This window comes from Paraburkholderia caffeinilytica, assembly GCF_046030355.1.
In the GTDB taxonomy this organism is placed as follows: domain Bacteria; phylum Pseudomonadota; class Gammaproteobacteria; order Burkholderiales; family Burkholderiaceae; genus Paraburkholderia; species Paraburkholderia caffeinilytica_B.
This window is the reverse complement of record NZ_JAQQCQ010000016.1, coordinates 1-180,704: the sequence shown is the minus strand read 5'-3', so window position 1 is coordinate 180,704 and position 180,704 is coordinate 1. Positions and strand designations below refer to the sequence as shown.

General features: G+C 62.5%; 158 protein-coding genes and 2 pseudogenes. 108 read left to right on the top strand and 52 right to left on the bottom strand.

The annotated features are described in order from the left end of the window. Together PQQ95_RS23680 and PQQ95_RS23675 are read right to left on the bottom strand one after the other, a co-directional pair. The coding region (locus tag PQQ95_RS23680) for a hypothetical protein (protein WP_408441357.1) at positions 1 to 864 on the bottom strand (864 nt) is incomplete at its 3' end. A 509-nt stretch (positions 865 to 1,373) separates the two neighbouring features. Beyond that, positions 1,374 to 2,240, bottom strand: coding sequence for a helix-turn-helix transcriptional regulator (locus PQQ95_RS23675; protein ID WP_408441355.1), 867 nt, complete (start codon positions 2,238 to 2,240; stop codon positions 1,374 to 1,376). A 101-nt stretch (positions 2,241 to 2,341) separates the two neighbouring features. Between PQQ95_RS23675 and PQQ95_RS23670 the strand changes: the two genes are divergently transcribed. The 11 genes from PQQ95_RS23670 (at position 2,342) to PQQ95_RS23620 (ending at position 13,552) form a co-directional block, all read left to right on the top strand. Further along, on the top strand, positions 2,342 to 3,238 hold the full coding sequence (locus PQQ95_RS23670; protein ID WP_408441352.1) for an SDR family oxidoreductase: 897 nt from the start codon (positions 2,342 to 2,344) through the stop codon (positions 3,236 to 3,238). A 239-nt stretch (positions 3,239 to 3,477) separates the two neighbouring features. Further along, entirely contained in the window at positions 3,478 to 4,641 is a 1,164-nt protein-coding gene (locus tag PQQ95_RS23665; protein ID WP_408441349.1) for an HPP family protein, read from the top strand. 94 nt (positions 4,642 to 4,735) lie between these two features. Beyond that, positions 4,736 to 5,149 carry a MarR family winged helix-turn-helix transcriptional regulator gene (locus PQQ95_RS23660; protein ID WP_154560163.1) on the top strand — a complete coding sequence of 138 codons (414 nt, stop codon included), beginning with the start codon at positions 4,736 to 4,738 and terminating at the stop codon, positions 5,147 to 5,149. Between the two features lie 6 nt (positions 5,150 to 5,155). Further along, positions 5,156 to 6,946, top strand: a complete 1,791-nt coding sequence (locus tag PQQ95_RS23655) for a chloride channel protein (protein WP_408441346.1) — start codon at positions 5,156 to 5,158, stop codon at positions 6,944 to 6,946. Positions 6,947 to 7,331: 385 nt separating this feature from the next. Beyond that, on the top strand, positions 7,332 to 8,204 hold the full coding sequence (locus tag PQQ95_RS23650) for a M24 family metallopeptidase (RefSeq protein ID WP_408441343.1): 873 nt from the start codon (positions 7,332 to 7,334) through the stop codon (positions 8,202 to 8,204). Positions 8,205 to 8,215: 11 nt separating this feature from the next. Further along, entirely contained in the window at positions 8,216 to 10,015 is a 1,800-nt protein-coding gene (locus tag PQQ95_RS23645) for an SDR family oxidoreductase (protein ID WP_408441340.1), read from the top strand. 28 nt (positions 10,016 to 10,043) lie between these two features. Continuing rightward, the gene (locus tag PQQ95_RS23640; protein WP_408441337.1) at positions 10,044 to 10,946 is read left to right on the top strand and encodes a metal-dependent hydrolase; all 903 of its coding nucleotides are present in this window, start codon (positions 10,044 to 10,046) and stop codon (positions 10,944 to 10,946) included. Positions 10,947 to 11,074: 128 nt separating this feature from the next. Next, positions 11,075 to 11,515 (top strand): GNAT family N-acetyltransferase, encoded by a 441-nt coding sequence (locus tag PQQ95_RS23635; protein ID WP_408441335.1) that lies wholly within the window; start codon positions 11,075 to 11,077, stop codon positions 11,513 to 11,515. Between the two features lie 114 nt (positions 11,516 to 11,629). Beyond that, entirely contained in the window at positions 11,630 to 12,139 is a 510-nt protein-coding gene (locus PQQ95_RS23630) for a DUF1993 domain-containing protein (RefSeq protein ID WP_408441332.1), read from the top strand. A 131-nt stretch (positions 12,140 to 12,270) separates the two neighbouring features. After that, entirely contained in the window at positions 12,271 to 12,753 is a 483-nt protein-coding gene (locus PQQ95_RS23625) for a cupin domain-containing protein (protein WP_408441329.1), read from the top strand. 142 nt (positions 12,754 to 12,895) lie between these two features. Continuing rightward, positions 12,896 to 13,552: a DsbA family oxidoreductase gene (locus tag PQQ95_RS23620; RefSeq protein WP_408441327.1), complete on the top strand. Its 657-nt coding sequence runs from the start codon at positions 12,896 to 12,898 to the stop codon at positions 13,550 to 13,552. Between the two features lie 150 nt (positions 13,553 to 13,702). Here the strand turns inward: PQQ95_RS23620 and PQQ95_RS23615 are convergent, their stop codons facing one another. After that, on the bottom strand, positions 13,703 to 13,828 hold the full coding sequence (locus PQQ95_RS23615) for a hypothetical protein (RefSeq protein ID WP_408441324.1): 126 nt from the start codon (positions 13,826 to 13,828) through the stop codon (positions 13,703 to 13,705). Here PQQ95_RS23615 and PQQ95_RS23610 point away from each other — a divergent pair. The 4 genes from PQQ95_RS23610 to PQQ95_RS23595 all read left to right on the top strand — a co-directional run bounded on the left by PQQ95_RS23610 (position 13,827) and on the right by PQQ95_RS23595 (position 18,904). Further along, positions 13,827 to 15,338 carry a sugar ABC transporter ATP-binding protein gene (locus PQQ95_RS23610; RefSeq protein ID WP_408441321.1) on the top strand — a complete coding sequence of 504 codons (1,512 nt, stop codon included), beginning with the start codon at positions 13,827 to 13,829 and terminating at the stop codon, positions 15,336 to 15,338. The two genes, PQQ95_RS23615 and PQQ95_RS23610, sit on opposite strands and share 2 nt — an antisense overlap. Positions 15,339 to 15,361: 23 nt before the next feature. Continuing rightward, positions 15,362 to 16,387 (top strand): ABC transporter permease, encoded by a 1,026-nt coding sequence (locus PQQ95_RS23605; protein WP_408441319.1) that lies wholly within the window; start codon positions 15,362 to 15,364, stop codon positions 16,385 to 16,387. Between the two features lie 110 nt (positions 16,388 to 16,497). Continuing rightward, on the top strand, positions 16,498 to 17,439 hold the full coding sequence (locus tag PQQ95_RS23600; protein WP_408441316.1) for an ABC transporter substrate-binding protein: 942 nt from the start codon (positions 16,498 to 16,500) through the stop codon (positions 17,437 to 17,439). Positions 17,440 to 17,605: 166 nt separating this feature from the next. Further along, positions 17,606 to 18,904 (top strand): L-fuconate dehydratase, encoded by a 1,299-nt coding sequence (locus PQQ95_RS23595; protein WP_408441313.1) that lies wholly within the window; start codon positions 17,606 to 17,608, stop codon positions 18,902 to 18,904. Between the two features lie 41 nt (positions 18,905 to 18,945). Here PQQ95_RS23595 and PQQ95_RS23590 read toward each other — a convergent pair whose 3' ends face one another. Together PQQ95_RS23590 and PQQ95_RS23585 are read right to left on the bottom strand one after the other, a co-directional pair. Then, entirely contained in the window at positions 18,946 to 20,871 is a 1,926-nt protein-coding gene (locus tag PQQ95_RS23590; protein WP_408441311.1) for a potassium transporter Kup, read from the bottom strand. Between the two features lie 135 nt (positions 20,872 to 21,006). Then, positions 21,007 to 22,308, bottom strand: coding sequence for an aspartate aminotransferase family protein (locus tag PQQ95_RS23585; protein WP_408441309.1), 1,302 nt, complete (start codon positions 22,306 to 22,308; stop codon positions 21,007 to 21,009). Positions 22,309 to 22,413: 105 nt separating this feature from the next. Here PQQ95_RS23585 and PQQ95_RS23580 point away from each other — a divergent pair, with 105 nt between their 5' ends. Beyond that, complete coding sequence (locus tag PQQ95_RS23580; RefSeq protein WP_408441305.1) at positions 22,414 to 23,271, top strand: LysR family transcriptional regulator; 858 nt, start codon at positions 22,414 to 22,416, stop codon at positions 23,269 to 23,271. Positions 23,272 to 23,395: 124 nt separating this feature from the next. Beyond that, complete coding sequence (locus PQQ95_RS23575; RefSeq protein WP_408441303.1) at positions 23,396 to 23,869, top strand: VOC family protein; 474 nt, start codon at positions 23,396 to 23,398, stop codon at positions 23,867 to 23,869. Positions 23,870 to 23,976: 107 nt separating this feature from the next. Here the strand turns inward: PQQ95_RS23575 and PQQ95_RS23570 are convergent, their stop codons facing one another. Then, complete coding sequence (locus PQQ95_RS23570; protein ID WP_408441301.1) at positions 23,977 to 24,894, bottom strand: LysR family transcriptional regulator; 918 nt, start codon at positions 24,892 to 24,894, stop codon at positions 23,977 to 23,979. Between the two features lie 173 nt (positions 24,895 to 25,067). On the opposite strand from PQQ95_RS23570, the gene PQQ95_RS23565 reads away from it, so the two are divergent. Beyond that, positions 25,068 to 25,772 carry an SDR family NAD(P)-dependent oxidoreductase gene (locus PQQ95_RS23565; RefSeq protein ID WP_408441299.1) on the top strand — a complete coding sequence of 235 codons (705 nt, stop codon included), beginning with the start codon at positions 25,068 to 25,070 and terminating at the stop codon, positions 25,770 to 25,772. 20 nt (positions 25,773 to 25,792) lie between these two features. On the opposite strand, the gene PQQ95_RS23560 is transcribed toward PQQ95_RS23565, so the two are convergent. Further along, positions 25,793 to 26,671, bottom strand: coding sequence for a LysR substrate-binding domain-containing protein (locus PQQ95_RS23560; protein ID WP_408441297.1), 879 nt, complete (start codon positions 26,669 to 26,671; stop codon positions 25,793 to 25,795). Between the two features lie 132 nt (positions 26,672 to 26,803). Between PQQ95_RS23560 and PQQ95_RS23555 the strand changes: the two genes are divergently transcribed. Next, positions 26,804 to 27,436 (top strand): FMN-dependent NADH-azoreductase, encoded by a 633-nt coding sequence (locus tag PQQ95_RS23555; protein WP_408441294.1) that lies wholly within the window; start codon positions 26,804 to 26,806, stop codon positions 27,434 to 27,436. A 43-nt stretch (positions 27,437 to 27,479) separates the two neighbouring features. On the opposite strand, the gene PQQ95_RS23550 is transcribed toward PQQ95_RS23555, so the two are convergent. After that, the gene (locus tag PQQ95_RS23550) at positions 27,480 to 28,244 is read right to left on the bottom strand and encodes a helix-turn-helix transcriptional regulator (RefSeq protein WP_408441291.1); all 765 of its coding nucleotides are present in this window, start codon (positions 28,242 to 28,244) and stop codon (positions 27,480 to 27,482) included. A gap of 86 nt (positions 28,245 to 28,330) precedes the next feature. Here PQQ95_RS23550 and PQQ95_RS23545 point away from each other — a divergent pair, with 86 nt between their 5' ends. Together PQQ95_RS23545 and PQQ95_RS23540 are read left to right on the top strand one after the other, a co-directional pair. Further along, the gene (locus tag PQQ95_RS23545) at positions 28,331 to 29,005 is read left to right on the top strand and encodes a class I SAM-dependent methyltransferase (protein ID WP_408441289.1); all 675 of its coding nucleotides are present in this window, start codon (positions 28,331 to 28,333) and stop codon (positions 29,003 to 29,005) included. A 62-nt stretch (positions 29,006 to 29,067) separates the two neighbouring features. Beyond that, complete coding sequence (locus tag PQQ95_RS23540; RefSeq protein WP_408441286.1) at positions 29,068 to 30,498, top strand: amidase; 1,431 nt, start codon at positions 29,068 to 29,070, stop codon at positions 30,496 to 30,498. A gap of 46 nt (positions 30,499 to 30,544) precedes the next feature. On the opposite strand, the pseudogene PQQ95_RS23535 reads toward PQQ95_RS23540, so the two are convergent. The 9 genes and pseudogenes from PQQ95_RS23535 to PQQ95_RS23495 all read right to left on the bottom strand — a co-directional run. After that, positions 30,545 to 31,936 (bottom strand): annotated as a pseudogene (locus PQQ95_RS23535) (TolC family protein); the annotation flags it as partial. A gap of 4 nt (positions 31,937 to 31,940) precedes the next feature. After that, a complete protein-coding gene (locus PQQ95_RS23530) occupies positions 31,941 to 32,117 on the bottom strand; it encodes a hypothetical protein (RefSeq protein WP_408441376.1) in 177 nt (58 codons plus the stop codon). 93 nt (positions 32,118 to 32,210) lie between these two features. Further along, positions 32,211 to 34,466, bottom strand: a complete 2,256-nt coding sequence (locus tag PQQ95_RS23525) for an FUSC family protein (protein ID WP_408441284.1) — start codon at positions 34,464 to 34,466, stop codon at positions 32,211 to 32,213. Then, positions 34,447 to 35,496 carry a multidrug transporter subunit MdtN gene (gene mdtN, locus PQQ95_RS23520; RefSeq protein WP_408441283.1) on the bottom strand — a complete coding sequence of 350 codons (1,050 nt, stop codon included), beginning with the start codon at positions 35,494 to 35,496 and terminating at the stop codon, positions 34,447 to 34,449. The genes PQQ95_RS23525 and mdtN overlap by 20 nt, the downstream gene beginning before the upstream one ends. After that, entirely contained in the window at positions 35,493 to 35,804 is a 312-nt protein-coding gene (locus PQQ95_RS23515) for a hypothetical protein (protein ID WP_408441280.1), read from the bottom strand. Before PQQ95_RS23515 ends, mdtN begins: the two co-directional genes overlap by 4 nt. 105 nt (positions 35,805 to 35,909) lie before the next feature. Further along, positions 35,910 to 38,663, bottom strand: coding sequence for a fused MFS/spermidine synthase (locus PQQ95_RS23510; RefSeq protein WP_408441277.1), 2,754 nt, complete (start codon positions 38,661 to 38,663; stop codon positions 35,910 to 35,912). 146 nt (positions 38,664 to 38,809) lie between these two features. Next, positions 38,810 to 40,498, bottom strand: a complete 1,689-nt coding sequence (locus PQQ95_RS23505) for an arylsulfatase (RefSeq protein WP_408441368.1) — start codon at positions 40,496 to 40,498, stop codon at positions 38,810 to 38,812. A gap of 118 nt (positions 40,499 to 40,616) precedes the next feature. Then, positions 40,617 to 41,639, bottom strand: coding sequence for an HAD family hydrolase (locus tag PQQ95_RS23500; protein ID WP_408441365.1), 1,023 nt, complete (start codon positions 41,637 to 41,639; stop codon positions 40,617 to 40,619). A gap of 188 nt (positions 41,640 to 41,827) precedes the next feature. Continuing rightward, the gene (locus tag PQQ95_RS23495) at positions 41,828 to 43,060 is read right to left on the bottom strand and encodes a formylglycine-generating enzyme family protein (protein WP_408441275.1); all 1,233 of its coding nucleotides are present in this window, start codon (positions 43,058 to 43,060) and stop codon (positions 41,828 to 41,830) included. A 293-nt stretch (positions 43,061 to 43,353) separates the two neighbouring features. Here PQQ95_RS23495 and PQQ95_RS23490 point away from each other — a divergent pair, with 293 nt between their 5' ends. The 6 genes from PQQ95_RS23490 to PQQ95_RS23465 all read left to right on the top strand — a co-directional run bounded on the left by PQQ95_RS23490 (position 43,354) and on the right by PQQ95_RS23465 (position 49,858). Beyond that, positions 43,354 to 44,313, top strand: coding sequence for an AAA family ATPase (locus PQQ95_RS23490; RefSeq protein WP_408441272.1), 960 nt, complete (start codon positions 43,354 to 43,356; stop codon positions 44,311 to 44,313). 100 nt (positions 44,314 to 44,413) lie between these two features. Next, positions 44,414 to 45,343, top strand: a complete 930-nt coding sequence (locus tag PQQ95_RS23485; RefSeq protein WP_408441270.1) for a DUF58 domain-containing protein — start codon at positions 44,414 to 44,416, stop codon at positions 45,341 to 45,343. Next, on the top strand, positions 45,340 to 45,879 hold the full coding sequence (locus tag PQQ95_RS23480) for a DUF4381 domain-containing protein (protein WP_408441267.1): 540 nt from the start codon (positions 45,340 to 45,342) through the stop codon (positions 45,877 to 45,879). The genes PQQ95_RS23485 and PQQ95_RS23480 overlap by 4 nt, the downstream gene beginning before the upstream one ends. Then, a complete protein-coding gene (locus PQQ95_RS23475; protein ID WP_408441264.1) occupies positions 45,866 to 46,903 on the top strand; it encodes a vWA domain-containing protein in 1,038 nt (345 codons plus the stop codon). The genes PQQ95_RS23480 and PQQ95_RS23475 overlap by 14 nt, the downstream gene beginning before the upstream one ends. Beyond that, positions 46,893 to 48,485 (top strand): VWA domain-containing protein, encoded by a 1,593-nt coding sequence (locus PQQ95_RS23470; RefSeq protein WP_408441262.1) that lies wholly within the window; start codon positions 46,893 to 46,895, stop codon positions 48,483 to 48,485. The genes PQQ95_RS23475 and PQQ95_RS23470 overlap by 11 nt, the downstream gene beginning before the upstream one ends. After that, positions 48,482 to 49,858, top strand: coding sequence for a hypothetical protein (locus PQQ95_RS23465; protein ID WP_408441259.1), 1,377 nt, complete (start codon positions 48,482 to 48,484; stop codon positions 49,856 to 49,858). Before PQQ95_RS23470 ends, PQQ95_RS23465 begins: the two co-directional genes overlap by 4 nt. 127 nt (positions 49,859 to 49,985) lie before the next feature. Here the strand turns inward: PQQ95_RS23465 and PQQ95_RS23460 are convergent, their stop codons facing one another. Then, complete coding sequence (locus tag PQQ95_RS23460; protein WP_408441256.1) at positions 49,986 to 50,594, bottom strand: LysE family translocator; 609 nt, start codon at positions 50,592 to 50,594, stop codon at positions 49,986 to 49,988. A 134-nt stretch (positions 50,595 to 50,728) separates the two neighbouring features. On the opposite strand from PQQ95_RS23460, the gene PQQ95_RS23455 reads away from it, so the two are divergent. The 3 genes from PQQ95_RS23455 to PQQ95_RS23445 all read left to right on the top strand — a co-directional run bounded on the left by PQQ95_RS23455 (position 50,729) and on the right by PQQ95_RS23445 (position 54,678). Further along, positions 50,729 to 51,631 (top strand): transcriptional regulator GcvA, encoded by a 903-nt coding sequence (locus PQQ95_RS23455; protein WP_408441253.1) that lies wholly within the window; start codon positions 50,729 to 50,731, stop codon positions 51,629 to 51,631. A 93-nt stretch (positions 51,632 to 51,724) separates the two neighbouring features. Further along, on the top strand, positions 51,725 to 53,518 hold the full coding sequence (locus PQQ95_RS23450; RefSeq protein ID WP_408441251.1) for an ABC transporter transmembrane domain-containing protein: 1,794 nt from the start codon (positions 51,725 to 51,727) through the stop codon (positions 53,516 to 53,518). Positions 53,519 to 53,658: 140 nt separating this feature from the next. Next, positions 53,659 to 54,678 carry an ABC transporter substrate-binding protein gene (locus PQQ95_RS23445; protein WP_408441248.1) on the top strand — a complete coding sequence of 340 codons (1,020 nt, stop codon included), beginning with the start codon at positions 53,659 to 53,661 and terminating at the stop codon, positions 54,676 to 54,678. A gap of 28 nt (positions 54,679 to 54,706) precedes the next feature. On the opposite strand, the gene PQQ95_RS23440 is transcribed toward PQQ95_RS23445, so the two are convergent. Continuing rightward, entirely contained in the window at positions 54,707 to 54,856 is a 150-nt protein-coding gene (locus tag PQQ95_RS23440; RefSeq protein WP_408441373.1) for a hypothetical protein, read from the bottom strand. On the opposite strand from PQQ95_RS23440, the gene PQQ95_RS23435 reads away from it, so the two are divergent. Genes PQQ95_RS23435 through PQQ95_RS23425 form a run of 3 tightly spaced genes read left to right on the top strand, consistent with a single transcriptional unit; the run spans position 54,822 to position 58,163 of the window. After that, positions 54,822 to 56,111 (top strand): MFS transporter, encoded by a 1,290-nt coding sequence (locus tag PQQ95_RS23435; RefSeq protein ID WP_408441245.1) that lies wholly within the window; start codon positions 54,822 to 54,824, stop codon positions 56,109 to 56,111. The genes PQQ95_RS23440 and PQQ95_RS23435 overlap by 35 nt on opposite strands. A gap of 20 nt (positions 56,112 to 56,131) precedes the next feature. Then, positions 56,132 to 56,809, top strand: a complete 678-nt coding sequence (locus PQQ95_RS23430; protein ID WP_408441242.1) for a response regulator — start codon at positions 56,132 to 56,134, stop codon at positions 56,807 to 56,809. Then, positions 56,799 to 58,163, top strand: coding sequence for a sensor histidine kinase (locus tag PQQ95_RS23425; RefSeq protein WP_408441240.1), 1,365 nt, complete (start codon positions 56,799 to 56,801; stop codon positions 58,161 to 58,163). Before PQQ95_RS23430 ends, PQQ95_RS23425 begins: the two co-directional genes overlap by 11 nt. Before the next feature lie 124 nt (positions 58,164 to 58,287). On the opposite strand, the gene copM is transcribed toward PQQ95_RS23425, so the two are convergent. Both copM and PQQ95_RS23415 read right to left on the bottom strand, forming a co-directional pair. After that, complete coding sequence (gene copM / locus PQQ95_RS23420; protein WP_408441237.1) at positions 58,288 to 58,686, bottom strand: CopM family metallochaperone; 399 nt, start codon at positions 58,684 to 58,686, stop codon at positions 58,288 to 58,290. A gap of 98 nt (positions 58,687 to 58,784) precedes the next feature. Then, positions 58,785 to 58,982: a heavy-metal-associated domain-containing protein gene (locus PQQ95_RS23415; RefSeq protein ID WP_408441234.1), complete on the bottom strand. Its 198-nt coding sequence runs from the start codon at positions 58,980 to 58,982 to the stop codon at positions 58,785 to 58,787. Positions 58,983 to 59,281: 299 nt separating this feature from the next. Here PQQ95_RS23415 and PQQ95_RS23410 point away from each other — a divergent pair, with 299 nt between their 5' ends. Beyond that, entirely contained in the window at positions 59,282 to 60,250 is a 969-nt protein-coding gene (locus PQQ95_RS23410) for an O-fucosyltransferase family protein (protein WP_408441232.1), read from the top strand. 87 nt (positions 60,251 to 60,337) lie between these two features. Here PQQ95_RS23410 and PQQ95_RS23405 read toward each other — a convergent pair whose 3' ends face one another. Further along, the gene (locus PQQ95_RS23405; RefSeq protein ID WP_408441230.1) at positions 60,338 to 62,839 is read right to left on the bottom strand and encodes a hypothetical protein; all 2,502 of its coding nucleotides are present in this window, start codon (positions 62,837 to 62,839) and stop codon (positions 60,338 to 60,340) included. Between the two features lie 467 nt (positions 62,840 to 63,306). Between PQQ95_RS23405 and PQQ95_RS23400 the strand changes: the two genes are divergently transcribed. The 4 genes from PQQ95_RS23400 (at position 63,307) to PQQ95_RS23385 (ending at position 68,393) form a co-directional block, all read left to right on the top strand. Then, a complete protein-coding gene (locus tag PQQ95_RS23400; protein WP_408441228.1) occupies positions 63,307 to 63,852 on the top strand; it encodes a fimbrial protein in 546 nt (181 codons plus the stop codon). Positions 63,853 to 63,958: 106 nt separating this feature from the next. Further along, positions 63,959 to 64,717, top strand: coding sequence for a fimbrial biogenesis chaperone (locus PQQ95_RS23395; RefSeq protein WP_459251993.1), 759 nt, complete (start codon positions 63,959 to 63,961; stop codon positions 64,715 to 64,717). 2 nt (positions 64,718 to 64,719) lie between these two features. Continuing rightward, a complete protein-coding gene (locus PQQ95_RS23390) occupies positions 64,720 to 67,356 on the top strand; it encodes a fimbria/pilus outer membrane usher protein (RefSeq protein WP_408441223.1) in 2,637 nt (878 codons plus the stop codon). Continuing rightward, a complete protein-coding gene (locus tag PQQ95_RS23385; protein ID WP_408441220.1) occupies positions 67,353 to 68,393 on the top strand; it encodes a fimbrial protein in 1,041 nt (346 codons plus the stop codon). Before PQQ95_RS23390 ends, PQQ95_RS23385 begins: the two co-directional genes overlap by 4 nt. A gap of 45 nt (positions 68,394 to 68,438) precedes the next feature. Here PQQ95_RS23385 and PQQ95_RS23380 read toward each other — a convergent pair whose 3' ends face one another. After that, positions 68,439 to 69,062, bottom strand: a complete 624-nt coding sequence (locus PQQ95_RS23380) for an ABC transporter ATP-binding protein (RefSeq protein WP_408441218.1) — start codon at positions 69,060 to 69,062, stop codon at positions 68,439 to 68,441. A 290-nt stretch (positions 69,063 to 69,352) separates the two neighbouring features. Between PQQ95_RS23380 and PQQ95_RS23375 the strand changes: the two genes are divergently transcribed. Further along, on the top strand, positions 69,353 to 70,663 hold the full coding sequence (locus tag PQQ95_RS23375) for an MFS transporter (protein WP_408441215.1): 1,311 nt from the start codon (positions 69,353 to 69,355) through the stop codon (positions 70,661 to 70,663). Here PQQ95_RS23375 and PQQ95_RS23370 read toward each other — a convergent pair. Beyond that, positions 70,660 to 71,715 carry an AraC family transcriptional regulator gene (locus PQQ95_RS23370; protein WP_408441212.1) on the bottom strand — a complete coding sequence of 352 codons (1,056 nt, stop codon included), beginning with the start codon at positions 71,713 to 71,715 and terminating at the stop codon, positions 70,660 to 70,662. The two genes, PQQ95_RS23375 and PQQ95_RS23370, sit on opposite strands and share 4 nt — an antisense overlap. A gap of 790 nt (positions 71,716 to 72,505) precedes the next feature. On the opposite strand from PQQ95_RS23370, the gene PQQ95_RS23365 reads away from it, so the two are divergent. Next, on the top strand, positions 72,506 to 74,410 hold the full coding sequence (locus tag PQQ95_RS23365; RefSeq protein WP_408441209.1) for an AAA family ATPase: 1,905 nt from the start codon (positions 72,506 to 72,508) through the stop codon (positions 74,408 to 74,410). A 47-nt stretch (positions 74,411 to 74,457) separates the two neighbouring features. Here the strand turns inward: PQQ95_RS23365 and PQQ95_RS23360 are convergent, their stop codons facing one another. The 3 genes from PQQ95_RS23360 to PQQ95_RS23350 all read right to left on the bottom strand — a co-directional run bounded on the left by PQQ95_RS23360 (position 74,458) and on the right by PQQ95_RS23350 (position 76,897). Then, on the bottom strand, positions 74,458 to 74,637 hold the full coding sequence (locus tag PQQ95_RS23360; protein ID WP_408441371.1) for a hypothetical protein: 180 nt from the start codon (positions 74,635 to 74,637) through the stop codon (positions 74,458 to 74,460). A gap of 89 nt (positions 74,638 to 74,726) precedes the next feature. Further along, positions 74,727 to 75,521 (bottom strand): TSUP family transporter, encoded by a 795-nt coding sequence (locus tag PQQ95_RS23355; protein ID WP_408441206.1) that lies wholly within the window; start codon positions 75,519 to 75,521, stop codon positions 74,727 to 74,729. 191 nt (positions 75,522 to 75,712) lie between these two features. Then, entirely contained in the window at positions 75,713 to 76,897 is a 1,185-nt protein-coding gene (locus PQQ95_RS23350; protein ID WP_408441203.1) for an acyltransferase family protein, read from the bottom strand. Between the two features lie 60 nt (positions 76,898 to 76,957). Here PQQ95_RS23350 and PQQ95_RS23345 point away from each other — a divergent pair, with 60 nt between their 5' ends. From PQQ95_RS23345 to PQQ95_RS23300, 10 genes are all read left to right on the top strand, one after another. Continuing rightward, complete coding sequence (locus PQQ95_RS23345; RefSeq protein WP_408441200.1) at positions 76,958 to 77,368, top strand: hypothetical protein; 411 nt, start codon at positions 76,958 to 76,960, stop codon at positions 77,366 to 77,368. After that, a complete protein-coding gene (locus tag PQQ95_RS23340; RefSeq protein ID WP_408441197.1) occupies positions 77,311 to 78,417 on the top strand; it encodes an OpgC domain-containing protein in 1,107 nt (368 codons plus the stop codon). Before PQQ95_RS23345 ends, PQQ95_RS23340 begins: the two co-directional genes overlap by 58 nt. Continuing rightward, a complete protein-coding gene (locus PQQ95_RS23335) occupies positions 78,414 to 80,087 on the top strand; it encodes a tannase/feruloyl esterase family alpha/beta hydrolase (RefSeq protein WP_408441194.1) in 1,674 nt (557 codons plus the stop codon). The genes PQQ95_RS23340 and PQQ95_RS23335 overlap by 4 nt, the downstream gene beginning before the upstream one ends. A 204-nt stretch (positions 80,088 to 80,291) precedes the next feature. Then, positions 80,292 to 81,218: an ABC transporter ATP-binding protein gene (locus PQQ95_RS23330; RefSeq protein ID WP_408441192.1), complete on the top strand. Its 927-nt coding sequence runs from the start codon at positions 80,292 to 80,294 to the stop codon at positions 81,216 to 81,218. Continuing rightward, positions 81,215 to 81,976, top strand: coding sequence for an ABC transporter permease (locus PQQ95_RS23325; protein ID WP_093633049.1), 762 nt, complete (start codon positions 81,215 to 81,217; stop codon positions 81,974 to 81,976). Before PQQ95_RS23330 ends, PQQ95_RS23325 begins: the two co-directional genes overlap by 4 nt. A gap of 319 nt (positions 81,977 to 82,295) precedes the next feature. After that, positions 82,296 to 83,324, top strand: a complete 1,029-nt coding sequence (locus PQQ95_RS23320; RefSeq protein WP_408441189.1) for an ABC transporter substrate-binding protein — start codon at positions 82,296 to 82,298, stop codon at positions 83,322 to 83,324. Continuing rightward, positions 83,321 to 84,169, top strand: coding sequence for an ABC transporter permease (locus tag PQQ95_RS23315; protein ID WP_408441186.1), 849 nt, complete (start codon positions 83,321 to 83,323; stop codon positions 84,167 to 84,169). The genes PQQ95_RS23320 and PQQ95_RS23315 overlap by 4 nt, the downstream gene beginning before the upstream one ends. 56 nt (positions 84,170 to 84,225) lie before the next feature. Continuing rightward, on the top strand, positions 84,226 to 85,002 hold the full coding sequence (locus tag PQQ95_RS23310) for an ABC transporter ATP-binding protein (RefSeq protein WP_408441364.1): 777 nt from the start codon (positions 84,226 to 84,228) through the stop codon (positions 85,000 to 85,002). Between the two features lie 55 nt (positions 85,003 to 85,057). Continuing rightward, positions 85,058 to 86,473, top strand: a complete 1,416-nt coding sequence (locus PQQ95_RS23305) for an amidase (protein ID WP_408441184.1) — start codon at positions 85,058 to 85,060, stop codon at positions 86,471 to 86,473. Positions 86,474 to 86,683: 210 nt separating this feature from the next. Next, a complete protein-coding gene (locus tag PQQ95_RS23300; RefSeq protein ID WP_408441181.1) occupies positions 86,684 to 86,974 on the top strand; it encodes a hypothetical protein in 291 nt (96 codons plus the stop codon). Between the two features lie 99 nt (positions 86,975 to 87,073). Here the strand turns inward: PQQ95_RS23300 and PQQ95_RS23295 are convergent, their stop codons facing one another. From PQQ95_RS23295 to PQQ95_RS23280, 4 genes and pseudogenes are all read right to left on the bottom strand, one after another. After that, positions 87,074 to 87,958, bottom strand: coding sequence for an SDR family NAD(P)-dependent oxidoreductase (locus PQQ95_RS23295; protein ID WP_408441178.1), 885 nt, complete (start codon positions 87,956 to 87,958; stop codon positions 87,074 to 87,076). Between the two features lie 163 nt (positions 87,959 to 88,121). Then, positions 88,122 to 89,195: pseudogene (gene ribBA / locus PQQ95_RS23290) on the bottom strand (bifunctional 3,4-dihydroxy-2-butanone-4-phosphate synthase/GTP cyclohydrolase II); the annotation flags it as partial. A 51-nt stretch (positions 89,196 to 89,246) separates the two neighbouring features. Continuing rightward, a complete protein-coding gene (locus PQQ95_RS23285) occupies positions 89,247 to 90,050 on the bottom strand; it encodes an enoyl-CoA hydratase/isomerase family protein (protein WP_408441175.1) in 804 nt (267 codons plus the stop codon). Between the two features lie 20 nt (positions 90,051 to 90,070). Then, positions 90,071 to 91,021: an alpha/beta hydrolase gene (locus tag PQQ95_RS23280; RefSeq protein ID WP_408441173.1), complete on the bottom strand. Its 951-nt coding sequence runs from the start codon at positions 91,019 to 91,021 to the stop codon at positions 90,071 to 90,073. A gap of 286 nt (positions 91,022 to 91,307) precedes the next feature. Here PQQ95_RS23280 and PQQ95_RS23275 point away from each other — a divergent pair, with 286 nt between their 5' ends. Next, entirely contained in the window at positions 91,308 to 92,489 is a 1,182-nt protein-coding gene (locus PQQ95_RS23275) for a helix-turn-helix transcriptional regulator (protein ID WP_408441171.1), read from the top strand. 102 nt (positions 92,490 to 92,591) lie between these two features. On the opposite strand, the gene PQQ95_RS23270 is transcribed toward PQQ95_RS23275, so the two are convergent. Continuing rightward, positions 92,592 to 92,942: a VOC family protein gene (locus PQQ95_RS23270; RefSeq protein WP_408441168.1), complete on the bottom strand. Its 351-nt coding sequence runs from the start codon at positions 92,940 to 92,942 to the stop codon at positions 92,592 to 92,594. A 341-nt stretch (positions 92,943 to 93,283) separates the two neighbouring features. Here PQQ95_RS23270 and PQQ95_RS23265 point away from each other — a divergent pair, with 341 nt between their 5' ends. The 26 genes from PQQ95_RS23265 to PQQ95_RS23140 all read left to right on the top strand — a co-directional run bounded on the left by PQQ95_RS23265 (position 93,284) and on the right by PQQ95_RS23140 (position 123,478). Continuing rightward, the gene (locus PQQ95_RS23265; RefSeq protein ID WP_169485085.1) at positions 93,284 to 94,438 is read left to right on the top strand and encodes an LLM class flavin-dependent oxidoreductase; all 1,155 of its coding nucleotides are present in this window, start codon (positions 93,284 to 93,286) and stop codon (positions 94,436 to 94,438) included. A 133-nt stretch (positions 94,439 to 94,571) separates the two neighbouring features. Next, positions 94,572 to 95,765, top strand: coding sequence for an acyl-CoA dehydrogenase family protein (locus PQQ95_RS23260; RefSeq protein ID WP_408441166.1), 1,194 nt, complete (start codon positions 94,572 to 94,574; stop codon positions 95,763 to 95,765). 11 nt (positions 95,766 to 95,776) lie between these two features. Continuing rightward, complete coding sequence (locus tag PQQ95_RS23255; protein WP_408441165.1) at positions 95,777 to 97,552, top strand: FAD-dependent oxidoreductase; 1,776 nt, start codon at positions 95,777 to 95,779, stop codon at positions 97,550 to 97,552. After that, complete coding sequence (locus tag PQQ95_RS23250) at positions 97,549 to 98,067, top strand: flavin reductase family protein (protein WP_408441162.1); 519 nt, start codon at positions 97,549 to 97,551, stop codon at positions 98,065 to 98,067. The genes PQQ95_RS23255 and PQQ95_RS23250 overlap by 4 nt, the downstream gene beginning before the upstream one ends. A 14-nt stretch (positions 98,068 to 98,081) precedes the next feature. After that, positions 98,082 to 99,779, top strand: coding sequence for an FAD-binding protein (locus tag PQQ95_RS23245; RefSeq protein ID WP_408441160.1), 1,698 nt, complete (start codon positions 98,082 to 98,084; stop codon positions 99,777 to 99,779). Between the two features lie 21 nt (positions 99,780 to 99,800). Then, complete coding sequence (locus PQQ95_RS23240) at positions 99,801 to 100,565, top strand: glucose 1-dehydrogenase (RefSeq protein WP_408441157.1); 765 nt, start codon at positions 99,801 to 99,803, stop codon at positions 100,563 to 100,565. An 11-nt stretch (positions 100,566 to 100,576) separates the two neighbouring features. Then, positions 100,577 to 101,731 (top strand): 2Fe-2S iron-sulfur cluster-binding protein, encoded by a 1,155-nt coding sequence (locus PQQ95_RS23235; protein ID WP_408441154.1) that lies wholly within the window; start codon positions 100,577 to 100,579, stop codon positions 101,729 to 101,731. 66 nt (positions 101,732 to 101,797) lie between these two features. After that, entirely contained in the window at positions 101,798 to 103,438 is a 1,641-nt protein-coding gene (locus tag PQQ95_RS23230; RefSeq protein ID WP_408441151.1) for a FadD3 family acyl-CoA ligase, read from the top strand. Between the two features lie 76 nt (positions 103,439 to 103,514). Further along, positions 103,515 to 104,411: a VOC family protein gene (locus PQQ95_RS23225; protein WP_408441149.1), complete on the top strand. Its 897-nt coding sequence runs from the start codon at positions 103,515 to 103,517 to the stop codon at positions 104,409 to 104,411. A 41-nt stretch (positions 104,412 to 104,452) separates the two neighbouring features. Then, the gene (locus PQQ95_RS23220; RefSeq protein ID WP_408441146.1) at positions 104,453 to 105,337 is read left to right on the top strand and encodes a CoA transferase subunit A; all 885 of its coding nucleotides are present in this window, start codon (positions 104,453 to 104,455) and stop codon (positions 105,335 to 105,337) included. Between the two features lie 10 nt (positions 105,338 to 105,347). Further along, positions 105,348 to 106,145 carry a CoA-transferase subunit beta gene (locus tag PQQ95_RS23215; RefSeq protein WP_408441143.1) on the top strand — a complete coding sequence of 266 codons (798 nt, stop codon included), beginning with the start codon at positions 105,348 to 105,350 and terminating at the stop codon, positions 106,143 to 106,145. 8 nt (positions 106,146 to 106,153) lie between these two features. Then, complete coding sequence (locus PQQ95_RS23210; protein ID WP_408441142.1) at positions 106,154 to 107,089, top strand: enoyl-CoA hydratase; 936 nt, start codon at positions 106,154 to 106,156, stop codon at positions 107,087 to 107,089. Beyond that, a complete protein-coding gene (locus PQQ95_RS23205; RefSeq protein WP_408441140.1) occupies positions 107,086 to 108,150 on the top strand; it encodes an NAD(P)H-dependent flavin oxidoreductase in 1,065 nt (354 codons plus the stop codon). The genes PQQ95_RS23210 and PQQ95_RS23205 overlap by 4 nt, the downstream gene beginning before the upstream one ends. A 33-nt stretch (positions 108,151 to 108,183) precedes the next feature. After that, positions 108,184 to 109,005, top strand: coding sequence for an enoyl-CoA hydratase family protein (locus PQQ95_RS23200; RefSeq protein ID WP_408441137.1), 822 nt, complete (start codon positions 108,184 to 108,186; stop codon positions 109,003 to 109,005). Continuing rightward, positions 109,002 to 110,183 (top strand): acyl-CoA dehydrogenase family protein, encoded by a 1,182-nt coding sequence (locus tag PQQ95_RS23195; RefSeq protein WP_408441135.1) that lies wholly within the window; start codon positions 109,002 to 109,004, stop codon positions 110,181 to 110,183. The genes PQQ95_RS23200 and PQQ95_RS23195 overlap by 4 nt, the downstream gene beginning before the upstream one ends. Before the next feature lie 68 nt (positions 110,184 to 110,251). Continuing rightward, positions 110,252 to 111,313: an acyl-CoA dehydrogenase family protein gene (locus tag PQQ95_RS23190; protein ID WP_408441132.1), complete on the top strand. Its 1,062-nt coding sequence runs from the start codon at positions 110,252 to 110,254 to the stop codon at positions 111,311 to 111,313. Then, positions 111,313 to 112,464: an acetyl-CoA C-acetyltransferase gene (locus PQQ95_RS23185; RefSeq protein WP_408441130.1), complete on the top strand. Its 1,152-nt coding sequence runs from the start codon at positions 111,313 to 111,315 to the stop codon at positions 112,462 to 112,464. The genes PQQ95_RS23190 and PQQ95_RS23185 overlap by 1 nt, the downstream gene beginning before the upstream one ends. Positions 112,465 to 112,511: 47 nt before the next feature. Next, positions 112,512 to 113,387, top strand: coding sequence for an SDR family oxidoreductase (locus PQQ95_RS23180; protein WP_408441128.1), 876 nt, complete (start codon positions 112,512 to 112,514; stop codon positions 113,385 to 113,387). A gap of 4 nt (positions 113,388 to 113,391) precedes the next feature. Continuing rightward, entirely contained in the window at positions 113,392 to 114,819 is a 1,428-nt protein-coding gene (locus PQQ95_RS23175; protein WP_408441125.1) for an acyl-CoA dehydrogenase family protein, read from the top strand. Next, positions 114,819 to 116,024, top strand: coding sequence for an acyl-CoA dehydrogenase family protein (locus PQQ95_RS23170; protein WP_408441122.1), 1,206 nt, complete (start codon positions 114,819 to 114,821; stop codon positions 116,022 to 116,024). The genes PQQ95_RS23175 and PQQ95_RS23170 overlap by 1 nt, the downstream gene beginning before the upstream one ends. After that, the gene (locus tag PQQ95_RS23165) at positions 116,021 to 116,824 is read left to right on the top strand and encodes an SDR family oxidoreductase (RefSeq protein WP_408441119.1); all 804 of its coding nucleotides are present in this window, start codon (positions 116,021 to 116,023) and stop codon (positions 116,822 to 116,824) included. The genes PQQ95_RS23170 and PQQ95_RS23165 overlap by 4 nt, the downstream gene beginning before the upstream one ends. Before the next feature lie 77 nt (positions 116,825 to 116,901). Then, positions 116,902 to 117,375 (top strand): MaoC family dehydratase, encoded by a 474-nt coding sequence (locus PQQ95_RS23160; RefSeq protein WP_408441362.1) that lies wholly within the window; start codon positions 116,902 to 116,904, stop codon positions 117,373 to 117,375. Positions 117,376 to 117,415: 40 nt separating this feature from the next. Then, positions 117,416 to 118,621: an acetyl-CoA C-acyltransferase gene (locus PQQ95_RS23155; protein WP_408441117.1), complete on the top strand. Its 1,206-nt coding sequence runs from the start codon at positions 117,416 to 117,418 to the stop codon at positions 118,619 to 118,621. Positions 118,622 to 118,691: 70 nt separating this feature from the next. After that, entirely contained in the window at positions 118,692 to 119,750 is a 1,059-nt protein-coding gene (locus PQQ95_RS23150) for a sialidase (RefSeq protein ID WP_408441115.1), read from the top strand. Positions 119,751 to 119,847: 97 nt separating this feature from the next. Then, a complete protein-coding gene (locus PQQ95_RS23145; protein WP_408441112.1) occupies positions 119,848 to 122,280 on the top strand; it encodes an efflux RND transporter permease subunit in 2,433 nt (810 codons plus the stop codon). A gap of 118 nt (positions 122,281 to 122,398) precedes the next feature. Further along, positions 122,399 to 123,478 carry a 3-ketosteroid-9-alpha-monooxygenase, oxygenase component gene (locus tag PQQ95_RS23140; RefSeq protein ID WP_408441110.1) on the top strand — a complete coding sequence of 360 codons (1,080 nt, stop codon included), beginning with the start codon at positions 122,399 to 122,401 and terminating at the stop codon, positions 123,476 to 123,478. Positions 123,479 to 124,279: 801 nt separating this feature from the next. Here PQQ95_RS23140 and dmpG read toward each other — a convergent pair. From dmpG to PQQ95_RS23110, 6 genes are all read right to left on the bottom strand, one after another. Then, positions 124,280 to 125,311, bottom strand: a complete 1,032-nt coding sequence (dmpG, locus tag PQQ95_RS23135; RefSeq protein ID WP_408441108.1) for a 4-hydroxy-2-oxovalerate aldolase — start codon at positions 125,309 to 125,311, stop codon at positions 124,280 to 124,282. Positions 125,312 to 125,321: 10 nt separating this feature from the next. After that, positions 125,322 to 126,221, bottom strand: a complete 900-nt coding sequence (locus PQQ95_RS23130; protein WP_408441105.1) for an acetaldehyde dehydrogenase (acetylating) — start codon at positions 126,219 to 126,221, stop codon at positions 125,322 to 125,324. A 34-nt stretch (positions 126,222 to 126,255) separates the two neighbouring features. Beyond that, entirely contained in the window at positions 126,256 to 127,038 is a 783-nt protein-coding gene (gene dmpE, locus PQQ95_RS23125) for a 2-oxopent-4-enoate hydratase (protein WP_408441103.1), read from the bottom strand. An 84-nt stretch (positions 127,039 to 127,122) separates the two neighbouring features. Continuing rightward, positions 127,123 to 128,514: a DUF1329 domain-containing protein gene (locus PQQ95_RS23120; RefSeq protein ID WP_408441100.1), complete on the bottom strand. Its 1,392-nt coding sequence runs from the start codon at positions 128,512 to 128,514 to the stop codon at positions 127,123 to 127,125. An 87-nt stretch (positions 128,515 to 128,601) separates the two neighbouring features. Then, on the bottom strand, positions 128,602 to 130,191 hold the full coding sequence (locus PQQ95_RS23115) for a DUF1302 domain-containing protein (RefSeq protein WP_408441097.1): 1,590 nt from the start codon (positions 130,189 to 130,191) through the stop codon (positions 128,602 to 128,604). A gap of 129 nt (positions 130,192 to 130,320) precedes the next feature. Continuing rightward, positions 130,321 to 131,217 carry an SDR family oxidoreductase gene (locus PQQ95_RS23110; protein WP_408441095.1) on the bottom strand — a complete coding sequence of 299 codons (897 nt, stop codon included), beginning with the start codon at positions 131,215 to 131,217 and terminating at the stop codon, positions 130,321 to 130,323. Between the two features lie 174 nt (positions 131,218 to 131,391). On the opposite strand from PQQ95_RS23110, the gene PQQ95_RS23105 reads away from it, so the two are divergent. The 4 genes from PQQ95_RS23105 to PQQ95_RS23090 all read left to right on the top strand — a co-directional run bounded on the left by PQQ95_RS23105 (position 131,392) and on the right by PQQ95_RS23090 (position 134,151). Further along, positions 131,392 to 132,321 carry an alpha/beta fold hydrolase gene (locus PQQ95_RS23105; protein ID WP_408441092.1) on the top strand — a complete coding sequence of 310 codons (930 nt, stop codon included), beginning with the start codon at positions 131,392 to 131,394 and terminating at the stop codon, positions 132,319 to 132,321. 104 nt (positions 132,322 to 132,425) lie between these two features. Then, complete coding sequence (locus tag PQQ95_RS23100) at positions 132,426 to 133,211, top strand: SDR family NAD(P)-dependent oxidoreductase (protein WP_408441090.1); 786 nt, start codon at positions 132,426 to 132,428, stop codon at positions 133,209 to 133,211. 8 nt (positions 133,212 to 133,219) lie between these two features. Then, positions 133,220 to 133,612, top strand: a complete 393-nt coding sequence (locus PQQ95_RS23095) for a nuclear transport factor 2 family protein (RefSeq protein WP_408441087.1) — start codon at positions 133,220 to 133,222, stop codon at positions 133,610 to 133,612. Between the two features lie 17 nt (positions 133,613 to 133,629). Further along, complete coding sequence (locus PQQ95_RS23090; RefSeq protein ID WP_408441085.1) at positions 133,630 to 134,151, top strand: LbetaH domain-containing protein; 522 nt, start codon at positions 133,630 to 133,632, stop codon at positions 134,149 to 134,151. Positions 134,152 to 134,157: 6 nt separating this feature from the next. Here the strand turns inward: PQQ95_RS23090 and PQQ95_RS23085 are convergent, their stop codons facing one another. Then, positions 134,158 to 135,159 carry a helix-turn-helix transcriptional regulator gene (locus PQQ95_RS23085; protein ID WP_408441083.1) on the bottom strand — a complete coding sequence of 334 codons (1,002 nt, stop codon included), beginning with the start codon at positions 135,157 to 135,159 and terminating at the stop codon, positions 134,158 to 134,160. Positions 135,160 to 135,343: 184 nt separating this feature from the next. Here PQQ95_RS23085 and PQQ95_RS23080 point away from each other — a divergent pair, with 184 nt between their 5' ends. The 3 genes from PQQ95_RS23080 to PQQ95_RS23070 all read left to right on the top strand — a co-directional run bounded on the left by PQQ95_RS23080 (position 135,344) and on the right by PQQ95_RS23070 (position 140,802). Further along, positions 135,344 to 136,255, top strand: a complete 912-nt coding sequence (locus tag PQQ95_RS23080) for a helix-turn-helix domain-containing protein (protein WP_408441080.1) — start codon at positions 135,344 to 135,346, stop codon at positions 136,253 to 136,255. A 606-nt stretch (positions 136,256 to 136,861) separates the two neighbouring features. Next, entirely contained in the window at positions 136,862 to 137,287 is a 426-nt protein-coding gene (locus PQQ95_RS23075) for a DUF3830 family protein (protein ID WP_120295817.1), read from the top strand. Between the two features lie 713 nt (positions 137,288 to 138,000). Then, complete coding sequence (locus tag PQQ95_RS23070; protein ID WP_408441076.1) at positions 138,001 to 140,802, top strand: YadA-like family protein; 2,802 nt, start codon at positions 138,001 to 138,003, stop codon at positions 140,800 to 140,802. Between the two features lie 98 nt (positions 140,803 to 140,900). Here PQQ95_RS23070 and PQQ95_RS23065 read toward each other — a convergent pair whose 3' ends face one another. The 3 genes from PQQ95_RS23065 to shiA all read right to left on the bottom strand — a co-directional run bounded on the left by PQQ95_RS23065 (position 140,901) and on the right by shiA (position 144,214). Continuing rightward, positions 140,901 to 141,029 carry an MFS transporter small subunit gene (locus tag PQQ95_RS23065; RefSeq protein ID WP_408441073.1) on the bottom strand — a complete coding sequence of 43 codons (129 nt, stop codon included), beginning with the start codon at positions 141,027 to 141,029 and terminating at the stop codon, positions 140,901 to 140,903. Between the two features lie 10 nt (positions 141,030 to 141,039). Beyond that, on the bottom strand, positions 141,040 to 142,443 hold the full coding sequence (locus PQQ95_RS23060) for an L-lactate MFS transporter (protein ID WP_408441071.1): 1,404 nt from the start codon (positions 142,441 to 142,443) through the stop codon (positions 141,040 to 141,042). Positions 142,444 to 142,885: 442 nt separating this feature from the next. After that, positions 142,886 to 144,214, bottom strand: a complete 1,329-nt coding sequence (shiA, locus tag PQQ95_RS23055; protein ID WP_408441069.1) for a shikimate transporter — start codon at positions 144,212 to 144,214, stop codon at positions 142,886 to 142,888. A 365-nt stretch (positions 144,215 to 144,579) separates the two neighbouring features. Between shiA and PQQ95_RS23050 the strand changes: the two genes are divergently transcribed. From PQQ95_RS23050 to PQQ95_RS23030, 5 genes are all read left to right on the top strand, one after another. Further along, positions 144,580 to 144,804, top strand: coding sequence for a hypothetical protein (locus tag PQQ95_RS23050; RefSeq protein ID WP_408441067.1), 225 nt, complete (start codon positions 144,580 to 144,582; stop codon positions 144,802 to 144,804). Continuing rightward, positions 144,782 to 145,501 carry a GntR family transcriptional regulator gene (locus tag PQQ95_RS23045; RefSeq protein WP_115777944.1) on the top strand — a complete coding sequence of 240 codons (720 nt, stop codon included), beginning with the start codon at positions 144,782 to 144,784 and terminating at the stop codon, positions 145,499 to 145,501. Before PQQ95_RS23050 ends, PQQ95_RS23045 begins: the two co-directional genes overlap by 23 nt. Before the next feature lie 540 nt (positions 145,502 to 146,041). Beyond that, a complete protein-coding gene (frc, locus tag PQQ95_RS23040; protein ID WP_408441064.1) occupies positions 146,042 to 147,289 on the top strand; it encodes a formyl-CoA transferase in 1,248 nt (415 codons plus the stop codon). 31 nt (positions 147,290 to 147,320) lie between these two features. Further along, the gene (locus tag PQQ95_RS23035; RefSeq protein WP_408441061.1) at positions 147,321 to 148,106 is read left to right on the top strand and encodes a fumarylacetoacetate hydrolase family protein; all 786 of its coding nucleotides are present in this window, start codon (positions 147,321 to 147,323) and stop codon (positions 148,104 to 148,106) included. Next, the gene (locus PQQ95_RS23030; RefSeq protein ID WP_408441058.1) at positions 148,103 to 148,765 is read left to right on the top strand and encodes an NAD(P)(+) transhydrogenase (Re/Si-specific) subunit beta; all 663 of its coding nucleotides are present in this window, start codon (positions 148,103 to 148,105) and stop codon (positions 148,763 to 148,765) included. The genes PQQ95_RS23035 and PQQ95_RS23030 overlap by 4 nt, the downstream gene beginning before the upstream one ends. Before the next feature lie 59 nt (positions 148,766 to 148,824). On the opposite strand, the gene PQQ95_RS23025 is transcribed toward PQQ95_RS23030, so the two are convergent. Together PQQ95_RS23025 and PQQ95_RS23020 are read right to left on the bottom strand one after the other, a co-directional pair. Further along, the gene (locus PQQ95_RS23025) at positions 148,825 to 149,130 is read right to left on the bottom strand and encodes an HAD family hydrolase (RefSeq protein ID WP_408441055.1); all 306 of its coding nucleotides are present in this window, start codon (positions 149,128 to 149,130) and stop codon (positions 148,825 to 148,827) included. A gap of 96 nt (positions 149,131 to 149,226) precedes the next feature. Continuing rightward, complete coding sequence (locus tag PQQ95_RS23020; protein WP_408441052.1) at positions 149,227 to 150,174, bottom strand: LysR family transcriptional regulator; 948 nt, start codon at positions 150,172 to 150,174, stop codon at positions 149,227 to 149,229. A gap of 409 nt (positions 150,175 to 150,583) precedes the next feature. On the opposite strand from PQQ95_RS23020, the gene oxlT reads away from it, so the two are divergent. The 3 genes from oxlT to PQQ95_RS23005 are packed head-to-tail and all read left to right on the top strand — an operon-like array spanning position 150,584 to position 154,376. Continuing rightward, positions 150,584 to 151,924: an oxalate/formate MFS antiporter gene (gene oxlT, locus PQQ95_RS23015; protein ID WP_408441049.1), complete on the top strand. Its 1,341-nt coding sequence runs from the start codon at positions 150,584 to 150,586 to the stop codon at positions 151,922 to 151,924. A gap of 30 nt (positions 151,925 to 151,954) precedes the next feature. Beyond that, positions 151,955 to 152,935: a LysR family transcriptional regulator gene (locus PQQ95_RS23010; RefSeq protein WP_408441046.1), complete on the top strand. Its 981-nt coding sequence runs from the start codon at positions 151,955 to 151,957 to the stop codon at positions 152,933 to 152,935. Continuing rightward, positions 152,925 to 154,376 (top strand): aldehyde dehydrogenase family protein, encoded by a 1,452-nt coding sequence (locus tag PQQ95_RS23005; RefSeq protein WP_408441359.1) that lies wholly within the window; start codon positions 152,925 to 152,927, stop codon positions 154,374 to 154,376. The genes PQQ95_RS23010 and PQQ95_RS23005 overlap by 11 nt, the downstream gene beginning before the upstream one ends. Before the next feature lie 81 nt (positions 154,377 to 154,457). On the opposite strand, the gene PQQ95_RS23000 is transcribed toward PQQ95_RS23005, so the two are convergent. Further along, positions 154,458 to 155,435: a 2-dehydropantoate 2-reductase gene (locus tag PQQ95_RS23000; protein ID WP_408441043.1), complete on the bottom strand. Its 978-nt coding sequence runs from the start codon at positions 155,433 to 155,435 to the stop codon at positions 154,458 to 154,460. 336 nt (positions 155,436 to 155,771) lie between these two features. Between PQQ95_RS23000 and PQQ95_RS22995 the strand changes: the two genes are divergently transcribed. The 13 genes from PQQ95_RS22995 (at position 155,772) to PQQ95_RS22935 (ending at position 170,425) form a co-directional block, all read left to right on the top strand. Further along, a complete protein-coding gene (locus PQQ95_RS22995) occupies positions 155,772 to 157,181 on the top strand; it encodes an undecaprenyl-phosphate glucose phosphotransferase (RefSeq protein ID WP_408441040.1) in 1,410 nt (469 codons plus the stop codon). A 274-nt stretch (positions 157,182 to 157,455) separates the two neighbouring features. Next, the gene (locus PQQ95_RS22990; RefSeq protein ID WP_459251992.1) at positions 157,456 to 158,541 is read left to right on the top strand and encodes a polysaccharide biosynthesis/export family protein; all 1,086 of its coding nucleotides are present in this window, start codon (positions 157,456 to 157,458) and stop codon (positions 158,539 to 158,541) included. Then, positions 158,538 to 158,975, top strand: coding sequence for a low molecular weight protein-tyrosine-phosphatase (locus PQQ95_RS22985; RefSeq protein ID WP_408441034.1), 438 nt, complete (start codon positions 158,538 to 158,540; stop codon positions 158,973 to 158,975). The genes PQQ95_RS22990 and PQQ95_RS22985 overlap by 4 nt, the downstream gene beginning before the upstream one ends. Positions 158,976 to 158,978: 3 nt before the next feature. Then, positions 158,979 to 161,189, top strand: a complete 2,211-nt coding sequence (locus PQQ95_RS22980) for a polysaccharide biosynthesis tyrosine autokinase (protein ID WP_408441032.1) — start codon at positions 158,979 to 158,981, stop codon at positions 161,187 to 161,189. 91 nt (positions 161,190 to 161,280) lie between these two features. Continuing rightward, the gene (wecB, locus tag PQQ95_RS22975) at positions 161,281 to 162,429 is read left to right on the top strand and encodes a non-hydrolyzing UDP-N-acetylglucosamine 2-epimerase (RefSeq protein WP_408441029.1); all 1,149 of its coding nucleotides are present in this window, start codon (positions 161,281 to 161,283) and stop codon (positions 162,427 to 162,429) included. A gap of 32 nt (positions 162,430 to 162,461) precedes the next feature. Then, on the top strand, positions 162,462 to 163,706 hold the full coding sequence (wecC, locus tag PQQ95_RS22970) for a UDP-N-acetyl-D-mannosamine dehydrogenase (protein ID WP_408441027.1): 1,245 nt from the start codon (positions 162,462 to 162,464) through the stop codon (positions 163,704 to 163,706). 39 nt (positions 163,707 to 163,745) lie between these two features. Further along, positions 163,746 to 165,047 carry a flippase gene (locus tag PQQ95_RS22965; RefSeq protein WP_408441024.1) on the top strand — a complete coding sequence of 434 codons (1,302 nt, stop codon included), beginning with the start codon at positions 163,746 to 163,748 and terminating at the stop codon, positions 165,045 to 165,047. Next, positions 165,044 to 165,871: a glycosyltransferase family 25 protein gene (locus PQQ95_RS22960; RefSeq protein WP_408441021.1), complete on the top strand. Its 828-nt coding sequence runs from the start codon at positions 165,044 to 165,046 to the stop codon at positions 165,869 to 165,871. The genes PQQ95_RS22965 and PQQ95_RS22960 overlap by 4 nt, the downstream gene beginning before the upstream one ends. Before the next feature lie 205 nt (positions 165,872 to 166,076). Then, a complete protein-coding gene (locus PQQ95_RS22955) occupies positions 166,077 to 167,183 on the top strand; it encodes an O-antigen ligase family protein (RefSeq protein ID WP_408441019.1) in 1,107 nt (368 codons plus the stop codon). Between the two features lie 145 nt (positions 167,184 to 167,328). After that, entirely contained in the window at positions 167,329 to 168,339 is a 1,011-nt protein-coding gene (locus tag PQQ95_RS22950; protein WP_408441017.1) for a glycosyltransferase family 4 protein, read from the top strand. Beyond that, positions 168,336 to 169,142: a heparin lyase I family protein gene (locus PQQ95_RS22945; protein WP_408441014.1), complete on the top strand. Its 807-nt coding sequence runs from the start codon at positions 168,336 to 168,338 to the stop codon at positions 169,140 to 169,142. The genes PQQ95_RS22950 and PQQ95_RS22945 overlap by 4 nt, the downstream gene beginning before the upstream one ends. Before the next feature lie 63 nt (positions 169,143 to 169,205). After that, the gene (locus PQQ95_RS22940) at positions 169,206 to 169,940 is read left to right on the top strand and encodes a WecB/TagA/CpsF family glycosyltransferase (RefSeq protein WP_408441011.1); all 735 of its coding nucleotides are present in this window, start codon (positions 169,206 to 169,208) and stop codon (positions 169,938 to 169,940) included. 56 nt (positions 169,941 to 169,996) lie between these two features. Further along, positions 169,997 to 170,425: a serine O-acetyltransferase gene (locus tag PQQ95_RS22935; protein WP_408441008.1), complete on the top strand. Its 429-nt coding sequence runs from the start codon at positions 169,997 to 169,999 to the stop codon at positions 170,423 to 170,425. Positions 170,426 to 170,444: 19 nt separating this feature from the next. Here the strand turns inward: PQQ95_RS22935 and PQQ95_RS22930 are convergent, their stop codons facing one another. Together PQQ95_RS22930 and PQQ95_RS22925 are read right to left on the bottom strand one after the other, a co-directional pair. Further along, positions 170,445 to 170,984, bottom strand: a complete 540-nt coding sequence (locus PQQ95_RS22930; RefSeq protein ID WP_408441005.1) for a hypothetical protein — start codon at positions 170,982 to 170,984, stop codon at positions 170,445 to 170,447. Between the two features lie 327 nt (positions 170,985 to 171,311). Beyond that, positions 171,312 to 171,935 (bottom strand): IMPACT family protein, encoded by a 624-nt coding sequence (locus PQQ95_RS22925; protein WP_408441002.1) that lies wholly within the window; start codon positions 171,933 to 171,935, stop codon positions 171,312 to 171,314. 135 nt (positions 171,936 to 172,070) lie between these two features. On the opposite strand from PQQ95_RS22925, the gene PQQ95_RS22920 reads away from it, so the two are divergent. Continuing rightward, positions 172,071 to 172,697 carry a LysE family translocator gene (locus PQQ95_RS22920; protein ID WP_408440999.1) on the top strand — a complete coding sequence of 209 codons (627 nt, stop codon included), beginning with the start codon at positions 172,071 to 172,073 and terminating at the stop codon, positions 172,695 to 172,697. Between the two features lie 56 nt (positions 172,698 to 172,753). Here the strand turns inward: PQQ95_RS22920 and PQQ95_RS22915 are convergent, their stop codons facing one another. Then, positions 172,754 to 173,122, bottom strand: coding sequence for a hypothetical protein (locus PQQ95_RS22915; protein ID WP_408440997.1), 369 nt, complete (start codon positions 173,120 to 173,122; stop codon positions 172,754 to 172,756). Positions 173,123 to 173,470: 348 nt separating this feature from the next. After that, entirely contained in the window at positions 173,471 to 174,151 is a 681-nt protein-coding gene (locus PQQ95_RS22910; RefSeq protein ID WP_408440994.1) for a TetR/AcrR family transcriptional regulator, read from the bottom strand. A 65-nt stretch (positions 174,152 to 174,216) separates the two neighbouring features. Here PQQ95_RS22910 and PQQ95_RS22905 point away from each other — a divergent pair, with 65 nt between their 5' ends. Continuing rightward, the gene (locus tag PQQ95_RS22905) at positions 174,217 to 174,855 is read left to right on the top strand and encodes a glutathione binding-like protein (RefSeq protein WP_408440991.1); all 639 of its coding nucleotides are present in this window, start codon (positions 174,217 to 174,219) and stop codon (positions 174,853 to 174,855) included. A 22-nt stretch (positions 174,856 to 174,877) separates the two neighbouring features. Here PQQ95_RS22905 and PQQ95_RS22900 read toward each other — a convergent pair whose 3' ends face one another. Further along, complete coding sequence (locus tag PQQ95_RS22900) at positions 174,878 to 175,135, bottom strand: DUF2866 domain-containing protein (protein ID WP_093632986.1); 258 nt, start codon at positions 175,133 to 175,135, stop codon at positions 174,878 to 174,880. Positions 175,136 to 175,480: 345 nt separating this feature from the next. Here PQQ95_RS22900 and PQQ95_RS22895 point away from each other — a divergent pair, with 345 nt between their 5' ends. Then, positions 175,481 to 176,596, top strand: coding sequence for a GGDEF domain-containing protein (locus PQQ95_RS22895; RefSeq protein ID WP_408440988.1), 1,116 nt, complete (start codon positions 175,481 to 175,483; stop codon positions 176,594 to 176,596). Between the two features lie 50 nt (positions 176,597 to 176,646). On the opposite strand, the gene PQQ95_RS22890 is transcribed toward PQQ95_RS22895, so the two are convergent. Next, the gene (locus PQQ95_RS22890) at positions 176,647 to 178,443 is read right to left on the bottom strand and encodes a peptidoglycan D,D-transpeptidase FtsI family protein (protein WP_408440985.1); all 1,797 of its coding nucleotides are present in this window, start codon (positions 178,441 to 178,443) and stop codon (positions 176,647 to 176,649) included. A gap of 466 nt (positions 178,444 to 178,909) precedes the next feature. Next, the gene (locus PQQ95_RS22885; protein WP_408440982.1) at positions 178,910 to 180,454 is read right to left on the bottom strand and encodes a methyl-accepting chemotaxis protein; all 1,545 of its coding nucleotides are present in this window, start codon (positions 180,452 to 180,454) and stop codon (positions 178,910 to 178,912) included. Between the last annotated feature and the right edge of the window lie 250 nt (positions 180,455 to 180,704).

Genomic DNA, 180,704 nt, shown 5'->3' with positions numbered 1-180,704 from the left:
GTAGGAACCACCGGAACCACCGGAACCACCGGAACCACCGGAACCACCGGAACCACCGGAACCGCCCGAACCGCCCGAACCGCCCGAACCGCCCGAACCGCCCGAACCGCCCGAACCGCCCGAACCGCCGTGGCCGCCGTCGCCGGAACCACCGCCGTATCCGCCACCCGAACCGCCGTGGCCACCGTCTCCCGAGCCGCCATTTCCGCCGCCCCATCCGCCCGATCCGCCGGAACCGCCGCCGTATCCACCACCCGAGCCGCCAGAACCACCAGAACCACCGGAGCCACCGGAGCCACCGGAGCCACCGGAGCCACCGGAGCCACCGGAGCCACCGGAGCCACCCGAACCACCGGAGCCACCCGAACCACCGGAACCACCGGAACCACCGGAACCACCGGAACCACCGGAACCACCGGAACCACCGGAACCACCGGAACCACCGTGGCCGCCGTCGCCGGAACCGCCGCCGTTCCCACCACCCGAGCCACCCGAGCCGCCGCCATAACCACCACCACCCGAACCGCCATAACCACCGTCTCCAAAGCCGCCGCCGTACCCGCTTCCCGAGCCGGGAACCGAAACGCCGCCCCAGGCCGAGCCGCCGCCCCAAACCGAACCGCCGCCCCAAACCGAACCGCCGCTAGTACCCGCACCACTGCCGGCCCATGCGCCGCCTGCGCTACTACCGCCTCCTGCCCACGCGAATCCGGAGCCTGATGTCCCGGTTGTCGTCCATCCGCCGCCTTGCGTAAACGAGGGAGGCGGGGTGGTCGTGACATCCCCAGCCTGGCATGAAGTGGCTAGCGACCACCATAGGAATGCGCTCGCCGATGCAACAAGAGTGTGTTTGAAGGGAGCCATGATTAGTCCTTTCGCGATGAAATCGCGTCCTGATTGGTCAAAGGTGTAATCAGTGCCCCCGGAAAACCGCTGATCGGTCTTGCAGAAACGGTTGCTTTGAGCCCGAGACCGCGGTTGTGCGCGTCGCCTTCATTTAGTTTTGGAGCCGGCGCGGTAGCGCCATGCTCGGATGTGGCTTGCTCGGGCAGTTGGTCACTGCAAGTTCCAAGCCAATTTGTTGCCGACGGAACACGGTACGATCCACGCATCGGTCGCGCCGGAAACTGAGTGGCGTGAGGTGGGAGGGGACTTGCTGGATGGGGCAGATCGGGTCGGGCGAGGAACACAGTGACGGCATCGTGTGGTGCGTGTTACGTCCTGGGTGTTACGTGTTCCCGTCACATCGAACGTAACCTCGCCATCGTATTTCGTGCCGCGCAAATAGTTCAGACAAAAGGCAACGTTCCAGTCATACGGAGTCCGATCTATTGAGGCGCGTGTTGGAAACGTGCGTTTAGATTCGTGTCGGCTCACTTCGTCGCAAGTGACTGCGTTTTCTCGATCAGAGACCGGATCCGCTCCTGATCGACCGGTGTCGCCGGGTTGTAGACAATCATCTGAAGATCCGGCCGTCCGTCGACTGCGAAGGAGGAGTATTCCAGCGAGATCGGCCCGAGCACGGGATGGCGCAGGTGCTTGACCCCGTCGCCGTAAGTCTGCACCTCATTGTCCCGCCACATGGCGGCGAACTCGGGACTTGACCGGCACAGTTCGTCGACGAGCGGCGCCACCTCGGCGTCGGCGCCTGCGCGTGCGGCATCGATCCTGAAGGCGCTCACCACGAAGCGAGCCACGCTTGTCCAATCGAACTGCGCGGCACGGACGTGCGGGTCGCAGAAGATCATGCGAAGCACGTTACGTTGTTCTGGGGGCAGCGAGCCGTAGTCGGTAAGCACGGCCGCGGCCGCAGGGTTCCAGGCCACCACGTCCCACGTCGCAGTCCTGACGATTGCCGGACTATAGGGCAGCGCATCGAGCAGGCGCTGCAGCCGCGGCGTGATTGCGTCACCGCCGCGATAGCGGACTTCGGGCGGATGGCCGAGGCCGAGCAGGAACACATGTTCGCGCTCGACTTCGGTCAGCATCAGCGCCTTCGCGATGCGGTCCAGCACGTCCGCGGACGGATTGCCGCCGCGTCCCTGCTCCAGCCACGTGTACCAGGCCGCGCTGATATTGGCGCGTTGCGCCACCTCTTCCCGGCGCAGTCCCGCAGTCCGCCGCCGGCCGCCGGAAATGCCGAAGGACGCGGGATCGAGCTTGGTCCGCCGGTTCTTCAGATAGCTGCCGAGCCGATTGTCGCTCTCGCGCTGGTTGTCGTTCTCGTTCGCGTGGGCCATGCGCAACCTGTGAGGACGTATACGTGGATAACGTCACTACTTTAACAGGATGATTTTGCCCCGTACATTGCTCTCAATCTGTTGGATTGGGAGATCCTCACATGCGAGTTTTTGTTACTGGAGCCACGGGCTTCGTCGGTTCCGCTGTCGTCCGCGAATTGCTCGCAAACGGCCATCAGGTTCTCGGTCTTACCCGCTCGGAGAAAGGCGCCGCCACGCTCGCCGCGGCCGGCGCCGAGGCGGTCCATGGGTCGCTGACCGATCTGGACAGTCTGCGCCGGGGTGCGGCCCTCGCTGACGGGGTCATCCACACCGCCTTCAATCACGATTTCTCGCGGTTTGCGCAGAGCGCGGAGGAGGACAGGCAAGCGATCGAGGCGCTTGGCGGCGCGCTCGAAGGCAGCGAGCGTCCGTTGCTCGTCACGTCCGGCACCGCGTTCCTGAGCAATGGACGCACGGCGACCGAAGCAGATCGTCCGCCTGCGCCATCCGCCCACTTTCCTCGCGCATCGGAAGCCGCGGCGCAGACCCTCGCGACCCGCGGCGTGCGAGCGACCGCCGTGCGGTTGCCGCCGTCCGTTCACGGTGAGGGTGACCACGGTTTTGTCCCCATGCTCATTCGCATCGCGCGTGAGAAGGGCGTCTCGGCCTATGTGGGAGACGGCCTCAATCGCTGGCCCGCAGTGCATCGTTTCGATGCTGCCCGCGTCTTCCGGCTCGCGCTCGAACGCGGCGCGATCGATGGCCCCTATCACGCGATCGCGGAGGAGGGCGTGCCGTTCAAGGAGATCGCCGAGGTGATCGGCCGCCGGCTCGGCATACCCGTCGTCGCCAGGTCTCGCGACGAAGCAGTAGCGCATTTCGGATGGATCGGTATGTTCGTCGGCGCGGACGTGCCGACATCGAGCGCGCGGACCCGCGCCATGTTTGACTGGACGCCAGCCGGCCCAGGTCTTCTCGCCGACATTGACCAGCCGGGCTACTTCGCGCATCCCTGACATTCGATAGAAGTTCGACGAAAGCGCGCGGCCGGATCGCCCGGTCAATCCGGATCGCGCGCATTGGAGCGAAGCGCGGTATCCGCGCAGCCGCGCGAGTTGAGTCGCGTCGACCCGGAACTGACTTTTATATCACAACAAGATATAATCGCGGCGACGCACTCCATGGTTTCGTGAGAATTTGGCCTTAAGGTGCGCTCCTGTTCCGCGTGATACCCGCCAACTTTCCCATTTAAACCTTGTCCCGCTACGCTCTCATTCGCTGGCTTTCCAGCTTTGCCCCGCATCCCATTGCCGTCCGTTGGCCGGAACGCCTGCGATCGTGTCTCGGCGCATTGCTTGGAATTGCGTTCACCGGCGGGAGCATGCACGTCCTTCTCGGGCCGGCAGCCAACATTCCGCTCCTCGTTGCGCCAATGGGCGCATCGGCCGTGCTGCTGTTCGCGGTGCCCGCCAGTCCGCTCGCGCAACCGTGGTCCATCATCGGCGGCAATCTCGTCTCCGCGACGGTTGGCGTGGCTTGCGCAAGCTGGATCTCCGATCCGGTGGGCGCCGCCGCTTTGGCCGTGGCGCTGGCGATCTGTGCGATGTTTGCGCTGCGGTGTGTTCATCCTCCGTCGGGCGCGGTCGCGCTGACCGCGGTCCTGGGCGGCCCGGTCGTGCATGCGCTGGGCTACCGCTTTGTGGTCGAACCGATTGCGATCCAGTCGGCGGCGCTGCTGTGCGCGGCCATCGTCTACCACGCTGCCACCGGGCATCGATACCCGCACGTCGCGCAAAGTTCGGGCAAAGGCGCGGCCGCACCGGCTGCGGCGTCGAACGAGGGTTTCACACGCGCGGATCTCGAGGCAGTGCTGAACCGGCGCGGGGAATTGCTCGATATCGACACGGACGACCTCGAATCCCTGCTGCGCGACGTTCAGTTGCAGGCCTACGCCCGCACATTCAATGAGCTGACCTGCGCGGACATCATGTCGCGTTCGCTAGTCGCCGTGTCGGCCAACACCAGAGCGTCGGCCGCATGGAGTCTGCTGAAACAGCGCCACATCAAGGCACTTCCGGTGACTGACGAGAGGCAGCACGTGATCGGCATCGTGACGCGCGCCGATCTTGTCGACAAACGGGCATTCAGCAAAGGGACCGGTGTGTCGTCCCCCATGCAACGCTGGTTCCGGCGCAGCATCACACCGGCGCCGCTAGTGGGTGCGCTGATGAACGTCGACGTTCACACGGTCGACGCGGCGACGCCGATCGTCGAACTGGTGCCGGTGTTCGCGAACTACGGGCATCACCACATCCCGGTTCTGGATTCGAATCAGCGGCTTGCCGGCATGATCACGCAAGCCGACCTCATCGCGGGGCTTTATCGCCAGGCTTACGCGAGGCAGCGACACGCGGCATAGCGCTAGAGCTAGCACAGGCACTTTCGCCTCAATGCGCGCACAAATATCACGACATGATACAATTCGCGCTTGATCAGTTTCTCTACGCACTCCGATGAAAACACTCACGCGCGGCTTGACCAAGGCGAACTTCGAGCAACTGTCCGAGTTTCGCTATCAGATGCGTCGCTTCGAGCGTTTTTCCGAGCAGGCTGCCCAGGGCGAAGGCATTACACCGCTGCAGTATCTGTTGCTCCTGCATATCAAGGGCTATCCGGAGCGCGACTGGGCGACCGTCGGAGAACTCGCGGAACGGCTTCAGGCGCAGCATCACGGTGTGGTCGCGCTCGTGTCCCGCTGTGAAGCGCTCGAACTGGTCCGCAGAAAAGTCAGTGAGACGGACCGCCGCCAGGTCGAGGTTCATTTGTTGAAAGCGGGCGAGCAGGTGCTTGCCCGTCTCGCCGAGATGCATCGTGCCGAACTGAAGTCGCTCAAAGGCACGTTCAATGTCCCCCAGATCGACGTTTGAGTCACCATGAGTCTTGATACCCATAAGCGCGATTTTTCTACCAATGCACGGCTGCCCGGCATTTCCGCACTCGCCGCGGGGATCGGTGCGCTCAGCACGCTCGCGGCGTTCGTTCTGCTGAGCCTGATTCATCTGTTCACCAATCTGTTTTTCTTCCAGGCATTTTCGTTCGCGGACCGCTCACCGGCGCTCAATACGTTGGGTCTCTGGGTGGTGATCATTCCCGTGATCGGCGGCCTTATCGTCGGTTTCATGGCCCGTTACGGTTCGGAAAAGATTCGCGGGCATGGCATTCCCGAGGCGATCGAAGCCATCCTGTTCGGCAAGAGCCGCATGTCGCCGAAGGTGGCGATTCTCAAGCCGCTGTCGTCCGGCATTGTGATCGGCAGCGGCGGGCCGTTCGGCGCAGAAGGCCCGATCATCATGACAGGCGGCGCGCTGGGGTCGCTGATCGCGCAGTGCGTGAAGGTCACCTCCGCCGAACGCAAGACGTTGCTGGTGGCCGGTGCCGCGGCGGGCATGACGGCGGTCTTTGGCACGCCGGTGGCGGCCGTGCTGCTGGCAGTCGAACTGCTGCTGTTCGAATGGCGCCCGCGCAGTTTTCTGCCCGTTGCCCTTGCATGTGCAGTCGCTGGCTTTGCACGCGCGGCGTTTTTCGGCACGGGTCCGTTGTTCCCGCTTGAGACTGCGCCGCCTGGCGCGCTGTCGCTGGTGTCCTGCGTCATCGCGGGTTTGATGTCCGGTGCGCTCGCGTCGGGTCTGTCGGCCGCGCTGTACAAGACCGAGGATTTTTTCGGCAAGCTGCCGATTCACTGGATGTGGTGGCCCGCGCTCGGCGGACTCGTTGTTGGCATCGGCGGCTTGCTCGAACCTCGCGCGCTGGGTGTCGGCTATGACGTGATCGGCGATCTGTTGCACCAGCACATTGCCATCCAGATCGCGCTGGCGATCCTGCTCGTGAAGGCGGTCATCTGGGTCGTGGCGCTCGGCTCGGGCACCTCAGGCGGCGTCCTTGCGCCGTTGCTCATGCTGGGCGCGGGGCTCGGCGTCGTGCTCGGTCACGTGCTGCCGGGCGGCGAGCCGGCGCTGTGGCCGCTCGTCTGCATGGCGGCCACGCTCGGCGCCACGCTGGGCGCGCCGTTGACCGCCATCGTGTTTGCATTCGGCCTCACGCACGACAGCAACGCGTTGCTGCCGCTGCTCGCCGCGACGCTGATCGCGCACGGATTCGCAACGGTCGTCATGAAGCGCTCCATCATGACCGAGAAAATTGCGCGGCGCGGTTATCACATCTATCGGGAATATGGCGTCGATCCGCTTGAGCGCCACCACGTCGACGAGGTGATGTCGCGTGCGGTCGAGACGATCGACGGCGATATGTCCGTAGGCGAAGCGCTGGCAACGTATTTCGGCGCGACGCAGAGACATCGGGCTTATCCGGTCGTGCGTCAGGGTGTGCTGGCGGGCGTCGTCGATCGCGCGGTGCTGGAAAAAATTCGCGATGACGGGGCAGCGGGTGCGCTCGATTCGCGCCTCGCCGACGTGTTGCGCCACCGGTCCTCCGCTTTCGCGTTGCCCAGTGAAACCTGCCGGCTCGTCGCAACGCGACTCGCGGTGCACGGTCTCGAACGGTTGCCCGTGGTCGCGGATGCCGAAACGTTGCAACTGGTCGGCATTGTGTCGCGCAGCGATCTGATCAAGCCGTCTCTGGCCCACTTCGACGAAGAGCACAAAAAAGAACGCTTCCGGCGCTTGCGGGTTCAGCCCGGCAAGCGGCACTTTCCGCCGGTTCCTTGAGTCCGCGGCTAGTCCGCGGTCAGTCACCTGATAGTCCGCGGCCCGTCAGCAGTCAGTAGGCAGCCCGCGGCTCGCCAGCGGCCGGAACCGATACGCGGTTCGCTACAGAACAGCTAACGCCCCGGTGCGTGTGCCACTGCGCACCCTACGCCACATGGCGCCGGAGTCGATGCCTGAGCCCAGGCATCCGTAGCCTCAATCAGCACGATCTCCCCCACCTCCGCGTCCATCGCGCATCCCCCACCCATCCCCAGGGAAAACAACCAGTGGACGAGCGTCCCAGGTGGTGTACGATCCAATCGTTACATCATTCAATGTAACAATAAAAAATGTCATCGTGACAGGCGGCCGCAGTGGGGCCGGACAGCATATTCGGGAGGCATGTATGGGTGACAAGTCCATTCCACACGTCGACGTGGACGAACTGGCGCAGTTTCGCGAGGTCCAGCAACTGGCCTACCAGTGCGTCGAGAGCGTCGGTGAAGTGCTCCAGCCGGGCATGACGGAAAAGGACGCCGCCCGGCTGCTGACCGAATGGTTGCAGGATCACGGCGTGCGCGACTGGCTGCACAAACCCTTCGCCTGGTTTGGTGACCGTACCGCCTTTGAAGGTTTTTCCGGGCTGTCGCACATGGCCGGTTTTAACCTGGCTTTCTTCCCGAGTTCGCGTCGGCTGGAAGAAAACATGCCGGTCATTCTCGATGTGGCGCCGGTGCTGAACGGTGTGATCGCCGATGTCGGCTACGCCACCTGCGTCGGTACGAATGCCACGCTTGAACAGTTGAAAGACGATCTGGCCGAGCACCGTGAGCTGATCGTCAGCATGGTGAAGCAACGGCACACGCTTGCCGACGTGGCGCGCGCGGTCGACCTGCTGTGCAGAAAACAGGGCATCGAGCCGCGTCACAAGGCCTATCCGTTCAAAGTGCTTGCGCATCGTGTCGCCAGGCTGAAACAGCCTGCCAAGCCGCGTTTCGTGGCGCGCTTCGGTCTGAACGCGACGCGTAACCTCGTCCTCGACCAGGTTAGCGCGGGCAGGAAGGAGGGCTGGTCGCCGTTGTGGTCGATCGATCGCCGCTCCGATCATGCGCCGACGCCCGGCCTGTGGGCCGTCGAACCGCACCTCGGTTTTCAGGGGGTAGGCGCCAAATTCGAAGAGTTGCTGGTCATCACCGATGACGACGCCTATTGGCTCGACGACGACCTGCCGCACGTGCGCCGCTGGGCGCGGCGCGGGCGGGCATTGGCCGCGGCATGATGGAGGCGCACATGCAACTGCTCACCGAACCCGTATCGCCCACGCTATACGAGGCGCCGCCCGCCGTGCGCCGCACCGATTTCACGGTGCGTTCGGGCGACGTGACGCTTGCCGCCAAGGCGTGGGGCGACCCCGCCCGGCCTACTGTGGTGCTCGTGCATGGCTACCCTGACAACAGCGAAGTCTGGGACGCGCTGGCCGCGCTGCTGGCCCACGATTTCCACGTGATTACCTACGACGTTCGCGGTGCGGGGCAATCCACTGCGCCTAAAGGGATCGCAGCCTATCGTCTGGGAAAACTCACCGACGACTTCGTCGCTGTCATCGACGCCGTGAGCCCCGATCGCGCCGTGCATCTGGTCGCGCACGACTGGGGCTCGATCCAGGGCTGGGAGTTCGTCACCGAAGAGCGGTTGCGCGGGCGCATTGCGTCGTACACGTCGTGCTCCGGGCCTTGCCTCGACCACGTCGCTTACTGGATGCGAGCACGTTTGCTGCGTCCCACGCCGCGGTCCATCGGCAAGCTGATGGGGCAACTGGTGCGCTCCTGGTATGTGCTGCTGTTCCATTTGCCGGTGCTGCCGGGGTTGACCTGGCGCGTGTGGCTCGGCCGCGCGTGGCCGCGAGTACTCCGTCGTGTGGAAAAGACGCAGATCACGCCGCGCTCGACGCAAACGCAGGACGGCGTGCGCGGCGTTTCGCTGTATCGCGCCAACTTCATCCGTTGCCTGTTCACGCCGCGTAAGCGCTATGCGCACGCACCCGTCCAGGTAATCGTGCCGACGCTGGACAAATACGTCAGCCCGGCATTGTCCGAAGATCTCTCGCGATGGGTGCCGAAGTACTGGCGCCGCGAGCTGACCGCGCGGCATTGGCTGCCGGTCACGCACCCCGAACAGATGGCCAGGATGGTGCGTGAACTCGTCGATCACACCGAAGGCGGCGCTGAACCGGACACGCTGCAACGCGCCCGGATGGATGCCGCACGCAAGCCGCTCAGCGGCAAGCTCGCGGTCGTGACCGGCGCAGGCAGCGGCATCGGGCGATGCATCGCACTGGAATTCGCGAAGCAGGGCGCCTCCGTGGTCGCGGTCGATATCGACCCCGCAAGCGCGGAGCGCACCGCTGTCCTGGTGAGGTTGTCAGGCACTCAGGCGTATGCGCGCAAAGCCGATGTCGGCAGCGCCGAACAGATGGAAGCGCTGGTGGACTGGATCGGCACAGACCTCGGCGGCGCCGACATCGTGGTCAACAACGCCGGCATCGGCATGGCAGGCGGCGTGCTCGACACCTCTGCCCAAGACTGGGAACGCATTCTTCACGTCAACCTGTGGGGCGTGATTCACGGCTCACGCCTGTTCGCCCGTCAGATGGTGAAGCGCGGCAATGGCGGCCACATCATCAACACCGCATCGGCCGCGGCCTTTGCCCCTTCGCGCGACCTGCCGGCCTATGCGACCACCAAGGCTGCCGTGCTGATGCTGAGCGAGTGCATGCGTGGAGAACTCGCGGGGCACGGTATCGGCGTCAGCGCAATTTGCCCGGGGTTCGCCGAGACCGGGATCATGGCCTCAACGCAGTATGTCGGCGCCAGCGCACAGGATCAGGACCGCATGCGCCAGAAGGCCACCAAGCTTTACCAGTTGCGCGGCCTGCAACCCGAGACGGTCGCGAAAGCCGCGCTCCGCGCGGTGTTGCGCAACAAGCCTGTGGTCGCCATCGGCATCGAGGCGCATTCAATGCGTTTCATCTCGCGCTACATGCCAAGGCTCAGCCGCATGATTGCTCGCATCAGCATGGTGCCGCGCTGATCTCATCCACCGGACGCCGGAGACCGTCATGACTCAAGAGCACACGCAATACAAGATCAGGGCACGCCATGTGAAATTCGACTGGCGCCAAACGCCGATCCAGTGGATTCCCGGCGACCCGTCGAGCACGCACATCATCAATGTGCTGAACCTGCTGTTTCCCGCCGGCGAACTCTGGTTCTGCCGCGTCTACAACAAGGCGCTGCCGCTGATCACGGACCCGGCGCTGCGCGACGATGCAGAGGGCTTTCTGCGGCAGGAAGCGGTGCATTCGCGCTCGCATGGCGGTGTGCTCACGCATTACTACAAGGCCCACGGTATCGATACGCAGCCTTTCACCAGGAAACTCGACTGGCTGTTCGGCAAGCTGCTCGGCGAGCAACCGCTAGGACTGAAGATCGGCAAAACGCGCTTCTGGCTGCGTCAGCAGCTTGGGATCATCGCCGCGCTGGAACACTTTTTCGGTTACCTCGGCAATTGGGTGCTCAATGCCGACGGGCTCGATGCCGCCCATGCCGACCCAACCATGCTGGACCTGCTGCGCTGGCACGGCGCCGAGGAAGTGGAACATCGCACCGTGGCCTTCGACATCTTCCGGCATATGGGCGGCACGTACTTCGAACGCTGTTTCCACATGCTGTCGACGGTCATCCTGCTGCTGTACTTTCTCACACAAGGCGCGCGTTTCATGCACCGGCGCGATCCCGACGCGGGCACATACCGCGGGTTTATCCTCGCATGGCGCGCCGGGGCGCGGCGCGGTTGCCTGCCGTCGTTCTGGAAGATGATCGCGGCAGCGCTACGCTATTTCAATCCGCGCTATACGCCGCATCACGAAGGCTCTACCGAACAGGCGCTCGCCTATCTTGCCACCTCGCCCGCTGCACAGGCTGCGGCGCATGGAGGCAACTGGGTGCGTGACGCGAATTGATGCGGCGACGCGTTTACGCGTAAATGAGGCAAGTGCCCGGAACGCCGTCACTGCAGTCGATATGGGTCGGATGTTGAGGCCGCTGTGTGCCAGAATCGGCATTCTCCCAACGAGGACGGAATGCAGCGATGGCAGACAATCACAACAACGGCCTGGACATCCGAAGGCTTTCCCCAACAGAATGGGCACAGGCCTTTCCAGTGATCGCTCAATTGCGGTCGCTTGATAAAGACGAATTTCTCAGGCGAGCGGGGCTGCAATCGCATTCCGGCTATGAGCTTGTCGGCGCCTTTCAAGGCAGCAAGCTTGTCGGCGTGATGGGGATGAGGCCGGTCCACACGTTGGCGCGCGGAGCCCACTTGCACATCGACGATCTTGTGGTCGATGAGGCGACACGGGGCAGCGGTGCGGGTCGCGCTTTGACGGACTATGCGGAAGCCGACGCGCGTGCTCGCGATATGACTGCGGTGTTTCTCGACGCGCGGCCGGATGCCGTTCCTTTCTACGAACGGCAGAATTACGTGCTCCATCCCGCGCCGTCGATGAAAAAAGTTCTCTTGCCCTGCTAGTCCAGCTCCGCACCGATGTTTCCGGCTGGACGATGGTAATCTTCCCCCCGCTTATCAAACCGGCCCGCGCGGCATCTTCCGCGCCGGCATCCAACATCGACCGAAAGAGTGATCATGACCAGTTCCATCTACAGCGCATCCGTCCCCGTCTTCAAGCAAATGCTGACTGCATTGTCCGACGTGCTGAAGAAAGCCGAAGCGCACGCCACCGAACGGAATATCGAGCCGAACGCGCTGCTGCAGGCGCGCCTGTTCCCGGACATGTTTCCGCTGGTGCGCCAGGTGCAGATTGCCGCTGACTTCTCCAAGGGCGTTAGCTCGCGCCTGGCTGGCGTAGAGGTGCCGTCGTGGCCTGACACCGAAGTCACGTTTGCCGATCTGCAAGCGCTGATCGCCAAGGCATTGGCACACCTTGGCACGCTCGACGCCACGCAATTCGACGGTAGCGAGAATAAGGAAATCGTCCTGCGTCCGGGTACGCCGAAGGAGAAGAAACTGGTGGGGAGCGCCTATTTGCAGAACTATGGCTTGCCGCAGTTCTTCTTCCACGTCACGACGGCCTACGCGATTCTGCGCCACAACGGCGTCGAAATCGGCAAGCGCGACTATATGGGATCGTACTGATCGTCGGCGCACTTTCAGGTCGGCCCAGCGGCCGGACGTCGTGTTAGCGGGTTCTCACGTCATTCGGCCACGACGAACAATGGGTGAGCAAACCGCTATCATCGGCCGTAGTCCCCAAAGGAGAACGACCGATGAGCAGACCCGATTTCATCAGGCACTGGACCGAGCTGGAAGAGCCGGATGCGCATTCCTATCGCGGCGATACGGAGAAAATGGCGCTAGACGCGCCGCTTTCCGCCGCGCTCGGCATTACGCGCATCGGTATTCATCACGTGAGGCTTCTGCCTGGCCGCCGTACCTCATATCCGCATGCCGAGAGCACCGAGCAGGAGTTTGTGTACGTGCTCGAAGGCAAGCCCGATGTCTGGATCGACGGCGTGCTTCATGCTATTGCTGAAGGTGATTCCGTCGCGTTTCCGGCAGGCACCGGCATCTGCCACACCTTCATCAACAATACGAAGGACGAGGTCAGGCTGATGGTGATCGGCGAACGTCCGCGCGACGACAACCGTATTCGTTATCCGCTCAACGAAGCGCACGAACGGACCCGCGCGGACCGCTGGGTGGACTGGCCCGCCAGACCGCTCGGGGACCACAACGGAATGCCGGACTGAGGGTGGCGCGGCGGATCGCCGCCTCGGCGCACATCCGGAGCGCAGCCCTGCAAAAATTGGCGATTCAGGCTAGGCTACCCTGTGGGCCGTTTTGCGTCGCACCGCAGCGGCTGTGCCACCGGTTATTCCAGTCAGGAACGCAATGAAACAACAGCTAACCATCGATTTTGTCTCCGATATCGCATGCCCGTGGTGTGCGATCGGCTTGTCGTCGCTCGAGCTTGCACTCTCGCGTCTGGACGATGTGGTCGACGCTCAGATTGCCGTGCATCCCTTCGAATTGAATCCGGAGATGGGGCCGGAGGGCGAGGCCATTGTCGATTATCTCGGCAAGAAATACGGACGCACGCCGGAGCAGATCGCGGAAACCCAAGCCATGATCCGCGAGCGCGGAGCGAGCGTTGGTTTTACCTTCGGCCCGCGCGCGCATGTCTACAACACCTTCGATGCGCACCGCCTGCTGCATTGGGCTGGTATCGAAGGCAAGCAGTTGCCACTCAAACTGGCGCTGCTGCGGGCCTATCATGCCGAAGGCAAGGACCCCAGCAATCACGAAGTCCTGGTCGATGCGGCGCAATCGGTCGGGCTCGACGCCGCGCAAGCCCGCGAGGTGCTGCGAAGCGGAATCTATGCGGACGACGTCCGTGCGGAAGAACGGGAATACCAGGCGAAGGGTATTCAGTCCGTACCGGCGATCATCTTTAACGGTCGCTATCTGGTGAGCGGCGGGCAACCCGTGGAAACCTTCGAGCAAGTCATTCAGCAGATTCTGGCCGAAGAGACTAAGGACCCAGCCTGAAATGAATGGCAAATAGTGGGAAATAAGCGCGAGATGCCCTTGCGCATGATATTAGGGAATGCCTAATTGAGCCGCTGCCATTCAGCGGCGTAAAATCGTGGCACATCGGTTTGAGGGCACCAGGCATGCGTCTGGCTTCTCGTTACGATTTCAGCCGCGATACCCCGCAACGCCCGGCGCAGCGGCGCCCGGCATATCCACGCCCGGCGCGTTGCCAGCCCGTTCCTCGCCATGAGGCCAGCGGCAGTCGTGGATTTGCAGCGCAATCCACGCCATGACCCCGCTCATTTCCGTCAAACGGCTCAACAAGCGCTTTCCCGGCGTGAGGGCGCTTCACGAAATCCAGTTCGAGCTGATGGCGGGTGAAGTTCACGCGCTGATGGGTGAGAACGGCGCGGGCAAGTCGACGCTGATGAAAATCCTCGCCGGCGTCTACACCCGGGATACGGGCGACATTCTCTACGACGGTCAGCCGGTCGAGTTTTCGAGCCCGCGCGAGGCGCAAGCCTTGGGCATCGGCATCATTCATCAGGAACTCCAGCTGATGAATCACCTGACCGTCGCCCAGAATATGTTCATTGGACGCGAGCCGCGCGGGCGCCTCGGTCTGTTCCTCGACGAAGACAAGCTCAATGCGCAGGCACACGACATTCTCGCCCGCATGCATGTGAATCTCGACCCGCGCGCGGTGGTCAGCACGCTTACCGTCGCAAGGCAGCAGATGGTCGAGATCGCCAAGGCGTTGTCCTTCGATTCGCGCGTCCTGATCATGGACGAGCCCACCTCGGCGCTCAACGACGCCGAGATCGCCGAGCTGTTCCGGATCATCCGCGAACTGAAGAGCCGGGGCGTGGGCATCGTCTATATCTCCCACAAGATGGACGAGCTGAAGCAGATCGCCGACCGCGTCACCGTGCTGCGTGACGGGGAATATGTGGCCACCGTCACCGTGCGAGACACCAGCGTCGACGCGATCATCGGCATGATGGTCGGGCGAACCTTGACCGACGTTGCACCTTCTGAGCGCGTTGCAGGCACGGGCGAGGTCGCGCTCGAAGTCAACAATCTGAACGCCGGCCCGCTTGTTAGAGACATCAGCTTCGCGTTGCGCAAAGGAGAAATATTGGGCTTTGCCGGCCTGATGGGCGCTGGCCGCACCGAGGTCGCCCGGGCCGTGTTCGGCGCCGATCCGATTGAGTCGGGCGAAATCATCGTGAAAGGCGTGAAGGCAACGATCAGGAATCCGAGCGATGCGGTGGCGCGCGGCATCGGCTATCTCTCGGAAGACAGGAAGCGTTTCGGTCTCGCGACCGGCATGAACGTGGAATCGAACATCGTGATGTCCAACTTGCGCAAATTCCTGTCGCTCAACTTTTTCTTGCGCCGCACCCAGATACGCCGGACAGCCACCCATTTCATCAATCTGCTCGCCATTCGCACGCCCTCCGCGACGCAGGAGGTGCGGCTTTTATCGGGCGGTAATCAGCAGAAAATTGTCGTCGCGAAATGGCTGGAGCGCGACTGCGACGTGCTCTTCTTCGACGAACCGACGCGCGGCATCGACGTCGGCGCCAAAAGCGAAATCTACAAACTGCTGCGCTCGCTCGCCGCGCAAGGCAAGGCGATCGTCATGATCTCGTCGGAACTGCCGGAAATCCTGCGCATGAGCGACCGCATCGTCGTGATGTGCGAGGGCCGCATTACCGGCGAGCTCTCAGCTACGGAGGCGACGCAGGAGCGCATCATGCAACTGGCGACGCAGCGTGAAACCTTGAAAGCGGCGTGAGCCCGAAAAGGAAAATCCCGTTTATGACACAGCCATCGGATACGTCGACGCTCGCTAACGAGGGACGGTTGTCCGGCCTTAGAGCCCGCGTCTTTACGCCGACTGCGCTACAAAAGCTGCTCGCCTTCGGGAGCCTGATCCTGTTGCTGGTATTTTTCAGCTTCGCGTCGCCCGCGTTCATGCAGATGGACAATATGCTCGGGATTCTGCAAGCGACGGCCGTCAACGGCGTGCTGGCAATTGCCTGCACGTTCGTCATCATCACCGGCGGCATCGATTTGTCCGTCGGCACCTTGATGACCTTCACGGCCGTCATTTGCGGCGTGTTTCTGACCTATTGGCACTTGCCGATGTGGACCGGTGTGGTTGCCGCCATCGGGACGGGCGCGATCTGCGGGACCATTTCGGGCACGCTCACGGCGAAAATGAAAATACCGCCGTTCATTGCCACCTTAGGCATGATGCTGCTGCTGAAAGGCCTTTCGCTCGTCGTCTCGGCCGACAAGCCGATCTATTTCACCGACACCGAAAACTTCTACATGATCTCTCAGGATTCGCTGATCGGTTCTATCGTGCCGAGCTTGCCGGTTCCGAACGCGGTTCTGATTCTGTTTTTCCTCGCGGTGGTGAGTTCGATCACGCTCAATCGCACGGCGCTCGGCCGCTACACCTTTGCGCTCGGCAGCAACGAAGAGGCCGTGCGCCTTTCCGGCGTGAATGTCGACCGGTGGAAGATTGCCATTTACGGGTTGGCCGGCGCTATTTGCGGCATCGCCGGGTTGCTGATTGCCTCGCGCCTGAATTCGGCCCAGCCGGCGTTAGGCCAAGGTTACGAACTCGAAGCGATCGCCGCCGTGGTGATCGGCGGGACCTCGCTCAGCGGCGGCGCGGGCACGATTCTGGGCACCATCATCGGCGCATTCATCATGAGCGTGCTGACCAATGGCCTGCGCATCATGTCCGTTGCTCAGGAATGGCAGATCGTGGTGACTGGCCTCATCATCATTCTCGCGGTCTATGCCGATATTTTGCGGCGCAAGAAGAGCTGACGAAGGTTGACGCTACGCGAAACAAGATCAAGGTCAAGATCAAGAAAAGGGAGCGCCCAAGGCTCCCCGAACGGCTGAAGGTGGATGGCCAACTTAGGAGGAGAAACCCCATGTTGAAAAGAAAACTAGTCGGTGTCGTGGTCGGCGTTGGCGCGCTCATTGGCGGGGCGAGTGTGACGTACGCGCAGGATACCTACATCCCGCTCATCTCGAAGGGCTTCCAGCATCAGTTCTGGCAGGCGGTCAAATCCGGCGCGGAACAATCGGCCAAGGAACACAACGTCAGGATCACCTTCGAAGGGCCGGAAACCGAAGCGATGGTCGACAAGCAGATCGACATGCTCTCGGCCGCGCTTGCCAAGAAGCCCCAGGCGCTCGGCATTGCCGCGCTCGATAGCAAGGCGGCCATTCCGCTATTGAGGCGCGCGCAGGCAGCCAAAATACCCGTCATCGCGTTCGACTCCGGTGTGGACAGTGACATTCCCTTGACGACCTGCGCCACCGACAATCTTGCCGCGGCCGCGCTCGCCGCCGACAAGATGGCTGAGGCCATCGGCAATGCGGGCGAGGTCGGTCTGGTGGTGCACGACCAGACCAGCCGCACCGGCATCGATCGCCGCGATGGCTTCCTGAACGAGATGAAAGCGAAGCACCCGAACATCAAGATCGTCTCGGTCCAGTACGGTGGCGGCGACCATCTGAAGTCGGCGGAAATCGCCAAGACGATGATCCAGGCCAACCCGAATCTCAAGGGTATTTTCGGGGCGAATGAAGGGTCGGCGGAAGGCGCCGCGATCGGCGTCAAGGAATCGGGCAAGAAGCTCGTGCTGATTGGCTACGACTCCGGCAAGGAGCAGAAGGACGACATCAATTCGGGTTTGATGACCGGCGCCATTACGCAGAATCCGGTCGGCATCGGCAAATGCGTCGTGGACTCCGCGGTGAAAGCGTTGAAGGGCGAGAAGCTGCCCAAGAAAGTCGATACCGGCTTCTACTGGTACGACAAGACCAACATGAGCGATCCCAAGATCGCCGCTGTGCTCTACGATTGACCGGCACTGTCAGGCGCGAAGAAGAGGAGGGGGCGCGACGCGCCCTCTTCTTTTCCCGCCGCGCATGCGCTGAGCGCGAAGGTGGCCGCAAAGAGGCCAGGTGAGCATGCACGACCCTCTTTGCTTATAAGCAGAAGTCGATTGCTGTCGCAGAGGAGGGGTTCAGATGCCCACCATCACCAGGTTGTCCGTCCGGGACATTCGGTTCCCGACCTCGCGTTCACTTGACGGCTCCGATGCGATGAACGCCGCGCCGGATTACTCCGCTACCTACGTGACGCTCGAAACCGATTCGCCGAAGGCGCTCGCCGGCCACGGCCTTACCTTCACCATCGGACGCGGCAATGAGATCTGCGTGGCTGCGGTGCAGGCGCTTGTGCCGCTGGTCGTCGGTAAAACGCTGGAGGATATCGCCGCGAACATGGGCGCCTTCTGGCGCGCGCTGACGTCGGATAGTCAGCTGCGCTGGATCGGTCCGGACAAGGGCGCGATTCATCTGGCGACGGCGGCGGTCGTGAATGCGGCCTGGGATCTGTGGGCCAAGTCGGAAAGTAAGCCGGTGTGGAAACTGCTCGTCGACATGAGTCCCGAAGAACTCGTGCGATGTCTCGACTTTCGCTACGTGACCGATGCGATCACGCCGCAAGAAGCGATCGCCATGCTGCATCGCCATGCAAAGACCCGTGGCGAGCGCGAAAAGGACATGCTGGCGCACGGCTATCCGGCCTATACGACGTCGGCCGGCTGGCTCGGTTACGACGACGAGAAGATTCGCCGGCTCGCGCGTGAAGGCGTCGCGCAGGGCTGGACGCACTTCAAGCAGAAAGTGGGCGGCAATATTGAAGAAGATATGCGCCGGGCTCGCATTCTGCGCGAAGAAATCGGCGAAAACCTGAAGCTGATGATGGACGCGAATCAGGTGTGGGATGTCGATGAAGCGGTCGCGAACATGCGGCGCCTGGCGGAATTCGATCCATGGTGGATCGAGGAACCCACGAGTCCCGACGACATCCTCGGCCACGCGGCTATCCGCCAGCGGATTCGGCCCATTGGCGTGGCGACGGGCGAGCACTGCCATAACCGGGTAATGTTCAAGCAGTTGCTACAGGCGCAAGCCATCGATTTCTGTCAGGTCGACAGCTGCCGCCTGGGCGGTCTGAACGAGGTGATCGTCGTTCTGTTGATGGCGGCGAAATTCGGCGTGCCTGTGTGTCCGCATGCGGGTGGTGTCGGTTTGTGCGAATACGTGCAGCACATTTCGTTGTTCGACTATATCTGCGTGTCGGCGTCGCTGGAAAACCGGGTGCTCGAATACGTGGACCATCTGCATGAGCATTTCGTTGATCCTGTCGTGATTCGAAACGGCCGTTATATGCCGCCGCAACGTGCCGGGTACAGCATCGAAATGCATGCGGCGTCGCTCGATCAGTACGATTTTCCCGAGGGACCCGCGTGGCGGCCGTAACAGATAGAGGTGAGCGGTTCCGCTAAACGAAAGACGGCGCCTCAGATTTCCACGCGTGTGCCGACTTCGATCACCCGATTGGCCGGCAGCTTCAGATAAGCTGCGACGTTGCCCACGTTGTGCAGCATGACCGCGAACAGCCGCTCGCGCCACATTGCCATGCCCCTGTCGCGCGTCGGCACCACGGTGGCGCGGCTGAGGAAGTAAGAGGTTTCTGTGGGCTCGAAGGTGAGGCCCGACGCTTTGCATATCTCCAGTGCGCGCGGCAGATCGACTTCATCCATGAAGCCGTACGTGATCGTTATCTGGTAGCAGCCCGAGTCGAGCTGATGCACGCTCACGCGCTGGTTCGCTGACACCCACGGTATCTCCTCGTTGTTCACGGTCAGGAAGATGACGCGGTCGTGCAGGACACGGTTGTGCATCAGATTGTTGATCAGCGAGTGCGGCACGCCGTCAGGATCAGCCGAGAGGAAGATCGCCGTGCCGCCGACGCGCGTCGGCGAACGGGCTAGCAACGTGGCGAGGAAGGGCGCAAGCGGCGTCGTTCCGGCCCGCACACGCGCTTCGGCGCGCATCAGCTCCCAGCCGCGTCCCCATGTCGCCATGATCGTGTAGATGAGCAGGCCGATCAGCAGCGGGAACCAGCCACCTTGCATCAGTTTCAGCAGGTTCGCGGAGAAGAACATCGCGTCGATAATGAAGAAAAACATCGTCGCGAAGATACACAGCCACCAGTTGTAGTGCCACGCATAGCGCACGACGAAGAACGTCAGGATCGTCGTGATCAGCATCGTGCCGGTCACGGCGATACCGTAGGCGGAACCGAGCGCCGTCGAAGAGCCGAAGCCGAGCACGGCGGCCACGACGGCAGCCAGCAAGGTCCAGTTGATCCCCGGCACGTAGATTTGCCCCATTTCCCTTTCCGACGTATAGATGACGTTCATCCGCGGCAGGAAGCCGAGTTGCATCGCCTGCTTGGTCATCGAATATGTGCCGGAAATGACGGCCTGCGACGCAATGACGGTCGCGATCGTCGACAGCACGATCATGGGATACAGCGCCCATTGCGGGAACAGGTGGTAGAACGGATTCTGCAGCGCGCCTGGCTCGGCAAGCAGCAACGCGCCTTGCCCCAGGTAGTTCAGCGCGAGCGCGGGGAATACCAGGCCGAACCACGTGAGCCGGATTGGCTTCGCGCCGAAGTGGCCCATGTCGGCATAGAGCGCTTCGGCGCCCGTCAGCGAGAGCACGACCGCACCCAACGCCACGAAGGCTAGCCACCGGTGATGCAGGCAGAACGCGAGGCCGGCGAACGGATTGAGCGCCACCAGTATTGCAGGCGCCTTCGCCATGTTGACGACGCCCGCCAGCGCCAGCACGACGAACCAGAGCACCATCACCGGTCCAAAAATCTTGCCGATGCCGGCCGTTCCGTGCTTTTGCATCAGGAACAGCGTGACGAGCGCAACCAGCGTCACGGGTATCACGCAGGTCTTCAGAAACGGTGCGGCGACTTCCAGACCTTCGACCGCGCTCAACACCGAGATTGCCGGCGTGATCACGCTGTCGCCGTAAAACAGCGCCGCCCCCATGATGCCGACGCCCAGCAGCGTACTGCGCAGCCGCGGCCGGCTTGTTACCGATGAAGCAGCGAGCGCCAGCAGCGCCATGATGCCGCCCTCGCCGTGATTGTTCGCGCGCAGAATCAGCGCGACGTATTTGAGCGAAACGACGATGGTGAGCGACCAGACGATCAGCGATACGATGCCGACCACATTCAGCGCGTTCAGCGCGAGCCCGTTGAGCGGGTCGAACACCGTCTGCAGCGTATAGAGCGGACTGGTGCCGATGTCGCCATATACGACACCCAGCGCCGCAAGCGCGAGCACATGCAACGCCGGCCGGCGATGCGCGGCTGTGCCGGGACCATCACCCTCGGAAGCCGCAGGTGCTGTCAGGCTCATGTCTCGCTCCAGATTGGCGCATGGTTGCGCTCGCTCGGGCTTCAGGCCGAACCAATGATCAGCGGATTGGCTTGCCGCCCTGATTGTTCAAAGTATAGGGAAGCAAGCGGGGAAAAGCAGGGTCGATGTGACTGACTATAGCGAACGTTCGATCGCCTGCCCGAGCAGCGCCAGCCCCAGATCGATCTCGCTCTCGAGGACGGTCAACGGAGGGGCGATCCGGAACACACCGCCCATGCCGGGCAACTGCACGATGTTCATGCTGAGCCCCAGGTTCATGCACTCGCGGGTAATCTTCGCGCCGAGTCCATCCGCCGGTTCCTTCGTGCGGCGGTCCTTGACGATCTCCATCCCCAGAAGCAGCCCGCGTCCGCGAATATCGCCGATGCAATCGAAGCGCTCCATCAGATCCAGCAGACCGCGTTTGAGCCGCTCGCCCATCAGGTTCGCCCGCGCAACCAGCCCTTCGCGCTCGACCACATCCAGCACCCGCAGACCGACGGCGGCGGGAAGCGGATCGGACACATGGGTCGTATAGAACAGGTAGCCCAATTCATGGGCCCGTTCCTCTATTTCCGCGGAGGTCACGACGGCCGCCAGCGGCAGGCCGGCGCCCAGCGTCTTCGACAGCGTCAGAATGTCGGGCGTGACGCCATCGCGCTGGCAGGCGAACATCGTGCCCGTGCGTCCGACGCCGGTTTGCGCTTCGTCGAGGATCAGCAGCATGCCGCGCTCCTCGCATTTGCGCTTCAGTGCGGCCATGTAGCCTGCCGGCAGTTCGATGATGCCGCCGGAACTGAGGATCGGCTCGGCGATAAAGGCGGCGAGATTGCCACTGGACTGACGATCGATGAGGTCGAAGGCGTAGTCCAGTTCCGCCAGGCAATCGTATTCCCCATTGCGCTCGAAACGCGGCCGGTAGGGGAACGGAGCGGGGATCGCGAAGGAGCCGACGGCTGCCGGACCCACGCCCTTGCGGCCGGCGCTGTAGGTGGCGGATGCCGCGCCTCCCGTCATGCCATGCCAGGACTGCGCGAAACCCACGATTTCATATTTGCCGGTGACCAGCTTCGCCATGCGAATGGCGGCCTCGTTCGACTCCGCGCCGGTGCTGAGTAACAGCGCCCGGTCGAGTCCGTCGGGCGTGATCTCGGCCAACCGGGTCGCCAGGTCGACCACCGGGCGCGAAAGCATCCCGCTGAAGAGGTGGTCGAGCTTGCCGGCGTATTCGTTGATGACCGCCACGATGTCCGGATGGCTGTGCCCAAGCACCGCGCTCATCTGTCCGGAGGTGAAATCGAGGATCGCGCGGCCGTCCGCGTCATAGACGAAGCTGCCCTGGGCGCGTTCGATGATCATCGGTTCGAAGGTACCGCCATAGCGGATGAGGTGCTGCTTGGCATTGCGCCAGAAATTTGCATCGTTGTTCCGGGACACCTTGCTTCTCCTTGGCGGGTGGCGAGAATAACTTGCAGTCTAGAGGGCGCTCTGCTTTCATAGAATCGAATAGTTCTTATCGAAGATAGAAGCGAGCCTTATACCTTGAGCCTTTCACTCGAAATCGATCTGCTGCGCTCGTTTACCGTCATTGCCGAAGTGCGGGCGCTCAGCCGCGCGGCCAACCGGATCGGCCGGACCCAGTCTGCGCTGAGCCAGCAGATGAAGCGCCTCGAAGAAATCGTCGATCAGCCGCTGTTCCAGCGCACGGGGAGAGGGGTGGTGCTGACCAATCCCGGCGAGCGGCTGTTGATCCACGCCCAACGCATTCTGCGGTTGCACGACGAGGCGATGGCCGACCTGTCCGGTAAGGGGCTGTCCGGGACAATCCGCTTCGGCTGCCCGGACGACTACGCCGCTGTTTTCCTTCCGCATTTGCTGCGTCAGTTCTCGAGCCAGCATCCGCACGCCCTGGTGGAAGTTATGTGCGCGCCGACTCCGCGATTGCTCGAACAACTGGAGATGCATGCGCTGGACCTTGCGATGATCTCGTTGCCGGACGACGTGGCGAATGACGACATCATTCGTCGCGAGCCGTTGGTGTGGGTGGGCTATCCGGGACTGGATTCCGCGCACTTCGATCCATTGCCGCTGGCGGTTTCCGATCCTGACACACTCGATCACGTGGCGGCCTGCGAAGCGCTGCAACGCGCCGGCAAGGCTTACCGTATCGCCTATGCGAGCAGCAGTCTTGCAGGTCTGACCGCCCTGGTCCGCTCGGGGCAGGCTTTTGCCGTTCTCACACAGACTGCCGTTCCCGCCGATCTCTGCATCCTCAACGGCGATCCGGCGCTTCCCCCGTTGCCCGCCATTGGCATTACCCTGAAGTTCGAGCGGGCGCGTCCTTCGCATCTGATCGCGGCATTCGCCGAGCACATCAGGCTGACGCTGCCGCTGCTGTGATCGGTGCGGATAAAAGGTGAAACTTTTCTGCCCGGCGTGTCGATTTTGATAGCCTTCCTTCGTCGTCTCAATGGCAGCGTGCGGCTTGCCTGCGCATTCAGCCAACACTGACAGGAGATTTGCCATGACGATTCAAAAGATCACGCCTTTTCTTTGGTACGCCGAGGACGTTGAGGAGGTCGCGGCTTTCTATACGAAGATATTCCCGGACTCGCGCATCAATCGGGTCACTGGGGTGCCGAGCGCCGGTTCCACGAAGGTGGTCGATTTTGTTCTCTTTGGGCAGCCCTTCATTGCCATGAACTCCGGAAAGCCCGATCCGTTCAACCACGCGATATCCCTTATGGTCGACTGCGGCGACCAGGCTGAACTCGATCGCTACTGGAACGCGCTTGTCGAAGGTGGTGGCTCGCCCGTGGCGTGCGGCTGGCTGAAAGACCGCTTCGGCGTCATGTGGCAGATCGTTCCGTCCGAACTCATGAAGATGATGGCCGACCCCGATCCGGTGAAGGCCACGCGCGTTGCCGAAGCCATGATGAAAATGGTGAAGTTCGACGTCGCCGCGCTGAAATCCGCCTATTCGGGGGCGACGGATTAACCCGCGGTTCAAGGGGCCTGTTGTATGTCGTGCGCGCCATAACGAGGCGGTGTGCCCGTTCCTGCACGAGGGAGAATAGGTCGGCACGCGCACCGGAGGCTGCTGCTTTACCGGTGTTCCCGTTCCCGGCATACCGTTAGCACTATTTGCCGAAGCCAACGATGAACAGGATCGACCTCTAAACGGGGATGCCACATCTGCGACACCGTAATCTCACCGGTCGTTACGGGAAGCTCGAAAGCATAGATGGCGGTGGAGGTGGGCTCAGGCCGATTGCCGAGAAGAGACGCAGGCACGAGCGCTATCAGGTCGGAGGCGCGCGCGACAGTGAGCGCGGCGGGAAAACTCGGGACTACGGCGACGATCGTTCGCTCCAGCCCCAAAGCAGCCAACGCCTCATCAACCGGTCCGCTCGTGCTGCCGCGCCGGGAAGCGACGACATGGCCGAAGGCGGTGTACCGTTCGGCCGTCACTTCGCGCTCCTTCGCGAGCGGATGGTCCTGTCTGACAACGCCGAGAAAGCGATCCCGGAATAATGCCTGCACGCGGACCTCTGGTCCCATTTCGCTCAAAACACCGATTTCAAGATCCGCGGAGCCGTCTCTCAGATACGCCGCGGTTTTCTCAAGCTTGGGCGCAAAACGCAAACACACGCGTGGTGCAACCGCAGTCGTCGCAGCGATCAGTGAAGCGCCGAAAGCCTCCACAAAACCGTCGTTGGCGCGAATGGTAAAGCTTCGCTGCAACGTCGAGAAATCCGGTTCCGTGGTCGAGGGACGCAGTACGGCACGTGCCTCATGAACCGCATTCTGGGTGCGGTGGCGCAGTGCCTCCGCGTGGGGTGTCAAGACCATGCGACGCCCCGCCCGCACCAATAACGGGTCACCGGTCGCCTCGCGAAGCCGGGTCAAGGTCCGGCTCATAGCCGAGGCACTCAGTCCCAGTCGACGCGCAGCACCGGCCACGCTGCCATCGGCAAGCAATACGTCGAGCGCAACGAGCAAATTCAGGTCGGGTTCGGGCATGCCCGATCGTAGCATCATCCGTTAAGACATGGCGTTTGATGCACGTTATAAGTGCAACTGCTGCGTCTTCCGCCATGTCTCCCTCGTCGATATATTCCGTGTACTGACTCATGATCCAACGCTTGGCATCTCAAAGCGGCGTTCTATCGGGTCCCACTTACAGGGAGCTATCCATGCAAGACAACACTTCGCAGAAAACCGTTCTCCTCGTTGGCGCATCCCGCGGCCTCGGATTCGCAATGGTCGAGGAATACCTCAAGCGTGGCTGGCGAGTGATTGCCACCGGGAGAGAGGGCTCCACGGGAAAGCTGCGCCAACTCGCGGAAAACACCCAGGGCGCGCTGGAAGTCGAAGCAGTCGATATCACGATGCCCGACCAGGTCACCGCGTTGCATAGTCGTCTTAAAGATCGGCGACTGGATGTACTTTTCGTGAATGCCGGCGTCAAAAACGATGATCGTGAAACGATCGCCGATGTCTCGACCGAGGAATTCGTGCGCGTCATGGTGACGAACGCGCTGAGTCCGATGAGAGTCGTCGAGGCGTATCAGGACCTCGTGAAACCGACCGGAACGATCGGCGTCATGTCGTCCGGGCAGGGCAGCCTCACAAACAACGAGAACGGCAATTACGAGGTTTACCGGGGCAGTAAGGCTGCGCTCAACATGTTCATGCGCAGCTTTGCCGCGCGTCACCGGAACGACGCGAGAACCTTGCTATTGATGGCGCCTGGATGGGTAAGGACGGACATGGGTGGTCCTGACGCACGTCTGAGTATCGAGGAAAGTATCCCGAACCTGCTGAGCACGATAGAGGCTTATGAAGGACGCTCCGGATTGCATTATCTGGACTACCTGGGAAGAGTCGTTCCCTGGTGAGCGTGACGAAAGCGCCAGCGTTACAGCGTTCTCTGCCGGGTGGCGCCTGTGCGCACGGCGACTTCGTCGAAAATCGTCTCGGCGAATTCGGCAGCAGCCGGCACTTTGGCGTCGTACATCATGACGAATTCAATCTCCGGCAGTTCCGGTAAGCCCTCGGACACACCCAGTTCGCGAAGCTCGCTGTCGATCGCGCTACGCGACACCGGTGCGATGGCGATGCCGGCGCGCGCGAACGCCCGGATGCCTGTGACGCTCGGACTTTCGCATGCGATTCGATAAGGCATGCCGGCTAACGCGAGTGCCTTGACGGCTGCTTCCCGGTACGGACACGGGTTGGGGAAGCACGCCAGCGGTACATCACCTTCGGGAAGCGGCTCGTGACGGGCAAACGCCCAGGCGAGCGGCTCTCGCCACAAAATCGCCCCTTTGTCCGAGGGTGAACACCGGCTGCCGACCACGAGATCGAAATCGCCGTTGGCGTGCCGTCGAAACAAACTGTCGCCAATGTCGACCGTCAGATCCAGCAGCAAACCACGGCGTGCGGCGCTATAGCGGCGCATCGCCTCGGGAAGCCAGCCCCCGGCAAAGTCCTCCGATGCGCCAATACGCAGCTTGCCGCCGAATGCGTCGCCCGTTCCCAACCTGGACCTTGCTTCCTCACTCAGATTGAGCATTGCCCGCGCGTAGCCGAGCAGCGTTTGACCATGCTCCGTGAGCGCGACACTACGCGTGTTGCGCACAAGAAGAGCACGGCCGATTTGTTCTTCCAGACGAACCACCTGGGCGCTCACCGCGGATTGGCTCAGATTCAGTCTGCGACCCGCGCCGGTAAAGCTCCGCACATCGGCGACGGCAACAAACGTATGAAGCAGCGCAGTGTCGAGGGGAAGGTTCATTAATCACCAATCTGGGTTAATTCAATCAATTAATTTCGTTTCTAAATTATAGGCGAACTCGATACGCTGCGAATCATAGTGAGCGACCGCGCATCCTGCGCGTCGCTGTCACCCTGACCAAGGACGATTTCCATGACACGCGTGCTTTATATCGAAGGCTCACCCAACAAGGGTTATTCGGCGTCCATCGAAGTGTGCAATGCATTTCTCGATGCGTACCGGCTGGCGCATCCCGATCATGTGATAGAAAAGCTCGACATATGGGACCTGGCAATGCCCGAGTTCGACGGAGATGCGCTGGCCGCGAAGTACGCCGGATTGAACGGAACGGCTTTGACGCCGGCGCAGGCGGCGGCATGGCAGCGTATCGAGGAACTCGCGGCGCCATTTCACGCGGCGGACAAATTATTGTTCGGCGTGCCGCTATGGAATTTCAGCATTCCGTACAAGCTCAAGCATCTGATCGACGTGATCTCGCAGAAGGACGTGCTGTTCACGTTCGATAGTTCCGGTTTTGCCGGCATGTTGCGCGGGAAGAAGGCGGCAGTCGTCTACGCGCGCGGACTCAGCTACACGTCGCCGGGCTCGTTTACGCCGGCCAGCGAGTTCGACCTCCAGCGCCCCTATATGGAAACCTGGCTCAAGTTCGTGGGCGTGCAAGACGTTGTCGGTATTGTCGTCGAGCGCACCTTGTTCGGCCCGGACGGAAAGGCCGATCGAAGTAACGCAATCGAAGAAGCCCGGGCGATTGCACGCACGTTTTAGTCGTGCCGAACTGCGGCGCAAACCTCTCCGTCCCGCAACCTCGCTAGGCGCCCGCTGTCGTTTCGCAAAACGTAACACTCAGGCGGCTACGCTCGAACATGAAGGACGGCGCAATGCCGAACGAGGAGCGAAAGGTCCGCGATAAATGGGCGGAGTCTGAGAATCCCGCCGCATGCGCCGCGTCGGTCAAACTCGATCCGCGCATGGCGGCCTCCGCCGCCGCGCGCAGACGGCACCATAAAACATAGCGCCGCACCGGCACGCCGGTCGCGTCGCGGAAGCGATGCGCCAGCCGGCTGGGAGAACGGTGTACGGCTTGCGCAAGCGCCGCCAGCGTAATCGGTCCGTCGAGACGCTGGCGGACGAGCGCGCAAACCTGCGCGACCAGCGCATCATCATTTGAGCTGCTGGTCGCGGCCGGTTCGATCAACGTATCCACGAGCGACTGCGCCGCAACGGCATCCCCGGCTGCTGCGCCGCGCGCGAACGTGCGCAGCTGCGGGTTGAAGGGCAAGGAAACGAGTCCCGTGCTTTCGCGGCCGGGAAAGCGTGCCCACTCGATACTTTCGGGTTCCAGATACAGCACCGCCGAGGTTCCGAATGCCGGATGGGCATGCGGGGTGTCCGGCGGCACGAGCAGCAGATCGGCGCGGTGCAGGCCGGTGTGCGGCGATTCGTAGACGACGGGCCCATCCAGGCCGAACGCTATCTGAGCAAGATGATGCCGATGTTGAGCCGACGCATAAGCGGGCGCCAGCATCAGCAGACGCTGCGGCCAAACATACAGATGAAATGGAGTGGGAGACATATCAGCCTGTTTATTCAAGTCCGGGGTGCATTGCCACGCGCATGCTGGTGTCTCGACCACTAACCTGCGTGACTTGAGGTGCTTTCATGTCCACCGACACTGGCTATATCCATGCCCTGCGCTTTGCTTCTCTGAGCGCGCTATACGACCCCGTTGTTGCCTTGACCTCTCGCGAGCAGACGTTCAAGTCGGCCCTGCTCGACGGCGTCGCACTGGAACCCGGACAGCGCGTGCTCGACATCGGTTGCGGTACCGGGACGCTAGCCTGCATGGTAGCGCAGCGCGAACCGGAGGTGGAGGTGTGCGGACTGGACGGCGACCCGGCGATTCTCGAGCGTGCCCGGCGCAAGGCAGCGGAACGCGGCGTCCCAGTCAGGTTCTCGCACGGGATGTCGTTTCAGCTCCCATTTCCAGACAATCATTTCGACAGTGTGCTGTCGAGTCTCTTCTTTCACCACCTGAACCCGGACGCCAAACAGCGCACGCTGGCTGAAATTTTTCGGGTTCTGAAACCGGCAGGACATCTGCATATTGCCGACTGGGGCGCCGCACAGGACCCGCTGATGCGCGCGGCCTTTCTCGTCATCCAGTTGGTCGATGGATTTGCGACGACGCAGGACAGCGTCCGCGGCAAGCTGCCTGGCATGATGGAGCAGGCAGGCTTCAACGATGTCCATGTCGACGGGCGCTTTCGCACGATGCTTGGAACGATGGAGATAGTTCGCGCTAAAAGGCATGCCTCGCGAGATGCGAGTCACTGACGTTCCGACCGCATACGAGATGACGTTGAATTCGAGGTTTAACAGACACGGAGAAAAGCACGATGGCTATCACGGAATATGCCGATTACGACGGCTTGGGCCTTGCCGAATTGGTGCGTAACAAGGACGTCAAACCTTCCGAGCTGGTCGAGGAAGCAATTGGGCGCGCGGAAAAGCTCAATCCCAGGCTCAACTTCGTGGTGTTCCGCGACTACGAGCGGGCACGCGCGACCGCGAAAGGGGAGTTGCCAAAAGGCGTGTTTTCGGGCGTTCCGTTCTTCCTCAAGGACATCTTCGCCACCGCCGAGGGCATACCCACGCGGCTAGGTTCGCGCTTCATGCCGGCGGTTCCCGCGCCGCACGATTCCTTGCTGACAACCCGCTATAAGGCTGCGGGGCTCGTCATTCTCGGCAAGACCAACGTGTCCGAATTCGGACTCGTGCCGACAACGGAATCCAGGCTGTACGGACCCGCGCGCAATCCCTGGCATCTCGATCACTCGCCGGGCGGGTCGTCGGGTGGCTCGGCCGCTGCCGTTGCCGCGCGCATCGTGCCGCTCGCGCACGCCAATGACGGCGGCGGCTCGATCCGCACGCCCGCGTCGTGCTGCGGGCTGGTCGGTCTCAAACCGACACGCGCGCGAATGAGCTATGCGCCGGATTTCGGTGACATGCTGGATGGCCTCGCTAACGATCACGTGGTGTCGCGCAGCGTGCGCGATTCGGCGGCGGCGCTCGATGCAACGGCCGGGTGCATAGAAGGCGATCCTTATTGGGCGCCCGATCCTCCGCACTCGTATCTCGCCGCCATGGCCGCGAAACCGAAACGACTGCGCATCGCCTTCTCGACAAAAGGAACCGACGGACGCCCGCTGCATCCCGATTGCGTCGAGGCAATCGAGCACGCAGCCAGGCTTTGCGAAAGCCTTGGCCATATCGTCGAAGAAGCGACGCCGGACCTGAACCAGACGACGCTCATCCCGGCCTTCATGGCGTTCTGGGCCAGCCATCTCGCCGCGGGTATCGATCACATTGCGCAACTCACCGGACAGACACCGTCCGACGATAAATTCGAAGGGCTGACATGGGGGCTTTACGAAACCGGCAAGCGCATCACGGCGAGCCAATATCTGCTGGCGAAGGGCGCCATGCAGGTCGCAGGCCGCAACGCTGCGGCATTCCATGAACACTACGACGTCTGGCTGAGTTCGACGTTGGGCTCGCCGCCGGTGAGGCTCGGCACCTTCGATCTGGACGAGCGCGATCCGCAAAAAGCCTTCGCACCGTTGATCGACTACGTGCAGTACACCGCGATGCAGAACGTGACAGGACAGCCCGCGATCAATCTGCCGCTTCACTGGAACGCGGCGGGGCTGCCGATCGGCGCGCATTTTGTTGGCCGCTACGGCGACGAGACGACACTTCTGCAACTCGCTGCGCAACTTGAGCAAGCCGCTCCTTGGGCGCAGCGTCGTCCCAACCTCGAAAGTTGAGCCTTGTGGGTGGGGAATGAAACCCGCTTCAATCTACATTCCCCACTCACCAGTTGTCCCGCATCGGAATCGATTCAACCGACCCGGTTGCCAGTGCGAGCGCCGCCGCAGCCGACAACGCACTGCTGTAGCTATCCGCGTCCGCGTTCTTTGCCACCAGCAATTGATTCTGCGCAAGCAGCGCGTCGGTAACCGAGCCGACACCTTGTCGATAGGCATCGAACGCGGCGTCATATGTTGTCTGCGCGGCAGTAAGCAACTCCTTGGCCGCAACCTGCGCGGCAAGACTCGTCTGCAGCGTATTCTGCGCGGCAACGATTTGCCGAACGGCTTCTTCGCGGCTTCGGGTAAGACGCGTCGATGCGCTATCGGCATCGTTGCGCGCCTGCGCGAGCACAGCCGATCGCAGGCCGCCGTCATACAGCGGAATCGTTACGCCGACGATCACGCTGCCGCCGTAGCGGCCGCCGCTCAGGTTCACCGTCGGCAGTTGCTGACCAATGGCCGGCACCGCCGAAATCGACGAACTGCCGGTGTTGTATGCGCCGGTCGCCGAGACGAATACCTTCGGCATGAAGTCCGACTCGGCCGCCTTCACTTTCGCGAGGTTGACCCGCTCGGCCGCATACGCGCTCAACACGTCCGGGCGGCGAGCGATCGCGGACGACACAATCTGTTCGATCGAGTCGTTCGTGATCGCCGGGAGCGTGTGGGCCGGCATCTCGGCGATTCTCGGCTTGGACAGCGGAGAAATCCCCATCGCGGCGATCAGCGCGAGATAGCGGTTGCTTTCGGCGCCCTGCGCTTCGACCAGCGCGAGCCTGGCCTGCGCGCGATTCTGATTGGCCTGCGCCACTTCGATGACAGTGCCGATGCCGTGTTTGTAGCGCGACTGCGCCGCGGTCAGGATCGCACTGGCGTTGTCGAAACCTTGTTGGGTCGTGGTGATGCGGGCGCGCGCGGCCTGGTACGCGTAGAACGCGACGCTGACGTCGAAGATGACCTGTTGATGGACCGCGGTGAAGCCGATGTTCGCCATCACCGAGGCCTGCGATGCGGCCTCGACGCGCGCGGCGCGTCCGCCGAAGTCGAACAGTAGCCATTGCAGCGCGACCACCGAGGTCGTGCCGTGCCCCGTTGCGCTCGCCGATGAATCGCCGAGCGCGGAGGTGCTCGAATCATGAAGACCGGCGTATTGCCCCATCGCCGCGACCGACAGTTGCGGCAGGTACGCGCTTTTCGCGATGCCGGCCGCGAGGGCCACATTGCGCGCGTCGTTCCATGCGATGCGGGTCAGCGGATTCGCCGACTCCGCCAGATCGATCAGTTCGGGCAGGTCGTATGCATGCGTTTGATCGAGTGATGCCGGAGGGGGCACGGCGGCGAGGGCCGGATTCGCGGGTAATGAGTAGCTGCGTGTGGATGGAGTCGGGGCGGCTGAGTTAGTCGAAGCAGATGAGGCAGCCGAGGCAGTCGAAGCAGCCGAAGAAGCCGAAGAAGCCGAAGAAGCCGAAGAAGCCGAAGAAGCCGAAGAAGCCGAAGAAGCCGAAGAAGCCGAAGAAGCCGAAGCCGACGGTCCGGGGACGATGGCGCCAGCTGCGTCCGTCTGGGGTTGCCACGGGCGGTCGGGACTGTCCGGCGCCATGTTGAGGGACGACGTGGCGCATCCGGCCAAACCCGCCGCGGCCAGGATCGCCAGTGCGAATGGAGGGTTAAGCCGGCGCATGAGTCGTGAGTTCCTTCGCCGCATCGTTCGACGCTGCGTGTTCGAGTTGAGTGAGGCGTGCATCGCCGAGGTCTAGTAAAGCGGTGCGTGTGCCGTCGTCGATTGCTGTAGTCGGCAAATTCGCATTTGGTGCGATTGGCAAAGCTGGATCCTTCGCAGCGGGAGGAGTCGGGGCCTGTGTGATCGCAGCAGACGGACCGGCCGCAGCAGGCGGATCAACTGCAGCAGGCATATCAACTGCAGCAGGCGTATCAGCCGCAGTAGGCGTATCGGCCACAGCAGGCGTATGGGCCGCAGTAGACACATGACCCGCAGCAGACACACCACCGCCCACACCGTTCTCACCGGACGATACCGGCAACCCATCCATAACCCGCTTCAACCATCCTTCAATCGCGGCATCACCCGGACGTCGTTCGGCGAGCAGAAACATCGGTCCTTCGAGCGCATCGAGCCTCGCCAGCGCGTAACGGCGTTCAGCGATCCATTGCGGGTCGGGGCGAACCCACGACGGCTCGTAATGCATCAGCGCGAGATCCTGTTCCAGCGCGCCGCACTGAGCCATGGCGCTCGCGGCCTGTGCGCGGCGCGCGACGGTGTCGGGCAACGCCGCCAGCCGCTCCCACTGTTGCCGCAGCGCGGCGAGTCCGCTGTCGATGCGCGCGGCCACGCTGACTGGCCACACGTGGGTGAAAACCAGATAGACGACCACGTTGCCGACCAGGATCCCGATCGTGCGATCCCGCGCGACCGTCAGATCGTAGCCAGGCGCGGCGCCCTGCAACACGCACATGAAAAACACCAGGGCGATCTGGAAGCCGGCATAAGCAATACGCGGCGAACCGAACGCGACCCACGCCGACAACCATGCCCCGATCAGCACGAGCGCCATCAATCCGACAACGGAGGACAGCATCGGCACGACGAACACGATCGCCGCGATACCCAGGACCGCGCCTACCACACACCCGGTGATCCGCAGCGTCATCTTCTCGACGGTCTCGGCGGCGGTGCCGAGCGACACCATGTAGACCGTGATGAAACAGGTGTGGATGCCGGGCCAGTTGATCTGCGAGTAGAGCACATAGCAGAACATCGCCGCCACGGTGGTTTTCAGCGCGTAGCGGACGTGGTCGGGATTCGTGAATGCATCCGGCAGGAAGAACCCGCCGCGCTTGTCAGCGGCCGGCGGCTTGGCTTCAACTTGGGCCTGGCCCGGTGCTTCGGCCCGCGCGGCGGTTTTGACCTCACCTTCGACACCGGTTTGCGCTTCGACGACGGCGAAGCGGGTGATCGCCTCGTGCAGATTCTCGACGACGAGTCGCATGAGCGGTGTCAGTTCTGTCACGGCAGGCAGATCGAGTTCGATGTCGACCGGATAGCCGCCGGCATCGAGCATGCGCGCCATGTTCTCAAGGGTGTCGGCGATCGGCCCGATGAATGTTGCCGGCAGCCGTTCCGAGGGTTCGCTTGCCGCGAGTTCGGCCGCGACCAGAATGGCCAGCGTCGACGACACAGCCTGCCGCAACGGGGCGATATCCGCCCGTACCGACGACCCGTCGACCACCGAAAGCTTCAGCCACGTGCCGATTTGCGCATCCCCCTCGCGCAGGCACGCGCCGAGCGCCTCGCGCGTCGCCTCGGGCTCGGCCAGGCCACGGGCCGCGAGCCGCAGGCGCCTCGCCAGCTCGCGGCCAGCGAGCTTTCGCGGCGACGGCGACATGACCACGTTGACGCAGATCGAGACCCCGACCGGAATTGCGACAAACAGCCAGGCGTAGAGCAGGGCGCGCGTCGCCACTTCGCCGAACGGCGCCATGCCGAGCTCGTCGAGCGCAAAGCCGACGATCATCGCGATGATCGCGCCCACCGGCCGCAGCTTGCTCGCCGAGGTCACGAACAGCAGGCCGAACGATAGCCCTGCGATGCACGCCACCCGCCACATGGGATCGTCGAGCGTGAATACGGCCACCACCATGACCAGCCCGATGACCAGCGTGACCAGCACCAGCAGCGCCGAGCTCAGCACCGCGCTCAGCACCCGGTCGGGCCGGTTCAGGAAGAACACGACATAAGCGGAGATCGCCGCTTCCGGCGTGCCGTACGCGCTTGTCACGAACGCCGTCAGCGCGCAGATCAGCGCGATGCGGGTCGCCATCGCCGCTCGCCCGGGATAGGGCGCAAGCAGCTTCAGAATGTCGGCGGGGCCCGGTCGGGCAAGATCACCGGCAGGCTGCGCCATGCCGGACCTCGACTATCGCGCTCGCACCGATCCGTACCAGCCGGGCGGCCGGCTCGTCGAGCCGCACACGCACGGGGAAGCGCTGGGCGACCCGCACCCAGTTGACGGACTGCTGGACGATCGGCAAGGTGCGCGGCAGATTGATACGGTCGGAATCGGCCACGCCCGCGCCGATGCCGACCACCTTGCCGTGAATCGCCTGGCTTCGGTCGATCATGGAATAGACGGTCGCACAATCACCCGGCTGGATCCGCGCGAGCGCCCCTTCCCTGAAGTTGGCGACGGCGAACCATTCGTCCGCGTGGACGAGCGTGAAGATCGACTGATGCGGCGCGATCGTCTCGCCCGCCAGCACCGATAGCCCCGTGACGAAGCCGTTCTGCGGCGCACGTACTACGGTGTCCTCGAGGCCGCGCTGCGCGAGCGCGAGGGCGGCCTCGCGCGCATGCACGGTGGCGACGGCGCCTGCTTCATCGCCGATGGTCTGCGCGGTGGCCTGCTTTTGCTCCTGCGCCTGCTTCAGCGACAACGCCGCGTCGTGCTGAGCGACCTGCGCCTGATCCAGTTGCTGGACCGGGACGTAGCCCTTCGCCACGAGCGGCGTGAGCCGCTCTACGGTGCGTGTTGCCAGTTCGTAGTTGTGTGCCGCTTTGCCCGTCTGGTCGCCCGCGATGACCGCCGTGGCGCGCTCGCCGACAATCGTCCTGCGCCGCGTGTCGAGCGCCGCGCGGGCCAGTTCGAGGTCGGCCTGGGTTTGCGCGACCGCGAGCCGATACGGCACAGGATCGATCTCGAAGAGCACGTCGCCTTTTGCGACCCGCTGGTTCTCTTCCACCGCCACCCGGATGATCCGGCCGCCGACTGGCGACGCGACGTGCACGACGTCGGCGTCGATCGTCGCGTCGTCCGTTGAAGGAAACCGGGTGGTCCGGTCGTAGCCGTACCAGGCCGCCGCGATGCCGAGCACGACGATCACGCCCGCGATCACGCGGCCCTTGACGGAGGCCTGGCGCTTGCCGGCGATTTTCATAAGAGCTGTCCTGTTCCCGAAAGCCAGAAGAGCACGCCGACCGTCAAACCGATGGCCACGCAGACGGAAAGCTGAAACGGAACGATCTGCGCCCACCCGGTGGACACGAAGATCCGATGGGCGGCGAGCGCGCCGACGAGTCCGACCACCGCGCTCAACAGCCAGAGCGGAAAGTAGGCGCCGAAGATTTCATACGACGGCGCGCCGCGCAGCGTACACCCCTGCAAGGACAGGCTCAGGGCAGCGACGGCCGGAAGACGCCACGTGCGGAGCACGCTCGGGTCGCAGGCGTTTCTTTGATTTGGCATGAACGGCATTGCGGCGTGGCGACGTGAGTGAATCCATGATGGAAACAACCAAATTACCGGCACTTTACCAGCGCCGCAATTTCGTTTCGATGTTTTCCGCTTTCGCTATCTATCGTCTCCAATGAGCCAGCGGAAGTAAGCATTGTCCGGGTCCGTGCGGACGGCATTGCCGATGTCTTGCGCCCACGCGTCCCGGTCACCTTTATAGGCATCCAGCCCGGCTGAATAGAAACTCTGCAGTGCACTGCGCGACTGCTCCATGGCGGCGCGGAAAGCGTCGTCGGCGCCCTGCAATCGCGGCGCGGTATGAAGCGCCAGCAGGTGGGCCAGCGTCGTCGGAAATGCGTCGTGGCGAACCCACGTGGCGTATTCGATACGTGGCTGGTCGTCCGTGACGGGCTGGGCGTCCGCGGCGTAGTACTCGAGGCCGGCGCGGTCGGTGATCCAGGTGGCCAGCAGCGCAGCCGGCGATGCAATGCCGACTTCGCGCAGCGCCGCGGCAACCGGCGGTTGCGCAAAGCGCGCTTCGATCCGCGGCACGTCCAGTTCGAGCGGCTGCATTGAACCGACCAGCATCATCTCGTGCAACTCGGTGGTCCACAGTGCAGCGTGCGGAAACACCTGGATAAAGCTCTGGATCAGCGAGCGCGTGTCCTCTTCATTCTGCGTCGGCAACGGCAGCCATTGCGCGACGATGCCGCCTTGCTGCAGGCGTGACGCCGCCAGGCGATAGAAGTCCGACGAGTACAGATTGACGACACCCGCGGCCGACGGCGGCGGCGGCTCGAGCGTGATCAGGTCGTAGCGTTCGGCACTGCGCAGCAATTCGCGCCGTCCGTCGCGCAGCCGGATGTCCATGCGGGCATCGGTGCTCATGCCATAGTTGCCCTTGAACTGCGGCGCGGCCCGCACGACGGCCGGCAAGAGTTCAGCGACGGCGCGGTGTTCCAGCCCAGGCCAGGTTAGCAGGGCGCCCCCGGTAATGCCGGTGCCGAGTCCGATCACCAGCGCCGTGCGCGGCGTCTCGCGGTGAATGATCAAAGGCAGCAGCGCTTGCAGGCGCATATAGCGCAGCGACGCCATCGTGTCGCCGGAGTTGGAGACGCCTTGGATATAGAGGCGCCGGAATTGCCGCTGGCCGGCGTTCTGTTCGACGACCGCCACGGTGCCGCCCGCGCTCTCTTCGTAGAAGGTCAGATTGCCGCCACGCGATTCGGCGAGCAGCGTGGCGAGCCGGTCGGACGGTGTCACGATGACGGTGACGAGTGTCAGCACGGCGAGGACGGCTACGCTCCAGCGCGCGAACGGTCGCACGTCCGAGCCGCGCAGCACGGCGATCAGACTCACTGCGCCCGCGAGGAGGGCAAGTGCCGCGAGCGTGTGAACGAGGCCCAATTGCGGCACAAGCACGAAGCCGGTCAACAGGGTCCCGGCGATCCCGCCGGCGGTATTGAGGGCAACCACGGCGCCGACGTCGCGCCCTGTGTGCCGGTTATCCACGTTCAGACGCAAGGCGAAAGGGAACGCCGCGCCTAACAGCAGGGTCGGCGCGAAGACGATGCACACGGCCGCCACCGCGAAGCCCGCGCACATGGCCGTCAACAGATTGCCTGTGGCGCCGAGTGCGGCTTCGCGCGCGAGGCTTTGCCAGTGCAGCAACCCGTTGCCCAGTACGGCGATCTCCAGCAGCGCGACCAGTCCGGCCGACACGATCAGCATGGCAAACGCGCCCCACGGATCGCGCACCCGGTCGACGTAGCGCGACGCCACTGCGCTGCCGAGCGCGAGGCCCAGCAGATAGGTGGCCAGCACCACGGCGAAGGCAAAACTTCGGGTGCTGATGAATTGCACGATCACCTGCGACCACACCACCTCGTAACCGAGCGCGACGCCGCCGGCCAGTGCGTAGAGCACGAGCGCGAGGCGGGCTGTCGAGGCGAGCGGGGGGCGCTGAGTCGCCACGGCAGAAGCATGTGCGTCGTTGCGCGTAGTGTCGGCGGCAGCGGACGCGGCGGCCAGCGACGGCGTGGCATGTGCGGCCCGCCCGGCAGCGGCCCGGGACGACGCATCCTGCGCGATGTTCGCCGCAGACTGGCCCGAAGCGATGGCCGATGAGGACGCGCCAACAATCGGCACGAAAGCCTGCTGCGTACGATCCAGCAGCGCGGCGACGAGCGCTGCGCCGGCATTCAGCGCGGCAGCGGCAAACGCGCTGCCTTGGACGCCGAGCCATGGAATCAGGACAAAACCCGCAGCCAGCGTGCCGGCAATCGCGCCGGCCGTGTTGGCCGCATAAAGCCGGGCGCCAGAGCGGCCCATCTGGGCGGCGGCGGGGGACAGCGCGCGCATCAGCACGGGCAACGTGCCGCCCATCAGTACGGCGGGCAAGCCGACCAGGACAAAGGGCAACGCCCAGGCAAACGGCCCGATCCGATCTTGCAGCAAGGCGAACGGCGCTGCGGCATGCGGCAGCATCCACGTGCTGGCGAGTGCCAGCACCAGCACGCCGGCTTCGAGTCGCGCATACAGGCGCAAAGGCCGCGCGAGCCGGTCGGCGAGCCTGCCGAAGATCCAGCCACCCACTGCAAGGCCCGCAAAAAAAGCGCTGACACCGGTTGTGACGGCTTGCACCTCTACGCCGACTACGAGGGCGAGTTGCTTGATCCACAAAACCTGGTAAACCAGCGATGCCGCGCCGGAGGCAAACAGCAGCAGCAACGGCCAGCCGACCGGCAAGCGTGGGCTGGCGGCTTCTTTCTGGGGCGCGTGCAAGTGTGCATCGTCGCGACGCTGTGCGCGTTCATGTGCGCGGCGCTCACGGCGTGAGCTTTTGGCACGGTTGGCCAGCGTTTGGGTCATGGGATGGAGATTGCGTCGGGATGGTGGAAACTGAACTGGGCTGAATCGAACGGAAGTGATCTGTATCGGCTCGACGCGGCTCGCGCACGACCGACTGAAAAATTGCGCCCACCGGTTAAAACCGGCAGGCGCAACCGCACTCCGTTTTACTCGAGTCCGCGCTTCCTGAAGGACTCGTCGATCTTCTTGTCGACCTGCCTGCGCACACCGTCCACGCTGAAGCTGGCAGGCCGCTGGCTCGGCGGATAGTCGACGAAGGTCTGCAGGAACGTCGACGCTTTCAGCGTGGCGATGCCGTTCAGGTAAACATTCTTCGTGACCCAGTCGTTGTACTGATCCGACGTGATGTCCGCCCGTTCATAAGGATCCATGCGCAGGTTGAACAGCTTCGGCAATCGCAGGCAGACAAGCGGATCCTGCCAGATATTCAGATTGCCTTTCGCGCGCTGCTCGCAGAACACCGCTTTCCACGCGTTGCCGTCCTGATCCCAGCGCATGGCTACCAGATCGCCGTCGTCGTCGAAATAGTAGAACTCGGTGCGAGGATCCTTGGTCGTCTGTCCTGTCAGGAACGGTAGCTGGTTATATCCATCGAGGTGATTCCTGAAACTCGTGCCGCCTGCTTTAGGCGCCCATCCCTTCAGGAGCCGGTCCTTGATACCCGCGTCGCCGGCGGCCGCAAGCAGGGTCGGGAACCAGTCGAGCCCCGAGAACATCTCGTTGGACGTTGTGCCCGGCTTGATATGGCCCGGCCACCGCACCATCGCCGGTACACGGAACGCGCCTTCCCAGTTGGAGTCTTTCTCGCTGCGGAACGGGGTCGTTGCCGCATCCGGCCAGGAGAACTGATTCGGCCCGTTGTCGGTCGTGTAAATGACGATGGTGTTCTTGGAGATATTCAGGTCGTCCAGCAGCTTGAGCAGTTTGCCGACGTCCTGATCGTGCTCCCACATGCCGTCGGCATACTCGTTGCCGGGCATGCCGCTCTTGCCTCGGAACTCAGGCCGCACGTGTGTGAAGACGTGCATGCGCGTGAAGTTCATCCAGACGAAGAACGGTGTGCCGTTCTTGACCTGCTTGCGGATGAACTCTTCCGCGTGCGCGCCGGTTTCGTCGTCGATGGTTTCCATACGCTTGGCCGTGAGCGGGCCCGTGTCCTGAACCTTCCCGTCCGAGGTGCTATGAATCACTCCGCGCGGCGAGAAGTTCTTCACGTAGGGGTCGTTCTTGTCCTTCGGCCAGTACTCGCGCTCGGGTTCTTCCTCGGCGTTCAGGTGATACAGATTGCCGTAGAACTCGTCGAAGCCGTGATTGGTCGGCAGGTACTCGTTCTTGTCGCCAAGGTGATTCTTGCCGAACTGGCCGGTCGCGTATCCCAGCGGCTTGAGCGCCTGGGCGATGGTGATGTCGCCTTTTTGCAGACCGACCGGTGCGCCGGGCGCGCCGACTTTGGATAGCCCTGTGCGCAGCGGCGTCTGGCCGGTAATGAAGGACGAACGCCCCGCAGTACAACTGTTCTCCGCGTAGTAGTCCGTAAAGATCATCCCTTCGTTTGCCACGCGATCGATGTTCGGCGTCTTGTACCCCACCACGCCGCGCGAGTAGGCACTGATGTTCGTCTGCCCGATGTCATCGCCGAAAATCACGAGGATGTTGGGCTTCGACGAGGCTTTGGCAGCAGGTTGTTGCGGTGCACTGGTTGCGGGTGCAGCCGCTGGTTTGGCCGGCGCCTGAGTCTGCGCGGGCGCGTTGATGGATGGAAAAATCAATGCACTGAACGCGGCGAGGGCGATCACTGCCGCCCCGGCTGCGTAGCGCCCCTTTCGCTGGAACATTCTCATCGTGTTGCTCCAATGGAGTTGCTTTTGGGTTCACCCGCAGCGCGTTCCTTGCGCACCAGGTAGCCTCGTAGCGGCCGCAACCTGCGTGCGGCTCGCGCTCTCACGCGTGCATCTACTGCTTTGGTGCGGGATAGATGGTTTGCCAGTCGTCCTTCATGCTCACGACGGTCCAGCCGTCGGCGATTGCTTCGTCCCAGGCCTTGTCGAGCTTGCCGATCTTCGAGGTGCGGTCGTACGCAAATTCGCGTACGGCGTCGTCGTGATGCACCAGCAAGGCGAGGTGCGGGCCGCTGCCTGACGCGGTGTACTGCAGCATCTGCAGATCGCCGTCCGAATTGCCGAACGCGAGAATGGGCTTGCGGCCGATGTTTCGATAGATGCCGACGGGTTTGCCGGGACCGTCGTCGACGAAATCGAGTTTCGGCAGACGCACGAGCGCGGCCTGACCGTCATGCATCTGGTACTGCACGACCTGGCTCGAGCCGATCACCTGCTCGGGCGGAATGCCGTACGCCTTCTCGGCCCACGGCCGCATGAATTCGATGGTGCCGCCCGATACGATGAAGGTCTTGAAGCCATTGGCGCGCAGATAGGCGAGCAACTCCAGTTGCGGCTGATAGACGAGTTCCGTGTAAGGGCGATTGAATTTCGGATGCCGCGCGCTGGCGAGCCACGCGCGGATGGTTTTGTCGTAATCGTCCACGGTCATGCCGCTATTGGCGATGGCGACCAGTTGCAGCACCTGTTTCTGCAGACCCGCCAACGCGCCGTAGTCTTTGGCGACCAAGGCCTTGAAGGCCGGGTTGTTCTTCCACTCGGGATGCTTCGGGGCGGCTGCTTTCACCTGGTCGAGCATGAAGGCGAACTGGAAGTACAGCGGCTGCTCGCTCCACAACGTGCCGTCGTTATCGAACACCGCAATGCGCTCGGCGGGCGGCACGTAGTTCGGCGAGCCTTCGCGGGTGACATCGGCGACGAATTTCTGGATTGTTTGCCTAGCCAGTCCGTCACGCCAAGAGGGCAGTGCGGCTGCCGGACTGACGGCCACCGGCGGTGCTGCGTTCGCGCTGCCAGGCGTCGTATTGCCGGCGGTCGTGCAACTTGCGGCGCATAACGCGACACCGAGCGCGACCATGGCAACGCGGAGCGCCGACCCGAATGCCGATCCAGGCGCAACGCGGATCGAACCCGGGGCATGCTCCGACCATCCTGGCTGATACCTTGATGAACGCATCCAACCTCCCATGCCGATTGCACAATTCCACGCTCCGCACGCGACGGCGTGCCGGGAGAACCGCATACAGCTCGAAAGGACAGTGCGCCCTAGCCTCCGTCCGCTTCTGCGGCGCGAGCCGACGCCTGGCGTGCAAGCGGTTGCTTCCAGGTGTTTTCGTCCATCACGAGGCGAAAGCCGAGATGCGACATGCTGTTGTAGGGGTCGGTGCCGCGCCGCGCGCTTGGACGGTAGCTCAGGCAGTAAGCTTCATTACAAAGAAACGAGCCGCCGCGTGTCACGCGTTTGGGGGCATCCACGGGGACGCCCTGGTCGGCGGGGTCCCACGAATCTTGCGGGCCGACCGGGTTGTCGATCGTGCTGGTGCTCACCGCTTCACGCCGGAACTGGTCGGCGCGATACCAGTCCGCCACCCACTGCCAGGCGTTGCCGGTCATGTCGGAGAGTCCGTAGCCGTTCGCCGGAAAGGTGCCGACCGGACTCGTGCCAAGCGCGCCACCCGCTTTTGGGCTGACCACAGGGAACGCCTGCGGCTCCTGGCCTTGCCAGACGTTGGCCATCTGCTTGCCGTTCGGCGCGAACTGATTGCCCCAGGCGTAAGTGGCCTGTTCGAGCCCGCCACGCGCGGCGAATTCCCATTCGGCTTCGGTGGGCAGGCGTTTGCCGGCCCATTTCGCATAAGCCTGCGCGTCTTCGTAGGAAACCTGAACGACCGGGTGATCGTCTTTGCCGATGATGTTGCTGTCCGGCCCCGTAGGATGGCGCCAGTTCGCGCCGGGCACATAACGCCACCACTGCGAATAGTCTTCCAGCGGCACGGGTTGGCTGGTTCCGACGAACACCATCGCGCCGGCTACCAGCGCGCTGTCAGGCGGACGCGGTGTGCCGGGCGGCAATTGCACCTTCAGCGTGTCCCAATCGGGTTTCTTCTCGGCGGTGGTGACGTAGCCGGTTGCGTCGACGAATTTGCAGAATTCGGCATTGGTCACGTGATGACGGTCCATCCAGAAACCGTGCACGCGCACCTTGTGGGCGGGACGTTCATTGGGCTGCGCCTGCTTCGAGTCGCTGCCCATCAGGAACTGGCCGCCGGGAACCCATGCCATGCCGAGCGGGCCGTGTGTTCCGTCGCCGTAGACGATTTGCGGATGAGGCTGGGTGCGCGAGGCGACGGCCCAACTGATCGCCGCACCGACACATGCAGGAAGCATGACGAGAAGCACGCCCCACAGGAGCAGCTTGCGATAGCGTGGAGCGGCCGCCGGGCTTGCGGAGCCGTTAGAGCGAACAGCCGTTACCGTGCCATGTTTTCCTGAACTCATTATTCCTTCTCTCAAGCGGGTGGAACTGCTGGCCCTTGGCAAACACAGACCAGTTCTCTTTTTGCACTGAAGAAGCTTAGCGATACGGAATAACGAATTAAGCCGGTAACAAATACGCCGGATGCCGCTTAACGAACGTCACACGCAGGCTATCAATTTTCCAGGTACTTTTCACTCTTTTTTTACTCGCGGGAGAAACTTTGACGGAATGGCGCGCGTGCATTAACGTGTGTGGCGGCGAGCGTCGGCATCCGGGTTGTTTCACCATCCAATGATTGGGGAAATCGAGAGTTATGCGCGAAACGATCCTGCGCTTCGAATCGAGTGTCAACGAAGCGATAGTGGGCCAGCAAACGGTTGTCCGGCAGGTTCTGATTGCGCTTCTGGCCGACGGCCACGTGTTGCTCGAAAGTCTGCCCGGACTCGCCAAAACCCGCACTGTCAAAGCCATCGCCACGCGTCTCGCGGCCACCATGAGCCGCATTCAGTTCACCCCCGACCTGTTGCCGTCCGACATCACCGGCGCCGAAACGTTGCTGCAAAGCGGCACGGAACGCACGCTCAGCTTTCAGCCAGGCCCGATCTTCGGCAATCTGATTCTCGCGGATGAAATTAACCGCGCGCCCGCCAAAGTTCAATCCGCATTATTGGAAGCCATGGAAGAGCGGCAGATTTCCGTCGCCGGAAAAACGCACCGTATGCCGGATCTGTTTCTTGTCATGGCGACGCAAAATCCGATTGAGCAGGAAGGCACTTATCCATTGCCTGAAGCGCAAATGGACCGGTTTCTTCTTAAGGTGCTAATTAGTTATCCGTCGCCGCAAAGTGAAGTGGATATGTTGCGCTTGCTGCGGCGCGAAAGCGGCCAGGCGGACACTGCGCCCAGTGTCCTCGCCCAGGATGTCATTTTCGCGGTGCGTGAGGAAATCCGCCAGGTCGCGGTGGCGCCGGCAATGGACGACTACATTGTGTCGCTCGTCAATGCGACCCGGCATGGCAACGCGCTCGACGCCGACCTCGGCAAATGGATCGAAATCGGCGCGAGTCCGCGCGGTTCGATCGGCCTCGACCGGGCGAGCCGCGTGCAGGCGTGGCTGCAGGACCGCAAGTTCGTCACGCCCGACGACGTGCGCGCCGTCGTTCATCCGGTGCTACGGCATCGGCTGATCCTTTCCTATGACGCCAATGCCGAGAACATCGGCGCCGACGCCGTGATCGACCGGCTGATCGAAAAGGTTGCGGTGCCGGCCTGACATCTGGCGCACTATCAGTATCGTCGCATCGACGCGGGGGATCGCCGTGGTCTTGACGTCCGAATCTGCAAGCACCGCCGCTTCTGCAGCAGAGGGCCGCGTGTACGTCGACGCAGCGCATCTGGCGAAACTCGAGTTTCATGCTCGCGGGCTGAGCTTCGTCGCGCCTGCGCCGGTATCGAGCGTGCTGTCCGGTAGCCACGCGTCGCGGTTGCGCGGCCGTGGACTTAATTTTGAAGAAATCCGTGCCTACCTGCCGGGCGACGATGTCCGTCATATCGACTGGAAAGTTTCGCTGCGTCTCGGCAAGCCTCAGGTTCGCGCTTATACGGAAGAACGGGACCGGCCGCTGCTCGTCGTCGTCGATCAGCGCATGAGCATGTTTTTCGGTTCGCGCCGCGCGTTCAAGTCGGTGGTGGCCGCCGAAGTGGCGGCGCTTGCCGTGTGGATGGGCTTCGCCGCCGGCGACCGGGTCGGCGGCGTGCTGTTCAACGACAGCCAGGTCGTGCGGGTCAAGCCCTTGCGCAGCCGTAGCCGGATCAAGATGCTGTTCGGCGCGCTCGCCACGATGAACCGCGCGCTGCACGCCGAGAGTGAGGCACGCACCGACTACGGACAACTCGACGCGGCGCTCGAGGGCGTGCTCAAGCTGGCCGGCCACGACTACCTTATTTGCATCGTCAGCGATTTTGCGGGGGCGAGCGAGCGCACGCGCAAACTGCTGCGACAACTGTCCGCGCATAACGACGTCGTCGCGGCGATGATCTTCGATCCCTTGTGGCAGAGCATGCCCGAACACCGTGCGCTAGTGGTCAGCGAAGGGCGTCTGCAGGTTGAATTGCGAATCGAGCAGGAGCGGGTGAGGGCGCCGTTGTCCACCTTGTTCAGCGGCCGCACGGCGGAAGTCGCCGAACTGTTGCGCTCGAGCGGCGTGCCCTTGATGGCGCTGTCGACCGCCGAGCCGACCGTCGAACAGGTGCGGCGGCTGTTTGGCGAGCGTGCACGGCCGGCCACCGGGAGCGGCATATGAGCGCCCCGGCGGTTTCTGCATTGGCTCCGCCGGACACGTCCGGGCAACTTCAGCCTTTGCTGGAACTACCGCTGCCGCAGGCGGTGTCGTATGCGCCGCAAACCATCGGCTGGGTTTTCGCCGGATTCCTGCTGCTGGTGCTACTGGCGGTGGCGAGCTGGCTGGTCTGGCGGCAACGCCGGCAGCAGCGCTACCGGCGTGTGGCGTTGGCCGAACTCGCCAGCATCGAAGCGAGTCTTGTTGCGATGCAAACGGATTCCGCCCAACGCGCGAGCGCGCTGGCTGCGATACCGCGTCTCATCAAGCGGACCTCGCTGGCGGTTGCGCCGCGTGAGCAGGTCGCCGCGCTCACCGGTGATGCATGGCTCGCGTTCCTGCAACGTACGCACGGTCGCTTCGACGCGAGAAGCGAGGCGCTACTCGCGCTCGCGAGTTATGCGCCGGCCGACCAGGTTGCCGCTATTTCCGCGGACGAAGCGGCGACGCTCATCAGCCACACCCGCGACTGGATCGAACACCATCATGTGGAAGTTTGATGTCCCGTGGATGTTCGCGCTGTTGCCGCTGCCGCTCTTCGTGTGGTGGCTGGTGCCGGCCTATCGCACGACGGCCTCCGCGGTGCGGGTGCCGTTCTTTCACGAAATGGCGCATGCGGCCGGCGAAAAACCGGCGCCAGGCGGCGTGCGGCTGCGCCGCAACTGGCTGCAGCGTCTGCTGATGCCGCTCCTGTGGGTCTTGCTCGTGATCGCCGCAGCCAAGCCGGTTTATGTCGAAGCGCCCATTGTGCGCGAAGAACCCGCTCGCGATCTGATGCTGGCGATCGATCTGTCAGGTTCGATGGCCACGCGCGACTTCGTCAATGCCGCAGGTGAACGGATGGACCGTTTCAGCGCGGTAAAACGGGTGGTGAGCGACTTCATCGCCAAACGCAAAGGCGACCGCATCGGCCTCGTCGTGTTCGGTGACGCAGCCTATCCGCAGGCGCCGCTCACGCTCGATCACGACGCCGTGCAGGTGCTGCTCGATCAAATGCAGATCGGTATGGCAGGGCCGCGCACGGCCATTGGCGATGCGATCGGCCTGACGGTCAAGCTGATGGCGAACTCGCAGGCGCAGGAGAAAGTGCTGATCCTGTTGACCGACGGCAACGACACCAGCAGCGCGATTCCGCCCGAGCGCGCAGCGGAGATCGCGAAGAGCCATAAGCTGGTGGTGCATACCATCGGTATCGGCGATCCGGACACCACGGGCGAAGACAAGGTCGATCTCGATGCGCTCGCACGCATTTCGAGCATCACGGGCGGCCGGTCGTTTCGCGCACTGGGCCGGCAGCAGGATCTCGCCGACGTCTATGCCACGCTGGACAAACTCACGCCCGAGGAAGTGAAGCGCGAAGTCTATCGCCCGCAGCGCGATTTCTACTGGGTGCCGGCCGCTGCGGCGGTCGCGATTTTCGCGCTCTACCACGTGCTGGCGTTGCTGATCGCCGTGCTGCGTGCGCCGCGTCGCGAGGCGCGGCCCGAGCGCGCAAAAACCGTGGAGGCCAGTCATGGAAATTGATCTGACCGCCTTCCATTTTCTGCGGCCGTTGTGGTTGCTGCTGTTGATTCCCGCCGTGCTCCTGCCGCTCTGCTGGTTTCGCCGCAACAACGTGCGCGCGCGCTGGCGCAATGTCATCGATCCGGCGCTGCTGGAACATCTGATCGTCGGCGATACGAAGCGTCGTGCGATTCAGCCGGTTCACACGCTGGGCCTGCTGCTCGGCATCGGCGCGCTCGCCGCTGCGGGGCCAACCTGGCAGCAGGAGCGTCCGCCGTTCAATCAGGACAAAGCGCCACTCGTCGTCGTGCTGGAACTCGCGCATTCGATGGACGCCACCGACGTGGCGCCCACGCGGCTCGAACGCGCCAGGCAGAAGGTGCTCGATATCGCACGCGCGCGCAAGGGCGCGCGCACCGGACTGGTCGTGTTCGCTTCGAGCGGCCATCTCGTCGTGCCGCCCACCGAAGACCCCGCCATGCTCGAACTGTATGTGCCGGCGCTCTCTCCCTCGCTGATGCCGCGTGACGGCAAGAACGCCACCGCCGGTCTCGATGCCGCCGAGCGTTTGCTGGCGAACGATCCCGCCGCAGGCACGATCGTTTTCATGAGCGACGGCTTCGATACGAATCAGGCCGACGCGTTTGTGCAGAAGGCCAAGTCGATCCGTCATCAACTGCTGTGGCTCGCGGTCGGTACGGAGAACGGCGGCCCGATCCGCGGTCCTGACGGCATGATCGCAATGGACCCGGAAGGACATCCGCTGATGGGCACGTTCGACGCCGCCTCGATTCGCAAAGTGGCGGACGAAGCGGGCATTCCGCTTGCCAGCATGCGCGTGGACGACGATGACGTGGCGTGGGTCCAGCATCGCGCGCAGGCCTACCTCGCGCAAGCGGAGGAGTCGAAGATCGTGCCGCGCTGGAAAGAGTCGGGTTACTGGCTCGTCTTTCCCGTATTGTTGCTCGCGCTATGGGGTTTCCGGCGTGGCTGGAGCGTCAAGTGGCTGCCGGTGGTGCTGATTTCGCTCGCTTTCAGCGCCGTGCCGCGTCATGCGCAGGCGGCCGAATGGCGCTGGGTCGATCTGTTCGCTACACACGATCAGCAGGGGCGCTGGGATGTCGAGCACGGCGATTACAAAGCAGCGGCGCAACGCTTCGACGATCCGATGTGGAAGGGCCGCGCGCAATATCTCGCAGGCGACTACGCCGGCGCGCTCGAAAGTTTTTCGCGTCTGAAGACGGCGCAAGCGTATTTCTACATGGGCAATACGCTTGCGCATCTCGACGACTACGCGGCCGCCATCAAGGCGTATGACAACGCGCTCAAGGTTCAGCCCACGCTGCGCGAGGCGGCGACCAATCGAGCCTTCCTGCAGCGCTTGCTCGCCAAAGACCAGCAGGATGAAATGGACCCGGAGGAGGATCCACCCGATCAGGTGCAGACCGACAAGAAGAAAGGACGGGGCACGTCGGCCGTGATCGAGGGCGCACCGCGGCCGAGCGAAGAGGTCTGGATGCGCAATCTGAATACCTCGCCCGCGGTTTTTCTGCAGCAGCGCTTTGAACAGGAAACCGAAGCAAAGGGAGCGAGCGCGCCATGACAGCGGTTTTCCTGCGGCTTCTACTGGTTATCGCGTGGCTTGGCGCGGCTTGCGCTTCTGCGTCGGTCTTTGCCGACGCCGCGCCGAGGACGCTGGTTCGCGCGCATCTCGAACCGGCCGGCCCGGTCGTTGCGGGCAGTGAGGTCAAGCTCGTCGTCGATCTGTTGACGACCACATGGTTTACCGAAGCGCCGAACTGGCCGCTCTTCACCGTGCCCGATGCAATCGTCAGCCTGCCTGACGAACAGGCGGACAACCTCTCGGAGGATATCGGCGGCGTGCGATGGTTCGGTGTGAGCCGGGCTTACCGCATTGCGCCGCAAGCGGGTAAGACATTCGACATCGCGCCGTTTGCCATTACCGTGTATCCGGGCGGCACGAATACGCCCGTGCAGGTCATGACACCCGCGCTCAAACTCGTCGCGACGCTGCCGCCGGGCGCGGAGGGTATGGGCACCTTTTTCCCGACCACTCGGCTCACAGCCACGCAAACCATCGAGCCGGCGAAGGAACACATCAGAGTCGGCGACGCCGTGACGCGCACGATTACGCAACGTGCCGCCGGCACCGAATCGATGTTGATTCCGCCGGTGAATCTGGGCGACGTCGACGGATTGAAACGCTACGCCAAACCGCCCGCGACCCGCAACATCGTGCAGGACCGGGTGGGGCTCGTGGCGGGCGAGCGAACCGACAGCGTGACCTATACCGCCGATCACAACGGCCGGTTCAAACTGCCGCCCGTAACGATCGAATGGTGGAACACGAAGACGCAGAAGAAAGAGACGATCGAGTTGCCGGGCGTGACGTTTTCGGCCGCGACCGCGCATGAGAAGCCACTGTTCGACATTCCCGTCGAAGCGATGAGCAATGGTTTTCCGCACAGAATCATTGTGATTCACAGCCGGCAGGTGATCATCGGCTGTGCAGTTCTGCTGGGGCTCATGCTGGCGGTCTGGGCGCGCGTGCGCGTTGTCACGTTCCTGAGGCGTACCTGGAAACGTGCAGCCGACGCACGCCAGCGCTACCTCGAAGGCGAGGCCGTTGCGTGGCGCCGGCTGCGTGAGGTTGCGCACCAGGGGGATTGGCGGCGGATCATTCCGGCTTTGTATCGCTGGCTGGACAGGACCCACGAATTCGGACATCCCGCGCGGCTGGAAAGCATCGTTCGCGCGGGCAGCGCGGGCGGTACTGACGATAGGGACGATAGAGGCGTTGCGGATCTCGTCGACGCTGTGGGCGCACACTATGCCGGAGGCGCCACGCGCGAGCTCCGCTGGAAGGACGCCGAAACAGCCCTGCGACGGGTTGAGAGAAAGACAAGATTGCAGCAGGAGGAAGCACAGCCGCTTCCGCCGCTCAATCAATTTTAATTAAAGCAAGCTGCCAGCCCATCGCCTTCCTGACTGTGCGACGGGGAAAGGCGACCGCGTATTTCAGCAATCGCACGGCACACGCAGACCTGATGTGCCGCGCCAATCACACATGCAGCATCGCGCTTCAGGCGAAGGCGACATAAGCCGCCACGAGGATCATGCAGATACCGAACACGCGTCCCTGAATCCGCAACGCGCGTGCGGATCGAAACCGGCGAAGAATCAACTGGCCGCCATAGATCCACGGAAAGTGGCAGACCATGCACACGACGAGAAACGCCGCCGCGAATTGGAAGACTTGCACCGGCAGTGGTTTTGCCGGGTCGAGAAACTGCGAAAACATCACCAGAATCATCGAGTGAATCTTGAGATTGAGGATCACGGATAGAAATCCGTCGCCGGTACGCAGGCGCGAATGATCCTGCTCGCTGCTGTTTGCGGAGTGGGCCGACGAACGAAAAAATCCCCAGGCAAGATAGAGCAGATAGACGGTGCCCGCCCACTTGAGCACCATCTGAATTTCAGGGTGGCCGTGCAATACCTTGCCGAGCCCCATTCCGTAGACGAGGCACAGCACCAGATTGGCGATCTCGAAGCCGGCCCAGAAGGGAATCGAACCGGTCACGCCGTAGCGGCCGCCGGCGGTCGCGAGGACCGTGTTGCCGGGACCGGGGCTGACGACCATCGGTACGGTGTAGCCAAGAAACAGAATCCAGATGTTCCATGCAATCATCGATTGGCCTCATGTCGACAGGGAGCCGGGGACTTCACGTTTGCCCGCGGAGTGTGTGATTAGAAGCGACTTCCTCCTGCACCACAAACGGGTTATCTTCATGCTCTCGATAAACCAAGGTAATCGACCAGCCCATGCGACGCCTGCCTCCGCTAGGTGCGCTGCGTGCCTTTGAGGCCGCGGCGCAGCATCTGAGCTTTACCCGTGCCGCTGCCGAGCTGTGTGTGACGCAGGCGGCCATCAGTCATCAGATCCGCCAGCTCGAGGCGTGGTTGGGCTTTCGCCTGTTCGAGCGGCGCGGGCATGCGCTGAAGCTCACCGCAAAGGGCCAGGCCTATCTTCCGGAACTGGCCGGCGCGCTCGATCGCATCGCGGCGGCAACGCTGCGTCTCATGGAGCCCGATGCGCGGCCGCTGCGCATTACGGTGCTGCCGTCGTTCGCTTCGCGATGGCTGGTGCCGCGTCTTGATGCGTTTCGCGCCTTGCATCCGGACATCGACGTGCGCCTCGATGCTTCGGCCGATGTGTGGACGTTTGCAACGGAGCGCTTCGATCTCGGCATTCGCTCGGGACTCGGGAAATGGGCCGGTGTGAAAGCCGACCTGATTGCTCGTGAAACGCTGAGTCCGGTCTGTAGTCCGGCGCTCGCCGAGGGGCCGCCCGCCATTCGTGTTCCGGCTGACTTGCGCCGTGTCCGCTTGCTGTACGACACGCCGCGAGAAGCGTGGCGGCATTGGTGCGACGAGGCGGGGATCAGCGGACTCGACCTGGAGACGGGCGCATCGTTTAACGACGCAGGCCTCGCGTTGCAAGCCGCTGTGAATGGACAAGGGGTTGCGTTAGGCCGGCTCATGCTCGCCGCAGACGACCTGCATGGCGGTCGACTGGTGCAGCCTTTCGACGTCGTGCTGCCTAACGACTACAGTTACTGGCTGGTTTATCCGCCTGCGGCGCTGGAGCGCGCCAACGTCGTGGCGTTCCGGACATGGCTGCTCTCGGAGGCGAAGCAGAGCGCGGAGCCGGTCGCCATCTTCTAGCGGCCCGCTACCGGTTCCGGTTTTTACGTCAACCGCCTTCGAATCCGCAGGACTGGCACAATCGGGTGATCTTCGATTCGCTTGGGAATCTTCATGCCAGATGCTGTTCCGTCTTCGCCGCCCGCATCCGCTTCACGACGTATCGGCCCTCTGTTCGCCCTGTTTCCCTTCCTGCGCCCCTATGCGGGCCGCTGGGCGCTCGCGTTCCTCGCGCTGGTGACTTCGGCGGGCGCCACGCTGGTGTTGCCGGTGGCGTTCAAATACCTGATCGACCGTGGCTTCGCGGGGGGCGACCGGGCGCACATCGACCGGTATTTCTTCGCGCTATTCGTCGTTTCGCTGGTGCTGGCCGCCGCCACGGCGCTGCGCTTCTACCTCGTGTCATGGCTGGGCGAGCGGGTCACGGCCGACTTGCGGCGTGCTGTCTACGACCACGTGCTGGGGATGAGTCCACAATTCTTCGAAACCACGCAGACCGGCGAGGTGCTGTCCCGGCTCACCGCCGACACCACTTTGATCCAGACGGTGGTGGGCACCAGTCTGTCGCTGGGACTGCGCAACTTCTTCCTGTTGACCGGTGGCGTCGCGATGCTGGCGGTGACGAGCCCGGTGCTTTCCGGCTACATCATCGCGACGCTGGTCGTGGTGGTCGCGCCGATCGTGATCTTCGGCCGGCGCGTGCGGCGGCTCTCGCGCGCGAGCCAGGACAAGATCGCGAACACGAGCGCGCTGGCGGGCGAGGTGCTCAATGCGATGCCGACCGTGCAGTCGTATACGCAGGAGCCCTTCGAGGTGCGGCGCTTTGCCGGCGCGGTGGAGGCAGCCTTTGAGACTGCGCTTACGCGCATTCGCGCGCGCGCCTGGTTGACCGCGGTGGTCATCGTGCTGGTGTTCAGCGCCATTGTGTTCGTGCTGTGGCTCGGGGCGCAGGCCGTGCTGGCCGGGCGGATGACGGCGGGCCAGCTGTCCCAGTTCATTCTCTATGCGGTGTTCACGGCCGGCGCCGTGGGCGCGGTTGCCGAGGTGTGGGGCGATCTGCAGCGCGCGGCCGGCGCCACCGAGCGGTTGCTGCAACTGCTGGCGGCGCGCTCGCCGGTGGTGCAGGCCGACACCACGGTCGCACTGCCGGCGCGTGGCGAGGGCATCCGTTTCGACAATGTCAGTTTCTCGTATCCGTCGCGTCCCGGCATCGCCGCGCTCTCCGCACTCTCGCTCGACGTCCGTCCGGGCGAACATGTCGCCCTGGTCGGGCCGTCGGGCGCAGGCAAGACCACGCTGTTCCAGCTGCTGCTGCGCTTTTACGATCCGCAGTCCGGCAGCATTCTGATCAACGGTATTCCGACGCGTGACGTGCCGCTCGTCGAGTTGCGCAAGGAAATCGGCGTGGTGCTGCAGGAATCGGTGATTTTTTCCGGCAGCGTGCTCGACAACATCCGCTATGGCGCACCGGACGCCACCCTCGCGCAAGTCCAACGGGCTGCCGATATGGCCGCTGCGGCCGGCTTTATCGACGAACTGCCGCAAGGCTACGACACCTTTCTCGGCGAGCGCGGCGTGCGGCTCTCCGGTGGACAGCGCCAGCGCATTGCGATTGCCCGCGCGATTCTGAAGAATCCGCCCATTCTGTTGCTGGACGAAGCGACCAGCGCGCTTGATGCCGCCAGCGAACGGCTGGTGCAGAAGGCGTTGGACAATGCCGCGCAGAACCGCACCACGCTGGTCATTGCGCACCGTCTTGCGACCGTGCAACAGGCCGATCGCATTGTCGTGCTGGAACACGGCCGCATCGTTGCGCAGGGCCGTCACGCCGAGCTCCTTTTGAGTTCGCCGCTCTATGCCCAGCTCGCTGCCTTGCAGTTCGGCGAGCAGTTGGGGCAGACGGCGTAGCGAGGCCGGGTAAACACCCAGACTATTTCGTTCGGACGGAAAGCAGGCAGAAGGCGTTGGTTTTTTATACTCCACGCAAGCGTTGCATCAGACGATCCGTAGCGAACGGACAGGTGCTTCGCAACCGGAGACACGCTGATATGCCATCGTTCGCCCGCCTCATGGCGCTCGCCTCGAGCGCCTGTGCGATCCTGTTCTGGACACCCCATGCCGAAGCGGAAAAGCTGACGCTGATGACCGGCGGCGCGTCGAAGATCATCTATCTGCCCGTCACGCTGGCATCGCGGCTCGGCTATTTCCGCGATGAGGGTCTGGATGTCGACGTCCTCTCGGAGCCCGCCGGCGTCGACACCGCGACCGAACTGATCGCCGGCGCGATTCAAGGCGCGGTGGGTTTCTACGACCATACGGTCGATCTTCAGAGCCGCGGCCTGGAAGTCGAGGCCGTCGTCGTTCTGGCACAGTCCGCGGGACTTGCCGAACTCGCGTCGACCCAGGTTGCCAGGCCGATGCGGACAATGGCCGACGCACGCGGCCGAAAACTCGGCGTGACGGGTTTCGGCGCTTCCACGTATTTCCTGAGCCGCTATCTTGCGCAGGACGCCGGCCTGGCGGCGAGCAGCTACACGGTGGTGCCGCAGGGTCCCGGCGACGGCTTCGCCGATGCGATGATGAAAGGATCGATCGACGCCGGCATGGTCGAGGAACCCACCGCATCGAGGCTGCTGGACGCAGGCGCGGCGCGGGTGCTGGTGGACATGCGCAGTATCGAGGGCACGCGCACGGCGCTTGGCGGCCCGTACGCCGGCGCGTGCCTGTACGCGCCGCGCAAGTGGGTCTCCGCTCACCCGGACGCAACGAGAAGGCTCGTCCGGGCGCTGGTACGCGCACTCGCATTCATTTCTTCGCACAGTGCCGGCGATATCGTGGCCGTGTTGCCGCGGGATTTCGTCGGCACGAACGAGCCGCTCTATCTGCAGGCGCTTGCTGCCACGATGCCCTCGTTTTCGCGCGATGGCAGGATGCCCGACGGCGCGCCGCAGACCGTACTGCGCGTGCTGGCCGCGGTCAACCCCGCCATCGAGCCGCGTCATGTCGATCTGACGCGAACCTATACAAACCGGTTTGCCGATGAGGCCAAAGCGGCGGCGGGCCGCTGATGACCGGCTAACCCTTCCTTTTCCCTAGTCAACGAAGCAGGATCTGGTGGCTTGAATGGCCGCCGGGGATGCGTTCGTCCCTCACTTTCGGGGTCACCATGACATCTTCAACTTCAGCAGCTTCAACAAACGAAACAACGGCTATGGACACGCCGCACGCTTCGAGGGAATCGCGCATGCGCTCGGTGTTCCGCGTCACCAGCGGCAACTTTCTCGAGATGTACGACTTTACGGTTTATGGGTATTACGCGGCGGCGATCGCCGCCACCTTCTTTCCGACCGGCAACGAATTTGCGTCGCTGATGCTCGCGCTGTCGGTATTTGGCGCTGGTTTTCTGATGCGCCCGATCGGTGCGCTCGTGCTGGGCGCGTACATCGATCATCACGGCCGTCGCAAGGGTTTGATTCTGTCGCTGATGCTGATGGCGGTCGGCACCGCTTGTGTTGCATTCGTGCCGAGCTACGCGTCGATCGGTCTGGTCGCGCCCGCTGTCGTGCTGTTTGGGCGGCTGTTGCAAGGATTTTCCGCTGGGGTCGAACTGGGCGGCGTGTCGGTCTATCTGTCGGAGATCGCGACCAAGGGGAATCGCGGCTTCTATTGTTCGTGGCAGTCCGCGAGCCAGCAGGTGGCGGTGGTGTTTGCGGCGTCGCTGGGCGTGCTGCTGAACCGCCTCATTCCTGCGTCGGAGATGAACACATGGGGCTGGCGTATTCCGTTCGTGATCGGCTGTCTGATCGTGCCGTTCCTCTTTTACGTGCGCCGTTCGCTGCGGGAGACCGACGAGTTCGTCGCGCGCCGCCATCATCCGGGGATGGCCGAAATCGCCCGGTCGATGGTGCGGCATTCACGGCTTATCGTCGCCGGCATGGGGCTCGTGATCATGACGACGGCGTCGTTCTATCTGATTACCGCGTACACGCCGACGTTCGGCAAGGTCGTGCTGAAGCTGTCGTCGCTGGATTCGCTGCTGGTCACGGTGTGTGTCGGCGTATCGAATTTCGTGTGGCTGCCGATCGCGGGCGCCGTGTCTGATCGCGTGGGGCGCCGTCCTGTGCTGCTTGCCTGTACCGTGCTCGCGATCCTCACTGCCTATCCGGCGATGCAATGGATGGTCGCGCAGCCGTCGTTCGGGCGTCTGTTGCTGGTCGAACTCTGGCTCTCGCTGCTCTATGCGTGGTACAACGGCGCGATGATCGTCGCGCTAACGGAACTGATGCCGGTGCATGTGCGGACCACCGGGTTTTCGATGGCGTACAGTCTCGCCACGGTGATCGGCGGCTTTACGCCTGCGATCTCGACGTGGCTGATTCATACTACCGGCGACAAGGCTTCGCCGGGCGCATGGATGACATTTGCAGCGCTTTGCGGAGCGACCGCGACGCTGGCCCTGTACCGTTCGACTCAGGCGCGGGAACAGTATCGAACGGCATGAACGCTTTGGGGATAGATACGATGAGGCTACTGCTCGTCGAAGACAATGATCAACTCGCGCACTGGCTCGCGAAAATTCTGCGCGATGACGGCTTCATGCTCGATCGCGTCAGCGACGGCGAAGCAGCCGAAAGCGCGCTGCGCGCCGTGCCGTACGACGTCGTGCTGCTCGATCTGAATCTGCCGCAACTGTCGGGCAAGAGCGTATTGCGCCGCATGCGCGAGCGTGAAGATACGACGCCCGTGTTGATCCTGACGGCAACCGGCGCCGTCGACGAGAAAGTGGTGTGCCTCGGCGCCGGTGCGGACGACTACATCGTGAAGCCATTCGATGCGCGCGAGCTGGTCGCGCGGGTGAAGGTGCTCGCGCGGCGGCAGGCGCCGTCGCGCTCGAACCGGCTCAAATGCGGCAATCTCACCTACGACATGGACCGTTGCCAGTTCGCCGTCGAGGGCGAACCGCTCACGCTGACGCCACGCGAGCACGCGGTACTCGAGGCGCTGATCCTGCGCGCGAAAAAAACCGTTGCCAAGACCATGCTCGCGGATTCGCTCAGCAACGCCGACGCGCCGACCAGCGAAGACGCCATCGAAATCTATGTGTCGCGGCTGCGCAAGAAGCTCGAGAAGAGTACCGCGACCATCATCACGCTGCGTGGCCTCGGCTATCTGCTTGAAGACGGCGCCGATGACGAATAGCCTGCGATTGAGGCTGCTGTTGTGGCTGCTGTTGCCGATGACCGTATACGTTGTCGCTGCGGGACTGATTGCACGCGACAACGCACAGCGAACGGCATGGCTGCTGCAGGACGAGGCATTGTTATCTTCTGCGCGCGTGATGGCGGGCGATATCCAATGGGAGAACGGCTATCTGCACGCGGAGATATCCCCCAGCGCGATCGAGATACTCAGCTCGCCATACGGCGACCTGGTCTATTTCAGCATTCGCGAAGTGGGCGGCGCGACTATCGCAGGGACGTCGGATTTTCCGCTGCGCGTGCCCGGCGATTCGCCCTTGTGGTACGACGCGACCGTGAGTGGACATCCGATCCGCGCGGTGTCGCTGATCCGCCCGATGTACGACGCGGGCGCGACCAGGCCGGTCGTCGTGTCGGTCGGGCGTACCCTGCTTCAACGCGATGCCACCGCCGCCGCGCTATGGCGGCCGCAGATGCTGCATTTCGCCGGCATCGTGGCGATCGCGGTGGTGCTGGTTTGCGTCGGGCTCACCTTCGAATTGCGTCCGTTGATGAGACTCGCGAACGACATGCTCGGGCGCGCGCCGAACGCGTCGTTGCGGGTGCGGGCCGATCCATTGCGCAATGAATTGCGTCCGATCGTCACCGCGTTCAATCAGTGCCTCGATATCATCGAGCGGAAAACCGCGATGCAACGGCGCTTCATTGCCGATGCGGCGCATCAGTTGAGAACGCCGCTCACGTTGCTTGGTACGCAATTGCAGTATGCACGCCGCCAGGACGATCTCGTGCAGGTGAAAGAGACGCTGGCGGCCATGCACCGCAGCAACCTCTCGCTGGTTGCGCTGACCAATCAGCTGTTGCTGCTCGCGCAGGCGGAAGCTGCGGACTATGCCGACTTCGAAGGTGCGCCGGTCGATCTGCGCGCGGTCGCGACCGGGACCATTGAGCAGCTTGCATTGCTCGCGCAGCGCCGGCAGGTTGAACTGTCGGCTGAACTCCGCGAGCCTGCCGAGGTGATGGGAAACGAGCCGCTGCTGTCCGTGCTGCTGTTCAACCTGCTCGACAATGCCATTCGCTACACGCCCGCTGGCGGACATGTCGCACTCAAGATCGATTCGACGAACGGGCGAGTCGCCCTGACCATCACGGACGAAGGACCGGGTATCGGCGCTGAGCTTCGTGAACGCGTTTTCGAACCATTCTTTCGAGCCTCCACCGAAGAGGGCAGCGGGCTTGGGTTGTCGATCGTGCGGGAGATTGCCCGTGCGCATCGGGCTGAAGTTGCATTGGGTGATGGAACGGCCGGGCGGGGCCTGGTGGTTTCGGTGGTTTTCCCGGCCGTTCGAGGGTGAGTCTACGCGAAACATTCGCGACGTGATGCCGCTCTCCACCTGCAGCGCCGGTTCGTTGCGATGCGTTGTATCGAGCTTCGAAAGCAGGCGCTAAGACTTCAGTGCGACCACGGTACCCGCGTTGTCACTTCACGCCGTGCTTTGCCTGCCAGCGTTGCATGAACGCGATCTCATCATGCTGCGCCTTGATGATGTTTCGAGCCAGGCGCTTCAACTCGGGATCCTTGCCGTATTTCAATTCGACCTGCGCCATTTCGACCGCGCCTTGATGATGCGGAATCATGTGAGCGACGAAGTCCTTGTCGGCATCGCCCGTGTAGGCCGGTGCATCCATGGCCTGCATCATTTTCTCGTCAGCGTCCTTGAACGCTTGCGTCGATGCGTTCGACCCGGCGTCCGCCGAACCGGACATGTCCATGCCAGGCATCGATGCACCCTGCTGGGCGTAGACGGGCGCCGTAGCGACAGCAAACGCGACGCCGCTGAAAAGGCAAAGGGCACGGAATGCACGAAGGTTTTTCATATTGGATTTTCGTTCGGAAAAAAGTGATAAAAGGCGACCATGATGCCCCGAACAGGGCGCCTGGATCAATCCGCCAGACATAGACTGATGCGATTTGCCTAGCCTTTGAGCGAAGGATGGAAACCCGCCGCCTCGATGGCCTCGATGAGGCGTCGCGGCGGCAAGGTCGACGTGACCGTCACGATTTTAACGGCGACATCGACGTCGAGTTCCGCCGCGGGGTCGAGGCCGGTCACTGCACGAGTAACGGCGTTGGCGCATCCGCCGCATGACATATCCGGGATTTCGAATTCCATTTCCTGCCTCCGATGAGAAATCAGAACTCGAGCGTAGACCTTCCCACGGCGGGAAGGTCAAGCCTATATGTCTGTTCTTTCATGCTGCCGTCAGCCGCGGCCCTATTGATGAAAAAATCGTCTCAGGCCGGCTGATCGCCTCCAGGGAAAACCTTACCGATCCTTTGTACGCCGGCTCACCAAGACACGCCAAACTTTACGTGGCCAACCTCTTGAGATGTTATGCTGAAGCGTCCGTTCCTTCACAGCAGACAGGTCCGTGCCATTTTAAAAAATACCTAATTAATTAGGAGCCAGGCATGTTGAGAAAGGTGGTCGATCGGGCGAAAAAGATCCGACGCAGCGAGGGGTTCAAGCATTCAGTGGCTATGCCGCGCCGGATATCGCTTCATGCTACCCAGCGTTTGAACAGGGGAATCTTTTCCATCGAGATTCAGGAGAACTCCGGTTTTTTCTCCGTGATGCAGATGGTCCTGTTTATTCTGATGTATTGCGATGAGAAATGCCTCACCCCGTGCATTAGCGCACGCGGCGGCCTGTATGGCGACGCGGAAGGAAAGCTGGACTGGTTCTCGGCTTTCTTCGAGCCCGTGCACGCCGCAGCGGGAACCACGATCACTCATAAGGTGAGAACGTCGACCGTTCGCGATCTTGTCCAGTTGGGCTTTCGTCAGCGCTATGAAGCCCGGCTTCAACTCAGAAGCGCAAGCGAACTCTTCTTCGCGCACTATCGGCTGACGGCGCATATCGTCGAAGAAGTCGACGCGATCTGCCAACAGCTCGGGCTCGGCACGTCGACTCTCGGCGCGCATTTTAGAGGGACTGACAAGACGCAGGAAGCCGTGCCGGTTTCATGGGGAAGCTTCTGCCGGCAGGTGGAATCCACACTTGTGGAAAACCCGCACTTGAGCACGATTTTCATATCGAGCGACGAACAGGCGTTTATCGATTTCTTTGTCGCGTGGCCATTCAACAAGCCGGTCCGGGTCGCACCGGCGAAATACCTTGCCTGTGGCAGCACCCCCGTTCACTTCAGCGGCTACCCGGGACTCGAAATAGGCCGCGAGGCATTGGTTTCCAGCCTGCTTCTGGCCCATTGCGGGTTTCTCGTGAAGACGCCGTCCTATCTGTCCGCATGGTCGAAGATATTCAATCCCTCTCTTCCGGTGAAGCTCGTCTCGCCTCCGCGCCCGGATGCATTCTGGTTTCCCGATAGCCAGCTCTGGCTCGAACAGGCTGCGCACGACAAAGCGGCTCAAGCGGCATAAGCCGCACAAGCTGCTTACGTGGCGGCCCCGATGCTGATTCTGTTCGCTTACCTCGCGTATTGTCGGCGTGAATTCGACACCGCATGATCATTGCCCCGTATAACCCACGGGCGCTGTGTACTTGCCCTGAATCGCATTCGCGTTCGCCAGCACAACATAAATCGGCGACTCCGTCAGCGTGAGATTCACGACGCCGTTCGTGTAGCTCACCTGGCTGACATTGCCCATCATGTCGATGACGCTCACGGTGCCGCTCGTGCCGGTCGAATTCACGGTCAATGCATAGCTGGTGCTATAGGTCGAACTGTAGGTACCCGACGACGTCGGCCAGTTCGAATTGTTGTGCGTCCAAAGCGCCGCGATCACTGCGCCGGCGTTGAGTTGCTGGAATGCGTAGCCATACACCATCGAAGGAAGCCCGTTGAGACGCCCGAGCGTTTGCGTGCCGTCCAGGACACGCGTTAGTGCGGCGAAGGCGAGGGCTTGTGGTTTGGGGCTTAGATTCGTCGCGCCGTATTGCCCCTGTGGATCGGCGAGATCGAAGAACGTGCCGATGCCCACGTCAACGGGATAATCCGCGCCGTAGAAGAAGTACGTGACCTGGGCACCTTCGCCGAGAATGATCAGGTGCGCGCGCAATGCGACTGCGGCTTGCCCGTACAACTGGTTGGCCGGTGGATAGCTCGGCCCATAAGCGGCGCCGGAGTCGTAGGTGATGCCGAGTTCGGTCACCCACAAGCGCATGTTCGGCTTGAGCGTTTGCATCTGCGAACGCAACGACCTCATCTGCTGATCGAGGGCATTCGCGACATTCGCGGGATTCGGATCGGTATCGTATTGTTCGGGCGGATGCGCCGCGAACGTGCCGGCGTTGTAATAGCCATGCGTCGTCACACCGTCGATGTAATTGCCGAGCCCTAGCGATGCGTAGGTGGCGAGATATCCCTGCGTACATTGCGTCGAGCAGTTGGCGGGAAAGACATTGGTTGTGCCCATCACGACCGCGTTGGGATCAGTCGAATGCAAACCTTTATAGACGGCCGCGTACATTGCGACGAAATTCGCGGTCGAATCGACCCATTGGGGCTCCCACGTCACCTGGTAGTAGTTGTATTGCTGATTGGGAAAATACTGCTGACGGATCGCCGCGCTGTCGGTGCCCACACGCGCCATGTAGTTCTGGTAGTAGGTTTCGTTTGACGGTGCGTTGGTGTCGTCCTGGAACGCGCCGGTCGGACTCGCCCACGCGGGAATGCCGTCCAGCCTGATGAGCCGCATGATCTTGCCGTTCGTGTAGAACGGATCGAGATCCGATAGGGCAGGCGTCCACGTATTCGCAGCGTTGGGCTCCATGGCGGACAGTTCACGGTCGTCGATCGTTTGGGAGATGCCGAGCGCTGTGAGCATCGGGCCATTGTCGTTGAAGCCCTGCATGCCGAAGCGGTGCTGCTCCTGGTGCGCATAGCTGACTGACGGTATCGTGCCGGACAGGTTCGGCAGGATGCCGAACGTGGCGATGCCGGTTGGACGCGTGCCGAATTGCGGCAGCGTGCCGCCTGCGTGCGACAGCGTCGCTGTGATCGCGAAGTAACCCGCCGCGCTGCTCTGGCACGACAGCGTGCTGGTCCGCGTTCCGCTCGCAACGGCGAACGAACCGCTGCCCTTGATGTTGCCCAGTTGATCCTGCATCGACCAGACGACGGTGTCCGCCGATTTCGCCGCGGTGACGAACGATACCTGGAAGCTGCTGCCCTGATTGAACAGGCGCGTGCCGTTGCTGCTCGGTGTATCGGAGACGATCAGGCCATTGGCGGTGCCGCCGGCCGTTGTCGTCGGTGCTGCGCAGGCGATGGAAGATGTCGGTGTTGGTGTTGGTGTTGGTGTTGGTGTTGGTGTTGGTGTTGGTGTTGGTGTTGGTGTTGGTGTTGGTGTTGGTGTTGGTGTTGGTGTTGGCGTTGGCGTTGGCGTTGGAGTCGGAGTCGGAGTCGGAGTCGGCGTAGGCGTAGGCGTAGGCGTCGGAGTAGGCGTCGGCGCAGGCGTAGGTGTCTTCGGAATCCAGCAGAACTTCGAAACGCCGAACGCCGGGTCGGTGCCAAAAGCCGTATTGCTGCAAGTCACGCCATTAGTGAAAACTTCGCTCACGTTATTCGCAGTCGTGCTCGCGCCATAGAGCACGGTCATTTTTCCGCTGAACGAACAGCGCGCGTTTTCGACAGCGCATTGCGTCCACGCACCACCGGGACTGGGCGTCGGAGCCGGAGCAGGCGTTGGAGTGGGAGTTGGCGTGGGCGTGGGCCCCGAGGTGCTTTTGTACCAGCAGCTCTTCCCATACCCAAACGCGGGATCCGTACTCGACACCGCTCCCGTCGAGCACTGCACCCCGCCGGTGAACGGGCCATTGATATCGTATTGAAGCGTAGGCGAAGTGGCGCCGTAGACGACGTTCGCCGTGCCGGTGAACGAACAGAATTGACCTTCGGCGGCACAGTACGTGTACGTTGTTCCGCTGATCGTGAGCGAGCTTTGCGCATGAGCCGCGCCAACCAACATGCCGCCCACGGGCGCAAGCATCAGAAGCGCGCGTTTCATTCCGGACTCCGCGAATAGATGTCGTCAGAGATGCCCGCGCGTCAATTGAGTGCGTCGAGCAGTCGAGGCGTGATCACTGCTGGGGAACGAAGACAACGAGCTTTAGTTAAGTCGATTTGACGGCCCAGGAACGGACAACAAAAAGCTCTTTCCAGCAAAATCGACTTGCACGGACCCGATAACCGTAGATTTTTCTCAATTCACCTCTATTCGTATGAATAAAGCAGGTAGCGCACGCACGCTTTCCGATGGCGAAACACGCGCGCAAGTCGCTTTTACTTGCAGAAAAGTTCGTTTTGACACTGCTTCAAACTTCCCCCCTCGCGATTGACACTGCTTGACTGTCCCGTTCGGGTGTCGTCCCGATAATTGCCCCCAGTGCGGTCGGTTTGAGTGCAACGCCATTGCTGAACCTGCCACACACACGGTCTTTCAATACGACGTATTACTCATCAATGGGGATAACCATGAAATTCACGCGCTTGGGCGTTCTCGCTACGGCCATTGCCGCAGCAGCCGCCATGCCGGCCATTTCGCAGGCCGCGGACGGCACCATCACATTCACGGGTCAGATCACCAGCCAGACCTGCACGATCAGCGGTAACGGCGGCGGCAAGAACTTTACCGTCACGCTGCCGACCGTCTCGACCTCGGCGCTCGCCACGGCCGGCACGACCGCGGGCCGCACGCCGTTCAACATCGCACTGTCGAACTGCACGCCGAATTCGGGCAACGTGTCGACTTATTTCGAACCGGGCGCCACGGTCGATACGACCACCGGACAACTGATCAATGCCTCGGGTACGGCGACCAACGTCGAAATCGGCCTGCTCAACGGCGACAGCAGCGTCATCACGCTGGGCGCCGCTCAGGCCTCGCAGAACTCGAAGGCCGTCGCGTTGGCAAGCGGTGCGGCCACGCTCAAGTACTTCGCGCAATACGTGGCAACCAATGGCGCGTCGACGGCGGGTACGGTTAATACGACCGTCATGTACTCGATCGTCTACCAGTAAAGCAGGACGCTACGGGGCGGTGGCCGGCGCCCGCGAGAGGCGCCGGCTGTCGAGGAGATCAGAGCGAACCACGAGTTCGCCACGCAATCAGGATAACGAAATGGCAATGCGAAAGAAATTATCAAAGGCGATGACGGTTTTCGCATTGTCATGGTTGGTGAGCAGCGCGCATGCGGGTGTCGTGATCAGCGGCACGCGCGTGATCTATCAGGCACAAGAGCGTGAAGTCACCGTCAAGCTCAGTAACGAAGGTGACGCACCGGCGCTGGTTCAGGTGTGGCTCGACACGGGCAATCCGAACGCGATGCCGGACGAATCGAAGGTGCCGTTCACCTTGACGCCGCCGCTTTTTCGCCTCGATCCGAAGAAAGGGCAGAGCCTGCGTCTGATCTACACGCAGGAACCCTTGCCGCAAGACAAGGAGTCCCTGTTCTGGCTCAACGTGCTTGAAGTGCCGCCGCGCGCGGCCGCCAGCGCCACAGCGGACGATCCGAATTCGCTGCAACTGGCGTTCCGTTCGCGCATCAAGCTGTTCTTCCGCCCGGCGGGGCTGCCGGGCAATGCGGACGAAGCCGCCGCGAAAGTCAGCTGGAAATTCGTGCGCAAGGACAACGGCGCCTACGCGCTCGAGGCGACCAATCCCACGCCTTATCACGTGACGTTCAGCAAGATCGTCGCCAGTGAGAGCACGACGAGCTGGACCAGCGACAAGGGCGGCATGGTCGACCCCGGCGCGAGCGCGGACTTCGACATTGGCAACGTTGCGCCGCTCGCAGCCGTACCGGCGCAAGTCGACTACACGTTCATCAACGACTACGGCGCCGGCGTCCCCGGCAAAACGCTGCGTGACGGGACGCGCAAGTAATCATGCGCACCCGGGAATACTCTTCGCGGCCGCGCGCCGGAAACTGGTTCGCGCTCAGGCGCAGCCATGCCGTGATGCTCGGCGCACTGGCCGCCTGGGGCGCGCCGCCCGCATTCGCCGACACCACGACGCTTGCTGGCGTACAGTTCAACAGCGAGTTTCTGATGAAACCGAAAGGCCAAAGCGTCGACGTGTCGCGTTTCGAGCGAGGCAATCCGGTGCAGCCCGGCGAGTACACCGTCGATCTCTACGTGAACGGAAACTGGGTCGGCCACGACACGCTGCGTTTCGTGGCACGGGAAGGCGCGGGGAACGCCGTGCCGTGTTTCAGCAAGGCGCTGATCGAGCGCCTCGGTCTGGACTTTTCGGCGCTGTCGGACAGGGGCCGAGGCGAACTCGCGAAAGCTCAGGCGGGTGAGTGCGCGAACGTTGCCGATCTCGTCGACGGTGCCTCGCAATCCTTCGACCTGTCCGATCTGCGGCTCGATCTGAGCATCCCGCAGGCAGCGTTGCTGCGCAATCCGCAAGGCTATGTCAGCCCCGAGTTCTGGGACGAAGGCGTGACTTCGGCCACCTTGGGTTACAACCTGAATTCATTTCGCGTGACGGGTTCGGGTTCCGCGGGGTCGTCAAATACGCAGACCTATCTCGGCCTGAATAGCGGCATCAACGTCGGCAGCTGGCACTTCCGGCAGAATTCCGCGCTGACGTGGCAATCGAATGGACCACGCACGTATCAGAATATCGCGACCTACGTGCAGCACGATCTGCCGTCGATTCGCAGCCAGCTGACGCTCGGTGATGCCTTTACCGATGGCGCGGTGTTCGACAGCATCGGCATTCGCGGTGTTGAACTCGCGAGCGACGACCGCATGTTGCCGGACTCGCTGCGCGGCTATGCGCCGCTGATTCGCGGCGTGGCAATGACCAACGCGCGCGTGAGCGTCACGCAGAACGGCAACAAGCTGTACGAGACGACGGTCGCGCCGGGCGCCTTCGAGATCAACGATCTGTACGCCACTGGTTACGGCGGCAACCTGCTTGTCACGGTCACGGAAGCCGACGGCAGTCAGCACAGTTTCTCGGTGCCCTATGCGTCGGTCGCACAATTGCTGCGTCCGGGCATCACGCGCTTCAATGTTGCCGCGGGGCAGCTTCGCGATGCACAGGTCAATCAGCACGACAATCTCCTTCAGGGGACGGTGCAGCACGGCTTTAACAACGTCATCACGGGCTACGCAGGGACGATCGTCGCCGAAGGCTATCTGGCGGGGCTGCTCGGCGCGGCGGTCAACACGCCGCTGGGCGCGGTCGCGTTGGACGTGACCGAGGCGCGGGCCAACATTCGCGGCGTGACCAACACCACCGGCCAGAGCGTGCGAATCAGCTACAGCAAGCTGGTGCCGGCCACCGACACGAACTTCACCGTTGCCGCCTATCGTTATTCGTCGAGCGGTTTCTGGGCGTTGCGCGACGCCATGCTGGCGCGCAGCGCGGTTGCCGGAGGGCAGGATCCGAGCGCGGTCGACCGTCAGCGCAATCAGGTCCAACTGACGATGAACCAGACCTTCGGCAATGGCTGGGGCAATGCCTATGTGGTCGGCTCGACGCTCGATTACTGGAATCGCGGCGGCACCACCACGCAATTCCAGATCGGCTACAACAACGTGTTGCGCGCGCTCGGCACCAACTTCAGCTACAACGTGTCGCTGTCGAGGCAGCGCGACGGCCTGACTGGACAGATGAACAATCAGCTTTTCGCGAGTGTCTCGATTCCGCTCGGCACCGGCCAGCATGCGCCGACCTTGTCGACCAGCTTCACGCACAACAGTCAGAGCGGTTCGTCCGAGCAGGCAATGCTGAACGGCTCGGCCGGCGTGGATAACGAATTCACCTATGGCGTGACGGCAAACCATGCGCCGGGCTCGAGCGCTGGCGGCGTGAACGGCCAGTACCGCAGCCCGTACGCGACGCTGGCGGCGAGCGCAAGCGGTGGCTCCGGCTACTCGCAAGTGTCGGCGGGGGTGACCGGCGCAATCGTCGCGCATCCGGGCGGCGTGACCTTCGCCAACGATCTGGGCGACACGATCGGCGTGGTGGAGGCGAAAGACGCGAAGGGCGCCCGCATCACCAATTCGTCCGGCGTGCGTATCGACAACTTTGGCTACGCGGTGATTCCGTATCTGACGCCGTACAGCCTGAACACGGTCGAAATCGATCCAAAGGGAATCCCGCTCGACGTCGAATTCAAGTCGACCAGCCAGCAGATCGCGCCGCGTGCGAACTCGGTGGTGATGATTCACTTCGGCACGGTGACCGGCAGGGCGGCGGTGATCTCGGCTCGCTTGCCGAACGGCGCACCGTTGCCATTCGGCGCGACCGTGTACGACGCGAAGGGGCAGAGCGTCGGCGCGATCGGCCAGAACAGCCGGATCTTCGTGCGCGGCGTGGCCGATGAAGGGGCGCTTACGGTGAAGTGGGGCGATGCGGCAGACGAACAGTGTGCCTTTGGTTATCACTTGCCGCCCAAGGGCGAAGATCGCGGCGCGTATGCGCATATCGATGCCGTGTGTGGCGCGGCGGCCGGCGTGGCGAAAGAAACAGCGGCAGCTTCGTCCGCTGGAGGAAATGCGCAATGAAGATGTTTCTCTCGTTCAGAGACGTGCAAAGATGCTTCGGCATCCTGATGCTATTCGCCGTGGGCTGCGCTGGCCTGATCGCCAGCGCGCCCGCTCACGCAGCGCTGCAATGCACGATTACCGGTTCGGCGGCGATCAGCTTCGGCACGCTCACCGTGCCGCGCGATACGCCGGTCGGCACGGCAATTGGGCCGGTGCAATCGTCGACCGTTTCGGTCAACTGCCCCTCGAATCCCGGCACGGTGCCGCCGTACAACAACGGCTGGTATATCCAGTACTACCCGCAACTGACGAGCAGTGCAGTAGCGGGCGTGTGGAATACCGGCATCGCAGGGATCGGCATCAAGGTCGTGGACGTCACCTACGGCAACACGACCTTGTCCACACTGGCAGTCGGCAAGTGGGGCGATTTCGGCGCACCGATCACGACGACGGCGGCGTTCCAGGGGAGTTTCACGTTCACCTATCAACTGGTCAAAACGGCCGCACAGGTGACAACAGGCGGCGCGGTGAACATTCCGCAGTTGTTCACGCTGGTCAGCCACAATATTCCCGCGAATATAACGTCGCCGACGCTGGTGACGATCTCGGTCAACAACACGTCGATTGTCGCCACCACGTGCACGGTGACGACACCGTCGGTGAACGTCACGCTGCCTACCGTCAATGCCAGCGCATTGAGCCCCGTCGGCACGACGGTCGGCAACACGAATCTCAGCATCGGACTATCGTGCCAGGCCGGCGCGAATGTCTACGTGACGCTGACCGATGCGACCACGCCCGGCAATACGACCAGCAATCTGACGCTGGCGAGCGGCTCGACCGCGACGGGTGTCGCGTTGCGCGTGCTCAATAGCGGTGGAACGGCAGTCAGCTACGGGCCGGATTCTGCGGTGCCGGGCAATCGGAACCAATGGCTGGTCGGTGCATCGTCGAGCACGACCCGCATCCCGTTGACCGCGCAGTACATCTCGACCGGGACGGTGGGGCCCGGCACGGTGAAGGGCCTGGCCACTTTCACGATGAGCTATCAATGAGACCTGAGAGGACGGCGTGTCGACTCGCCGACGCGCGGAAACGCGCTAGCCGCGCGCACCCAGGTCCGAAAAATCAATGGTTCTCGCCTCGCATGCCTGCGTAAAAGCCGTGTCGTAGCTCGAGAAAAAAACCGTGCGAGTTTCGGCCAGTGTTTTAAACAGGTCGACCAGAACCCCTCGCGCCGGGGCGTCGAGCCCGCCGACCGGTTCATCCGCGATCACGACTTTCGTCTGGCCGAGTACGGCCCCTGTCAGAAAGATTTTCTTGCGCGTGCCAAACGACATCTGCTCAAAGCGCTTGTCGAGATGCGGTTCGAGTCCGAAACGATGAGCCAGATCGAGCGTGTGGCTGTCGACGCTGGTCTTTCTCTCCGCTGCCACACGCGCCAGATACGCGCGACCGGTCTGCTCCGGATACGTCATGCAGTCTTCGGGCACGTACGTGAGGACGGATTTCGCCTCGTGCGGCGCGGTGCGTAGCGAATGGCCGCCGAGCCATACCTCGCCGGCGTCGGGTTCGATCGTGCCGGCGAGGATGCCCAGCAACGTCGATTTGCCGCTGCCGGATTCATCGTCGAGCGCCACGCATCCTCCCGCCGTATCGTAATGCAGCCCCTGAAAGATGATGCGGTCGCTATAGCGTTTGCTGAGGTTTTCGAATCGAAGCATGACGGGCGGAGTGTTTCAGTCGAAGAAGGTGCCGCGCGGCGCTCACACTGATTGCGGTTGGCACGACGCCGGGCGGCGAGGATTCTTCGGGAGGTTGGCGGTTCGCAAGTGTAGCAGTGCGCTCAGATGCTTTCGCGGCATCCGGTAATGGCACCGCCCGCTTGCGAGGTAAGCGAAGCGACATCTGCGTGTACGGTGTAAAGTTGCGTCTTTTTGTGCCGCAAAAAAGCTTCACCGCGATTCCGCCCCTCTCCTGAATACCTCGACGCTTCCTCCGTCGGCCGCAATCCATGCAAACTGCTGCCCACAAAGCGGCCCAACCGTCCCGCGCCGAACTCAGGCGTATCGTCACGGCAATTGTTATCGGCAATGGCTTCGTGGCGTACGACTTTACCGTCTACAGCTTTTCCGCCGTCATCATCGGTCATCTGTTTTTTCCATCGAGCAATCCTGCGTCGTCGCTGCTGCTCTCGCTCGCCACCTTCGGCGCGGGCTTCGTGATGCGCCCGCTCGGCGCGATCATGATCGGCCACATCGCCGACAGCCGTGGCCGCAAAGCGGGCCTCACGGTATCGCTCGCGCTGATGACCCTTGGCACGTGGCTGATCGCGTGCCTGCCGGGCTATGCGTCGATCGGTCCTGCCGCGACGGTGTTGATGGTGCTCGCGCGCCTGATGCAGGGGCTCGCCGCAGGAGGCGAGATCGGGCCGGCGTCGGCCTCGCTGATGGAGTCGGTTGCCTATCGGCACCGCTGTTTTATGGTGAGCTGGCGTGGCGCGAGCCAGGGCGCAGCCGCTTTCGCCGCCGCGCTGGTCGGAGCGGGCACGACGGCGCTGCTGTCGCCCGCCGACATGCATGACTGGGGATGGCGCGTTCCGTTCGTGCTGGGCGGGCTGATCGGACCGGTCGGCTGGTACCTGCGTCGCCGCATGCCGGTGGCCGCGCCGTTGCCGCGTACACGGCTCAGTCCAAAGCGCATGCTCATGGAGCACCCGCGTCCCTTCGTCTGCGGTCTCCTGATGATGGCGGCGCCGTCGGTGGGCATCTACCTCACCGTTTTCTATATGCCGGCCTACCTGGTTCGTACGCTGCATCGGCCGGCGGTAATCAGCCTCCTGACGGCCTGCCTGTCAGGCCTCGTGATTCTGGTGGTGACGCCGCTGGTGGCCATGGCGGCCGACCGTTTCGCGAGCCGCAAGACGTTGCAGTACGCCGCGCTCGTGGCGTCGCTGGCGGCCGCGTGGCCGGCATTCTGGGCGTTGGGCCACGGCGTGGGCGACGTCGCCGCGCTTGCCATTATCACGGCGTACGTCGCGCTTGCGGTCAACAATGCCGGCCCGAGTTCGGTGCTGATGATGGAGGCGTTTCCGGTGCATCGGCGCGCGGCGGGACTCGCGATGATTTACAGCTTCGGCGTCGTGCTGTTCGGCGGTTTTTCGCCGTTCCTGGTGACGTGGCTGATCAACCGGACGGGTGACCCGATGGTCCCGGCGTGGTATCTGATAGCCGCGACCCTGCTTACGCTTGCTGCGTTGTGGGCATTTCCCGAGACTAAAGCGCCGGATGCGTACCCTGCCGATGCTTCGCAGCCGCCGGCTTAAACGCTGCCCCAGCGCTCCCTTGCGCCGCGATGCTGCAAATCCAGGGCGCGCGCCCGCATGTCCTGCGGGCTCATGTCGAAGGCGCGGCGAAACGCGCGGGTGAAATCGGACGCGCTCTGGAAGCCGAGTCCAAAGGCGATTTCCGTCACCTGAAGATGGGGGAAACGAACGAGTTCGTCCGCCGCTTCCCGCAAGCGGCGATTGCGGATGTAGGCGCCGAGGCCGCCCTCATGTTCGAACCAGCGATAGATGGTGGCGCGTTTCAGTTGCAAAGCCTGAACCACGCTGGTCGGTGTGAGGTCGCCCTGGTGAAGATTGGCTTCGACGTAGCGCTTTACCTGGCCTATTACGGCGGCCTGCATCGCCGCCCGGCTCGCGCCCGTCAGTCGCGTCTCCTTGCGGAACGCGGCGATCAGCAGTTGGGCGCCGGCATGTAATGCTTCCGCCGCGCTGGCCGGGTCGAGTCTGGGGATCTCCCGGGCCACGGCCGCAAGGTGGTCCAGCACGAGGCCGGTCAGCGGCGCACCCTGCTGGACGACGCGGCCGTGAATCGCCGTGGCGTCGTGCAATTCCTCGTCGACGATCGCAGCGGGTACGAACAGGCTCAGAAGCCGGCATTCGGGCCGTTCGGCCCGAAACGGCTGATTCAGGTCGAACGCGACGACACCTCGCACCGAGCCCGGCGCGCTGCGTTTTTTGCGCATGCCCGTCACGTGGCCGACTTCGCCTTCCAGGAACAGTTGAAACACGTAATCGCGCCGCGAGTCTGTGGAAACCCGCGCGACCGATCGTTCCAGCAGCACCGCATCCGTGCTGCAGTCCGTAAACACCATGCCGCCCACTGCGTAAAGATCGATCTCGCCGCGAAATCCGCCGGCGATCTGCTCCTTCGACGGCGGCACGTCGACCACATGCCCCACACGCTGGCGCCAGGCCAGAAATTGTTCGTCGGCTGCGAGCGCATGCGTGCTGAAGCGGTTCATGGAAATGGCGGAGCGCGATTCGGCTGCGGCTGCAGCAGCCAGGTGGGGCGGCAAGGTGCGCTGATTCATGGATCGGTTGCTGCGAACGAGCGGTGTGGTTCTGGCGGGTAGCAGCGCTAACCCGATATTTAACACACCGTCGTCCAATATTGAGACGGATGGTAAAGCCTAACAAAAAACCTGCTGTATCGTCGGATGATTAGATGCAGATCGGTTTCATCGCGGCGCCATAAATGCGTTTATAACAGGCCCCGCGCGGGAAACGAACTGCATGTAGAGTGCGCGCCGATCGGCATTCCGGCGCAAAAGTTGCGAGGATCGGGGGTAGTGCGGGAGAGCAGACCGGTGCCACAAGGTACCGGCAATAAAAAAAGAAGGACCTGAGAGTGCGGTAATGACGCGGACGGCCCTAAAGAGGTCCGCCGGTCAGCTGTGAAACCGTTGGGCGCCTTGCCCAGCGGATGTTTGGCGGTGTCACTACAGGCACCGCCGGACTTGGCCGAGCAACCGGCAGGGGATTGCCACGCAAGTGTTGTCCCCGCCGGGCGCCCGCTCGGTTCACCTCTTGAATCACCCTTTACGTCAGCTGCTAGCCGCCAGCGTGCCTGGAAAGGCGTCTCTAATATTCCACGATTTACAGCAATATTGACCGCTTTTAATAGGGCTCGGTTACTTTCAGGTATGCAGAATACGCAGTGAATATAGCGCTGATAAACTGTGCGCCGGAACACTAGGTCATCGCCTTCCAGGCATCGATCGCTCCCCAAATTCGACGATATCCATCGTCCGACTACCCATCGCCACCATCTGAATCTGATCAGTACAGGGGCCCCCTTTGGCCTGTTTTTGGAAGTAACTCATGAAGCCGGGAAAGAACTCGCTTGGAAAAAGACGCGCACGCAAGATCGCCATTGGGGTCGGTGCCGTACTCATCGCCGTATTGCTTGGACTGGGCGGCTGGCTTTACCAGCAGCGCGACGCGCAGACAACGCCGGCGCTGACCGGCATCGCGAATCAGATGCGTCACGATCCCTCGGCGTGGACCCGTGAAGAGAAAGACGCGTCGCAAATGTTGCGTGATATTCACGACGCCAACGTGGCCGCGATCGGCGTGAGTCCCAACGCGATTCTGGTGTCGAAGCGCGACGGCGCGAAATACTTCGTCACCGACCATAACGCGACGTTCTCGCATGCTCTGCTGCTCGGCGAACCCACAGCGGGCCAGGCCGCGCCCTATCAGCTCGTTTGGCTGCCCGACGCCGACATTCGCACCGGCGCAGCGCGCTGGGTGCCGGTGTTCGACCAGGTGCGCGATGCGATCAGCGTGCTGTTGCCGCTGCTGCTGATCGGCGGCATGGTGTGGTTCATGCGCCGCGAGATGCGAGGCGGCGCGTCGCTTCTCGGCAAGACGCCCGCGATCGGTTTCGACGATGTGATCGGTGCGGGTGAAGCGAAGGCGGCGCTGGCGGACATCCGCAGCTATCTGTCCGATCCGAAGCAGTTCACGTCGATGGGCGTGCGCGCCCCGTGCGGCATTCTGATGGTCGGCGGCCCGGGTGTCGGCAAGACACGGCTCGCCCAGGCGCTCGCCGGCGAATGCGGCGCGAACTTCATTTCGATCACCGGCAGCTACTTCAGTGCGAAGTACTACGGCGTCGGCATTCAGAAGGTCAAACACCTGTTCGAACTCGCGCGCAAGAATGCGCCCACGGTCATCTTCATCGACGAAGCCGACGGTCTTGCCAAACGCACGGATACCGGCGGCGGTCCCGTCGAAGCCGAGAGCAATCGCATCATCAACCAGCTGCTGGCGGAAATGGATGGCTTCGCTTCCAATGAAGGCGTCATCATCGTCGCGGCCACCAACCATCCCGACAATCTGGACGAGGCGTTGCGCCGGCCGGGCCGTTTCGATCGCACGGTGCAGGTCCGTTTGCCCGACCGCGAAGACCGCGCGAAAATTTTCCGCTTCTATGCGGAGAAGCTGAAATCGAAGGCCGCCGACATCGACTACGACCAACTCGCTCGCCTGACCACCGGCTTGTCTCCGGCAACGGTCGCGATGGTCGTGAATCAGGCGGGGCTGGTCGCGCGCAAAGCCGGCGAGACGGAAATCGCCTCGAAGCATTTCATGGAGGCGATCAAGATTGCGCGTATCGGCGACGTGAGCGGCGCCGAACGGGCACTGAGCGAAGACGAACGCACGCGTATCGCAGTGCACGAAGCGGGGCACGGTCTCGTCGCCGCGGTGCTCGGCACCGGCGTGCTGGAAGAGGTCACGATCTTGCCGCGTGGCGGCGCATTGGGTGTCGCGCTCATCACGAAGGCGCAGGACAAGCACCTTTACCGCGAAACCGAGATTCGCAACGAAATTCAGGTTCTGCTCGGCGGCCGCAATGCCGAAATTCTGATGTTTTCCGAAGCATCGAGTGGCGCCGCGTCGGATCTGCAGGAAGCGTCGCGTATCAGCCTCGACATGGTGTCGAAGTTCGGTTTCAACCGCGATGGCGATCTGTTCAGCCTCGCGGCGCTGCCGTCGCAGTACGCCGGCCTGCAAATGAAGAGCGCCATCGAGCACGCCAACGTGCTGCTCAAGGAGTTGAACGAACTGTGCTATGGGCTGCTGCACACTTACGAGCCCGTGCTGCGTGCCATTGCCGACGAACTGCTCGAGCGGGAGACAGTTCCTGGCGTTGTGGTGTACCGGCTGATCCGGGAGCACAAGAGCGCGCTGAAGATTGTTCACGAGCCGGCTGCTGCCTGATCCGCTTTTTCCCACATCGATAGCACGCCCGAGGTTAGGCCGCTGGTTCAGGTCTTTTCTTCGGGCGCCGGGGGTTCGCCTTTTTGCGGCAGCGGCTGATCGAGACCCGGTTCGGCCGGTGTGGGGATGGCATCGCCAATAGGCTTGGAGACCTCGTTAGGCGGGCTGCCCGGGTCTTCATCCGGACTGTTTTCGTGCTCGTTCGGGGGATTGGGCAGGTTAGCCACGGTGGTTCTCCGGTCAATTGCTATGAGCAACGAGCAGCAATGCGCGTTCCACCTCAGGTTCGCTTACTTGGTAAGCGTAGCCCCTAACCCTACAAAACCCCGGATTTCCAAACCATTTGCGCAGCGGCCACCAGAACGAACACCAGAACCAGAGCGCGAAACGCGCCCGGCGGCAGCCTGTCTCTAAGCGGCCGTACCAATAGGATGCCGATGATCACCGGCACACTTGCGCAGGCCGAAATGGCCAGATCGCTCCAACTGGCATGCGCACCGCCGCTAAACGCGGCCACCAGCGTGATAATCGAAACCACCAGAATAATCGCGATCTGCTTCGTAAAGGCTTTGCCGGTAGCGCCCGTGGCGATCAGATACATTGCCAGCAAAGGCCCCGGCACCGAAGCGATGCTTTCCATCACGGCCGCACCGAATCCCAACACGAAGCCCGCCGGCTTGGCCCATGCCGGTGACAGCGTAAGCCGCGGCGAAAGCAGCAGGAGCAGCGCCGCGACGATCAGCAATATGCCCGCGGCAGCCTGCGCGCGATGAGGCGCCAGCGAGATCAATACGCTCACGCCGACGATATTGCCGATCACCGTACCGATCAATGGCGCGGCAATGCGCCGGACCGTCGGCAGCATGTCGCCGCCTTCCAGCGCCTGGGGAATATTGCCGAGAATGATCGGCATCGACAGCAAGAGAACGGCCTCCTTGATCGGCATGAACTGGCTGAGAATCGGCATGGCCACCAGCGGCACGCCGATACTCACCACGCCCTTGACCATCCCGCCCAGCAATAGCGCCGCAACAATGCCGAGCAGTGCGTAAAGGCTGAGCGTCTGGAGGCTCGCGCCAAGCACGCCGTTGGCGAAATCGAAATGAAACATTCTTGAAGTCCGCGAGCCAACCGCGCGGACCAGGTGGACTGGCGTTTGCGCGGGCAGTGGCTTGTTTTTATCGTTCGGTCTGTTCAGTACCCGCGTGTCGCGTAAGGGTCGAAGCAGCCGGCTAAGTGAGGCCGCATGATACCGCGCCCTTACTCAAGCCGCATGAAAGCAGAACGTAATGACCGGTTCCTTCAAACGGCATCTGAAGCGGTGCTTTTATCTCTCAGTGCGCGCGCTTTGCGAGCGGCAAAGGTGGCCGGCGTTTGGGTAGCCGTGGCAGTCGCGGGGTCCGCCGGTGCGCGCCGCGTTTTCAAGCGAAGAATCGGTGCTTCGATCAGCCGCCAGGACAGCACGGCCATCGTCAGTGAAATCAGGAACGACGCGACAATCCCCGCGACGTGCGCCCACAGCGGCACGATGCCCCCGAAGAATGCGGTGGCGTGGTGGTTGCGGGTCAGATCGGGAATCAGATTGTGATAGAGATAAAAGCCGTAGCTGATACGCCCGAAGTTCATCAGCCAGCCGGTTTCAAGCAGTCCGATCACGGCCGCGTTGCGGCAGCACGCAATTGAACACACCAGCGCCGCGATGCAGAGGCCATACAAGGCGCTGACCGTCGTGAAAGCAAGTGAACTGTCCAACCGACTCCATACGGGCTCAGTCGCACAGAACCCGACAAGGCAAACGCTCAACACGAATAGCGTCGCGCCATGCCCGAGCATGACCCGCAAGCGGCGCTCTTTCCCGGCGATCATCAAGCCGCCCATTCCGCCCAACGCCAGCAGCCAGAAGTTGGTCAACGGATGCGTGTAGATCGTGATGTCCTGCCACTGTGCCGCACGCATCGCCAGCAGCGAAACCAGTCCAACCGCGACGATCGCGAGGCACACCGCGCGATGCCACCGTACCGCGACCAGCAGCAATAGCGGCGCGAACACGAGATAAAACTGCTCCTCGATCGCGAGACTCCAGAGATGCGAGTAACGCCCGGGCCAGTAATGCAGCACGCAGCCGATCCAGACGTTCGACAGATAAGCGAAATGAAACGGCATGCCGCCGGCCAGTTCGGGATTCCCCATCCCAAACGCCATGAGTACGCACATCACCACCAGCATCAGGTAGTAAATCGGAAAAATGCGCAGGGTGCGGCGAAACAGAAAGCGCTTCAGTTCTGCACCGAACCGGCTGCCGTTTCTCTCGATGCGCATGCGTTGCGCGGACAGAATGCCGATGATCAGAAAGCCGCTCAGCGCGAAGAAGATCCACACGCCGAGGTGGCCAATTTCGCCGATGTCGCCGAACAGGCGATGCTGGAAAAAGACCATCAGGACTGCGATCGCTCGCAATCCGTCGAAGCCTGCAATCCTGTTGTTCATGCGCGAAGGCGGCGCGCAGGGCGCTGCCGTTCAGGACGATAGGGGAAGGACCGGAGTTGCATGAATCCATCCTACGATGAAAAAAAGCGAAAAAAATCACGCATCGCAATCGGCGATTTTTTTCAGTGCCCTTTACCGATCGTGTTGGCGCTGGACGTATTAAATGCCGCAAATCCTGCAGCAAGACTTTCCACTAGCCTGGGTGTGACCACTCAGTATTACTGCATGCCGACATCTGATTTTCAGATTGCTGGCACGTCGAGTGGATTTAAAGGGCGGTTGTCAGCGCGCGCGGATGCAGCGCACGGCACCGGTGGGAACGTTTTATTCTCATGGAGTTCCTACAGGGAACATCTGTGTATGACCGCTTTTCGCGGCCCATTGCACACACACGCCATCTTGCGAGAACCTGAATGGACACCCGCCGCGGACGCTCGATCGAAGTGGATTTCTTCCGTGGCGTGGTGCTGATCGTCATCGTGCTGGACCATATTCCCGGTAGCACGCTGTCGCATCTGATGTTGCACGCGTATGCGTTGTGCGACTCGGCGGAAGTGTTCGTATTCCTCGGCGGCTATGCGTCAGCGGCAGCGTATACGGCGGTACTTGCGGGCCGCGGCGAGCGTGCCGCGACGATGCGTTTTGTCCGGCGCTGCGGGGAGATCTATCGCGCCTATCTATTGACGGCCGTATTGACGCTACTATCCGGCGCCGCGCTCGCACTATTGCATCTGAACCAGCCGATGGTCGACCTGACCGGCTGGCAGCCGTTCGCGGTTCAGCCGTTGCGCGAAGCGTTCGATATTGCCGTGCTGCGGCGCCAGCCGTATCTGTCGAGCGTGCTGCCCATGTATGTGATCTTTGCGCTATGCGTACCGTTCGTGGTGCCGCTTGCGCGCCGCTCTTCGCTCGCCGCGCTGGGTTTGAGCGTGACGATCTGGGCGTTCGCCCGGCCGCTGGCCGAGCTATTCAGTATTGACGATGTGGCCGACTGGGCTTTTAATCCGTTTGCATGGCAACTGATGTTCGTACTCGGCATTCTGTGCCGGATGCAACCCATCAGCGAGCGCTTTCACGCCGCCCGCACGGCGCGCTGGTTCACACGCGCCGCGGTCGTCGCGGTGCTGGCGTTCGCCATGGTCAAACTCTTTGTGCTGACGCAGCCGCTGCCCGGTGTGCTCAAGCAGAATCTTTCCGTGGAACGCGTGATCAACTTTATCGTCATTGCCTGGCTTGCCGCGCGCTTCGTGCGTATGGGCAGCATTGCGTGGCTCGCAGAGCGGTTGCCTGCGGTGGTGACGGTCGGCCGTACCGGGCTCGTGTGTTTCGTCGCCGGGACGCTGGTGTCGTTGATCGTCGATACGGCGACGCCGCATACGTTCCATGGTTTTCGCGGTACGCTGGTCGGACTCGGAGGCGATCTGGTCGCCATCGGCGCGGTGCTGATGATCGCGCGCGGCTGGCATGACTGGAAAGGGCCGCGGTCACGCACGGCTGCCAAGCACGCGGGTTACGGATGAGAGCGCGTGTGCGCCATGTGCTTTTCATACGGCGGTCACGCACTGTCGTCACGGTTGCCGGCGTAGTGCTAGGGCTAATGAGCGTCCCGGCGGCATGGGCCGCGCCCAGGGAAGAGCCGCTCGCCATGCATTGCGCGGAATTTGCCGGCGCAGTGTTGCCCGCTGAACTGATCGCGCTGCCCACAGCCGGCGTGCAGATCGAAAGCGCGGTGATGGTGGCGGCCACGGCGCCCGGCAATCAGCAAGGCGGCGAATATTGCCGCATTACCGGCCGCATCAAGGCGCTCAAGACCAGCACACCCGATATCCGTTTCGACCTGAATCTGCCGCGCCGCTGGAACGGCCGCGCGTTGCAGATCGGCGGCGGGGGCTATAACGGCGTGGTGGTGAGCGGGACGGGCGTCATGCCGTTCTCTCCGGATCGCGCGCCGCTCGCGCAAGGCTATGCGACCTTCGGCGACGACTCGGGGCATGTGGGCGATTCGTCGCTCGCGGTGTTTGGCCTCGTGGATGAAGCGGTGACCAATTTCGGCTACGCGCATCTGAAGAAAACGCACGACGCCGCCCTCGCTCTCATCGCCCGCGCTTACGGCCGGCCGCCGCAACGGATGTATTTCGCCGGTGGCTCGACAGGCGGCCGTGAAGGCTACACGGTGATGCAGCGCTATCCCGACGACTACGACGGCGTGATCGCCAACTCGCCCGCGCTCAATTTCACCGGCGTGCGTTTGATGGGGGTGAAGCTCGGTGAGGCGGAATACGGGACGCCTGGCGGTTTCGTCCCACCGCTCCTGCTCGAGCACGTGTATCAACGCACGCTCGCGGTGTGCGACCGGCTCGATGGCGCGGCGGACGGTATCGTTAGCGATATCGGCGGGTGCCGGGAGCATGAAGGGGAGATCATCGCCTCGTTGCGCTGCGCCGGACGCGTACCCACGCACGACGAGTGTCTCACCGACGCGCAACTTGCCACCTTGCTGGCGATGCGCGACGGTCTGTCGTTGCCCTACAGGCTGGCGTGGAACGTCAGCGGCTATCACGGCTACAACGTCTTTCAGGGCACGCATCTGACCGGCATGCTCGGGCTGGGACATCAAGCCGGGCGTTTGCCGGCGCCCACCTTCTTCGCCAATGGCTACCTGTTCGCGCAGGGCGACGGCTACCTCCGCTATTTCGTGACGCGCGACGCGGCGTTCGACTCGCTGAGGTTCGACCCGCAGCACCCCGGCAAATATCGCGGACAGCTCATCGCGTTGTCAGAGACGATTGGCGCGATGAACCCCGACCTTGCGCGCTACATTGCGCGCGGCGGCAAGCTGATCACGCTGCAAGGCCTCGCCGATGAAGTCATCAGCCCGAACGAGACGATTGCTTATTACGACGCGCTGATCGATCGCTTCGGTTTCGACCAGGTCAACGCGTTCATGCGGCTCTACATGGTGCCGGGTTTTCAACACGGCAGCGGCGTATTCATCGCATCGGTGGATCTGCTGGGTGCGCTCGACAATTGGGTCACACGCGGCATTGCGCCCGAAACCCTGACCGCCACGGACATCGCGGCCGCGACCAATGGACGCTCGCGGCCATTGTGCCGTTACCCGCTGTTTCCCCGTTATAGCGGTAAGGGCAATGTGAATCTCGCCAGCAGTTTCACGTGCGCCGAACCGTGACCTGACGCGGCAGCGCTTGCAAAGACCTCGACCGGTGTAGAAAGACTGACACACCGCGCGGCAGGCCTCGCTCCAGCCCGGCGGCCTCATCGGAATCTCGGAGTTGTGGTGCACGCTTGCCCACTTTCAATTACATTGCGGGTGCGGCTGCGTATTCGCACCGCTCCTTCCAATCCAATACCGGTGTCTGCCATCGTCGAATCCATGCAGCCAATCGTCTCAGTCACGAATCTGTCGAAAACCTACGCCACGGGTTTTCACGCACTCAAAAACATCAATCTGGCGATCAACCGCGGAGAAATCTTCGCCTTGCTGGGGCCCAACGGGGCGGGCAAAACCACCCTCATCAGCATCATTTGCGGCATCGTCAATGCAAGCGTCGGCAGCGTGACGGTTGACGGCCGCGACATCGCAACGGATTATCGCGGCGCGCGTTCGTTGATCGGCCTCGTGCCGCAGGAGCTCACTACCGACTCGTTCGAAACCGTCTGGGCGACTGTCTCGTTCAGCCGCGGCCTGTTCGGCAAACCGAAAAATCCCGCTTATGTCGAAAAGGTATTGCGCGATCTGTCGTTATGGGAAAAACGCGATAACAAGATCATTACGCTGTCGGGCGGCATGAAGCGCCGCGTGCTGATTGCGAAAGCGCTCTCGCATGAACCGCGTGTGCTATTCCTCGACGAACCCACCGCGGGTGTCGACGTCGAGTTGCGCCGCGATATGTGGAAGCTGGTGCGCTCGCTCACCGCTAGCGGTGTGACGATCATTCTCACCACGCACTATATCGACGAAGCCGAAGAAATGGCCGACCGCATTGGCGTGATCAATGCAGGCGAGATCATGCTGGTGGAAGAGAAGACGGAGTTGATGCGCAAACTCGGCAAGAAACAGTTGACGCTGCAACTGGACAGTCCGCTCGCGGAAGTGCCTCCGGCACTAGCCGGATATGGGCTGGACGTCGCCAAGGGCGGCAATGAGTTGATCTACACGTATGAAGGCGAGGGTGGCCGCACCGACATCATCGCGCTGCTCAAAGCGCTCGACGACGCCGGCATCCGCTTCAAGGACCTGCATACCACGCAAAGTTCGCTCGAAGACATCTTCGTCAGTCTGCTCCGAGGTCAGCAATGAATATCTACGCAATTCGCGCGATCTATAAGTTCGAAATGGCACGCACCTGGCGTACCCTGATGCAAAGCATCATCGCGCCGGTGATTTCCACTTCGCTTTACTTCGTGGTGTTCGGCGCGGCGATCGGCTCACGTATCAAGGAAGTGGACGGCATCAGTTACGGCGCGTTCATCGTGCCGGGGTTGATCATGCTGTCGTTGCTGTCGCAAAGCATTTCGAATGCATCGTTCGGGATTTACTTTCCGCGCTTTACCGGCACGATCTATGAATTGCTGTCGGCGCCGGTGTCGTATCTCGAGATCGTGGTGAGCTATGTGGGCGCGGCGGCCACCAAATCGATTCTGCTCGGCTTGATCATTCTGGCTACCGCCGGCCTGTTCGTACCGTTGCAGGTGCAACACCCGTTCTGGATGATTCTGTTCCTGGTGCTGACCGCGGTCACGTTCAGTCTGCTCGGTTTCATTATCGGCATCTGGGCGGATAGCTTCGAGAAACTGCAGCTCGTGCCGCTGCTGATCATCACACCGCTCACGTTCCTCGGCGGCAGTTTCTATGCGGTCAATATGCTGCCGCCATTCTGGAAGGTCGTGACGCTGTTCAATCCGATCGTTTATCTGGTGAGTGGATTTCGCTGGAGCTTTTATGGCCTTGCCGACGTGGATGTCGGCGTGAGCCTCGGAATGACTGCGCTGTTTCTGGCGGTGTTTCTCGTGATCGTTGCATGGATCTTCAAGACCGGATACCGGCTCAAGAGCTAACCGCCTTGACGCGAACCGGCTTGTTGCCGGTTCGCTGACGACATACTTCAACTGACGCGGTGAGCAGCGCAGCAGCGCTGATTTCATTCTGTTTTCCTCTACATAATTAAAAGCTATGTTTAGGCAAGGAAAACAATTTTTGAACAATGATGGCGCGGCGCTACGCTTGGTGCGTCACTCATCGTTCACGCCGTGTATGACTCGGGATTCGCTGACGAAGGAATTTTGAGCGATTCACAATTCAGGTGCATGGCTGGTGCTGAGTGGTGCATCCGCACGCGGTGCGTGTGGTTTTCGATCTCCATTCAAGGAACCGCTCATGTTCAACGCACTGACACGCCGCGTCGCGGCAACGGCTGCCGGCACGCTGCTTTCAACCACGCTCGCGGCCTTCGCCGCGTTCGCCGCGTGCGCGTCCCCCGCCGCCAACGCGGGCACGCTGACGATTGCCCACACCACCTGGGTCGGCTACGGCACGCTGTACCTCGCGCGCGATCTCGGCTACTTCAAACAGGAAGGACTCGACGTCGACCTGAAGACGATCGACGACGCCTCGATCTACATGGCGGCGCAGGCGTCGGGCAAGATCGACGGGTCCGCCTCGACCGTGGATGAAGTGATGAAATTCCGCTCGCCGAATTTCTGCTTCAAGAGTGTGATTGCGCTCGACGAAAGCTTCGGCGGCGACGGCGTGCTGGTGGGCGACGGCGTGAACAGTTTCGCGGACCTGAAAAAGCAGCCGATTGCCATGAGCGAGGGTTCGGTGTCGCAATTCTGGCTTGCCTATCTGCTGAAGCAGCGCGGCATGTCGATCAAGGATATGACGATCCAGAACATGAGCGCCGATGACGCCGCGAGCGCCTTTATCGCTAAACGCGTGCCGGCCGCGGTGACGTGGGAGCCGCATCTGAGCTTCGTGCGCGAACACAAGCAGGGCAAGGTGCTGATCGACAGCTCGGCCACGCCCGGCGTGATCGTCGACGTCGTGACCTTGAATTGCGACATCATCAAGAACCGTCCGAAGGACGTCCAGGCGCTGGTGGACGGTATCTACAAGGCCGTTGCTTACACCAGGGCCAACCCTGAGAAGGCTTACGCGATCATGGCCAAGGGCGTGGGCGGCTACCTGGCCGATCCGAAGGCCTTCGCCGAGGCTGCCAAAGGCGTGCGTTTCTACGATCAACCGATGAACGTCGGCCTGCTCGGCACCTCGGCAAAGCCGGGTTCTGTCGAGAAAGTCATTACGCTCGGCAGCAGCATCTGGAGCGATCTGGGCAAACAGAAAGTCGCCGTTGACTACGGCATGCTCGTCGATCCGACCTTCGCCAGCGCAAAGGTGCCGCAATGAGCACGACGCTGCCCAATTCCGCGAAAGCGCCATCCGCGGCGCAGCGGCGCGGCCCTTCACTGCTCAGCGTTTGCCTGACGCCTAAGGCCGACGTGCCGAGATCCGTGTTGGTCGGGGTCGGCATCGCGGTGTGGCTGGTCGTATTGGCCGGCTGGTCGCTGCTGACCTACGGGAACCTGATTTCTTCGATGTTCCTGCCTTCGCCGGGGGCGGTGCTCGACGCCGCACAACGGCTGTACGAGGATGGCACGCTCGGCGAACACGTGTTCGCGAGTGTCCGCGTCGTGCTGATCGGTTTTGCGATTTCGTCGCTGTTCGCGATTCCGATCGGCATGTTGATGGGCACGTTTCGCATCGTTCAGGGCGCACTCGAGCCGATCGTCAACTTCATGCGCTATTTGCCGGTCACTTCGTTCGTACCCCTGTTCATCCTGTGGATCGGAATTGGGCTGGAGCAGCGTGTGACGGTGATCATTTTCGGCACGTTCTTTCAGCAACTGGTAATGGTGGCCGATGTGTCGCGAGGCGTGTCGAAGGAACTGCTCGACGCATCGTACACACTCGGTTCGTCGCGCCGTGACGTGTTGTTCAACGTGCTGACGCCGGCCAGTGTGCCGGGGATTTTCGACACCTTGCGCGTGACGATGGGATGGGCATGGACCTATCTCGTGGTCGCCGAGCTGGTGGCGGCGTCGAGCGGGCTTGGCTATCTGAGCATGAAAGCGATGCGGGGCTTTCAGGTCGACGTGATTTTCATGGCGATCGGCATTATCGGGCTGCTCGGTCTGGTTACCGATCAGGCGTTTCGCATCCTCAAACTGAAGGTGGCTCCATGGGCGCAATAACTGCATTGGCGAGGCGGCCGGAGGCGGCCGGGCAGGTGGAACCGTTGCATAAGCCTATGCCCGAAGCGAAGTTGCGGGCGATCGATGTCGACCTGCACTACCCGAACGGACACGGCGGCACGACGATCGCGCTCGACAAAGTGTCACTCGACGTGCCGGAGAAAGAGTTCGCGGTGATCGTCGGACCGTCCGGTTGCGGCAAGTCCAGCTTGCTGTATCTGGCCGCCGGGCTGGCGCAGCCGACAGCGGGCGAAATCGTGGTGAGCGGGCGCACCGTCACCCAGCCGGGCGCGGATCGTGGCATGGTGTTTCAATCGTACACGCTGTTTCCGTGGCTGACGGTGCGGCAGAACGTCGAATTCGGTTTGCGGCGACGACGGATGCCTGCAAAAGAGCGCGCGGAAATCGTCGCGCATTACATCGACGAAATCGGCCTGAGCCATTTTGTGGATGCTTATCCGAAGCAGTTGTCGGGTGGCATGATGCAGCGGGTGGCGATTGCGCGTGCGCTCGCCAACGATCCCGACGTGCTGCTGATGGACGAGCCGTTCGGCGCGCTCGACAGTCAGACTCGCGCGCAGATGCAAAAGCTGTTGCTGCGCGTCTGGGAGCGCACGCATAAAACCGTGCTGTTCGTCACGCACGATATCGACGAGGCGATCCTGCTCGGCGACCGTGTGTACGTGATGTCGGCGCGGCCCGGGCGCATCAGGGAGCGGCTGGAGATCCCGATCGAGCGGCCGCGTTCGCTCGACATGGTGATGGACCCTGGCTTCATCGCGATCAAGCGGCGCGTGCTGAGCCTGCTGCACGACGGCGACGCTGACGACTAAACGCACGCGGCATGCGAAACTGACGAGCGTCCCCACCACGGAGCCGAGAGCCACCATGTCCGTCGATTTGAGTCTCATTGAGCGAAGCGCGTGCGAGATCGTCGATCTGTTGCGCGAGGAGGCGGTCAGTCCGCATGATCTGCTCGATACGCTTGCTGTGCAGGTGGAGCGCGTCGAACCACAGGTCAACGCGCTGCCCACGCTGTGTTTCGAGCGCGCCCACGCCCATGCTGATGTGCTGCTGAAGAAGCCGGTTGGCGAGCGCGGCCTGCTGTGCGGGCTGCCGGTGCCGATCAAGGATCTGACCGATGTTGCCGGCGTTCGCACCGCACGGGGTTCGCTCGTCTATCGCGATCGTATTCCGGAAGTATCCGATACCGGTGTGACGATGCTCGAAGCGCGCGGTGGCGTGGTCTACGCGAAATCCAACACGCCGGAGTTCGGCTCGGGCGGTCATACGTATAACAGCGTGTTCGGCGTGACACGCAATCCGTGGGACCTGTCGCGCTCCGCGGGCGGTTCGTCCGGCGGCGCGGCTGCCGCGTTGGCGTCGGGCACGGCGTGGGTCGCGCAGGGCTCCGATCTGGCGGGGTCGTTGCGCACGCCTTCGGCGTTTTGCGGCGTGGTGGGCCTGCGCCCGACGCCGGGGCGCGTGTCGTATGGCCCGGCCGCCAATCCGTACGACACGTTGGGCATTCATGGACCGATGGCGCGCAACGTGACGGACGCGGCGCTGCTGCTCGACGCGATGTGCGGCGAAGCCGATTGCGCACCGTTGTCGTTGAGCGAACCGGCCACCTCGTTTCTGGAACATGCGCGCAGGCCGCAGCGCCCGGCGCGTGTCGCGTTCAGTGAAGGACTGGGTGTCGCGACAGTCGAGCCTGAAATTCTTGCGATCTGCCGCAAGACGATGGACCGGCTGGCAGCCGCAGGTATCGGCGTGGACGAAAGCGATATCGATCTGAGCGCGGCGCCTCAGGCGTTCCATACGCTACGCGGGATCTCGTATGCAGCGAATTATGAAGAGGTGCTTGCGCAACATCGCGACGTGCTGAATCCGAACGTGATCTGGAATATCGAGTTCGGTTTGCAGGTGGATAACCATGCGATGCGCGCGGCGCATCGCACGCGCGGCCTGCTGTTCCACGAGATGAACGCGCTGCTGCAACGCTATGACGTGCTGATCTGTCCGGCTTCCATCGTGCTGCCGTTCCCGGTCGAAGCGCGCGATATCCGCGACGCAGCCGGCCAGCACTTCGATACGTATATCGATTGGCTCGCGATCACCTACGCGTTGACGCTCACCGGCATGCCGGTCATCGCGATTCCATGCGGGATGAGCGCCGGCGGTTTGCCGGTCGGCATCCAGATCGTCGGTAAGCCGCGCGGCGAGGCTGCGCTGTTGTCCGCTGCGCGCGCGATCGAAGAGATCATCGGAACGTGGTTTGTGGGTAAGCCACAAACGGCCTGACGCGTTCCCGCACGCCCTCAGGCACTTCGTCAGGCAATCCCCTTAGTCCATCCGGACGATGCCCGCACGCGTCGAATCGCCGTCAATGACGGTATGAACCTGGAACGGTGCGACGGGCGCTTCGTTAGCCGTATCGAGGCGCACAGCGGCGCGGCAGCCGTCGAGGCCGCGTATAGGGACGGGGGAGAGCGTGATGCGGGAGGGCTGTAAATGAAAACCAGAATTCAGCGGGATGGACTGATTGCCGGCGTACTGGTGGCGATCGGCGTGGTCGGCGTATCCGTGCGCCAGCTCTACGAGTGCGCCTGGAGCGACGAGTTTCCTGGCATGGTGTGCACGGCCGGGTCGTCGCTGTCGTTGTTTCTGGGAATCACCGGATTGGCTGCGCTGGCTGGACGGATCTGGGCCCGCCGCTCGGGTGCGGACGAGCAGTGCTTCACGTTCCTCGGCGCGGTGGGTGGCGCAGCGGTGGTGTATGCGTTGGTGGTGACAGGCTTCTAATCGCGGGTCCAACAGGACCAGACAGGAAGCCGTGCGGCACAGCACGGCACTCAGCGCTACTGTGCCGCGCCATACGTGCCATACCTGCCGCGCGACGACTCAGGCCACAATCGCCGGATGCGCCTGCACCGGCCCACCCAATGCCTCGCGATGCGAAGGCGGCTGGCGGCCGTCGAGCTCGGTGATGCCGTACTCATGCGCAAGCTCCGCACCGACCAGTACCAACCCTGACTTTTGCTGACGGCGCGGGTCGCGGTATAAGGCATCGATCAGGCGTCCCGTGAATTGCGGCGTCTCCGCGAGTTCGCTAAAACCCGCATATTGTTCGGGATGCGCAGCGATCACGCGTGCAGTGCGCTCGGTTTGCAGCATGCCCATCCAGATGGAAACTGCCGCAACGCCATGCGGTTTCAGATCGACGGCCATGTCTTTGGCAAACTTGTCGACCCCCGCTTTTTGCGCGCCGTACGCCGCGCCGTGCATATAACAGCTCGCACCGAACGACGAGGTGAACGCAATCAGCCCGTCGCCTTGCGCGGCCATCAACGGCGCGGCATGCCAGCTCGCAACATACGCGGAGCGCAGGCCGACATCGAGAATATCTACGAGCGCTAGCGGCTTTTGCCAGAACGGCGCCGGGCGAATCAGGTCATCGTGCAATGCCGTGGCATTGTTGACGAGAATGTCGAGGCGCCCGCTGTTGTGCCGGATGTGGTCGAACACTTCCGCCACCTGCTGGTCATCGGCGTGATCGCAGGTGAGGGCGATGCCTTTGCCGCCGAGCTTGTCGATTTCGATTGCGGTCGCGTGCACCGTGCCGGGCAATGGCGCATCGCCTTCGCGCTGCGTGCGCCCTGTCACGTAGACCGTTGCGCCAGTCGCGGCGAGCGCAAGCGCGATACCTTTGCCGGCGCCACGCGAGGCGCCGGTGACGAGGGCTACGTAGGGCTTATTGAGCTTGTTGGGCTTGTCAGGCTGGATCATCGAGGATTCACCAAGAGGGGGCTTCAAGTTCATATGACGCGGACTGAGCATGGGCATGCGCCGCCGCGGTGGACCGAAGCGGTGTGGACGTTCGCGGCGCGCCATCCCTCAGCGCGGCAGTCGTTCGTTCGAACGCATGCGGGTTATCCAGATCCGCTTCGCCGAGGGGAATGAAGGCCATGATCTCCAGTTCGTGCCCGGACAGTGCCGGCAGCCTGAACGGACTCGACAGCACATTTAGTCGACGCACGCCGAGGTCGCGCAGAATTTGCGAGCCAATCCCCGAGAGCCGGCCGTCCTTGCGCGCCGATGTGCCGTTGCCGTTGTTGCTGTTCATCGCATCGGCCCGCATGTCGCAATCGAGCAGCACCGCTACGCCGCAACCGGCCGCGTCAATTTTTTGCAGCGCGGCGTGTAACGGCCACGAATGTGCGGACGGTTCGGCATCGAGCAGGTCGAGCAGCGAAAAACATTCATGCACGCGCGTCAGAACCGGTACGTTGGGTAGAGGCGTGCCGCGCACCAGCGCGAGATGCGTGGATTGACGCACCGTGTCGCGATACTGAATGGCGCGAAACGGTCCCCACGGCGTCTGCAACGGCCGCTCGCCCACACGCTCGACGAGCGACTCGTGCGTGCTGCGATAGTGGATCAGATCGGCGATCGTGCCGATCTTCAAGCCGTGCAGTTCGGCGAATTCAATCAGTTGCGGCAGACGCGACATGGTGCCGTCGTCGTTCATGATTTCGCAGATCACCGCGGCGGGCGTCAAACCCGCCAGCGCGGTGAGGTCGCAGCCGGCCTCGGTATGTCCGGCGCGCACCAGTACGCCGCCTGGCCGCGCCGCAATGGGGAACACGTGGCCCGGTTGCACAAGATGGTCGGCGCGCACATCCGCGCGAATCGCAGTGCGGATCGTATGCGCGCGATCGGCGGCGGAGATGCCGGTGGTGACGCCTTCCGCGGCTTCAATGCTGACCGTGAACGCGGTGCCGTATTGCGTGCCGTTCTGTTCCGCCATCGGCGGGAGCTTGAGGCGTGCGCAGTGCCCGGCGCTCAGCGTCAGGCAAACGAGGCCGCGGCCAAAGCGCGCCATGAAGTTGATCGCTTCGGGCGTGACGTGGTCGGCGGCAATCAGCAGATCGCCTTCGTTCTCGCGATCTTCCTCGTCGACCAGAATGATCATGCGGCCTGCTTTCAGTTCGGCGACGATTTCGTCGGTAGTGGCGAGTTTCATGGGTTTATCCCTGTGCTGCTGTTCCTGTCGCTGCATATAGAAAAAACGCGCTCAACGTGCGCCGGAGCCGAATGCGGGCGCGCGCTTGTCGAAGAAGGCGTCGATGCCTTCGCGGAAATCGCTGCCGGCTGCGCAGTGCAGAAAGCTGCGCTGCTCCGCGTACAGATGCTCGGCGAAGCTGCGCTCCGGCGCATGCTGGATCAGATTCTTGGTGTGCGCGAACGCGTCCGGCGAGAGGGCGCCCATCCGCTTTAACAGCGCACGCGTTTGCGCGGCGAGGTCATCGTCCGGTACGACCCAGTTGACGAAGCCCGCGCGCAACGCTTCGTCGGCGGTGTGCCGTTCGTCGAGATACATCCATTGCGCGGCCTGCTTGGCGCCGAGCGCACGCGGCAGCGTATAGGTCGCGCCGCCATCGGGCGAGGTGCCGATGCGGCCATACGCCGACGTGAACGTCGCGCTCTTTGCAGCGATAGCCAGATCGCAGGCCGCGACGAGGCTCAAGCCGAAACCCGCCACGGCGCCGTTGACGCTGGCGATCACCGGCTTGCGTGAATTCGTGACGGCCTCGGCCACGGTTTGCGCGAGCCGCACGAGCTTGCCGATCGAGCGGTCGCGTACCACGGGTTGGGCGTCGAGCGCGACGCGCATGGTCTGCAAATCGCCGCCTGCCATGAAGGCGTTGCCGGCGCCGGTCAGCACGATCGCGCGGATTTCGTCGTGATGAGCGAGCCGTGCGAGCTTGGCGTTCAATTCATTTGCCATGGCTTCGTTGAGGGCGTTCAGTGCCTCAGGGCGATCGAACGTGAGCGTCGCGATGCCGTCTTCGGCCGCGAGGCGGATCAATGCAGTCATGTCTTTTCTGGTCAGCGGAGTCAGGTGTTCTGGGCGTACAGCGCATGGCGTAGGGTTCGCGCTGCCATCGTGAGCGTATGGTCGGCGGCATCGAGCACGCCGAGCAAACTCGCGAAGCCGTGCATCTGCCCCGGCCAGCGCAGATGGGTCGTGAGCACGCCCGCTTGCGCGAGGCGTGCCGCGTAGTGCTCGGCCTCGTCGCGCAGCGGATCATATTCAGCGCTGATGATGGTGGCGCCGGCCACGCCCATGAGATCCGTTGCGGCGAGTGGACTGGCGAGCGGATCGGCGCGCTGGGCCCCTTCCGCGAAATACTGGTCTTTGAACCAGCGCATCATGTCCGCCGTCAGGAAATAGCCGTCGCCCATCGATTCGTATGAGGGATGCTCGCTCGCGCAATCGACAACCGGGTAGAACAGCAACTGATGCGCGATATTCACGTCGCTATGGCGCAACTGCTGCGCCGCCACCGCGGCGAGATTGCCGCCCGCGCTGTCGCCGGCTACGGCAAGCGCGCCGGGGCGCACGCGCAAATCGCCCGGGTTGGCGGCGGCCCAGCGCACGGCGTCGCACGCATCGAGCGCGGCGGCCGGAAAACGCGCTTCCGGCGCGAGCCGGTAATCGACCGATAGCACGACCGTTCGCGCGCGTTGCGCCAGACAACGGCACAGGTTGGCGTGGGTGTCGAGCCCGCAGGAAACGAAGCCGCCGCCGTGAAAGAAGACGGTAAGGGGCAGGCGGCCGTTGTCATTGCCGCCTTCGGTCACCGGCCGGTAAAGGCGCGCGGCAAGCGGGCCGCTTGCGGTCGGAATCGTCAGATCCTCTTCCGCCGCGACGGGGTCGCCGGGCGCAAAACCGCCGCCCGCGGCGAGCATCGCCCGGTAAGCGGGTGCGCTGAGTTGCGCGAAGTCGAGCGGGGGCATGCCGGCGAAAGCGGCGAGCACGGCCTGCGCCTGGGGATCGAGCGCCATCGGGTCTCCTGAGAAAACGGTCATCAAAACGGGCTATACCGGGAATAAGCGAGGCGGCCGTGCAGACCGCAAATCGGGCCGCAAATCAGGGCATTCCGCGCGCACGCCGCAACACTGAATGCATTGAATCGCGGCGGCTTTAAGGGAGCATCGTCCGATTGGACGAGAGTTCGTTCGCACGCTCAGCGAAACTTCCGCGAGCTAAGTACTTCCCCCGATGCCAGCAAACAGATCGGCCCTTAAGCTTGGCGTCGCGATGCGAAATCGCTTGGAGGACGGAGTGTTGATGGAGACAAAATGGGCCCCTGAAGAGGGCCAGGCCATGAGTGAACTGGCCGGGGTGAGCGTCGCGCAGTTCAGCGAACTGGCTGCGCGCATTTATCAAGGGGCGCTGGAAAGCACGCCGTGGGCGAGCGCGCTCGAACTGATCCGCACCTCGCTCGGGGCGAGCTATGTCACCCTGATTCTGCGTTCGCCGTCGAGCGACCGGCGCGGCCTGATGGTGCATGCGTCCGAAATGGGGTCGGGTGTGCCGGGCGAGGCGTCGTACAACAACTACTACTATTCGCTCGACCCCTTCGTCGGTTTGCCGGCGGATCGTGTGGTCACGGTGGACGAAGTATTCGGCGACACGGGTTGGCTCACCAGCGAACTCTACAAGCAGTTCCTGAAGCCGGCCGATATTCGCTACATCATGGGCGCGGATCTGCGCACGGAGTCCGGCGTCGAATGCCGGTTTCGCGTGTGCCGCAGTCATGCGTCGAAGCATTTTTCCGCACGCGACAAGGCGTTTTGCGCGCTGTTGCTGCCGCATTTGCGGCGCGCGGTCGAACTGCATTCGCGGCTCGATATCGTGGAGTCGGAGCGCACGCTGTATGCGAGCGCGATCGACCGGATGCTGGTGGGCACGGTGACGCTCGACGAGAGCGGCGCGATCATGCGCACCAACAGCGTGGCCGATGAGATTCTTGCGCAGAGCAACGGCCTGCGGATCGTACACGGCAATGTCGAGGCGACCGACGCGCAGGAGAACCGCAATCTGCAGCGTCTGGTGCGTCATGCGCTGATGGGGCACTTCGGCACGGCGGCGCCGATTGTCGAAGCCATGCCGATTACGCGCGGTTGCGACAAGCCGAAACTCGGCGTGCTGGTGCGCACGATTCCGCTCTCGGACTGGTCCGAGGACAACAAGCGCCGCCCGGCGACGGTGCTGTTTTTGCGCGATCCCGATCGCAAATCGCAGGGCTCGCAGGAGATCGTGCGCAAGCTGTTCGACCTCACGCCTGCCGAGACCTCGCTCGCGTTGCTGTTGACCAATGGGTTGACGCTGGAAGAAGCGGCCGACGAATTGGGCATCAGCAAGAACACCGCGCGGGCGCATCTGCGGGCAATCTTCTCGAAGACGGGCGTGACGCGTCAGGCGACGCTCGTGCGTATTCTGCTGGGGAGTGTGGTGCCGCTCGGCTGATATCCGGCGAATATCCGCTGACGTGGGGTTTAATTGGCCTGATTTGAACCAGGCCACCGGGCGTGCCGCATTTGCATCAAACGCGGCACGCCCTCCAACGCTTCAAACCACGCGCTTTTGCGACAACACCAGCAACGCACCGTTCTTGTCCTCCAGCACCGCGCGCAGTTCGTGCGGCCCTTGCTGCACCGGCACGCGTACTGACGCACCCGCTGCTACGACACGCGCCATCGCGGCATACAGGTCATCGTTTTCGTCGATGCGAAACACCAGCGCCGCGCGCTCGACGATCCGTTCCTCACCCGCCACCAGCGCGATGCTCAGCGCCCCGCCATCGAGCGCGCAATAGCGTTCGCCATCGCGGAACTTCACCGTCAAACCTAGCCCGTCGACAAAGAGCGGCAGCGCCGCATCGATCGTGTCGACCGGGTACAGCATCATCGAAGCCTTCATTGCATTGCACTCCCATTCGTTGAGCAACGTTGTATGGCCGTTCGATCGTAGCGTCGCAGGCGCGCGCCGTGCGAGGTCCAATCGGACTAGCCGGAGTGCAAAAACACGGTGACATGCACGCGGAAATGCATGTGGGAATGCACGCCGAAACGCGGCCCGGGCGTGCCTTCGGCCAAAGCCTCTACACCAAAGCGCACACCGTTAATCCAAATAGACGATGCCGGCCGGCACGCGCGAACTGAAACTTCATTCCGTGGACCGTCACGATCATCGCCGGAATCGGTGGATCGGGAGCGGACCGCCCGTTTCAGCACAGTCCAAAATTCATGGAGACGCACGCAATGAAGTTTTCTCTGATTTACGAAGCCCAGACCACGGACGCTTCGCGGGAAGGCGATCACCGGGTATTCAAGGAGACCGTCGAGCAGGCGCTGCTCGCCGAGCAGATGGGTTTCGATACCGTCTGGTGCGTCGAACACACGTCGCTGACGAACTACGCGCATATGAGCGCCCCGGAAACTTTTCTCGCGTATCTGGCCGGCCGCACGACCCGCATCGGCCTTGGCCACGGCGTGATCTGCCTGCCGCCCGCAATGAATCACCCGATCAAGGTGGCCGAACGCGTAGCCATGCTCGACATTCTCTCGGGTGGCCGCGTGCATTTCGGCGTCGGCAAAGGCGGCAGCCAGCAGGAAGCGGGTGCATTCGGCTACGACCTCGCCGAGCTGCAACCCATGATCGACGAATCGATGTACCTCGTGCCGAAGATGTTCGTTCAGGACGAGATCGAGCACGACGGCAAATACATCAAGATTCCTAAACGGCCGATTCACCCGAAGCCGTTTCAGGACCCGCATCCGCCGATGTACATGGCGTGCACCAACAACGACGGTCTGCTGCGCGCCGGGCAACGCGGTCTGGGCGCACTGGTGCTCGGTTTCGGCGGCCCCGACGAAGTCGCGAAGAAAAACGCGCTGTATCGCGAAGCATGGGCGACGCGCAAGGCCGAGGACCAGGTCGGCTTCCGTCCGACGCAGCATCTGGCCGCCCTGTGCCCGACCGTCGTGCTGAACGACGGCCAGCAGGCCCGCAAGATCGGCATTCGCGGTCAGCGCTACTTCATGGAGTCGCTGGCTTACTGGTACACCGGCGGCGAGCGTCCGAACCCGGATAGCTGGGGCGATGACCTCGTGAAGGGCAATACCGGCGAGATGGTGATCCGTTCGCGCTTCGCGTCGGAAGAGGTGGTGGTCGATTTCAGCGATCCGGCGCTTTCGATGATGAACCCGAATCACGCCTACGGCACCGTCGACGATTGCATCGGCTATGTGGGCCGGTTGATGGAAGCGGGCGTGGATGAAGTGCTGTTCCTCTGCCAGATGGGTACGGTGTCGCAGGAAGCGCAGCTCGAAACGATCCGCAACATCGGCGAGCACGTGATTCCGTACTTCAACCGTCTGAAGGCTGAGAAGCAGAAGGCGCAGGTCGCTGCATAAGGTTGCCGCATAACCGCGGGCGAGGCAGGCGTCGCTAGTCCCTTCAGACGATGCGACGCCGCAGCCGCAGCTCGAAGATGAACCCAACAGAATAAGCGCGACACCCCTCTCGCGCGCCATCATGGAGACAACCGTGCATCGCGACAATGATTCGAACGCCCTTGCAGCCGAACTGATCGCCCGCGCCGAAGCGCTCGCGCCGGTACTCGCCGGGCGTGCCGCGCAGGCCGAGGCGAATGGCCGGATTCCCGCTGAAACCGTGGCCGATTTTCAGGCGGCAGGTTTTTTCAAGGTGCTTCAGCCGAAGCGGTATGGCGGCTACGAACTCGATCCGCAAACCTTCTTCGAGATTCAGATGGCGGTGGCGCGCGGTTGTATGTCGACCGCGTGGGTGTACGGCGTGGTGGGTGTGCACAACTGGCAGTTGGCGCTGTTCGATGAACGTGCGCAGCAGGACGTGTGGGGCAAGGATCAAAGCACGCTGATTGCATCGACCTATATGCCGGTGGGACGTGTGACGCCGGTTGAGGGCGGCTTCCGGCTGTCCGGGCACTGGAAGTTTTCCAGCGGCAGCGAACTGTGTGAATGGGTTTTTCTCGGCGCGCTGGTGCCGCCGGCGAAGGAAGGCGAACCGCCGGAATACCGCACCTTCCTGCTGCCGAAAAGCGACTATGCGATCGAACAGGATTGGGACGTGCTGGGCTTGCGCGCGACCGGTAGCCACGACATCGTGGTAAAGGATGCGTTCGTGCCGGACTATCGCACGCACAAGGCCATCGACGGCATGATGGGCACGAGCCCCGGCCTTGCTGTCAACGATGCGCCGCTGTTCCATTTGCCGTTTGCGCAGATCTTCGTGCGCGCGGTGTGCACGGCGTGCATCGGCGCCTTGCAAGGTGCGCTGGATGACTTCACGTCCTACGCCGCCACGCGTGTGAGCGCCAACAGCGGCGCGAAAACCACCGACGACACCGGCGCGCAAACCGCGTGCGCCAATGCGGCGGTCGCGCTCGACGAAATGAAGGTGCTGCTCAAGCGCAACTTCGCCGAATTGCTCGCGGCGGCCGATGGCGGCCCGGCGGTATCGATCGAGCGGCGTGTGCATTTCCGCTATCAATCCGCGCAAGTGGCGGAACGCTGCGCGCAGGCGGCCAACGCGTTGCTGCGTTACGCGGGCGGCAACGGCATTTATCACCGCAATCCGCTGGTGCGGCGCTTTCTCGATCTGCATGCGGCGCGTGCGCACTATGCGAACAATCTCGACCGCTTCGGCCAGAATCTCGGCGCCGTAATGCTCGGGCGTCCGAACACCGATTTCTTCGTCTGATGGATGCCGCCATGAGCGAACCGCAAACGCAGACGCATGTGTTCGACGTGGTGGTGGTCGGCTCCGGCGCGGGCGGCATGCTGGCCGCCTGTCGCGCGGCCGACCGCGGCCTGTCCGTCGTCGTGCTCGAAAAGAGCGACGTATACGGCGGAACCTCTGCGGTGTCGGGCGGCGGTATCTGGATTCCGTGCAACCACCATATCGCCGAACTGGGCGCCACGGACACGCGCGAGGCCGCACGAACCTATCTCGACGCCTGCACGAAAGGCGTGACCGCAACCGAGCGGATCGACGCCTATCTCGACACCGCACCGGAAATGCTGCGCTATGTCGAAGCGAATACGCCGGTGCGGTATGAAGCATTGCCGAAGTACGCGGACTACTTTCAGGATTTGCCGGGCGCGATGCCGGGTTATCGCGCGCTCGATCCGCTGCCGGTGGATGGCGCGTCGCTTGGCGAAGAATTTGCGCGCTTGCGGCTGCCTTCACCCGGCACGCTGATCGGTGGACGCGTGGCGGTGACGTCGAAAGAAGCGCACATCCTGCTGTCGAAAGCACCGGGTTATATCGGGCTCGCGCTGAAGCAATTCGGTCGCTACTGGTTCGATCTACGGGCGCGCAGCCGCTCGCGTCGCGATCGGCGCCTGACACTCGGCAACGCGTTGACGGGCGGCCTGCGCCGCGCCTTGCTCGACCGCGATATTCCGCTGTGGCTCAACGCGCCGATGACCGAATTGCTGGAAGCAGACGGGCGTGTAACGGGTATTGTGGTCGAACGCGGCGGAGAGAACGTGCGGGTGCTCGCAAAGCGCGGCGTGATTCTCGCGGCCGGTGGGTTCGAACGCAACCAGGCAATGCGCGAGCGTTATCTGCCGCGTCCCACGCAAGCACAGTGGAGCGCGACTCCGCCGAACAATACCGGCGATGCGATTGCCGTCGGCCTCAAACTGGGCGCGCAGATTGCATTGATGGAACACGTGTGGGGCGCACCGACGGTCCATGTGGATCACGAGGAAAAGCAGCGCGCGCTGTTCGTCGAACGCAATTTGCCGGGCTGCGTGGTGGTCAACGGACTCGGCAAGCGCTTCGTCAACGAGGCCGCGCCGTATTCTGAATTCGTTCCGGCGATGTATCGCGACCATGCGCAAACCGGTGCGTGCGTGCCGGCCTGGATGGTGTTCGACGCGCAGTTCCGTCACAAGTATCCGTGCGGGCCGATCATGCCTGGCGCGATGATGCCGGACACCCGCATCCCGGCAGCGTTTCGCTCGTTGCTTTACAAGGCCGATTCGCTCGATGCGCTGGCTGCGCAAATCGGCGCCGATGCACAGGGTTTGCGCGACACCGTGACGAAGATGAACCGCTATGCCGCAACCGGTATCGACGAAGAATTCGCCAAAGGCGGCAATGCGTTCGACACCTACTACGGCGACCCGGGCGTCAAGCCGAATCCGTGCCTGGCGCCCATTGAAAACGGGCCGTTCTACGCTGTCCGTATCGACGCCGGCGACATCGGCACCAAAGGCGGCCTCCTCACCGATGCTCTCGCGCGTGTATTGCGCGCTGACGGCACGCCCATTGCCGGACTCCATGCGATCGGCAACACCAGCGCCTCGATGATGGGGGCGAGCTATCCCGGCGCGGGCTCGACGCTCGGCCCCGCCATGACCTTCGGCTACATCGCCGCGAATCATCTCGCCGACGGCGACGATGAGCGCGACGGCGAAGGCAGTACTTCAGAAACAGCACGCGCTGCCAGCAGCGAACTTCGCGGAGTCACGCCATGACTGAACTTACTTCTCACCCGTTGCGCGGCGATATGCTGCTGGCGATGCGCCGCCTCGCGCGTTCGGTCGCGGTTATCAGCTGCAATGACGGTGAACGGCGCTATTCGATGTCGGCCACCGCGGTCGATTCGCTCTCGACCGAGCCGCCATCGCTGCTGATCTGCATTAACCGCACGTCGTCGATTTTTCCGCCGCTCGACAAGGGCGCAGCGTTTTGCGTGAACGTGCTTTCCGCGCAGCATCAGCACATTGCGATCGATTGCAGCGGCCGGCTCAAAGGCGAAGAACGCTTCTCGACCGGCAACTGGCAGAACTCGGCTCACGGCGTGCCGTATCTTCACGATGCGCAGGCGAGTCTGATTTGCACGCAGGACGGGCGCTTCGACTACGGCACGCATGCGATTTTCATCGGCCGTGTCGAGCAGGTATTGATCAGCGGCGAGGTCGATCCGCTGGTGTATGTGGACGGCATTTATACGACTGCCGCGGCGCCCGTGCGCTGCGCAGCGGTCTGAGCGGGCGCGGCGTGATGCAGAGCCCTTCGTCCGCCCAGCAGGAATCGGCCACGCCGGTCGAAACGCCGCTTGTCGTCGACGATCCCGCGTGCGTGCGTTGGGACGATGTGTGCGATGTGCTGGTCGCGGGTTTCGGTGCGGCTGGCGCGTGTGCTGCGCTCGAAGCAGCAGCGGCAGGCGTGACCGTGCGGATCGTCGAGCGTTTCGAGGGCGGCGGCGCGAGCGCGAAAAGCGGTGGCGTGGTCTACGCGGGCGGTGGCACGCGTTATCAAACCGAAGCGGGGTACAGCGACACGCCCGAGGCGATGTTCGCGTACTTGCAGCAGGAAGTGGGCGATGCCGTATCCGCGGCGACGCTCAAACGCTTTTGCGCGGGCAGCGTCGACATGCTGCGGTGGCTCGAACGCCTTGGCGTGCGCTTTGCCGCGTCGGTCCCCCCGCGCAAGACGTCGTATCCGCAGAATCGCTATTACCTGTACTACTCGGGCAATGAAGCGGTAGGTGATGCCGTGCGCGACCATGCGCCGGCGCCGCGAGGACATCGGGTGGTCGGCGACGGCATGTCGGGGCGCGTGCTGTATGACACGTTGCGGCGCGCAGTGGATGCACAGCCGCTCGTCGACACAATGCGCCATGCAAGCGTGCGCCGGTTGGTCACCGATCGCAGCGGGCGTGTGATCGGCGCTCAAGTCTGGCAAGTGATGCCGGGCCGGCCCCAGCGCGCCCATCAGCGCCTCGCGCGCTGGGCGGAGCGCCTGCATAACGGCATGCCGGCGTGGGCCGACCGGCTGCGCGCCGCGCTCCATCGCGTGGAGCAGCGCGAGGGCCGGCTCATCACGATCAAGGCCGATGCGGTGGTGTTGAGCACCGGCGGCTTCATCTTCAACCGGTCGATGGTGGCGCATTACGCGCCGCGTTATCTGCCGAACTGGCGTCTTGGCACCACCGGTTGCGACGGCTCCGGCATCCGGCTCGGCCTGTCTGCTGGAGGCGTCGCACAGCGGCTCGAACGCGTGTCCGCGTGGCGCTTCATCAATCCGCCGTATGCGTGGGCGCAAGGTTGCGTCGTGGATCGCAACGGCGAGCGCTTCTGTAACGAGGAAGTCTATGGCGCGGCGCTCGGCCACGCGATGTGCGAAACCCGCGACGGGCACGCATGGCTGATTCTCGATGCGCGGCTCGTGAATCTCGCGCTCAAGGAGTGCCTGCGCGGCAAGTTGTGGGCGTTTCAAAGCGTGCCCGCGATGCTGTTGATGCTGGCAGGCCGCAAGCGCGCCCGCTCGCTGGCCGATCTGGCCGCACGCATCGGCAGTGATCCGGCGGTGCTCGAGCGAACCATCAAGGCGTATAACCTGGGCGCGCTCAACGGCATCGACCTTGCGTTCGGCAAATCCGCCGCGATGTTGCAGCCGCTCATGCACGGACCGTACTACGCGATCGATATTTCATCGAACAGCCGCGTTTTCCCCTGTCCGTCGATCACGCTGGGCGGTTTGCGGGTCGATGAGACGACCAATGCCGTGCTGTCCGCGCAAGGCGCACCGATCGAAGGCCTGTTTGCCGCCGGCCGGGCCGCGTGCGGCCTTGCATCGAATCATTATGTGAGCGGCCTTTCGCTCGCGGACTGTATCTGGTCCGGCCGCCAGGCAGGCCGGGCCGCAGCGGGCGGGGTTCTCGCGAACACCGCCCATTCCCTGACTGAAACTGACTGACACTGAAAAGAGAGAACGAAGATGGGAGACAGACTCAAAGGCAAGATCGCCGTCGTAACGGGCGCCGCGAGCGGCGTCGGCAAACAGGACGCATTGCTGTTCGCCCGTGAAGGCGCGCGCGTCGTGCTCACCGACGTCAACGAAGAAGCCGGCCGCGAAGTGGCTGCGCAGATCGGCGACGCAGCCTTGTTCGTGCGTCACGACATTACCTCCGAAACAGGCTGGAACGACGTGTTCGGCGCCGCGCAAACGACTTTCGGCACGCCGGACGTGCTGGTCAACAACGCCGCGGTGCTGCTGCTCGGCAGCATTGAGGACACCACACTCGAACAATGGCAACGCGTGCTGCGCATCAATGCCGAAGGCTATTTTCTCGGTTGCCGCGCGGCGGTGAAGGCGATGAAGGAGACGGGCGGCTCGATCGTCAATATGTCTTCGGTGGCGGCGTTGGGTGGACTCGGCATGTTCTGCGCCTACTCGGCCAGCAAGGGCGCGGTGACGGCCATGACGCGCGCGATTGCCTCGCACTGCAAGCAACAGGGCTACAAGATCCGTTGCAACACGATTCACCCGGACGGCATTCTCACGCCGATGACCGCGCCGTTCTTCGGCGCCGCCGACGAGACGCGCGACGCGCTCACGCAGTCGATCGATCCGCACGCTCGCATGTGTTTGCCGGAAGACATCGCGAATCTGGTGCTGTTCCTCGCATCGGATGAATCGCGTTTCATCAACGGCAGCGAGTATCGGATCGACAACGCGCAGCTGATCATGGGCATTGCCTGAGTTCCGACGTCATGGCCGATTCGCGTTTTCACCGGCTCAAAGTGGCGGACGTGATCGCGGAGAGCGCCGACGCGCGCTCTTTCGTGTTCGATCTGCCGCAGGCGCTGCACGATGCCTTCAGCTATCGTCCGGGGCAGTTTCTCACGCTCAAGGTGCCGTGCGCGGATGCCACCGTGCAGCGCTGTTATTCGCTCTCGAGCGCGCCCGGCATCGACCGCGCGCCGAAAATCACCGTCAAGCGGGTGCGCGATGGGCGCGTGTCGAACTGGATGTGCGACAGCATTCAACCCGGCGACGAACTCGACGTAATGGCGCCTGCGGGCGTGTTCACGCCGCGTTCGCTCGACGGCGACCTGCTTCTGTTCGCGGGCGGCAGTGGGATCACGCCGGTGCTGTCGATTCTCAAGTCCGCGCTGGTGAACGGGCGCGGCATGCTGACCCTGATCTACGCGAATCGGGACGCACAGTCGGTGATTTTCAGCGAAGAGCTGCGGCAACTCGGGCAGCGGCACGCGGGACGGTTGCGCGTGATTCATTGGCTCGATAGCGTGCAGGGCATTCCTCAGCAGCGTCATCTGGAAGAACTGGCGCGGCCGTGGAGCACGCAGGAATGCTTCATCTGCGGGCCGGCGCTGTTTATGGAGAACGCGCTGGCCGCGATGCTGGCGCTGGGCCTGCCGCGAGCGAAGGTGCATGTGGAGCGGTTTGCTTCGCTGCCGGATTTGCCGGTCGAGCCTGGTGGGTCTGGTGCGACAGGTGTATCTGGAATCGGTGGGGCGACGGGTGCGACCGGCGTGCTCGGTGTACCCGGCGCCCCCACTAGCTATGCAGCGCCGGAACTGCCCGATGCGCCCTCGGCACCTGCACCGTCCCATACGGCATCCGCCACCAACGCCGCAATTGAAACCGTACTCGACGGCGCCACCTTCGCCGTTATCTGCGAGACCGGTGAAACCTTGCTCGACGCCATGCTGCGCGCCGACGTGCCGGCCCCCAACTCGTGCCGCAGCGGGTTGTGCGGCGCCTGCATGTGCCGGGTCGAATCCGGCAGCGTGACCCTGAACGCCAACCACGTGCTCGATGCGGCCGATCTGGCCGACGGCTGGACGCTTGCCTGTAGTGCGACACCCGCCAGCGCGACGCTGCGCGTGGTTTTTCCCGACTAGGTTCGCGGTTTGCACACGCGGCTCTTGCGTGTTGCGCGTGCCGCGAACCCTATCCATCGAATTCACATGACGCTCAACTCCATCCTGACGACGCCCGCGCTGATCGCGCGCGGCGCCGCGCGCTTCGGCACGCGCACCGCGATCGAAACGGCCCAGGGCAACCTGAGCTATGCGCAACTGGACGCGGCGCGGATCGAAGCAGCGCGCGCGCTGATGAGCTGCGGCATCCAGCCGGGCGAGCGTGTCGCGATCTGGGCGCCGAACGTCGCTGAATGGATCGTGGCGGCGCTCGCGATTCACAGCGCCGGCGCGGTGCTGGTGCCGATCAATACCCGTATGAAGGGCCTGGAAGCCGCGGCGATTCTCGAGGACAGCAGCGCGCGGCTGCTGTTTTGCTGTGGCACCTTCCTCGGCGATTCGTATCCGGCCATGCTGGCGGCGCATCGTCCGGCCACGCTTGAACGGGTCGTCGTGTTCGACGGTCCGGCAGCGGACTTCAAGGACGGGCGTGACGAGATATGGGACGCGTTTCTGATGCGCGCCGCGGGCACTTCGATGGAAGCGTTCCGCGCGCGCGAAGCGGCGGTGCGCCCCGACACGCTGATGGACATCATGTTCACGTCCGGCACGACGGGCCGGCCGAAGGGGGTGATGACCACGCATGGCCAAAACCTGCACGCCATTCACGATTGGGCGCACATCGCGACGCTGCGCGAAAGTGATCGCTATCTGATCGTTAATCCCTTCTTCCACGCATTCGGCTACAAGGCCGGCTGGCTTGCAGCGTTGGCAAGCGGCGCGACCGTGTTGCCGCATCTGGTGTTCAACCCGGAGCGCGTGCTTGAGCGCATCGTGCGTGATCGCGTGTCCGTATTGCCGGGGCCGCCGACGCTCTATCACGCGTTACTCGACATGCCGGACCTGGCCACGCGCGATCTGTCGTCATTGAGGGTCGCGGTGACCGGCGCGGCCGCGATCGCGCCGAGTCTGATCGAAAGGATGCGCGCGCAACTGGGTTTCGAAACCGTGTTGACCGGCTATGGACTCACCGAATCATGTGGTTTCGCCGCGCTGTGCCGCAGCGGCGACGACGCCCAGACCGTTGCCCAGACGTCGGGCCGTGCCATGCCCGGCGTGGAGATTCGTATCGCCGACAGCAGCGGTGGTGCGTTGCCTGCCGGCGAAACAGGGGAAGTGCTGATTCGCGGCTACAACGTGATGCAGGGCTATTTCTGCCAGCCGGACGCCAGTTCTGAAGCGGTCGACCGTGAAGGCTGGCTGCACACCGGCGACCTCGGCACGCTCGACGAACGCGGCTATCTGCGCATCACCGATCGCATCAAGGATATGTTCATCGTCGGTGGTTTCAACTGCTATCCGGCGGAGATCGAGCGGCTGTTCAGCGCGCATCCGGCGGTGGCCCAGGTGGCGCTGGTCGGCATGCCCGACGCGCGGCTCGGCGAAGTGGGACATGCGTATGTCGTGCTGCGTTCGGGCGAGCACGCGAGTCCTGAAGAGCTGATCGACTGGGCCCGCAGGAATATGGCGAACTACAAGGTGCCGCGGCATCTCACGCTGGTCGAACAACTGCCTGTCAGCGCGGCCGGCAAGGTGCTCAAATACCGCTTGCGCGAAGCGGTCGGAGGCGGTGTGAAAGACGCTGTCGAAAACCACGAAAAAGCCGCTGAAAACACCGCTGCAAGCTAGTCCCAACAGACGATGTTAGCCACCCCGGCGACCGCCAGAATAAGCCTGACAACAACAGGTTCTGGAGGAGTCGGAGATGATCGATGTACGGGCTTTAGGCTACGTCGTCGTGCAGTCGGCGAATGTCGACGCATGGCGCGGCTACGCGGAAAACGTGCTGGGCATGCAGGCGCAAGACGCAACGGACGGCGCGCTGTACGTAAAGATGGATGAGCGCGATTTCCGCTACCTGATCGTGCCCGGCGACGCTGATCGCTACTTCGCATCGGGTTGGGAGCTGGCCGACGCGGCCGCATTCGACGACGCCATCCGCACGCTCGAAGCGGCCGGCGTGGAACCGATCCGCGCCAGCGCGCAGGAGACCGCGCTGCGCCGCGTGCAGGCGATGGTGTGGTGCACCGATCCCTCCGGCAACCGCCACGAGTTCTTCTGGGGCGTGCGCGCGGATTTCCGGCGCCTGGTGTCGCCGCTGGGCGTAGCCGGTTTCGTCACCGGCGCGATGGGTCTGGGGCACGCCGTCCTGCCGGCGCCGCAATTCGATGCAACCGATGCATTCCTGCGCGACGTGCTCGGCTTCGAACTCTCCGACATCTTCCGCGTGCGTTTCACCGACGACCCCGCCGAGCCCGAGAAACGCATCCATTTTCTGCACTGCAAAAACGCGCGTCATCACAGCCTCGCGATCATGGACCTCGCAGTGCCGTCCGGCTGCATCCACGTGATGGCCGAAGTGGACTCGATGGACGAAGTAGGCCGCGCGCTCGACCGGGTTGCGGCGCAAGGCGTGAAGCTCTCCGCCACGCTCGGCCGTCATTGCAACGACCACATGATCTCGTTCTACATGAAAACACCGGGCGGCTTCGATCTGGAGTACGGCTACGGCGGCCTGACGGTTGACTGGGCACAGCACAACGTCTACGAGGCGACACGCGTGAGCCTGTGGGGTCACGACTTCAGCGTTGGATTCCGCTAGACCCTGGTCAGAAACCCGCAGCAAACCCGCAGGAATAACGCATGAAATCACTCGATAAAGAACTCAGCGCGCGCGATGCCGTCGCGCAACTCGCCGACGGCATGACGCTCGGCATCGGCGGCTGGGGCCCGCGCCGCAAGCCGATGGCGCTCGTGCGCGAGATCGTCCGCTCGAATCTGAAGGACCTCACCGTGGTCGCGTATGGCGGCCCTGACATAGGACTGCTGTGCGCGGCCGGCAAGGTCCGCAAGCTGGTGTTCGGTTTCGTGTCGCTCGACGTGATTCCACTCGAACCGCATTTTCGCCGGGCCCGTGAACAGGGCGCGCTCGACGTGTGGGAACTCGACGAAGGTCTGCTGCAACTCGGCCTGCGCGCGGCGGCGGCGCGTCTGCCGTTTTTGCCGACGCGCGTGGGTCTCGGCACCGATCTGCTGAAACACGCGCCGCATCTGCGCACTGTGCAATCGCCCTATGGCGGCGAGACCCTGCTGGCAATGCCCGCGCTTGAACTCGACGCCGCGCTGCTGCACGTGAACGCGGCCGACCGGATGGGCAACACGCGCATCGACGGTCCGGACCCGTTCTTCGACGCGTGGTTCGCCCGCGCTGCGAAGAAGTGCTTCGTCAGCAGCGAGACGCTGGCCGAAACGCTGGCGAGCGACGACCTCGATCTCGCGCGCCGCAATACCTTCGAACGATCGCTCGTGAGCGGCGTGGTGCACGCACCGTGCGGCGCGCATCCCACTTCGTGCGCGCCGGCTTACGGCTGGGATTTGCCGCATCTGAAGACGTATTGCGCGAGCGCGGAGGATCCGCAGCAAACCATCGCTTACCTGAATGACGTAGTAGGCGCCGACGAACCGGGCTATCTGCAACGCGCAGGCGGCCGGTCCCATGTAGCGGCGTTGCCGTTGCCGATTCTGTAATGGAGCGCAGATGAGCGACTCTCTCGATTTTTCCCTCGCCGAATTGATGATTGCCGCGGCGGCGCGCGTCTGGCGTGATGACGGCGAAGTGCTGGCAACCGGCATCGGCACGGGGCCGCGCCTCGCGGCGGGGCTTGCGCGCCTTGCCTATAACCCGGGTCTGATGCTGACCGACGGCGAAGCGTATCTGGTCGAAAACCCCGTGCCGCTCGGGCCGCGTGAAGCCGGTTATCGCGTGCAGGCGTCGGGTTTGATGACCTATGAGCGCGTGTTCGATTGCGTGTGGCACGGCAAGCGTCACGCATTGGTGATGCCCACGCAGATTGACCGTTTCGGCCAGGCCAACATCTCCTGGCTCGGTGACGACTACGCCCGTCCGAAAACGCAATTGCTCGGCGCGCGCGGTTTCCCGGGCAACAGCATCAATCACGCGAACTCTTTTTTTGTTTCCGGCCACGGCAAGCGTACGTTCGTTGCCGGTGAAGTCGACATGGTGTGCAGCGTGGGCTACAACCCGGCGCGCGAAATTCCTGGCATGCGCGCGTTCACCGATCTGCGCAGTGTGATTACCGATCTGTGTGTGATGGACTTCGGCGGTGCGAATCACGCGGTCCAGGTGCGCTCGCTGCATCCTGGCGTGAGCTTCGACGAAGTGCAGGACGCGACCGGTTTCGAGTTGCGCGCGCATCCCGACATGCACGTGACGCCGCCGCCGGGCGCCGACGATCTGCGCATCATGCGCGCGCTCGATCCGCACAACCTGCGTGCGAGCGTCGTGCGCAATAACCCCGCGCCGCGCCGCGTGTGAGGGACACCATGCAAGTCAATCAAGCTGCGGTGGATGGGCAGGCGGGCGAGAACGTCGTCGAGTATCGCGTGAGCGAGGGTATCGCCACGATCACGATGAACCGCCCCGAGTATCACAACGCGCAGAACTCGAAGATGACGTACGCGCTTGATGCGGCCTTCAGGCGCGCGTCGAACGACGATGCGGTGAAAGTCATCGTCCTCGCCGGTGCGGGCAAGCATTTCTCCGCCGGGCACGACATCGGCACGCCGGGTCGTGACATCGATCAGTCGTTCGAGCGCACGTCGCTTTGGTACGACCATGTCGGCAAGGAAGGTGGCGAGTTTCTGTACGCCCGCGAACAGGAAGTCTATCTCGGCATGTGCCGCCGCTGGCGCGATCTGCCCAAGCCGACCATCGCGATGGTGCAGGGCGCGTGCGTGGCGGGCGGCCTGATGCTGGCGTGGGTGTGCGACCTGATTGTCGCTTCGGACGACGCGTTCTTTTCCGATCCGGTGGTCCGCATGGGCATTCCGGGCGTCGAGTATTTCGCGCATGCGTATGAACTGAATCCGCGCATCGCCAAGGAGTTTCTGTTTCTCGGCGAGCGGATGGATGCGGCGCGCGCGTATCAGATGGGCATGGTCAATCGGGTCGTGCCGCGCGAGCGCTTGCAGGACACCACGACGGAAATTGCCGCGAAGATCGCACGCATGCCGCGCCTCGGATTGACGCTGACCAAGCAGGCCGTGAATCACGTCGAAGAATTGCAAGGCAAGCGCGCTGCGATGGATGCGGCGTTCGCATGGCACCACTTCGCCCATGCACACAACGAACTGGTGAGCGGCGACAAGCTGGGTGGGTACGACGCGCGCAGGATGGCCGAATCGCAACGCACGAATCCCCCGGCCTCGGCGGCAGGCAATCCGGTTGCATACACGTCTGCCGAAGGAAAGTCTGTATGAGCGCCACCTTGCATACACCCTTGTGCGATCTGCTCGGCTGCCGCTATCCGATCGTGCAGACGGCGATGGGGTGGGTCGCCGACGCAAAGCTCGTCGCCGCGACCTGCAATGCGGGCGGCTTCGGTTTTCTGGCTGGAGCGACGCTCGAAGCCGGGCGCGTGGAAGCGGAGATCCTGCGCGTAAAGGAACTGACGGACAAGCCCTTCGGCATCAACTTCCATATGTTCCAGCCGAACGCGGCGCAGGTGGTCGATCTGGCGATCAGGCACCGGTTGCGCGCGGTCAGCTACGGCCGCGGACCGGACGCGAAGACGATTCGCCGCTTCAAGGACGCCGGGGTGATGTGCATTCCCACCGTGGGCGCACCGAAGCACGCGGTCAAAGCAGTCCAACTGGGCGCCGATGCGGTCACCGTGCAAGGCGCCGAAGGCGGAGGCCATACCGGTTCGATGCCGACCACGCTGCTGTTGCCCGAAGTGCTCGACGCAGTGAACGTGCCGGTGATTGCAGCAGGCGGCTTCTTCGACGGGCGCGGTCTCGCGGCGGCGCTCGGCTACGGCGCCGCAGGCATCGCCATGGGTACGCGCTTTCTGATGGCAGCCGAGTCGCCCGTGCCGCGCGCGACGCTCGATCGCTACGTTGCCGTGGCCGATCCTTCGCAAATCCGTGTGTCCGCGGCGCTGGACGGTCTCCCGCAGCGAATGATCGACAACCCGTATCTGCTGCGTCTCGAAGCATTTGGCCCATTGCGCCGCACGCTATTCGCGCTCCGCACGGCTGAAGCGTGGCGTCGCCAGAGCGGCATGAGCCTGAGCCAGATGGCCGCGCTCGGCCTGAAGGCACTACGCGATCACAGCTACACCGCGAGTCAGACGTTGATGGCGGCGAACGCACCGTTTCTGATCCAGCGCGCGATCGTCGACGGTAAGCCGGACGAGGGCGTATTGCCGAGCGGCCAGGTTGCCTCGGTGATTGGTGCGATCGAGCCTTGCGAGACCTTGATCGCGCGCATCGTCGATGAAGCCGTGGCGCGGCTCGATGCGCTGGCGGCCTTCCAATAAAACGAACCCACCTTATTCACCAGGGACGGAGACATGACAGAACCCATCATCAATAGCGTCCGCTCATTGCCGTTCAGCATCGAACGCGCAGGCGGCATCGGCGAACTGGTGATCGACCAGCCGCCGGTCAACGCGCTCGACGCACGCGGCTGGCAAGCGCTGGCCGACGCCATCGACGCACTCGGCCGCGACGACAGCGTGCACGTCATCGTGCTGCGCGGGGCAGGCCGCGGCTTTTGCGCGGGCGTCGATATCAAGGAGCTGGCGGCGCATCCCGAACGGATCGTCGCGGTCAACGCCGGCAATTACGCGACTTTTCGTGCGGTGCACCGCAATCCCAAGCCGGTGATCGTCGCGGTGCATGGTTTCGTGCTGGGTGGCGGCATCGGGATTTGCGGCGCGGCGGATGTGATTGTCGCGTCCGAGTGTGCGCGCTTCGGCGTGCCCGAGATCGACCGGGGCGCAATGGGCGGTGGTGCGCATTTGCAGCGCATGTTCGGCGTGCAGAAAGTGCGCGCCATGTATTTCACCGGCGACATGGTCGACGCCGCTGAAGCCTACCGGCTCGGCGCCGTCGAGCGCGTCGTGCCGCGCGAACAGCTGCGGGACGCGGCGTTCGAGATCGCCCGCAAGATCGCGGCGAAGAGCCCCGCGATGCTGCAACTGGCGAAAGAAGCGCTGAACGGTGTCGAGGACGGCAACCTTGAAGACAAATACCGCTGGGAGCAGGGCTTCACTCTCCAGGCGTATATGACGAACGATTCGGCGGAAGCCCGCTCGGCCTTCGTCGAAAAGCGCGATGCGCAATTCGCGGGCGGCAATGAGGCCGAACGCAAAGCCGGAGCACGCGCATGAAGCTCGACTACACGCCGGCACAACGCGCGTTTCGTGCCGAGATTCGCAGCTGGCTCGCGGTTCACGTGCCGCGCGAACCGCTGCCGAGCTTCGACACCGAAGCGGGTTTTGCCGCACACCGGGAATGGGAACGCACGCTGCACTCGGGCCGCTGGAGCATGGTGACGTGGCCGCGCGAACTGGGCGGGCGCGGCTGCGATCTGATCGAGTGGCTGATCTTCGAAGAAGAGTACTGGCGAGCCGATGCACCGATGCGCGTGAATCAGAACGGCATCTTCCTGCTCGGTCCGACCTTGATGGACTTTGGCACGGATGAGCAGAAGGCCCGCTTTCTGCCGGCGATGGCGGCGGGCGAACACGTGTGGGCGCAAGGCTGGTCCGAGCCCAACGCGGGCTCCGACATGGCGGCGATCCGTGCGAGCGCTATTCGCACGGACGGCGGCGCAGGCGGCGAATACATCCTGAACGGCCAGAAGATCTGGTCGACCCGCGCGGTATGGGCTGACTGGTTGTTCGGCCTGTTTCGCAGCGATCCGCAATCCACCCGGCACCACGGGCTGACGTTCCTGATGGTGCCGCTCTCGACCCCCGGCATCACCGTGAGGCCGATCCGTCAGTTGAACGGCCACACCGGCTTCGCGGAAATTTTCTTCGACGACGTGCGTGTGCCGGTCGAGAACCGTCTCGCCGGTGAAGGCATGGGCTGGCAGGTCGCCATGGCGACCGCCGGGTTCGAACGCGGCCTGATGCTGCGTTCGCCCGCACGTTTTCAACGCACCGCCGAAGCGTTGCGCGCGCTCTATCTGGCGCACCGCACGGAGGCCGACCGCGATCCGACCTTGCGCGACCGGGTGATCAGTGCGTGGATGGATGCGCAGGCCTATGCGCTTTCCACCTACGCCACCGCGAGCCGTTTGCAGAAGGGCGGCCACATCGGTGCGGAGTCGAGTACCAACAAGGTGTTCTGGTCCGAACTCGATCTGCGCATGCACCAGACCGCGCTCGATATTCTCGGCGCGCACGCCGAGGTCGTGCCGCAAACGCAGGAACAACACGCTGCGCTCGGCACCTGGCTCGATGGTTTCCTGTTCGCGCAGGCCGGGCCGATCTACGCAGGCACCAACGAGATCCAGCGCAACATCGTCGCGGAACGGATGCTGGGGATGCCGCGCTCATGATGCCGCCGCCGATGCTGCAACCAGCTTGCAGACCGCATTCAGACGCTTAAAGGATTGAGCGAGGAACTATGGATTTCGTATTCAACGAAGATCAGGAAGCGCTGGCGAGCAGCGTCAAGCGCTTTCTGATGACGGAGATGACGCCGGAGTTGATCCGCGAGTTGTGGACCACGCCCACGGGCCGCTCGGAGCGCATGTGGGACATGTTCGCATCGCAAGGGCTGACGGCGGTGTCGGTGCCGGAAAGTCACGACGGGATGGGACTGGGCGACGTGGAGTGGGCCTCGCTTGCGCAGACCTATGGCTATTTCGCGGGACCCGAGCCGTTACTCGATACGGCGCTCGTGGCGGTCGGCATGCTGGACGGTTTGCCGGCCAGTGCGCAACGCGACGCGCTGTTGCGGGACATCGCGGCGGGCGCGGCGCGGGTGGCGATTGCGCATCCGGTGAATCCGTATGTCAGCGATGCGCACGTCGCGAAGGTTGTGTTGTGCGAGCGGGACGGCGAGTTGCATTGGCTCACGCCCGACGCTTGCAGACTGAATGCGGTGGAGAGCGTCGATCCTTCGCGTCGGCTGTTCGAACTCGATTGGCAGGTCACGCCGACCACGCGCGTGGCCACGGCCGCACAGGCGCAACCGTTGCTGGCCCGCGCGCTCGATCAGGGCGCGTTCGCCGTCGCCGCGCAATTGCTCGGCCTTACCCAACGCGTTCTGGACGTCGCGATCGATTACAGCGCGCAGCGCAAGCAGTTCGGCAAACCGATCGGCTCGTATCAGGCGCTCAAGCACCTGCTTGCCGACGTTGCGATTCGTTATGAATTCGCGCGGCCCGTGGTGTATCGGGCCGCCTGCGCGATCGCGGACAACGACCCGAAGCGCGCGCTGTATGTCTCCCACGCGAAACTTGCCGCCACCGCCGCAGCGCAGCTCGCCGCACGAAACGCGATGCAGGTGCACGGTGCGATCGGCTACACGTGGGAGCTGGACCTGCAGATCTTCATGAAACGCATCTGGGCGCTCTCGGGCAGTTGGGGCGACATAACGTTTCACAAGGCCCGCGTGGCCGACGCGCTGATCGAGTCATGTGCTCCGATTGGACCGGCCCGTACTTTCGAACTGGAATCGTGATGAAACAGGCTTATATCGTCGATGCATTGCGTACGCCGACCGGCCGCCGCAAAGGCGGACTTGCGCAGGTGCACGCTGCGGATCTCGGCGGCTTCGTGTTGAAGGAACTGGTCGGCCGCAACGGCATTCCCGCTGATGAATACGACGACGTGGTGTTCGGCTGCGTCGATACGATCGGTCCGCTGGCGGGCAACATCGCGCGCACCTGCTGGCTCGCCGCAGGCTTGCCGTTGACGGTGCCCGGCGTGACGATCGACCGGCAATGCGGTTCGTCGCAGCAGGCCGTGCATTTCGCCGCGCAGGCCGTGATGAGCGGCACGCAGGACGTGGTGGTCGCGGGCGGCGTGCAGACCATGACGCAGATTCCGATTTCATCCGCGATGACGGCGGCCGAGCCGCTCGGGTTTACCGATCCGTTCTCGGGCAGCATCGGCTGGCGCGCGCGTTTCGGCGATGCGCCGGTCTCGCAGTTCCATGCGGCGCAGCGGATCGCGGATCACTGGAACCTGTCGCGCGAAACGATGGAACAGTACGCGCTGGAAAGTCACCGGCGCGCGCTCGCGGCAATCGAAGGCGGCTACTTCTCGCGCGAGATCGTGCCGTTTGCCGGTGTCGTCCACGACGAGACGCCGCGCAAGGACACCACGCTCGCCAGAATGGCCTCGCTCGAACCGCTGATGCCAGGCGGCGCGTTGACGGCCGCCGTCTCGAGCCAGACCTGCGATGCGGCAGCGGCGCTGCTGATCGTCTCCGAAGACGCGCTCAAGCGCTACGGCCTCACGCCGCGCGCCCGCATCCATCACCTGAGCGTACTCGGCGACGATCCGCTGTGGATGCTCACCGCGCCGATTCCCGCGACACGTCACGCATTGCGTAAAGCCGGCCTCGCGCTGGACGACATCGACGCCGTGGAGCTGAACGAAGCGTTTGCCTCGGTGGCGCTCGCGTGGCTCGCCGAAACGCGCTATCCGCACGAGAAAACCAATCCAAACGGCGGCGCGATCGCGCTCGGCCATCCGCTTGGCGCAACCGGCGCGCGGCTGATGACGAGCCTGTTGCACGAACTCGAGCGCACGCGAGGCCGCTACGGCTTGCAGACGATGTGCGAGGGCGGCGGCCTTGCCAACGTCACGATCATCGAGCGCCTGTAAGCGTCGATACGCGCCTCTGAGCGCATCACTGTCTACGAGGATCAAGCATGGGAATCTGCAACGAGCGCACCGTGATCATCACCGGCGCGGGGGGAGGATTGGGCCGCGAATATGCGCTGGCGTTTGCCGCCGAAGGCGCGGCGGTGGTGGTCAACGATATTCGTCAGGAGGCGGCACAAGCGGTTTGCGACGAGATCGTGCGAGCCGGTGGCCGGGCCCTGGCCAATGCCGACGACATTACGCGCATCGACACCGCGCAACGCATCATCGACGCCGCGCACCAAGCGTTCGGCGAGATTCATGTGCTGGTGAACAACGCGGGCATTTGCCGCGACCGGATGTTCACCAGCATGACCGAAGCCGATTGGGATGATGTGATGCGGGTGCATTTGCGCGGACATTTCTGTCTTTCGCAACTGCTGGCGCGCGAGTGGCGTGACGCGTCGAAGGCAGGGCGCGAGGTGGATGCGCGCATCGTCAATACGAGTTCGGGCGCGGGCCTGCAAGGGTCGATCGGGCAGGCGAACTATGGCGCAGCCAAAGCGGCCATCGCGGCCTTGACGTTGATGCAGGCGGTGGAGCTTCAACGTTATGGTGTGCGGGTGAACGCGTTGGCGCCCGCGGCGCGCACGTCGATGACCGAAGGCGTGTTCGCCGAGATGATGAAAAAGCCGGCCAACGGCTTCGACTACTTCGATCCGGCCAACGTCGCGCCGCTGGTCGTCTGGCTCGGCAGCGTTGAATCGCGCGACGTGACCGGGCAGGTGTTCGAAGCGGCGGGGGGGATGATCGCCGTGGCGGAAGGCTGGCGCACGGGGCCGCGCATCGACATCGGCGCACGCTGGCAAGTCACTGCGCTGGGCGGCGCGGTGGCGGCGCTGGTTGCGGAGCGTGAGCCGGCGCAGCAGGTCTACGGAAGTTGATGCGATGAACCTCGCTCTCTCCGAAGAACAAAGCATGATTCGCGATTCGGCGGCCGAGGTGCTGGCCGAGCGCAGCGCATCGGCGGCGGTGCGGCAGGCGATCGAACATACCGCGGGCCGCGACGATGGTCTGTGGCACACGCTTGCAGGCGAGCTAGGCTGGTGTGCGTTGACCGTGCCGGAAGCGTCGGGCGGTGCGGGCCTGGGCGCGACTGAGCTGGTGTTGCTGATGGAACAGATGGGGCGGCGCCTTGCTTGCGTGCCTTACTTCGGCACGGTGTGTCTCGCGGCGACCGTGTTGGCGCAGTGTGAATCGGCGGCGGCTCGCGCGTGGCTCTCGCGGATCGCGAGCGGCGAGGTGAGCGCGACGCTGGCGTTGGATGCTGGGGCTGACTTTGATGTGAGGACGGCTTCGGCGTGCTCCGCACGCGACTTCGATGCGCGCTCGGCCTCGACGTGCTTTACAGCCGGTTTCGATGCGAGCAAGGCTTCGGCGTGCTCTACACCTGGTTTCGATGCGCACCCGGCTTTGGCGTACGCTGCGCCCGGTTTTGATGCACATGCGGTTTCGGTTTACGCGGAAGAGACGGCTCATGGCTACCGCCTGTCAGGGACCTTGGCTCAGGTTGTTGACGGTGCGAGCGCGGACCTGTTGCTGGTGCCCGCCTTGATCGCGAACGAAGCGCAAACCATCGCACTGTTCGAATTGAACGGTGGTGATCTTGCAGGCCTCACACGCACGCCGCTGGTTACGCTGGATGCGACGCGTCCACTGGCGCGCATCGAACTGAACGCGGTCGACGTGCCGCGTGCTGCGATGCTGGCGCGGGGCAGTGAGGCGCAACGCGCACTGTCTGACACCGCGTGGCTTGCAGCATTGGCGTTGGCTGCGGAACAACTTGGCGGCGCGCAGCAATGCCTCGACCTCACGCTTGCCTATACGACGGAGCGCGTGCAATTTGGCCGTGCCATTGCGTCGTTCCAGGCCGTCAAACACCGTTGCGCGCAGATGATGGTCGACATCGAGGCAACCCGCTCGGCCGTGCTCGGCGCGGCGCAGGCGTGGGATCAGGCACGGAATCAAATACGCGCTCAGGTGCCGGATCAAATGCGCAATGAGCCATGCGCATCGTTACCACCAAACGTGCTGGCCGATATCGCCACCGCCAAAGCCACTGCCAACGACGCCTTCCGTTTCTGCGCTCAGGAAGCGATCCAACTGCACGGCGGCGTCGGTTTCACATGGGAATACGACCCGCAGCTGTACTTCAAGCGCGCGCAGGCCAGCAGCGCGCAATTCGGCACGACCGCGCAGATGCTGTCGTTTATCGCGGAGCAGGTGATCGGCCGTAGCGAGGCTTCGAGCGCCACAGCGCCGTTGCCGCCGGTACCTGCCGACTACGCACAGGCTGTCCTCGCGGGAGTCCTTTAATGAACAGCGAAACGCAACAGCAACAACAGCAACGCTTGCGCGTGGAAGTCGCCGACTGGATGCGCACGCATCTAAGCGGCGAGTTCGCCTGTCTGCAATACCGCGGCGGTCCCGGCGACGAAGAAGCATACCCGGCGTTGCGCAAGAAATGGGAACGTGAACTGGCCGGCGGTGGCTGGACGGGTCTCGGCTGGCCGAAGGAACAAGGTGGCCGGGCGATGTCCGTCGCCGACCAGGTGATCTTCCACGAGGAATACGCGCGCGCCGGTGGGCCAGGGCGCATGGGGCATATCGGCGAAGGGTTGCTCGGACCGACCCTGATCGCCTGTGGCACCGACGATCAGCGTAAGCGCTTTCTGCCCGGCATCCTGAACGGCACGCAGTTCTGGTGCCAGGGTTATTCGGAACCGGGCGCGGGATCGGATCTCGCGAACGTCCGCACTCGCGCAGTCCGCGACGAAACCGGCAACTGGCGCGTGCATGGCCAGAAAGTCTGGACGTCGCTTGCTCACGATTCCGACTGGATCTTCGTGATCGCACGCACTGATCCGGAATCACGAGGAAATCGCGGACTGTCGTTCCTGTTGATGCGCCTCGATCAACCCGGCATCGAGATTCGTCCGATCAAACAATTGAATGGCGGCGCCGAATTCAACGAAGTGTTTTTCGACGGCGCGCTCGCTGCGGCTGAAGATCTGGTCGGCGCACCCGGTGACGGCTGGCGCATCGCGATGACGCTGCTCGGCTTCGAGCGCGGCATGTCCACGCTGGGTCAGCAGATGCAGTTCATCCGTGAACTCGAATGGGTGGTCGACGCGGCGCATGAAGCGGGTGTTGCGAATGATCCGCTGATGCGCCAACGGATCGCGCGGGCATGGGCGGGTTTGCGTGTGATGCGTTACAACGCGCTGCGCATGCTGGCCGGCGCCGGTGCTGATGAAAGCAGCGGCGCATTGAACCGTGAAGCGCTGATCTACAAATACTACTGGTCGAACTGGCATCGCGAGCTTGGCCAACTGGCGATGGATGTGCTCGGCCCTGACGCCAATCTGATCGACAGCGCCGACGCGAAGCGCACCCGCCTGCAAGGCGTGTTCCTCTTCTCGCGCGCCGACACGATCTACGCGGGCACCAACGAAATTCAATTGAACATCATGGCCGAGCGCGGGCTCGGCATGCCGAGAGAACCCCGAGGAACGCTATGAACGAATCCCAAACGGTGCGGACCGCGCCTGCCTATGTGCCGGGCCATCAATTGCTGGCGGGAAAATCCGTGCTGATTACGGCCGCCGCCGGTGTGGGCATCGGCTTTGCCGCCGCCAAACGCTGCGCGGAAGAAGGCTGCCGCGCGCTCTTCATCTCCGACATCCACGAGCGGCGCCTCGCGCAAGCCGTTGAAACCTTGCGCGCGGAAACGGGTTTACAAGCGATTTACGGCCGTCTGTGCAACGTCTCCGTGGAAGAGGACGTACGCACGCTGGTGGCGGATGCCGAAGACAGGATGCAAGGCGTCGACGTGCTGATCAACAACGCAGGGCTCGGCGGCGCGCGTCGCATCGTCGAAATGGACGATGCCGAATGGTCGCGGGTGATCGACATTAGCCTTACCGGCACCTTCCGCATGACGCGGGCGATGTTGCCGCATATGCAGCAGCGTGGCCAGGGCGTGATCGTGAACAACGCGTCGGTGCTCGGCTGGCGGGCGCAGGCGGAACAGGCGCATTACGCCGCGGCGAAGGCCGGCGTGATGGCGCTGACGCGCTGCGCCGCGCTCGAAGCCGCGCCGTACGGGGTACGCATCAACGCGGTGGCGCCGAGTATTGCATTGCACGATTTTCTGAAGAAATCGGCTTCGGCCGATCTGCTCGATCAACTGGCGTCGCGTGAAGCATTCGGACGCGCCGCCGAAGTGTGGGAGGTGGCGAACGTGATGGTCTTTCTGGCAAGCGACTACGCATCGTATATGACCGGCGAAGTGCTGTCGGTCAGCAGTCAGCACGCGTGATGGACAGCGCTATGACGAGAGTGCGGGCTGAAGTTGACGACGTCGGCAGCACCGGCGGAATCGGCAGAATCAGCGATATGGGCGATCACAGCCAGCCTGCTCGCATATTCGCCCATCCTGACGCACTGACAGCCGCAGTGGGCGAAGCGCTCGGAAGCAGCGCATGGCTGCAGATCGATCAACCGCGCGTCGATCTGTTCGCCGACGCGACACTCGATCACCAGTGGATTCACGTCGATGCTGAACGCGCCGGACATGGTCCGTTTGGCGGTTGCATCGCGCATGGCTTTCTCACGCTCTCGCTCGTCAACTTTTTCCTGCCGCAGATCGTGCGTGTCGACGGCGCGCGGCTCGGCGTCAACTACGGCTGCGACAAGATCCGTTTCCCCGCGCCGGTGCGCGTCGGCGCCCGGATTCGCGGCGTCGGCCAGTTGCTGCGCGCCGAGGCGATCGAAGGCGGCGTGCAGGCCTGGATTCGCGTGACCGTGGAAATCGAAGGCGAGACTAAACCCGGTTGTGTGGCCGACACCATCAGCCGCTATTACCTGTAGAACCCCGAAGAAATCTGTAGAACCCGTAGAGGAATAGTTCATGAACGAAGCGGTCATCGTCTCGGTTGCACGCACGCCGATCGGCAAAGCGTATCGCGGCGTGTTCAACGACACCGAAGCGCCCGCACTCGGTGGCCACGTCGTGCGAGCGGCGGTCGAGCGCGCGCAACTCGCGCCTGCCGATATCGACGACGTGCTGATGGGCTGCGCTGCGCAGCAGGGCACCCAGGGCTACAACATCGGCCGGCTCTCGGCGGCCGCAGCGGGTTTGCCTGCTTCGGTGCCGGGCATGGCGATGGACCGGATGTGCTCGTCGGGCTTGATGACGATCGCGACGGCGGCGCAAAACATTCTGTGCGGCGACGCGCGGATCGTGGTGGCGGGCGGTGTGGAGTCGATCACGCTGACGCAGAACAAGCACAAGAATACGTATCGAGCGCGTTCTGACGCTGTGCTCGCGCATCAGCCGGCGGCGTACATGGCGATGATCGAGACGGCGGAAATCGTCTCGCGCCGCTACGGCATTTCGCGGCAGGCGCAGGACGAATACGCGTTGACGAGCCAGCAGCGCACGGCCGCGGCGCAGGCGGCGGGCCGCTTCGACGAAGAGATTGTGCCTTTCGATGCGCAACGTGCGCTGTTCGACAAGGAAGGCAAGCCGGTTGGCCACGAAAGCGTGCGAGCCACGCGTGACGAATGCAATCGCGCCGACACGAGCGCGGCGAGTCTGGCCGCGCTGAAACCGGTGTGGAGCGGCGGCGAAGCGGTCACGCAGGGCGAGTTCATCACGGCCGGCAATGCGTCGCAACTGTCGGACGGCGCGGCGGCGGTCGTCGTGATGAGCGCCGCCGACGCCAGGCAGCGCGGTTTGAAGCCGCTCGGCATCTACCGGGGCATGGCCGTGGCGGGCTGCGAGGCCGACGAAATGGGTATCGGCCCGGCGCTCGCGGTGCCGAAACTGCTGGCGCGTCATCGGCTGACGGTGAACGACATCGGCTTGTGGGAGATGAACGAGGCGTTCGCGTGTCAGGTCATTTACTGCCGCGATCAACTACATATTCCGGCCGATCGTCTGAACGTGAATGGCGGTGCGATCTCGGTCGGTCATCCGTTCGGGATGTCTGGCACCCGCATGACGATGCACGGCTTACTCGAAGCACGGCGGCGCGGCGTGCGCTATGTGGTCGTGACGATGTGCGTCGGCGGCGGGATGGGCGCCGCCGCACTCTTCGAAACAGCGGCGTAGACCGCGGTCGGAGCTTTGCATGGGACTCTGGTTGGCACTAGCGCCAACCAGGGTCGACAGGAGACAAAAAATGAAATCGACACTCCCTGGTTTGCTGCTCTCGGCGGCTGTGCTGGGCGCGGCGCTGTTTGCGTTTTCGCCCCGCCCGGTGCCGGCTTTCGCGGCGACCGCTATTCAGGCCGATCGCCTGCAGATCAACGGGCTGGCCAAAGCCGGCACGCGGCTCGTCGCGGTGGGTGAGCGCGGCGTGATTCTCCTCAGCGACGATGCGGGCGCATCCTGGCGGCGCGCCGCGATGGCGTCCGACGAGGCATCGGCACTCACTCAGGTGTTCTTCATCTCGCCGCGCATCGGTATCGCGGTGGGGCATGACGGCTGGATCGTACGCACCGTCGACGGCGGTGCGCACTGGCGTGAAGTGCGTTTCGATCGCACACATTCGGACCCGTTGCTCTCCGTGTGGGGCAATGCAAGCGGACTGGTATTCGCCAGCGGCAGCTTCGGCCAATTGTTCGTCTCGCATGACGCCGGCGCCACCTGGGTTCAGCAGAAAACACCGGCGGACGACCGTCATCTGAATGCAGTTGCCGGCGATGCAAGCGGCCGTTTGATGATCGCCGGCGAGACCGGCACGCTGCTGCGCTCGACCGACAACGGTGCGAGCTGGGAGAAGCGGCCCGTGCCCTACCAGGGCTCGCTATTCGGCGTGCTGAAGCTCGCTGACGGCGACTGGCTCGCGTACGGCATGCGCGGCAACGTGCTGCGCAGCACCGACCAGGGCGATACGTGGACGCACATCGATAGCGGCATCGGCACCTCGTACTTCGGCGCGGCGCAACTTGCCGACGGTGAACTTGTGCTGGTCGGCCAGGGCGGCGCGATCGTCACCTCGCGCGATAACGGACAGAGCTTCGCGGTACGCAAGGTGGGCGGCGTGCAGAGCCTCGCGGCTGTGGTCGACGCCGGGCGTGGCGAACTGGCGCTGGGCGGGGAAGCGGGCATCGCGTTGCTGCCGGTGCTGCCTGTGGTGCGGGCGCCGCTTGTGCCACCGTCCGTGCCGCCGTCCGTGTCGCAACGCGCGCCATCGTCTGTATCACCGCCGGTGCTGCGCAGCGCGTCGTTGTCCTGAACTCGCGGCTTTCCTCGCCGAACTTTCATAGCGCGCTCGCCGGCCACTGATTCGCCACGCCCGCCGCGCTTCCCGTTGCCTTGCCGTGAGACGCATCATGAACGCATCGTTCCGTCCTTCTTCGTCCCGTCTTTCGCGTTTTGTCGAGCTGTGCGCCGACGCCATCATGCGGCACCGGCGCATCCTGTTGACGCTGTGTCTCGCGTTGACGGTCGCGCTGGGGTGTTCCGCGACGCGCCTGCGGCTCGATCCCGGGTTCAACAAGATGATCCCGATGCAGCACCCGTATATGCAGGTGTTCAACCGCTATGCGAGCGCCTTTCCGGGCGCGAATACGATCCTCGTGAGTCTGCGCTGGAAGGGCTACGGGGACATCTATAACCAGGCCTTCATGGACGACCTGCGTCACGCGACCGATGACGTGTTCTTCATTCCCGGCGTGAATCGCTCGCGTGTGTTCTCGCTGTTTACGCCGAACGTGCGTTATACCGAGGTCACCGAAGCGGGCTTTCGCGGCGACGTGGTCGTGCCCGGCCAGTTCAGCAGCGCGAATCCCGACGACCTCGCCAAAGTGCGCCGCAACGTGGCGCGCTCCGGCCAGATCGGCAGACTGGTCGGCAACGACCTGCACTCCGCGCTGATCCGCGCGGAATTACGCGAGACCGATCCCGCCACCGGCAAGCATCTGGATTACGGCGCGGTGGCGCGGCAGCTCGAGCAGATCCGCGCGCGCTATTCGAACCAGGATGTCGAGGTCGACATCATCGGCTTTGCGAAACTCGTGGGGGACGTCGAGGCGGGGATCAGTGGCGTGATCGGCTTTTTCGCGCTCGCGTTTCTGATTACCGCGGCGCTGCTGTTCGCGTATACGCGCTCGGCGAAGACCACGGTACTCGCGCTGTTCGTCGCGTTGCTGCCGGTGGTGTGGTTGCTCGGTGCGTTGCCGATTCTCGGCCTCGGCATCGATCCGATGTCGATTCTCGTCCCGTTTCTGATCTTCTCGATCGGCGTCTCGCATGCCGTGCAGATGACGAATGCGTGGAAGCAGGCGCTGGTGGCCGGCATGTCCTCCACCGACGCGGCACGCGACGCGTTTCGCAAGCTGTTCGTGCCGGGCACGGTCGCGTTGTTGACGAATGCGCTCGGTTTCATGGTGATCATGCGCATCCAGATCGAGATCGTGCGTGAGCTGGGTGTCACGGCCTGCCTCGGCGTGCTGTTGATGATCGTCACCAACAAGGTGTTTCTGCCGATCCTGCTGTCGTACACGCGACTGGAAGCGGGCACCCTGGCGCGTGCGCAAAGCCGCGCGGCGCAAGGCGGCAGCCGCCTGTGGACGCGCTTCGCGATGTTTGCACGGCCCGCGCCGGCGCTCGGCGTGTTCGTCGTCGCGCTGCTGTTGCTGGCGTTCGGCGCGCAGGCGTCGCGCAATCTGCAGATTGGCGACATTGGCGCCGGTGCGCCCGAGTTGCGCAGCACCTCGCGCTACAACCTCGACAACGCCCGGATCACGAGCCAGTACAACATCGGCGTGGACGCGCTCGCAGTGATCGTCGAGACGACTGGTTTCGACGATGCCTGTCTGCACTATCCGGTGATGAGCGCGATCGAGCGCTTCGAGATGGAGATGCGCGGGGTGGCGGGTGTGCAGTCGGTAGTGAGCGTACCGTCGCTCGCGAAGATTTCGATTGCCGCTTTCAACGAAGGCAATCCGCGCTGGGGTGCATTGCCGCGTTCGAGCGATGGCCTCACGCAGGGCGCAAGCGCGTTCGATCCCGACAACGGCATGAACACCGAGAACTGCCAGGCGATTCAGGTGTTGATCTACACCACGGATCACGAAGGCAAGACGATCGCGCATATCGTCGATGAAATCAAACGGCTGGCGGCGGAAGATCACACGCCGAATATCGCGTTCCGGCTGGCGGGCGGCAACGTCGGTGTGATGGCGGCGACCAACGAAGCGGTCGGCGACGCCGAAGTGGCGATGCTCCTGTCGATTTTCGGTGCGATCGCGTTGTTGTGCTTCGTGACGTTCCGTTCGTGGCGTGCGGTGTTGTGCATCGTGGTGCCGCTGACGGTGGTGTCGATTTTGTGCAATGCGGTGATGGCGTGGCTCGGCATCGGCCTGAAGGTCGCCACGTTGCCGGTGATTACGCTGGGCGTTGGAGTGGGGGTCGATTACGGCATCTATCTGTACGAACGGCTGCAGCACGAGGTCCGCGGAGGCGCCACGTTGCCCGACGCGTTCGCGGCCGCGATGCGTCAGCGTGGCACCGCCGCGTTGTTCACGGCGGTGACGATGTTCATCGGCGTGGGGACGTGGGCGTTTTCCGCGCTCAAGTTCCAGGTGGATATGGGCGTGCTGCTTGCCTTCATGTTCCTCGTCAATCTGTTCGGCGCGGTGTTCCTGTTGCCGGCGCTCGCTGCATGGCTCGGCGTGGAGCGGGCGGAGCGGCGTGTGGGCGCCCGTAACGTTGCGCCAAAGGTAGAACGGGTAGCTGAAGTCCCTAGTCCGTCGGGACGATGAAAGCGACGTGCGCCACGTCTATCGTCAGGCGTGAGCGCGAAGGTCTGCGCGCTTAGAAAGAACACAGATGACGGCGGCTATCCGGAAGCGCCGTCTTTTCCATTGGAGGAGATAAGAGATGTCCGCACGTCCCTACAGAATTGAAGCGCAGCCGCTGGTGCAGCGATATGCACGCGGCTGGCATTGTCTTGGTCTTGCCAGCGAATACAAGGATGGCAAGCCGCACACGCTGAACATTTTCGGCCAGCGCCTTGCTGCGTTCATGGATTCGCAGGGCCGCGTGAACGTGGTGGACGGTTTTTGCCCGCATATGGGCGGCGATCTGAGCACGGGCCGCGTGGACGGCGACACGCTGGTGTGTCCGTTTCACGGCTGGCAGTGGGACGGCGAGGGCAACTGTCAGTCGATTCCCTACTGCAAGCGGATTCCGCCGAAGGCCAAAATCGGCACGTGGCAGACGTGCGAGCAGAACCAGTTGCTGTTTATCTGGCACGATCCCGAGGGCAATCCGCCGTCTGACGACGTGGCCATTCCCCGTATCGATGCGTGTTTCTCCGACGAATGGTCGGACTGGGTGGTCGACTTGATGGTGATCGGCACCAACTGCCGCGAACTGGTCGACAACATTTCGGACATGGCGCACTTCGGGACCGTGCATGGCGCACCGGTCGATTACTTTGCGAATCTGTTTGAAGGACATAAGGCCACGCAACTGCTGGTTGGCCGCAGTGAACGCCTCGGCGACGACGAGCTGATCGCGCTGTCCACTTACTTTGGGCCGGCTTATCACATCACCGAGATGACGGGGCAGAGCGGCGGCCATCCGATTCATTCGATTCTGCTGAACTGTCACGTACCGATCGACATGAACAGTTTCGAGTTGCGTTACGGCGTGATGGTGAAGAAGGTGCCGGGCTTGTCGGAAGAGCAGAACATGGAGATTGCGCGTGCGTATTCGAAGCAGGCGCAGGCCGCGTTTTATGAAGACGTGGCGATCTGGGACAGCAAGACGCGCATCGACAATCCGCTGTTGTGCGAGGGCGATGGACCGCTGTATCAGATGCGCGACTGGTATTCGCAGTTTTACCTTGATGTGGCGGATGTGAGGCCGTCGAGCACGGCGAGGAAGGTGGTGGAGATCAAGGTGCGTGAGGGTGGGGTGCCGCCGCCGTTGCGGCACGTGTTTGAGGGGGATTGAGGGGGCGGGGGATGGGTGTGGTGCCTTTAGGCTGCTGATTAACGCCCCCATGTTTTTTTGGAGCGTGGGGGTTTGGTTTTCAGGCGGGGCGCCTAGCTGCACAGTAGTTTGTGCGTTTCCTGCGGCGCTCTTTGGGTTTTTCTTGATCTTGGTTTTTGGCCTTTCCTTGAATTGTTAGTGGTTTATTAGCGTTCGCCCCTGTGCGGGGCAGGCACCTACTTTTCTTTGCCTGCTGCAAAGAAAAGTAGGCAAAAGAAAGCAGCTCACACCGCTAGCTTTTAAGCGGGTCCCCCGCACAGCTACGGTAGTGGTGCATCTGGAATCCGTGTTCTCGCACATTTAGCGTGAGTGACAAAGCCGTCATACTTCCGGCGGCGCTGCGCGCGCCGAAATGTACTTCATAAAACCGACCGCCGTGGTTTCGCGAGAGTGAATGCGGTGTACGTCGCCGAGGCGAAGCCGACGGCCCCCGCAGACTGAACCGAAGCCATTGGTTTCCTTGGCGGACCAGTCCGCGACGCACGTAGTGCGGAGTGGGTGCTGATGAGCCCTTTGTCGTTAACGCTGAATGTGCGAGAGCACTGATTCCAGATGCACCACTACCGTAGCTGTGCGGGGGACCCGCTTAAGAGTTAGCGGTGTGAGCTGCTTTCTTTTGCCTACTTTTCTTTGCAGCAGGCAAAGAAAAGTAGGTGCCTGCCCCGCACAGGGGCGACGCTAATAGACCAATAAGAAAACAAGGAAAGGCCAACCCCGCAAAGCCCCCCAGAAAAGGAGCCCCGCACAGGCAAAAAAAACCGACTAAACCAATAACCCGCGAGCCCTAGCAAGCGTAATAGCCGTATCCTCAATCATATCCTCCTGCCCCCCCACAAGCCGCTGCCGCCCCATCTCAACGAGAATATCCCTTGCCGGAACCCGATACTTCGCTTCAGCCCGCTTGGCAAACAGCAAAAACGACGAATAAACCCCCGCATACCCAAGCGTCAACGCATCGCGATCAATCCGGATCGGCGCATCCATAATCGGCAAGACAAGATCCTCGGCAACATCCGAAATCCCGAACACATCAACGCCAGTCTGAATCCCCATCCGCTCGCACACCGCGATAAAAACTTCCATCGGCGTATTCCCGGCGCCAGCCCCAAGACCTGCCGCGGCGGCATCGATACGATTCGCCCCCGCAGCAATAGCCGCAATCGAATTGGCCACTCCCATCGCCAGATTGTGATGCCCGTGAAAACCGAGTTCGGTCTCCGGCTTCAGCGCCGCACGCACCTGCCCGATCCGGGCTGTCACGTCGTCCGGCAGCATGTATCCCGCCGAATCCGTAATGTAGATACAGTTGGCGCCGTACGATTCCATGAGTTTCGCCTGCTTGACGAGCTGCTCGGCCGGCGACATATGCGCCATCATCAGAAAGCCGACCGTATCCATTTCCAGCTTGCGGGCAAGGCCAATGTGCTGCTCGGACACATCGGCTTCCGTGCAATGTGTCGCGATACGAATCGTATGCACGCCAAGCCCATGCGCAAGCCGCAAGTGATCGACCGTGCCGATGCCAGGCAGCAATAGCGCTGATACCTTGGCCTGTTTCACTTCCGCAATCACGGCACTCAGATACGCTTCGTCCGTATGCGCCGGAAAACCATAGTTGACCGATGCGCCACCCAGGCCGTCGCCGTGAGTGACTTCGATCAACGGCACGCCGGCAGCGTCGAGTCCGCGTGCAATCGAGCACATCTGGTCGAGTGAAATCTGGTGGCGCTTGGGGTGCATGCCGTCACGCAACGTCATGTCGTGCACGGTAATACGGGTTCCTGCTAAAGACATAGTCGGCTCCTCACGCGGTGGCAGGCGATGCGGCAAGCATCTGTTGGGCAAACAGCTCGGCGGTGCGCGCGGCGGCTGCGGTCATGATGTCGAGATTGCCGGCGTATTTCGGCAAATAATCGCCGAGGCCTTCGACTTCCATAAATACGGACACACGGCGGCCATCGAACACCGGGCCGTTTTTTAACGTGTATCCCGGTACGTATTGGCGTACTTCGTCGATCATCGCGTGTACGGAGGCCGTAATCGCTTCGACGTCGGGATCGGTTTCGGTCAGGCAATGGATCGTGTCGCGCATGATCAAGGGCGGCTCGGCGGGATTGATCACGATGATCGCCTTCCCCTCCGCTGCGCCGCCGACCTGTTCGATCGCCTGCGCCGTGGTGCGGGTGAACTCGTCGATGTTCTTACGGGTGCCGGGGCCAACCGAGCGCGACGACACGGTTGCGACGATCTCGCCATACACCACGCGCTGCACGCGCGATACGGCATACACCATCGGAATGGTGGCCTGGCCGCCGCACGTGACCATGTTGACGTTCATGGCCTGCTGGTCGATCTGCGCGGCAAGGTTGACCGGCGGCACGCAGAACGGGCCGATCGCGGCGGGCGTCAGGTCGATGACGCGCACGCCGCGCGCGGTCAGCTTGTCGGAGTGCTCACGGTGCACGTATGCGGACGTGGCGTCGAAGGCGATGCGGATATCGTCGGCGGCCAGATGGGGCAGCAGGCCGTCGATACCGTCAGCGGTCGTCTTCAGTCCCATTTCGCGGGCACGTGCGAGGCCGTCGGAGTCCGGGTCGACGCCGACCATCCAGACGGGTTCGAGCACCGCGCTGCGGCGCAGTTTGTACAGCAGATCGGTGCCGATATTGCCGGGCCCGATCAACGCGCATTTGATCTTGCTCATTCGATGCATCCTCAAGGAAAAGACGGTCAAACGGTCAGACGAAGCGCACGGAACAACTGCCGATGCCTTCAATCCGCATGTGCAACTGGTCGCCGCAAGCGACGGGAATCAACGCGGCCAGCGAACCCGACAGCACGACTTCTCCGGCGAGCAGCGGTACGCCGAGTTCGCCCAGCGTGTTCGCAAGCCATGCCACTGCGTCGGCCGGGTGACCGAGGGCGGCCGCGCCGATTCCTTCGGCCGCGCGCGTGCCGTTCTTGTCGAGCGTCATGCGGCAAGCGGCGAGATCGAGCGCGTGGGGTGCGACGCGTTCGTCGCCAAGCACATAGACGCCGCATGACGCGTTATCGGCCACCGTGTCGCCGATGCGGATCGCCCAATCGCGAATGCGCGAATCGACGATCTCGAAGCACGCGCCGACGGCTTCGGTGGCGGCAAGCACCGCGTCTCGCGTGACACCCGGACCGCGCAAATCGTCTTTCAGATAGAACGCGATTTCGCCTTCCGCACGCGGCGCGATCAGCTTCGCGAGCGGGATGTCCTCGCCGGCCACGTAGTGCATACCGGAAAGCAGCACGCCAAAATCGGGCTGGCGTACGTCGAGCATGTCCTGTACGGCCTGGCTCGTCACGCCGATCTTCTTGCCGACAATGGTTTCACCGGATTCGATGCGGCGCGCGACGAAATGCTGCTGCACGCGGTAAGCGTCGGCAAGCGACAAACCGCCGGCGCGCGCCGAGAACGGTGCAATCGGCGCGCGTTCGCGCCATGCCTGGTAAAGCTCGTCGCCGAGTGTGGTGTGAAGTGTCGAAGTCATGGCGACCACAATAAGAAAGAAAAAAGCGCCGGGGCGGACGCTCAATCCGTCCCCGGCTGTGGCTTCAATAGAGGCGCTACGAAATCAGTTGCCCGCGCCGCGAATCGCATCCGGCGAGAAGTACGCTTCGGTCAATTGCGAACCCCGTGTCAGTACCGGCATGGGTTCCTGATTCGCCAGACGGTCCGCGTAATAGGCGCCCGAGATCAGGTCGTGATAGAACACGGCGGTCGAGTAGAACGATTTGGCGTCGTACGCATAGAGTGTCGGGGCGAGGTTGGTGCGCCACAGTGTGCCGCGGGCGTCATAGTTGTCGGCGGCGACTGCGTTCCATGTATCCTCATCGAGATACAGCACCCGTTTCGCGTATTGATGGCGGTAGCCGGACTTGAGCGTGGCTTGCAACACCCACACGCGATGCAGTTCGAAGCGCATGTACTGCGTGTTCTCATGACCCTTGGTCAGCAGATCGGTGTATTTGATCGACGGGTCCATCAGCTTGTAGTTGTCGTACGGCACATATACTTCACGCTTGCCGACGATCTTCCAGTCGTAACGTTCGCCCGAACCATTGAAGAGGCGGTCGTCGTCGACGGTACGAAAGCCGCCGGGACCTTCGGGCTGGTCGAAGCCGAACTCGGGTGCCTGACGGACACGTCGCGTGCCCGGGTTATAGGACCACGTGCGGCGCGTGTCGGAGCCTTCCTGATCCCACATCTCGTAGCCGGTGATGATCGTGCCGCGATCCGACAGCGGCAGCATGGTGGTCTGGCGGAAGAAACTCTTCGCGTTCAGCGCGTTCTTCGGATCGAAATGGTCGGCGCTGCGCGGTCCGTAAATCGCGTATTGCACCTTGCCCCACGCGATATTGCCGTCGGGGTAGACCACGGCCTGGTCGTAGGTGGCTGTTTCGCCTTCGACCGCGGAGGCGAAGCGCAGATTCCACATTGCCTCGACACCGTTCTTCGGCACCGGGAACGGCGTGACCGGCGGGAAATCCTTCAGGCCGTTCTGATCTTTCGTCATCGTGGTGGTGGGCGCGTACAGACGGATGTCCTTGTACACGGCATCGCCATAGCTGAAATCACGGTGGCTCGGATAGACCGGAATCTTGAAGCTGTCGGGATATTTCTTGAGCAGCGCTTTTTCGCCGTCGGTGAGACGCGCTTCGTATTGCTGCATATTCTGCGCGGTGATCACGAACAGGGGCTTCTCGTTCGCATACGGATCGGGGAAGCGCTGGCCCGGCTTGTAGTCGACGCCCGGCGGCGTGCCGAACCATTTGCCGCCCCACGCGGGGATCGTGCCGTCGGCGTTGCCCGCGCGCTCGGCGCCCATCGGCGTGAGCGGGCCTTCGAGTTTGGCGAGATCTTCCGCGCTGGTTTTGGCAAACGATGGGGCACCCACTGCGACAGCGAACGCGGCGCCTGCCGCGAGCACGCAGACGCGCAATGCGGGATTGAAAATTCGACTCATGACCAAATCCTCTTGCAGTAAAAAGACGGCGGATTCAAAGGGTGATGCACGCTGCAAAGCGCCTGAAACCCAGGGCGCTTTGCAGCATCAGAACGAGTAAGTCGCGGTGGCGAGCACGTAGTCGCGATCGGCGAGCGGGCGATTGTTCGGGTCCGGTGTGCCGAGGAATTTCGCGTAAACGATGCCGAGTTTCAGGTTGCTCAGGCGCGTGAAGTTCACGCCGACCGTTACACGGTGATCGCCCACGCCGGTGAGCGAACCGAGTGCGCCGTTGAGCGCGGACTGGCCGGTGAAGTCGTCGGCGTAGGTGATCGGCACGTCGACGTCCCAGCCGTTGAAGACGTTCTTGTAGCTGAGCGTCCACGCCACTTCGAAGGCGGCGGAATTGCGCGTGTTGGTGAGGGTCGTCGAACCCATGATCGGCGTGAGGTTGCCGGCGTGCACATACGAGACTTCACCCACCAGCGTTTGCGAGGCGGCAAGGAAGGTCGGTCCGATCGAGTAGATCGCCGAGAGATTCGACTGCCAGACGTCGCCGCGTGTCGCCTGAGCCCCCGTGGGGGTGTTCACGAGCACCGCGGCGCCTTGCCGGTACGACGTTTCGCCCGCGACGTTCACGCCGTTCAGATCGGTCGAGAAGCTGAGGCCGGTGAGCTTGATGTGGTCGAAGTACTTTTCCTGGTACTGCAGTGTCGGGAAGTACGTCGTCACGACACTCGGGTTCATGTCGTTGTAATGCAGGTAGTACGCACCGATCTCGGTGTCGCCGAAGACGCGCCAGCGCGCGCCGAGACCCCACTGGTCGTCGCCGTTCGGCCGGATGTCGTTGCCGCGCGGAATCTGCATGCCGCCCGGGCCGATGATGTATTGCGCGCCGGGGCCGACGACGTCCGAGTAGCTCCAGTAGGCGCCGGGCGGCACCAGCCTGTTCGGCTCGAACGCGAACTGGTAGTAGCCGAGCAGGCTGAAGTTCGGCGCAAGTTGCCATTGCGTCGAAATCTGCGGCACCGGCAGCAGGATGTCTTTGACCTCCGCACCGGCCACATACGACGCGGTGGCATTGGCCGGCCCCTGGGCGCCCGCGATGTTCGGAAAGAACACGCTCTCGCCCCATGCGACGACCTGATCGCCGACTTTCACGTTCAGACTCGTGTTGCCCAGATGGATGGTGTCGTACGCGTAGGCCGCGAGCAACTGCGGGTATCCGCCGGCAAAGTAGCTCGCGTCGCTGGTGAACTGGTTGTACGCGCCGCTATGGTTGACGGTGAAGGGCGCGTTGTTGCTGTTCGGATGCTGATAGGCCTGATCGTAGAACACGTTGGCGCGCACGAAGACACCCCAGTCGTCGTGCTTGAGGTTCACTTCGCCGAGCAGGCTCACCTGATTCTCGATCAGCTTGTTCTTCGCGAAGTTGCGGTCGCCGTCGTCGCCGTTGATGTTTTCCGGCGTGAGCAGATTGCCGCTCGGCGAACGCGTGCGCATGCCGAGGCCGTAGCCGAGCGTGAAGGTGTAATCGAGCGTGGTGTCCGCACCGAGGTTGACGGTGTCGCCCGCGTAAGCCGGGGTGGCGAAGGTCGTCATCGTCGCGGCCGACGCTGCCGCCAGCACGGCGAGTCTGCATGCCGTGCACACCGCGCGCAGCGCCGGTGCGCGCTCTTGTGTTCCGTTGATCTGCATCCTGTCTCCTCTGTGGTCACGTCTGAAATTTGTTGTGATCAGAGGTTAGGGGGCGCGTGCGGCGTGAGAATCGTCAAAACGGACTAGTCGCTTGCCCCAGGGACGCGAGGTGTGCGCGGGCGAATGCGTTCACGGCTTCGTGGCGAACGCCTTGTGCAGGTCGGTGGCGGCAAGAAAGGCGGGGACTTCGCCGCCTCCTTCGAGAATCAGATTGCTGCCCGAAGCATAGGCGGCGTGCGGCGAGGCGAGGAACAGGCACGCGGACGCGATATCGCCGGGTTTCGCGAGCCGGCCGGCGGGAATCGTCGCGGTGATGTTGTCGAGTGCGGTGGCGCTGTCCTGCGTGGAGGATCCTGTGTGGCCGCTGGTGGCGGCTTCGGTTTCGACAAGACTCGGACTCACTGCGCACACGCGAACCTTGGGCGCCCATTCCACCGCGAGCGAGCGCACCGCGTTCAGCAGACCGGCTTTCGCCGCGCCATAGGCTGCCGTTCCCGGTGACGCCCGCAAACCACTCACGCTGCCGATGAACAGCAGGACACCGCCTTCCGGCTGCTGTTGCATCAGCGCATTCGCACGTTGCGCGATTTGCAGCGGCGCCAGCAGGTTCAGGCGGATAACGGCTTCGGTGAAACGCGGTGAGGCCTGCGCGGCGAGCGCGAACGGCGCGCCGCCCGCATTGCTGACGAGCACGTCGAGCCGGCCGGTTTCGCGTTCGATCTGCGCGAGCATGGCGTCGATTGCGTCGATGTCGCGCACGTCCGCGGCGATGAAGCGCGGGGCATTCTCAGGACGACCCGCGGGCGGACGATCATGCGGACCCTTGTGCGAATCTTCGCGCGGATTGGCATGCGGATCGTTATGCAAGCCCGCCTGCGAACTCGCAGAAGCATTCGCGGGCGGCGTGCGTCCACACACGTACACCGTGGCGCCTGCATCGCTGAACGCTTGCGCGATTGCCGCGCCGATTCCTTTGGTGCCGCCCGTCACCAGCACTACCTTGCCGCTGAAATCGAACCCTGTCATTGCTGCTGTCTCCCACTGTTCATGTCGGGCCGATGGTAGGAGAAATGCGGCGCGGCCTCGTAGTCCGAAAAGACGATGCCCCGCCAGGGATTCGAAGGGATGATGTTTTCGCTGGCGACCCTCACACAATCTGCCGTGCCGAAGAGCGCGGCGCGAGAAAGGAGACACGCGCGCATGAATGCAACGCCCACCGAGTCCCAACACACCGACGCGCACGACAAAGCGCGCGCCGACGCGCACGATAACGCGCGCCCTAAATCCGGCAGCGCGCCGTCAGCCCTGCAGGCGCCCACGGGCATTTTCACCGAGGTTCCCGGCGGCCTGACACTGCATCACTTCGAAGCCGGCAGCGGCGCGCCCGTTGTGTTCATCCACGGCAGCGGCCCAGGCGCCAGCGGCTTCAGCAACTTCAAACACAATTACCCGCAGTTCGCCGCGGCCGGCCATCGCGCGATCGTGGTCGATCTGCCGGGCTATGGCGCGTCGTCGAAGCCCGCGGACGTGAACTACACGCTCGATTTCTTCGTGAGCGCATTGCGCGCGCAGCTCACCGCGAACGGCATCGGCCGGGCGACGCTGCTCGGCAATTCGCTCGGCGGCGCGATTGCGTTGCAATACGCACTCGACTATCCGGACGATGTCGACAGCCTGATCATGATGGCGCCGGGTGGGGTCGAGGAGCGCGAGACCTACTTCAAAATGGAGGGCATCCAGAAGATGGTGGCGCTCTTCACGAACCGCCAGATGAATCGTCTGACGATGCGGCAATTGCTCGAACTGCTGGTGTTCGATCGCAGCCTCGTTACCGATGCGCTGGTCGAAGAACGTCTCGCCGTGTGCGAACAACAGCCGCCGGAAGTACTGTCGACGATGCGCGTGCCCAACCTGACGGACCGGCTCGGCGAACTCGCGTGTCCGGTGCTGGGTTTCTGGGGCACCGACGACCGCTTCAATCCGGCTAGCGGCGCGATGCGTTTTCTCGAGCACTGTGCCGACGCGCGCTTTGTCCTGATGAATCGCTGCGGGCACTGGGTGATGGTCGAGCACCGGCGGTATTTCAATCGCGAATGTCTGGAATTTCTCGCGGAACGGCGCGCTGCTTGAGGCATGCTTCGAATGCGGCGTGACCGGCCTGGCTGACGTGGCCGATCTGGCGACCTCAGGGCGATGCGCTGCAGACACCCCAACTACAACATGACGGAGACGGTATGACATTTCCCCATCAACTGTTCGACATGAGCGGCAAAGTGACCGCCATTACCGGCGGCGCGCGCGGCATCGGTGCGCAGACGGCACGCACGCTGGCGGCAGCGGGCTCGGCGATCGCGGTGCTCGACGTGCTGACGGAACCGGGCGAGCAACTGGTTGCCGAGATCAACGAGTCGGGCGGCCGCGCCGCGTTCTGGAAGATGGACGTCACGCAGGAAGATAGCGTGCAGCGCGTGTTCGGCGAAATCGCCACGCGCTTTGGACGGCTCGACGCGCTGGTGAACAACGCCGGTATCGAAGGCGCGAATCTGCCCACGCATGAAATGACACTGCAGCAATGGCAGAAAGTCATCGACGTCAATGTGACGGGCGTGTTCCTCTGCACCAAATACGCGATTCCGCACATGCTGACGGCGGGCGGCGGCTCGATCGTGAATCTGTCGTCGATGTATGGGCTGGTCGGCGGGCCGGATGTGCCCGCGTATCACGCATCGAAGGGCGCGGTGCGGCTGATGGCGAAGACCGAGGCGATGCTGTACGCCACGCAGAATATTCGCGCGAATTCCGTGCATCCTGGCTTTATCCGCACGCCGCTGCTGGAAGAAGCGTTCGAAAAGCTCGGTGACCCGGAGCAGATTTTCGAGCATATGAAAACGCTGGTGCCGCTTGCGAAGATCGGCGATCCGCAGGATATCGCGGCAGGGATTCTGTATCTGGTGTCGCCGGCCGGCCGCTATGTAACCGGCACGGAGCTGGTGATCGACGGCGGCTACACCGCGCGCTAGGAGCCGATATGAATACCAGCGAAAACATGAAGGCCCGTCTCGTCGACTATATCGAGGCGTTCAATGCGGCCGACACCGCACGCGTCGTCGCGCTGTTCGCCGACAACGCGAGCGTCGAGGACCCGGTCGGCACGCCCTTGAAAGAGGGCAGGAGCGAGATCGAAACGTTCTATACGTATGCGACCTCGATCGGCGCGCGGCTCGAGTTGATGGCGCCGCCGCGCGGTTCGCACGGCAATAGCGCGTCGATCAGCTTTCGCGTGCATATCACGGGGCAGGACGGCCGGCCCGCGTATATCGACGTGACTGACGTGATGGACTTCGACGCCGCCGGCAAGATTTTGCGCATGCGCGCGTACTGGGGTGTCGACGACTATCACATGCACGCAGACGCGAGCTGAATCGGGACGGCGGCGCGATGGCGCTTTACGAGTTCAACGGTAAGCGGCCGCGCGTCGATCCGTCGGCGTACATTCATCCGAGCGCGGTGCTGATCGGCGACGTGACGGTGGGCGCCTGCTGTTACATCGGCCCGCTTGCAAGCCTGCGGGGGGATTTCGGCGCGGTGGTGGTGGAGCGCGGCAGCAATGTGCAGGACAGTTGCGTGCTGCACACCGGTGTGGCGAATACTTGCCGGCTTGGCGTCGACAGTCATGTCGGCCACAGCGCGATCATTCACGGCGCGACACTCGAGCCGAACACGATGGTCGGCATGCATGCCGTCGTCATGGACGGCGTCGTGCTCGGCGCAGCGAGCATCGTGGCCGCGTGTGCGTTCATCAAGAAGGATTGGCGGGTGCCGGCGAGTGTGCTGGTGGCCGGGGTGCCCGGGCGCGTGGTGCGCGCCCTGAGCGAGGACGAGATCGTGGCGAAATCGTCCGGAACCCGGCTTTACCAGCAACTCGCGGCGGATTGCCTGCGCACCATGCGCAGCGTTTGAGGTCTCCTACGTCACATACCCCTGCGCCACATTGATCAGCTGCACGCGATTGCGCACGTTGAACAACTGCCGCAAGCGCCGCAGATGGTAGTCGACGTTATGCGGCGACAGCCCGAGGAAATAGGCAATCTCCTTGTCGCGCTGTCCCTGCACAACCGCCTTCAGCACCGCATGCTGCAATTCGCTCAGCGCGACTCGCTGCTGCTGCTCGGGTGCGATCCCGATCACGCTTTTTGCGTGCGTCCAGATGAATTCGTGGATCGTGTGCGCGAACATCAGCGTTTCGGCCACGATCGATTCCGTCATCCAGCGCGGGTTGCCGATTTCCGAGTTGAAGCACAGGCTCGCGCTCAGCTCCGGCTCGGGCAGCGGCATCTGCGTGAGAATCCCGCTTTTGCGGCCCGTGGCCTCCAGCATGTCGATCAGTCCGCCGAGCCGCTCGCTGCGAATCTGCGCGCGCGGCAGGTCGGCGCGCATGTCGACGGTGTTCCAGAGGAACGGCATGCCGGTCGGCGACGCCAGCGCGACGCGCGGATCCAGCTCGAAATAACGCTCGCGGAAATAGCGCGTGAGCCATGTCTGCGACTCGTAGCTGGTCAGCACGAACATCGACTTGTGATGCGCGGTGGTGCGCGTGGCCGAATAGCTGAACGAGTCGAAGCCGAGTTGTTTGATGCGCCGCCGCACGAATTCGATGCGGTCTTGCGCACTGCCGAATCGCACCAGCGGACTGATCAGCGGCGTGGCGCGCCGTGCGGCGGGCGAGGGCGTGCCGATCTCCTCTTCTGTGAAGAGCGTCAGAAAACCAGTCGGCGAGATGCCTGACGCCATGCGGGTTGATGCCCTGGATGCTTCAGCCGCGTGGGCTGAATTCTCGAGTTGCCGCGTGCCGGCCGGGTAAGCCGGTTGTGCGGTAACCGCTGAGTTGTAAGCCGCCGACACGTGGCTGGCCTCGCCTTGCGGCGAGCCGGTCAGCCAATGCGGCAGCGTATCGCATTCGTGTTCCATGAAACGGTAGCTCCGGCGTTCGAAACGCGTGATAGACGACAACCTGGATGATTAACTATTTCCAAATATTACGGTAGCCGGTTCCTTGCTATCATTTTTGAGATCTTGCGCTGACCTCTAACCGGCGACGCGGGTACGGCAGGGTTTGCTCATGTGCATATAGGACCTCCTCGAAAGAGATGTGATGGCAAAAATTCCAAAGCTGACAACGACGCTTGCCTACGACCGCTACATGGCGGGCCAGAAACTGGTGTCGAGCGTGGATCGCCCGTGGCGGCACCTCGTGCTGCGCTCGTATCTCGAACCTGACGAGCAGGAACTGCTGGAAGCGCCCGGCCTGCAGGACGTCACGCTGATGACACTCGGCAGCGGCGCCGAACACCTCGAGCGCAACCTCGACGGACGCTGGGAAAGCGCCGACCTGCGGGTGGGCGACGTCTGGTTCGTGCCGCCCGTGCCGATCTCGTGGCGCTGGCGTTCGATCAGCGATGAGCCGCTGTCGACCGTTCATTTGCACCTGGAGCGCAGCCTGATCGACAGCGTTGCCGACCAGATGGGGCTGGGCGGCTCACGCGAGCTCTCGCTGGGCAACGCGATGCAGTTTCACGATCCACTGATCGCCGCGATGCTCGGCGCATTGCATCGCGCCGCGGGCGACCCTGCCGATTCGCGGCTGTATGTCGACGCGCTGGCTCACGCGCTCGCCGCTCATCTGTTGCAACACTACTCGCGTGGCCGTCATGCCGAGGCCGGCCTGCAGCCGCATCCCGAGCGATGGGTGCCACGCCGCATTCGCCGTGTAACCGATTACATTCGGGCCAATCTTGCCGCCGATCTGGCCATCAGCGAACTCGCCACGCAGGCCGGGCTAAGCAGCTTTCATTTTGCGCGTGTATTTCGCCGCGAGACCGGTGAAACGCCTCATCAGTTCGTCACGCGCTTGCGGCTCGAGGAAGCCGCGCGACTCTTGCGTGCCACCGATCAGCCCGTGCTGCAAATCGCGCTTGCGGTTGGTTTCGAGAACGCCAGTCATTTCTCCGTGCAGTTCAAGCGTGGCTACGGCGTAACGCCGCTTGCCTACCGGCTGCGCGGCTGAGCGTCGGGTTGCGTGGCTGGATCGTGCGGGCGGCTCGCCAACATGCGATGCCCGAGCGGCATGCCGACGGTTGACGGCATGCGGGATTCGTCGGCCGCGACACGCTATGCTGCGGTGTGGCGCGGGCGTACCCGGCTGCCGCGTGGCACAGTGTATCGAGGCCGGCGGCGGTGGGTTATCGAGGGCAAAGTTCGATGAATCGCCGAAAGCGGCAATCACGCAGTTTTCGCAGTTTGCTGCGCATTGCGCGGCTTGCAAACTACGAACTTTCGTGGCGGGATTGGGGAGGGACCTGGCATGCGTGGGCCTTGGTGCTGTTCCGGCCAATTTTGAAGCCGCGAGATTCGACAGGCAGTGACGTATGAAACTGCCTGCAACCATTGCGCCTGCTGGGCCAGGGCGGTGCGCGGCGGGGTGCCGCGCGCAGGTGTTGGCCGGTGTGGCGCACGCTAGCCATTGATACTGGTCCAACTGGCCTGACCAGTCGGGCGCTAACTGTATCTGTCGAAGCATTGCATCGGCCGACAGAATATTGTGCCTGCGGCTTGGCCCTAGCCAGCGTCTGACCGACCTTTCCACTCAACCCGTCATACCGGATATCTAGCGATGACCCGACTTCGAATCACCTCCTGCGGCCACGTCTTTACCGCCGAAACTCATCCTGACGCGCCGCAAACCGTGGCTGCGTTTCTGAAGCTTCTGCCGTACCGTCAGAAGATCATCCACGTGCGCTGGAGCGGCGAGGGCTGCTGGGTTCCGCTCGGCGACTTCAAACTCGAAAACGACGGCGCGGCAGTCGGCTTCGAAAATCACACGAGCCATCCGTCGGTTGGCGACATCCTGTTCTATCCCGGCGGTTACAGCGAAACGGAGATCATTCTCGCGTATGGCTCGTGCTGCTTCGCCAGCAAGATGGGCCAGCTTGCCGGCAATCACTTCCTGACCATCGTTGAAGGGAAGGAGAAGCTGCGCGAACTCGGCACCAAGGTGCTGTGGGAAGGCGCACAGGATGTGCTGTTCGAGAAGATCTGACGCGACGGCCTGGTGTTTGCGTGGTTTGCTGGAGCGCGTCCTGACCTGTTTGATTTTCCCTGCATGAATCGAACGCAATGGAGGCGCCCGGAGCGGGCTGCCCACCTGACTCTATAGAGTGCCGGGCAGCGAGGTCCTTCCGTCCTGCAGCGCTGCGAAGGGACGACCTTCGAAATTACGTTTCCGATGCGGCTCGTCGATGAGTCGTGTCTAGTTCGGCGAGCGGCATCAGGCCGCCCGCTGACTTTTCTCTTCCCGGTGCCCATGTGACGCACGGTGTCATGTCGTGAGCTCAATTCCCGTCCTCCTGGTTTAAGAAGCGTTAAGAGCACGTCTTAACTTCACCTAAAAATATCGCGATTGATTTAAGACGTTTGGCACTTTGCGTCTTAATCGGGGTATATCGATTGTGCTTATTTAAGCTAAAAGATTGCTTTTAGGAGTTTTCGTATTCGCTATTTTGTAAGCGGAGGGCAAACTATGGCTTCGCGTTTGTTAGCCAAGTGAAGCGCGATGCATTCTTAAGTTTTCGACGTTTGAGTGACCTGGGTACGGCCGTCTTTTCATTGGTTGGCGGCAAACCAGTGGCGTCGCGTTTGTCGGTTAATCAAAAGCGCGCTGCGTTCTTAAGTTTCTTGGCGTTCGAGTTAAATACTTAGGATGTCTTAGGAAGAATCTTGGTTATTAAATTTCGATAAAAATGATTGGGAGGAATGTTGAATAAGACTTACAGGACCGTTTGGAATAGAACAACTCGCACGTACATCGCCGCATCTGAGGTGGCGAAGGGGCGTGGCGCGCAAGACGCGTCGGCATGCGGGGCGCTGGTGGCCGTCGGCGCAGGGTTATTGGGCGCGCTGGCGTTTTCGCTGCCGGCGGCTGCGGCAGAGTGTGGAGCAAGCAATGGAAACTGCTCAGCGATGGATGAAGCATTGCATCGCGCCACCACGCTGAGCAGCAGCCTGCCGGAGAAATCGCTCAACACGATCATGAACGCACCTGCCGGGTCGGATGCATCGGGCCTGCTGGCTATGCTTTCCTCGCAGCGTGCAGCCACGGCGAATAGTCCGAAACTGTTAGCGGCTGGAGCAGGTGATTCGGACGACGATACGCCTGTCACCCAGTACATTGCCGTCAGTCCGGTCATTACACCAGGTTTGACCACAACAGCGTTATATGGGGAGAACGCCATGGCGGTCGGCGTCGGAGCGACATCCATAGGTAACGGTTCGCTGGCGGTCGGGGCAAGCTCAGGGGCAGCACGGGATGCTGCTACCGCAGTGGGGTCAGGGGCGGGGGCGTTGGCGGTAAATTCAACGGTAGTGGGTGCCGGCGCGACAACCAATAGTTTCGCGGACAATGGCGTGGCAATCGGCTATCTGGCGAAAGTACAGAATGCTAACGCGTTGGCTATCGGCACGGACGTGCAGACCAACGCGGAAGACTCCATTGCGGCAGGCAGCCGCGCGTTTATACCGACGACGGCTACCAAGGCGATTGCTTTTGGCTCGGGCGCCACTGCGAGCGCCGCAGGTTCCGTGGCGCTGGGCGCAGATTCGATGGCCGACCGGTCTAATGTGGTTTCCGTTGGCAGCGACGTCTCGCAACGTCAGATCATCAATGTCGCTGCCGGTACCCAGGGCAATGACGCTGTCAACATCTCGCAGTTGAAAGGCGCGATGGCTGCGCTGGGTGGCGGTGCGGCCGTCGCCACGGACGGAACGATCACGAAACCAGCGTACACAGTCGGACATGGCACCTATAACGATGTCGGCGCGGCGTTGTCCGCTCTGGCCGTCAGCGGTGAGATAGCGAGTGCGGACGCGGTTCAGTACGATTCGACCTCGCATGACGCGGTGACCTTGGGCAACACCGGTACGCCGGTGCGGATCACCAACGTGCGCGCCGGGGCACTGTCCGCCGACAGTGCCGACGCCGTGAACGGTTCGCAACTGTTCGCGACCAATCAGGCGGTCGCGGCCAATACCGACAACATCACGAACCTCGATCAGCGCGTCACGAACAACACCACCCAGATCACGAACCTCGACGCCCGCACCACGACGATCGAAGGGGACGTGAGCAACATCACGAATCAGATCACGAATGGCGAGATCGGGCTTGTCCAGCAGGATCAGACGTCGCGCAATCTCACGGTCGCCAAAGACCTCGACGGCGCCAGCGTCGACTTCACCGGCACCGGCGGCGCGCGCGAACTGACGGGCATCGCGGCGGGCACCACGGATACGTCCGCGGTCAACCTCGGCCAGCTCAAACCCGCGGTGGCTGCACTCGGCGGTGGCGCGCAGATCAATGCCGACGGTTCCTTGACCGGTCCCACTTATCACATGCAGGGCGGCACGCAAAGCAATGTCGGCGATGCGCTCGGCTCGCTCGACAACGAGCTCACCACGCTGCAGCAGAGTATGCAGACCGGCGGCATCGGCATCGTCACGCAAGATCCGGTTTCGCGCGTCATCAACATCGGCGCTGCGACGGACGGCGGTCTGATCAACGTGGCCGGCACGGCGGGCAATCGTGTCGTCACCGGTGTGGCGTCCGGTGCGGTCAACGCCGCAAGCACGGACGCGATCAACGGTTCGCAACTCTATGCGCATGCGGCAAGTACTGCGGTGGCGCTCGGCGGCGGCTCGACGGTCAATCCGGACGGCTCGGTGACGGCGCCGTCTTATAGCGTGGGTGGCACGGTCGTGAACAATGTCGGTAGCGCGATCAGCAATCTGGATGGCCGCGTGACCCAGAACACCAGTGACATTGCCGGATTGCAAACCACGATCACCAACATCAGCGGGTCGGTGGCGAATGCGGTTCAGTACGACAGTTCCGCGCACGACAAGGTCACGCTCGGCGGCACGGCGGCCAACGCGCCGAAGGTCACGCTCACCAACCTCCAGGATGGCGAAGTATCGGCCACCAGCACCGACGCGGTCACCGGCGCGCAACTCTGGAACACCAATCAGCAGATCGGAGACCTCGGCCAGGCGGTGAAGAATACTCAGGTCACCGGTAGCTCTTATGTCGCCGTCAACAGTTCAGGGAATGCGGCGCAGGCGATCGGCAACGGTACCGTGGCGATTGGCGGTGGCGCCCAGGCGAGTGCGCCGAACTCGGTCGCCATCGGCGAAGGTTCGGTTGCCGATGTGTCGAACACGGTTTCGGTCGGTTCGGCTGGCAACGAGCGCCGCATCACCAACGTCGCGCCCGGGCAGGCGCCAACCGACGCCGTGAACATGCAGCAGTTCCAGGGCGGCATGAACGAAATCGCACGCAATGCGTATTCGGGCACGGCAGCGGCGCTTGCATTCACCGCGGTTCCTGAGGTGGATGCGAACAAGAACCTCGCGATCGGTGTCGGGACAGCCGGCTATAAGGGCTATCAGGCGGTCGCGGTCGGTTTGTCGGCGTGGGTTACGCAGAGCATCAAGGTGAAGCTCGGGGCTGGCATCAGTTCGGCCACGACGACAGTCACCGCCGGTGCGGCGTACCAGTGGTAGCCAGCGAAGGAGGGTAGGAGAGCGCGCCGTCGCGCGCGCATCGACAATTGTTTCTCACACACCCCGCACGTTCGATTGTGTGGGGTGTGGCACAGCACTTACTTGAACAGCTTCATCGCTTGCGTGAGCGTGTTGATCACGCCCCATGCCAGCGGCAGCATCACATACAACCAGAAGACGGCGAGCTTGACCTTGTTGGTCGGATGAACGGCTTGAACGGTCGACATGCGAGTCTCCTTAGGCGCCTTTGGCGAGTTGTGCGTCAGTCATGTGGTGCTTGTCGTCCACACGCTTGATCAGCAGGTTGCAGACGAAGCCGATCACCAGCAGCACAACCATGATGTGGACCGTCATCGTGTAGGCATCCGCCTTGGCCACGCCGTGCGCCACTTCATATGCACGGATGTAGTTCACCAGCACCGGACCCGCGACACCGGCTGCAGCCCAGGCGGTCAGCAGCCGGCCGTGAATGCCGCCGACGAAGGCCGTGCCGAACATGTCCGCGAGGTACGCGGGCACCGTTGCGAAGCCGCCGCCGTACATCGACAGAATCACGCAGTACGCCAGCACGAACAGGGCGATCTGGCCGGAGGCGGCGAAGCCGGGCACGAGGTAGTACAGCACGGCGCCGAGTGCGAAGAAAATGAAGTAGGTGTTCTTGCGACCGATCCAGTCCGACGCCGAGGCCCACACGAAACGGCCGCCCATGTTGAACAGCGAGAGCAGACCGACGAAGCCAGCCGCCGCAGCCGCCGTCACGGTGTTCTTGAAGCTCTCCTGAATCATCACCGAGGCCTGGCCGAGAATGCCGATGCCGGCCGTCACATTGAGGAACAGCACCAGCCAGATCAGATAGAACTGCGGCGTTTTCAAGGCCTGATCGATGTGCACGTGGTTGCGCGAAATCATCTTCTTCTGGCTGGTCGCGGGCGGCGTCCAGCCGGCCGGTTTCCAGTCTGCCGGCGGCACGCGAATCGCGAGGGCGCCGATCGACATCGAGATGAAATACGCAATGCCGAGCACGACGAAAGTCTCGGCCACGCCGATGCTGGTCGCGCTGCGGAAGTGGTTCATCAAGGCCACCGACAACGGCGCGGCAATCATCGCGCCGCCGCCGAAGCCCATGATCGCCATGCCGGTCGCCATGCCGCGGCGGTCCGGAAACCAGCGGATCAACGTCGATACCGGCGACACGTAACCGAGGCCGAGTCCGATCCCGCCGATCACGCCGTAGCCAAGATAGAGCAGCACGATCTGGTGCAGATACACACCGAGCGCGGAAACCAGGAAGCCGCCGCCGAAGCAGCAGGCGGCGGTGAACATCGTGCGTCGCGGGCCGACATGTTCGAGCCACTTGCCGGCAAACGCCGCCGACAACCCCAGGAACACGATTGCCAGCGAAAAGATCCAGCCGAGCGACGTCAGCGACCAGTCGTCAGCGGCGGATTGCGTAATGCCGATGACTTTGGTGAGCGGTCCATTGAACACGGAGAAGGCATACGCCTGACCGATACAGAGGTGAACGGCGAGGGCTGCGGGTGGAACCATCCAGCGCGAAAACCCCGGTTTCGCAACGGTGGCCTGTTTGGAAAAGAATGGGGCAGAGCCTGAATTACCGCTCGGCTCGGTGATGCTGCTCATGGTCGGTCTCCGGTGACGAATTCTTTGTTATCGGCGTTTCATACAGACTGCTTTAACGTCGCGGCGTAAAAATTGCTGGTTCATACGACGTCAATATATGTATTTGTATTTCATATGAAGAGCAAAAAACGGACATAAAGCCCGCTTCGTCGAACGATAGGGCGTGAACCTGGCGTTTGCAATATGAGATGTAAATGCATAAGGCATTAGCCTGGTGAAATACGACCGTAATCTATTGAATTGCGGCAATGCGGCACGAATGCCAGGAATGAACTACCGAGGGCAGGGAAATTCGCGTTCGGAATCGGCAAAAAACGGAGGGCTGAGGAAGGGGGCGGCCAGGTGCTGCTACTCGCGAGAAGTCGAGCATTCGTTAAAAAACCAACGGGCCGGTCCTGGCATCTTCGCCAGGCCGGCCCGTCGTCATCCTCATTGGCAAGAATCAATCGACCGTGCGCCCCGTTTTCATCTTCGCTGCCACGAGCACCGAGATCAGACAGCCGATCGCCAGATAGGCCGCCACCGGATGCCACGAGCCGCCGGCAAAGCTGACCAGCGCCACCGCGATAAACGGCGTGAAGCCGCCGCCCACCACGCTCGCCACTTGGTAACCGACGCCCGCGCCGCTGTAGCGATACTCGGTGCCGAACAGTTCGGTGAACATCGGCTGCTGCACGCTCACCACCATGTCGTGGGCGACGTTGGCGAGCATCACCGCGAAGATCACGATCCACACCGTCGAGCGGGCTTCGAGCGCGAGGAAGAACGGCACCGCGCTGAGCATGCCGACCAGCGCACCGATGATATATACGCGCCGGCGGCCGAAACGGTCCGCAAGCCACGCGAAGCAAGGAATCGTCACGCAGCTCACCGCGCCGACCAGCAGACCGATCGTGAGGAAGAACTCACGCGGCATGTGCAGATTCGCCGTCGAGTAGTTCAGCGCGAAGGCCGTCACGATATACATCGTGAACAACTCGGCAAGGCGCAGCGCGATGATCAGCAGGAAAGCCTTGGGGTGCTTCAGCAAGGCCTCGACGATCGGCAGCCGCACGCTGCGTTCGCCCCGTTCGCCGACCTTCTCGACGAACTCCTTCGACTCTTCCATGCTCGAGCGGATCCACAGCGCGATCAGCACCAGCACCACACTGAACAGGAAGGGCAGGCGCCAGCCCCAGCTCAGGAACGACGCGTTGTCCATCGAGCGGCTGATGATCGCGACCAATCCGGTTGAGAGCACCAGACCCACGCCGTAGCCGACCTGCACGCCGCTGCTGTAGAACGCCTTCTTCTTCTCCGGTGCGCTTTCGACCGCCATCAAGGCTGCGCCGCCCCATTCGCCGCCGACCGCGAAGCCCTGGATCGCGCGCAACGTGACGAGCAGCACGGGCGCCCACCAGCCGATGCTGGAGAAGGCCGGCAGCAGGCCGATTGCCGCGGTGGAGAGGCCCATCATCATCACCGTGAGGACCAGCATGCGCTTGCGTCCAAGGCGGTCGCCGTAGTGGCCGAACACGAAGCCGCCGAGCGGCCGGAACAGAAAGCCGACGCCGAAGGTCGCGAATGCGGCGAGCGTGCCCATCGCCGGGCTGACTTTCGGGAAGAACTCGGCATTGAAGACGAGCGCGGCGACGATGCCATACAGCAGAAAGTCATACCAGTCGACCACGGCGCCGACGAAACTGCCGAGCGCGGCTTTGCGCGCCTGGCTGCGCGCCGCGCGGTTGTCGGCGATGGCCGTTTTCGGCGCTCCCGGGAGGGTGGTACTCATAACGATGTCTCCTTCGAATTCTCAGGGTGCTGTCTGGAAGCGCGCGGCAGAGGCGGAACGGGGAAGCTGCGGGCTCATCACAGGATTCACGAAGGTTAATGATGCGAAGCGGTTCCTACAATCGGCATCGGGTGAAACTGCGCGATCATCGAACGCAACTGAGCGCATAGCGCGCGTTTTGCGCGTTTACACTGAGCGTTGTGGGTTTGGACGAGCAGAGGAACCGTCCGCAGGTCGCTCGTGCTACCTTGAGGATGCAATCCTAAAAACAACAGCGACTGATATACTACATACGGAATATTGATTTTTGCGGCACTGCAGCATATGATTGAGTCATCTGTTCACTCAATCATTCGGAGTTGCAAATGGAATTTGTTCCTCTCTCGCTGCTTGCCGTGGGTGTCGTCGGTTTGGGTTCTGCCGCCACGATTCTGTTGACTCGCTGGATCCCGCAGCCGGTTGCGCAGCTTGCAGCGCAACATGGCCGGTTCGTCGGTTTGGGCGAGCAGGATGGCAGAATGGCTGCGGCGGCGCCGTATCGTGCGCATGTTCAACAAGAGGCGATGAATGTCGTCAGAACTTCAAACTGAAGCAGTGGCCACACCTTTGACGTTGTCATTGCAGCCGATCGGCGCGAGCGCGAGCCTGCGCGATCAGGCGTATGTCATGCTCCGCCAGGCTATTGCCGACGCGGATATCTACCGGACTCGCGAAGAAATCCGCCTCGACGAGCGCGTGCTGAGCGAATCGCTGGGCGTGAGCCGCACGCCGGTGCGCGAGGCGATGACACTGCTCGAACAGGAAGGCTTTCTGCGCATGGTGCCGCGGCGCGGCATCTATATCGTGCGCAAGAGCAAGCGTGAGATCGTCGAGATGATCCAGATGTGGGCCGCGCTTGAAAGCATGGCGGCGCGTCTTGCCACCTTGCACGCCACGGACGAGGAAATCGCCCGCCTGCGCCACATGTTCGACAATTTCCGCGACGCCACGCCCGCCGAGCACATCGCCGAGTATTCAGACGCCAACATCGCGTTTCATCAGGCGATCGTCGAGCTGTCGAAGTCGCAGATCATTCTCGACACGATCAAGAACATCTTCATCCACGTGCGGGCGATTCGCCGCATGACCATTTCGCAAAGCGACCGCGCGTCGCGTTCAATCGTTGACCACCTGCGCATTATCGAGGCGCTGGAGCAACGTGATACCGAACTGGCTGAGCGTCTGACACGCCAGCATTCGCTCGATCTGGCGACATTCGTCGAAGCGAATTGCGATTTTCTGGATTGATGGTGGCTTCGGCGCCTGATTAGCGTAGCGGATGGAAAAGGCCTGCGGTGATGTCATCACCGCAGGCCTTTTCATTTCCCGGTCCGCCTGTGTAAGCGGTGACTGGGTAGGGAAATGGCCCAAGCCGAGTCCACCTGAATCGCCTTCCGACGCCGCATTCAGCCAGCGTCTTCGGCTCATGTTCATGAGCGTTCACCTTATCTTCCATCGCCAGTCGCCACTTGCAGTCGGGATAGGCCCAGCTTGACGGCTATAAAAATATGGTATGTGATATATCAAAAGAGGGCGAAGCCAGTAGCGCCTCAGTGTTTTCCCTCAAATCAGGCAAGCCGCAGCGGCATCACCTCGCTGCAACGTAGACCAGGAAAGCATCCGGGACAGAAATCCCAAAGTAACCGCATTTTGACGTTGCGCTTGAATGAATGTGATATATCACATACCGTATGTATCGAAGCCAGACATCCGCGCGAGCGGACGTTATCGAAGCGGGCGCGTCGGTCGATAACCGTTGCACACAACTGACTGATCAGGAGACTTGACATGAGCAAAGCACTCGACGGCGTGCGGATTCTCGATTTCACGCATGTGCAATCGGGCCCGACTTGCACGCAGTTGCTCGCGTGGTTCGGCGCGGACGTGATCAAGGTGGAGCGGGCCGGCGCCGGCGACATCACGCGTGAGCAGCTACGGGACATTCCCGACGTGGACAGCTTGTACTTCACGATGCTCAATCACAACAAGCGCTCGGTCACGATCGATACCAAGAACCCGGAAGGCAAGCTGGTGCTTGAGGCGCTGATCCAGAAATGCGACGTGCTGGTGGAGAATTTCGCGCCGGGCGCACTGGACCGGATGGGCTTCACATGGGAGCGGATCCAGGAGCTGAACCCGCGCATGATCGTGGCTTCCGTGAAGGGTTTCGGCCCCGGTCCTTACGAGGACTGCAAGGTCTACGAGAACGTCGCGCAATGCGCGGGCGGCGCGGCCTCGACCACCGGTTTCGATGATGGTCCGCCGGTGGTGACCGGCGCGCAGATCGGCGACAGCGGCACGGGTTTGCATTTGGCGCTCGGCATTGTCACGGCGTTGTATCAGCGCACCCAAACCGGGCGCGGTCAGAAGGTGCTCGCCGCGATGCAGGACGGCGTGCTCAACCTGTGCCGCGTGAAGCTGCGCGACCAGCAGCGGCTCGAGCGCACCGGCACGATGAAAGAGTATCCGCAATATCCGAATGGAACGTTCGGTGAAGCGGTGCCGCGCGCGGGGAATGCTTCGGGCGGTGGTCAGCCGGGTTGGATTCTGAAATGCAAGGGTTGGGAAACGGACCCGAATGCGTATATCTACTTCATCACGCAGGCGCCGGTGTGGGCGAAGATCTGCAACGTGATCGGCAAGGAAGAGTGGGCCACCGATCCGAACTACGCGACGCCTGCCGCGCGCTTGCCGCATCTGAAGGATATCTTTGCCGAGATCGAGCGCTGGACCATGACCAAGACCAAGTTCGAGGCCATGCAGATCCTCAACAAATACGACATTCCTTGCGGGCCGATTCTGTCGATGAAGGAAATCGCCGAAGAGCCGTCACTGCGCAAAACCGGCACGATTGTCGAAGTGGATCATCCGACTCGCGGCAAGTATCTGACGGTTGGTAATCCTATCAAATTGTCGGACAGCCCGACCGAAGTCAAACGCTCGCCGCTATTGGGTGAACATACCGACGAAGTGATGACTGAACTCGGCTACTCGCCCGAGCAGATCAGCGCATTGCGGACCGCCGGCGCGATTTGAGCGCTCAATCTGAAGGCTCAAGGAGCGAAGTATGGATACGTGGATGCGTTTCATGTCGAGCGACGGTGGCATCGTGTTCGGCCGGGTGGAAGGCGGCTATCTGCACGAGTATGAAAGTCTCGATCAACCGGTGCCGACCGGTGCAGTGTTGTCGACACGTGCGCTCACGCCGCTCGCACCGTGTGCGCCCGGCAAGATCGTCGCGTTGTGGAATAACTATCACGCGCTCGCGGCAAAGCTCGACAAGCCCGTGCCGGCACACCCGCTATTTCTGTTGAAGCCGGCGGGATCGGTGATCGGTTCGGGCGAAGCGATCCGCCGGCCGCTCAGTTACGCGGGCAAGATCGTCTACGAAGGCGAACTCGGTATCGTGATTGGGCGGCGGTGCCGCGACGCGAGTATCGAAGAAGCGGCGGAATCGATCTTCGGCTATACCCTGGTCAACGATGTGACCGCAGCCGATCTGCTGAACGAGAATCCGCACTTCCCGCAGTGGTGCCGGGCAAAGGGCTTCGATACGTTCTGCTGTATTGGACCTGCGATCGTCTCCGGTTTCGACTGGCGTGAAGCGCATCTCGTGACGATGCTCGACGGTGTGGAGCGGCAGAACTATCCGCTCGCCGACATGGTGTTTTCGCCGGCCGAGCAGGTGAGTCTGATTTCACAGGACTTGACGCTCGAGCCCGGTGATGTGATTGCGTGCGGCACGTCGGTCGGCGTCGGCTCGATCAAGGACGGCGCGACCGTGACGATCTCCATCGAAGGGATCGGCACATTGAGCAATACGTTGACTGCTGTGTGTGAGATAGCGCTATGACGCAACGGCCGCGGCTCGTTGCGTTGCTGGGCAGTGGCATCGGGCTCGCGGTCATGGTGAGCGGGTTTGCATGCTATCTCTCGGCACCAGTGGCGCAAGCGCAGGCGAATACCGAGCGTATCGAGCTCTATGCCGCGGTCTTTATCGGTGCGCTGGTTTTCGCCACCTCGGCGATCGCATTCTGCAAACTACGCGGCGTGCTCGACCTGAGTGCGGCGGAGCATCCGGGCCATGGCATTGTCAACGTCTCGGCGCTGCTGCTGTGCGGATGGCTCGGCTACGGCTTCGTCACTGAACAGGCGCAGCCATTCGGATTTGCTGCGTTGCTTGCGATGAGCGTACTGGCCGTTGCGTTAGGCACCCATTTGATGACCAGCCGCGAGTACTCGACCGGTCGCAATTCACGCACACCACACACGCATGCGTTTGTCGGACGTAGCAACGGATTGGCGCTTTCGCGCCGCGGGCTGTTGGCGCGCATTGAATGGCACGGTGGCGAAGAGCAGGTATGGGCGCTGCGTGAGATCACACCGGACAGGGTGCGCGCGGCAGCATACCGGCACCGTCCTGGCTGGCATGACACGGAGACCGTGGGCGTGCAAAAGCGCGGGTCTGTCCGCCGGCGCTGGGCCCACCGCGCAATGTGGCGTCAAAGATGAATATAGCCATGCTGCGAGCGGCGAGCAGAGCGAACGGCGGGATCATCCCGCTGAAGCCCTTATTCGCCGGCCGCCGCGAATTCGCTGTAGTAGCGGGCCTTCTTGCTCAGGATCATCTGGGCGAGAAACTCGGCGTCGTATGCACTATGCAGATGCGCGTGAAACCGCTCGATGTAGGCCGTGATACGCGCCGCTTCGCTGTTGAATTCTTTCAGCACGTCGAGTGTGGCCTGGTCCCAGCGGAACCGCAGGCCAAGGTCGCTGAAGGCGGCGTTGTACGCGCTCAGATGAGCGTCGTCGGGGTTGTTCGCGGTAGCGCGTGCGCTACGCGTGCGGGCATGAGATTCAACCGAAGCGTGGTTCATGATCGGCCTCCTGGGCTGACAAGTAAGAGAACTCACTTGCAGCATAGGGATACTGACCAATCCGCAATAGTTAAAGTTTCATTGGCTTTCCATAGCCTACTGCTTATAGACGCTCAATTCCTTCACGCGCGTGATCTTCTCGATGAGCCCCGCGCCTTCCTCCATCAGGAAGCGTTTGAAGGCGACGGCAACGGGCGGCAGGCGCTTGTTCTTTCGATGCACGACGTACCAGTTGAGCATGACGGGAAAACTTTCCACGTCGAGGACGACCAGATGGCCGAGCTGCAGCTCAAGACTGATCGTATGCGCGGACAGGAACGCAATGCCCATGCCGGCGATCACCGCCTGCTTGATCGTCTCGGTGCTCTTGAGTTCCATTGCGATCTTCAGATTGGCGAGACGGCCGGCGAAGCCTTCTTCCATCGAATTCCAGGTGTCGGAGCCGCGTTCGCGCACGATGAAGGCCTCGTTCGCCAACTGGCTCATCTTGATGTTGCGCTTGTGCGCGAGCGGATGCGTGGGCGTCGCCACGATCACATACGGGTGCGGCGCGAACGGTTCGTTGGTGGCGTCGGTTTCGTGCGGCGGGCGCACCATCACCGCGAGATCGGTCTGGTTGGTCGCGAGCTGATGCAACAGTTCGGCACGATTGTGCACCGCGAGATTGAGCACGACGCCAGAGTAGCGCCGCATGAATTCAGCCAGCAGGCGCGGAAAAAAGTAGTCGCCGGCGCTGATCACCGCGACGTTCAGCTTGCCGCCGGAGACGCCCTTGAGCTGACTCATCGCTTCGTCGACTTCGTGGAACTGCTGAATGATCGCGCGGCTGTAGTGGAGCATCTCGCTGCCGGCCGGCGTCAGATAGATTTTTTTGCCAAGCTGTTCGAACAGCGGCAGCCCTGCGTGTTCCTCGAGTTGCCGGACCTGGGTGGAGACGGCGGGCTGCGTCAGATGCAATTCTTCCGCGGCACGCGAGAAGCTCAGGTGGCGCGCCACTGTCTCAAAGACCTTCAATTGCCGCAGAGTTGCATTGCGCATCGTCATGGCCAATGTATAAGCAAATATGAATCAATATAATAACAAACTTTAATTATTAGTTATTCAGCAATGACCCTAGCATGGGGCTGTATAAGAAGCGGAATTGCCGGCGTGGAATGCGGCGGTGTGCTCGGCGATGTACTCGGCGGTGTACTCGGGTTAACGCTTGGATTTGCAGCATGGCAGGGGAAACGGTGAAAAGTCGAGGCAGTGCCGATTTTTAATTGATCGGAATAAAGAACTCGTCTGAAAAACGATGATTCAGGCAGCAGGTGTCGTAAAAGAATTCGGATTAAAGACGCAAATATTAAATATTCCCGAATGGCAAGGCTGTTCGGGTCATAACCATAAGGTGAGACGCATACAGTGCGGCGTGACGGCCGGCCGCACTCAATAAATAGCGGAGACAAGGCTCATGGACGATATCACTCGGCAGACCACGGCTCGCGTATTCTGGGCGAACCGTTGGTGGCAACTCGTCATCGGCATGATGTGCATGGCATTGGTGGCCAATCTGCAATACGCATGGACATTGTTCGTCACGCCGATGAATGCGCGGCATCACTGGGGTGAAGCATCCATTCAGCTCGCATTCGCTATTTTCATCCTCACAGAAACATGGCTCGTGCCGGTGGAGGGCTGGCTGGTCGACAAGTTCGGGCCGCGCCCGGTGGTTGCCGGCGGCGCGGTATGCGCCGGCCTCGCCTGGGTCATGAATTCGTATGCGACGACGTTGCCGATGCTGTATGTATCGGCGGTCATTGCCGGGATCGGCGCAGGCGGCGTGTACGGGACCTGTGTCGGCAATGCGTTGAAGTGGTTTCCGGACCGCCGTGGTCTGGCGGCCGGTTTGACTGCTGCAGGGTTTGGCGCCGGCGCGGCCGTTACCGTCATTCCGATCGCCAGCATGATCACGCGCTCGGGCTACGAGCACACCTTCTTTTTCTTCGGCATCCTGCAGGGCGTATGCATACTCGCGCTCGCGCTGCTGCTGAAGAAACCGAACTTGCGCCAGCAAGCCGCACCGAAGAAGAAGTTCGCGGTCACCAAGGTCGATTACACGCCGGGCCAGATGATCAGGACACCGGTGTTCTGGGTGATCTACGTGTCGTTTGTCGCGGTGGCGGCGGGCGGTCTGATGGCGACTGCGCAAATCGGACCGATCGCCAAAGACTGGGGGCTCGCACGCATTCCGATGACGATCTTCGGCATGACGTTGCCGCTGCTCACCGCCACGCTTTCCATCGACAATATCTGCAACGGCTTTACCCGTCCGCTGTGCGGCTTCATCTCCGACAAACTCGGCCGTGAAAACACGATGTTCGTGATCTTCATCGGCGAGGGCCTCGCATTGCTCGGCCTCATGCAGTACGGCAGCAACCCGTATGCGTTCATGACGTTCGCCGCACTGATTTTCCTGTTCTGGGGCGAAATTTTCTCGATCTTCCCGGCGATTTGCGCCGATACCTTCGGCAGCAAATATGCGGCGGCCAATGCGGGCACACTGTACACCGCGAAGGGCACGGCCTCGCTGCTGGTGCCGATTGCCTCAGTACTGTCGGCCACAGGCGGATGGAGTCTCGTCTTTATCGTCTCGGCCGTCGTCACGATTGCCGCGGGCATCTCGGCGAAGTTCATTCTTGCGCCAATGCGTTCACGCTGGATCGAAACGCACAACGAGCCCCAGGGCGTGCTGGCCGTTGCCGGAAGCAAGGCCTCGCGGCTTAGCCACTGGCCTGAGCAGACGGGGGAATAGGGTGACCGGCCCGCGCCCGGCAGTGACGTCATGAATGTTTCGCTACAGCAACTCAAGGTGTTTGTCGCCGTCGCACGGGAACGGAGCTTTACGCGCGCGGCGCGCGAGTTCGATCTGACGCAGTCGGCGGTGAGCCGTTGTGTGCGCGAACTCGAAGACGCCGTTGAACTGAAGCTGTTCGACCGCACCACGCGGCAGGTCGAACTGACTCATGCGGGCGCGAGTCTGGAGCGCAGAATCGGCCGCCTGCTCGATGAAATCGAATTGACGCTACGCGAGGAGCGTGCCGCTTACGACGGACACACCGGCGTGGTCGTACTCGCGAGCAATCCGGTTCTGTCGTCGAGTTGGGTGGCGCAGGGGCTGGCGCGTTGCGCGTCGGCGTTTCCCGAGCTGATCGTGTCCGTCAAGGATCAAGCGCAAAGCAGTGTGCTTGCGAGCGTCGAACAGGGTGAAGTGGACTTCGGCGTGGTCTCGGTGGCGGAACCCCTGGCCAACGATCAGTTGCATGCGCAAGTGGTTTTCACGACGCCGCTGCATGCGGTGATGCCGCCCGCGCATCCGCTCGCGCAACAAGCCAGCGTCACATGGCGCGCGTTGCACGAGTTGGTGCTCGTCACGCTGAACGCCGACGCGGGCGTGCGCGCCGCGCTCGACGTTGCCTTCAATTCGCACGGCCTGAAGCGGCGGCCAGTGCAGGAACTCGGGCATGTCGCGGCCGTGTCGCGCATGGTCGAACTCGGCCTTGGCATTGGCGTTTTACCTGTCGACGAACATTGGCCCGCGCCGGGCGCGTCACTGGTGAGCCGGCCGCTAGTTCCCGAGACCAATCTGACGACGCTGCTCGTGCATCGCCGCAATCGCTCCCTCAGACCCAACGCCGCAGCAGCCTGGGCGCAATTTGCCGCGCCCGCAGGTTCGGCTTCGAATGCCGCTGGCGCGGCGCCGGCCGATCCGCCGCCGCTCAGCCTATGCAACATCTCACGCAAGGAGCTTCATGATGGAAACTGAAACCGACCTCAGGCACCATGATTTGCTGATCGACGGCAAGCGTTTGCCGCCTGGCACCGGCGAATATTCCATCGACATCAACCCGGCGACGGAAGAGCCGATTGCGCTGGTTGCACAAGGTAGCGCGGCCGATGTCGATACCGCGGTGCAGGCGGCGCGGGCCGCGTTGAAAGTGTGGAACGCGATACGGGCAGCCGAGCGGGGCCGCATACTGATGCGTCTCGCCGGCCTGATGCGCGCGAATCTGGACGAGCTCGCGGCGCTCGAAAGCCTCGACGCCGGCAAGCCGATCTCGGCGGTGATGCGCCAGGATATTCCCGCCGCGATCGATACGCTCGAATACTACGCAGGCTGGTGCGACAAGATCAATGGGCAGGTGGTGCCGGTGCGTCCCGATGCCTTGACGTACACGCTGCGTGAACCGGTCGGCGTAGTCGCCGCGATCGTGCCGTGGAATTTCCCGCTGATGATCGGCATGTGGAAAATCGCACCCGCGCTGGCATGCGGTTGCACGCTGATCGTCAAGCCCGCGGAGATTACGCCGCTGACCGCGTTGCGCATTGGTGAACTCGCGCTCGAAGCGGGTGTGCCGCCGGGCGTACTGAATATCGTCACCGGCAAGGGGCGAGTAGTTGGCGATGCATTAGTGGCGCATCCGGGCATCGACAAAGTCACGTTCACGGGCTCGCCTTCCGTGGGGCGCGGCATTCTGCAGGGCGCAGCCGGAAATTTCAAGCGCGTGACGCTCGAGCTCGGCGGCAAGTCGGCCAACCTGATCTTCCCGGATGCGAATCTCGACAATGCAGTGCGCGCCGCGGCGTCGGGCATTTTCTTCAACACCGGCCAGGTATGTTCGGCAGGCTCGCGCATTCTGGCTCACCGTGACGTCTACGACGAAGTTGTCGAGCGTCTCGCGGCGCGTGCGAAGGCGATCAAGGTCGGCGATCCCGCGGCGCGCGAGACCTCGATGGGGCCGCTGATCTCCGCGGCGCAGATGAAAACCGTGCTCGGCTATGTCGACACAGGACGCTCCGAAGGGGCGTCGCTCGTGACCGGCGGTGCGCGCGTGGGCGAGCGTGGTTTTTTCGTCGAGCCGACGGTGTTCGCCAACGTCGAGCATGAAATGCGCATTTCGCAGGAGGAGATCTTCGGACCCGTGGCGACCGTGATTCGCTTCAACGACGAAGCCGACGCGATCCGTATCGCCAACGGCACTTTGTATAGCCTCGCGGCCGGCGTATGGAGCGCGGATATCGGCCGTGTGCATCGGGTTGCGCGTGACCTGAAAGCGGGCACCGTGTGGATCAATACCTACGGTTATACCGATGTGCGCTTGCCTTGGGGCGGTTCCGGCGATTCGGGTTTTGGCCGCGAGCACGGCGACGTGGCGATTGAAAACTTCACCGAGCCGAAGGCGGTGTGGCTGGCGATCGATCAATAACGGTGTAAAAAAGGATCGAACGCGTGGCGTTCGATCCTTCTGTCTTGCTAACGAGAGGTTGATTGCGCCGTGAGTCGACGCTCAATCGCCTTGCAATGCCATCCGTTCACGCAGTTTGATGAGTGCGAGCACGACGTCGATAGTCGGCGTGGGCTCGGCAACGAGACGGCCCATTTCCTGCACTACGGTGAGCAGCGGATCGATCTCCATCGGACGGCGATTCTCCAGGTCGACCAGCGTCGAGGTCTTATGCGCGCCGACCGCGCCCGCACCGTCGATGCGCTTTTCCACGTCGACGCGAAAATGCACGCCGAACTGATCCGCAATTCGCTTGGCTTCCAGCATCATCGTGCGCGATACCGCGCGCGTGCCGGGGTCGCTGGTGAGGATATCGAGCGTAGCGTGGGTCAATGCGCTGATCGGATTGAAGCATAGGTTGCCCCACAGCTTGAGCCAGATCTCATCGCGAATATTGTCGCGGATCGGCGCGTCGAAACCCGCTGCCTGCATGATCTCGTGCAATTGTTGAATGCGCGGCGTGCGTTCGCCGCTCGGCTCGCCGATCGGGAATTTCTTGCCGTACACATGCTTGATGACGCCGGGCTCGACGATCTCCGCGGCGGGATACAGCACACAGCCGATTGCGCGTTCCGGGCCGAGCTTGGTCCATTGGCTGCCGTCCGGGTCGATGCTGGCGAGGCGCGTGCCGGCGAATTTTCCGCCGTGCCGGTAAAAGTACCAATAAGGAATGCCATTGACGCCGGTGACGATGGCCGTGTGCTTGCCAAGCAGCGGTTGCATGGCATCGACCACGCCAGGCAGTGAGTGCGCTTTCAGCGTAACGATCACGACATCCTGCACACCCAGCTCGCGCGGGTCGGACGTGCAGCGTACCGGCGCGCTGAACGTTTCCCCGTCCATGATCAGGCGCGCGCCGTGTTCGCGCATCGCCGCGAGATGCGCGCCGCGCGCAATGAAACTCACATCCGCACCGGCGCGTGCCAGTTGCACCCCCATCAAACCGCCAATTGCTCCTGCCCCGAAGATACAGATCTTCATGATGCCGCCCCTGTGACTATGAAAAGTCGTTTACCCGATGCTGCATAGCGTCGCGTCGCGGCGACGGGTCATTTTGCGAGCATAAGTCTGTGCAGCGATTGCAGATAGTTAAAGTTTCTCGGCCGGTGTATTAGGGATAGGTTATAGACGCTGAGCACTTGGATTGGCGGGAGAAAGCTCGGACTCTGTGAGAAATGGGAGCGGTCCAACTGAAAAATGCTGCGCTGCATTAGGAAACTTCCTACGCCGGACGACGGATCATAAGAGCAGAATGCGCCTTCTTTGAAAAGTGCTGCATTCAGGTGGCATTGCAAACGGGTTATTGGGAGCGATGCCATGAGGTTTCGTCACACAGCAGGATGCGATTTCGCGGAAATGGAGAGCGTGCTGGCGCGTCTGCTCGACGTGATGCTGATCGCATTGGGTGCGGCGGTCGCTTCGTTGTTGTTCAAGAGCGGCACGGTGCACTCGATTCTCGAAGGCGCGTTCGTAACGCTCGACATGGCGCTGGCGATCGTGCTGCTGCCCTTGTTCGGCATCTACGGTTCGTGGCGCGGCCGCTCGACATGGCGTCTTGTCTTCAGCGTGACGTTCGGCTGGATCGCCGTGCAGCTTTGCGGTCTTGCGATCATGTTTCTGCTTCACCGCACGGCGTCGGTGTCGCGACTCTGGTGTGTGAGCTGGACCGTGATGACCGCAGCCGGAGTCGTCGCGTCGCGGCTGCTCGTGCATAGGGTGCTCGGCCACATCAGGCGCGCCGGGCGCAATCTGCGCAGGGTCGCCGTGGTGGGCGCCGGTGCCCATCGCGATCGTGTGATCCGCAACATCGAAAGTTCGCCAGACGTCGGGTTTCGGGCGGTTGCCACGCTCAATACGCGGCAGGGGAGCGAACCTGACTTTCCGGGTTTGCCATCGTTCTCGTGTCTGCGCGAGTATGCGGCCTATGTGCGCCGTGAGCAGATCGAGGAGGTGTGGCTCGCGCTGTCGATGTCTGAAGAAGACACGGTGTTGAAGGTCCTGAATGAATTCAATGGCGATCTCGTCAATCTGCGTTTTATTCCGGACGTACGCAGTGTCGCGATGTTCGACCGGAATGTCGTCGATCTGATCGGTGCGCCGGCTATCAATCTGATGGCGTCGCCGATGAGCTCGTACGCCCTCGTCCAGAAAGCGATTTTCGACAGGCTATTCGCGGCAATCGCGTTGATTGCGTTGGCGCCGGTGATGCTCTCGATTGCCCTGGTCATCAAGGCGACCTCGAAGGGGCCCGTGTTGTTTACGCAGCAGCGCAAGGGTGCGGACGGACGTGTATTTCGCATCTACAAGTTTCGTTCAATGCGTGTGCACAAGCAGCAACCCGGCGTGCTTTGCCAGGCCACTCGCGGGGACCCGCGTATCACACGCGTCGGTGCATTTCTGCGCCGTACGAGTCTCGACGAATTGCCGCAATTCCTCAATGTGCTGCGTGGGGAGATGTCGGTAGTCGGTCCGCGGCCGCACGCAATCGAACACGACGACCAATACCGGAGCGTCGTCGATGGGTACATCCATCGTTACAGAGTCAAGCCTGGCATTACCGGTTGGGCGCAAGTGAACGGCTTCCGCGGAGAGACCGACCGGATCGAAAAGATGCAGGGGCGTGTGGAACACGATCTGTACTACTTGAAAAACTGGTCATTCTGGCTGGATATGCGCATCGTCGTTGCGACGGTGCTAAAGGGGCTGGTGCATCGCAACGCGTATTGATCCGTAGCCTTCTGGCGTTCGTGGAGAACGTCGGCTGGCGTGGCAGTGTCAGCTGCAAGGTGGCTTCCATCTCAATGGAATATGAATCCCGTCCGCCCGATGTTGGGCAGCGAGCGCAGCGCTACGGCACGCTCGCATGAAGAATAGGTTGAGCACGATGTTAGCGGTAATTCGAACGAGACGAGTCTTTCGGCTCGGTGCATTGATGGCGGCGGTAGTTCTGTTGACCAGCGCGTGCGCGGTGGCGCCGGGTATGCGGATGGAAACGTCCCGTGTGCAAAATGTGCTTGGTATTGACGGCGCATCCTCTCTAACCGGGGAAACCGGAGAAGGTTCGGCAAGCGAGAAAGCCGATGCGACTTCCGGCACGCCGGATATTGCTGTAACCGAGGTGAACGCCTCACTGATCTCGCACCTGGCGCAAAGCCGGAAGCAACAGCAGGCTGAGCTTTCGCAGTTGCTGTCCGAAGCTCCCGAGGCTTATACCGTTGGCCCCGGCGACGTGCTGCAAATCGTCGTCTGGGATCATCCCGAGTTCGCGGCCGCACTGGGCTCCGCGCAAACGCAGTCGTCGGCACGGTCTGGCGATCCGCTGGCCGGATTTATCGTCGATCAGGACGGCAGTCTGACGTTTCCGTATGCAGGCAAGCTGCACGTGGCCGGTCAGCGTACTGATGAGATCCAGCAGCGTTTGACCGGCGCGCTTGCGAAGTACTTCGTCAAACCCCAGTTGACCGTGCGCATGGCCTCTTACAGGGCGCATCAGATCTATGTCGACGGCGAAGTGCATAGCGCGGGCGCACTCGCGGTCAATGACGTGCCCATGACGCTTTACGAAGCCATCGGCCGTGCGGGTGGTTTCAGCGAAACCGCCGACCAAAGCGATCTCGTACTCGTGCGCGACGGCGAGTCCCTTCGCGTGAACCTGACGCAACTGCTGGCGCAGGGCGTGAGCCCGTCGCGACTCTATCTGAAGCCGGGCGATCTGCTGCGCGTCGCGTCGCGTGACGAAAACGACGTGTACGTGATGGGTGAAGTCAACAAGCCGATCTCCGCGATTCCACGCAGAACCGGCCGCATCACGCTCGCGGATGCGCTCTCGCAGGCTGGCAGCGTGAATGCCTCCACCGCCGACGCCGCGCAGATGTTCGTGGTCCGCGGCTCATTGTCCGGAACACCCCAGGTGTTCCATCTCGACGGCAGGTCGCCGGTCGCAATGCTGCTCGCCAAGGATTTCGAGTTGCAGCCTAAAGACGTCGTGTATGTGGACGGCAGCGGTCTCGTTCGCTTCAATCGTGTGCTGAGTCTGTTGATGCCGCTGATCAACACGGGTCTGACGGCGGGGGTGATCGCGAAATGACCGGGATTCTTGTGGTGTGTGAAGGAAACATCTGCCGGAGTCCGGTTGCCCGGGCGTTTCTCAAACGGGCGCTGCCGTCTGTCTCAGTGCGCTCCGCAGGCACGCGGGCGATTGTCGGCAGGCGCGCGGATCCGCTCGCCATTCAGATTGCGCACGAGCGCGGCATGGACATTCGTAACCATGTTGCCGAGGGACTCAGCATTGAACACGTGAGCACCGCGGACATGGTTCTGACCATGACGAATGCGCAGCGCGGGCTGATTCTCAACCATTTCCCGTTTGCGAGAGGCAAGGTCTTTCGTCTTGGGGAGCACGAGCAGATCGACATCACCGATCCGTACCAGCGACATCGGGCTATTTTCGAAATGGCGTTTGCGCAGATCGAACACGGCGTGTCGAACTGGTGCGGCGTTATTGCAAAGTTGACTCATTGAAACATGAAATTGCTTAACCAGGAACGCTCGGCCGATGTGCCGGGTGGCAAAGAAATCGCACTGTCCGAAGTCATCGTGCTTCTGGTGGAGAACCGGCTTTTGATCGCGCTGACCACGGCCGCGATCTTGCTGGCGGGCATCGCGTATGCGTTCATCGGAACGCCGATGTACAAGGCCGACGCAATGATCCAGGTCGACAGCGACGCGGGCGGTGACGCGCTCAATGACAAGCTCGGTGACCTCGCGTCCCTGTTTCAGAGCAAGGCGACGACCGATGCCGAAATCGAACTGATCCGTTCGCGATTGGTAGTCGAAGAAGCCGTCCGGAGCCTGCATCTCGACGTTCAGGCGACCCCGCATCGTTTTCCGTTGATCGGCGCGTTGATCGCGCGGCATACATCCACGGAAGGTCCCGCGCGTCCCGTTCTGGGGATGAGCAGTTTCGCATGGGGCGGTGAAAGTCTGGACGTTGCGCAGTTCGACGTACCGCCCGCGTTTTACGAGCAGACTTTCAAACTGCTCATCGACGGGGACCAGACTTTCGACCTCCGCGATCCGGACGGCCGTTCCGTGCTGCGCGGCCGTGTTGGCGTGGCGGCGCAGGGCATGACCTCGCATGGACCGGTCAAACTCGGCGTGAACCGTATGGTTGCGCGTGCCGGCACCTCGTTCGACCTGGTGCGAGCGTCGACGCAACTCACCACGGCCGATCTGCGAAACGCGCTCGACGTCAGCGAGAAGGTGAAGCAGTCCGGCATTGTCTCCCTCTCACTCTATGGCGCGGATGTGGAGAGGACTGCTGCGACCGTCAACCGTATCGCAAGCATCTATGTTCAGCGAAACGTGGACCGTAAGTCTGCTCAGGCGGAACAGATGCTGCAATTTCTCGGCGACCAGTTGCCCCAATTGCGAGCCGACCTTGACCAGGCAGAAGCGAAATACAACACGTTCCGGACGCAAAATGGCACGGTCGATCTCGAGGCCGAGAGCAAGCTCTTGCTGCAGTCGATTGTCGATAGCCAGACCCGGTTGGTCGAATTGCAGCAGCAACGCGGGGCACTCGCGCAGCGTTACACCGCGGAGCATCCTTCCGTGCGGGCAATCGATACGCAAATTGTCGAACTGCAGCAACAGCAGGGCGGTTTCAACCGGAAGGTCGCGGCGCTGCCGAATGTGCAGCAGCAGGCGCTTCGGCTCATGCGTGACGTGCGGGTCGACACAGACCTGTATACCAGGCTGCTGGATAGCACGCAACAACTGCGCGTATTGAAAGCGGGGCAGTTGGGTAACGTTCATACCGTCGATTACGCGGAAGTCGCGGAAAGACCCGTCAAGCCGAAGAAAAGTCTGGTGATCGCGCTGTCGGGCGTTATCGGCCTGATGCTCGGATGTTCGATCGCGTTCGTACGTCACATGCTCAATCGGGGACTCGAGACGCCTTCGGAGATCGAAGCGGCGGTCGGTGTGCCGGTGTACGCAATCGTCTCGCGAAGCGCGCGGCAGCGGGTATTGCTGCAGACCGCGCGTGGCCGCAATCCGGGATTGAGCGTACTTGCGGCGTCCCGCCCCGATGATGTGGCCGTGGAAGGCATCCGCAGTTTGAGAACGGCATTGCAATTCGGCCTGCTCAAATCGACCAACAACATTGTGATGCTGACCGGGCCCCGGCCGGGTATCGGCAAGTCGTTCCTGTCGGTGAATCTGTCCGCAGTGCTATCCGCCGGCGGCAAACGCGTGCTGCTGATCGACTCGGATATGCGCAGAGGCGACGTGCATAAGTATTTCTCGCTGCCGGGCAAGCCGGGGCTTTCCGATGTGATCGGCGGGGTGGAACCCGACAGGGCTATCCATCGGCAGGTCCTGCCCAACCTGGACGTATTGATGAGCGGAAGCGTCACGGCTAGTCCCGCCGAGATGTTGATGGGCGATGCCTTCGGGAAATTGCTCGCGCAATTCAGTCAGCAATACGACGTCGTGATCGTCGACTCGCCCCCGGTGCTCGCGGTGACCGACCCCGTGCTGATCGGCAAACACGCGGGGCTGACATTGCTTGTCGTGCGTCACGGCCGCCACTCGGCAGCCGAGCTTCAGGAAAGCATCCGTCAGTTGAGTAGTGCGGGCGGCATGGTCGACGGCGTTCTGCTGAACGACGTGCCGCAACGAGCGAGCACCTACGGGGCGTTCTCCGAATACGGAATGGAGAAGGCGCCGTAATGGATTTCCTGCAATTTTGGCGCCTGACGGCGTCGTTCACGAACGTCGCACCGCAGTGGTATCGAGTGTGCGGTCTTTTCACGGTTCACGCATGAACAAGAGAATTTTGCTCACCTTCGGAACCCGTCCCGAGGCCATCAAGATGGCGCCTCTCGTCAGGCGCCTCAAGCGTACCGAAGGCATTGACTGTTTTGTCTGTGTGACCGGGCAGCATCGCGAGATGCTCGATCAGGTGTTGAAGCTGTTTGAGATTCGCCCACATTTCGATTTGAACGTGATGAAGCGGAATCAGGATCTCTACGACATCACAAGCTCGATCACGCTCGGCATGCGCGAGGTGCTGACGGACTGCCGCCCGGACCTGATGCTGGTGCATGGCGACACGTCGACCACGCTGGCCGCCAGTCTTGCCGCTTTTTATCAGCGCATTCCCGTCGGTCATGTGGAAGCGAGTCTGCGAACCGGCGATCTGCTGTCGCCGTGGCCCGAGGAAGCGAACCGCAGAATGACCGGCGTACTGGCCGGGAAGCACTTCGCGCCGACCGAGCGTTCCCGTCAGAATCTGCTCGCCGAGAACGTGCCGGACGAGCACATTCTGGTCACCGGCAATACGGTGATAGACGCGCTGTTGTACGTGCGGCAGCGGCTTGCTGACGACGCGCAACTGCGCGAGGACGCACAGCGGCACCTGCCGGCACTGGCGCCGAACAGGCGCTTGATCCTCGTCACCGGACACCGGCGCGAGAGCTTCGGCGGTGGCTTCGAACGGATCTGTTCCGCGCTGGCGCAACTTGCCCGCACGTATCCGGACGTCGACATCGTGTACCCGGTTCACCTGAATCCGGGCGTACGGGAGCCGGTGAAACGGATTTTGACCGGCATCGCCAATGTGCATCTGATCGAGCCGCTCGACTACCTGCCATTCGTTTGCCTGATGGATCGTGCGTACCTGATTCTGACCGACTCCGGCGGCATTCAGGAAGAGGCGCCTTCGCTCGGCAAGCCCGTGCTGGTCATGCGCGAGACCACTGAGCGTCAGGAAGCCGTCGACGCAGGCGTGGTGAGACTGGTCGGCACCGACGTGCAGAAGATCGTCGGCGGCGTATCGGAATTGCTGTGCAACGAGAACATTTACCGTGCGATGAGTGTGCGCGGTAACCCCTATGGTGATGGCCAGGCCTGTGAGCGCATTGCGAATGCGCTACTGGAAGATGGCTTCGGTCGGGCGCGTGCCGCGTGAACGAACACAACCTGTTTATGGATTGAGTAAAAATGGATTTCGAAACTGTCTCGGTGGTCGGACTCGGCTACATCGGACTCCCAACTGCCGCCGCATTCGCGGCACGACGCAAACGTGTTATCGGCGTGGACATCAACCAGCACGCGGTCGACACGATCAACCGCGGCGCCATTCATATCGTCGAGCCTGAGCTCGACATGCTGGTTCACGCGGCCGTGACAGAGGGTTATCTGCGCGCCACGATCACGCCGGAACCGGCCGAGGCGTTTCTGATCGCTGTGCCGACGCCGTTTTCGGACGGCTACAAGCCTGACCTTCGATTCATCGAGGCGGCGAGCCGGGCGATTGCGCCGGTGCTCAAGAAGGGCGATCTGGTCGTGCTCGAATCGACTTCGCCAGTCGGTACGACCGAGCAGATGTCGGCCTGGATGGCGCAGCTTCGTCCCGACCTGACATTCCCGCAACAGGCCGGCGAGCAATCGGACATTCGCGTCGCGCATTGCCCGGAGCGTGTGCTGCCCGGTCACGTGATTCGGGAACTGGTCGAGAACGATCGCGTAATCGGCGGCATGACGCCGCGATGCAGCGAATTGGCGCGCGAACTGTATCAGAGCTTCGTGCGTGGCGATTGCATCCTGACGGACGCCCGTACTGCCGAGATGTGCAAGCTCACGGAGAATTCATTCCGCGACGTCAACATTGCGTTCGCGAACGAACTCTCGGTCATTTGCGACAAACTCGACATCAATGTCTGGGAGCTGATTCGCCTTGCGAACCGGCATCCGCGCGTGAGCATCCTGCAGCCAGGGCCGGGTGTGGGCGGTCATTGCATCGCCGTCGACCCGTGGTTCATTGTGGACTCCGCTCCGGAGCAGGCACGCCTGATTCGAACCGCGCGAACGGTGAACGACGATAAACCGGGCTACGTGATCGAGCGGGTCGAACGCGCGGCGCGGCGCTTCAGGGATCCGGTGATCGCGTGTCTCGGACTGGCGTTCAAGGCGAATATCGACGACTTGCGCGAAAGCCCGGCGCTGCACATTGCCGGCGAACTCGCAGAGCAATTCGCAGGGCAGGTGGTGGTGGTCGAACCAAACGTCAGAACGTTGCCGGAAGCACTCGACGGCAAGGTGCGCCTTTGCGAATTGAGCGAAGCGCTGCTCGAAGCGGACATCATCGTCATTCTGGTGGACCATGCGCAGTTCCGGCGCGTGGACCCCGTGCGCTTCCAGTCTAAAGTCGTGATCGATACACGTGGTGTGCTGGCGCATGCTTAACCGGCTGCACGGCCCGGCGCGCCGGCGTTGGAGTGTCTCGTGAGCGGCCAGCCGGCGAAGCACGCCGAGGTCGCCAGAAAGGCCGTACGTCTACGCACGAATTTCCTTGCCATGATGGTGTGGCAGGTCGGCAACTACATCGTGCCGCTAGCGACATTTCCGTACCTGACGCGCGTACTCGGCGCGGCGCAGTTCGGCGTACTCGGCTATGCGACTGCGATTGCCACCTACGGCATGCTCGTGACCGAATGGGGATTTTTTCTGAGCGGTCCAAAGGCGGTAGTCGAATGCCGGGATCAACCCGGGGTTCTCAACGAGCTCGTCTGGTCGACGATGATCGCCAAGGGCTGCCTTTGCGTGATCTCCTTCATCGTGCTGTTAGCCGTCGCGCACTTTGATAGCAGGCTCGCGTCGGTGTATCCGGTGGTACTCGCGGCGTCGCTGACGGTGATCGGCAACGTTTTTACATTGAACTGGTTGCTGCAGGGGCTGGAGCGGTTTTCCATCTTTTCGACCGTGGCGCTAGCCGGACGCTTTTTTACTTTACCGCTGACATTCGTGTTCGTGCATCACAGTGGCGACGTCGCTATCGCAGCGGGAATCCAGGGGGCGGCGGCGATCCTGACGGGACTGTTCTCGCTGGTGGCCGCATGGCGCCTAGGCGTTTTGCGCCGCCCTAGTGCTTCGCTGCGTTCGGTCTGGGCGCGTATTCGGGAAAGCGCGGACATGTTTCTGTCGTCCGCGTCGGTGAGCCTGTTCGGCGTAACGAATGCGGTCATTCTCGCGTCGATGACGACGCCCTATCAGGTGGGTATCTACAGCGCGGCCGACAAGCTGAAGACCGTGGCCAATATGGTCCCGGCGCAGATCAATACGGTGTGCTACCCGCGTATCGCCTCGCTGTTTGGCGTGCAGCCCCTGGCGGCTGCACGGCTTACTGCTATCGGCGCCCTCGCCACCGTGGCGACGACGGTGGCCGGTGTGGTCGCCGTTGCCTGTGTCTCAGCATGGCTCACGGCGTCGGTGCTGGGGGCCGGTTTTGCAGGCTCAGCGTCGGTATTGAGGCTGCTTTGTCTGGCGACCGTCTTCGGCAATCTGGCCTACTTCCTCGGTCTGCAGGTTCTCGTGCCGTTCGGAAATACACGTATCCGCTCGCTGATGATGTTGGCGGCAGGCGTGTTGAACGTCGGGCTTGCGATTGTCCTGACGCCGCGTTTTGGCGCAGACGGCGCGGCGGTTTCGTTTCTCGTCGCCGAGGTCGCGTTGCTCGGCATCTATGTGTCGATGATCTTGTGCAAGCCGTCGTTGCGCAATCACTTTACTCAACTGTTGAATCGATGATGGAAAGCAAGGTTCCCATTCACGTCATATCGCTCTTGCGCTCGGGCCGTCGCGAGGCGATTGCCAAGGTATTGACCGATCATGGCGCCGCATTCCGTATCGAGGAGGCGGTCGATGCGCAGGCGCTTACTGAAGTCGAACTGAATGCCGCTTATGGCGACAACGCGGCGCGCCGTCGTTATGGACGTTCAATGACCGCTGCCGAGGTGGCATGCTTCATGAGCCATCGTTCAGTGTGGCGCACGATTGCAGATACGGGCCGCGCCGCGGTGATTCTTGAAGATGACGCGATCCTCGAGCCGGCATTCTTTGCGAGCGTGCTGCGTGCAAACGAGTTCGAATTGTCGGGCAGTGCCGACATCGTGTTGCTTGGACGATCCAAGTTACGGCGCGCGGCGTCGCGGTGGACGTACTTCAACGAACCGCTCAGGCAAGTCTCGAGCGTCGCAGGACTGAGAATCGGCGTTCCGTTCAAGCAATGGACGTCAGGAGCGGTGGGCTACTGGATCTCTGCCCAGGCTGCCCGTCAGGCACTTGCTTACACGGACGGTCCAATCGACGCACTGCTCGATGACTGGCCGTGGCACCGGGACCACGGCGGGGCTCGCGTGCTCGAATTGCGTCCCTATGCCGTCTGGGAAGACTTTGAGCGGCTGCCTAGCAGCATTGAGTGGGAACGTAAGGCGCGCATCCGCTCCCGTACGTGGATGCATGAAGCGGCACTCTGGCCACTGCGCCTTGTGCGAACCGCAGCTCGTTGGAGTGCAATCGCGTTGCACCAGATTTTCTCGCCGAACAAGGCCGGAAGAGCGCGCCATGAATAACGTCGCATCACTACACCCGCGGAGTGCCCAAAGGGGCATGCCCGCGCAGAAGTCGGCACGACGGACACCTATCACACTGGGATGGCTCATATTCGCGGGTGGCCTTGCGTTGTCGCCGTTCGCGGATTTTCTGTCCGTCAGAGCCGCGCATGGGTTCGATACCGCGGGTGGCGACGCCCGTTACTCGTTGTTCGTTCGGGGGAGCATGGTGGCCGGGCTGCTGTTGGTGTTGTTGGCGAGCGGCAGGTTGAGACTATCGAGCTGGCGCACCGCTTTGCTAGCTGTGATCGCAATGCTGGCGGCAGCCGTGACCTACACGTTCGGCGATATGTCGGGTGCGGAGTTTGCCCAGCAGGTCGTCTTTATTCTCAAAGTGTTCTCCTTCTTTGTGTGCTTTGCGGTGCTATCGGGAATGAGCGACCGGCAACTGGAGGGGCTCGAACCAATCGTGCGCTTCACGCTGCTCGCCTACGCATTGTCAATTGTCGCGGGCGCAGCGTTTTCGATCGACATGTTTCGTAGTTACTGGGCCGACACGCAGATCCGGTCCGGCTACAAGGGCATCGTGTACGCGCAGAACGAAGCATCCGCACTGATGATAGTGGGGCTGGGCTACGGCCTGCTTAGCGTGCTGAAGTCCGGTTGGTCGATACGGAACGGAATGCTGATTGGCAGCATCGTGCTGGCTTCGAGTTTGGTCGGCACGAAAGCCGCGATGGCCGGGGCCGTTGTGGTGACCTGTTCGTATTTCTATTCCAGGCACCGGGTACCGCAGGCGACGGCACGCGCGCTCGGTGTCGTCGGTACATTGGCCGGTATCGCGGTGGTCGCTTATCTGGCGATGCCGAGTGTCAGGAGCGCCGTTGCGCTTAGCCTGCAATATTTTATGTATCAGCACGACCAGACTGGCGGTACCGGCTTGCTCACCCTGATCCTGTCCGGACGTGACGTCAAGTTTGCGAATGTGTGGGACGACGTGGCGAAAGAGGGTTACGTGGCGCTGCTAACGGGTGGCTATCCGGTGGTGCGCTATCTCGTCGAGATCGACGTGCCGGATCTGGTGTTGGCGATGGGCCTGCCGGTTTGTGTCCTTTACTTACGGGGCATGGGGAAGGCGTTCATTTACGGCGGAACCGGCACCGCGCCGCGTTTTGGCAAGTGGTTTTTTATCGTTCTGATGGCGACGGCATGCACGGCGGGGCACGTCCTCGTGTCCGCGATCATTAGCCCTTACCTGGCCATGATCGCCGTGCTTCTCAAGCGTGCTGCGGACGAGCATCGTGCTTCACGAGGAAAGTCCGGCGATGCCTAAGCACAATGACGCCGGCGCGAACACGCGCCATGAAACGCAGCCGTTACGGGTGTTGCACGTAGGCCCCGGCCGGGGACAGCGAGGCGGCATTGCATCCGTTCTCGCTGAACTCGGTGCGCAACGGAGCCTTTTCGAGCGCGAGGCCGTGACGTCGGCAATCTTTGAAACGCGTGATTTCAAGAGTGCGAGATCGATGTTGTGTTTTTTCCTGCTCGATATTCCGCGCTTTCTGGCTGCGATGTTGAAAGGCGTCGATCTGGTTCACTTTCACGTATCGGTCCGTGGGTCCTTTTACCGAAAATTCGCCCTATACGTGCTTGCACGGCTTGTCGGAAAGAAGACGATTTTCCATCTGCATGCAGGAAACTTCAGGACATTCTGGAGCACCGGTGGCTCGATTACCCGTCAAGCGGTGTCATGTTTCATTCGCGGGGCGGACGGTGTGGTGGCGGTGTCGTCAGCGATCGCGGCTGAGCTTCAGGACTACCGGGGTGGTACGCACGGCCTGTATGTGATCGGCAACACCGCATGTGACGCCGAGGCGATGGCAGGTGTGGCGCTGCGCGACAAACCGGACGCGATGGGCGCGGATTTCACTCCGTACGTCGCGTTTGTCGGCAGATTTACGGAAGGAAAGGGGATCGACGAGCTGTTGAAAGCGACGGCGCTGTTGACCCGTCAGGGGTTGAACTTCCACCTGAGATTGGCGGGGACCGGCGACACAGATAGATGGATGCGTGCAGCGGTTGGCTACGGCGTGAGCGATCAGGTGCGCTTCGTCGGCTGGCTACAGGGCGACGAAAAACTCGCGTTCTATCGCGACGCCAGCCTGTTTTGCATGCCGAGTCATTTCGAGGCGTTTGGCATCTCGACACTGGAGGCTATGTTTATCGGCCGGCCGGTGGTCGGCACGGAAGTGGGCGGTTTCCTGGATTTGGTCGAGGACGGGGTGACAGGCTACCTGGTGCGTCGCGGCAATGTGCGCGAGCTTGCGAAAAGAATCCGGCATTTGATCGAGCGCCCCGATATCGCGCATGCGATGGGTAAAGCAGCAGTTTCCCGGGCATTGAGTCGCTATTCGGTCGGGGCGGTGGTGAGTCAGTACGTTCACTGCTACCGGACAGTGAGTGTGCGACAAGGAAAGGAATATCTATGAACGGCAGGTTCGTCTTTCGATGGATCGCGATCGGTATTTTTGGATTCCTATTCAACGTAGTTAACGCACAGGACATGAGTATTACCTGGTCGGATCCGCAAATGACAGCGTTGGCGAGCACATACGACAAGCTGTTCTCGACAACATGGAGCGGCGGCATTGATGCGGGCATCGGTGTGCAGGCGAATGCCGGCGATATTGTCGTAGTTGACGATCCCGTGATGGCCGGAAGAAAGGCCATACGCGTTCAGATGTCGAAATCCGAGAACTTTTCGAAGATTGCTAACGGCGTTCCTCGCGCGGAGTTGATCTTCCCGAAAGCGGTGCGTTTTTCGCAGGGTCCGGACTATCTGCTTAGGTGGAGCACGCTCATTCCTGCCGGGTTCAAATTCGATGCCAAACAGGCGGTCATTGTCACGCAGGTCCACCAGGGAGAGTGGACGGGCGGCCCGACGATCGCGCTCGCATTGCAGGGCAATCGGTACGCAATTTCAGAACGCGGCGGGGCGAATACAACGACCGTTTCAGCGGGGAAGTGGCTGTGTTGCGCCGACGCTGATCAGGGCAAGTGGGTCAACTGGGCGCTGCGCTATGTTGCCGACGATTCCGGTCACCATGCATCGACTCAATTGTGGAAGGACGGGCATTCGGTGTTTGCCTCGCAAGGGACACCGAACGCTTATATCGGTGTGCAGGACGCCTATCTCAAGATGGGACTGTACAAGGCCGGATGGAATACGTCGCCATCCGATGTCAGTGAAGTTACGTTGTTCTTTGGGCCGGTTTCGGTCTCGAAGAAATGAGTATGACGTCCGCGTTTAACTATGGACGCGGACGCCGGCGAGGCGAGAAGAGAGAGCAGTTTGATGAAGCGTATCGAAGTACTTGGGTGTCCAATGGATGCGGCGACGATGGATGAAACCGTTGCCGAGATTTCGAAGAGGGCTATTGCGAAGCAGTTCACGCAGCACGTGGCGGTCAACGTGGCGAAGCTCGTGCATATGCAGTCCGATACGGAACTCGCGAAGTCGGTCCGTTCCTGCGACCTGATCAGCGTCGATGGAATGGGTGTGGTCTGGGCGGCCCGGATGCTCGGTCATGCGGTTCCGGAACGCGTGGCGGGCGTTGACCTTTTCGACAGGCTACTTGCGGAGGCCGCGAGGCTTGGGCTGCCGGTGTATCTGCTCGGTGCGACGGAAGAGGTTGTCGCGCGAGTGGCCACACTATGCGCAATACGCTATTCGGGCCTTCGGATTGCTGGCTATCACCACGGCTATTTTGGCGCTGACCAACAACCGGTTGTCGACCGTATTCGCGAGTCCGGAGCACGGATGCTTTTCGTGGCGATCACTTCACCCACCAAGGAAAATTTCATTAACCGCTGGAAGAGCGCGCTGGGTGTCGACTTCGTTATGGGCGTCGGCGGAACGTTCGACGTAGTGGCCGGTAAAGTTAGCCGGGCGCCTCGCTGGATGCAAAGGGCGGGTCTGGAATGGCTTTTTCGCGTCCTGCAAGAACCGCGTCGAATGTGGCGCCGCTATCTGGTGACGAATAGCCGGTTTGCACTGATGCTGGGTAAGGCGCTGATTGTTCAGCGCTAGCGGATCGCCGGGACGAGTGGACAACTGCTCCGGTCTTTTTAAACAGGACGAGTTTCATGTTGTATCTCTATCGGCTTGCCCATTTGCTTTATTGTTTGCGCGTGCCCTTTCTCCCTTGGCTTTTGAAGGTTTTTAACCGGGTTGTGTTCTCGGTGTCCTTGCCGCCTTCTGTCACGGTTGGGCGCAATGTGGTATTCGGCTATCAGGGGCTCGGCATTGTCGTGCATCGGCAGGCGGTGCTGGGTAACGATATCGTTATTGCGCCCCATGTGGTGATTGGCGGCCGGGGCCAGCCGGGTGCGCCGGTGATTGGCGACAACGTTCTGATCGGCGCGGGCGCATGTATATTGGGACCGGTGACGATCGGTCGCAATGTGAAGATCGGTGCACACGCGGTTGTCACAACCGACGTGCCGCCCGATGTGACGGTAGTGGGCGTCCCGGCTCGAATCGTTCAGCCGCGACAGGAAGGCGCAGTGTTATAAACCGATTCAGCCCATCCGCTCAATTCACCGAATTGACAAAGCCCGGGTCGCTGATCAATGCGTCGACGCTCAGTTTGACCGTGTCTTCGATCGCGATGGTATTGCTGGTGAATTTAGGCGATTTCTGCCGGACTGTCTTGATGGTTGAGAACACAACCTTCTGGGTCGCGACATCGGTCACGACATAGCGCATTTTCAGCGTCCAGAACGCCGGTGACCGCGCGTCGTCCACCGTGAACTTCTCGATGCTGCCGCTCAGAACTTTTCTGCCTTCGGTGAGATGAAAGCCGGCGACCTGCAAGCTGCTGGCAATGCTGTTGCGCACGGCCTCGTTGATATCGTTTTTGAGCACGATGCCGGTCATTGCCGTGTTTTCGATCCGGTTCGGCGAAACCTGGCCGTTGCGGGCCGGCATATAGGCGAAATCACGGGCAGGGGCGACGCTGAGCCAGCCGGTTGAATGCGCGGGCGCGCGCGGCGGGGAATTCAGGCCGAACCACGACCAGGAGCAGGCGGACAGCATCAACGGCAGTGCGACGATGCCGCAACCCTTGAGCACGGCGGATCTCAGGGCCGGACGCACGGGACCGGGCGATGGCCGCAGAGACTGACTCTGTTGCGGCGACGCGGGCGCCGTGCTGGAAAAAGCGGCGGTCGAGGTCAGAGGAGTTGCCTTTTAAGTTGAGTCATCCGGTACAGAGCAGCATGGTAACAGCGAGCCGATCCCGTGCATCTTCTTAACAGGATCAGGATCCGGAATTCTCGAACGATTCAAACAGTCACGCTCATCATAACGAGCGGTTTCTCCAATAGACACCGCGTCATTAGAGGATGGCTGCTACCCGAATTGCATGAACGTGGTTACGGCAACAAGAGGGTAAAACGGTCAAAAAAACCCGGCCTTACCCTGCGTCATATCCACCAGGGCTAGCCGGGCATCATCCACCGCATTGACGGGCAGCCGCACCGTCATCTTCACCAGCATTCCGTAGGCACTGTCTACGAGTCCATAACCTTCGGCCTCGATCCATCTCCTCACTTTTGCTTCGTCGGCATAGCTTACTTCGACGACCAGCGTAACCAGAGCAATTCTCTCCACCCGCGGCGCGTCCAATAGTGCTGAGGCAATTGCATCGGTATACGCTCGCACCAAGCCACCGGCGCCCAGTTTCACGCCGCCGTAATACCGCACGACGGCGGCCAGCACGCCGTCCAGATCATGATGCCGCAGCACTTCGAGAATGGGCCGGCCGGCGGTTCCGGACGGCTCGCCGTCGTCGGACATGCCTGACTGGCCTCCTGCCAGCAGCGCCCAGCACACATGTGTCGCGCCAGGATGCGCCTCGCGCAAGCGTCGCAACTCAGCCATCGCGGCGTCGCGGTCGGCGACCGGTATCGCATGCGCGATGAAACGGCTCTTGCGAATCTCGAGTTCCGCGGAGAGCGGCGCGGGCAAGGTATAAGTGGGCAAGGCAAAAGGCTTCAGTGAATGAAAAGATCCGGGCCGCATGCGGCGCTCATGCGGCCCGGTGTCCGCAATGGTAACGGATCAACGGATCGCCGGCGGCTAATCGGCGAACGATCTACAATCGTCCGCTAAACATGCGCCGGTCCGCGGAACCGGGCGCGCCACAAAGGAGATGACATGCTTGATCTTTCTACGCTAGGAACCTTCGTTGCCGTTGTATTAGGGCTCTTTCTGATTCCCGGTCCTGCCGTGCTGCTGGTTTTGACCCGCACGGTGCATGGTGGGCGCAAGGCCGGCATACTCACCGGTCTCGGTATCGCAGTGGGCGATTTCATACACACGTTAGGCGCGTCGGTTGGCCTGTCGGCCCTGCTGATGACGTCGGCGCTCGCCTTCAATGCCGTGAAATTCGTCGGCGCAGCCTATCTCGTCTATCTGGGCATTCGCGCCTTGCGCGAAAAGCAGGCAAGCGCCCATTTGCCGGCCGTCGCACCGGTATCCGCTTCCAAAGCCTTCTTTCAGGCGATTCCTGCCGAAGTGTTGAACCCCAAGACCGCGCTGTTTTTCCTCGCGTTCCTGCCGCAGTTCGTGCGCCCCGAGCACGGCTCCTCATTTCTGCAGTTCACGACGCTCGGACTGATCTTCGTCGGCATGAGCGCGCTTTATACGACGCTGATCGTGCTGACCATTCGTCCGCTGGGCAAATTCGTCAAACGCCTGACCTGGCTCAGCCGCTGGCAAAACAAGATCATCGGCGTGCTGTTCATTTCGCTCGGCCTGCGCGTCGCGACGCAAACGCGCTGAAGCGGCCGCGCGCCGATTTTCGTTTGGGTGCGCGGAAATACGCTGGCACGCTCAAGCTAGATATTCCGGCGCTGCCGCCGCAGGCGGCCCTCACGTGCGTATTCCATCTGCCCCTGGGTACGCACGGCGAGCTTTTCCTGTTCGGCGCGGCTCATCTGCCGCGTATCGTCGATATCACCCACGCGCAGCACTTCCTGCGCGATCCGTATGCGTAGCGTCATTAATGGTTCGCCGCGTTCAACGAGCGTGCGGTCGGTGGCGCGCGCCTGCTGGACGCCGCTGTCGATCAGATTGCGCAACTCCAGCAGCGTGAGTCGTTGACGCTGGATCTCGAGGATGAGCCGCTGGACGGCTTGCTCGTCGCGCGTGCGCCACCAGGCGCGCAGTTCGGCGAGCGTGGGAGGGTCGAAGGGAGGAAGGCGCATTGTTCAGACGAAAAATACTGTATATATGTACAGTATAGCCCGTCTTTTTTACAGCAACGCGTCGCGCGCGCTGACCGGCTCATGCCCCCGCACCGAGGGGCGTTACAACGCTCAGGTAACGCTCAGGTGAGCGCGAGCATGATGGAGGTGGAGACCACGATGATGAAAAGACATGTGGCGGTAATCAAGTCGTACGGATAGCTCATGTCGGAACCGTAGCGTGTCGGGCGGAAACGCCCATCATAGGCAAAACCGTTCCACGCGACTGTCAAGCATTGCAAAGGCGGCTACCCTCGGCCGCCTGTGATCCGGGTGGAAACCGAACGACGCGAGCGCAACACTTTCCGCCTAGCGTCCTCGTCCCCTCGCTGAGGTTTTGCCCGTTGCCGGTACAGGTGACTCGCCAGTATTGCCGCATATCAACGCCACCCCCGCAGCCGCCGTCGCCCGCAGTGACGCGCGCGAATCGCCCGCGCGGGCGCGCAACGCAAGGCTGTGCAAAATCGCCGACGCGATCTTCGCGAGGAGGGGCGGCTGCGCATCGGCGGCCAGTTCGCCCGCGGCCTGCGCCAGCTTGAAGCGCTTCTCGAAGGCTTTGTCGTAGATGCGCAGTCCCTCGGCAAGCATGGTGCGGACTTCGGCGTCATCCCCCGCCTCGACCGTGGCGGTGCCGATCATGAAGCAGCCGAGTGGATCGCGGTCGGCGGGGAGGTACCACGCGAGCGCGTTGTCATAAACGCGCAGCAGTGCCTGCGGCAACGACAGGTCTTCGCCGAGCGCGTGAACCATCGCGACCCGGCCGGCCTCGATATAACGCTCCAGCGTGGTCAGATACAACGCATGTTTGTCGCCGAATGCGCCGTACAGGCTCGGGCGATTCATGCCTGTCGCGACGCTCAGTTGATCGAGCGAGGTGCCCGCATAGCCGCTGCGCCAGAATACATCTCTTGCATCGGCGAGCGCCTGGTCGGAATCATAGGCACGCGGACGGCCGCGCGGGCGGACTTCTTTTTTTGTACCGGTCTGCATAAAAATATGGCGGAAGTGATTTATATGCAATATAGTACAAAAACACCAACGACAGGGGATTCCCCATGGATCTGTACTTCTCGCCGCTCGCCTGTTCACTGGCCACCCGAATCGCGTTGTACGAGGCGGGGGCACAGGCTGGGTTCATCCAGGTCGACACGAGGTCGAAAAAGCTATTGGACGGCTCGGACTTCTATCCGATCGGTCCGCTTGGGCAGGTGCCGGTGCTACGCACGGACGAAGGCTGGCTGTTGACCGAAAACACGGCGATCCTGCCGTACGTGGCCGATCATTTTCCGGCCGCACGGCTTGCGCCTGCCGCGGGCACGGCGCAGCGCGCGCGGTTGCAGCAATGGCTCGGTTTCATCAGTACGGAATTGCACAAGGTGGTGTTCGTGCCGCTGCTCGACGCGAGCGCGTCCGAAGACGTGAAGCGCTATTCCCGCGACAGGGCCGCGTTGCGGCTAGGCGTTCTGCAAGCTCACCTGGCGCAAAGCGAGTATCTGCTCGACGCATTCAGCGTGGCCGACGCGTATCTGGTCACCGTGTTGAACTGGGCATCGCATGGCGGCATCGATCTGTCGCAATGGCCGGCGGTTGCGGGTTACTACAAACGGTTGATGCAGCGGCCGAGTGTCGCAAAAGCCGCAGGGGAAGAGTTCGCCCTGTTCGAGGAAGAGGTGGCGAAGCGCGCGAAAAACTGAGGGCAGCTTGCCGGCTGTGCGATTAATCGTCGCCGTGCTGGCAGAAACGGCGCCCCGGAATGTGCGACACGACCGCCTGGGCGATTTCGAGTGGCGTGCTTTCCGCGGGCACCACGCGGCGACTCGATTCGGGGGTGTGCTTCATGGTCCATTCGACGAGTCTGTACGAGCGTCCCCAAGGGGGCTGCAAGGGGTCCGAGACCTTGCACGAGTGGATCTGACGCACCCATTCGTTGCCGGGCATCGCGCGCAAATGCTCGAATACCGTGTCTTCTACCATTGTTTGACTCCTTCTTCGCAGGCATGCTGTCCATCTATCGGCGCGTCGGCGACATCCCTCGGGGAAAAAAGCGCCGCCGATGTTCTGGCGGCTCAACAGGGGATGTTGGGTGCCATAGTTACAGGTAAGAATTAAGCCAAACTTAAGATCACGCTCAAATTCCCGCGCTTGATCCTGCGCTTGTTCCCGTGCTTGATCCCGCACTTGATGCTTCGACCTGATCGCCCCGTTAAAGCGCTGTTTGGCGGGCGTGGTGATCCAACCCTCAAGACCTCGCGGAATTAGCCGTTATTACAGCGGTTGGGGCTGCCGACCCCGCTTCGCCTCCGGGCCCGCATCAATAACGTGACGAATCTCGCTCAAACGCCGCTTTCAGACCGCCTGCGCTCGCTCGTCGATACCGTGCAGCACAACGAGCGCACGCTGCGCCGCTTCCAGAACGTCGAATTGAGGTTGATCGGCGCGCAGGATTTCGCGTCGTTTCTCGACACGCTGTTTAGCCATTTGCCGCAGGAGTTTTCGTTGGCGAGCGTGACGTTGTGGCTCGACGACCGCGCGCCGATGCTGCTCGAACTGCTCGATCCGGGCGCTTTGGATGCGCTCGACCAGCCCAATCTGAGAACGTCACGCGAAGGAGGGCTCGCGGCCCAAGGTCTGTGCGACGAGGGACGGCCATGGCTAGGCAAACTTGGCCAACTGGATGAAATGGCGCGCCGCGCGTTCTTCGGTAACGTCGACATGCCGGCGAGTGCGATCTTGCTGCCGCTTGCCGCCGGCGAAACCGTCAGCGGTTATCTATGCCTGTGCAGCGACGACCCAGGGCGTTTCGCCGAAGGCATGGGCACGGATATTCTGGAGCGCTTTGCGAGCATCGTCACGGCGAGTCTCGACAATGTCGCGCATCGTGAGCGGCTCAAGCAACTCGGTATGACCGATTCGCTGACCGGCCTCGCCAATCGCCGCTACTTCGATGAACGGCTGCGCGAGGAAATCATGCGAGCCGTCCGGTATGGCGTGCCGGTCGCGTGTCTTTTCATCGATATCGACAGCTTCAAGCGTATCAACGACACCTACGGACATCAAACTGGCGACCGCGCTCTGGCGGCGGTGGCGGCCTGCGTGCGGCAGCAGGTGCGGCTGGGCGATACCGTGGCGCGTTACGGTGGCGAGGAGTTTACCGCGCTGCTGCAAGGCGATCGGGCCGATGCGCTGACCGTCGCCGAGCGTGTGCGGCTGGCTGTCGAAAAGCTGGATTTGCAGGACGACCACGGCGAACGCATTGCGTTGACCGTATCGATCGGCGTGGCGGCGCGCACGATTACCGGCGCCCCGGCCGACGCGCACGCACACGGCCACGCGATGATGGAAGAGGCGGATCGGGCGATGTACCAGGCCAAACGCAACGGCCGCAATCGCATCGAGGCGTTGGTGAAAGCGGGCAGCGATAACGCGCCACGCTAACGGTCGCCGCTGCAACGGTCAGACGCGATTCACGGCGCAACGGATCCTCCTCACGCATCCGGCGGCACGCCCAGCAATTGCAGCGCGCCACCCGTCACCGCGCCGAACACCGGCCCGGCCACCGTCCCGCCATAGAAGGCCTTGCCGGCCGGGTCGTCGATCATCACGGCGACGATCAGCCGTGGGTCGCTCATCGGCGCCATGCCGACAAACAGGGCGCGGTAACGGTTTTTCGCGTAAGTCGCGCCGACCTGTTTGCGCGCCGTGCCGGTTTTGCCGCCGATCCGGTAGCCTTCCACCACGGCGGCGCGCCCTGTGCCGCCAGGTCCGGTGGCCATTTCGAGCATCGAACGGATCGCGCGCGCGGTGGCGGGCGTTGTGACCGCATGGCCTTTGAGGGGGGGCTCAGTCGTGCCACCCACACCCACACCCGCACCCGCACCCGCACCCGCACCCGCACCCGCACCCGCAGTCCCGTCCGCGTTCCCATTTCCGTTATTACGCAACAGACTCACGTGATGCAGGGTGCCGTCGCCGGCATAGGCGGTGTAGACCTGCGCTATCTGCAGCAGCGAAGTGGACAGGCCGTAGCCATACGCCATGGTTGCCTGTTCGATCGGACGCCAGCGTTTGTACGGGCGTACCTTGCCCGACGCGACACCCGGGAAGGTCAACTCGGGCCTCAACCCAAGCCCGTATTCCTGATACTTGTTCCAGATCTTCTCAGCGGGCAGATTCAGTGCGAGCTTGGCGAGCGCGATATTGCTCGACTTCTGCACCGCTTCGGCGACGGTCATCGCACCGTGATTCGAGGTGTCGTGAATCACCGCCGGGCCGATCTTGTACCAGCCCGGCGCGGTATCGATGATGCTTTGCGGCCGCACCTTGCCCTCGTCGATCGACAGCGCGACGACGACCGGCTTGATCGTCGAGCCCGGCTCGAAGGTGTCGACCACCGCGCGATTGCGCAGTTGCCGCCCGGTGAGCCGCGCGCGGTCGTTCGGATCGAAGCTCGGATAGTTGGCGAGCGCGAGAATTTCCCCGTTGCGCGCATCGAGCACGACCACGCTGCCGGCTTCGGCGTGATGTTTGGCGATGGCGTCCTTCAGTTGTGTGTACGCGAGTTGCTGGATGCGCCGGTCGATCGTCAGATGGATGGTGTCGCCGTTCTGCGCGGGCACCCGCGGCCGGGTCTCGGACACCACCCGGCCCAGGCGGTCGCGGATCACTTCGCGTTGGCCCGGCACGCCGAGCAGTTGCTCGTTGGCGGCGAGCTCGACGCCTTCCTGGCCGTTGTCCTCGATATCCGTGAAGCCGACCACGTGCGCCGCCGATTCGCCTTCGGGATAAAAGCGCTTCGAATCCGCGATCTGCGTGATGCCGGCGAGCCCCAGTTTGTTGAGATGATCGGCGGTGTCGGCATCCACCTGGCGCTTGAGCAGCACGAAGGTTTTGTCGCCGTTCAGACGCCGGCGCAATTCCGCCAGCGGCAGGTCGAGCAGCTTCGAAAGCGGTGCGAACGAGGCTTCGTCGAGCAGCTTGGGGGAGGCCCAGATCTCGTAGGTCGCGAGGCTGACGGCGAGCATCGAGCCATTGCGATCGACGATGCGCCCGCGTGTCGCGTCGAGTTCGAGCGTGCGCTGATAGCGCTTTTGCCCCTGATCGACGTAGAAGTCCTGATTGACCACCTGCACCCAGAACGCGCGCGCCGCCAGCGACGCGAACGCGCCGAACACCAGCAGGACGACAAGTTTCGAGCGCCACATCGGCAGGCGCGCGGCCAGCAACTGGTTCTTCGCGACGGGCGCGTACGGATCGTGCGACTGCGATTTCTTCTTTTGGATCATGAGTGCGAGTAACGAACAGCAGTGCGAGGGCGAGAAACCGGCGAGGCCGGTGGTCGGTTACGCGTGACTGTCGAGCGTGCTCCTCGAGTGAAAGCCGCACGCGCGTGGCGTGCAGCGGGATTAGCCTGCGCCGCCCGAATCGGCGGCGATGAATACCTTGCGTTGCGCAGCCATTTGGCATGGGCTGCCGCAATCGACGCTGCCTCGATTGTAATAAGAACGTAATCTGGATGCGAGATCCATGCAAGGGGACATTGTTGCGGGATCGGACGTGACGGCCACGGGCGCAGACGCTGGCGCCACAAAAAAGCCGCGCGGACTTGAAAAATCCGCGCGGCTGGCTCGTTCGATTAATGCGTCGACTCCGACGCGGCGTGTTAAAGAGGCGCTCTCTGCCTGTAGAGCGCCTTCTTTTTGTGCATCTCTTTTCTGCTGGTGCCCCGCTGCCTGAAAAGCGCCGGCGGCCTCAGGCCGGCAAAGCGAAGCTCGAGATTGCCTCGCGCAGCACGCCCACCTGATCCTTCAGCGAATGGGCCGCGGCAGCGGCTTCTTCGACGAGCGCGGCATTCTGCTGCGTGACCTGATCCATTTCGCCGACCGCGCGATTGACCTGTTCGATGCCCGCGCTCTGTTCGCGCGACGCGTTGCTGATTTCCTCGAGAATTTCGTTCACGCGACGCACCGACTGCACGATTTCGCCCATGGTCGAACCGGCGTTGGCGACCAGCGAAGCGCCTGCTTCGACGGTATGAGTGGAAGTTTCGATCAGCGCCTTGATTTCCTTTGCGGCCGTGGCCGAGCGCTGCGCGAGGCTGCGCACTTCCGCGGCGACCACCGCGAAGCCGCGTCCCTGCTCGCCCGCGCGGGCCGCCTCGACGGCTGCATTGAGCGCGAGAATGTTGGTCTGGAACGCGATGCCGTCGATCACCCCGATGATGTCGCCGATCTGCCGCGAACTGCTGGTGATTTCGCCCATCGTGCGGACCACGTCGTCGACGACGCGGCTGCCGCGCGTGGCCACATCCGCCGCCTGACCGGCGAGTTGCGCCGCTTGCAGTGCGCTGTCCGCGTTCTGCTTCACGTTGACCGTCATCTGATCCATGCTCGACGCCGTTTCGACGAGCGCCGCGGCCTGTTCCTCGGTGCGTTGCGAGAGATCCGTGTTGCCGGCGGCGATTTCGGTCGCGCCGATGTTGATGTTGTCGGTACCGAGACGCACGCGCGACACCGTATCGACGAGACCGGCCTGCATGGTGTGGAGCGCGTGCAACAGACTGCCGCCCGTGTCGTTCGCTTGCAGCGGCACGCGGGTGGCGAGATTGCCGTGCGCCATCAGTTGGGCCGCTTCGACCGCGACTTCGAGATCGCCGCCGAGCGTACGGCGGATGCTGCGCAACACCAGCAGCATGACCGTTGTGGCAATCGCGCCGAGCGTCACGGTGATGACGAGCCAGCGCAGCAGATTGGCGTAGAACGCGTGCTGCACGTCGTCCATGTACATGCCGGTGACGAGATACCAGTCCCACGGCGCGAAGTGGCCTGCGTAGCTGGTTTTGGCCACCGGTTCGCTGCTGCCCGGCTTGGCCCACAGATAATCGACGAAGCCGCCGCCGTCACGGCTGCCTGCTTTGACGATATCGACGAACAGATGGTTGCCGGCCGGGTCGGTGAATTGCGCCAGTTTCTTGCCGACCATTTCCGGCTTGAACGGGTGCATCAGCATGACCGGCTGGGAGTCGTTGACGGAGATGTAGCCGTCCTTGCCGTAGCGCATGGCGGCGAGTGTGTCGAGCGCCTGCTTTTTGGCGTCGTCTTCGGTGATCGTGTGTTGCTGGGCGAGCGTGTAGTAGCGGTTGACGATGTGATCGGCCTGGTCGATCAGGGAGGTCAGTTGATCACGACGGTCCGAGATCATCGACGCGCGGTTTTGCCATGCGCCGAAGCCGCCGATCAGGATCAGGCCGATCCAGAGGACCGCGATCATTGAGGCTAGTTTTTTGTTCAGAGTCATAGCGATGGGCTTTCTGCTTTCGCTTTCGCGAGGTGGTCGGTCAGGGTGGTTGTGCTTTCACTTTTTTGGCTTTGTAGCGAGTGGCTTGTCGCTGACTGTGTTTACGGCTTGGGGGGCTTTGCTCTGCAGGGGAGGGGAAACCCGCTGTTTTTTATTTGTCTGACTAAAAAAGGGGTTTTGCCTGCGGCGCTTGGTGTTTGTGTTTTTAGCGGTTTGGCCTTTTCTTGAATTGCTAGTGGTTTATTAGCGT

What these genes read in the sequence shown, in the direction of transcription:
- PQQ95_RS23460 (WP_408441256.1), bottom strand. Translation starts at nt 50,594, where the DNA reads ATGATTGCATGGAACATCTGGATTCTGTTTCTTGGCTACACCGTACCG.
- PQQ95_RS23470 (WP_408441262.1), top strand. Translation starts at nt 46,893, where the DNA reads ATGGAAATTGATCTGACCGCCTTCCATTTTCTGCGGCCGTTGTGGTTG.
- PQQ95_RS23355 (WP_408441206.1), bottom strand. Translation starts at nt 75,521, where the DNA reads ATGTTTCATTTCGATTTCGCCAACGGCGTGCTTGGCGCGAGCCTCCAG.
- PQQ95_RS23100 (WP_408441090.1), top strand. Translation starts at nt 132,426, where the DNA reads ATGACATTTCCCCATCAACTGTTCGACATGAGCGGCAAAGTGACCGCC.
- PQQ95_RS22935 (WP_408441008.1), top strand. Translation starts at nt 169,997, where the DNA reads ATGTTGTATCTCTATCGGCTTGCCCATTTGCTTTATTGTTTGCGCGTG.
- PQQ95_RS22980 (WP_408441032.1), top strand. Translation starts at nt 158,979, where the DNA reads ATGAAATTGCTTAACCAGGAACGCTCGGCCGATGTGCCGGGTGGCAAA.
- PQQ95_RS23275 (WP_408441171.1), top strand. Translation starts at nt 91,308, where the DNA reads ATGGAGACAAAATGGGCCCCTGAAGAGGGCCAGGCCATGAGTGAACTG.
- mdtN (WP_408441283.1), bottom strand. Translation starts at nt 35,496, where the DNA reads ATGAAAATCGCCGGCAAGCGCCAGGCCTCCGTCAAGGGCCGCGTGATC.
- PQQ95_RS22890 (WP_408440985.1), bottom strand. Translation starts at nt 178,443, where the DNA reads ATGATCCAAAAGAAGAAATCGCAGTCGCACGATCCGTACGCGCCCGTC.
- PQQ95_RS23085 (WP_408441083.1), bottom strand. Translation starts at nt 135,159, where the DNA reads ATGGAACACGAATGCGATACGCTGCCGCATTGGCTGACCGGCTCGCCG.
- PQQ95_RS23285 (WP_408441175.1), bottom strand. Translation starts at nt 90,050, where the DNA reads ATGACTGCATTGATCCGCCTCGCGGCCGAAGACGGCATCGCGACGCTC.
- PQQ95_RS22920 (WP_408440999.1), top strand. Translation starts at nt 172,071, where the DNA reads ATGCTTGATCTTTCTACGCTAGGAACCTTCGTTGCCGTTGTATTAGGG.
- PQQ95_RS23640 (WP_408441337.1), top strand. Translation starts at nt 10,044, where the DNA reads ATGACTCAAGAGCACACGCAATACAAGATCAGGGCACGCCATGTGAAA.
- PQQ95_RS23010 (WP_408441046.1), top strand. Translation starts at nt 151,955, where the DNA reads ATGAATGTTTCGCTACAGCAACTCAAGGTGTTTGTCGCCGTCGCACGG.
- PQQ95_RS23480 (WP_408441267.1), top strand. Translation starts at nt 45,340, where the DNA reads ATGAGCGCCCCGGCGGTTTCTGCATTGGCTCCGCCGGACACGTCCGGG.
- PQQ95_RS23325 (WP_093633049.1), top strand. Translation starts at nt 81,215, where the DNA reads ATGAATATCTACGCAATTCGCGCGATCTATAAGTTCGAAATGGCACGC.
- PQQ95_RS23385 (WP_408441220.1), top strand. Translation starts at nt 67,353, where the DNA reads ATGAAGATGTTTCTCTCGTTCAGAGACGTGCAAAGATGCTTCGGCATC.
- PQQ95_RS23345 (WP_408441200.1), top strand. Translation starts at nt 76,958, where the DNA reads ATGAATCCATCCTACGATGAAAAAAAGCGAAAAAAATCACGCATCGCA.
- PQQ95_RS23440 (WP_408441373.1), bottom strand. Translation starts at nt 54,856, where the DNA reads ATGCGCGATTCCCTCGAAGCGTGCGGCGTGTCCATAGCCGTTGTTTCG.
- PQQ95_RS23025 (WP_408441055.1), bottom strand. Translation starts at nt 149,130, where the DNA reads ATGAACCACGCTTCGGTTGAATCTCATGCCCGCACGCGTAGCGCACGC.
- PQQ95_RS23575 (WP_408441303.1), top strand. Translation starts at nt 23,396, where the DNA reads ATGACGATTCAAAAGATCACGCCTTTTCTTTGGTACGCCGAGGACGTT.
- PQQ95_RS23495 (WP_408441275.1), bottom strand. Translation starts at nt 43,060, where the DNA reads ATGAGTTCAGGAAAACATGGCACGGTAACGGCTGTTCGCTCTAACGGC.
- PQQ95_RS23305 (WP_408441184.1), top strand. Translation starts at nt 85,058, where the DNA reads ATGTCCGTCGATTTGAGTCTCATTGAGCGAAGCGCGTGCGAGATCGTC.
- PQQ95_RS23215 (WP_408441143.1), top strand. Translation starts at nt 105,348, where the DNA reads ATGAGCGACTCTCTCGATTTTTCCCTCGCCGAATTGATGATTGCCGCG.
- PQQ95_RS23365 (WP_408441209.1), top strand. Translation starts at nt 72,506, where the DNA reads ATGAAGCCGGGAAAGAACTCGCTTGGAAAAAGACGCGCACGCAAGATC.
- PQQ95_RS23185 (WP_408441130.1), top strand. Translation starts at nt 111,313, where the DNA reads ATGAAACAGGCTTATATCGTCGATGCATTGCGTACGCCGACCGGCCGC.
- PQQ95_RS23230 (WP_408441151.1), top strand. Translation starts at nt 101,798, where the DNA reads ATGACGCTCAACTCCATCCTGACGACGCCCGCGCTGATCGCGCGCGGC.
- PQQ95_RS22900 (WP_093632986.1), bottom strand. Translation starts at nt 175,135, where the DNA reads ATGGTAGAAGACACGGTATTCGAGCATTTGCGCGCGATGCCCGGCAAC.
- PQQ95_RS23115 (WP_408441097.1), bottom strand. Translation starts at nt 130,191, where the DNA reads ATGCAGATCAACGGAACACAAGAGCGCGCACCGGCGCTGCGCGCGGTG.
- PQQ95_RS23340 (WP_408441197.1), top strand. Translation starts at nt 77,311, where the DNA reads ATGGACACCCGCCGCGGACGCTCGATCGAAGTGGATTTCTTCCGTGGC.
- PQQ95_RS23320 (WP_408441189.1), top strand. Translation starts at nt 82,296, where the DNA reads ATGTTCAACGCACTGACACGCCGCGTCGCGGCAACGGCTGCCGGCACG.
- PQQ95_RS23455 (WP_408441253.1), top strand. Translation starts at nt 50,729, where the DNA reads ATGCGACGCCTGCCTCCGCTAGGTGCGCTGCGTGCCTTTGAGGCCGCG.
- PQQ95_RS23610 (WP_408441321.1), top strand. Translation starts at nt 13,827, where the DNA reads ATGACCCCGCTCATTTCCGTCAAACGGCTCAACAAGCGCTTTCCCGGC.
- PQQ95_RS23400 (WP_408441228.1), top strand. Translation starts at nt 63,307, where the DNA reads ATGAAATTCACGCGCTTGGGCGTTCTCGCTACGGCCATTGCCGCAGCA.
- PQQ95_RS23655 (WP_408441346.1), top strand. Translation starts at nt 5,156, where the DNA reads ATGAGTCTTGATACCCATAAGCGCGATTTTTCTACCAATGCACGGCTG.
- PQQ95_RS23210 (WP_408441142.1), top strand. Translation starts at nt 106,154, where the DNA reads ATGCAAGTCAATCAAGCTGCGGTGGATGGGCAGGCGGGCGAGAACGTC.
- PQQ95_RS23220 (WP_408441146.1), top strand. Translation starts at nt 104,453, where the DNA reads ATGAAATCACTCGATAAAGAACTCAGCGCGCGCGATGCCGTCGCGCAA.
- PQQ95_RS23090 (WP_408441085.1), top strand. Translation starts at nt 133,630, where the DNA reads ATGGCGCTTTACGAGTTCAACGGTAAGCGGCCGCGCGTCGATCCGTCG.
- PQQ95_RS23070 (WP_408441076.1), top strand. Translation starts at nt 138,001, where the DNA reads ATGTTGAATAAGACTTACAGGACCGTTTGGAATAGAACAACTCGCACG.
- PQQ95_RS23000 (WP_408441043.1), bottom strand. Translation starts at nt 155,435, where the DNA reads ATGAAGATCTGTATCTTCGGGGCAGGAGCAATTGGCGGTTTGATGGGG.
- PQQ95_RS22955 (WP_408441019.1), top strand. Translation starts at nt 166,077, where the DNA reads ATGGTGGCCGGGCTGCTGTTGGTGTTGTTGGCGAGCGGCAGGTTGAGA.
- PQQ95_RS23625 (WP_408441329.1), top strand. Translation starts at nt 12,271, where the DNA reads ATGAGCAGACCCGATTTCATCAGGCACTGGACCGAGCTGGAAGAGCCG.
- PQQ95_RS23080 (WP_408441080.1), top strand. Translation starts at nt 135,344, where the DNA reads ATGGCAAAAATTCCAAAGCTGACAACGACGCTTGCCTACGACCGCTAC.
- PQQ95_RS23510 (WP_408441277.1), bottom strand. Translation starts at nt 38,663, where the DNA reads ATGACCCAAACGCTGGCCAACCGTGCCAAAAGCTCACGCCGTGAGCGC.
- PQQ95_RS23645 (WP_408441340.1), top strand. Translation starts at nt 8,216, where the DNA reads ATGCAACTGCTCACCGAACCCGTATCGCCCACGCTATACGAGGCGCCG.
- PQQ95_RS23505 (WP_408441368.1), bottom strand. Translation starts at nt 40,498, where the DNA reads ATGTTCCAGCGAAAGGGGCGCTACGCAGCCGGGGCGGCAGTGATCGCC.
- PQQ95_RS23675 (WP_408441355.1), bottom strand. Translation starts at nt 2,240, where the DNA reads ATGGCCCACGCGAACGAGAACGACAACCAGCGCGAGAGCGACAATCGG.
- PQQ95_RS23595 (WP_408441313.1), top strand. Translation starts at nt 17,606, where the DNA reads ATGCCCACCATCACCAGGTTGTCCGTCCGGGACATTCGGTTCCCGACC.
- PQQ95_RS23060 (WP_408441071.1), bottom strand. Translation starts at nt 142,443, where the DNA reads ATGAGCAGCATCACCGAGCCGAGCGGTAATTCAGGCTCTGCCCCATTC.
- PQQ95_RS23490 (WP_408441272.1), top strand. Translation starts at nt 43,354, where the DNA reads ATGCGCGAAACGATCCTGCGCTTCGAATCGAGTGTCAACGAAGCGATA.
- PQQ95_RS23110 (WP_408441095.1), bottom strand. Translation starts at nt 131,217, where the DNA reads ATGACAGGGTTCGATTTCAGCGGCAAGGTAGTGCTGGTGACGGGCGGC.
- PQQ95_RS23195 (WP_408441135.1), top strand. Translation starts at nt 109,002, where the DNA reads ATGAAGCTCGACTACACGCCGGCACAACGCGCGTTTCGTGCCGAGATT.
- PQQ95_RS23450 (WP_408441251.1), top strand. Translation starts at nt 51,725, where the DNA reads ATGCCAGATGCTGTTCCGTCTTCGCCGCCCGCATCCGCTTCACGACGT.
- PQQ95_RS23410 (WP_408441232.1), top strand. Translation starts at nt 59,282, where the DNA reads ATGTTGAGAAAGGTGGTCGATCGGGCGAAAAAGATCCGACGCAGCGAG.
- PQQ95_RS23095 (WP_408441087.1), top strand. Translation starts at nt 133,220, where the DNA reads ATGAATACCAGCGAAAACATGAAGGCCCGTCTCGTCGACTATATCGAG.
- PQQ95_RS22915 (WP_408440997.1), bottom strand. Translation starts at nt 173,122, where the DNA reads ATGCGCCTTCCTCCCTTCGACCCTCCCACGCTCGCCGAACTGCGCGCC.
- PQQ95_RS22945 (WP_408441014.1), top strand. Translation starts at nt 168,336, where the DNA reads ATGAACGGCAGGTTCGTCTTTCGATGGATCGCGATCGGTATTTTTGGA.
- PQQ95_RS23475 (WP_408441264.1), top strand. Translation starts at nt 45,866, where the DNA reads ATGTGGAAGTTTGATGTCCCGTGGATGTTCGCGCTGTTGCCGCTGCCG.
- PQQ95_RS23245 (WP_408441160.1), top strand. Translation starts at nt 98,082, where the DNA reads ATGCAGAGCCCTTCGTCCGCCCAGCAGGAATCGGCCACGCCGGTCGAA.
- PQQ95_RS23670 (WP_408441352.1), top strand. Translation starts at nt 2,342, where the DNA reads ATGCGAGTTTTTGTTACTGGAGCCACGGGCTTCGTCGGTTCCGCTGTC.
- PQQ95_RS23160 (WP_408441362.1), top strand. Translation starts at nt 116,902, where the DNA reads ATGGGCGATCACAGCCAGCCTGCTCGCATATTCGCCCATCCTGACGCA.
- PQQ95_RS23550 (WP_408441291.1), bottom strand. Translation starts at nt 28,244, where the DNA reads ATGTCTCCCACTCCATTTCATCTGTATGTTTGGCCGCAGCGTCTGCTG.
- PQQ95_RS23600 (WP_408441316.1), top strand. Translation starts at nt 16,498, where the DNA reads ATGTTGAAAAGAAAACTAGTCGGTGTCGTGGTCGGCGTTGGCGCGCTC.
- PQQ95_RS23395 (WP_459251993.1), top strand. Translation starts at nt 63,959, where the DNA reads ATGCGAAAGAAATTATCAAAGGCGATGACGGTTTTCGCATTGTCATGG.
- PQQ95_RS23295 (WP_408441178.1), bottom strand. Translation starts at nt 87,958, where the DNA reads ATGATCCAGCCTGACAAGCCCAACAAGCTCAATAAGCCCTACGTAGCC.
- PQQ95_RS23075 (WP_120295817.1), top strand. Translation starts at nt 136,862, where the DNA reads ATGACCCGACTTCGAATCACCTCCTGCGGCCACGTCTTTACCGCCGAA.
- PQQ95_RS23250 (WP_408441162.1), top strand. Translation starts at nt 97,549, where the DNA reads ATGACTGAACTTACTTCTCACCCGTTGCGCGGCGATATGCTGCTGGCG.
- PQQ95_RS23500 (WP_408441365.1), bottom strand. Translation starts at nt 41,639, where the DNA reads ATGGTCGCGCTCGGTGTCGCGTTATGCGCCGCAAGTTGCACGACCGCC.
- PQQ95_RS23130 (WP_408441105.1), bottom strand. Translation starts at nt 126,221, where the DNA reads ATGAGCAAGATCAAATGCGCGTTGATCGGGCCCGGCAATATCGGCACC.
- PQQ95_RS23105 (WP_408441092.1), top strand. Translation starts at nt 131,392, where the DNA reads ATGAATGCAACGCCCACCGAGTCCCAACACACCGACGCGCACGACAAA.
- PQQ95_RS23190 (WP_408441132.1), top strand. Translation starts at nt 110,252, where the DNA reads ATGGATTTCGTATTCAACGAAGATCAGGAAGCGCTGGCGAGCAGCGTC.
- PQQ95_RS23435 (WP_408441245.1), top strand. Translation starts at nt 54,822, where the DNA reads ATGGACACGCCGCACGCTTCGAGGGAATCGCGCATGCGCTCGGTGTTC.
- PQQ95_RS23375 (WP_408441215.1), top strand. Translation starts at nt 69,353, where the DNA reads ATGCAAACTGCTGCCCACAAAGCGGCCCAACCGTCCCGCGCCGAACTC.
- PQQ95_RS23065 (WP_408441073.1), bottom strand. Translation starts at nt 141,029, where the DNA reads ATGTCGACCGTTCAAGCCGTTCATCCGACCAACAAGGTCAAGCTCGCC.
- PQQ95_RS23590 (WP_408441311.1), bottom strand. Translation starts at nt 20,871, where the DNA reads ATGAGCCTGACAGCACCTGCGGCTTCCGAGGGTGATGGTCCCGGCACA.
- oxlT (WP_408441049.1), top strand. Translation starts at nt 150,584, where the DNA reads ATGGACGATATCACTCGGCAGACCACGGCTCGCGTATTCTGGGCGAAC.
- PQQ95_RS23205 (WP_408441140.1), top strand. Translation starts at nt 107,086, where the DNA reads ATGAGCGCCACCTTGCATACACCCTTGTGCGATCTGCTCGGCTGCCGC.
- PQQ95_RS23005 (WP_408441359.1), top strand. Translation starts at nt 152,925, where the DNA reads ATGGAAACTGAAACCGACCTCAGGCACCATGATTTGCTGATCGACGGC.
- PQQ95_RS23300 (WP_408441181.1), top strand. Translation starts at nt 86,684, where the DNA reads ATGAAAACCAGAATTCAGCGGGATGGACTGATTGCCGGCGTACTGGTG.
- PQQ95_RS23045 (WP_115777944.1), top strand. Translation starts at nt 144,782, where the DNA reads ATGTCGTCAGAACTTCAAACTGAAGCAGTGGCCACACCTTTGACGTTG.
- PQQ95_RS22995 (WP_408441040.1), top strand. Translation starts at nt 155,772, where the DNA reads ATGAGGTTTCGTCACACAGCAGGATGCGATTTCGCGGAAATGGAGAGC.
- wecC (WP_408441027.1), top strand. Translation starts at nt 162,462, where the DNA reads ATGGATTTCGAAACTGTCTCGGTGGTCGGACTCGGCTACATCGGACTC.
- PQQ95_RS23620 (WP_408441327.1), top strand. Translation starts at nt 12,896, where the DNA reads ATGAAACAACAGCTAACCATCGATTTTGTCTCCGATATCGCATGCCCG.
- PQQ95_RS23255 (WP_408441165.1), top strand. Translation starts at nt 95,777, where the DNA reads ATGAGCGAACCGCAAACGCAGACGCATGTGTTCGACGTGGTGGTGGTC.
- PQQ95_RS22925 (WP_408441002.1), bottom strand. Translation starts at nt 171,935, where the DNA reads ATGCGGCCCGGATCTTTTCATTCACTGAAGCCTTTTGCCTTGCCCACT.
- PQQ95_RS23570 (WP_408441301.1), bottom strand. Translation starts at nt 24,894, where the DNA reads ATGCCCGAACCCGACCTGAATTTGCTCGTTGCGCTCGACGTATTGCTT.
- PQQ95_RS23050 (WP_408441067.1), top strand. Translation starts at nt 144,580, where the DNA reads ATGGAATTTGTTCCTCTCTCGCTGCTTGCCGTGGGTGTCGTCGGTTTG.
- PQQ95_RS23405 (WP_408441230.1), bottom strand. Translation starts at nt 62,839, where the DNA reads ATGAAACGCGCGCTTCTGATGCTTGCGCCCGTGGGCGGCATGTTGGTT.
- PQQ95_RS23425 (WP_408441240.1), top strand. Translation starts at nt 56,799, where the DNA reads ATGACGAATAGCCTGCGATTGAGGCTGCTGTTGTGGCTGCTGTTGCCG.
- PQQ95_RS23180 (WP_408441128.1), top strand. Translation starts at nt 112,512, where the DNA reads ATGGGAATCTGCAACGAGCGCACCGTGATCATCACCGGCGCGGGGGGA.
- PQQ95_RS23465 (WP_408441259.1), top strand. Translation starts at nt 48,482, where the DNA reads ATGACAGCGGTTTTCCTGCGGCTTCTACTGGTTATCGCGTGGCTTGGC.
- PQQ95_RS23330 (WP_408441192.1), top strand. Translation starts at nt 80,292, where the DNA reads ATGCAGCCAATCGTCTCAGTCACGAATCTGTCGAAAACCTACGCCACG.
- PQQ95_RS23560 (WP_408441297.1), bottom strand. Translation starts at nt 26,671, where the DNA reads ATGAACCTTCCCCTCGACACTGCGCTGCTTCATACGTTTGTTGCCGTC.
- dmpE (WP_408441103.1), bottom strand. Translation starts at nt 127,038, where the DNA reads ATGACTTCGACACTTCACACCACACTCGGCGACGAGCTTTACCAGGCA.
- PQQ95_RS23540 (WP_408441286.1), top strand. Translation starts at nt 29,068, where the DNA reads ATGGCTATCACGGAATATGCCGATTACGACGGCTTGGGCCTTGCCGAA.
- PQQ95_RS23035 (WP_408441061.1), top strand. Translation starts at nt 147,321, where the DNA reads ATGGATACGTGGATGCGTTTCATGTCGAGCGACGGTGGCATCGTGTTC.
- PQQ95_RS22885 (WP_408440982.1), bottom strand. Translation starts at nt 180,454, where the DNA reads ATGACTCTGAACAAAAAACTAGCCTCAATGATCGCGGTCCTCTGGATC.
- PQQ95_RS22960 (WP_408441021.1), top strand. Translation starts at nt 165,044, where the DNA reads ATGATGGAAAGCAAGGTTCCCATTCACGTCATATCGCTCTTGCGCTCG.
- PQQ95_RS23225 (WP_408441149.1), top strand. Translation starts at nt 103,515, where the DNA reads ATGATCGATGTACGGGCTTTAGGCTACGTCGTCGTGCAGTCGGCGAAT.
- PQQ95_RS23555 (WP_408441294.1), top strand. Translation starts at nt 26,804, where the DNA reads ATGACACGCGTGCTTTATATCGAAGGCTCACCCAACAAGGGTTATTCG.
- frc (WP_408441064.1), top strand. Translation starts at nt 146,042, where the DNA reads ATGAGCAAAGCACTCGACGGCGTGCGGATTCTCGATTTCACGCATGTG.
- PQQ95_RS23200 (WP_408441137.1), top strand. Translation starts at nt 108,184, where the DNA reads ATGACAGAACCCATCATCAATAGCGTCCGCTCATTGCCGTTCAGCATC.
- PQQ95_RS23635 (WP_408441335.1), top strand. Translation starts at nt 11,075, where the DNA reads ATGGCAGACAATCACAACAACGGCCTGGACATCCGAAGGCTTTCCCCA.
- PQQ95_RS23120 (WP_408441100.1), bottom strand. Translation starts at nt 128,514, where the DNA reads ATGAGTCGAATTTTCAATCCCGCATTGCGCGTCTGCGTGCTCGCGGCA.
- PQQ95_RS23020 (WP_408441052.1), bottom strand. Translation starts at nt 150,174, where the DNA reads ATGACGATGCGCAATGCAACTCTGCGGCAATTGAAGGTCTTTGAGACA.
- PQQ95_RS23430 (WP_408441242.1), top strand. Translation starts at nt 56,132, where the DNA reads ATGAGGCTACTGCTCGTCGAAGACAATGATCAACTCGCGCACTGGCTC.
- PQQ95_RS23145 (WP_408441112.1), top strand. Translation starts at nt 119,848, where the DNA reads ATGAACGCATCGTTCCGTCCTTCTTCGTCCCGTCTTTCGCGTTTTGTC.
- PQQ95_RS22985 (WP_408441034.1), top strand. Translation starts at nt 158,538, where the DNA reads ATGACCGGGATTCTTGTGGTGTGTGAAGGAAACATCTGCCGGAGTCCG.
- dmpG (WP_408441108.1), bottom strand. Translation starts at nt 125,311, where the DNA reads ATGTCTTTAGCAGGAACCCGTATTACCGTGCACGACATGACGTTGCGT.
- PQQ95_RS23630 (WP_408441332.1), top strand. Translation starts at nt 11,630, where the DNA reads ATGACCAGTTCCATCTACAGCGCATCCGTCCCCGTCTTCAAGCAAATG.
- PQQ95_RS23660 (WP_154560163.1), top strand. Translation starts at nt 4,736, where the DNA reads ATGAAAACACTCACGCGCGGCTTGACCAAGGCGAACTTCGAGCAACTG.
- PQQ95_RS23380 (WP_408441218.1), bottom strand. Translation starts at nt 69,062, where the DNA reads ATGCTTCGATTCGAAAACCTCAGCAAACGCTATAGCGACCGCATCATC.
- PQQ95_RS23270 (WP_408441168.1), bottom strand. Translation starts at nt 92,942, where the DNA reads ATGAAGGCTTCGATGATGCTGTACCCGGTCGACACGATCGATGCGGCG.
- PQQ95_RS23140 (WP_408441110.1), top strand. Translation starts at nt 122,399, where the DNA reads ATGTCCGCACGTCCCTACAGAATTGAAGCGCAGCCGCTGGTGCAGCGA.
- PQQ95_RS23545 (WP_408441289.1), top strand. Translation starts at nt 28,331, where the DNA reads ATGTCCACCGACACTGGCTATATCCATGCCCTGCGCTTTGCTTCTCTG.
- PQQ95_RS23350 (WP_408441203.1), bottom strand. Translation starts at nt 76,897, where the DNA reads ATGAACAACAGGATTGCAGGCTTCGACGGATTGCGAGCGATCGCAGTC.
- PQQ95_RS23240 (WP_408441157.1), top strand. Translation starts at nt 99,801, where the DNA reads ATGGGAGACAGACTCAAAGGCAAGATCGCCGTCGTAACGGGCGCCGCG.
- PQQ95_RS23650 (WP_408441343.1), top strand. Translation starts at nt 7,332, where the DNA reads ATGGGTGACAAGTCCATTCCACACGTCGACGTGGACGAACTGGCGCAG.
- PQQ95_RS23155 (WP_408441117.1), top strand. Translation starts at nt 117,416, where the DNA reads ATGAACGAAGCGGTCATCGTCTCGGTTGCACGCACGCCGATCGGCAAA.
- PQQ95_RS22905 (WP_408440991.1), top strand. Translation starts at nt 174,217, where the DNA reads ATGGATCTGTACTTCTCGCCGCTCGCCTGTTCACTGGCCACCCGAATC.
- PQQ95_RS23335 (WP_408441194.1), top strand. Translation starts at nt 78,414, where the DNA reads ATGAGAGCGCGTGTGCGCCATGTGCTTTTCATACGGCGGTCACGCACT.
- PQQ95_RS23165 (WP_408441119.1), top strand. Translation starts at nt 116,021, where the DNA reads ATGAACGAATCCCAAACGGTGCGGACCGCGCCTGCCTATGTGCCGGGC.
- PQQ95_RS23390 (WP_408441223.1), top strand. Translation starts at nt 64,720, where the DNA reads ATGCGCACCCGGGAATACTCTTCGCGGCCGCGCGCCGGAAACTGGTTC.
- PQQ95_RS23565 (WP_408441299.1), top strand. Translation starts at nt 25,068, where the DNA reads ATGCAAGACAACACTTCGCAGAAAACCGTTCTCCTCGTTGGCGCATCC.
- PQQ95_RS23175 (WP_408441125.1), top strand. Translation starts at nt 113,392, where the DNA reads ATGAACCTCGCTCTCTCCGAAGAACAAAGCATGATTCGCGATTCGGCG.
- PQQ95_RS23170 (WP_408441122.1), top strand. Translation starts at nt 114,819, where the DNA reads ATGAACAGCGAAACGCAACAGCAACAACAGCAACGCTTGCGCGTGGAA.
- PQQ95_RS22910 (WP_408440994.1), bottom strand. Translation starts at nt 174,151, where the DNA reads ATGCAGACCGGTACAAAAAAAGAAGTCCGCCCGCGCGGCCGTCCGCGT.
- PQQ95_RS22940 (WP_408441011.1), top strand. Translation starts at nt 169,206, where the DNA reads ATGAAGCGTATCGAAGTACTTGGGTGTCCAATGGATGCGGCGACGATG.
- PQQ95_RS23315 (WP_408441186.1), top strand. Translation starts at nt 83,321, where the DNA reads ATGAGCACGACGCTGCCCAATTCCGCGAAAGCGCCATCCGCGGCGCAG.
- PQQ95_RS23525 (WP_408441284.1), bottom strand. Translation starts at nt 34,466, where the DNA reads ATGGCGCAGCCTGCCGGTGATCTTGCCCGACCGGGCCCCGCCGACATT.
- PQQ95_RS23150 (WP_408441115.1), top strand. Translation starts at nt 118,692, where the DNA reads ATGAAATCGACACTCCCTGGTTTGCTGCTCTCGGCGGCTGTGCTGGGC.
- PQQ95_RS23515 (WP_408441280.1), bottom strand. Translation starts at nt 35,804, where the DNA reads ATGCCAAATCAAAGAAACGCCTGCGACCCGAGCGTGCTCCGCACGTGG.
- PQQ95_RS23415 (WP_408441234.1), bottom strand. Translation starts at nt 58,982, where the DNA reads ATGGAATTCGAAATCCCGGATATGTCATGCGGCGGATGCGCCAACGCC.
- PQQ95_RS23615 (WP_408441324.1), bottom strand. Translation starts at nt 13,828, where the DNA reads ATGGCGTGGATTGCGCTGCAAATCCACGACTGCCGCTGGCCTCATGGC.
- PQQ95_RS23445 (WP_408441248.1), top strand. Translation starts at nt 53,659, where the DNA reads ATGCCATCGTTCGCCCGCCTCATGGCGCTCGCCTCGAGCGCCTGTGCG.
- PQQ95_RS23235 (WP_408441154.1), top strand. Translation starts at nt 100,577, where the DNA reads ATGGCCGATTCGCGTTTTCACCGGCTCAAAGTGGCGGACGTGATCGCG.
- PQQ95_RS23310 (WP_408441364.1), top strand. Translation starts at nt 84,226, where the DNA reads ATGCCCGAAGCGAAGTTGCGGGCGATCGATGTCGACCTGCACTACCCG.
- PQQ95_RS23370 (WP_408441212.1), bottom strand. Translation starts at nt 71,715, where the DNA reads ATGAATCAGCGCACCTTGCCGCCCCACCTGGCTGCTGCAGCCGCAGCC.
- copM (WP_408441237.1), bottom strand. Translation starts at nt 58,686, where the DNA reads ATGAAAAACCTTCGTGCATTCCGTGCCCTTTGCCTTTTCAGCGGCGTC.
- wecB (WP_408441029.1), top strand. Translation starts at nt 161,281, where the DNA reads ATGAACAAGAGAATTTTGCTCACCTTCGGAACCCGTCCCGAGGCCATC.
- shiA (WP_408441069.1), bottom strand. Translation starts at nt 144,214, where the DNA reads ATGAGTACCACCCTCCCGGGAGCGCCGAAAACGGCCATCGCCGACAAC.
- PQQ95_RS23265 (WP_169485085.1), top strand. Translation starts at nt 93,284, where the DNA reads ATGAAGTTTTCTCTGATTTACGAAGCCCAGACCACGGACGCTTCGCGG.
- PQQ95_RS23030 (WP_408441058.1), top strand. Translation starts at nt 148,103, where the DNA reads ATGACGCAACGGCCGCGGCTCGTTGCGTTGCTGGGCAGTGGCATCGGG.
- PQQ95_RS23280 (WP_408441173.1), bottom strand. Translation starts at nt 91,021, where the DNA reads ATGGCGCTCGATCCCCAGGCGCAGGCCGTGCTCGCCGCTTTCGCCGGC.
- PQQ95_RS23605 (WP_408441319.1), top strand. Translation starts at nt 15,362, where the DNA reads ATGACACAGCCATCGGATACGTCGACGCTCGCTAACGAGGGACGGTTG.